Source organism: Citrobacter sp. wls714, assembly GCF_005281025.1.
Taxonomy (GTDB): Bacteria; Pseudomonadota; Gammaproteobacteria; order Enterobacterales; family Enterobacteriaceae; genus Citrobacter; species Citrobacter werkmanii.
In genome coordinates, this window is sequence record NZ_SZWZ01000075.1 from 57,672 (window position 1) to 266,774 (window position 209,103).

190 protein-coding genes, 1 tRNA gene, 1 other RNA gene, 4 pseudogenes and 1 other annotated feature (1 of these 197 cut by a window edge) are annotated in these 209,103 nt (G+C 52.3%); of the genes and pseudogenes, 116 read left to right on the plus strand and 80 right to left on the minus strand.

Annotated features, from left to right (window positions below; translation table 11 throughout):
- From FDX11_RS16080 to FDX11_RS16100, 5 genes are all read right to left on the minus strand, one after another.
- Positions 1–1,145 carry the 5' portion of an iron ABC transporter permease gene (locus FDX11_RS16080; protein ID WP_137398225.1) on the minus strand. It extends 934 nt beyond the left edge of the window, so only the first 1,145 of its 2,079 coding nucleotides appear in the window; it begins with the start codon at positions 1,143–1,145; its stop codon lies off the left edge, out of view.
- Positions 1,146–1,212: 67 nt separating this feature from the next.
- Positions 1,213–2,244: an ABC transporter substrate-binding protein gene (locus FDX11_RS16085; RefSeq protein WP_079225275.1), complete on the minus strand. Its 1,032-nt coding sequence runs from the start codon at positions 2,242–2,244 to the stop codon at positions 1,213–1,215.
- Entirely contained in the window at positions 2,241–3,536 is a 1,296-nt protein-coding gene (gene uhpC, locus FDX11_RS16090; RefSeq protein ID WP_042310226.1) for an MFS transporter family glucose-6-phosphate receptor UhpC, read from the minus strand. The genes FDX11_RS16085 and uhpC overlap by 4 nt, the downstream gene beginning before the upstream one ends.
- 85 nt (positions 3,537–3,621) lie before the next feature.
- The gene (locus FDX11_RS16095) at positions 3,622–5,163 is read right to left on the minus strand and encodes an MASE1 domain-containing protein (protein WP_137398226.1); all 1,542 of its coding nucleotides are present in this window, start codon (positions 5,161–5,163) and stop codon (positions 3,622–3,624) included.
- Positions 5,163–5,792 (minus strand): response regulator transcription factor, encoded by a 630-nt coding sequence (locus FDX11_RS16100; RefSeq protein ID WP_042310514.1) that lies wholly within the window; start codon positions 5,790–5,792, stop codon positions 5,163–5,165. Before FDX11_RS16100 ends, FDX11_RS16095 begins: the two co-directional genes overlap by 1 nt.
- 343 nt (positions 5,793–6,135) lie before the next feature.
- Here FDX11_RS16100 and tauA point away from each other — a divergent pair, with 343 nt between their 5' ends.
- The 4 genes from tauA to tauD are packed head-to-tail and all read left to right on the plus strand — an operon-like array spanning position 6,136 to position 9,552.
- A complete protein-coding gene (gene tauA, locus FDX11_RS16110) occupies positions 6,136–7,098 on the plus strand; it encodes a taurine ABC transporter substrate-binding protein (protein WP_137398228.1) in 963 nt (320 codons plus the stop codon).
- 11 nt (positions 7,099–7,109) lie between these two features.
- Positions 7,110–7,877, plus strand: a complete 768-nt coding sequence (gene tauB / locus FDX11_RS16115) for a taurine ABC transporter ATP-binding subunit (RefSeq protein WP_069323927.1) — start codon at positions 7,110–7,112, stop codon at positions 7,875–7,877.
- A complete protein-coding gene (gene tauC / locus FDX11_RS16120; RefSeq protein ID WP_137398229.1) occupies positions 7,874–8,704 on the plus strand; it encodes a taurine ABC transporter permease TauC in 831 nt (276 codons plus the stop codon). Before tauB ends, tauC begins: the two co-directional genes overlap by 4 nt.
- Positions 8,701–9,552, plus strand: coding sequence for a taurine dioxygenase (gene tauD, locus FDX11_RS16125; RefSeq protein ID WP_042310219.1), 852 nt, complete (start codon positions 8,701–8,703; stop codon positions 9,550–9,552). The genes tauC and tauD overlap by 4 nt, the downstream gene beginning before the upstream one ends.
- Positions 9,553–9,631: 79 nt before the next feature.
- On the opposite strand, the gene hemB is transcribed toward tauD, so the two are convergent.
- Positions 9,632–10,606, minus strand: coding sequence for a porphobilinogen synthase (gene hemB, locus FDX11_RS16130; RefSeq protein ID WP_042310217.1), 975 nt, complete (start codon positions 10,604–10,606; stop codon positions 9,632–9,634).
- 505 nt (positions 10,607–11,111) lie between these two features.
- On the opposite strand from hemB, the gene ehaB reads away from it, so the two are divergent.
- The gene (gene ehaB / locus FDX11_RS16135; protein ID WP_042310212.1) at positions 11,112–14,033 is read left to right on the plus strand and encodes an autotransporter adhesin EhaB; all 2,922 of its coding nucleotides are present in this window, start codon (positions 11,112–11,114) and stop codon (positions 14,031–14,033) included.
- 87 nt (positions 14,034–14,120) lie between these two features.
- Complete coding sequence (gene iprA / locus FDX11_RS16140) at positions 14,121–14,744, plus strand: hydrogen peroxide resistance inhibitor IprA (RefSeq protein ID WP_137398230.1); 624 nt, start codon at positions 14,121–14,123, stop codon at positions 14,742–14,744.
- Between the two features lies 1 nt (position 14,745).
- Here iprA and ampH read toward each other — a convergent pair whose 3' ends face one another.
- Positions 14,746–15,903: a D-alanyl-D-alanine-carboxypeptidase/endopeptidase AmpH gene (ampH, locus tag FDX11_RS16145; RefSeq protein WP_137398231.1), complete on the minus strand. Its 1,158-nt coding sequence runs from the start codon at positions 15,901–15,903 to the stop codon at positions 14,746–14,748.
- A 384-nt stretch (positions 15,904–16,287) separates the two neighbouring features.
- Between ampH and sbmA the strand changes: the two genes are divergently transcribed.
- Entirely contained in the window at positions 16,288–17,508 is a 1,221-nt protein-coding gene (sbmA, locus tag FDX11_RS16150) for a peptide antibiotic transporter SbmA (protein ID WP_042310208.1), read from the plus strand.
- A 14-nt stretch (positions 17,509–17,522) separates the two neighbouring features.
- The gene (locus tag FDX11_RS16155) at positions 17,523–18,626 is read left to right on the plus strand and encodes a DUF1615 domain-containing protein (RefSeq protein WP_061381535.1); all 1,104 of its coding nucleotides are present in this window, start codon (positions 17,523–17,525) and stop codon (positions 18,624–18,626) included.
- Here the strand turns inward: FDX11_RS16155 and FDX11_RS16160 are convergent.
- Positions 18,611–18,934 (minus strand): YaiY family protein, encoded by a 324-nt coding sequence (locus FDX11_RS16160; protein WP_061381536.1) that lies wholly within the window; start codon positions 18,932–18,934, stop codon positions 18,611–18,613. The genes FDX11_RS16155 and FDX11_RS16160 overlap by 16 nt on opposite strands.
- A gap of 262 nt (positions 18,935–19,196) precedes the next feature.
- Between FDX11_RS16160 and FDX11_RS16165 the strand changes: the two genes are divergently transcribed.
- Positions 19,197–19,421 (plus strand): DUF2754 domain-containing protein, encoded by a 225-nt coding sequence (locus tag FDX11_RS16165; protein ID WP_038638102.1) that lies wholly within the window; start codon positions 19,197–19,199, stop codon positions 19,419–19,421.
- A gap of 21 nt (positions 19,422–19,442) precedes the next feature.
- Here the strand turns inward: FDX11_RS16165 and ddlA are convergent, their stop codons facing one another.
- Positions 19,443–20,537: a D-alanine--D-alanine ligase gene (gene ddlA, locus FDX11_RS16170; protein ID WP_137398232.1), complete on the minus strand. Its 1,095-nt coding sequence runs from the start codon at positions 20,535–20,537 to the stop codon at positions 19,443–19,445.
- Between the two features lie 301 nt (positions 20,538–20,838).
- Between ddlA and FDX11_RS16175 the strand changes: the two genes are divergently transcribed.
- From FDX11_RS16175 to adrA, 5 genes are all read left to right on the plus strand, one after another.
- The gene (locus FDX11_RS16175; protein ID WP_137398233.1) at positions 20,839–22,035 is read left to right on the plus strand and encodes a multidrug efflux MFS transporter; all 1,197 of its coding nucleotides are present in this window, start codon (positions 20,839–20,841) and stop codon (positions 22,033–22,035) included.
- 249 nt (positions 22,036–22,284) lie between these two features.
- Complete coding sequence (locus tag FDX11_RS16180; protein WP_079225264.1) at positions 22,285–22,527, plus strand: sigma-S stabilization anti-adapter protein IraP; 243 nt, start codon at positions 22,285–22,287, stop codon at positions 22,525–22,527.
- Positions 22,528–22,629: 102 nt separating this feature from the next.
- Positions 22,630–24,045 carry an alkaline phosphatase gene (gene phoA, locus FDX11_RS16185; RefSeq protein ID WP_137398234.1) on the plus strand — a complete coding sequence of 472 codons (1,416 nt, stop codon included), beginning with the start codon at positions 22,630–22,632 and terminating at the stop codon, positions 24,043–24,045.
- Positions 24,046–24,142: 97 nt separating this feature from the next.
- Entirely contained in the window at positions 24,143–24,463 is a 321-nt protein-coding gene (gene psiF / locus FDX11_RS16190; RefSeq protein WP_038638114.1) for a phosphate starvation-inducible protein PsiF, read from the plus strand.
- A gap of 91 nt (positions 24,464–24,554) precedes the next feature.
- Positions 24,555–25,670 (plus strand): diguanylate cyclase AdrA, encoded by a 1,116-nt coding sequence (adrA, locus tag FDX11_RS16195; protein WP_061381538.1) that lies wholly within the window; start codon positions 24,555–24,557, stop codon positions 25,668–25,670.
- A gap of 17 nt (positions 25,671–25,687) precedes the next feature.
- Here the strand turns inward: adrA and proC are convergent, their stop codons facing one another.
- A complete protein-coding gene (gene proC, locus FDX11_RS16200) occupies positions 25,688–26,497 on the minus strand; it encodes a pyrroline-5-carboxylate reductase (RefSeq protein WP_038638118.1) in 810 nt (269 codons plus the stop codon).
- Positions 26,498–26,770: 273 nt separating this feature from the next.
- Between proC and FDX11_RS16205 the strand changes: the two genes are divergently transcribed.
- The 5 genes from FDX11_RS16205 to ppnP all read left to right on the plus strand — a co-directional run bounded on the left by FDX11_RS16205 (position 26,771) and on the right by ppnP (position 29,456).
- Positions 26,771–27,226 (plus strand): YaiI/YqxD family protein, encoded by a 456-nt coding sequence (locus tag FDX11_RS16205; protein ID WP_042310194.1) that lies wholly within the window; start codon positions 26,771–26,773, stop codon positions 27,224–27,226.
- A gap of 185 nt (positions 27,227–27,411) precedes the next feature.
- Positions 27,412–27,957: a shikimate kinase AroL gene (gene aroL / locus FDX11_RS16210; RefSeq protein ID WP_042310192.1), complete on the plus strand. Its 546-nt coding sequence runs from the start codon at positions 27,412–27,414 to the stop codon at positions 27,955–27,957.
- A 26-nt stretch (positions 27,958–27,983) separates the two neighbouring features.
- Positions 27,984–28,175, plus strand: a complete 192-nt coding sequence (gene yaiA / locus FDX11_RS16215; protein ID WP_042310190.1) for a protein YaiA — start codon at positions 27,984–27,986, stop codon at positions 28,173–28,175.
- A 247-nt stretch (positions 28,176–28,422) separates the two neighbouring features.
- Positions 28,423–29,100, plus strand: a complete 678-nt coding sequence (locus FDX11_RS16220; protein WP_061381539.1) for an AroM family protein — start codon at positions 28,423–28,425, stop codon at positions 29,098–29,100.
- A gap of 71 nt (positions 29,101–29,171) precedes the next feature.
- A complete protein-coding gene (ppnP, locus tag FDX11_RS16225) occupies positions 29,172–29,456 on the plus strand; it encodes a pyrimidine/purine nucleoside phosphorylase (protein WP_038638136.1) in 285 nt (94 codons plus the stop codon).
- Between the two features lie 50 nt (positions 29,457–29,506).
- Here the strand turns inward: ppnP and rdgC are convergent, their stop codons facing one another.
- Positions 29,507–30,418, minus strand: coding sequence for a recombination-associated protein RdgC (gene rdgC / locus FDX11_RS16230; RefSeq protein WP_003021479.1), 912 nt, complete (start codon positions 30,416–30,418; stop codon positions 29,507–29,509).
- Between the two features lie 91 nt (positions 30,419–30,509).
- On the opposite strand from rdgC, the gene mak reads away from it, so the two are divergent.
- Positions 30,510–31,418, plus strand: coding sequence for a fructokinase (gene mak, locus FDX11_RS16235; RefSeq protein ID WP_137398235.1), 909 nt, complete (start codon positions 30,510–30,512; stop codon positions 31,416–31,418).
- Positions 31,419–31,424: 6 nt separating this feature from the next.
- Here mak and araJ read toward each other — a convergent pair whose 3' ends face one another.
- The 3 genes from araJ to sbcD all read right to left on the minus strand — a co-directional run bounded on the left by araJ (position 31,425) and on the right by sbcD (position 37,113).
- Positions 31,425–32,594: an MFS transporter AraJ gene (gene araJ, locus FDX11_RS16240; RefSeq protein ID WP_137398279.1), complete on the minus strand. Its 1,170-nt coding sequence runs from the start codon at positions 32,592–32,594 to the stop codon at positions 31,425–31,427.
- Positions 32,595–32,767: 173 nt separating this feature from the next.
- The gene (gene sbcC / locus FDX11_RS16245) at positions 32,768–35,914 is read right to left on the minus strand and encodes an exonuclease subunit SbcC (RefSeq protein WP_137398236.1); all 3,147 of its coding nucleotides are present in this window, start codon (positions 35,912–35,914) and stop codon (positions 32,768–32,770) included.
- Positions 35,911–37,113 (minus strand): exonuclease subunit SbcD, encoded by a 1,203-nt coding sequence (gene sbcD, locus FDX11_RS16250; RefSeq protein ID WP_137398237.1) that lies wholly within the window; start codon positions 37,111–37,113, stop codon positions 35,911–35,913. The genes sbcC and sbcD overlap by 4 nt, the downstream gene beginning before the upstream one ends.
- A 190-nt stretch (positions 37,114–37,303) precedes the next feature.
- On the opposite strand from sbcD, the gene phoB reads away from it, so the two are divergent.
- From phoB to malZ, 5 genes are all read left to right on the plus strand, one after another.
- Entirely contained in the window at positions 37,304–37,993 is a 690-nt protein-coding gene (gene phoB / locus FDX11_RS16255) for a phosphate response regulator transcription factor PhoB (RefSeq protein WP_003021496.1), read from the plus strand.
- 50 nt (positions 37,994–38,043) lie between these two features.
- A complete protein-coding gene (gene phoR, locus FDX11_RS16260) occupies positions 38,044–39,339 on the plus strand; it encodes a phosphate regulon sensor histidine kinase PhoR (protein ID WP_042310177.1) in 1,296 nt (431 codons plus the stop codon).
- Positions 39,340–39,743: 404 nt separating this feature from the next.
- Complete coding sequence (brnQ, locus tag FDX11_RS16270) at positions 39,744–41,063, plus strand: branched-chain amino acid transporter carrier protein BrnQ (protein WP_038638153.1); 1,320 nt, start codon at positions 39,744–39,746, stop codon at positions 41,061–41,063.
- A 79-nt stretch (positions 41,064–41,142) separates the two neighbouring features.
- Positions 41,143–42,516, plus strand: a complete 1,374-nt coding sequence (gene proY / locus FDX11_RS16275) for a proline-specific permease ProY (protein WP_137360386.1) — start codon at positions 41,143–41,145, stop codon at positions 42,514–42,516.
- 139 nt (positions 42,517–42,655) lie between these two features.
- Positions 42,656–44,470, plus strand: coding sequence for a maltodextrin glucosidase (gene malZ / locus FDX11_RS16280; RefSeq protein WP_137398238.1), 1,815 nt, complete (start codon positions 42,656–42,658; stop codon positions 44,468–44,470).
- On the opposite strand, the gene FDX11_RS16285 is transcribed toward malZ, so the two are convergent.
- Positions 44,464–45,366, minus strand: coding sequence for a LysR family transcriptional regulator (locus FDX11_RS16285; RefSeq protein ID WP_137398239.1), 903 nt, complete (start codon positions 45,364–45,366; stop codon positions 44,464–44,466). The two genes, malZ and FDX11_RS16285, sit on opposite strands and share 7 nt — an antisense overlap.
- Before the next feature lie 273 nt (positions 45,367–45,639).
- Between FDX11_RS16285 and FDX11_RS16290 the strand changes: the two genes are divergently transcribed.
- The 5 genes from FDX11_RS16290 to FDX11_RS16310 all read left to right on the plus strand — a co-directional run bounded on the left by FDX11_RS16290 (position 45,640) and on the right by FDX11_RS16310 (position 53,008).
- Positions 45,640–46,281 carry a hydrolase gene (locus FDX11_RS16290; protein WP_003021513.1) on the plus strand — a complete coding sequence of 214 codons (642 nt, stop codon included), beginning with the start codon at positions 45,640–45,642 and terminating at the stop codon, positions 46,279–46,281.
- Positions 46,282–46,384: 103 nt separating this feature from the next.
- The gene (locus tag FDX11_RS16295) at positions 46,385–46,930 is read left to right on the plus strand and encodes an antibiotic biosynthesis monooxygenase (RefSeq protein WP_079225253.1); all 546 of its coding nucleotides are present in this window, start codon (positions 46,385–46,387) and stop codon (positions 46,928–46,930) included.
- 21 nt (positions 46,931–46,951) lie between these two features.
- Positions 46,952–48,820, plus strand: coding sequence for an amidohydrolase (locus tag FDX11_RS16300; RefSeq protein ID WP_137398240.1), 1,869 nt, complete (start codon positions 46,952–46,954; stop codon positions 48,818–48,820).
- 136 nt (positions 48,821–48,956) lie between these two features.
- Complete coding sequence (locus tag FDX11_RS16305; protein ID WP_137398241.1) at positions 48,957–51,614, plus strand: DUF2339 domain-containing protein; 2,658 nt, start codon at positions 48,957–48,959, stop codon at positions 51,612–51,614.
- Entirely contained in the window at positions 51,611–53,008 is a 1,398-nt protein-coding gene (locus tag FDX11_RS16310; RefSeq protein ID WP_137398242.1) for a DUF3999 domain-containing protein, read from the plus strand. Before FDX11_RS16305 ends, FDX11_RS16310 begins: the two co-directional genes overlap by 4 nt.
- A 52-nt stretch (positions 53,009–53,060) precedes the next feature.
- Here FDX11_RS16310 and FDX11_RS16315 read toward each other — a convergent pair whose 3' ends face one another.
- Together FDX11_RS16315 and acpH are read right to left on the minus strand one after the other, a co-directional pair.
- Positions 53,061–53,663, minus strand: a complete 603-nt coding sequence (locus tag FDX11_RS16315) for a peroxiredoxin (protein ID WP_003021524.1) — start codon at positions 53,661–53,663, stop codon at positions 53,061–53,063.
- Between the two features lie 168 nt (positions 53,664–53,831).
- Positions 53,832–54,413: an ACP phosphodiesterase gene (gene acpH / locus FDX11_RS16320; protein ID WP_137360393.1), complete on the minus strand. Its 582-nt coding sequence runs from the start codon at positions 54,411–54,413 to the stop codon at positions 53,832–53,834.
- A gap of 90 nt (positions 54,414–54,503) precedes the next feature.
- Here acpH and queA point away from each other — a divergent pair, with 90 nt between their 5' ends.
- The 7 genes from queA (at position 54,504) to FDX11_RS16355 (ending at position 61,218) form a co-directional block, all read left to right on the plus strand.
- Positions 54,504–55,574 (plus strand): tRNA preQ1(34) S-adenosylmethionine ribosyltransferase-isomerase QueA, encoded by a 1,071-nt coding sequence (gene queA, locus FDX11_RS16325; protein ID WP_137398243.1) that lies wholly within the window; start codon positions 54,504–54,506, stop codon positions 55,572–55,574.
- A 53-nt stretch (positions 55,575–55,627) separates the two neighbouring features.
- Positions 55,628–56,755, plus strand: a complete 1,128-nt coding sequence (tgt, locus tag FDX11_RS16330) for a tRNA guanosine(34) transglycosylase Tgt (protein WP_126955929.1) — start codon at positions 55,628–55,630, stop codon at positions 56,753–56,755.
- A 22-nt stretch (positions 56,756–56,777) separates the two neighbouring features.
- Positions 56,778–57,110 (plus strand): preprotein translocase subunit YajC, encoded by a 333-nt coding sequence (gene yajC / locus FDX11_RS16335; RefSeq protein WP_003021544.1) that lies wholly within the window; start codon positions 56,778–56,780, stop codon positions 57,108–57,110.
- A 27-nt stretch (positions 57,111–57,137) separates the two neighbouring features.
- A complete protein-coding gene (gene secD, locus FDX11_RS16340; protein ID WP_137360396.1) occupies positions 57,138–58,985 on the plus strand; it encodes a protein translocase subunit SecD in 1,848 nt (615 codons plus the stop codon).
- Positions 58,986–58,995: 10 nt separating this feature from the next.
- The gene (gene secF, locus FDX11_RS16345) at positions 58,996–59,967 is read left to right on the plus strand and encodes a protein translocase subunit SecF (RefSeq protein WP_038638190.1); all 972 of its coding nucleotides are present in this window, start codon (positions 58,996–58,998) and stop codon (positions 59,965–59,967) included.
- A gap of 169 nt (positions 59,968–60,136) precedes the next feature.
- Positions 60,137–60,502, plus strand: a complete 366-nt coding sequence (locus FDX11_RS16350; RefSeq protein ID WP_137398244.1) for a VOC family protein — start codon at positions 60,137–60,139, stop codon at positions 60,500–60,502.
- A 23-nt stretch (positions 60,503–60,525) separates the two neighbouring features.
- Positions 60,526–61,218, plus strand: coding sequence for a YafY family protein (locus FDX11_RS16355; RefSeq protein WP_137398245.1), 693 nt, complete (start codon positions 60,526–60,528; stop codon positions 61,216–61,218).
- 45 nt (positions 61,219–61,263) lie between these two features.
- Here FDX11_RS16355 and FDX11_RS16360 read toward each other — a convergent pair whose 3' ends face one another.
- Positions 61,264–62,127: a nucleoside-specific channel-forming protein Tsx gene (locus tag FDX11_RS16360; RefSeq protein WP_003021561.1), complete on the minus strand. Its 864-nt coding sequence runs from the start codon at positions 62,125–62,127 to the stop codon at positions 61,264–61,266.
- Positions 62,128–62,425: 298 nt separating this feature from the next.
- On the minus strand, positions 62,426–62,965 hold the full coding sequence (locus FDX11_RS16365) for a DUF3251 domain-containing protein (protein ID WP_042310122.1): 540 nt from the start codon (positions 62,963–62,965) through the stop codon (positions 62,426–62,428).
- 154 nt (positions 62,966–63,119) lie between these two features.
- On the opposite strand from FDX11_RS16365, the gene nrdR reads away from it, so the two are divergent.
- The 6 genes from nrdR to pgpA all read left to right on the plus strand — a co-directional run bounded on the left by nrdR (position 63,120) and on the right by pgpA (position 67,225).
- Positions 63,120–63,569, plus strand: a complete 450-nt coding sequence (gene nrdR / locus FDX11_RS16370; protein ID WP_016152032.1) for a transcriptional regulator NrdR — start codon at positions 63,120–63,122, stop codon at positions 63,567–63,569.
- A gap of 3 nt (positions 63,570–63,572) precedes the next feature.
- Positions 63,573–64,676, plus strand: coding sequence for a bifunctional diaminohydroxyphosphoribosylaminopyrimidine deaminase/5-amino-6-(5-phosphoribosylamino)uracil reductase RibD (ribD, locus tag FDX11_RS16375; protein ID WP_061381555.1), 1,104 nt, complete (start codon positions 63,573–63,575; stop codon positions 64,674–64,676).
- Between the two features lie 90 nt (positions 64,677–64,766).
- The gene (ribE, locus tag FDX11_RS16380; protein WP_003021575.1) at positions 64,767–65,237 is read left to right on the plus strand and encodes a 6,7-dimethyl-8-ribityllumazine synthase; all 471 of its coding nucleotides are present in this window, start codon (positions 64,767–64,769) and stop codon (positions 65,235–65,237) included.
- A gap of 19 nt (positions 65,238–65,256) precedes the next feature.
- Positions 65,257–65,676 (plus strand): transcription antitermination factor NusB, encoded by a 420-nt coding sequence (nusB, locus tag FDX11_RS16385; protein ID WP_000801129.1) that lies wholly within the window; start codon positions 65,257–65,259, stop codon positions 65,674–65,676.
- A gap of 75 nt (positions 65,677–65,751) precedes the next feature.
- On the plus strand, positions 65,752–66,729 hold the full coding sequence (gene thiL / locus FDX11_RS16390; protein WP_061381556.1) for a thiamine-phosphate kinase: 978 nt from the start codon (positions 65,752–65,754) through the stop codon (positions 66,727–66,729).
- Complete coding sequence (pgpA, locus tag FDX11_RS16395) at positions 66,707–67,225, plus strand: phosphatidylglycerophosphatase A (protein ID WP_042310116.1); 519 nt, start codon at positions 66,707–66,709, stop codon at positions 67,223–67,225. The genes thiL and pgpA overlap by 23 nt, the downstream gene beginning before the upstream one ends.
- Before the next feature lie 57 nt (positions 67,226–67,282).
- Here the strand turns inward: pgpA and yajO are convergent, their stop codons facing one another.
- From yajO to xseB, 4 genes are read right to left on the minus strand one after another with little or no spacing between them, the layout of a single operon-like run.
- Positions 67,283–68,257 carry a 1-deoxyxylulose-5-phosphate synthase YajO gene (yajO, locus tag FDX11_RS16400; protein WP_042310115.1) on the minus strand — a complete coding sequence of 325 codons (975 nt, stop codon included), beginning with the start codon at positions 68,255–68,257 and terminating at the stop codon, positions 67,283–67,285.
- A 56-nt stretch (positions 68,258–68,313) separates the two neighbouring features.
- Positions 68,314–70,176 carry a 1-deoxy-D-xylulose-5-phosphate synthase gene (gene dxs, locus FDX11_RS16405; protein WP_137349001.1) on the minus strand — a complete coding sequence of 621 codons (1,863 nt, stop codon included), beginning with the start codon at positions 70,174–70,176 and terminating at the stop codon, positions 68,314–68,316.
- Between the two features lie 24 nt (positions 70,177–70,200).
- Complete coding sequence (gene ispA, locus FDX11_RS16410) at positions 70,201–71,100, minus strand: (2E,6E)-farnesyl diphosphate synthase (RefSeq protein ID WP_079225235.1); 900 nt, start codon at positions 71,098–71,100, stop codon at positions 70,201–70,203.
- Complete coding sequence (gene xseB / locus FDX11_RS16415) at positions 71,101–71,343, minus strand: exodeoxyribonuclease VII small subunit (protein ID WP_038638224.1); 243 nt, start codon at positions 71,341–71,343, stop codon at positions 71,101–71,103. It abuts the gene before it with no gap.
- A gap of 208 nt (positions 71,344–71,551) precedes the next feature.
- Between xseB and thiI the strand changes: the two genes are divergently transcribed.
- Complete coding sequence (gene thiI, locus FDX11_RS16420) at positions 71,552–73,000, plus strand: tRNA uracil 4-sulfurtransferase ThiI (protein WP_137398246.1); 1,449 nt, start codon at positions 71,552–71,554, stop codon at positions 72,998–73,000.
- Positions 73,001–73,096: 96 nt separating this feature from the next.
- Here thiI and yajL read toward each other — a convergent pair whose 3' ends face one another.
- Together yajL and panE are read right to left on the minus strand one after the other, a co-directional pair.
- On the minus strand, positions 73,097–73,687 hold the full coding sequence (yajL, locus tag FDX11_RS16430; RefSeq protein WP_079225226.1) for a protein deglycase YajL: 591 nt from the start codon (positions 73,685–73,687) through the stop codon (positions 73,097–73,099).
- Complete coding sequence (gene panE / locus FDX11_RS16435; RefSeq protein ID WP_038638233.1) at positions 73,650–74,561, minus strand: 2-dehydropantoate 2-reductase; 912 nt, start codon at positions 74,559–74,561, stop codon at positions 73,650–73,652. The genes yajL and panE overlap by 38 nt, the downstream gene beginning before the upstream one ends.
- A gap of 174 nt (positions 74,562–74,735) precedes the next feature.
- Here panE and FDX11_RS16440 point away from each other — a divergent pair, with 174 nt between their 5' ends.
- Positions 74,736–75,227 carry a YajQ family cyclic di-GMP-binding protein gene (locus FDX11_RS16440; protein WP_003831002.1) on the plus strand — a complete coding sequence of 164 codons (492 nt, stop codon included), beginning with the start codon at positions 74,736–74,738 and terminating at the stop codon, positions 75,225–75,227.
- A gap of 79 nt (positions 75,228–75,306) precedes the next feature.
- Here the strand turns inward: FDX11_RS16440 and FDX11_RS16445 are convergent, their stop codons facing one another.
- From FDX11_RS16445 to FDX11_RS16480, 8 genes are all read right to left on the minus strand, one after another.
- Positions 75,307–76,671: an MFS transporter gene (locus tag FDX11_RS16445; RefSeq protein ID WP_137398247.1), complete on the minus strand. Its 1,365-nt coding sequence runs from the start codon at positions 76,669–76,671 to the stop codon at positions 75,307–75,309.
- Between the two features lie 157 nt (positions 76,672–76,828).
- Positions 76,829–77,719: a heme o synthase gene (gene cyoE, locus FDX11_RS16450; RefSeq protein WP_003831005.1), complete on the minus strand. Its 891-nt coding sequence runs from the start codon at positions 77,717–77,719 to the stop codon at positions 76,829–76,831.
- 11 nt (positions 77,720–77,730) lie between these two features.
- Positions 77,731–78,060 (minus strand): cytochrome o ubiquinol oxidase subunit IV, encoded by a 330-nt coding sequence (locus FDX11_RS16455; protein WP_003831006.1) that lies wholly within the window; start codon positions 78,058–78,060, stop codon positions 77,731–77,733.
- Positions 78,060–78,674, minus strand: coding sequence for a cytochrome o ubiquinol oxidase subunit III (locus FDX11_RS16460; RefSeq protein ID WP_003831007.1), 615 nt, complete (start codon positions 78,672–78,674; stop codon positions 78,060–78,062). The genes FDX11_RS16455 and FDX11_RS16460 overlap by 1 nt, the downstream gene beginning before the upstream one ends.
- The gene (gene cyoB / locus FDX11_RS16465) at positions 78,664–80,655 is read right to left on the minus strand and encodes a cytochrome o ubiquinol oxidase subunit I (protein WP_042310102.1); all 1,992 of its coding nucleotides are present in this window, start codon (positions 80,653–80,655) and stop codon (positions 78,664–78,666) included. Before cyoB ends, FDX11_RS16460 begins: the two co-directional genes overlap by 11 nt.
- 10 nt (positions 80,656–80,665) lie before the next feature.
- Positions 80,666–81,622 carry a cytochrome o ubiquinol oxidase subunit II gene (cyoA, locus tag FDX11_RS16470; RefSeq protein ID WP_042310101.1) on the minus strand — a complete coding sequence of 319 codons (957 nt, stop codon included), beginning with the start codon at positions 81,620–81,622 and terminating at the stop codon, positions 80,666–80,668.
- A 459-nt stretch (positions 81,623–82,081) separates the two neighbouring features.
- Positions 82,082–83,557 (minus strand): muropeptide MFS transporter AmpG, encoded by a 1,476-nt coding sequence (ampG, locus tag FDX11_RS16475; protein WP_137360410.1) that lies wholly within the window; start codon positions 83,555–83,557, stop codon positions 82,082–82,084.
- Between the two features lie 44 nt (positions 83,558–83,601).
- On the minus strand, positions 83,602–84,180 hold the full coding sequence (locus tag FDX11_RS16480; protein ID WP_003021617.1) for a lipoprotein: 579 nt from the start codon (positions 84,178–84,180) through the stop codon (positions 83,602–83,604).
- A gap of 306 nt (positions 84,181–84,486) precedes the next feature.
- Between FDX11_RS16480 and bolA the strand changes: the two genes are divergently transcribed.
- The 9 genes from bolA to fadM all read left to right on the plus strand — a co-directional run bounded on the left by bolA (position 84,487) and on the right by fadM (position 94,905).
- On the plus strand, positions 84,487–84,804 hold the full coding sequence (gene bolA / locus FDX11_RS16485; RefSeq protein ID WP_042310099.1) for a transcriptional regulator BolA: 318 nt from the start codon (positions 84,487–84,489) through the stop codon (positions 84,802–84,804).
- A 346-nt stretch (positions 84,805–85,150) separates the two neighbouring features.
- Positions 85,151–86,449, plus strand: coding sequence for a trigger factor (gene tig, locus FDX11_RS16495; RefSeq protein WP_003021622.1), 1,299 nt, complete (start codon positions 85,151–85,153; stop codon positions 86,447–86,449).
- Positions 86,450–86,695: 246 nt separating this feature from the next.
- Positions 86,696–87,319, plus strand: a complete 624-nt coding sequence (gene clpP / locus FDX11_RS16500; RefSeq protein ID WP_032939995.1) for an ATP-dependent Clp endopeptidase proteolytic subunit ClpP — start codon at positions 86,696–86,698, stop codon at positions 87,317–87,319.
- A gap of 126 nt (positions 87,320–87,445) precedes the next feature.
- Positions 87,446–88,720 carry an ATP-dependent protease ATP-binding subunit ClpX gene (gene clpX / locus FDX11_RS16505; RefSeq protein ID WP_003831013.1) on the plus strand — a complete coding sequence of 425 codons (1,275 nt, stop codon included), beginning with the start codon at positions 87,446–87,448 and terminating at the stop codon, positions 88,718–88,720.
- Positions 88,721–88,904: 184 nt separating this feature from the next.
- Complete coding sequence (gene lon / locus FDX11_RS16510) at positions 88,905–91,259, plus strand: endopeptidase La (RefSeq protein WP_038638272.1); 2,355 nt, start codon at positions 88,905–88,907, stop codon at positions 91,257–91,259.
- A 209-nt stretch (positions 91,260–91,468) separates the two neighbouring features.
- A complete protein-coding gene (gene hupB, locus FDX11_RS16515) occupies positions 91,469–91,741 on the plus strand; it encodes a nucleoid-associated protein HU-beta (RefSeq protein WP_003021629.1) in 273 nt (90 codons plus the stop codon).
- 267 nt (positions 91,742–92,008) lie between these two features.
- Entirely contained in the window at positions 92,009–93,883 is a 1,875-nt protein-coding gene (ppiD, locus tag FDX11_RS16520; RefSeq protein ID WP_137398248.1) for a peptidylprolyl isomerase, read from the plus strand.
- 146 nt (positions 93,884–94,029) lie between these two features.
- Complete coding sequence (locus FDX11_RS16525; protein WP_042310096.1) at positions 94,030–94,404, plus strand: helix-hairpin-helix domain-containing protein; 375 nt, start codon at positions 94,030–94,032, stop codon at positions 94,402–94,404.
- A gap of 102 nt (positions 94,405–94,506) precedes the next feature.
- Positions 94,507–94,905 (plus strand): long-chain acyl-CoA thioesterase FadM, encoded by a 399-nt coding sequence (fadM, locus tag FDX11_RS16530; protein WP_042310094.1) that lies wholly within the window; start codon positions 94,507–94,509, stop codon positions 94,903–94,905.
- A 103-nt stretch (positions 94,906–95,008) separates the two neighbouring features.
- Here the strand turns inward: fadM and queC are convergent, their stop codons facing one another.
- Positions 95,009–95,704 (minus strand): 7-cyano-7-deazaguanine synthase QueC, encoded by a 696-nt coding sequence (queC, locus tag FDX11_RS16535; protein WP_137398249.1) that lies wholly within the window; start codon positions 95,702–95,704, stop codon positions 95,009–95,011.
- A gap of 64 nt (positions 95,705–95,768) precedes the next feature.
- Complete coding sequence (locus FDX11_RS16540) at positions 95,769–97,469, minus strand: SgrR family transcriptional regulator (RefSeq protein WP_137398250.1); 1,701 nt, start codon at positions 97,467–97,469, stop codon at positions 95,769–95,771.
- A gap of 100 nt (positions 97,470–97,569) precedes the next feature.
- On the opposite strand from FDX11_RS16540, the gene cof reads away from it, so the two are divergent.
- Complete coding sequence (gene cof, locus FDX11_RS16545; RefSeq protein ID WP_137398251.1) at positions 97,570–98,388, plus strand: HMP-PP phosphatase; 819 nt, start codon at positions 97,570–97,572, stop codon at positions 98,386–98,388.
- Between the two features lie 50 nt (positions 98,389–98,438).
- Here the strand turns inward: cof and FDX11_RS16550 are convergent, their stop codons facing one another.
- The gene (locus FDX11_RS16550) at positions 98,439–99,494 is read right to left on the minus strand and encodes a PLP-dependent cysteine synthase family protein (protein ID WP_249360745.1); all 1,056 of its coding nucleotides are present in this window, start codon (positions 99,492–99,494) and stop codon (positions 98,439–98,441) included.
- A gap of 116 nt (positions 99,495–99,610) precedes the next feature.
- On the opposite strand from FDX11_RS16550, the gene decR reads away from it, so the two are divergent.
- The 5 genes from decR to amtB all read left to right on the plus strand — a co-directional run bounded on the left by decR (position 99,611) and on the right by amtB (position 105,532).
- Positions 99,611–100,069: a DNA-binding transcriptional regulator DecR gene (gene decR, locus FDX11_RS16555; protein WP_003831023.1), complete on the plus strand. Its 459-nt coding sequence runs from the start codon at positions 99,611–99,613 to the stop codon at positions 100,067–100,069.
- A gap of 44 nt (positions 100,070–100,113) precedes the next feature.
- Positions 100,114–101,886 (plus strand): SmdA family multidrug ABC transporter permease/ATP-binding protein, encoded by a 1,773-nt coding sequence (locus FDX11_RS16560; protein ID WP_061381564.1) that lies wholly within the window; start codon positions 100,114–100,116, stop codon positions 101,884–101,886.
- Positions 101,879–103,657, plus strand: a complete 1,779-nt coding sequence (locus FDX11_RS16565; protein WP_137398252.1) for a SmdB family multidrug efflux ABC transporter permease/ATP-binding protein — start codon at positions 101,879–101,881, stop codon at positions 103,655–103,657. Before FDX11_RS16560 ends, FDX11_RS16565 begins: the two co-directional genes overlap by 8 nt.
- 218 nt (positions 103,658–103,875) lie before the next feature.
- A complete protein-coding gene (gene glnK, locus FDX11_RS16575; RefSeq protein ID WP_006685697.1) occupies positions 103,876–104,214 on the plus strand; it encodes a P-II family nitrogen regulator in 339 nt (112 codons plus the stop codon).
- 31 nt (positions 104,215–104,245) lie between these two features.
- The gene (amtB, locus tag FDX11_RS16580) at positions 104,246–105,532 is read left to right on the plus strand and encodes an ammonium transporter AmtB (RefSeq protein WP_061381566.1); all 1,287 of its coding nucleotides are present in this window, start codon (positions 104,246–104,248) and stop codon (positions 105,530–105,532) included.
- 72 nt (positions 105,533–105,604) lie between these two features.
- Here amtB and tesB read toward each other — a convergent pair whose 3' ends face one another.
- Positions 105,605–106,465 carry an acyl-CoA thioesterase II gene (gene tesB / locus FDX11_RS16585; protein WP_042310080.1) on the minus strand — a complete coding sequence of 287 codons (861 nt, stop codon included), beginning with the start codon at positions 106,463–106,465 and terminating at the stop codon, positions 105,605–105,607.
- A 211-nt stretch (positions 106,466–106,676) separates the two neighbouring features.
- On the opposite strand from tesB, the gene FDX11_RS16590 reads away from it, so the two are divergent.
- The gene (locus FDX11_RS16590) at positions 106,677–107,246 is read left to right on the plus strand and encodes a YbaY family lipoprotein (RefSeq protein WP_042310078.1); all 570 of its coding nucleotides are present in this window, start codon (positions 106,677–106,679) and stop codon (positions 107,244–107,246) included.
- 31 nt (positions 107,247–107,277) lie between these two features.
- Here the strand turns inward: FDX11_RS16590 and FDX11_RS16595 are convergent.
- Positions 107,278–107,667 (minus strand): annotated as a pseudogene (locus FDX11_RS16595) (MGMT family protein).
- Between the two features lie 84 nt (positions 107,668–107,751).
- On the opposite strand from FDX11_RS16595, the gene ffs reads away from it, so the two are divergent.
- The 3 genes from ffs to FDX11_RS16610 all read left to right on the plus strand — a co-directional run bounded on the left by ffs (position 107,752) and on the right by FDX11_RS16610 (position 108,469).
- An RNA gene (gene ffs, locus FDX11_RS16600) (signal recognition particle sRNA small type) lies at positions 107,752–107,848 on the plus strand.
- A 154-nt stretch (positions 107,849–108,002) separates the two neighbouring features.
- Positions 108,003–108,254, plus strand: coding sequence for a hypothetical protein (locus FDX11_RS16605; RefSeq protein WP_038638313.1), 252 nt, complete (start codon positions 108,003–108,005; stop codon positions 108,252–108,254).
- Entirely contained in the window at positions 108,251–108,469 is a 219-nt protein-coding gene (locus tag FDX11_RS16610) for a hypothetical protein (protein WP_137398253.1), read from the plus strand. Before FDX11_RS16605 ends, FDX11_RS16610 begins: the two co-directional genes overlap by 4 nt.
- A 59-nt stretch (positions 108,470–108,528) precedes the next feature.
- Here the strand turns inward: FDX11_RS16610 and FDX11_RS16615 are convergent, their stop codons facing one another.
- Positions 108,529–109,956 (minus strand): PLP-dependent aminotransferase family protein, encoded by a 1,428-nt coding sequence (locus FDX11_RS16615; protein WP_137398254.1) that lies wholly within the window; start codon positions 109,954–109,956, stop codon positions 108,529–108,531.
- An 87-nt stretch (positions 109,957–110,043) separates the two neighbouring features.
- Between FDX11_RS16615 and FDX11_RS16620 the strand changes: the two genes are divergently transcribed.
- Entirely contained in the window at positions 110,044–110,673 is a 630-nt protein-coding gene (locus FDX11_RS16620; protein ID WP_042310061.1) for a YitT family protein, read from the plus strand.
- A gap of 64 nt (positions 110,674–110,737) precedes the next feature.
- Positions 110,738–111,091: a DUF1428 domain-containing protein gene (locus tag FDX11_RS16625; protein ID WP_042310059.1), complete on the plus strand. Its 354-nt coding sequence runs from the start codon at positions 110,738–110,740 to the stop codon at positions 111,089–111,091.
- A 51-nt stretch (positions 111,092–111,142) separates the two neighbouring features.
- On the opposite strand, the gene FDX11_RS16630 is transcribed toward FDX11_RS16625, so the two are convergent.
- Positions 111,143–112,696, minus strand: a complete 1,554-nt coding sequence (locus FDX11_RS16630; RefSeq protein WP_042310056.1) for an EAL domain-containing protein — start codon at positions 112,694–112,696, stop codon at positions 111,143–111,145.
- A 187-nt stretch (positions 112,697–112,883) separates the two neighbouring features.
- On the opposite strand from FDX11_RS16630, the gene FDX11_RS16635 reads away from it, so the two are divergent.
- Together FDX11_RS16635 and ykgO are read left to right on the plus strand one after the other, a co-directional pair.
- Positions 112,884–113,144 carry a type B 50S ribosomal protein L31 gene (locus tag FDX11_RS16635; RefSeq protein WP_038638331.1) on the plus strand — a complete coding sequence of 87 codons (261 nt, stop codon included), beginning with the start codon at positions 112,884–112,886 and terminating at the stop codon, positions 113,142–113,144.
- A gap of 1 nt (position 113,145) precedes the next feature.
- A complete protein-coding gene (gene ykgO, locus FDX11_RS16640; RefSeq protein WP_005125190.1) occupies positions 113,146–113,286 on the plus strand; it encodes a type B 50S ribosomal protein L36 in 141 nt (46 codons plus the stop codon).
- 73 nt (positions 113,287–113,359) lie between these two features.
- Here ykgO and FDX11_RS16645 read toward each other — a convergent pair whose 3' ends face one another.
- The 6 genes from FDX11_RS16645 to acrA form a co-directional block, all read right to left on the minus strand.
- On the minus strand, positions 113,360–113,830 hold the full coding sequence (locus FDX11_RS16645) for a YlaC family protein (RefSeq protein ID WP_042310054.1): 471 nt from the start codon (positions 113,828–113,830) through the stop codon (positions 113,360–113,362).
- Positions 113,831–113,946: 116 nt separating this feature from the next.
- Positions 113,947–114,498, minus strand: coding sequence for a maltose O-acetyltransferase (maa, locus tag FDX11_RS16650; RefSeq protein WP_137348990.1), 552 nt, complete (start codon positions 114,496–114,498; stop codon positions 113,947–113,949).
- Positions 114,499–114,679: 181 nt separating this feature from the next.
- Complete coding sequence (locus FDX11_RS16655) at positions 114,680–114,898, minus strand: HHA domain-containing protein (RefSeq protein ID WP_002892050.1); 219 nt, start codon at positions 114,896–114,898, stop codon at positions 114,680–114,682.
- Between the two features lie 27 nt (positions 114,899–114,925).
- On the minus strand, positions 114,926–115,300 hold the full coding sequence (gene tomB / locus FDX11_RS16660) for an Hha toxicity modulator TomB (RefSeq protein WP_003021733.1): 375 nt from the start codon (positions 115,298–115,300) through the stop codon (positions 114,926–114,928).
- 483 nt (positions 115,301–115,783) lie between these two features.
- A complete protein-coding gene (gene acrB / locus FDX11_RS16665) occupies positions 115,784–118,933 on the minus strand; it encodes an efflux RND transporter permease AcrB (RefSeq protein WP_038638345.1) in 3,150 nt (1,049 codons plus the stop codon).
- A 22-nt stretch (positions 118,934–118,955) separates the two neighbouring features.
- Positions 118,956–120,149, minus strand: a complete 1,194-nt coding sequence (gene acrA, locus FDX11_RS16670; protein ID WP_038638348.1) for a multidrug efflux RND transporter periplasmic adaptor subunit AcrA — start codon at positions 120,147–120,149, stop codon at positions 118,956–118,958.
- Between the two features lie 141 nt (positions 120,150–120,290).
- Here acrA and acrR point away from each other — a divergent pair, with 141 nt between their 5' ends.
- Positions 120,291–120,941 carry a multidrug efflux transporter transcriptional repressor AcrR gene (gene acrR / locus FDX11_RS16675; RefSeq protein WP_042310049.1) on the plus strand — a complete coding sequence of 217 codons (651 nt, stop codon included), beginning with the start codon at positions 120,291–120,293 and terminating at the stop codon, positions 120,939–120,941.
- 127 nt (positions 120,942–121,068) lie between these two features.
- Entirely contained in the window at positions 121,069–124,434 is a 3,366-nt protein-coding gene (gene mscK, locus FDX11_RS16680) for a mechanosensitive channel MscK (protein ID WP_042310047.1), read from the plus strand.
- A gap of 75 nt (positions 124,435–124,509) precedes the next feature.
- Here mscK and rsmS read toward each other — a convergent pair whose 3' ends face one another.
- Both rsmS and priC read right to left on the minus strand, forming a co-directional pair.
- On the minus strand, positions 124,510–124,671 hold the full coding sequence (gene rsmS, locus FDX11_RS16685; protein ID WP_064507026.1) for a pleiotropic regulatory protein RsmS: 162 nt from the start codon (positions 124,669–124,671) through the stop codon (positions 124,510–124,512).
- A gap of 14 nt (positions 124,672–124,685) precedes the next feature.
- Positions 124,686–125,213, minus strand: coding sequence for a primosomal replication protein N'' (priC, locus tag FDX11_RS16690; protein WP_170975615.1), 528 nt, complete (start codon positions 125,211–125,213; stop codon positions 124,686–124,688).
- Positions 125,214–125,282: 69 nt separating this feature from the next.
- Here priC and FDX11_RS16695 point away from each other — a divergent pair, with 69 nt between their 5' ends.
- The 8 genes from FDX11_RS16695 to hemH all read left to right on the plus strand — a co-directional run bounded on the left by FDX11_RS16695 (position 125,283) and on the right by hemH (position 133,543).
- Positions 125,283–125,660 (plus strand): DUF454 family protein, encoded by a 378-nt coding sequence (locus tag FDX11_RS16695; RefSeq protein ID WP_042310044.1) that lies wholly within the window; start codon positions 125,283–125,285, stop codon positions 125,658–125,660.
- Positions 125,661–125,854: 194 nt separating this feature from the next.
- Positions 125,855–126,406: an adenine phosphoribosyltransferase gene (apt, locus tag FDX11_RS16700; RefSeq protein ID WP_006685676.1), complete on the plus strand. Its 552-nt coding sequence runs from the start codon at positions 125,855–125,857 to the stop codon at positions 126,404–126,406.
- A gap of 210 nt (positions 126,407–126,616) precedes the next feature.
- The gene (gene dnaX, locus FDX11_RS16705; RefSeq protein WP_137398255.1) at positions 126,617–128,545 is read left to right on the plus strand and encodes a DNA polymerase III subunit gamma/tau; all 1,929 of its coding nucleotides are present in this window, start codon (positions 126,617–126,619) and stop codon (positions 128,543–128,545) included.
- Positions 127,878–127,942: a sequence feature (DnaX frameshifting element), on the plus strand. (Overlaps the previous gene by 65 nt.)
- Before the next feature lie 57 nt (positions 128,546–128,602).
- Positions 128,603–128,932 (plus strand): YbaB/EbfC family nucleoid-associated protein, encoded by a 330-nt coding sequence (locus FDX11_RS16710; RefSeq protein WP_003021764.1) that lies wholly within the window; start codon positions 128,603–128,605, stop codon positions 128,930–128,932.
- Positions 128,932–129,537: a recombination mediator RecR gene (gene recR, locus FDX11_RS16715; RefSeq protein ID WP_003021767.1), complete on the plus strand. Its 606-nt coding sequence runs from the start codon at positions 128,932–128,934 to the stop codon at positions 129,535–129,537. The genes FDX11_RS16710 and recR overlap by 1 nt, the downstream gene beginning before the upstream one ends.
- Before the next feature lie 110 nt (positions 129,538–129,647).
- A complete protein-coding gene (gene htpG / locus FDX11_RS16720; RefSeq protein ID WP_042310038.1) occupies positions 129,648–131,522 on the plus strand; it encodes a molecular chaperone HtpG in 1,875 nt (624 codons plus the stop codon).
- Between the two features lie 232 nt (positions 131,523–131,754).
- Positions 131,755–132,399, plus strand: coding sequence for an adenylate kinase (gene adk / locus FDX11_RS16725; protein WP_003021773.1), 645 nt, complete (start codon positions 131,755–131,757; stop codon positions 132,397–132,399).
- A gap of 181 nt (positions 132,400–132,580) precedes the next feature.
- Positions 132,581–133,543, plus strand: a complete 963-nt coding sequence (hemH, locus tag FDX11_RS16735) for a ferrochelatase (protein WP_042310037.1) — start codon at positions 132,581–132,583, stop codon at positions 133,541–133,543.
- On the opposite strand, the pseudogene aes reads toward hemH, so the two are convergent.
- Positions 133,540–134,477 (minus strand): annotated as a pseudogene (gene aes, locus FDX11_RS16740) (acetyl esterase). The gene hemH and the pseudogene aes overlap by 4 nt on opposite strands.
- Positions 134,478–134,628: 151 nt before the next feature.
- Here aes and gsk point away from each other — a divergent pair.
- A complete protein-coding gene (gene gsk / locus FDX11_RS16745; protein ID WP_079225179.1) occupies positions 134,629–135,933 on the plus strand; it encodes an inosine/guanosine kinase in 1,305 nt (434 codons plus the stop codon).
- Between the two features lie 89 nt (positions 135,934–136,022).
- Here the strand turns inward: gsk and ybaL are convergent, their stop codons facing one another.
- Positions 136,023–137,702, minus strand: coding sequence for a YbaL family putative K(+) efflux transporter (gene ybaL, locus FDX11_RS16750; protein ID WP_042310032.1), 1,680 nt, complete (start codon positions 137,700–137,702; stop codon positions 136,023–136,025).
- Between the two features lie 225 nt (positions 137,703–137,927).
- A complete protein-coding gene (gene fsr, locus FDX11_RS16755; RefSeq protein ID WP_042310030.1) occupies positions 137,928–139,148 on the minus strand; it encodes a fosmidomycin MFS transporter in 1,221 nt (406 codons plus the stop codon).
- 174 nt (positions 139,149–139,322) lie between these two features.
- Here fsr and ushA point away from each other — a divergent pair, with 174 nt between their 5' ends.
- Entirely contained in the window at positions 139,323–140,975 is a 1,653-nt protein-coding gene (gene ushA, locus FDX11_RS16760) for a bifunctional UDP-sugar hydrolase/5'-nucleotidase UshA (protein ID WP_042310029.1), read from the plus strand.
- A gap of 113 nt (positions 140,976–141,088) precedes the next feature.
- Here the strand turns inward: ushA and ybaK are convergent, their stop codons facing one another.
- The 3 genes from ybaK to copA all read right to left on the minus strand — a co-directional run bounded on the left by ybaK (position 141,089) and on the right by copA (position 145,166).
- Complete coding sequence (gene ybaK / locus FDX11_RS16765) at positions 141,089–141,568, minus strand: Cys-tRNA(Pro)/Cys-tRNA(Cys) deacylase YbaK (RefSeq protein WP_042310028.1); 480 nt, start codon at positions 141,566–141,568, stop codon at positions 141,089–141,091.
- Positions 141,569–141,769: 201 nt separating this feature from the next.
- A complete protein-coding gene (locus FDX11_RS16770) occupies positions 141,770–142,564 on the minus strand; it encodes a TraB/GumN family protein (protein WP_042310027.1) in 795 nt (264 codons plus the stop codon).
- 100 nt (positions 142,565–142,664) lie between these two features.
- On the minus strand, positions 142,665–145,166 hold the full coding sequence (copA, locus tag FDX11_RS16775; protein WP_137398256.1) for a copper-exporting P-type ATPase CopA: 2,502 nt from the start codon (positions 145,164–145,166) through the stop codon (positions 142,665–142,667).
- 429 nt (positions 145,167–145,595) lie between these two features.
- Here copA and argH point away from each other — a divergent pair, with 429 nt between their 5' ends.
- A complete protein-coding gene (gene argH / locus FDX11_RS16780) occupies positions 145,596–146,972 on the plus strand; it encodes an argininosuccinate lyase (protein WP_137398257.1) in 1,377 nt (458 codons plus the stop codon).
- A gap of 64 nt (positions 146,973–147,036) precedes the next feature.
- Entirely contained in the window at positions 147,037–148,353 is a 1,317-nt protein-coding gene (locus FDX11_RS16785) for an anaerobic C4-dicarboxylate transporter family protein (RefSeq protein ID WP_061381577.1), read from the plus strand.
- A 100-nt stretch (positions 148,354–148,453) separates the two neighbouring features.
- Here the strand turns inward: FDX11_RS16785 and FDX11_RS16790 are convergent, their stop codons facing one another.
- Positions 148,454–149,767, minus strand: a complete 1,314-nt coding sequence (locus FDX11_RS16790; RefSeq protein ID WP_042310021.1) for an anaerobic C4-dicarboxylate transporter family protein — start codon at positions 149,765–149,767, stop codon at positions 148,454–148,456.
- 144 nt (positions 149,768–149,911) lie between these two features.
- Between FDX11_RS16790 and FDX11_RS16795 the strand changes: the two genes are divergently transcribed.
- A complete protein-coding gene (locus FDX11_RS16795) occupies positions 149,912–150,568 on the plus strand; it encodes a FadR/GntR family transcriptional regulator (protein ID WP_061381578.1) in 657 nt (218 codons plus the stop codon).
- A gap of 171 nt (positions 150,569–150,739) precedes the next feature.
- The gene (cueR, locus tag FDX11_RS16800) at positions 150,740–151,150 is read left to right on the plus strand and encodes a Cu(I)-responsive transcriptional regulator (protein ID WP_137398258.1); all 411 of its coding nucleotides are present in this window, start codon (positions 150,740–150,742) and stop codon (positions 151,148–151,150) included.
- Here cueR and FDX11_RS16805 read toward each other — a convergent pair.
- Genes FDX11_RS16805 through FDX11_RS16820 form a run of 4 tightly spaced genes read right to left on the minus strand, consistent with a single transcriptional unit; the run spans position 151,147 to position 155,370 of the window.
- The gene (locus FDX11_RS16805; RefSeq protein WP_137398259.1) at positions 151,147–151,863 is read right to left on the minus strand and encodes a DUF3142 domain-containing protein; all 717 of its coding nucleotides are present in this window, start codon (positions 151,861–151,863) and stop codon (positions 151,147–151,149) included. The genes cueR and FDX11_RS16805 overlap by 4 nt on opposite strands.
- The gene (locus FDX11_RS16810) at positions 151,833–153,977 is read right to left on the minus strand and encodes a hypothetical protein (RefSeq protein WP_137398260.1); all 2,145 of its coding nucleotides are present in this window, start codon (positions 153,975–153,977) and stop codon (positions 151,833–151,835) included. The genes FDX11_RS16805 and FDX11_RS16810 overlap by 31 nt, the downstream gene beginning before the upstream one ends.
- Before the next feature lie 20 nt (positions 153,978–153,997).
- The gene (locus FDX11_RS16815; protein ID WP_042310014.1) at positions 153,998–154,456 is read right to left on the minus strand and encodes an NfeD family protein; all 459 of its coding nucleotides are present in this window, start codon (positions 154,454–154,456) and stop codon (positions 153,998–154,000) included.
- Positions 154,453–155,370 (minus strand): SPFH domain-containing protein, encoded by a 918-nt coding sequence (locus FDX11_RS16820; protein WP_003831073.1) that lies wholly within the window; start codon positions 155,368–155,370, stop codon positions 154,453–154,455. Before FDX11_RS16820 ends, FDX11_RS16815 begins: the two co-directional genes overlap by 4 nt.
- Positions 155,371–155,773: 403 nt before the next feature.
- On the opposite strand from FDX11_RS16820, the gene fetA reads away from it, so the two are divergent.
- Positions 155,774–156,451, plus strand: a complete 678-nt coding sequence (gene fetA, locus FDX11_RS16825; RefSeq protein WP_137398261.1) for an iron ABC transporter ATP-binding protein FetA — start codon at positions 155,774–155,776, stop codon at positions 156,449–156,451.
- The gene (gene fetB / locus FDX11_RS16830) at positions 156,438–157,217 is read left to right on the plus strand and encodes an iron export ABC transporter permease subunit FetB (RefSeq protein WP_137398262.1); all 780 of its coding nucleotides are present in this window, start codon (positions 156,438–156,440) and stop codon (positions 157,215–157,217) included. Before fetA ends, fetB begins: the two co-directional genes overlap by 14 nt.
- A 78-nt stretch (positions 157,218–157,295) precedes the next feature.
- On the opposite strand, the gene FDX11_RS16835 is transcribed toward fetB, so the two are convergent.
- From FDX11_RS16835 to tesA, 3 genes are read right to left on the minus strand one after another with little or no spacing between them, the layout of a single operon-like run.
- Positions 157,296–158,150, minus strand: coding sequence for a co-chaperone YbbN (locus FDX11_RS16835; RefSeq protein WP_042310010.1), 855 nt, complete (start codon positions 158,148–158,150; stop codon positions 157,296–157,298).
- A 58-nt stretch (positions 158,151–158,208) separates the two neighbouring features.
- On the minus strand, positions 158,209–158,979 hold the full coding sequence (locus tag FDX11_RS16840; protein ID WP_137398263.1) for an SDR family oxidoreductase: 771 nt from the start codon (positions 158,977–158,979) through the stop codon (positions 158,209–158,211).
- Positions 158,980–159,007: 28 nt separating this feature from the next.
- Positions 159,008–159,634 (minus strand): multifunctional acyl-CoA thioesterase I/protease I/lysophospholipase L1, encoded by a 627-nt coding sequence (tesA, locus tag FDX11_RS16845; RefSeq protein WP_003021850.1) that lies wholly within the window; start codon positions 159,632–159,634, stop codon positions 159,008–159,010.
- On the opposite strand from tesA, the gene ybbA reads away from it, so the two are divergent.
- The 6 genes from ybbA to FDX11_RS16875 all read left to right on the plus strand — a co-directional run bounded on the left by ybbA (position 159,602) and on the right by FDX11_RS16875 (position 166,827).
- Entirely contained in the window at positions 159,602–160,288 is a 687-nt protein-coding gene (gene ybbA, locus FDX11_RS16850) for a putative ABC transporter ATP-binding protein YbbA (protein WP_038638411.1), read from the plus strand. The genes tesA and ybbA overlap by 33 nt on opposite strands.
- The gene (gene ybbP / locus FDX11_RS16855) at positions 160,285–162,699 is read left to right on the plus strand and encodes a putative ABC transporter permease subunit YbbP (RefSeq protein ID WP_137398264.1); all 2,415 of its coding nucleotides are present in this window, start codon (positions 160,285–160,287) and stop codon (positions 162,697–162,699) included. Before ybbA ends, ybbP begins: the two co-directional genes overlap by 4 nt.
- A 185-nt stretch (positions 162,700–162,884) precedes the next feature.
- A complete protein-coding gene (locus FDX11_RS16860; RefSeq protein ID WP_042310002.1) occupies positions 162,885–164,018 on the plus strand; it encodes a porin in 1,134 nt (377 codons plus the stop codon).
- A 246-nt stretch (positions 164,019–164,264) separates the two neighbouring features.
- Entirely contained in the window at positions 164,265–165,095 is an 831-nt protein-coding gene (locus FDX11_RS16865; protein WP_038638419.1) for a MetQ/NlpA family ABC transporter substrate-binding protein, read from the plus strand.
- Positions 165,096–165,158: 63 nt separating this feature from the next.
- The gene (sfbB, locus tag FDX11_RS16870; RefSeq protein ID WP_042310001.1) at positions 165,159–166,175 is read left to right on the plus strand and encodes a virulence-associated ABC transporter ATP-binding protein SfbB; all 1,017 of its coding nucleotides are present in this window, start codon (positions 165,159–165,161) and stop codon (positions 166,173–166,175) included.
- Positions 166,168–166,827 carry a methionine ABC transporter permease gene (locus FDX11_RS16875; protein WP_003831085.1) on the plus strand — a complete coding sequence of 220 codons (660 nt, stop codon included), beginning with the start codon at positions 166,168–166,170 and terminating at the stop codon, positions 166,825–166,827. The genes sfbB and FDX11_RS16875 overlap by 8 nt, the downstream gene beginning before the upstream one ends.
- A gap of 3 nt (positions 166,828–166,830) precedes the next feature.
- On the opposite strand, the gene mnmH is transcribed toward FDX11_RS16875, so the two are convergent.
- Together mnmH and allS are read right to left on the minus strand one after the other, a co-directional pair.
- A complete protein-coding gene (gene mnmH / locus FDX11_RS16880; RefSeq protein WP_042309999.1) occupies positions 166,831–167,922 on the minus strand; it encodes a tRNA 2-selenouridine(34) synthase MnmH in 1,092 nt (363 codons plus the stop codon).
- A 69-nt stretch (positions 167,923–167,991) separates the two neighbouring features.
- Positions 167,992–168,918, minus strand: coding sequence for an HTH-type transcriptional activator AllS (allS, locus tag FDX11_RS16885; protein ID WP_042309997.1), 927 nt, complete (start codon positions 168,916–168,918; stop codon positions 167,992–167,994).
- Between the two features lie 227 nt (positions 168,919–169,145).
- On the opposite strand from allS, the gene allA reads away from it, so the two are divergent.
- The 10 genes from allA (at position 169,146) to glxK (ending at position 180,997) form a co-directional block, all read left to right on the plus strand.
- Positions 169,146–169,628, plus strand: coding sequence for an ureidoglycolate lyase (allA, locus tag FDX11_RS16890; protein WP_137398282.1), 483 nt, complete (start codon positions 169,146–169,148; stop codon positions 169,626–169,628).
- A gap of 45 nt (positions 169,629–169,673) precedes the next feature.
- Positions 169,674–170,525 carry an HTH-type transcriptional repressor AllR gene (gene allR, locus FDX11_RS16895; protein ID WP_042309993.1) on the plus strand — a complete coding sequence of 284 codons (852 nt, stop codon included), beginning with the start codon at positions 169,674–169,676 and terminating at the stop codon, positions 170,523–170,525.
- An 84-nt stretch (positions 170,526–170,609) separates the two neighbouring features.
- Positions 170,610–172,391 (plus strand): glyoxylate carboligase, encoded by a 1,782-nt coding sequence (gene gcl / locus FDX11_RS16900; protein WP_061381588.1) that lies wholly within the window; start codon positions 170,610–170,612, stop codon positions 172,389–172,391.
- Positions 172,392–172,403: 12 nt separating this feature from the next.
- The gene (gene hyi, locus FDX11_RS16905; RefSeq protein ID WP_137398265.1) at positions 172,404–173,180 is read left to right on the plus strand and encodes a hydroxypyruvate isomerase; all 777 of its coding nucleotides are present in this window, start codon (positions 172,404–172,406) and stop codon (positions 173,178–173,180) included.
- Positions 173,181–173,280: 100 nt separating this feature from the next.
- Positions 173,281–174,159: a 2-hydroxy-3-oxopropionate reductase gene (glxR, locus tag FDX11_RS16910; protein WP_079225148.1), complete on the plus strand. Its 879-nt coding sequence runs from the start codon at positions 173,281–173,283 to the stop codon at positions 174,157–174,159.
- 67 nt (positions 174,160–174,226) lie between these two features.
- Positions 174,227–175,477, plus strand: a complete 1,251-nt coding sequence (locus FDX11_RS16915) for an MFS transporter (protein ID WP_038638443.1) — start codon at positions 174,227–174,229, stop codon at positions 175,475–175,477.
- A gap of 98 nt (positions 175,478–175,575) precedes the next feature.
- On the plus strand, positions 175,576–177,036 hold the full coding sequence (locus FDX11_RS16920) for a putative allantoin permease (RefSeq protein WP_137398266.1): 1,461 nt from the start codon (positions 175,576–175,578) through the stop codon (positions 177,034–177,036).
- Positions 177,037–177,108: 72 nt separating this feature from the next.
- Positions 177,109–178,464, plus strand: coding sequence for an allantoinase AllB (allB, locus tag FDX11_RS16925; RefSeq protein WP_137398267.1), 1,356 nt, complete (start codon positions 177,109–177,111; stop codon positions 178,462–178,464).
- Positions 178,465–178,528: 64 nt separating this feature from the next.
- Complete coding sequence (locus tag FDX11_RS16930) at positions 178,529–179,827, plus strand: uracil/xanthine transporter (RefSeq protein WP_079225147.1); 1,299 nt, start codon at positions 178,529–178,531, stop codon at positions 179,825–179,827.
- 21 nt (positions 179,828–179,848) lie between these two features.
- Positions 179,849–180,997 carry a glycerate 3-kinase gene (gene glxK, locus FDX11_RS16935; protein ID WP_042309979.1) on the plus strand — a complete coding sequence of 383 codons (1,149 nt, stop codon included), beginning with the start codon at positions 179,849–179,851 and terminating at the stop codon, positions 180,995–180,997.
- A 79-nt stretch (positions 180,998–181,076) separates the two neighbouring features.
- On the opposite strand, the gene allE is transcribed toward glxK, so the two are convergent.
- Genes allE through allD form a run of 3 tightly spaced genes read right to left on the minus strand, consistent with a single transcriptional unit; the run spans position 181,077 to position 184,179 of the window.
- Positions 181,077–181,862, minus strand: coding sequence for a (S)-ureidoglycine aminohydrolase (allE, locus tag FDX11_RS16940; RefSeq protein WP_038638457.1), 786 nt, complete (start codon positions 181,860–181,862; stop codon positions 181,077–181,079).
- Between the two features lie 10 nt (positions 181,863–181,872).
- A complete protein-coding gene (gene allC / locus FDX11_RS16945; RefSeq protein WP_061381596.1) occupies positions 181,873–183,108 on the minus strand; it encodes an allantoate deiminase in 1,236 nt (411 codons plus the stop codon).
- Positions 183,109–183,129: 21 nt separating this feature from the next.
- Positions 183,130–184,179, minus strand: a complete 1,050-nt coding sequence (gene allD, locus FDX11_RS16950) for an ureidoglycolate dehydrogenase (protein ID WP_061381597.1) — start codon at positions 184,177–184,179, stop codon at positions 183,130–183,132.
- 316 nt (positions 184,180–184,495) lie between these two features.
- Here allD and FDX11_RS16955 point away from each other — a divergent pair, with 316 nt between their 5' ends.
- The 4 genes from FDX11_RS16955 to FDX11_RS16970 are packed head-to-tail and all read left to right on the plus strand — an operon-like array spanning position 184,496 to position 189,150.
- A complete protein-coding gene (locus FDX11_RS16955) occupies positions 184,496–186,163 on the plus strand; it encodes an acyl-CoA synthetase FdrA (RefSeq protein ID WP_137398268.1) in 1,668 nt (555 codons plus the stop codon).
- Positions 186,164–186,172: 9 nt separating this feature from the next.
- Positions 186,173–187,432 (plus strand): DUF1116 domain-containing protein, encoded by a 1,260-nt coding sequence (locus FDX11_RS16960; protein WP_042309967.1) that lies wholly within the window; start codon positions 186,173–186,175, stop codon positions 187,430–187,432.
- Positions 187,433–187,443: 11 nt separating this feature from the next.
- Positions 187,444–188,253, plus strand: a complete 810-nt coding sequence (locus tag FDX11_RS16965) for a DUF2877 domain-containing protein (RefSeq protein WP_061381599.1) — start codon at positions 187,444–187,446, stop codon at positions 188,251–188,253.
- Positions 188,254–188,256: 3 nt separating this feature from the next.
- Positions 188,257–189,150: a carbamate kinase gene (locus tag FDX11_RS16970; RefSeq protein WP_042309963.1), complete on the plus strand. Its 894-nt coding sequence runs from the start codon at positions 188,257–188,259 to the stop codon at positions 189,148–189,150.
- A gap of 41 nt (positions 189,151–189,191) precedes the next feature.
- Here FDX11_RS16970 and purK read toward each other — a convergent pair whose 3' ends face one another.
- The 4 genes from purK to ppiB form a co-directional block, all read right to left on the minus strand.
- Positions 189,192–190,259 (minus strand): 5-(carboxyamino)imidazole ribonucleotide synthase, encoded by a 1,068-nt coding sequence (gene purK / locus FDX11_RS16975; RefSeq protein ID WP_137398269.1) that lies wholly within the window; start codon positions 190,257–190,259, stop codon positions 189,192–189,194.
- Positions 190,256–190,765 carry a 5-(carboxyamino)imidazole ribonucleotide mutase gene (purE, locus tag FDX11_RS16980; RefSeq protein ID WP_042309959.1) on the minus strand — a complete coding sequence of 170 codons (510 nt, stop codon included), beginning with the start codon at positions 190,763–190,765 and terminating at the stop codon, positions 190,256–190,258. The genes purK and purE overlap by 4 nt, the downstream gene beginning before the upstream one ends.
- A 118-nt stretch (positions 190,766–190,883) precedes the next feature.
- A complete protein-coding gene (gene lpxH, locus FDX11_RS16985; protein WP_137398270.1) occupies positions 190,884–191,606 on the minus strand; it encodes a UDP-2,3-diacylglucosamine diphosphatase in 723 nt (240 codons plus the stop codon).
- A 2-nt stretch (positions 191,607–191,608) separates the two neighbouring features.
- Entirely contained in the window at positions 191,609–192,103 is a 495-nt protein-coding gene (gene ppiB / locus FDX11_RS16990; protein WP_003021875.1) for a peptidylprolyl isomerase B, read from the minus strand.
- A gap of 173 nt (positions 192,104–192,276) precedes the next feature.
- On the opposite strand from ppiB, the gene cysS reads away from it, so the two are divergent.
- Positions 192,277–193,662, plus strand: coding sequence for a cysteine--tRNA ligase (gene cysS, locus FDX11_RS16995; RefSeq protein WP_137398271.1), 1,386 nt, complete (start codon positions 192,277–192,279; stop codon positions 193,660–193,662).
- A gap of 89 nt (positions 193,663–193,751) precedes the next feature.
- Here the strand turns inward: cysS and FDX11_RS17000 are convergent, their stop codons facing one another.
- From FDX11_RS17000 to folD, 3 genes are all read right to left on the minus strand, one after another.
- On the minus strand, positions 193,752–194,276 hold the full coding sequence (locus FDX11_RS17000; protein ID WP_137398272.1) for a metal-dependent hydrolase: 525 nt from the start codon (positions 194,274–194,276) through the stop codon (positions 193,752–193,754).
- A gap of 125 nt (positions 194,277–194,401) precedes the next feature.
- Positions 194,402–194,614, minus strand: coding sequence for a ribosome-associated protein YbcJ (gene ybcJ, locus FDX11_RS17005; RefSeq protein WP_016152124.1), 213 nt, complete (start codon positions 194,612–194,614; stop codon positions 194,402–194,404).
- Between the two features lies 1 nt (position 194,615).
- Entirely contained in the window at positions 194,616–195,482 is an 867-nt protein-coding gene (gene folD / locus FDX11_RS17010) for a bifunctional methylenetetrahydrofolate dehydrogenase/methenyltetrahydrofolate cyclohydrolase FolD (protein WP_003021887.1), read from the minus strand.
- Between the two features lie 575 nt (positions 195,483–196,057).
- Here folD and fimA point away from each other — a divergent pair.
- The 6 genes from fimA (at position 196,058) to sfmF (ending at position 202,127) form a co-directional block, all read left to right on the plus strand.
- Positions 196,058–196,612, plus strand: a complete 555-nt coding sequence (gene fimA, locus FDX11_RS17015) for a type 1 fimbrial major subunit FimA (protein WP_061381603.1) — start codon at positions 196,058–196,060, stop codon at positions 196,610–196,612.
- Between the two features lie 77 nt (positions 196,613–196,689).
- Entirely contained in the window at positions 196,690–197,223 is a 534-nt protein-coding gene (fimI, locus tag FDX11_RS17020; RefSeq protein ID WP_042309947.1) for a type 1 fimbrial protein subunit FimI, read from the plus strand.
- A 41-nt stretch (positions 197,224–197,264) separates the two neighbouring features.
- Positions 197,265–197,957, plus strand: a complete 693-nt coding sequence (gene fimC / locus FDX11_RS17025; RefSeq protein ID WP_061381604.1) for a type 1 fimbria chaperone FimC — start codon at positions 197,265–197,267, stop codon at positions 197,955–197,957.
- 7 nt (positions 197,958–197,964) lie between these two features.
- Positions 197,965–200,586 carry a fimbrial biogenesis usher protein gene (locus FDX11_RS17030; RefSeq protein WP_137398273.1) on the plus strand — a complete coding sequence of 874 codons (2,622 nt, stop codon included), beginning with the start codon at positions 197,965–197,967 and terminating at the stop codon, positions 200,584–200,586.
- Positions 200,587–200,590: 4 nt separating this feature from the next.
- Complete coding sequence (gene fimH / locus FDX11_RS17035) at positions 200,591–201,598, plus strand: type 1 fimbria D-mannose specific adhesin FimH (protein ID WP_042309941.1); 1,008 nt, start codon at positions 200,591–200,593, stop codon at positions 201,596–201,598.
- A gap of 37 nt (positions 201,599–201,635) precedes the next feature.
- Positions 201,636–202,127, plus strand: a complete 492-nt coding sequence (gene sfmF / locus FDX11_RS17040) for a fimbria assembly protein (protein ID WP_137366314.1) — start codon at positions 201,636–201,638, stop codon at positions 202,125–202,127.
- Between the two features lie 49 nt (positions 202,128–202,176).
- Here sfmF and fimZ read toward each other — a convergent pair whose 3' ends face one another.
- The 3 genes from fimZ to fimW form a co-directional block, all read right to left on the minus strand.
- Positions 202,177–202,809 carry a fimbria biosynthesis transcriptional regulator FimZ gene (gene fimZ, locus FDX11_RS17045; protein WP_137398274.1) on the minus strand — a complete coding sequence of 211 codons (633 nt, stop codon included), beginning with the start codon at positions 202,807–202,809 and terminating at the stop codon, positions 202,177–202,179.
- A gap of 586 nt (positions 202,810–203,395) precedes the next feature.
- A complete protein-coding gene (locus FDX11_RS17050; protein WP_137349027.1) occupies positions 203,396–204,118 on the minus strand; it encodes a fimbriae Y protein in 723 nt (240 codons plus the stop codon).
- Between the two features lie 386 nt (positions 204,119–204,504).
- Entirely contained in the window at positions 204,505–205,098 is a 594-nt protein-coding gene (gene fimW / locus FDX11_RS17055) for a fimbria biosynthesis transcriptional regulator FimW (RefSeq protein ID WP_137398275.1), read from the minus strand.
- A gap of 37 nt (positions 205,099–205,135) precedes the next feature.
- Between fimW and FDX11_RS17060 the strand changes: the two genes are divergently transcribed.
- Together FDX11_RS17060 and FDX11_RS17065 are read left to right on the plus strand one after the other, a co-directional pair.
- Positions 205,136–205,315: a hypothetical protein gene (locus FDX11_RS17060; RefSeq protein WP_042309935.1), complete on the plus strand. Its 180-nt coding sequence runs from the start codon at positions 205,136–205,138 to the stop codon at positions 205,313–205,315.
- A 38-nt stretch (positions 205,316–205,353) separates the two neighbouring features.
- Positions 205,354–205,430 (plus strand) — tRNA-Arg (locus FDX11_RS17065).
- Between the two features lie 15 nt (positions 205,431–205,445).
- Here the strand turns inward: FDX11_RS17065 and FDX11_RS17070 are convergent.
- A pseudogene (locus FDX11_RS17070) lies at positions 205,446–206,054 on the minus strand (site-specific integrase); the annotation flags it as partial.
- Positions 206,055–206,169: 115 nt separating this feature from the next.
- Here FDX11_RS17070 and FDX11_RS17080 point away from each other — a divergent pair.
- A complete protein-coding gene (locus tag FDX11_RS17080; protein WP_212734567.1) occupies positions 206,170–206,889 on the plus strand; it encodes a hypothetical protein in 720 nt (239 codons plus the stop codon).
- 41 nt (positions 206,890–206,930) lie between these two features.
- Here the strand turns inward: FDX11_RS17080 and FDX11_RS17085 are convergent, their stop codons facing one another.
- Positions 206,931–208,568: a DUF6056 family protein gene (locus FDX11_RS17085; protein ID WP_137398277.1), complete on the minus strand. Its 1,638-nt coding sequence runs from the start codon at positions 208,566–208,568 to the stop codon at positions 206,931–206,933.
- Between the two features lies 1 nt (position 208,569).
- A pseudogene (locus FDX11_RS17090) lies at positions 208,570–209,103 on the minus strand (glycosyltransferase); the annotation flags it as partial.

The window sequence follows — 209,103 nt, forward strand, 5'->3', positions numbered from 1 at the left end:
GTACTGGCGGCCTGATAATCGAGCTGCGAGCCGGTGATGTAGAAGTAAATTTGCGTTGCCAGCACGTCGAAGTTACCGCCTAGCACCAGCGGGTTACTGAAGTCGGCCAGCGACTGTACCACCACAATCAAAAAGGCGTTCGCCAGCGCCGGTTTCAGTAGCGGGACAAACACGCCGTTAAAGGTCTGCCAGCGGTTGGCGCGCAGGGTGTATGACGCTTCTTCCAAAGATGGATGAATGGTCTTGATCGCCCCGTCGAGGATCATAAACGCCATCGGCGTAAAGGCCAGCACCTGCGCCAGCCAGATGCCGGTAAAACCGTACAGCCAGTTGGTGTTGGTTAAGCCGAACCAGTCGACCATAAATTCGGTGATGTAACCGGAGCGACCCATCATCAGCGTAACGCCTAAACCGACGACAAACGGCGGGGTGACGATCGGCAGAATCGAGAAGATACGTCCGATGATGGCGCTACGTCTGGCGATACGGGTCGTGTAGATAGCCAGTACCAGGCCGAAGAAGGTACAGCCGACGCCGACGGCAATCGACAGCATAATCGAGTTGAGGATCACCTGAATGATATGCGCCTGTGACAGCACATTCATAAACGCCAGCGGAGCAAACTCCCCGGCGTCGTTGGTGAACATCGGAATGAAAATGGCGATGCTCGGCCAGACGATAAAAATACCGATCAGCGCGACAATCGCGGTCAGCGAGCCGATGACGAAACGGTCGCCACCCAGCCATTCCAGACGGGTAAGCGCCAGGGTCATAATTGCGCCCAGCGCCACAAACAGCACGATGGTGGCATAGCCTAAGCCGCGACCTTCAAGCGTGGCGCTGGCGACGATAAAGGCCATGCAGAAGAATGCCCAGCCTGCGTCAAGATAATGGCGGCCGCGCTGTTCGCGTCTGGCTTCATGGAACGGGCGCACCAGCAGCAGGCTCGGTAGCAGATACCATAACCAACTGATATTGAATTGTGACCAGCCGTAGGCGGCGAGTATTTCCTCGCCCGTCGACTCCAGCAGACCGTAGTCCAGGCTCCAGCTTGGCAGCAGGGCAAACGCCAGCCAGCCGAGCAAAACCCAAAAAAATATCGCATCCCGTTTTTTCACGGGATGGAGTGCAAGTGTGTGTGACATAGCGGTTCCGGTATTTCAGGCCGGGCGGGCGCTTACGCCGTGCCCGGCAAATGAACGCAACGTGGGCTTATTTACCCATCTTAACTTCGCTAACCCACTTATTGATCAGGGCTTTACGTACGTCGGTCGAGCCGTACTTATCCATGTCGTAATTGATAAGCTTCAGGTCGTCGAGCTTCAGCGAGTTCGGCGAGGTCTCGGCGGTGGTGTTGGTCAGGATCTGATAGGATTTACCTTTCTTCCATGCCAGCTCCTGGGCGTCTTTCGACAGCACCCAGTCAACGAACAGTTTGGCGTTGTCGAGGTTACGCGCGCCTTTCAGGATGCTGACGCCGCCGATCTCATAGCCGGTGCCTTCGCACGGGGAGATCAGCTCCAGCGGTGCGCCCTGTTCTTTTTCCAGCGAATAGTCGTGCAGGAAGCCAATGCCGATCGCCGTTTCGCCACGGGCGGCATTACGCGCCGGAGCAATGCCGGATTTGGTGTACTGGGAGACGTTGGCGTTGAGCTGTTTCAGGTAATCAAAAGCCTGATCCTCACCCCACAGCTGGGCGAAGGTCGCCAGCGCAGTGTAGGCGGTGCCTGAACTCTGTGGGTCAGCAATCTGGATTTCCCCTTTGTATTCTGGTTTGGTCAGATCCTTCCAGCATTTCGGCACCGGCAGGTTTTTCTCTTTCAGACGCTGAGTATTAACGCCAAAGCCCAGAATACCGACATACACCGCCGAGGAGAGGTTACCTTTTACTTTCGCCGGATCGCGGAACTTCTCCATGATCTGCGCGAGGTTAGGCGATTTGTACGGCTGCAGCAGGCCCATTTCACCGGCCTGGGATTGTGGATCCAGCGTACCGCCGTACCACACATCCGCCTGCGGGTTTTTCTTCTCGGCATCGACCTTCGCCAGTGTGCTGCCGGAGCCGTTACGAATAAATGAGGTTTTCACATCATATTTGTCGCCGAAGGCTTTGGTTTCGGTTTCGCACATTTCGTTGGTGGCGCTGCAATACACCACCAGACGACCCTGGGCTTGTGCCGCATTGCTGAAGGCCGCCAGCGTCAGAGCAGAGGCAATCAGGGTAGAGGTAAGCGTCAGTTTCATTGTTTTATCCTTTGACTGAGAGAAGGGGTAATGCCCGCAATGAGCAATGGCATCAGCAATAAACCCATAAAAACAGCGGCAACCGAGAGCAAACTGAACATTCCCGACCAGCCGTAGTGTTCTATGACCAGCGACAGCGGCCAACCCGCCAGCGCGGCACCCAGATAGGCGAACAGCCCGAGAAAACCGGTGATTGAACCTGCCGCCGCTTTGTGTCCGCATTCGACAGCAGCCAGACCAATCAACATCTGCGGGCCAAACACAAAAAAGCCCACGGTAAAGAAACACACTGCCAGTAGCGCGTAGTGGTGCACCGGGGCCAGCCACAGCGCGGCGACGGAAACCATCAGCCCCAGCGTGAACAGCAGTATCATTGGCGCGCGCTGACCGCTGAACAGCAGATCCGAGCCCCATCCGGCAAACAGCGCGCCGAGCAAGCCGCCGACTTCAAACAACATCACTGTGGCATTGGCGCTGAGCAGATTCACGCCGTGGCTTTCCGTCAGCCAGATGTTGCCCCAGTCGTTGAGCGCAATGCGGATCAAATAGACCAGTACATACGACACGCCAAGCAGCCAGATCATCGGGTTCTTCAGCATGGTGGTGCGTAACATTTGCCACAGCCCCATCGGCGGGCTTTGCTGCTCCTGACGTAGCTCCAGCGGATCGTGCCGCCACTCTCCAACCGTCGGTAATCCCTCTTCCTGGGGCGTGCCTTTCAGTTGCAGGGTGAGCCAGATGCCTAACGCCATGCTGATTATCCCTGGTGCCAGCATCGCTGCCTGCCAGCCCCACCAGAGGGCGGCAAAGGCGCTAATCAGCGGGATGATGGCCCCGCCGATGTTGATCGACATATTCCAGCAGCCCCACCAGAAGCCGCGTTCGTTGCGCGAGTACCAGTGGGTCAGCAGGCGGGCGCAGGGCGGCCAGCCCCAGCCCTGAAAAAATCCGTTCAGCGTCCAGACCGCCAGCAGCAGCGTCAGCGATTCACCAAAGGCGAACACCACGTTCAAAACACCAGTGGCAAACAGGCCGATCCCCATGAATGCACGCTGCCCATGGCTGTCGTGCCACAATCCGGCGGCGAATTTCGACAGGCCGTAGGTCAGATAAAACAGCGATCCCAGCAGACCGATATCGCCTTTATCCAGCCCCAGATCTGTTTGCAGCGCCGGGAGTACATAGTTGACGCTTTTGCGCGTCAGATAAAACGCGGCGTAGCCAATCACCATACACATCAGCAGGCGGGGACGTAGCGTCCGGTATTGTTGGTCTGTTTCGCGTGCGTGCATGGCGGTCTCCGTTTGTGCTGACTATAGGAAAGTGAAAGCAAAAGGGGATGAGAGAAAGTCCGCAGTGACTAAGACTTTTTCCTGGTTAGCGGCTGGTTTGTTGCAAATTTGTGGGCAGGTTAACAATTACCCGCGTGCCGTGGTTCGATTCCAGCGTGAGTTCGCCACCGAGGGCGCTTACCCGCTCACGCATCCCCTGGATACCGAAACCGGGGATTTTTTCCGGGAGGATACCCACGCCGTTGTCATCGACCTCCAGAGACAGGCGGTGTTCCCGCTGGCGTAGCGTAATCGATACCTCGCTGGCATCGGCATGCTTACAGATGTTATTGAGCAGTTCCTGCATCAGGCGGTACAGCGTGAAGCGCACCGTTTCATTTTCTGGCGTATTTTCCAGATGGTAATTAAATCGGCAGCGGATTCCCCGTTCGGCAAAGGCAAATTCATTCACCAGATGATGCAGCGCATCTTTGAAAGACAGTTCATCGAGCGCGGGCGGGCGCAGCTGGCGCAGAAGCTGACGGGTGGAGTGGTGAATGCGCCGGGCAAGATCGTTGATCTGATTCGCCGCCTCAAGCGTTTGCTCGCGACCTGGCGCACGTTTGACCAGTTGCGTCTGAATCTGGATGGCGGTGATGTTCTGGCCTATTTCGTCATGTAGTTCGCGCGCTAAACTTTTTCGCGTGTCTTCCTCGGTACGAATCAGTTGTTCGGTCAGCGCACGGCGTGCCGTCAGTTCGGCTTCCAGACGCTGGCGATAATGGTGCAAGTTTTGCGCCAGATGCTGCTGGCGGCTGATGGCGATCCCCAGCCCTATACCCAGTAGCGCCTGGGTGGCGAGGAAAATCTCCAGTTCAAGCAGATTGCTGAACCCCACGCCTATCTGCCGGGCGATGGTGATCATCATACTGCCGAGCAATCCGGACAACACGCCGCCCTGCCAGCCAAATTTCCATGCCATCACCACGTTTGGTAAAAACACCACGATCAGCAGCAGGCGCTCGATATCCGGCGACAGCACCATCTGTGTGCCAATGCCAATAATAAAAAACAGGCTGCACCAGATGATAAGCGAGGTGCGCAGTGGGGGATTGGTAGTATCCAATCCGAGCAAATGATAACGGTGCTGCTGGCGCAGAAATTCATAGATCAGATAGACAAATGGCGTCAGCAGCATGCCGCCGGTAAACGACGCCAGGCCAATTAACGTTGCCGGGCTTGCGATAAACGGTGACAGCAGGGCGGTATTAAGCAATGACGTGACGGTGACGGCGGTCAGCAACAGCGTCAAGCGTTGCCAGTACAGGGGGAAGCGGTGCCAGTATGACTGACCGATGCTCGCTGGAAGAAGGCTTATGAATGGGGCTACCAGCAAAATATAGCCATTCAATAATTGCTCGCTGTGCAGCCAGAACAGCATCAGTACCGGCGGCAGCACCAACGCGGGCCAGTAGCGGCGAGAAAGCAGAATCAACAGTGCAAGATAGACCCCGTGTGGCAGGAATAATGCCGCCTGTTGACCGTTGTGGGTCAGGTAAAATCCCAGCGTCCACAGCATCAACCAGCCCGATCCCCAGGCCAGCAGAATAAACAGGGAGATTACCCAATGACGAAGGTTACGCGACATTAATGCCCCGTCAGTAGCTGGTGGTCGAGGGCAAAATGCACCAGCTCGATAGTGCTGTGGCATTGCAGTTTGCCCAGCACGTTCGCGCGGTGGACGTGTACTGTTTTGTGGCTAAGGTCGAGCTTAAAGGCAATTTCTTTCACGCTGTCGCCTTTGACCAATAGATCAAACACTTCGCGCTCGCGCGGGGTCAGTACCTCCAGGACCTGCGCGGGCTGTTCGCCGCCGCGTAAGGCTCGCAGCGCATCGGCGCACAGATAATGCCCGCCCATACCTACCGAACGTACCGCCTGCACCAGTTCTTCCGGTCCGCAGCGCTTGGTCAGATAGCCGCTGGCGCCAGCATCCAGTGCGCTTTGTACAAACGTTGGCGAGTCATAAATGCTAAGAATAATGGCGCGAAAACCGGGCTTCTGCGCCCGCAGTCGTTTTAGCAGGCTCAGGCCATTTTCATCCGGCATGGCGATGTCCATCACCGCAACGCTGACGTCGTCATGCAGTAATGCAGGCCAGGCCTGGGCCGCGCTGCTGAACTGGCCGATGACGTTGAGATCATCTTCGAGACTGAGTAATTGCGCAAAGCCGGAACGCACCACCACATGGTCATCCACCAGCACAACATGAATCATGATATTGCTCTCTTGCCTGACAATAGCGTCTATGATGCCTGCCAGCGCAGCGCTGGCAATCATCCAGGCGCAGTTATGTAACGAATGTAACAAAATCGCAATACACTTCATCCTTCAAGCTGCCTCTTTGTTGGCTGCACTGTGAAACCCCAGTCACATAGTTATCTATGCTCCTGGGGATTTCTTCCCTTGCCGCCTCGACGCATCTTGAATGATTTTGTGTATAAGCATTGCCGGTTTTTTTCTAAAAACGCTTTGTTCTTAGCCAGAATTTTTAATTCCTTTATCAAAGTGTGCCGCAACGAAATACTGCCCCCATAACAAGACTGGGGAGCAGACAATCATGGCTATTTCATCGCGTAACGCACTTCTTGCCGCACTGGCATTCATCGCATTTCAGGCGCAGGCGGTGAACGTCACCGTCGCGTATCAAACTTCCGCCGAACCCGCCAAAGTGGCGCAGGCGGATAACACCTTTGCTAAAGAGAGTGGAGCCACCGTTGACTGGCGCAAGTTCGACAGCGGCGCGAGTATCGTCCGCGCGTTGGCATCCGGCGACGTACAGATCGGTAACCTCGGCTCCAGTCCGCTGGCGGTAGCGGCCAGCCAGCAGGTGCCGATTGAGGTTTTCCTGCTGGCGTCAAAGCTTGGCAATTCTGAAGCGCTGGTGGTGAAGAAAAACATCAGTAAACCGGAAGATTTGATTGGTAAGCGCATTGCCGTGCCGTTTATTTCCACCACTCATTACAGCCTGCTGGCAGCGCTGAAACATTGGGGGATTAAACCCGGCCAGGTAGAGATTGTGAACCTTCAGCCGCCGGCGATTATTGCCGCCTGGCAGCGCGGAGATATTGACGGCGCGTACGTCTGGGCGCCTGCAGTCAATGCGCTGGAAAAAGACGGCAAGGTACTGACTGACTCGGAAAAAGTCGGTGAATGGGGGGCGCCAACGCTTGACGTCTGGGTAGTACGCAAAGATTTTGCCGAGAAATACCCTGAAGTAGTGAAAGCATTTGCGAAAAGCGCCATCGATGCGCAGCAGCCCTATATCGCCAACCCGGATGCCTGGCTCAAACAACCGGAGAATATTAGCAAGCTGGCGCGCTTAAGCGGTGTGCCAGAGGCGGATATCCCGGGGCTGGTGAAAGGTAACACCTATCTGACTCCGCAGCAGCAAACCGCCGAGCTTACCGGACCGGTAAACAAAGCGATTATCGACACCGCGCAGTTTCTCAAAGAGCAGGGCAAAGTTCCCGCCGTCGCGACGGATTATAGCCAGTACGTGACCGATCGTTTCGTGCAATAAAGGGGACGCTGATGCTGCAAATCTCTCATCTTAATGCCAGTTACGGCGGCAAACCGGTACTTGAAGATATCAACCTGACGCTCGATAGCGGTGAACTGCTGGTGGTGCTGGGACCTTCCGGTTGTGGGAAAACCACATTGTTAAATCTGATTGCCGGATTTGTACCGTATCAACACGGCAGCATTATGCTGGCGGGCAGTAAGGTCGAAGGACCTGGCGCAGAACGTGGAGTGGTGTTTCAGAATGAAGGTCTGTTGCCCTGGCGCAACGTGCAGGACAACGTCACCTTCGGTCTGCAACTGACGGGCATGGAGAAGCCGCAGCGTCAGCGTATTGCTCAGGAAATGTTGCAGAAAGTGGGGCTGGAGGGCGCGGAAAAACGCTTTATCTGGCAGCTTTCCGGTGGGCAGCGTCAGCGCGTCGGCATTGCCCGGGCGCTGGCGGCCAACCCGCAGCTGTTGCTGCTGGATGAGCCGTTTGGCGCACTCGACGCCTTTACCCGCGAGCAGATGCAAACCCTGCTGCTGAAACTTTGGCATGAAACGGGGAAACAGGTGTTGTTGATTACCCATGATATCGAAGAAGCGGTGTTTATGGCCACGGAACTGGTATTGCTGTCGCCAGGTCCTGGTCGGGTGCTGGAACGACTGCCGCTTAATTTTGCCCGGCGTTTTGTGGCTGGAGAGGCGAGTCGCAGCATTAAGTCCGATCCGCAGTTTATCGCCATGCGTGAGTATGTGTTAAGTCGTGTCTTTGAACAACGGGAGGCCTTCTCATGAGCGTGGTGATTAATGACAAACCTCGCCGCCCGCGGGCGCTGAACTGGCGTTGGCCATTCTCGCGCCAGATGACTTTAAGCCTCGGTACGTTGGCCGTGATTTTGGCGCTGTGGTGGACGGTGGCGGCGCTGCAGTTAATCAGCCCATTGTTTCTGCCGCCGCCGGGACAGGTTTTGCAAAAACTGCTCACCATTGCCGGGCCGCAGGGGTTTATGGATGCCACGCTGTGGCAGCATCTGGCGGCCAGTTTGACGCGTATTGTTATCGCGTTGCTGGCGGCGGTGCTACTGGGGATTCCGGTTGGCATCGCCATGGGACTGAGCCCGACGATTCGCGGCATACTCGATCCCATCATTGAACTGTACCGTCCGGTACCGCCATTGGCCTATTTGCCGCTGATGGTTATCTGGTTTGGTATTGGTGAAACCTCCAAGATCCTGCTGATTTACCTGGCGATTTTCGCCCCTGTGGCGATGTCGGCGCTGGCGGGCGTAAAAAGTGCGCAGCAGGTGAGAATCCGGGCCGCGCAGTCGCTGGGGGCCAGCCGTGCGCAGATGCTGTGGTTTGTGATTTTACCAGGTGCCTTGCCGGAGATTTTGACCGGACTGCGCATTGGACTGGGCGTGGGGTGGTCGACCCTGGTGGCGGCGGAGCTGATTGCCGCGACGCGAGGTTTAGGATTCATGGTGCAATCAGCCGGTGAGTTTCTGGCAACGGATGTTGTGCTGGCGGGGATCGCGGTAATTGCCGTTATCGCGTTTATTTTAGAGCTGGGTCTGCGCGCGCTTCAGCGCCGTCTGACGCCCTGGCATGGAGAAGTACAATGAGTGAACGTCTGAGCATTACCCCGCTGGGGCCGTACATTGGTGCACAAATTACCGGCGCGGATTTAACGCGTCCATTAAGCGATAACCAGTTTGAACAGCTTTATCATGCTGTATTGCGCCACCAGGTGGTGTTCCTGCGTGAGCAGATTATTACGCCACAGCAGCAGCGCGCGCTGGCGCTACGTTTTGGCGACCTGCATATTCATCCGGTCTACCCACACGCCGAAGGGGTGGACGAAATAATCGTGCTGGATACCCACAACGATAATCCGCCCGATAACGACAACTGGCACACTGATGTGACGTTTATCGACACGCCGCCAGCGGGCGCGATTCTGGCGGCAAAAGAGTTGCCATCGACCGGGGGAGATACGCTGTGGACCAGCGGGATTGCTGCTTATGATGCTCTCTCACAGCCGTTTCGCCAGCTGCTGAGCGGCCTGCGGGCAGAGCATGATTTTCGTAAATCGTTTCAGGAATATAAATATCGCCAGACGCCAGAGGAGCATCAGCGCTGGCTGGAGGCGGTCGCCAAACATCCGCCGTTGCTGCACCCGGTGGTGCGTACCCATCCGGTAACGGGTAAGCAGGCGCTGTTTGTGAATGAAGGATTTACCACACGAATTGTCGATGTAACGGAAAAAGAGAGCGAGGCGCTGCTGGGATTCCTGTTTGCACACATCACCAAACCGGAGTTCCAGGTGCGCTGGCGCTGGCAGCCTAACGATGTGGCGATTTGGGATAATCGCGTGACGCAGCACTACGCCAATGCGGATTATCTGCCGCAGAGGCGCATTATGCACCGGGCGACGATTCTGGGGGACAAACCTTTTTATCGGGCGGGATAAATGGCGCTGGCGCTTCGCTGACCGGACCTACAGTAGAGCAGGCCCGATAAGGCGAAGCCGCCATCCGGCACAAGGTAAATTAACGCAGAATTTTTTTCTCAGCCAGATCCAGCGCAAAGTAGCTGAAGATCAGATCCGCGCCCGCGCGTTTGATCGACCCTAAGCTTTCCAGCACCACTTTCTCTTCATCGATAGCACCCGCCATCGCCGCGAACTTGATCATCGCGTATTCACCGCTGACCTGATAAGCGCCAATTGGCAGTTCGGTGCGTTCGCGGATATCGCGCAGAATATCGAGGTACGCGCCGGCCGGTTTCACCATCAGGCAGTCTGCGCCCTGGGCTTCATCCAGCAGTGATTCGCGAATCGCCTCGCGGCGGTTCATCGGGTTCATCTGATAGGTTTTACGATCGCCCTTCAGCGCCGTACCTGCTGCTTCACGGAACGGGCCATAGAAAGAAGAGGCAAACTTAGTGGAGTAGGACATGATCGCGGTATCGGTGAAGCCCGCAGCATCCAGCGCCTGGCGAATCGCCTGCACCTGACCGTCCATTGCGGCGGAAGGCGCGATAAAATCTGCACCCGCAGCGGCAGCAACGACTGCCTGTTTGCCGAGGTTGGCAAGGGTTAAATCATTATCAACGCCATGATCGCACAACACACCGCAGTGACCATGCGAGGTGTATTCACAGAAGCAAGTGTCGGACATGACGATCATTTCCGGTACGGTCTGCTTACAGATACGCGACATGCGCGCCACCAGACCATCTTCTTTCCATGCGTCGCTGCCGGTGTCGTCGGTGTGGTGGGAAATACCGAAGGTCATGACCGAACGGATACCTGCATTGGCAATGCGTTCAATCTCGCGGGCCAGGTGTTTCTCTGGAATGCGCATCACGCCTGGCATGGCGTCGATAGCTTTGTAATCGTCGAGTTCTTCTTCAACAAAGATCGGCAACACCAGGTCATTTAAGCTGAGTGTTGTCTCTTCAAACATAGCGCGTAGCGCAGGAGATTTGCGCAGGCGGCGAGGGCGTTGGATTAGGTCTGTCATGGTATGCCTGATGTTTGTGGAATCGAAGGCCGTAGTATACCCGAACCTGATGGCGGGTGGTTTACGAAAGTTGGCGTTATGTGGGGATGGTGGGCTCTCTTTGCTACCTCTTAACCTATCTATTATTTGCATTTTTGTGATTGTAATTATTTTTTATATTGATAAATTTCAACGTGGATTTAGTTTTATTTAATTTTATTTTAACTAAAAGGTATTGGTTAGCTATTTATTTCTCTCGTATCTGTTTTGTTTTTATTTATAATTAGAACGTATTTATTATGCGGTTTTATTAATGTTAATTGATTAAAAAATAAAGTGATTTTATAAATTACTGGCGTTTTTGTTTCGAAACTTTTATTGCCCGTCCGGATTCGGACTTAAGACAAAGAATAATTGAACCTTTCGGCTATGACATCGCATAATCCTCCCTGCGAAACATAAAATGTTTTCTATGCATTGATAATTGATGGATCAACTATATTACGTCCCTGAGGAGGGATGACAAATGCACACTTGGAAAAAGAAACTCGTAGTCTCACAATTAGCATTAGCCTGCACTTTGGCAATCACTTCTCAGGCGAATGCTTCAACTGATATCTCTGGGACCACCTATACCACTTTTACCCATTATAATGACGCCTCCTATTCTGATGGCGTTTACTACGATGGATATGTGGGTTGGAACAACTACGACACTGATAGTATTTATAACGGTGATATTTATCCGGTAATTAATAACGCCACCGTCAACGGCGTGATTTCAACTTATTATCTGGATGATGGACTCTCTACTAACACCAATAACAACAGCCTGACGATCAAAAACAGTACCATTCACGGTATGGTGACATCCGAGTGCATGACAACGGATTGTACTAACCGTACGGGTACAGACTATTACTACGATCGCCTGGCGATGAACGTTATTAATTCAACTATCGATGACAACTACGAGCATTATACCTACAACGGTACCTATAATGACGCAGCCGATACGCACGTTGTAGACGTTTATAACCTGGGCACTGCTATCACTCTGGATCAAGAAGTTGATCTGTCTATCTCCGCCAACTCTCACGTCGCTGGCATTACCCTGACGCAGGGTTACGAGTGGGCAGATATTGACGATAATACCGTCAGCACCGGCGTAAACAGCAGTGAAGTATTTAACAACACCATCGCTGTTACTGACTCTACTCTGACCTCTGGTTCATGGACTGACGAAGGCACTACCGGCTGGTTTGGTAACACCAGCAATGCAAGCGACTACAGCGGCACTTACACTGCAGACGATATTGCATTAGCAGCTATTGCAAATCCAAATGCAGATAACGCGATGCAGACCACCGCAACGTTTAACAATTCCACGCTGATGGGTGACGTGCTGTTCTCCAGCAACTTCGATGAGAACTTCTTCCCGAACGGTGCTGACTCTTATCGTGATACCGATGCCGATCTGGATACCAACGGTTGGGACGGTACTGACCGTCTGGATCTGACCCTGAACAATGGTAGTAAGTGGGTTGGTGCGGCAATGTCTGTGCATCAGGTTGACACCGATGGTGACGGTGTTTACGACAGCTACGCTGCGGGCACTGAAGCCACCGCAACGCTGATCGATATCGCCGCTAACAGCCTGTGGCCTGATTCAACCTACGGCATCGATAGCGACACGACCTCTTATGACGAAAATGGCCACGTAGTGGGTAATGCGGTCTATCAGAGCGGTCTGTTCAACGTCACGCTGAACGGCGCGTCACAGTGGGATACCACTAAAACGTCTCTGATTGATACCCTGAGCATCAACAGCGGTTCCGTCGTCAACGTGGGTGATTCTGAGCTGGTTGCTGACTCTATCTCTCTGACCGGTGCTTCTGCACTGAACATCAACGAAGATGGTCATGTTGCAACTGATACTCTGTCTATCGACAACAGTACTGTAACGATTGCTGACGACGTATCTGCTGGTTGGAATGTGCTGGATGCTGCGCTGTATGCAAACACCATTAACGTTACTAACAACGGTGTTCTGGATGTTGGCAACAGTACCGGTAATGCGCTGCAGGTTGATACCCTGAATCTGACCAGCTACACCGATGCATACAACAATGTTAATGCAGGCGTTTTCGACATCAACAGCAGCAACTATGTGCTGAATGCTGACCTGACTAACGACCGCACTAACGACAAAACCCAGGCTAACTACGGTTATGGCGTAATCGCAATGAACTCTGATGGTCACCTGACTATCAACGGTAATGGCGATGCTGACACCTCCGGCGATCAGTCTGAAGTTGACAACTATGGCGACCATGTAGCCGCAGCAACCGGTAACTATAAAGTTCGTATTGATAACGCCACTGGCGCAGGTTCTGTTGCTGATTACAAAGGCAACGAGCTGATCTACGTTAACGATACCAACAGCAATGCGACCTTCTCTGCAGCTAACAAAGCTGACCTCGGCGCATACACCTATCAGGCGCAGCAGCAGGGTAACACTGTTGTTCTGCAGCAGATGGAGCTGACTGACTACGCGAACATGGCGCTGAGCATCCCGTCTGCTAACACCAATATCTGGAACCTGGAACAAGATACCGTTGGTACTCGTCTGACTAACGCACGTCATGGTCTGGTTGATAACGGTGGTGCATGGGTAAGCTACTTCGGTGGTAGCTTCGATGCGGATAACGGCACTATTAACTATGATCAGGATGTTAACGGCATTATGGTCGGTGTTGATTCCAAAATTGATGGTAACAACGCTAAGTGGATTGTCGGTGCCGCAGCAGGCTTCGCGAAAGGCGATATGAGCGACCGTACCGGTCAGGTGGATCAAGACAGCCAGACTGCCTACATCTACTCTTCTGCTCACTTTGCCAACAACATCTTTGTTGACGGCAACTTAAGCTACTCTCACTTCAACAACGATCTGTCTGCCAACATGAGCAACGGTCAGTATGTTGATGGCAGCACCTCTTCTGATGCCTGGGGCTTTGGCTTGAAACTGGGTTATGACCTGAAGCTGGGTGACGCAGGTTACGTAACGCCTTACGGCAGCGTATCCGGTCTGTTCCAGTCTGGTGATGACTATAAGCTGAGCAACGACATGAAAGTTGACGGTCAGTCTTATGACAGCATGCGTTATGAACTGGGTGTAGATGCAGGTTATACCTTCGCGTATAGCGATGACCAGGCTCTGACTCCTTACTTCAAACTGGCCTACGTTTACGATGACTCTAACAACGATTCTAACGTAAACGGCGATTCTATCGACAATGGCGTAGAAGGTTCTGCGGTACGTGTTGGACTGGGTACTCAGTTCAGCTTTACCAAAAACTTCAGCGCGTACACCGATGCTAATTATCTCGGTGGTGGTGATGTCGATCAAGACTGGTCTGCAAACGTGGGTGTTAAATATACCTGGTAAGAACTTTCTCGCAAAGAAAGTAAAGGTAATTTAATCTGGAAAATGCCCGTCACGGATTTGACGGGCATTTATTGCAAGGAACGCGCAATGTTATCTACTAATAAACCTCTTCTTGAATTTAGTAAGCTAGATAAATGTTTATCAAAATATGGTAAACACTTTGAATGTGATAAAGATAAAGAAATTATATATTCCAGTGATATAAATAGCGATGACACCTTTATTATTTTAAGCGGTATGGTTTCCCTGAGACGCGGGGAGAATGTACTGGTCGGCATCGCGCAGGCACCATTTATTATGGGGCTTTCAGATGGTGTGATGAAAACCGATGTACAATACAGATTAATAACCGAAAGTAATTGTACGGGATATCATCTTCCTGCCTCACAAACGATTAATTTAATTGAACAATGCCAACTTTGGCGCGAAGCTTTTTGCTGGTTGGCCTGGCAGAACTGCATGCTTGAAATGCGCGATCTCCAGTTGATCGGCAATAACTCCTATGATCAGATTCGCGCGACGTTGATATCCATGACGAAATGGGACGACGTCCTGCGCTCGCGTGTCGGTGTGATGAACTATATTCACCAGCGCACACGAATTTCACGCTCAGTTGTCGCAGAGGTCCTCGCGGCATTGCGTAAAGGTGGTTATATTGAAATGAATAAAGGCAAACTGGTGAGCATTAACCGTTTGCCTTATGAGTATTGAATCAGGATGCGGGAATAACCTGCGGTTTGTTCCCGCTCAACTCTGCGACCAGATCGTTGATACCGTCGCTCATATTGGTAAAGCGGGTCAGCGGAGAACGGGTCACCACGACAAACGCCCCGACATTTTGCTGCGGGATCATCGCCATATAGGTAATGAAACCGCCACCACCACCGGTTTTTTGAATAATTCCCGGACGACCATTCTTCGGCGCCATATACACCCAGCCCAAACCAAGCGCATCGGCTTTGCCCGGAACGTCCATCCCTATCACTTTGGTTAACTGTGTACGCTGATAAATCAGCGTCTGCATACGGTCGGCTTGCTGGCTACGATGATAAAAATCAGAAGAAAGATACTGTTGCATCCAGCGCATCATATCGCCAGGCGTTGAATAGACGCCGCCGCTGCCCATCGCCGCCAGGGTATTGTTACAAGGGCTGGCGCCTTTTTCCGCGACCATCAGGCGTCTGCACTGATCGGGTGACGGGGTAAAGGTGGTGTCTTTCATCCCCAGCGGTCGGGTAATTTTTTCTTCAAACAGTTGCGGATAAGGCTTACCGGCAGCAGAGCCCAGCGCGTCGGCCAGCAGGTCGAATGCCAGATTTGAATAAGAAGCCTGCGATCCTGGCGCTGCTTTAAGCGTAGCGGTTGAGAGATAGCTCCAGCGCTGCTCGCGGGTTGGCCAGACAAACACCGGGCGCTTTGCTGCGCCGCCAGGCTGTTCGCGCGGTAGCGCGCTGGTATGCGTCGCCAGATTCACCAGCGTGATCGGCGTGCCCTGATAAGTCGGCACGCGTGCGCCAGGTGGTGCATATTTACTCAATGGATCGTTGAGTTTAACTGTGCCTTGATCGAGTAATTTCACCAGCACTTCGCTGGTCATTAATTTGGTGATAGAGGCAATGCGAATCACGGAATCCAGTTGTGGATGAACATTATTGCCGGGGCGCGTTTCGCCGAAGCTGCGAAATACGCGTTGATTACCATCAATCACCACGAGCGCCATCCCCGTAGCACCACTGCCGTAAAATATATGGTCGGCATAACGATCGACGATATCAGAGGCGAAGACCGGATCGGTTATAGGCTGTGCCGCCTGGACAGATGTCAATGACGCCGCACACAGCGCGGCAGAAAAAAGCAGACTACGTTTCAACGGTGGTGTCCATGAGTTAGAAAAAGTGAAAAAGGATGTCGTGCGTATGCGTATTTATACTACTCAACGGCGTATTGCAAAGCGCTTATCAGCCAATGATAGTGTGAAAAACGTAACGATGAGTAAACGTGAGCGTTTCCCTGATTGTGGATGTTCGCTTTTGTGATCTCACGCTGTGATAATCTGCACATGCTGGAACGTTATCGAGTGTGAAAACCACAGAAACAATTCTTCATCACCGGGGGGCGAACTATGTGCCGCGGTTCTGGTCACAATTGTCGGTTTCAGCTTGTGTTTTTGGGCGTAAGCCGTCTCGCCACCGCACTTCACGGAGGCAAATGCACAGCAGTCGTCATAACGATAAGAAGTTAGCAGGAGAGCATTATGTTTAAGTCTTTTTTCCCAAAGCCGGGACCATTCTTTATTTCGGCATTTATTTGGGCACTGGTCGCTGTTGTATTCTGGCAAGCAGGTGGGGGAGCCTGGGTTGCACGCATTACCGGCGCGTCGGGGGATGTACCGATTAGCGCAGCGCGTTTCTGGTCGCTGGATTACCTGATTTTTTATGCTTACTACATTCTTTGTGTCGGGATGTTCGCGCTATTCTGGTTTCTCTACAGCCCGCACCGCTGGCAGTATTGGTCCATTCTGGGTACCTCACTGATAATTTTTGTAACCTGGTTTCTGGTTGAGGTTGGCGTTGCCGTCAACGCTTGGTATGCGCCATTCTACGATCTCATTCAAACCGCGCTCAGCGCACCGCATAAGGTGAAAATTGAGCAGTTTTATAATGAAGTGGGCATCTTTCTCGGTATTGCGCTGATTGCCGTGGTCATTGGCGTGATGAACAATTTCTTCGTCAGCCACTATGTGTTCCGCTGGCGCACAGCGATGAACGAACACTATATGGCGCACTGGCAGCATCTGCGGCATATCGAAGGCGCAGCACAGCGTGTGCAGGAAGACACCATGCGTTTTGCCTCCACGCTGGAAAATATGGGCGTTAGCTTTATCAACGCGATTATGACGCTGATTGCTTTCTTACCGGTACTGGTTACGCTGTCGGCGCATGTTCCTGATCTGCCGATTATCGGACATGTCCCTTATGGGCTGGTGATTGCCGCGATTGTCTGGTCGCTGATGGGAACCGGCTTGCTGGCGGTAGTCGGGATCAAACTTCCGGGACTGGAGTTTAAAAACCAGCGCGTGGAAGCGGCTTACCGTAAAGAACTGGTATACGGTGAAGATGATGCCAGTCGTGCGACGCCGCCGACGGTGCGTGAACTGTTCCATGCGGTACGGCAAAACTATTTCCGTCTCTATTTCCACTATATGTATTTTAACATCGCCCGTATTCTGTACCTGCAGGTTGATAACGTTTTCGGTTTGTTCCTGCTGTTTCCGTCGATTGTTGCCGGTACGATAACGCTCGGTTTGATGACGCAAATTACCAACGTATTTGGCCAGGTGCGCGGCTCGTTCCAATATCTGATTAACTCCTGGACAACGTTAGTTGAACTGATGTCTATTTATAAGCGTCTGCGCAGCTTTGAACGCGAGCTTGATGGCCAGGATATTCAGCAAGTGACCCATACTCTTAGTTAACAAAAGGAGATGTTATGTCGACGGTTTCCCGTCTTTACCCCTTGTCTGGGCTGGCCGCATTGGTGTTGGTGGGATGTAGTAGCCAACCCGCGCAGCCGTTAAAAAAAGGGGAGAAAGCCGTCGATGTGGCGAGCGTGGTGCGCCAGAAAATGCCCGCCAGCGTGAAAGACCGGGATGCGTGGGCGCAGGATCTGGCGAAGACGTTTGAAAGTCAGAAGCTGGCGCCGACGGTTGAAAACATCTGTTCGGTGCTGGCGGTCGCGCAACAGGAGTCAAACTACCAGGCCGATCCGGCGGTTCCAGGCTTAAGTAAAATCGCCTGGAAAGAGATCGACCGTCGCGCCGAGCGCATGCATATTCCGCTGTTTGTGGTGCACACTGCGCTGAAGATTAACTCCCCAACGGGGAAAAGCTACAGTGAGCGTCTGGATACGGTGAAGACGGAAAAACAGCTTAGTGCCATCTTTGATGATTTCATCAATATGGTACCGATGGGGCAGACGCTGTTTGGTTCACTGAATCCGGTGCATACCGGCGGACCGATGCAGGTCAGCATTGCGTTTGCCGAGCAGCACGCCAGCGGCTATCCATGGAAAATGGCAGGGACGGTCCGTCAGGAAGTGTTCAGCCGACGCGGCGGACTGTGGTTTGGCACTTATCATCTGCTCAATTATCCGGCGAATTACAGTGCGCCAATTTTCCGCTTTGCAGATTTTAATGCCGGCTGGTACGCCAGCCGCAATGCGGCTTTTCAGAATGCAGTCAGTAAAGCCAGCGGAGTGAAGCTGGCGCTGGACGGGGATTTAATTCTCTATGGCAGCAGCGAGCCGGGCAAAACGGAGCTGGCGGTACGCAAGCTGGCCGGGAAGCTGGAGATGAGCGAGAGTGAGATCCACCGGCAACTGCAAAAGGGCGATAGCCTGGCCTTTGAAGAGACTGCGCTGTACGAGAAGGTCTATAAGCTGGCGGAAGCGAAGAGCGGTAAATCACTACCGCGTGAAATGCTGCCTGGTATTCAGTTGGAAAGCCCGAAGATCACGCGTAATCTGACGACCGCGTGGTTTGCTAAACGCGTGGACGATCGTCGGGCGAAGTGTATGGCTCAGTCATCGTTATGATGACGGCGGCGCCAGCGGATAATTATCGCGACGGCGCCAAGAATCAGGCTCCCGACCAGGAAGGGGATCAGCCCAAACAGGGTACCGACGCCTAAACCAATTTCAACCCGTGGGCGCCCTGTCTCTTGCATTTGCAACTGCATCAACTGCTCATAGATGCCGGGTGCGTGGGCCAGCAGATTTAAAATCTGCGCGCCTGCCCAAAAGCAAAACAGCACAAATACGGCATACGCAATGTTGCCGGGCAGGGAGGAGGTATCCCGATGCTTGCCCTTAAACAGGGATTTTGAGAGCGTAAAATCAGCCATAAAGACCTCCGGAAATAACCTGCTTTTTGGCGTAATGCCTGTAACTGACTGTGAGTCTGACAGGTGATTAGGATTGTCAATATCAGAATGTTGGTAATTTCAGGTGGAGATTATTCCTGGATTTCGGTTATTTGTGGTGCGTCACAATTATTTAACCTTAAGTGAAATTAAGTTACATTTCAGAAATTCCGCATATGCCACAGACGGCCACGGGGAAATGTGCGAGGATGCTTTTTCATGTTGTATATCCACCGGAGCCGTTATGAACCTGCCTGTAAAAATCCGCCGAGACTGGCACTACTATGCCTTCGCTATTGGGCTTATCTTTATTCTGAATGGCGTGGTGGGGTTATTAGGTTTTGAAGCGCAGGGATGGCAAACCTATGCGGTGGGGCTGGTTACCTGGATAATTAGCTTTTGGCTGGCCGGATTAATTATCCGTCGCCGCGTGGAAAATGAAGATGATGAAGCGAAGGATGCCCAATAGTTATCAGGCATCCTTGCGGGTTTACATACTGGTTTTCAGCGCGCTATCCGCAGCGTGGCGTTCCAACGCCAGTTCGATCAGGCGAGTGATCAAATCGGTGTAGCCTAAGCCGCTCGCCTGCCACAGTTTTGGATACATACTGATGTTAGTGAAGCCCGGCAGCGTGTTGATCTCATTGATCACAACGTTGTTTTCTGCGGTTAGGAATACATCTACGCGCGCCATGCCAGCACATCCTAACGTCTGGTACGCTTGAATGGCGATCTCGCGGATCTTGTCGTTAATTTCTGGTGCGATCGCTGCCGGAACAACTACTTTGGCACCGTTATCGTCAATGTATTTGGTGTCATAAGCGTAAAAATCACTGTTCAACACGATCTCACCACAGGTACTGGCCTGCGGATGATCGTTGCCCAGTACTGCACATTCGATCTCGCGACCTTTGATCCCTTGCTCCACCACGACTTTATGATCGAATTCAAATGCCAGCGCGACGGCCTGGTTGTATTGCGCTTCACTGGTCACTTTGCTAACGCCAACGGACGACCCCTGGTTGGCGGGTTTTACAAACAGCGGCAGGCCCAGGCGGGATTCCACCTCAGCAAAGCTAATGTTGTTACGATTGGCGCGAGTAAGTGTAATAAATGGCGCGATATTTAATCCGGCATCGCGCAACAGACGTTTGGTCACGTCTTTATCCATACAGGCCGCAGATCCCAGGACATCAGAACCGACGAACGGCAGATTCGCCACGCGCAGCATACCCTGCAAAGAGCCATCTTCACCCAGCGTACCGTGTACGATCGGAAAAATAACATCGACCGTTGGCAGCGGCTGACCGTTTTGCGCATCGATCAACTGGTGCTCTTGTTTACCTGGAACCTGAGCCAGGCTGGTTGTGGAAGGACGCAGCGCAATGTGCGCCGGATCGTCTGAATTGAGCAGATAGTTACTGGCATCGCTAACGTGCCATTGCCCTTGTTTATCAATACCTAACAGCACAACGTCAAAGCGAGTCTTGTCGATGGCATCGACAATATTTTTTGCCGATTGCAATGACACTTCATGTTCCGCTGATTTACCACCAAATACGATTCCTACCCGCAACTTTGCCATCTTAAAAACCCATTCCTTGAATGCAAAGCACATACATTACCACGACAAAACGCAGGTTTCCTCGGCTTCTGGCAGATTGTTTTGCTGGGCAACAGGGGAATAGATAAGCGCAAACGCGCAGATCTCGCATCAAGCATAATTCCCTGCTTGTATTGTGGGTTTGGTGTGAGGCGTATCACAAATATGATGAGCGGGAAGATAAAACTCTAAACTGTGATACATCGCACCTGTTGACCCTTATTTGGCTAAGTAATTTGTTAAGCTGCTCGCAGTTTTCAGCTACTTATCGTTATGAGTCCCTATGGAATCCTGGAGAGTAAACCTTATTTCCGTCTGGTTTGGATGCTTTTTTACCGGGCTGGCGATTAGCCAAATCCTGCCTTTTTTACCGCTCTACATCTCCCAATTGGGCGTCACCTCGCATGAAGCTCTCTCAATGTGGTCCGGATTAACGTTCAGCGTCACCTTCCTTATTTCAGCTATTGTTTCTCCGATGTGGGGCAGTTTAGCCGATCGTAAAGGACGCAAACTGATGCTGTTACGAGCCTCGCTGGGGATGGCGATTGCGATTTTACTGCAGGCATTTGCCACTAACGTCTGGCAGCTTTTTCTGCTGCGCGGGGTGATGGGGTTAACCTCAGGCTATATTCCGAACGCAATGGCGTTGGTAGCGTCACAGGTTCCGCGTGAACGCAGCGGATGGGCATTGAGCACGCTTTCTACGGCGCAAATTAGTGGCGTTATTGGCGGACCGTTAATGGGAGGCTTTATTGCCGACCATATTGGGTTACGGGCGGTATTCTGTATTACCGCGGCTTTGTTGGTGGTTAGTTTCCTTGTCACGCTGTTTTTGATCAAAGAGGGCGTGCGCCCGACGACCAAAAAAAGCGAACGACTGAGCGGGAAGGCCGTCTTTGCCTCCTTGCCTTATCCGGCGCTGGTGATCAGCCTGTTTTTTACGACGATGGTAATTCAACTGTGTAACGGCTCTATCGGTCCTATTCTGGCGTTATTTATCAAATCAATGGTGCCAGACAGCAGCAATATTGCCTTTCTCAGCGGGTTGATTGCCTCAGTACCTGGCATCTCGGCCCTGATTTCCGCGCCGCGGCTTGGCAAATTAGGTGACCGTATTGGTACTGAGCGGATTTTAATGGCGACGTTAATCTTTGCCGTCGTGCTGTTTTTCGCTATGTCGTGGGTCACCACGCCATTGCAGTTGGGGATATTACGTTTCCTGCTCGGCTTTGCCGACGGCGCGATGTTGCCGGCGGTACAGACGCTGCTGGTGAAATACTCCAGCGATCAGATAACCGGGCGTATCTTTGGTTATAACCAATCATTTATGTACCTTGGCAACGTCGCCGGGCCATTAATGGGAGCAACGGTATCAGCCATGGCGGGGTTCCGCTGGGTCTTCATCGCTACGGCGAGTATTGTACTGATTAACATCTGGCAGTTGGCCATCGCATTGCGACGTCGGCGTCACGCGAGCTGACTATCTGATAAACAACGCTGCCCGTCGGCGTTGTTTATCTATAATTTTGCATTATATCTCTGTGTGATTATTCATCCTTTTACCTTTTTATATTGAAGGATTTTGTTTTAAGGCTCATCTCTTCCTTATTTTGTGATGTGATTGTTTTCGCAAATAGTTTAATTTCTTCTAAAAATAAAACTTTTATCACCTAGGCAGTAGTGAGCCTTAATGTTAACGTGGCTTATATTTTGTTAAGGGAATACGCAAATGAAAAATCTCGTCACTGAGTTGTTGCTTAAGCTCGCCCAAAAAGAAGAAGAGTCACAAAACCTGGCGGCGCAGGTCGAAACGTTAGAGCAGGTCATCACCGAAATGCTGCGCAATATGGCGTGGAGCGATCGGCAAATAGTGCTGCGTCAAATTGAAGGTGCTCTGGCAGGCGTAAACCGTGTGCCAACGTTTATGACGACCCTCCATAATGCTGGCGAGAGCGTGCCAAAAGCGTTTTGAGTAATCCGAGGGGGCACCCACAAATTATCATAAAAGTGTCACATCAAATACTTATAGTCGCTTTGTTTTAATTTTACCGTATTTATACATGGAGAAAATAAAGTGAAACAAAGCGCACTCGTGATTGCCCTGTTACCTTTGCTGTTTACCCCGGTTATTAATGCAGAAACATCTACCGTAGCGGTTATGGATAATCGTGCCGCTCAGGGTGATATCACCACGCCAGGCGGTGCCCGCCGATTGTCAGCCGATCAAACGGCAGCGCTGCGTGAATCTCTGAACGATAAGCCTGCTAAAAATATAATTTTATTGATTGGCGATGGCATGGGTGATTCAGAAATAACGGCCGCACGAAATTATGCCGAAGGCGCGGGCGGTTTTTTTAAAGGTATTGATGCTTTACCGTTGACCGGGCAATACACGCACTATGCGTTAGATAAGAAAACGGGCAAACCGGATTATGTGACGGACTCTGCGGCCTCAGCGACGGCATGGACCACCGGGGTTAAAACCTATAACGGCGCCCTGGGCGTTGATATCCATGAAAAAGATCATGCAACAATTTTGGAAATGGCAAAAGCGGCAGGTCTGGCGACGGGCAACGTTTCTACCGCTGAATTGCAGGATGCTACCCCAGCAGCGCTGGTTGCTCATGTCACTTCGCGTAAGTGCTATGGTCCAGGCGTGACCCGTGAAAAATGCCCAACCAATGCGCTGGAAAAAGGCGGCAAAGGGTCAATTACAGAACAGTTGCTGAATGCCCGGCCTGACGTCACGTTGGGCGGTGGGGCAAAAACGTTTGCTGAAACCGCTGCGGCAGGGGAGTGGCAGGGTAAAACGTTGCGTGAACAAGCCCAGGCGCGCGGTTATCAGATAGTAAGTGATGCCGAGACGCTGGCAGCGATTACCGAAGCTAACCAGGATAAGCCGTTGCTGGGCCTGTTCTCCGACGGCAATATGCCGGTGCGCTGGGAAGGTCCGAAAGCGTCCTATCATGGCAATCTGGATAAACCGGTGGTGACCTGTACGCCAAATCCAAAGCGTGATGACACCGTGCCGACGCTGGCGCAGATGACGGATAAAGCGATTGAGCTATTAAGCAAAAATGAGAAAGGTTTCTTCCTGCAAGTGGAAGGAGCATCCATCGATAAACAGGATCACGCCGCCAACCCGTGTGGACAGATTGGCGAAACGGTTGATCTGGACGAAGCGGTGCAGCGTGCGCTTGCCTTTGCGAAGCAAGATGGCAACACCCTGGTGGTGGTAACCGCTGACCACGCACATGCCAGCCAGATTGTCGCACCTGATACCAAAGCACCTGGTCTGACTCAGGCGTTGAACACCAAAGATGGCGCGGTGATGGTCATCAGCTACGGCAATTCTGAAGAGGAATCTCAGGAGCACACCGGTAGCCAGTTGCGCATCGCCGCTTATGGCCCGCATGCGGCGAATGTAGTCGGCCTGACCGATCAAACTGACCTGTTTTACACTATGAAAGCGGCGTTAGGTCTGAAGTAACCCTGCCCCCGGTGACAATAGTTTTGCCGCCGGGTGGTATTTTTATTGTTAGCAGCCAAACTTACCTGTGTGTCGTCGTTCAGAAAAGGATGGTGCTATGAAAATTACATTATTAATGACGCTGCTCTTTGGACTGGTTTTTTTAACTACCGTCGGTGCTGCCGAGAAGACGTTAACCCCGCAACAACAGCGTATGACCACCTGCAATCAGCAGGCAACGGCGCAGGCCTTAAAAGGGGATGCGCGAAAGACGTATATGAGTGATTGCCTGAAAAACAGCAAATCTGCGCCTGAGGAAAAGAGTTTAACCCCACAGCAGCAGAAGATGCGTGAATGCAACGTCAAGGCGACGGAGCAGTCACTGAAAGGCGATGATCGTAACAAGTTTATGAGCGCTTGCCTGAAAAAAGCTGCGTAGCACTTACGGGTGAGCAGGTAAAAACGCTCACCCGAAATTTCATACTCCCGCCAGCAGACCCCTACCTATAATTTGGGAAATTTGTTTCAGAATGTTCCCAAATACGATGAATGATGAAAACTTTTTCCAAAAGAAGGTCGTCGCGGATGAAGCGTTTATATCACTTCATCAAAACGACCACCAACGTTCCGGTCTGCGATTTGCCCGACGGATCAGGCTGCCGCGAGCGGTGGGATTGGGGGGAATGTTTTTCCCTATCGCGTCGGTATTAGTTTCCCAGCCCATTACCGGAGGCTGGTGGCTGTTGCTGGTGGGATGGGCATTCGTCTGGCCACATCTGGCCTGGCAGTTGGCAAGTAAAGCAGACGATCCTCTGCATAGTGAATTTACCAATTTAAAAGCCGATGCCATCCTCGCCGGGATGTGGCTGGGAATTATGGGGGCAAACCTGTTGCCGTCGACGGCGCTGCTCATGATTACTTGCATCAACCTGATGGGCGCTGGGGGAATGCGAGTATTCCTCGCGGGCGTCGTGTTGATGGCGGTGTCATGTCTGGTGACGTTACAGTTAACCGATATTCCCGTCGCTGTTAGCAGCGGTCAACTGAGCGTGGTGTTATCACTGCCGGTACTGGTGATGTATCCGCTGCTGTTTGCCTGGGTCAGCTATCAGACGGTCATCAAGCTGGCGGAACATAAACGCCGCTTACAGGTGATGAGTACGCGAGATGGGATGACCGGCGTTTATAACCGACGTCACTGGGAGCTGTTGCTACGTAATGAATTTGATAATTGCCGCCGCTACCAGCGTGACGCCACGTTGCTTATTATTGATATCGACCATTTTAAGAGCATCAATGATACCTGGGGTCATGACGTCGGGGATCAGGCCATTGTCGCGCTGACCCGTCAGTTGCAGATGACTTTACGCGGCAGCGACGTGATCGGGCGTTTTGGTGGTGATGAGTTTGCGGTGATTATGTGCGGCACGCCGGCAACCAGCGCAATTGCGGCCATGTCGCGCGTGCATGAACGACTTAGTCAGTTGCGTTTATCCTGCGCTCCGCAGGTTGCCTTGCGTATTAGCGTTGGCGTAGCGCCGCTGACTTCTGAAACTGAGCATTATCGGGAATGGTTAAAATCAGCAGATATGGCGCTTTACAAAGCAAAGAATTCCGGACGTAACCGCACTGAAGCGGCGGCCTGACGTCCGGTGATATTAACTCAGGATCGGCTGAGTTTTTCTGACTGTTCCATGCACTTAACCATCGCTTCAATCACTGATGAACGGAAACCACGTTCTTCCAGGACACGCACCGCTTCGATAGTGGTTCCGCCTGGCGAGCACACCATATCCTTCAGTTCCCCTGGATGTTTACCCGTTTCCAGCACCATTTTTGCCGAGCCCATTACCGCTTGCGCTGCGAATTTATAAGCCTGCGCACGGGGCATTCCCCCCTGAACGGCAGCATCCGCCATCGCTTCGATAAACATAAAGACATAGGCCGGTGCAGAACCGCTGACGCCGACCACCGGGTGAATCATCGATTCTGCAATCACTTCGGCTTCGCCAAAGCAGCGGAAGATATTCAGTACGTCGGCCGTATCTTCCGGCGTTACTAAGGCGTTCGGCGTGACGGAGGTCATTCCGGCATTAACCAGTGACGGGGTATTTGGCATTGCGCGAATGATTTTGCGGTCATGACCCAGTGCGCGGGCGAGCTGATCGAGGGTAACGCCAGCGGCAATCGAGACAACCAGAGAGTCTTTGTTCAGGCTGGAGGTGATTTCACTCAGCACCTTAATCATGATGCCTGGTTTTACGGCCCCAAAAACAATGTCGGCGATTTGGGCAACTTCTTGCGCAGACTGCGCTGCATTAATACCGTACTGGTCGTGCAACGCAGCGACCTTATCAGGGGAAGGGGTATAGACCCAGATTTGTCCCGGGAGAACCTGGCCGCTGGCGATCATGCCGCCAAGAATTGCTTTGCCCATATTACCGCAGCCGATAAAACCAATTTTTTTGTCCATCTTGTCACTCCCTATGGATGATATTCATTGTTTTATACCCGTCATACTTCAAGTTGCATGTGCGTTGGCTGCGTTCGCTCACCCGAATCACTTACCAGAGTAAGCTCATCGGGACTCACTCTCTTGCCGCCTGCCTGCAACCCGAATTATTTAGGGTAAATCTGGGAAAGCTAAGCTTAGCGCGGAATGAATATGTGCAGAAGGAGAAACAGCACTTTGCCTGCAAGTAAAAGCACGAGACAATGCGCGATTACACACGAGTGGGGAGAGATTATGACAATATGGGTGGATGCCGACGCGTGTCCGAACGTGATTAAAGAAATTTTATACCGCGCCTCTGAGCGCATGCAGATGCCGCTTATTCTGGTGGCGAACCAGAGTTTGCGCGTCCCGTCTTCGCGTTTTATTCGTACATTACGCGTTCCCGCCGGGTTTGACGTCGCTGATAACGAGATTGTGCGACAATGTAGCGCCGGTGATTTAGTGATAACGGCGGATATTCCACTGGCTGCTGAAGCCATTGAAAAAGGGGCAGCAGCGCTTAATCCACGCGGCGAACGTTATACCGAAGCGACGATCCGCGAACGTCTGATGATGCGTGATTTTATGGATACGCTACGTGCCAGCGGCATCCAGACCGGGGGACCAGATAGCCTTTCTCCCCGCGACCGGCAGCATTTTGCGGCTGAGCTGGATAAGTGGTGGCTGGAAGTTCAGCGCAGAAAATAACACCTGTAATTTATTTCTTACACTTTCATCCCTGTGAATTCTTGTTATAGTAGGGGTTAATTGACGACATCACTCTTTCTGTAATTTTTTCTTTACGTTTTGGTGGTGTACTAGTTTGATGATATGATTATATCTTTAATAGCATCAGATCCCGCTTGTCGGCGGCTCTCTGGGGAAATTCTGTGATGACGCAACCTCTTTTTCTTGTTGGCCCCCGGGGGTGTGGTAAAACGACAACCGGTATGGCGCTGGCGAAGGCTATCGATTACCAGTTTGTTGATACCGATCGCTGGTTGCAATCGCACGTACAGATGACCGTGGCGGAAATTGTCGAAAGAGAAGGATGGGAAGGGTTTCGTGCCCAGGAAACAGCCGCTCTGCAGGCCGTCACGGCTCCGACAACGGTTGTCGCGACCGGTGGCGGTATCATTCTAACCGAATTTAATCGTCACTACATGCGTAGCCACGGCGTGGTTATCTATTTAAGCGCGCCAGTATCGGTACTGGTAGATCGTCTGGAGGCGACGCCTGAAGAGGGGTTGCGCCCGACCTTAACCGGCAAGCCGTTGACCGAAGAAGTAGAGGAAGTGCTTGCCCAGCGCGATGTTCTGTACCGTGAGGCCGCGCATTATATTATTGATGCGACCAATCCGCCTTCGCAGGTGGTGGACGACATTCTTGGGATACTGTCGCAGGCAGCGCCACGGTTACAGGGTGGTGTCTATACTTAAAGCTCATTCAGACAAAAGGAAGAGCTATGCCGACAAAACCACCTTATCCGCGTCAGGCGACCATTGTAACGGTTGAAAAGGGGACGCCAGGCCAGACGGTAACCTGGTATCAACTTCGTGCCGATCACCCAGAACCGAATTCGTTGATCAGTGAGCATCCTTCCGCTCAGGAAGCCATGGATGCTAAAAAGCGCTATGAGGATCCCGACAAAACCTGATGTCGGACACCGCCCGGGCAGGTGTCTGAAAAGGCCCAGTACGGGCGTACATCACATTTTTTTAAATATCGCGATATACAGTAAAAATCGAAAATTAAACAATAACAATACAGTACTGGAATGATTTGGAATCTTTACAAAATAGACCGCCGATCTGCTGCTACGCTTTTGAGCGTTTGTAGCACAGGTCAGCGCCCGGCAATGATTCGGGAATTCACAGCAAAGTAAGAAGACGGTGGAGCAAAAAATGGGTACGTCGTTGGCTATCCTCACGATTGGCGTGGTGCCGATGAGTGAGGTGTTACCGCTCCTGACGGAATATATTGATGAGCAGCACATTACTCACCACAGTCTGCTGGGACAGATGCGGCGAGAGGATGTGATGGCTGAGTACGGGGTCTCTCCCGGTGACGAGCCGCTCTTAACGCTGCTCTGCGACCATCAACTTGCCCATGTTTCGCGCCAGAAAGTGGAACGCTCACTGCAGGGTATTGTAGAAGTGCTCGACAATCAGGGCTTTGACGTGATCCTGCTGATGAGTACGGCTTCAATTGCCCGCCTGACCGCCCGCAAGAGTATGCTGCTGGAACCTTTACGTATCATTCCTCCGCTGGTCGCCTCGATTGTGGAAGGGCATCAGGTTGGGGTTATTGTCCCCGTCACGGAATTGCTCAAAGCCCAGACGCAAAAATGGCAGGTGTTACAAACGCCGCCAGTGTATGCCGTGGCGAATCCGATTCACGGTTCCGAACAACAACTGATTGATGCCGGTAAAGAATTGCTTGAGCAAGGTGCAGATGTGATCATGCTGGATTGTCTGGGCTTTAATCAACGTCATCGCGATTTACTGCAAAAATCGCTGGATGTCCCGGTTCTGCTGTCCAATGTGCTGATCGCCCGACTGGCTTCGGAATTGCTCGCGTAATTTTGCGTGACAGGTGGAACGCCTGCCCCCTATATTGGTTGTTAACTTAATCACAAGATAGGGCCAGTTGTATGCTTCAAAGTAATGAATACTTTTCCGGCAAAGTAAAATCCATCGGTTTTACCAGCAGCAGTACTGGCCGTGCCAGTGTTGGCGTGATGGCCGAAGGTGAATACACCTTTGGTACTGCGGCACCTGAAGAGATGACGGTCGTCAGCGGCGCACTTAACGTGCTGTTGCCAGGGGAAACTGAGTGGAAAGTCTATGCCGCAGGGGACGTGTTTAATGTACCAGGCAGTAGCGAGTTTCATCTGCAGGTGGCAGAGCCAACATCCTATCTTTGCCGCTACCTGTAAGCGTAAAAATGACGAATGGCGACATTGAGCCGCCATTCGGTAAACACGGTTTAACGTTGCGCTTCGCCGCCTAATCCTTCCACCAGACTTTTAATCAGCGCCGCCAGTTCCCCCGTCATCAGGATGAAATCGGCATCAAAACGCTGAGCGTAGTCCTCGCGGTCGATATCTTCGTTTTGATCGCGCAACTCGTCGCTAAACTTCAGACGCTTAATCGAGCCGTCGTCACACATCACGAACTGAATGCGCTGCTGCCAGTCGAGCGCCAGCTTGGTGACCAGTTTGCCCGCTTCGATATGTACGGCGATTTCGTCGCAGACCAGATCCTGTTTTTTCGCGCGGATCACGCCGCCGTCTTCAAGGATCGCTTTCAGTTCGGCTTCATCCAGCAACTGGAAGCCCTGTGCCGTTGTACCGGAGCGAACCCATTCGGTCAGCGTCAGCTCAATCGGGTTTTCCATCGTCAGCGGAACAACCGGCAGCGAGCCAAGGCTCTTACGCAGCAGCGCCAGCGTATCTTCCGCTTTCTTCGCACTCGCACAATCAACCATGATCAGATCGTTAACGGTGTCGATCCACATCATCGTTTGGCTGAAGCGGCTAAAAGCGCGCGGCAGCAATGAGTGCAGAACTTCATCTTTCAGCGAGTCTTTTTCGGTCTTCTTAAGCTTACGACCTTGCTCAGCTTCCAGTTTGAATATTTTGGCTTCCAGCGCCTGTTTGATAACCGGCGACGGCAGAATTTTTTCTTCTTTGCGGGCACAGATAATAATTTGGCCATTGGCGGTATGCGTTAATGCATCGCTGTGCGATCCCATCGGCGGAACCCAGCCCATTTTTGCCATATCCTGGCTACCGCAGGGAGTGAACGTCATTGATGCCAGCTGTTTTTCCATCTCTTCGGCACGCAAAGAAACATCGCGGCTAAGACGGTAAACCATTAAATTTTTGAACCACAGCATGATAATTTCCACGGCCTTGTCGTTAAATCCAGCGGGCATGATAGCGAATTGTCGCTATGCTTGCATTGTTAATCGGGAAGAGGAGCAAACAGTGCGTATAGGTATCGATTTGGGCGGTACAAAAACGGAAGTTATTGCGCTTGGCGATGCAGGCGAGCAGCTTTTTCGCCATCGCCTGCCCACACCGCGTGAGGATTATCGGCAAACGATAGAAACCATTGCCGCGCTGGTGGAGATGGCGGAGCTGGCTACCGGGCAAACGGGAACCGTGGGGATGGGGATCCCCGGTTCAATTTCGCCTTACACTGGGGTAGTCAAGAATGCCAACTCAACCTGGCTTAACGGGCAACCCTTTGATAAAGACTTAAGTATGCGTTTGAAGCGTGAAGTGCGCCTGGCGAATGATGCCAATTGCCTGGCGGTTTCTGAAGCGGTGGATGGCGCGGCGGCAGGGGCGCAAACCGTGTTTGCGGTAATTATTGGCACCGGATGCGGCGCGGGTGTGGCGTTGAATGGTCGGGCGCACACGGGTGGCAACGGTACCGCGGGCGAGTGGGGGCATAATCCGCTGCCGTGGATGGACGAAGATGAGCTGCGTTATCGCCAGGAAGTACCCTGCTATTGCGGCAAGCAAGGCTGCATTGAAACCTTTATTTCCGGGACCGGTTTTGCCACCGACTACCAGCGTCTGAGCGGTAAGTCGCTCAAGGGCAACGACATTATCGATCTGGTTAACGTACGGGATGCTGTGGCGGAGCAGGCATTGAGCCGCTATGAGCTGCGTCTGGCGAAATCACTGGCACATGTGGTGAATATTCTCGATCCGGACGTCATTGTGCTGGGGGGCGGAATGAGCAATGTTGACCGACTGTATCAAAACGTTCCGACGTTGATGAAGCAGTTTGTCTTTGGCGGCGAATGCGAAACGCCCCTACGCAAGGCGCTACACGGTGACTCCAGCGGCGTACGCGGTGCGGCCTGGCTGTGGCCGCAGGCGTAATCTGTTTTACGTCGCGGGTGCAATTTGTTGCACGCCGCGCTTCAGGTAACCGTAAATCAGCAGCGATGACATGGCGGAGAAAGACAGCAGCGCAGCCGGCAGCGTCACATAGTTGTAGGCAAAGCCCAGCGTCAGCATCATACCGCCGCACCAGGCGCCAATTGCGCTACCGAGGTTAAAGGCAATTTGCCCGCCTGCCGCGCCCAGTAGCTCACCTCCTTTAGCATTTTGCAGCAGCAAAATTTGCAGCGGTGCCGACAGAGCAAACAGGCCCGCGCAGCAAATAAAGGCGAAGGTCAGCGATGCGGCTTTGATACCGCCAAAGACAAAAAGCAGCAGCAGAACCAGCACAATGATGAAGTCGGTTATTACCGCAATGCGCAGCGGCGTATAGCGGCCAGATAGCCGACCGCTCAACAGATTCCCTAATACCATCCCCAATCCCACCAGCATCATGATGAAGGTCATCAGCGTTTCGGAAAAACCGGAGATGTACATCATGTACGGCTTAACGTAGCTGAACCAGGCGAAAACCCCGGCGTTGCCAAACATGGTGGCGGAAAAGATCAGCCACGGGGCGGGGCTTTTCAAAAAGTGAAATTGTTCGCGCAGATTCCCTTTCGCTTCATCGCTGATGTTGGGCACCCAAAAAGCTATCGAGACAATAACGGCGATATTAAAGACGGCTATCAACAGGAACGTATAGCGCCAGCTAAATTCCTGGCTCAGCCAGGTACCGACGGGAATGCCAATCAGATTGGCAACGGTCATCCCTGAAACCATGCCCGCGACGGCGGCGGTGACTTTTCCTGGGCGTGCCAGTTTCGACAGAATAATTGCCCCAACGCCAAAAAATGCGCCGTGCGGGAAGCCGGAAACCAGCCTGCCCACCGCCAGCATAAAATACGAGGAGGAGAGGGTGAAGATGGCGTTGCCAATCACGCATAGCGTGACCAAAAACAGCAGAATATGTTTTAGCGAAAAGCGGCTGGAAAAGAGCGCAATAATCGGCGCGCCCAGCACCACGCCAAAGGCGTAAAACGAAATCATATGACCCGCGGCCGGGATAGAAATGCCCACGTCCCGCGCCAATTCGGTGAGAACGCCCATGATGCCGAACTCTGCCATGCCCAGCCCAAATGTCCCCAGGGCTAAAGAGAAAATGACTTTTTTCATACCACCTGCCAACAAGAAAGACGCCGGATGTGCGTCATAGCGGCGAACGTTCGCCGCCAACAGAGATAGCTTGCGGATAAGCGAAGTGGAATGCCATTTCATATCCGTCTTTGAGTATGCAATATTGTGCTACATATTCGTGCCGGATGGCGCCGATCCGGCCTGTGAAGCTATCAGGCATCAACTGCAAATATTTTGTCGAGTTTGCTGTACCCCAGACCGTTGATTTTTTTAACCTTGATCTGCACCGGAATACGTTCTTTCATCGCTTCAACGTGGCTGATCACTCCAATGGTTTTGCCGGTGGCGTTCAGCGCATCGAGCGCGTCCAGCGCGGTATCGAGCGTTTCGCTGTCCAGCGTGCCGAAACCTTCATCGAGGAACAGAGAGTCAATTCGCGTTTTGTGGCTGACCAGATCGGATAACGCCAGCGCCAGCGCCAGACTCACGAGGAAACTCTCGCCGCCGGAAAGCGTACGCGTGTCGCGCACGGCATCGGCCTGCCAGGTATCAACCACTTCCAGCTCCAGCGCTTCGCTGGCCTTACGCTGTAACAGATAGCGACCATGCAGACGAGTGAGTTGGTTGTTGGCAAGCCACACCAGGTTATCCAGCGTCAGCCCCTGGGCAAACTTGCGGAATTTATCTCCCTCTTTCGAGCCGATCAACGCATTCAGATAGCCCCAGTCATCAACCTGCTGCGTGACCTTTTCAATCTCCTGCATCAGCGCCTGTTGCTGCTGACGATGTTCAGCATCCTGTTTGAGCTGCTGGCGAATTTCACCCTGGCGAGTGGTATTTTCCCGTAGCTGCTGGGTGAGCTGCGCCAGCGCGTCGCGAAGATGTTGGGTTGTGAGCGTGAGATCCACCCCGGTTGGCAACTGCTGGTGATGGCTCGCCAGCGCCTGCTGAGCCTGATTAAGCAGCGTTTGTGCCTGCTGTTGCTGGTTTTCCAGCGATTGTTTTAACTGCTCCAGACGGCTAAAGGTCTCTTCATCCAGCAGGGCGGCAACAAAGGCGTCACGATCGGCAAAGATGCTGGCCTGCAATGCGGCATCAAACTGTGCCTGAATTTCTGCGGCGCGCTGTACGTCCTGCGTCTCCTGCTGTTGCAAGGTTTGCCACTGGCCCTGTAAAGACAGGCAATCGTCATGGACCTGTCGCCAGTTTTCCAGCGACAGACTCTCAGTACCTGTAGAAAGTGTATCGCTCTCAGGCAGCGTTTCCAGCAACGGCGTGAGCTGAGCTATCTGCGCCTGTAACTCGGTGAGTTCGTTCTGGCGCTGCTGCCACATTTGCGCTTCTCTCGCCCGCTCGCTCAGCCACGAAGCGACTTCATCCTCTGCCGGAAGGGATAGTTCATGGCGGGCCAGCTCGGCGGTTAACGCCGCCTGGCGCTGGTCAATTTGCTGCTGGAGCTGGGTAATCTGCTCGGTATGCGCCGTGATTTGCGCCTGCAGGGTATGACGCAAGCTTAACTGGTGAAGCTGTTGTTCGTGTTCTTCCTGGGCGGCAAGCCACGGGGCAATGTCATCCTGCGGTTGTAGCGATACGTTGAGGCTGGCGGTAACAGTCAGCCACTCTTGAGTAAGTGCTTGCTCCTCCTGAGAAAGCGTCTGTGCTTCGCGTTCATCCCGCTGAAGTTGCTGGGTTATTGCCTCAAGCTGACCGCGGAGGGTTGAACCCTCATCGGCCAGCGTTTTGACCTCTTTTTCCAGCGCTTCACGTCGTGCCTGATTTACGCTCAGCTCAAGCGTCTGGTATCGCTCGATAGCCGGATGTGTAGTAGAGCCACAAAGCGGACAAGGTTTGCCGGATTCCAGTAATGCCCGATGGCTTTCCAGATCTTTGATGCGGGCTTCCTGCTCGCAAATGATCCTCACATCGGCAAGTTGCTGATTTTTATCTTTATAGCGCTGACGTTTTTCGGCAAGTACCGCGTTGCGCTGAGCCAGCTCTTGCTGACGCTGCACAAGCGTGGCGCGTAACTGCGCCAGCTGCTTTTGCTTCGGGGCGATTTGCCCGTGCAGATTGCTCAGACGCTGGCGTAACGGACGGCGCTGCACATGTTGCGCCAGCGCTTCTGTCACTTCCTGCGGCGAAAGAGTCAGCGTGGGAAGCGCCAACGCATCCAGTTTACGCGTGTCGTTTTCCCGTAATTGCTGCCACTGGCGTAGCTGGACGTTAGCGTCGGACTGTTGCGCCAGCAGGGCCTTCCATCCAGCCAGTTCGCTGCCCCACGAGCGGAAGCGGTCATGTTCATTCAGCCAGTCGATTAACGTCTGTTGTTCGGCGAGTATCGCGGTCGATTGCGTGTGCGCCTGCTGACGGATGCGCCCGCGCAGCGCTAAGCTGCTTTGTAAGCGAGCATTCACTTCCTGAATCTTCTGCCGCGTACGCGCTATCGTAGCCGTTTGTTCCTGGATTCGCTCCCAGTGTGGGCGTAACGCTCTGGCCGGTTGCGCCAGACTCAGCGCCGCCAGCTGTGGCTGTGCGTCTTCCTGCGCTTGTTTAGCGGCCTGTAACGCCTGTTGGTGACGGTTGATTTCTGCCTGTAGCTCATTTTGCCGCATGAGCCAGTTGAGATGCTGTTGCTGAGTCTGCTGGCTGGCAAGGTATTGTTTTTCCTCGTCAGTAAGTACCTGCAAACTCTCTGTCAGGGACTGCACCTGCTCCGCAGCGAGCAGAGTCACGCCGCTGGCCTGCGCTTGCAGTTTTTCCAGCTCCGTACGCGCTGCTTTATGTTTTTCAAACACCATAGCGGAAATTTGGCCGTAGATCTCAGTCCCCGTCAGCTCTTCCAGCAGTTCGGCACGCTCTTTCGGTTTGGCATTGAGAAATGCGGCAAATTGCCCCTGAGACAGCAGCATCGAACGGGTGAAACGACCGTAATCCAGCCCGGTAAGTTCGGCGGTCATTTCCAGCTTGTCTTTGACTTTATCGGCAAGAATTTTACCGTCGGCGCAGCGGGCAAGTTCTACGCGCGGAGCCTGTAGATTGCCTTCAGGCTGATTGCGCGCGCGGTTCTGGCTCCAGAATGCGCGATAGGCTTCGCCCCGGACCTCGAACTCGACCTCGGCCAGACACTCGGCGGTGTCGCGGGTCATCAGATCGTTTTGCGACTGCGACACGGTATTGAGCCGCGGCGTTTCGTGATACAGCGCGAGACAAATGGCGTCCAGCAGGGTGGTTTTTCCCGCGCCCGTTGGACCAGTGATGGCGAACAGCCCATTGCTGGCAAAGGGCTCAGCCGTGAAATCGATTTTCCATTCTCCTTTCAGAGAATTGAGGTTTTTCAAACGCAGGCTGAGAATTTTCATGCTTCGGTCTCCCCGGCAAGCGTGTGTAAGGTGGTGCTAAACAGCTGATTCAGGCGCTCGCGTTGCGGTTCTTCGAGTTCTTCCAGCGCCAGGCGGCGGTCAAAAACGTCCGTCACGCTCAGCTCGCTTAGCGTTTCACGTCGTTCATTCGCCATAATACGTTCGCGCTGTTCCCGGCTACGGCGCACCAATAACACCTCTACCGGTAAATCTTCGGTCAATGCCTGAATCTTACGCTGCATGTTGTGCAGATAGTCATCGGTGGTGATTTCGATATCTAACCAGACTGGCGGTTCCTGCTGCATACCGCGCCACTGTTCAAGTTGGGCGGTTATCGCGGCTAAATCACCTTTCAGCACCGCCAGCGGCTGGGTGACCGGTACGGTGAGGTGCTCAACAGCGCTCAGCTTGCCGTTTTCGAAACTCACCAGATGGACGCATTTGCTTTTGCCGCACTCGTCAAAACTGAGCGCAATTGGTGAACCGCAGTAGCGAATATGCTCGGTCCCGCCGATAACCTGCGCCCGGTGAATATGTCCCAGCGCGATGTAATCGGCTGGTGGAAAGTTTTGCGCCGGAAAGGCGTCCAGCGTACCAATATAAATGTCACGTACGGCGTCACTTTTACTGGCGCCAACGGTGGTCAGATGCCCGGTCGCAATGATGGGTAGATTTTGGTTGCCACGCAGCGTACAGGCGTCCTGATATTGCTGCTGATAATAGTCGGTAATAGCTGATAGCAAATGCTGCTGTTTCTCTTGTCCGGTCAGCCCTGCCTGGCTGGTAATGATGTCGCGCGGGCGTAAAAAAGGAACCGGACACAGGATCGCACCCGGCGTGCCGTCGCGTTGCGACAGTACCTGCGGCGTATGGCCTGCGCTGGCGATCACTGTGGTGTTGAGAAACGCCAGAATATCGCGGGATTCGTTGAGCGTGGCGACGGAGTCATGGTTACCTGCCAGCACCACCAGATGACAGCCGGTTTGCTGCAGATTAACGACAAAACGGTTATACAGCTCACGGGCATAGCTTGGCGGTGAGCCGGTATCGAAAATATCGCCCGCCACAATAATGGCATCCACCTGCTGGGATTGTGCCGTTTCCAGCAGCCAGTCGAGAAAGGCCTGATGTTCAGCGGCGCGGCTCTTGCTGTAGAAATTTTGGCCCAGATGCCAGTCAGACGTGTGAAGGATGCGCATAAGAGTTCCATGACGATAAAACAGTGGCGGGGATTATAACCCTGCAAGGACGGTAATATCTTGTTTTAGGGCTGTCATAATTCGCGGGGCTGCGTTAAACCTGGACTATCTTTTCATAAATCTGTCATAAAACTGACGCATAATGGCACCGTATTGATGGCAAACGATTTAATTATAAACAGGGCAAATCATGGCGAGACGTATTCTGGTCGTAGAAGATGAAGCTCCAATTCGTGAAATGGTCTGCTTCGTGCTCGAGCAAAACGGTTTTCAACCCGTAGAAGCCGAAGACTATGACAGTGCTGTGAACCAACTCAATGAACCCTGGCCGGATCTCGTCCTGCTTGACTGGATGCTACCCGGCGGCTCGGGCCTACAGTTTATTAAACATCTCAAGCGCGAAGCGATGACGCGGGATATTCCCGTCATGATGCTGACGGCAAGGGGAGAAGAGGAAGATCGCGTCCGGGGTCTCGAAACGGGTGCGGATGATTATATTACTAAGCCGTTTTCTCCCAAGGAGCTGGTGGCGCGTATTAAAGCGGTTCTGCGTCGTATTTCCCCTATGGCGGTGGAAGAAGTTATTGAGATGCAGGGGCTGAGCCTTGACCCAACCTCGCATCGCGTGATGACCGGCGAGGATCCGTTGGATATGGGGCCGACAGAATTCAAACTGTTGCACTTCTTTATGACCCACCCTGAACGCGTCTATAGTCGTGAGCAATTACTCAATCATGTCTGGGGTACCAATGTGTACGTGGAAGACCGGACAGTGGATGTGCATATCCGCCGCTTGCGTAAAGCGCTGGAGCACAGTGGACACGATCGTATGGTGCAGACGGTTCGTGGGACGGGATATCGTTTTTCGACCCGCTTCTGACTGACATGAATATAGGCCTGATGGATTAGGCTGTTAATGGAGTAAGACGTTTGCTAGAACGATTGTCATGGAAAAGGCTGGTACTGGAGCTGATCCTCTGCTGCATTCCGGCGTTTATCCTTAGCGCTTTTTTTGGTTACCTGCCCTGGTTTTTGCTGGCGTCGGTAACCGGCCTGCTTGTCTGGCATTTCTGGAATTTATTACGCTTGTCCTGGTGGTTATGGGTCGACAGAAGCATGACCCCGCCGCCGGGGCGCGGAAGTTGGGAGCCGTTGCTGTACGGGCTGCATCAAATGCAGCTGCGCAACAAAAAGCGCCGCCGGGAACTGGGTAATCTGATTAAACGTTTTCGCAGTGGGGCGGAATCGCTACCCGATGCGGTGGTGTTGACGACTGAAGAGGGCGGCATTTTCTGGTGTAACGGCCTGGCCCAGCAGGTTCTGGGACTGCGCTGGCCGGACGATAGCGGGCAAAATATTCTTAACCTGCTGCGCTACCCGGAATTCACGCAATATCTGAAAACGCGTGATTTTAGTCGGCCAATCAATCTGGTGCTTAATACCGGGCGGCATCTGGAAATTCGCGTGATGCCCTATACCGATAAGCAATTGCTGATGGTCGCGCGCGATGTTACCCAGATGCACCAACTGGAAGGTTCGCGGCGTAACTTTTTTGCCAACGCCAGCCATGAGTTGCGTACGCCGCTGACGGTGCTACAAGGTTACCTGGAAATGATGCAGGAGCATCCACTGGAAGGAACGACGCGCGAAAAAGCGCTGCATACCATGCGTGAGCAAACGTACCGCATGGAAGGGCTGGTGAAGCAGTTGCTGACGCTGTCGAAAATAGAGGCCGCGCCAGCGCTGCTGCTCAATGAGAAGGTGGACGTGCCGATGATGCTGCGCGTGGTTGAACACGAGGCGCAAACGCTGAGTCAGAATAATCATACGTTTACTTTTGATATTGATAGCCGCCTGAGCGTGCGTGGAAATGAGGATCAACTGCGTAGCGCTATTTCGAATCTTGTGTATAACGCGGTGAATCATACCCCCGCGGGTACGCACATCACCGTGCGCTGGCAGCATATTGCCTCCGGGGCGGAATTTAGCGTCGAGGACAATGGGCCAGGTATTGCTGCGGAGCATATTCCTCGTTTGACCGAACGCTTCTATCGTGTGGACAAAGCGCGATCCCGACAAACGGGCGGGAGTGGACTGGGTCTGGCTATCGTGAAACATGCTCTGCAACATCACGATAGCCGCCTGAATATCGAAAGTATGCCGGGCAAAGGGACGCGATTTAGTTTCGTCATCCCGGAACGTTTAATGACCAAAAGTAACGATTAACCCGTATTCGTAAGATAATCTTTCCAAAAGCCAGCGCGAGCTGGTTTTTTTATGTGGTCAATAGTTACATCCTGAATTTTGCGACGTTTGATTGTTTTTTGTTCGAACTATTACCCATACCTTTTTCCATGAAATGGTGTTTTGTGCTAACTCGAATTTTCATATCGCTATATTGTTCTGGTTTTTGGATCCCACCTTGCTTTAAAACGTTATAAGCGTTTAAATTGCGCTCCAGATGCTGTCATACCGACTGCATTTACGCGGTAAATCGAAAAACTATTCTTCGCCGCGCCAGGTCGGGAGTGTTTCCCGCTGGAATTGAGTAAAAATGCCGCTGTATTGTCCCCCAGGGAAAGGCAAAAATTTATTGTTTTCAACACCACATCCACAGGCTGTAAGACTTTATGACCCATCAGTTAAAATCGCGCGATATTATCGCTTTGGGATTTATGACATTTGCACTGTTCGTTGGTGCAGGTAACATCATCTTCCCCCCAATGGTTGGTTTGCAGGCAGGCGAACACGTCTGGACTGCGGCTTTTGGCTTTTTGATTACCGCCGTTGGTTTGCCGGTACTTACCGTTGTCGCGCTGGCGAAAGTTGGTGGCGGAGTGGACAGCCTGAGTACGCCTATCGGTAAGGTTGCTGGGTTGCTGCTGGCTACCGTTTGCTATCTGGCGGTTGGTCCATTGTTTGCGACGCCGCGTACCGCAACGGTCTCTTTCGAAGTCGGAATTGCGCCGCTGACCGGTGACTCCGCGCTGCCGCTGTTCATCTACAGCGTGGTCTATTTTGCGATTGTTATTCTGGTGTCGCTGTATCCGGGCAAACTGCTGGATACCGTCGGCAACTTCCTTGCTCCGCTGAAAATCCTGGCGCTGGTGGTACTGTCTGTCGCCGCGATTGTCTGGCCGGCAGGCCCGATCAGCAATGCGATGGAAGCCTATCAAACCGCAGCATTTTCGAATGGTTTCGTAAATGGCTATCTGACCATGGATACGCTGGGCGCAATGGTGTTTGGTATTGTTATCGTTAACGCCGCCCGCTCGCGTGGCGTTACCGAGTCGCGTCTGCTGACCCGTTACACCGTTTGGGCAGGTTTGATGGCGGGTGTGGGCTTAACGCTGCTGTACCTTGCGTTGTTCCGTCTGGGTTCCGATAGTGCGATTCTGGTCGATCAGTCAGCTAACGGCGCGGCGATTCTGCATGCGTATGTTCAGCACACCTTTGGCGGCGCAGGAAGCTTCCTGCTGGCGGCGCTGATTTTCATCGCCTGTCTGGTGACTGCGGTTGGCCTGACCTGTGCGTGCGCAGAGTTCTTTGCCCAGTACGTTCCTCTGTCTTATCGTACGCTGGTATTTATCCTCGGCGGTTTCTCGATGGTGGTCTCTAACCTGGGGCTGAGCCATCTGATTCAGATCTCTATTCCGGTGCTGACGGCTATCTATCCGCCATGTATCGCACTGGTTGTATTAAGTTTTACCCGCTCATGGTGGCATAATTCTTCCCGCGTCATTGCACCTGCGATGTTTATCAGCCTGATTTTTGGTATCCTTGATGGCATTAAAGCTTCTGCAATTGGCGACGTGTTACCGGCCTGGACCCAGCGTTTACCGCTGGCGGAACAAGGGCTGGCGTGGTTGATGCCAACAGTCGTGATGGTGATCCTGGCAATTATCTGGGATCGCGCCGCGGGTCGACAAGTGACCTCCAGCGCGCACTAATCACTGACAATAAGTTTTAACCACGGGGCTATTAATATGGCCCCGTGGTTTTTTTATTGTGTTAACAGGTTAGGAATCGATGGAAAGTAATAACAAGCTAAAGCGTGGGCTGAGCACCCGGCACATTCGCTTTATGGCATTAGGTTCGGCAATTGGTACCGGGCTGTTTTACGGCTCGGCCGACGCGATCAAAATGGCGGGGCCGAGCGTATTGCTGGCCTATATTATCGGCGGCGTTGCGGCATATATCATCATGCGCGCGCTGGGCGAAATGTCCGTTCATAACCCGGCTGCCAGCTCTTTCTCGCGCTACGCGCAGGAAAACCTCGGGCCGTTGGCGGGTTACATTACCGGCTGGACCTACTGTTTTGAAATCCTGATTGTCGCCATTGCCGACGTCACTGCCTTCGGCATTTACATGGGGGTCTGGTTCCCTGCCGTTCCGCACTGGATTTGGGTTCTCAGCGTGGTGCTGATTATTTGCGCCATCAACCTGATGAGTGTGAAGGTGTTTGGCGAGCTGGAGTTCTGGTTCTCGTTCTTTAAAGTTGCCACCATTATCATCATGATTGTCGCCGGGTTCGGCATCATCATTTGGGGTATTGGCAACGGCGGACAACCTACCGGTATCCATAACCTGTGGAGCAACGGCGGTTTCTTCAGCAACGGCTGGCTCGGCATGGTGATGTCGCTACAAATGGTGATGTTCGCCTACGGTGGTATTGAGATTATCGGGATTACCGCAGGTGAAGCGAAAGACCCGGAAAAATCTATTCCGCGCGCTATCAATTCCGTACCGATGCGTATCCTCGTGTTTTACGTGGGGACGTTGTTTGTCATTATGTCTATCTACCCGTGGAACCAGGTTGGCACCGACGGGAGTCCGTTCGTCCTGACGTTCCAGCATATGGGCATTACCTTTGCCGCCGGGATCCTCAACTTTGTCGTATTGACCGCATCGCTGTCGGCTATCAACTCTGACGTCTTCGGCGTGGGGCGTATGCTGCACGGTATGGCAGAGCAGGGGAGCGCACCGAAAATGTTCGCTAAGACCTCGCGCCGTGGCGTGCCGTGGGTCACGGTGATGGTGATGACTATCGCGCTGCTGTTTGCGGTTTATCTTAACTACATTATGCCGGAAAACGTCTTCCTGGTGATCGCCTCACTGGCGACCTTCGCCACGGTATGGGTGTGGATTATGATCCTGCTGTCACAGATTGCCTTCCGCCGTCGTCTGCCGCCGGAAGAGGTCAAGGCGCTGAAATTTAAAGTACCTGGTGGGGTGACAACGACCGTTGTTGGCCTGATTTTCCTCGTCTTTATCATCGCGCTTATCGGCTACCATCCGGATACCCGCATTTCACTGTACGTTGGTTTCGCATGGATTGCCCTGCTGCTTGTGGGCTGGGTATTTAAACGCCGCCGCGAGCGTCAACTGGCTGAAGTACAGTAATTTTTTGCCGGGTAACGCGTCGCGTCGCCCGGCAATTTTCTCCTCCCCCGAACTCCTCCCCTAATAAACGTTAAGATGATGAGTGATCCTGCTCTTTGCTATGGCAAGGTGGCTTCATTTTCATCAAAGGGGATACGTGATGTTGAACGCCTGGCACCTTCCGGTTGCCCCATTTGTTAAGCAAAACAAAGATCAACTGTCGATTACATTATGGCTGGCGGGGGAAAATCCACCTCAGCGGGTGACGCTACGTGCAGAAAACGATAACGAAGAAATTTCGCTGGGTATGCACAAGCTGCGCAGCCAGCCGCAGCCGGGCGTAACCGCGTGGCGGGCGGCGATCGATCTTGCCAGCGGCCAACCTCGTCGGCGCTATAGTTTTAAATTATTGTGGCCCGATCGTCAGCTGTGGTTTACACCGCAGGGATTCAGCCGTTTTCCGCCTGCGCGTCTGGAGCAGTTTGCTGTTGATGTGCCGGATAACGGTCCGCAGTGGGTAGCTGACCAGATTTTCTATCAGATTTTCCCGGACCGCTTTGCCCGCAGCCAGTCGCGTGAGCCGGCTCCAAACGTCTATTACCACCACGCAGCCGGGCATGACATCGTGCGTCGCGAGTGGGATGAACCACTGACCGCTCAGGCCGGAGGATCGACATTTTATGGCGGCGATTTGGACGGCATCAGCGAAAAGCTGCCGTATCTGAAAACGTTAGGGGTTACGGCGCTGTATCTGAACCCGGTGTTTACCGCGCCGAGCGTGCATAAATACGATACCGAAGATTACCGTCATGTTGATCCACAGTTTGGCGGCGACAACGCGCTGCTGCGCTTGCGCCACAACACGCAACAGCAGGGCATGCGTCTGATTCTGGACGGTGTTTTTAACCACAGCGGCGATTCGCACCCCTGGTTTGATCGGCATAACCGTGGGACGGACGGGGCGTGTTACAACCCGGATTCCCCCTGGCGTGACTGGTATCATTTCTCTGCCGACGGTGTGGCGCTGGACTGGCTGGGCTATGCCAGTCTACCCAAGCTGGATTTTTGTTCGCAAAGCCTGGTCAATGAAATTTATCGTGGGGAAGACAGTATCGTTCGTCACTGGCTGAAAGCGCCGTGGAGTATGGACGGCTGGCGTCTTGATGTCGTGCATATGCTGGGAGAGGGCGGCGGGGCGCGCAACAACCTGCACCATGTGGCGGGGATTACGCAGGCGGCAAAAGAAACCCAGCCTGAAGCGTATGTGGTGGGTGAACATTTTGGTGATGCGCGTCAGTGGTTGCAGGCGGATGCGGAAGATGCCGCCATGAACTATCGCGGTTTTACTTTCCCCATCTGGGGATTTCTGGCCAATACTGATATCTCGTACGACCCGCAATCTATTGATGCCCAAACCTGTATGGCGTGGATGGATAACTACCGCGCGGGTCTGTCGCATCAGCAGCAACTGCGGATGTTCAATCAACTCGACAGCCACGATACCGCCCGTTTTAAATCGTTGCTTGGCAAAGACGTGGCGCGTTTACCGCTGGCGGTGGTGTGGCTGTTTACCTGGCCTGGCGTGCCGTGTATTTATTATGGTGATGAGGTGGGGCTGGACGGCAATAACGATCCGTTCTGTCGTAAGCCGTTCCCGTGGCAAGCTGAAAAACAGGACACTACCTTGCTGGCGCTGTATCAGCGGCTGGCTAAATTACGCCATCAAAGCCAGGCGTTACGCCATGGCGGTTGTCAGGTGATTTACGCCGAGGATAACGTGGTCGTGTTTGTGCGGGTACTCAACCGCCAGCGCGTGCTGGTGGCGATTAACCGTGGCCACGCCTGCGAAGTGGTCCTGCCAGTCTCGCCACTACTGCGTGTCGCTCAATGGCAGCACCAAGAGGGTAACGGCCTGCTCGCTGACGATATCCTGACGCTGCCGGCGATCTCCGCCTCGGTGTGGATGGGTCATTGATACAAGCGTGCAATCTCCGGGCTTGCCAGCAGCGTTTCTCGCCACCAGCGCTGCGCCAGCCCATCGCGGCTGTTGCGCCATGCCATGTAGGCCACATCTTTTTGGCGAAATGAGATGACCGTTTTTTCCACCAGTTCGCCTGTGGCAAGCCACGGGCTGGCAATGTGGCGGGGAAGAAATCCGCAGCCCATGCCGGCTCGCAGTAACATCACTTTACTGTGGAAGTCATCGACGCGAATCTGCGCCTGCTCGTCCATCAGATTGGTTTGTAGCGGATGGCAAAAGCGGGCGCTGTCGCTGATAACAATGGCCCGATGCAGGCACAGCTGTTCGTTTGTCAGGCCGTCCGGCGCGGCGGCCAGCGGATGTTCGGGTGCCACGACAAATACATTATCCAGCGTGCCGAGCATTTTGTAGGACCAGGCCGCTGACGTTGGCGGTTCATTAATCGCCCCCAGAATGATGTCTGCGCCATTATGGGTCAGCTCCTCCCAGGAGCCCGCCAGCGTATGGTGGGTAAAACTCAGACGGGTTTGCTTATTCAGCGCGTGAAATTCATCAATAATGGGCAGCAGCGTGGAGAAAGGAAAAGAGTCGTCCAGCGCAATCGCCAGCTCTTTTTCCCAGCCAGAACTCAGCTGTACCGCCTGCTTTTCGAGATCTTTGGCCGCACTCAGCAGCAAACGTCCCTTTTCCAGCATCATCAGCCCGGTGTCGGTAAATTTCGCCCGATGCCCGGAGCGGTCAAGCAACTCGATATTCAAATCGCTTTCCAGCTTCTGAATCATATAGCTGAGTGCCGCAGGGGTTTTAAACAGCGATTCGGCTGCTGCGGCAAATGAACCCTGTTTGTCGAGTGCGTCGAGGATGAGCAAAACATCCAGATTGATGCGCATAAGCAGAAAATATCCTGAAAAATAAACCCTTCTGTTGTACCGAATGAAGAAAAACAATGCCAGTGAATAAATTAGATGAGTCATGCGCATTTTTTTGATGTTGTTTAGGATATATCGCAACACAGAATTAATAGTTTCACAGGATGGTAAGTTTTCTTTAATAACTCGTTAGAAATTTCCCGCTATACTCAACAAGCGTTCTGATTCAGGATCCTGCTGCTGACGGCAGATACAGACCGTTGCCTTTTAACTCATTGATTAAGAAGGTGTGTTATGTCTATTCGGGAACTGATAGATCCTCAAAACTCTACGCTGATTTTTATTGATCATCAGCCGCAAATGTCATTTGGTGTGGCAAATATTGATCGCCAGACTTTAAAAAATAATACCGTGGCATTAGCGAAAGCCGGCAAGATATTTAATGTTCCGGTGATATATACCTCTGTGGAAACAAAAAGTTTTAGCGGCTATATCTGGCCGGAATTGTTAGCGGTTCACCCTGATGTGAAACCTATTGAACGCACGTCTATGAACTCCTGGGAAGATGCGGCGTTTGTGAAAGCCGTGGAAGCGACCGGACGCAAGAAATTGATTATCTCCGCGCTGTGGACCGAAGTCTGCCTGACTTTCCCGGCGTTGATGGCACTGGAAGCGGGTTATGAAGTGTATGTGGTGACCGATACTTCCGGCGGCACGTCTGTGGATGCCCACGAGCGTTCCATCGACCGGATGGTGCAGGCGGGCGCAGTCCCCGTAACCTGGCAACAGGTTCTTCTTGAGTACCAGCGCGACTGGTCCCGCAAAGAAACCTACGACGCCGTAATGGATTTGGTACGCGAGCATAGCGGCGCCTACGGTATGGGCGTGGATTACGCCTATACCATGGTGCACGGCGCGCCGGAACGTAAAGCCTGAATACACGGCATCCTTCATGCTGCCTGAATGCATCGTTATAGATCTCGTGTATTGATATTGATGGCGGGCTATCCCGCCATTCTCCTTCAACAAGGAATCCTTCATGGCGCAGAACAAACATGTGACGTTGGTGATTACCCATACCCTGCAGCCTGAGCAGGCGCAGCGGTATGAGCAATGGCTGGGGAAAATCATGCCGGTGGCGGCCGAGTTTCCCGGTCATCTCGGAGCGAATGTGATTCGCCCTGCGGATGGCGAGAATCTGTGGAACATTATTATCCGCTTCGACACGCTGGAGCATCTGTACAACTGGACCCAGTCCGATACGCGCCGTGTGCTGGTGGAAGAGATAGCTCCGCTACTGGCAGAAGGTGATAAAACCGAAATTCGTACCGAAGCGGCGTTCTGGTTTACGCCGCCCGCGCCCCATGTACGCCAGCCCAGGCGCTGGAAACAGTTCCTGATCACTCTGCTGGTGATTTTTCCCAGCACTAACCTGGTGCCGTGGTTGACCGGCATTGTGCTGCCTGCAATGAAGGGCTCGTTACTCCTGCATCTTATCAATGATGCGTGTGTGGTTGCGCTGGTGGTCTGGTTCTGGATGCCCATCGTAACCCGTCTGTTTGCCGGATGGCTGAAAAAAGCCTGACCGGTTTTTCAGGAGATTGTTATGTCGCAAACTGCCACACTGATTCTGACTCACGGAAAAATTCATACTCTCGACAAACAAAGCCCACAGGTCGAGGCGGTAGCGATCGCCAACGGGAAGATCCTGGCGACCGGTAACCACGATCGGATCATGAGCTTGGCCGCCGAAGGGACGCAGATTGTCGATCTGCAAGGACATACGGTGATCCCCGGCTTAAATGATTCACACCTGCATCTGATTCGCGGTGGTCTGAATTACAACCTGGAACTGCGTTGGGAAGGTGTACCGTCGCTGGCGGATGCCCTACGCATGCTCAAAGAGCAGGCTGACAGAACACCGTCGCCGCAATGGGTGCGCGTGGTGGGGGGCTGGAGCGAATTCCAGTTTGCCGAACGGCGCATGCCAACTCTGGAAGAACTGAATGAAGCCGCGCCAGATACGCCGGTATTTGTTCTACATCTCTACGACAGAGCGTTGCTGAATCGCGCCGCATTGAAAGCCGTCGGCTACACCAAAGCGACGCCGGATCCGGCAGGTGGTGAGATTGTGCGTGATAGCAACGGCAACCCGACTGGAATGCTGATCGCCAAACCCAACGCTATGATCCTTTATTCGACGCTGGCGAAAGGGCCAAAGCTGCCGCTGGAAATGCAGGTCAATTCGACCCGCCAGTTTATGCGCGAGCTGAACCGCCTGGGACTGACCAGCGCCATCGATGCGGGTGGCGGATTCCAGAACTACCCGGAAGATTATGAGATCATTGAGCAGTTGCACGCCAACAAGCAGATGACGGTGCGCATCGCCTATAACTTGTTTACTCAGCGTCCGAAGCAGGAGCTGGAGGACTTTGAACGCTGGACTGATATGCTCAAACCTGGGCAGGGCACCGACTTCTACCGTGCTAATGGGGCTGGGGAAATGCTGGTCTTCTCGGCCGCTGATTTTGAAGACTTCCTGCAACCACGCCCGGATCTGCCGGAAGGTATGGAAGATGAGCTGGAGCGCGTGGTTCGCCACCTGGTGGAGCACCGCTGGCCGTTCCGTCTGCATGCCACCTATGATGAATCCATTAGCCGCATGCTGGATGTGTTCGAGAAGGTGAATCGCGATATCCCGTTCAATGGTCTGCACTGGTTCTTCGATCACGCCGAAACGATTACCGAACGCAATATCGAGCGCGTAAAAGCGCTGGGCGGCGGGATAGCGGTTCAGCACCGTATGGCGTTCCAGGGCGAATATTTTGTCGATCGCTATGGCAAAGACGCGGTCAAACATACGCCGCCGGTGGCGAAAATGCTGGCGGCTGATGTTCCGGTAGGGCTGGGGACTGACGCCACCCGCGTGGCCAGCTACAACCCGTGGACCGCGCTGTACTGGCTGGTTTCTGGCCGTACCGTTGGTGGTCTGGCGATGTATGATGATAACAATCGTCTGCCGCGCGACGTGGCGCTGGAACTGTGGACGGCCGGTAGCGCCTGGTTCTCCAGCGAACAGGGTAAGAAAGGGCGTATCGAGAAAGATCAACTGGCCGACCTGGTGGTGCTGTCTAAAGATTACTTCAGCGTGCCGGAAGAAGAGATCAAAGGCATCGAGTCGGTGATGACTATTGTCGATGGTAAAGTCGTGTACGCTGCCGGTCATTTCACCCCGCTGGCACCGCCTGCCATTCCGGTTGTGCCCGACTGGTCGCCGGTGGTGAAGGTGCCGGGGCACTATCGCTCAGCGCCGCCTGCTGCGGCGAAAATTGGCGCAATGGTACAGATGCACCAGTGCTGTGGTAGCTGCGGCGTACACGGTCATCAGCATGACATCGCGCGTAAGTCGGGGATTCCGGTGTCAGATGACAGGGCTTTCTGGGGCGCGCTGGGTTGTTCCTGCTTCGCGTTTTAATCTCTCATCACAGCCCCTGGCCAAACGCAGGGGCTGATTGGCTTTTCTGAAAAGCGGGTCATAGTGTTAACAGATATGGCACAGCTGCAACAATTTGTGTCATTCTGGTCTGTCTTTACACAGTGAAGGTGGAAACATGGATGAGCTGCTAACCCTTGGCTGCATTGTTTTATTCTTTGCGTTGGTAGTGGTTCCTGGTCTCGCTATCGTGGCATACAGACGCAGTGCGGCGGTACGTTCTGAGCTGGCGGCCTTGCGCCGTCGGGTAGAGGAACTTGAGCTGCGCGGTGTGGCGCCGGAGTCTGTGGTACAGGCCATCGCCGATGCGCCAACGGCTGCAACAAAGAGTCTTCCTGTCGATGCGAAAACGGCTGCGATTAGCAACGTGGCGCCGGAACCAGACACTGAGCCGACCCTTGAACCCGTTAGCCCGTGGTCTTCACAGCAGAAGCCGGATAAAGCGGTAATTTCCACGCCCAGCGTCGAGCGACCTTCTGCTTTTGGCGGGGTGATGTCATCGCTGGTGCGCTGGTTTATGCAGGGCAATCCGTTGGCAAAGCTCGGTATATTGCTCCTGTTCCTGGGACTTTCTTTCCTGCTGCGTTACACCGTCGAACATTCTCTGTTTCCGCTTGAGCTGCGCCTGGTGGCGACCGCGCTGTTTGCTATTGTCCTGTTGGCGCTGGGCTGGCGGTTGCGGCATAAGCAACAGGTCTATGCGCTGATCTTACAGGGCGGGGCCACGGGAGCACTCTATCTCACCGTCTTTGGCGCGTTCCGGCTGTGGCAAATGCTGCCAATGACGCTAGCATTTGCGCTGCTGGTGGCGATTTGCGCGGCGAGCGTGGGTCTGGCTATTTTGCAAAAGGCACTCAGCCTGGCGATGCTGGCCAGCCTTGGCGGCTATCTCGCGCCGCTGCTGCTTTCCTCCGGCGGCGGCAGTCATGTCGCGCTCTTCTCTTTCTATCTTCTGCTCTCGGTCGGTATTCTCGCTATTAGCATCTGGCAGCACTGGCGGGAGCTGAATCTGCTCGGCCTGTTGTTTACCTTTGGCGTTGGCGGTTTGTGGGGGCTGGAGGACTATCGACCTGAGTATTACCTGAGCTGCCAACTGTTCCTGATCGCCAACACCATTATTTTTGGCGTGCTGAGCGTGGTGCTGTCCCTTCGGGCGCAGGAAAAAGGCAAACAGATTATTGATGGCGTGCTGCTGTTTGCCCCTCCGCTGGTAGGTTTTGGCATGCAGTATGCCATTACCCGGCATATGGCATATGGTCCGGCGCTCAGCGCGCTGGGCTACGGTGGTTTCTATCTGGTGTTGGCGACGCTTGCGTTGCGGCGCTCATCTTCTCTGGGAAGACCGCTGGTATTGTCCGCCCTGGCGCTTGGCGGCGCATTTACCACCCTGGCTATCCCGCTGGCGCTTTCAGCCCGTTGGACGGCGATGGCCTGGTCGCTGGAGGGACTTGGGATCCTCTGGCTGGGTATCCAACAGCAGCAACGACGCATGAGTTATAGCGGTACGGCGCTGCTCGTGTTGGCCGTGGGCAGCGCGCTATGGGCGCTGGCGAACGGCATAACTGCGCTCTCAGTGATGCTGATATTTGCCGTGCTTAGCCTCAGTTGGCTGGCTGCCGCATGGCTATGGCGCAACATTCGGATACAGAGTAGTTGGGGGCTACTCGCTGGCGGTTTGCTTTTCTGGATTATTGCACTCGTTGCAGTTTCGCAGCTCATCCTGAAGCAGGAGCGGTGGGTGCTCTCTGGCGTGTTGGCATTAATGGCGGTATCGGTCTGGGGCTGGCGAACGATTGCTGGTCGCCTGGCATGGTGGGAGCTGGATGCCAGTAAATGGCTGTTGTGGCCGACGATGCTGGTGATGCTGATGTATCAGATCTCTTTGCAGCAGATTTTTGCCGCGGGCTGGCCGAATCTGGCCTGGTGTGCGGCGCTAATTGTTGCAGTGGCGCTGCTCTGGCGTGACGCACCGATATTACCGCCAACGCTTTCCCGGCTGGCACATTTGTCGTTCTTCTGGATGATTGTACTGGCGCTGGCGGTTGAGCTGTTCTGGTTCGCCCAGGCGCTACCGTGGGGGCGAACCGCGTGGGGAAGCGGCCTGATGATGGCGGCTGGCGGATTGCTGATTTTCCTGGTTTATCAAGCTGTTCAGCGCAGGCTCTGGCCATTTCGTATCTGGCCGGCCTTATATTCTGTTCAGGCGATGGTTCCTGTTGCGTTGGTACTGGTCGGTCTGCTCGTGCTGACGAATTTACAGGATGGCGTGGTTTATCGTCAGACATATCTGCCGTTGCTCAACCCGCTGGAAGAGGGCGCAGCTTTTGCCCTGCTAGGGTTGGTCGTGTTTTATCGCGTGTCTGAACGCTATTTCCCGGTGCTGCTTTCGGTGTGCCGCCCATGGCCGGTTGTGGCGCTGATGGCGCTCGGTTTTTGGTGGCTTAATGGCCTGCTACTGCGCGCATTGTCCTGGTATGGCGAAGTTGCGTGGAATGTACACGCCCTGTGGGATTCGCGGCTGATTCAAACCTGTTTTGCTCTGTTCTGGATGCTGGCGGCATTGGTGGTGATGCTGCAGGCAACCCGGCGTCGCTCGCGGCAGGAATGGTTGTGTGGCGCCGTTTTGCTGGGGATAGTCATAATTAAACTGATGTTGGTGGATAGCGCGGGAGGCGGTGGCCTGGCGCGCGCGGTCGCGTTTATCGGCGTCGCCATTCTGGTGCTGATTATCGGGTATTTTTCACCTTTACCGCCCAAAGCTGGAGAAGAAAAATGAAATGGATTAAAGCGGTTCTCTGGAGTGCTCTGTTAGGAGCAACCAGCGCGGCGTGGGGCAGTAATACGGCTACGGATGCGCCAGCAGACTACGCGAAGGGCGTGAAGCTCTTAACGCCGGGTTCAGAGCAATGGTATAGCCTCCCTCTGCCATTAGAAGTATATCATGAGGCGGTCTGGCCGGACTTACGTGATATCAGAGTGTTCAACCGCCAGGGCGATGTGGTGCCTTTCACTCTACTGGCAGAAAAAGCGCAGGCAACGACCCCGAGAACGATTCCTCTGCGCCTTTTTCCGTTTGATTCTACGGTGCAACAGGTGACGCCAAAGCAAGATGATGAAAGACCAGCGGTCCTGCTTCGTGCTAAAAATGGCATTGAAATTCGCTTCGAAAGTGAAAACCTGCAATCCATCGGGCAGAGTTATTTAATTGCCTTGCCAGACGATGTCAAAGAGACGCCATTGCTGTCCCAGTTGCGTTTGAACTGGGATGCGCCTGCGAAAAACTGGCAGGGAACGGCATCGCTCTATTACAGCCGTGATTTGCGTGACTGGAGGTTGATGACAGGAAATGCGCCGCTGATGGATCTGACGCATAGCGACGACCGGTTGAAAATGGACACCTTAGGCGTCGATGATTTGCGCATGTCTGCTGATGGCGTCCCCTGGCTGTTGCTGATTCTTGATTCGCAAAGTCCTGCGTTAAATCTGACCGGCGTGAGTGCGATAACCCGTGAGGAGCCTCTGCTTACCCGGCCTGTTTCGATGGATGCTGAAGCGGAGAAAATTGCCGAAAACCAGGCGATTTGGCGCTGGTCCAGGCCGCAACCGTTGACCTCATTAAAGATTTCACTGGATAACGAAGGCGTATTGCCGGTTGAACTTGAATGGCGCAAAGCAGAAAAAGACGCCTGGCAGCCTTTAACCCGAACGGTTCTCTACAATCTGGAAAATCAGTATTCGGATAATATTCCGCTCTCCGGTGAGTTAGTTGAGGAGGTCCGGATGACGACGCTTCAGGCGCGTTTGCCTGACACCTTACCCGTACTGAGAGGGGAGCGCGACAGCTATAAAGTGATTTTTAACGCACAAGGCCAAAGCCCGTTTATTCTGGCATGGGGGAACAAAGCGGCGGAACCCGCGAGCATCAGTCTGGCGATGCTGATCCCGGAGGCGTTACGTAAGCACAACGATCCTGACAAAATGCCGCAGGCTTTGGAGGATGAACCAGTTACTCTGGGCGGCGAGGGGCGGCTGACGGCAACTTCAGTCGCTGAGCAACAAAGCCAGTGGAAAACGCTGTTGGTGTGGGGGGTGTTAATCCTTGGCGTCGCCGTCCTGGCGCTGATGGCGTGGCGAATCTGGCGTGAAGTGAAAAAGGGTAATCCGATATAAACCAATAAAAAAGGCCCGCATTGCGGGCCTTTTATCGATCGATTCATGCCAATTACAGGCTGGAAACGTTCTCGGTCAGGTATTTTGCCACGCCGTCCGGAGACGCGTTCATACCTTCTTTCCCTTTTTCCCACTGCGCCGGGCAAACGTCGCCGTGCTCTTCGTGGAACTGCAGCGCGTCAACCATGCGCAGCATTTCGTCGATGTTACGACCCAGCGGCAGATCGTTAACCACCTGGTGACGAACAACGCCGTTAGCGTCGATCAGGAAAGAACCACGCAGAGCAACGCCCGCTTCCGGGTGCTCGATGCCGTAGGCTTTCTGGATTTCGCGTTTGATGTCAGCAACCATTGCGTATTTCACCGCACCGATGCCGCCTTTGTCGACAGGGGTGTTACGCCATGCGTTGTGGACAAATTCTGAGTCGAAAGAAACGCCAACAACTTCAACGCCGCGCTTCTGGAATTCTTCGTAACGTTTGTCGAATGCGATCAGTTCAGACGGGCAAACGAAGGTGAAGTCCATCGGCCAGAAGAACAGAACGGTGGTTTTACCGTTGGTATGCTGTTTGAAGTTGAAGTTTTCAACGATCTCACCGCTACCCAGTACCGCAGCTGCTGTGAAATCCGGAGCCTGACGAGTTACCAGTACCATATAATTCTCCTGCAATGTTAAGGGTTTTTTGGAACGCAACGCGGGCCAGTATAGAGAGTGTTTGAGAATAAGACAAAGAGGCGCTGGCAATCAATGAGACAGGTTTTGTCTATCAATCTGTTGCTGGATGAGCGCTACTGCTTATCCGGCGCGTTATGCGGGTTACCATCAAAGGGTTTTATGTCGCGCCTGTTCCATCATTTGCGGATAAAACTGCCAGAAACGCTCTTCTAAGGCATCATAATGCGTATCCAGGTCATACCATGAGTCGCGCAGGGCATCGAGACGCGGACGGCGGCTGGCCATGCCGTTCAGGACGTTCTGGATAAAATCCATGTCACGATAGCGCTCAAGCCATTTTTCTGACCACATATAGTTGTTTAAGTTAATAAAGCGCGGCGGCGATTCTGGCAAAATCGTGGTCACCTGGGTGCGGGCATAGCGCACAAATTCCGCTAATGGGAAATCTGGGGAGATTTCCGACCAGTTGCGCGACAGAAAGTGATCCCACATCACGTCCAGCGTAATTGGCGCGACGCGGCGCGTTTCGCTACGAAACCACTCTTTGGCTTCACGCACTTGCGGCAGGTTATCGGTCATCACGTCGATACGACGGTGCATGAAGATGCCTTCCACCACCTCAGGCGAAAAAAGCGTTTCCGGATTACCCCGGACAAAATCGGCCAGCAGATTGCCGGAAAGCGAGCTGTCGGCAAGATGAGCGAGATGCAAATGTGCAAGAAAATTCATAGTTAAACGTTTATCCAGAGGGGTAAAGGTTGCAGGGAGAACGCCCCGGCACTAGACTACCCGCCTCTTATTTTAGTCTGAGTCAGTGTCATGCGCGTTACCGATTTCACCTTTGAACTACCCGAATCCCTGATTGCCCACTATCCGCAAGCTGAGCGCAGTAGCTGCCGCTTGCTGTCTTTGGACGGGCCGACGGGCGCGCTGACGCACGGTACTTTCACCGATTTGCTCGATAAGCTCAACCCTGGCGATTTGCTGGTCTTTAACAATACCCGCGTTATTCCTGCGCGTCTGTTTGGCCGTAAAGCCAGTGGCGGCAAGATTGAAGTGCTGGTCGAACGCATGCTGGATGATAAACGTATTCTGGCGCATATTCGCGCCTCGAAAGCGCCGAAGCCGGGTGCCGAGCTGCTATTGGGCGACGATGAAAGTATCAAAGCGACGATGGTCGCCCGTCACGACGCGCTGTTTGAAGTGGCGTTTGACGACGAACGCAGCGTGCTTGATATCCTCAACACCATCGGCCATATGCCGTTGCCGCCGTATATTGACCGCCCGGACGAAGACGCCGACCGCGAGCTGTACCAGACCGTGTATAGTGAAAAACCGGGTGCCGTCGCTGCGCCGACCGCGGGGCTGCACTTTGACGAGCCGCTGCTGGCGAAACTGCGCGATAAAGGCATTGAAATGGCGTTCGTTACGTTGCACGTCGGCGCGGGTACCTTCCAGCCGGTGCGCGTAGACACCATCGAAGACCACATTATGCACTCTGAATATGCGGAAGTGCCGCAGGATGTGGTTGACGCGGTGCTGGCGGCGAAGGCGCGTGGCAACCGCGTGATAGCCGTGGGCACAACGTCCGTTCGCTCACTGGAAAGCGCAGCGCAGGCTGCCAAAAACGATCTCATTGCGCCGTTCTTCGGCGATACGCAGATATTTATTTATCCAGGCTATAAATACCAGGTGATTGATGCCCTGGTCACCAACTTCCACCTGCCGGAATCGACGCTGATCATGCTGGTTTCTGCGTTTGCTGGTTATAAAAACACCATGCACGCCTATCATGAAGCGGTAAAAGCGGAATATCGCTTTTTTAGTTACGGTGATGCGATGTTTATCACGTACAATCCGCAGGCTATTTCTGAGCGTGTCGGGGAATAAATTTCCGGCATGAGTATTTAACGTCGGACTGTTTTTCTGACGCAGGAGTTAAGATGAAATTTGAACTGGACACCACAGACGGTCGCGCGCGTCGCGGCCGCCTGGTTTTTGAACGTGGCGTAGTGGAAACGCCTGCATTTATGCCGGTCGGTACTTACGGCACCGTAAAAGGCATGACGCCGGAAGAAGTTGAAGCCACCGGCGCGCAGATCATCCTCGGCAACACTTTCCACCTGTGGCTACGCCCGGGTCAGGAAATCATGAAGCTGCACGGCGATCTGCACGATTTCATGCAGTGGAAAGGGCCAATCCTTACCGATTCCGGCGGCTTCCAGGTTTTCAGTCTGGGCGATATCCGCAAGATTACCGAGCAGGGCGTGCATTTCCGCAACCCGATCAACGGCGATCCGATTTTCCTCGATCCTGAGAAGTCAATGGAGATTCAATACGATCTCGGTTCCGATATCGTGATGATTTTCGACGAATGTACACCGTACCCGGCCGACTGGGACTATGCTAAACGCTCAATGGAGATGTCTCTGCGTTGGGCTAAGCGCAGTCGCGACCGTTTTGACAGTCTCGGCAACAAAAATGCGCTTTTTGGCATCATTCAGGGCAGCGTTTACGAAGATTTACGTGATATCTCCGTCAAAGGTCTGGTAGATATCGGCTTTGATGGCTACGCTGTCGGCGGTTTGGCTGTCGGTGAGCCGAAGGAAGATATGCACCGCATTCTGGAGCATGTTTGCCCACAGATTCCGGCAGATAAACCGCGTTACCTGATGGGCGTCGGCAAACCAGAAGATCTGGTTGAAGGTGTGCGTCGTGGTATCGATATGTTTGACTGCGTGATGCCAACGCGAAATGCCCGTAATGGTCATTTGTTTGTGACTGACGGCGTGGTAAAAATTCGTAACGCGAAACATAAAAGCGACACCAGTCCGCTCGATGCTGAGTGTGATTGCTACACCTGTCGCAATTATTCGCGCGCTTACTTGCATCATCTCGACCGTTGCAACGAAATATTGGGCGCGCGTCTCAACACGATTCATAACCTTCGCTACTACCAGCGTTTGATGGCGGGTTTACGCAAGGCTATTGAAGAGGGTAAATTAGAGAGCTTCGTGACCGATTTTTACCAACGTCAGGGTCGACCAGTTCCACCTGTGAACGTTGATTAATTTTAATAATGAGGGAATTTGAATGAGCTTTTTTATTTCTGATGCGGTAGCGGCAACAGGTGCTCCGGCGCAGGGCAGCCCGATGTCTCTGATTCTGATGCTGGTGGTGTTTGGTCTGATTTTCTACTTCATGATCCTGCGCCCACAGCAAAAGCGTACCAAAGAACACAAGAACCTGATGAACTCCATTGCGAAAGGCGATGAAGTCCTGACCAACGGTGGTCTGGTGGGTCGCGTGACCAAAGTAGCAGAATCTGGCTACATCGCTATCGCGCTGAACGACACCACTGAAGTGGTTATTAAACGTGATTTCGTAGCTGCCGTTCTGCCGAAAGGCACCATGAAGGCGCTGTAATTTATTGTTTTCCCAAAGGGAACTGCCGTGTTAAACCGTTATCCTTTGTGGAAGTACATTATGCTGGTCGTCGTCATTGTCGTCGGCCTGCTTTACGCACTTCCCAACCTGTATGGTGAGGATCCGGCTGTTCAAATCACTGGCGTGCGCGGTGCCGCCGCCAGTGAGCAAACGCTGATCCAGGTCCAGAAAACGTTACAAGAAGATAAAATCACACCTAAGTCTGTGGCTCTGGAAGAGGGTGCTATTCTTGCGCGCTTCGACTCCACTGATACCCAACTGCGCGCACGTGAAGTACTGATGGGCGTGCTGGGCGATCAATACGTCGTGGCGCTTAACCTTGCTCCGGCAACACCGCGCTGGCTGGCAGCCATTCACGCAGAACCGATGAAACTCGGTCTTGACCTGCGTGGCGGCGTTCACTTCCTGATGGAAGTGGATATGGACACCGCGCTGAGTAAGTTGCAGGAACAAAATATCGATAGCCTGCGCAGCGATCTGCGTGAAAAAGGCATTCCTTATACTACCGTTCGTAAAGAAGATAACTACGGCCTGAGCATCACCTTCCGTGACAGCAGCGCCCGTGATGAAGCTATCTCTTATCTGAGCAAGCGTCACCAGGATCTGGTTATTTCCAGCCAGGGCAGTAATGCTCTGCGTGCGGTGATGACCGATGCGCGCCTGAGCGAAGCCCGTGAATATGCGGTACAGCAGAACATCAATATTCTGCGTAATCGTGTGAACCAGTTGGGTGTTGCTGAGCCGGTGGTACAACGTCAGGGCGCTGACCGTATTGTCGTCGAACTGCCGGGTATCCAGGATACCGCGCGTGCGAAAGAAATTTTGGGCGCAACCGCGACGCTGGAATTCCGTCTGGTAAATACCAACGTTGACCAGTCTGCTGCGGCATCCGGGCGTGTACCGGGTGATTCGGAAGTGAAACAGACTCGCGAAGGTCAGCCGGTTGTGCTGTACAAACGCGTGATCCTGACCGGTGACCATATCACCGATTCTACTTCCAGCCAGGACGAATACAATCAGCCGCAGGTTAACATCTCGCTGGATAGCGCGGGTGGTAACATCATGTCCAACTTCACTAAGGACAACATCGGTAAGCCGATGGCGACCCTGTTCGTGGAGTACAAAGACAGCGGTAAAAAAGATGCTAACGGTCGTGCCGTGTTGGTGAAACAGGAAGAGGTGATTAACATCGCCAACATCCAGTCTCGCCTGGGTAACAGCTTCCGTATCACCGGTATCAACAACCCGAACGAAGCGCGTCAGCTTTCTCTGCTGTTACGTGCCGGTGCGCTAATCGCGCCGATTCAGATTGTTGAAGAACGTACCATCGGCCCAACCCTGGGTATGCAGAACATCAAACAGGGTCTGGAAGCCTGTCTGGCCGGTCTGGTGGTGTCTATCCTGTTCATGATCTTCTTCTATAAGAAGTTCGGTCTGATTGCGACCAGTGCGCTGATCGCTAACCTGGTGCTGATTGTCGGCATTATGTCGCTGTTGCCGGGAGCCACGCTGAGTATGCCGGGGATTGCGGGGATCGTCTTAACCCTTGCCGTCGCGGTCGATGCTAACGTACTGATCAACGAGCGTATCAAAGAAGAGTTGAGTAACGGTCGTTCGGTGCAGCAGGCCATCAATGAAGGTTATGCCGGCGCATTTAGCTCCATCTTCGATGCGAACATTACGACGCTGATTAAGGTCATTATCCTGTACGCAGTCGGCACTGGGGCAATTAAAGGGTTCGCGATTACTACCGGTATTGGGGTAGCGACGTCGATGTTTACCGCCATTGTCGGTACACGTGCCATCGTAAACCTGTTGTATGGCGGCAAGCGCGTCAAAAAGCTGTCAATCTGAGGAGTGCGAAGTGGCACAGGAATATACTGTTGAACAATTGAACCACGGCCGTAAAGTCTGGGACTTTATGCGCTGGGACTACTGGGCTTTCGGCATTTCAGGTTTTCTGCTGATCGCGGCCATCGTGATTATGGGCGTGCGCGGCTTTAACTGGGGTCTCGATTTCACCGGTGGTACGGTCATTGAAATCACGCTGGAAAAACCAGCTGAAATGGACGTGATGCGCGATGCGCTGGAGAAAGCGGGCTTTGTTGACCCGCTGCTGCAGAACTTCGGCAGCAGCCACGACATTATGGTGCGTATGCCGCCAACTGAAGGCGCAGACGGCGGTCAGGTGCTGGGTAGCAAAGTGTTGAGTGTGATTAACGAATCCACCAACCAAAACGCTGCGGTGAAGCGAATTGAATTCGTGGGGCCGAGTGTTGGCGCAGACCTGGCGCAAACCGGTGCGATGGCGCTGATGGCGGCGCTGATCTCCATCCTGGTGTATGTCGGTTTCCGCTTTGAGTGGCGACTGGCGGCAGGGGTAGTTATCGCGCTGGCGCACGACGTAATCATCACACTTGGGATCCTGTCGTTGTTCCATATCGAGATTGACCTGACTATCGTCGCATCGCTGATGTCGGTAATCGGTTACTCGCTGAACGATAGTATCGTAGTCTCTGACCGTATTCGTGAAAACTTCCGCAAAATTCGTCGCGGTACGCCTTACGAAATCTTTAACGTGTCATTGACTCAGACGCTGCACCGTACGTTGATTACCTCCGGTACGACGTTGATGGTTATTCTGATGCTGTTCCTGTTCGGTGGTCCGGTACTGGAAGGCTTCTCGCTGACCATGCTTATCGGTGTTTCCATCGGTACTGCGTCTTCTATCTACGTAGCATCGGCGCTGGCGCTGAAGCTGGGTATGAAGCGTGAGCACATGCTGCAGCAGAAGGTCGAGAAAGAAGGGGCGGATCAGCCGTCAATTCTGCCTTAACCCATTAAGAGTGAAGATAGTGGAATCCCGATCGCAAGGTCGGGATTTTTTTTGCCTGTGATTTAACGGTAGGCCATTATCTTTTTCTGTCGTCACACTACTGACAGTATGCTGTCAGTAGCCCTGTCTTATAGTCCTTCTGAGATTACCCACACAGGCTGGAGGAAGTATGAACAACGTAATTAACTGGTTTGAAATCCCCGTGGTACAAATGGATCGCGCCATCGCTTTTTATGAGCCAGTGATGCAGGTTTCTTTGCGTCGGGAGAATATGGACTGCGCTGAGTTGGCCGTATTCCCGCATAAGGATCCTGCTCCCGGCGGGGCGCTGGCTAAATTTGACGGTATTTCGCCTTCAGCGCAGGGCGCTATTATTTATCTGCATACGGACAATTTGGCTGCCACGCTTGAACGTGTTGCCACAGCTGGTGGTCAATGCGTGTTTGGCCCGCTCGAACTGGGGCAGGACATTGGTACGATTGCGCTATTTACTGACAGTGAAGGCAATCGTGTTGGTTTACATCAACCCGCGTAATATTTTCAGGACTGAGGATTAAAATGACCCGACGCGCCGACCGCTTGTTTCAGATCGTACAAATCCTGCGGGGCAGACGAGTGACAACGGCGGCGCTGCTGGCAGAACGTCTTGAAGTTTCTGAACGGACGATTTATCGCGATATCCGCGATCTCTCTTTATCCGGCGTGCCCATTGAAGGCGAAGTGGGCAGCGGATACCGCTTAATGGCCGGGTTTGATCTGCCACCGTTGATGTTAACGCATCACGAATCAGAAGCATTGATGGTCGCGATTCGGTTGCTGAAAACATGGGGCGGGGATTCACTTTCACAGGCACTGGAGTCGGCGCAGGAAAAAGTGCTGGCGATATTGCCGCCAGAGAGCCGCCGCAGGGCCGAGCAAACGCGGATTTTTGCGCCAGATTTTGGTAATCAGCCACATTCACGCAGTGCCTTCGATCTCATACATCGCGCGGTTTCGGCGCAACAAGTACTGGCGCTGCATTATGGCGATGAGTCCGGGAATCTCTCCTGGCGTGACGTTCAGCCGTTGGGATTATTTTTCTGGGGCGAGCACTGGTTACTGGTTGCCTGGTGCGAGAAGCGTGACGATTATCGCTGCTTTCGCGTTGATCGCTGTCTGAAGATCACGCCTCTCGACAGGCACTTTCGCGAATCGGCGGATCGCTCGCTAAGTGACTTTTTACGTAAAGTACGCTGTGAAGACCAGCCGTAAAAAAGCCAGCGGTTAAGCTGGCTTGTCTGCGATAAATTGTCTGGATTAGAAGTTGTAACCTACGACCAGGTAACCACCCCAACCGGTTGATTTCGCGCTGAAGTCGCCTTCGCCCCAGTTCAGGGTATCCCCACCTTTCCACTGGCCGCCGTTATGGAAATAACGCGCGACTACGGAGTAGTGCCAGTGATCGTAGTTCAGCGCCAGCACGTGGCTGGAAGCGATAGAGTTGCTGGTGCGGTTCGGATCATCACCCAAATCTGAGCCCCAGTCGAAGTTGGTGAAGCCGATGTAGGTCAACTGACCGCCCCAAACCTGGGTGATCGGCACAAAGTATTTCACTTTGAAACGGTAACCATCCCACTCGTTTTCGTTGGATGCGCCATAGTTCTGCCACTGGTATTTAGCATACACGTTCAGGGACAGACCCATCGGCAGACCGGTGTCGATATCGGTACCCAGACCCATATACCAGGTGCTCTGGCGGCTGGCTTTGTTGTCACCCATATCGTAGATGTAGTTGTTGGCGAAGTACCATTCTTTGAACGGTCCAAAGCTCAGGTCAGCACCGGTCAGCTTGTCGATGGAGAAACGTGGTTCGATTTCCATAAACAGCGGGGAACCGTCAGACCAGATACCTTTATCGTTGCCGTTACCCCAGTCAAAGGTTTTCGGAATATCGATGTAGCCATAGAAGTCGAACCAGTCTTTTTTGGCAAACGCTTCGTATTCCAGATACACGTCGTTGTTCAGTTTCGGGGAGAAACGGGTGTGGTAGCTGCCCACCACGTTGACGCTTTGGTGCCACCAGTCGGACAGATATTGCGGTTTGTCATTTTCTGCTGCGTTGGCAGTAAAAGACGAGGAGAGCGCCAGCACCGCACCGGCTGCAAGTAATGTTTTTTTCATATGTATGCCACTGTTTGAAATCCCTTTCGGGAGTGAAAAATGCGCAAATTGCGTTTCTAAATATTTCGTAATTCTTCGGAGCCTATTATAAAAATCATTGTTCACAAAAATATGTCTTGTTTCACAGTTCTATCATTTACGTAATCGATTGCGTTCACGTTTGCGTACTTTAGGCGGCGAATTGTACTGGCTCCCATGAATGTTGCCAAGTTTTAACAGAAATATTGGTTATGTCAGGGGAGTAACAAAATGGAGCGGAGTGATGTTGCGGAACGCACAAAACGTTCCGCAAAAAAGTTTATTGGCTAACAGGCTGGACGTCGTGGATGCGAACAAATCCCAACTGGTCGGGGGAGAGACCAGTTATCTGCAACGGAATGTCTACGTCGCTGGGGGCAAGAATACTTGCCGGGGCGTTGACCAGTTGGTTTTGAACGTTCACTTCCTGATAATTCTCCGTGGTGCCCTGAATTTGACCGTACTCTACGGTGGCGCTAAAGGCGGGCAAGGGCGTATTGGACTCGCCCTGAATACGTAGCGTTAACCTTGTGCCATCGGCGTTCGGCGCAATATTCACCAAAGACATACGTAACGTGCCAATCTGGCTCTCCAGCCGGGCAGGGGTTTTGGAGCCCGGCAACAGATAGGCGCCACTGGTCGACTTGGCATTCAACATATTTTGTTGCGTAATTTTTACCGTTTCCTGATTAAGCTGCGTCATCTCTTTATTTAGCGTGCTTACGCTTTGATGCATCTGGCGTACTTCGCTTTGCTGCGCGCAGGCGCTAAGACTAAAGAGGCTTCCCACCAGGAGAATTCTTAGGTAACGTCTTGTCATTGTGATTACTTCCTTCATTGTCGCGATAGCATAATGGTAGTGTGCACAGAGCACGAAGGCATCGATCCTTTGTCTCAAAAGCGCTGCGCCTTTGTTGTCACGCCAGTTCAGGGTAAAATAGATTGCTGTTAACCACTGAGGTACAGGACGCCGTATGCATTGCCCATTCTGTTTCGCCGTAGACACTAAGGTAATTGACTCTCGTCTTGTAGGCGAGGGCTCCTCAGTACGCCGCCGTCGGCAGTGTCTGGTCTGTAACGAACGTTTCACCACTTTTGAAGTGGCTGAACTTGTCATGCCGCGTGTTGTGAAGAGCAACGATGTGCGTGAACCCTTTAATGAAGATAAGCTGCGCAGCGGCATGCTCAGAGCGTTGGAGAAACGTCCGGTCAGCTCAGATGACGTCGAAATGGCGTTAAACCATATCAAATCACAACTGCGAGCGACTGGCGAGCGTGAGGTGCCGAGTAAGATGATCGGCAACCTGGTAATGGAGCAGCTGAAAAAGCTCGATAAAGTCGCTTACATCCGCTTTGCGTCGGTTTACCGCAGTTTTGAAGATATCAAAGAATTTGGCGAAGAGATTGCTCGCCTACAGGACTAAGCCATGCAGGATGAATTGTACATGGCGCGCGCGTTGAAGCTTGCTGCGCGCGGACGTTTCACTACTCACCCAAATCCCAACGTCGGCTGCGTGATTGTTAAGGATGGGGAGATCGTCGGTGAAGGATATCATCACCGCGCGGGCGAGCCGCATGCCGAAGTCCATGCCCTGCGGATGGCTGGAGAAAAAGCGCAAGGGGCAACCGCCTACGTGACGCTTGAGCCCTGCAGTCATCATGGGCGTACGCCGCCGTGCTGCGATGCGTTGATTGCGGCGGGCGTAGCACGCGTTGTTGCCGCGATGCAGGATCCCAATCCGCAGGTAGCAGGTCGTGGCCTCTATCGCTTGCAGCAGGCGGGCATTGACGTCAGCCACGGCTTGATGATGAGCGAGGTTGAGCAGCTTAATAAAGGCTTTCTCAAGCGCATGCGTACAGGTTTCCCATATCTGCAGCTTAAGCTTGGCGCATCGCTCGATGGTCGTACGGCGATGGCCAGCGGGGAAAGCCAGTGGATCACCTCGCCGCAGGCGCGCCGCGATGTGCAACGGCTGCGCGCGCAAAGCCATGCCATTTTAACCAGCAGCGCGACGGTACTGGCCGACGATCCTCAGCTTACCGTGCGCTGGTCGGAGCTTGGGGAGTCAACTCAGGCGAGTTACCCGCAGGAAAATCTGCGCCAGCCGATCCGCATTGTCCTTGATAGCCAGAATCAGGTCACGCCGGAGCACCGTATTGTGCAACAGCCGGGAGAAACCTGGATTATCCGAACGAAAGACGATACCCGCAGTTGGCCGGAGTCAGTTCGCAGTATTAAGGTACCGGAACATAACGGGCATCTGGATTTGGTCGTGTTGATGATGCAACTGGGCAAACAGCAAATTAACAGTATTTGGGTGGAAGCTGGCCCAACGCTTGCGGGCGCGTTATTACAGGCCGGTTTGGTGGATGAGCTAATCGTGTATGTTGCGCCTAAACTGTTAGGCAGTGATGCGCGAGGATTATGTGTGCTGCCAGGGCTTGAGAAACTGGCCGACGCCCCCCATTTCAAATTCAACGAGATACGCCAGGTGGGCCCGGACGTTTGCCTGCATTTAACCACTGCGTGAGGCTTTCTGAATTAGAGGAAGCAGCGCCCAGAATATTATGATAAAATCCGCCCCCCTTACGGGGCCATAAATCGAACCCGAAGGAAGAATATGAACATTATTGAAGCTAACGTTGCTACTCCGGACGCTCGCGTCGCCATCACCATTGCGCGTTTCAACAACTTTATCAATGATAGCCTGCTGGAAGGTGCGATCGACGCCCTGAAACGTATTGGCCAGGTTAAAGATGAAAACATTACCGTCGTTTGGGTTCCAGGCGCATATGAGCTGCCGCTGGCGGCTGACGCACTGGCGAAAACCGGTAAATACGATGCTGTGATTGCGCTAGGTACGGTGATCCGTGGTGGTACCGCGCACTTCGAATATGTGGCTGGCGGTGCAAGCAATGGCCTGGCGCATGTCGCTCAGGACAGTGGCATTCCGGTAGCCTTCGGTGTTCTGACCACCGAAAGTATTGAACAAGCCATCGAACGTGCTGGCACGAAAGCCGGCAACAAAGGCGCAGAAGCTGCACTGACTGCGCTTGAAATGATTAATGTATTGAAAGCCATTAAGGCCTGATTTTTGTAAGGGGAAATCCGTGAAACCTGCTGCTCGTCGCCGCGCCCGTGAGTGTGCCGTCCAGGCGCTCTACTCCTGGCAGTTGTCCCAGAACGACATCGCTGATGTTGAATACCAGTTCCTGGCGGAACAGGACGTTAAAGATGTCGACGTTCTGTATTTCCGTGAACTGCTGTCCGGGGTAGCGACTAACAGCGCGTACCTGGATGGATTAATGAAGCCTTACCTGTCTCGTCTGCTGGAAGAGTTGGGTCAGGTTGAAAAAGCCGTACTGCGTATTGCGCTGTTTGAACTGTCTAAGCGTAGCGATGTGCCGTACAAAGTGGCCATCAACGAAGCGATTGAACTGGCGAAAACCTTCGGTGCCGAAGACAGCCATAAATTCGTTAACGGCGTACTGGATAAAGCAGCACCTGTGATTCGCCCCAACAAAAAGTAATCCCGAGGCCGGCGGAGAGTGGAACGTGTTTCCGCTGTCCCCGGCTTTTTCTTTTTTTCTGCTGAGGCATAACGTATGGCATGCGGCGAATTTTCCCTGATTGCCCGTTATTTTGATCGCGTAAGAACGTCTCGTCTTGATGTCGAAACCGGTATTGGCGACGATTGCGCACTCCTGAACATCCCTGAAAAACAGACATTGGCGATCAGTACCGATACGCTGGTGGCAGGCAATCACTTCCTCCCCGACATTGATCCTACCGATCTGGCCTGGAAAGCCCTGGCGGTGAATTTGAGCGATCTGGCGGCGATGGGTGCCGATCCTGCGTGGTTGACGCTGGCACTGACGTTACCTGACGTTGATGAAGCCTGGCTTGAAGCTTTCAGCGATGGCCTGTTTGAACTCCTTAATTACTACGATATGCAGCTGATTGGCGGTGATACCACGCGTGGACCGCTGTCGATGACGTTGGGTATTCATGGCTACGTTCCCGTTGGGCGTGCCTTAAAACGTTCCGGGGCAAAACCGGGAGACTGGATTTATGTGACCGGCACGCCGGGCGATAGTGCGGCGGGGCTGGCGATTTTGCAGGACCGCTTGCAGGTGACTGATCCAAAAGACGCGGAGTATCTGCTGCAACGCCACCTGCGCCCAACCCCGCGTATTTTACAGGGGCAAGCCCTGCGCGATCTGGCCAGTGCGGCTATCGATCTCTCCGACGGCCTGATTTCCGATCTGGGGCATATCGTCAATGCCAGCGGCTGCGGCGCACGGGTTAACGTCGACGCGCTGCCTTATTCCACGGCATTCGCCCAACACGTTGAGCCGGAACAGGCGTTGCGCTGGGCGCTCTCGGGGGGGGAAGATTATGAGTTATGCTTTACCGTACCGGAAATCAACCGTGGCGCGCTGGACGTCGCGCTGGCACATCTCGGGACCTCGTTTACCTGCATCGGTCAGATGAGTGCGGATGTAGAAGGCGTTCACTTTACGCGCGATGGAAAACCCGTCACGTTCGACTGGAAAGGATATGACCATTTTGCCGCGCCTTAAAAAAGATGTCGCCAAAAGCCGCCTGAGTATGCGTAATCCGTGGCACCTGTTGGCCACCGGTTTTGGTAGCGGGCTGAGTCCAATTATTCCTGGCACCATGGGATCGCTGGCGGCGATCCCTTTTTGGTATTTAATGACATTTCTGCCATGGCAGCTGTATTCGCTGGTGGTCATGCTGTCTATCTGTATCGGCGTTTATCTGTGTCATCAAACGGCGAAAGACATGGGCGTGCACGATCACGGCAGCATTGTCTGGGACGAATTTGTCGGCATGTGGATAACTCTGATGGCGCTACCGACCCTCGACTGGCAATGGGTTGCCGCCGGATTTGTGATTTTCCGTATTCTGGATATGTGGAAACCGTGGCCAATTCGTTGGTTCGATCGCAATGTGCATGGCGGGACGGGGATCATGATCGACGATATTGTCGCCGGGATACTCTCTGCCGGAATTTTGTATTTTATCGGCCATCACTGGCCGATAGGTATCATTTAACGGGTTTGCCGGATGGCGGCGTAAACGCCTTATCCGGCTTACAATCTACAATCGCGCTTATTTAAATCCCACCACCGGATGCTGTTTGTACGGTGTTTCCAGCTCGGCAATTTGCTCCGGCTTCAGCGTTAAATCCACCGCATTGAGCAATTCATCCAATTGCTCCTCGCGCGATGTGCCAATAATGGGCGCAGCCACACCTGGTTTGCTCAGCAGCCATGCCAGCGCGACCTGCGCCCGCGTAACGCCCAGTTCCTCACTGATGCCAGCCAGCCGCGCGGCAATTTGCGCGTCGTTTTCATCGCTCTCGTTATATAAATTTTTACCGACTTCATCGGAAACCAGACGTGCGGTCGTTTCTCCCCACGGGCGGGTCAGGCGACCACGCGCCAGCGGACTCCACGGGATCACCGCGACACCTTCCTGATAGCAGAGCGGCAGCATTTCGCGTTCTTCTTCGCGGTAGATCAGGTTGTAGTGATCCTGCATGCTGACGAACTGCGCCCAGCCGTGTTGCTTCTGTAAGGCCAGCGCCTGAGCAAACTGCGAAGCGTGCATCGACGAGGCACCGATATAGCGAGCTTTACCGGCTTTTACTACGTCGTTGAGGGCTTCCAGCGTTTCCTCGATTGGCGTGTTGTAATCCCAGCGGTGAATTTGCAGGATGTCCACATAGTCCATGCCCAGGCGTCTGAGGCTGTCGTCGATTGAGCGCAGGATTTGTGCGCGGGATAATCCTTCCGCTAAATCATCCACCTGGTGAAAAACCTTGGTCGCGACCACGACATCTTCGCGGCGGGCAAAATCACGCAGCGCACGGCCGACAATCTCTTCGCTGCTGCCAGCGGAGTAGCTGTTGGCGGTATCGAAAAAGTTAATGCCGCCTTCAAGGGCGTGTTTGATTATCGGGCGGCTGCTCTCTTCAGGCAGCGTCCAGGCGTGATTACCGCGATTGGGTTCGCCAAACGTCATGCAGCCCAGGCAAAGGCGGGAGACCCGGAGGTCGGTTTTTCCTAAAGTGTTGTATTGCATTCATTCGCTCCTGCTTAGCGTGTTATTCATTAAGCATAGCAGGAGCGGGGAGGGGATTATGCCAGCCAGGCCTTGATTTTAGCCTCAATGCCAGCGGCATCAAGACCCAGATCGGCGCGAGCCTCATCCTGAGTGCCTTGCGGGATGAAGAAGTCAGGCAGGCCAATGTTCAGCACCGGAACGGGCTTGCGATGGGCCATCAGCACTTCGTTTACGCCACTGCCTGCGCCGCCCATAATGGCGTTCTCTTCAATGGTAACCAGCACGTCGTGTTGGGCTGCCATCTCGAGGATCAACGTTTCATCCAGCGGTTTCACAAAGCGCATGTCGACCAGCGTGGCGTTCAACGACTCTGCGACCTGAGCGGCTTCCGGCATCAGGGTACCAAAGTTAAGAATTGCCACTTTTTCCCCGTGACGCTTCACGATGCCTTTACCGATTGGTAGCTGTTCCAGCGGCGTCAGCTCAACGCCCACCGCATTACCGCGTGGATAGCGCACGACCGATGGCCCGTTGTTATAGTGATAGCCGGTAAACAACATCTGGCGGCATTCGTTCTCATCGCTCGGGGTCATGATGACCATTTCCGGGATGCAGCGCAGGAAGGAGAGATCGAACGCCCCCTGGTGGGTTTGCCCATCAGCGCCAACAATACCAGCCCGGTCAACGGCGAACAGTACCGGCAGTTTCTGGATGGCCACATCATGCAGCACCTGATCGTAGGCGCGTTGCAGGAAGGTAGAGTAAATAGCCACGACCGGCTTGTAGCCGCCAATCGCCAGACCTGCTGCAAAGGTCACTGCGTGCTGCTCGGCAATCGCCACATCGAAGTAGCGGTCCGGGAACTTACGTGAGAATTCCACCATACCGGAGCCTTCGCGCATCGCCGGGGTGATCGCCATCAGCTTATTGTCTTTCGCTGCGGTCTCACACAACCAGTCCCCGAAGATTTTTGAATAGCTTGGCAGGCCGCCGCTGCTTTTCGGCAGACAGCCGCTGGATGGATCGAATTTGGGTACGGCATGGAATGTGATCGGGTCTTTTTCCGCTGGCTCATAGCCACGACCTTTTTTGGTCATGATGTGCAGGAACTGTGGACCTTTAAGATCGCGCATGTTCTTCAGCGTGGTGATGAGTCCCAGCACGTCGTGCCCGTCCACCGGGCCGATATAGTTAAAGCCCAGCTCTTCAAACAGCGTGCCCGGCACCACCATGCCTTTAATGTGTTCTTCGGTACGTTTGAGCAGTTCTTTAATCGGTGGTACGCCGGAGAAGACTTTCTTCCCGCCTTCGCGCAGCGAGGAGTAGAGTTTGCCAGAGAGCAGTTGCGCCAGGTGATTGTTCAGCGCGCCGACGTTCTCTGAAATCGACATTTCGTTGTCGTTGAGGATAACCAGCATATCGGGCTTAATATCACCCGCATGGTTCATCGCTTCAAACGCCATCCCGGCGGTGATAGCGCCGTCGCCAATCACACAAACGGTACGACGATCTTTGCCTTCTTTCTCGGCGGCAACCGCAATACCAATGCCAGCGCTAATAGACGTTGAAGAGTGCCCAACGCTCAGTACGTCATACTCGCTCTCACCGCGCCACGGGAACGGATGTAAACCGCCTTTCTGACGAATGGTGCCGATTTTATCGCGGCGTCCGGTCAGAATTTTGTGCGGATAAGCCTGATGTCCCACATCCCAGATTAACTGGTCAAACGGGGTGTTATAGACGTAATGCAGCGCGACGGTAAGTTCCACCGTGCCCAGACCAGAGGCGAAGTGCCCGCTGGAACGGCTCACGCTGTCGAGCAAATAGCGGCGCAGTTCGTCGCAAAGCTTTGGCAGGCTCTCTTTTGGCAGTAGGCGTAACTCCTGGGTGGAGTCGACCAGCGCCAGGGTCGGGTATTTGGCTATATCAAAACTCATCGCAAGCTCATGGGATATGTTGGTTTATTTATTACGCTGGATTATGTAGTCCGCTAGCGCTTCCAGTGCCGAGGTATCGAGTGACTGCGCGGCCAGCAAATTTAGCGACTGGCGGGCATCCTCGATTAAATCCCGGGCTTTATTCCGGGCTTGCTCAAGACCCAGAAGTGCAGGATAGGTACTTTTGCCAAGCTGCTGGTCGGCACCCTGACGTTTACCCAATGTTGCAGTATCGCCTACCACATCCAGTATGTCATCCTGAACCTGGAAGGCCAGACCGATGCTTTCTGCGTATTTGTCGAGAATTGGCAGGCATTCTCGCCCTTTATCGCCTGCGCTTAATGCCCCCAGACGCACGGCGGCGCGAATCAACGCCCCGGTTTTATGGCGGTGAATACGCTCCAGCGCATCCAGCGCAACCTGCTGACCTTCCGCTTCCAGATCCAGCGCCTGGCCACCGCACATACCGGCGATACCGCTGGCCTGGGCCAGTTCAGAGATCATCGCGATGCGGTCCCGGTCGGTGACTTCTGGCATGGGCGCGTCGCTGATAATGGAAAACGCCAGCGTTTGCAGCGCATCTCCGGCCAGGATCGCGTTTGCCTCGCCAAATTTTACGTGGCAGGTTGGCAGACCGCGGCGCAGGTCATCGTCGTCCATCGCGGGTAAATCATCATGCATCAGCGAATAGGCATGGATGCACTCGACGGCGGCAGCGGGAGCATCAAGCGTACTCAGGCTGACGCCAAACATCTGACCGGTCGCATACACCAGGAATGGGCGCAGACGTTTACCGCCTAATAATGCGCCATATTGCATGGTTTCGACCACGGGAGTGTTCTGAAAGGGCAGTGGCGCGATAAAACGGCTCAGTGCCTGGTTGGCCTGCTCAACGCAAGCCTGTAGCTGCTGCGTAAAATCCATTTACTCATTATCCGGTGTAAAAGGCGTAAGGGCGGCGTCTTCGGTATCTGACAGCAGGATTTGTACGCGCTGTTCAGCCTGTTGCAATTTGACTTGTCCCTGACGCGCCAGCTGTACGCCACGTTCGAATTCGTTCAGCGCTTCTTCCAGCGGCAGGTCGCCGCTTTCCAGGCGGGTAACAATCTGTTCCAGCTCGCTCAGCGCTGTTTCAAAACTGGCTGGCGCTTCATTTTTCTTCGGCATAATGAATGTCTGACTCTCTGTATTGGCAGCACAAGACTATGGTAACGGACTCGCACTGATAAGCAAATAACGCGCAATGGTAAGGCGATGTGCACAGGATGACCATGATAGTGGTATACTTGCGCGCCTGGATGCAGCCGCAGGGTATGGGCTGCTGTATTTTTTTCCATTACAAGTCATTCAGACTTGCCAAAGAACCATTGCCGCCATGAAGTTTATCATTAAATTGTTCCCAGAAATCACCATCAAAAGCCAATCTGTGCGTTTGCGCTTTATAAAAATTCTGACAGGGAACATTCGTAACGTTTTAAAGCACTACGATGAAGACCTTGCCGTTGTCCGTCACTGGGATCACGTTGAGGTTCGCGCTAAAGATGAAAGCCAGCGCCTGGATATTCGCGACGCGCTGACCCGTATTCCGGGTATTCACCATATTCTCGAAGTAGAAGACGTGCCGTTTACCGACATGCACGATATTTTCGAGAAAGCGCTGGTGCAGTATCGCGATCAACTGGAAGGAAAAACCTTCTGTGTACGTGTTAAGCGTCGCGGTAAGCATGAGTTTAGCTCCATTGAGGTGGAACGTTATGTTGGCGGCGGGTTGAACCAGCATATTGAATCCGCGCGCGTGAAGCTGACGAAACCGGATGTTACGGTAAATCTTGAAATCGAAAATGATCGTCTGCTGCTGGTTAAAGGCCGCTATGAAGGTATTGGCGGTTTCCCGATTGGTACGCAGGAAGACGTCCTGTCGCTGATCTCCGGTGGTTTCGACTCCGGGGTGTCCAGCTACATGCTGATGCGTCGCGGCTGCCGCGTACACTATTGCTTCTTTAACCTCGGCGGCGCCGCGCATGAAATCGGCGTTCGTCAGGTGGCGCATTATCTGTGGAACCGCTACGGTAGCTCGCATCGCGTGCGTTTTGTCGCGATCAACTTTGAGCCGGTGGTGGGTGAGATCCTGGAGAAAGTCGACGACGGCCAGATGGGCGTGGTCCTCAAACGTATGATGGTACGCGCGGCGTCGAAAGTCGCTGAGCGCTACGGCGTACAGGCACTGGTAACCGGTGAAGCGTTGGGCCAGGTATCCAGCCAGACGCTGACCAACCTGCGCCTGATTGATAACGTTTCGGATACCCTGATCCTGCGCCCGCTTATCTCTCATGATAAAGAGCACATCATCAACCTGGCGCGTGAAATTGGTACCGAGGACTTTGCGCGTACCATGCCGGAATACTGCGGCGTAATTTCAAAAAGCCCAACGGTGAAGGCGATTAAAGCGAAGATTGAGGCCGAAGAAGAAAACTTCGATTTCTCTATCCTCGATAAAGTGGTTGAAGAAGCGAACAATATCGATATTCGCGATATCGCCCAGCAGACTCAGCAGACCGTGGTGGAAGTGGAAACCGTGAGCGGTTTCGGCCCGAACGACGTGATTCTGGATATCCGTTCTGTGGATGAACAGGATGACAAACCGCTGAAGGTGGAAGGCGTGGACGTGGTTTCTCTGCCGTTCTACAAGCTGAGCACCAAATTCGGCGATTTAGACCAGAGTAAAACCTGGCTGCTGTGGTGTGAACGCGGGGTGATGAGCCGCCTGCAGGCGCTGTATCTGCGCGAGCAGGGCTTTGAAAACGTGAAGGTGTATCGCCCGTAGTTCCTTTGCCGGATGGCGCTGCCGCTTATCCGGCCTACAGACTGTATCATTTTGTAGGCCGGATAAGATGTTTTCGCCGCCATCCGGCAATCATTCTTACTCGTAGTAGTTATAAATTCCCGCCGCAATTACCAGCTGTGACGCCACTTCATGAGCCTTTTCGCGGCTTACCAGTAGATCAATGATTTTTAAACCAAAATCAATCGATGTTCCCGGACCCTGGCTGGTTAACAGGTTGACGCGCGGATCCCACACGACACGCTTGTCTTGCCATTGTTCTGCGGGGATTTTGTCTTTCAACGCCGGGAAACCCGTCATATTTCCGATGGGGAAGATATCGTGTGGGACAAGTACGGTGGCAGCAGCGGCGCAAATGGCTGCGACAATACGTCCGGAACGATGAAACTGCTTCACGGTTTCGATAAGCAGAGGGCTGTCGCGAAAACACTCCGCGCCTTTAATTCCGCCGGGCAATACGATGATGTCGAAATCGCCGTCAGCAACTTCAACCAACGGTGCGTCAGCCAGCAGTTTCACTCCGCGTGAGCACACAATCGTCAGGCCGCCATCGCTGGCGACGCTTGCAGTAGTGACCTTAATTCCGCCGCGAACCAGCAGATCGATAGTGGTGACTGCTTCGGTCTCTTCACTACCAGGGGCGAGACAAACCAGTGCTTGAGCGCTCATACTCACTTTCCTTTCTCTTTACCATTTCAAACAGGTGGGCATTTTCCGGGACGGCGATGCCGTGTGCACGGGCGCGTTTTAACAGGTAACCGGTAATATAGTCGATCTCTGTATGGCGCATGGCACGAATATCCTGCAGCATTGATGAGATATTTTCTGCCGTACTGTCAATGACTTGCTCGACATAATAGCGTAAATCATCCGCTGATGTGTGGTGGCCTTCGCGTTCAATAACCGCTGCTACTTCCTCACAGATTAGCGCTATTTTTTCCGGATGCTGACGCAGTTCGCCGTTTGGGCAGTCCCAGAGCGCCGTCAGGGGATTAATGACGCAGTTTACGGCCAGTTTGCGCCACAGTTCGGCGCGAATATTATTATGCCAGGCGACATCCGGTAGTACTTCTTGCAGTGTTTCAGCCAGATAGCTGAAATCACCGTCCTGCTCACGCGCCGGACCGATGCGCGTTGTGCCCTGAGCGACATGAATGATGACATTTCCGTCGCGACGTGCCGCGTGGGTGGTGGTGCCCATCAGCAGAGGCTGTTTAATGTTTTGCAGCTCTTCAATCGTCCCCATACCGTTGTGAATCAGCAAAATGGGGGTAGTTTCAGGCAGAATTGCGGCCAGACCTTTTACCGCATCAGAAACCTGCCAGGCTTTAAGTGTAACCAGTAACAGGTCGCTTTTTGCCAAAAAGTCGGGGTCGTTTGCCGTCAGGGATTCATTAAAAACTGATCCATCCGTGTCGATCAGGTTCACGCTGCAGTAGGGCTGTGGTACGCGTAGCCACCCTTGCACCTCATGTCCATGTTTGCACAGCGTGGTAAGCCACAGCTGTCCTAACGCTCCACATCCCAGTACGGTAATTTTCATTCTTCCTCCTCACCTGCAACAGCACCAGGTGTTAATCCATATCGGCCGTACCCCTTTATTGTTCGCAGGTAACAGTTCCGCGTACAATTAAAGGATACAGCCTAGTATAGCGCTGTCTGTTGGGTAACTTTGCAGGTATTATGCTTCGCATCAAAAATGAAGGGAGAGGAAAAGATGCCATCTTTCGATATTGTCTCTGAAGTTGATCTTCAGGAAGCCCGTAACGCGGTGGATAACGCCAGCCGCGAAGTAGAGTCACGCTTTGATTTTCGTGGCGTTGAAGCGACTTTTGAGCTGAATGAGTCAAATAAGACGATTAAGGTGCTGAGCGAGTCTGATTTCCAGGTCAATCAACTGCTGGATATTTTGCGTGCCAAGCTACTGAAACGCGGTATTGAAGGCACGTCGCTGGACGTACCGGAAACCTTCGTGCACAGCGGTAAAACCTGGTTTGTGGAAGCGAAGCTGAAGCAGGGCATCGAAAGCGCGGTGCAAAAGAAAATCGTTAAGCTGATTAAAGACAGCAAACTGAAGGTGCAGGCGCAGATTCAGGGTGAAGAAATCCGTGTAACCGGTAAAGCACGTGACGATCTGCAATCCGTCATGGCGTTGGTTCGTGGGGGCGACCTCGGCCAGCCGTTCCAGTTTAAGAACTTCCGCGATTAAGTCGTAATGCCCGCTTATCTGGCCTACAGGTAGCACACGCTATTTGTAGGCCGGATCAGACGTCGCCATCCTGCAATCTTCACGCCTGACTGATCGCCTGCTCAACTTCGAATCGATTGGTCACTTTGCTGTCGATTTTTACGTAAGCCGAATGCTCTTGCGCCACAATTAATACTTCGCTTATCCCTTCTTTAGCCAGAAGACGCTGCTTCAGGGTGTCATCCGCGGCAATCTCCGGTGGGATTTCCACGCGCAGGCTGCTAACGTACGGCGGTTCTTTCATTGTGCTGGCCACCAACAACCACACTGCCGCCAGAAGCGCGCCGGCCAGGAATACCGCCTGACCATCAAACATGTCGACTACCCAACCGCCCAGCGAGCCGCCAATTGCCACGCCAAGAAACTGGCTGGTGGAGTAAACGCCCATCGCCGTACCTTTATAGCCCGCCGGAGATTCTTTACTGATAAGCGAGGGGAGTAGGGCTTCCATCAGGTTGAAGGCGAGGAAGAATATCTGCACACTCGCAATCAGCCCCCAAAAACGAATGTTTGCGCTCCACAATACAATTTCGGCGACAAGAATCAGTAACACGCAGGCGAGGAACACGCGTTTCATCCGGCGTTTCACTTCGGCGTAAATGATGAACGGCACCACGGAAACAAAGGACAGCAGCATCGTCACCAGATAAATTTTCCAGTGTTCGGCGGCGGGGAAGCCCGCTTTCGCCAACTGACCTGGCAAGGCGACGAAAGTAGACATCAGTAAAATGTGCAGACACATGATGCCGAAGTTGAGCTTCAGCAGTTTTGGTTCCGCCAGCACTTTGCTGAAGCTGCCTTTTACCATGCCTGATTCGCGGTTCAGTACGTGGGTCGTGCTATTGGGAACGACCCAAATAGTCAGCACGATACCTGTGGTCGCAAGGCCCGCGATCATCCAGAACAGCGCGTGTAGCCCCAGCGCGTGGGTAACGATCGGCCCCAGTACCATCGCAATGGCGAAGGTGATACCAAAGCTGACGCCAATAAACGCCATTGCTTTGGTTCGGTTTTGCTCGCGGGTTAAGTCGGACAGCAGCGCCATTACGGCGGCGGCAATCGCGCCAGAGCCCTGGAGGGCCCGACCGAGAATAATTCCCCAGATTGAATCTGAGAGGGCGGCAATCACGCTACCGACAACAAATACCGCCAGTCCGCCGACAATAAGCGGCTTACGGCCGATGCGGTCTGAAAGCAGACCAAAGGGGATCTGGAAGATGGCTTGCGCCAGGCCATAAATACCGATAGCAAGTCCGATCAATGCTTCGCTGGCACCCTGTAGTGCCATACCATACGTGGTCAGAACCGGCAGGACCATAAACATGCCAAGCATGCGCAACGAAAATACGGTCCCTAAACCCCAGGTGGCGCGCAACTCACCGGGCGTCATTTTGTAATCGTTCATTCCCACCTCTGTATTAATTTCGCGCCTAGTGTAAAGCGGGAAGAGGGCCGGGTAAATATGCGCTTCATTAACAAATGTTGTGAGTGTGAGGAGAGGGGGGAAGCAAAACAACAAATAAAAAAGGGTGCCAGAGCACCCTTTTCATATAAGCAGATTCTTACCAAACGTAAGTCAGCAGGTTCTGCGAGTTTGGCACCATAAAGTCGACGGACATCATCACGGAAAGTGCGGTAATGGCGATGATGGAGAAGCCGAACAGCTTGCGCGCCCAGACTCTGTCATCTTCCACTTTATAACCGCGCAGCGCCATGCCCAACCACCAGACGCTCACCGCCGCAGCAACAATCAGGTATTTATAACCTGCATAGCCGCCCAAGGTTAGCATCAGCGTGGCGATAGCAAATGCCACAATATACAGCGTGATATGGTTCTTCGCGACCGAAATGCCTTTTACCACCGGCAGTACCGGGATATTGGCAGCCTGATAATCCTTAAAGCGGAAAATCGCAATCGCGTAAGAGTGCGGCATTTGCCACAGGCTGAAAATAGCCAGCAGAATCAGCGCACCGCTATCGAACTCACCGGTTACGGCGCAGTAGCCAATCACCGGCGGCGCAGCGCCGGAGAGTGAGCCAATCAGCGTCCCGTAAACGGAATGGCGCTTCATATACAGGCTATAGACGCCCACATATACCACGAAGCCCATCACCCCCAGCCAGCAGGCCAGAGGGTTGGCGCCAAACCACAGCAGCATAAAGCCAGCAATACCCAGCAAGGTGGCGTATACCAGCGAGACGGCAGGAGAAATCAGACCTTTAACCAGCACGCGGTTTTTGGTCCTCTCCATCTTCCTGTCGATATCCCTGTCGATATAGTTGTTAAATACACAACCCGACGCCACAACCAGTGACACCCCAACCAGCGTGTAGATAAACAGGGGATAGTCGATGCTGCCTTTCGAGGCCAGCAGGAACCCCCCAATCACCGAGATCAGGTTGCCAAAGATGATGCCTGGTTTCGTAACTTGCAGGTATTGCTTAAACATCATAATCGCCGCTCTTAGTGCATCATCATGTTGTAGTTAAGGTTCCACATAATCCAGATGGAGCCCACAACCAGAATGGCGATGATTAGCACAGTAAAGACAAAGGCCGTCATGTTCCAACCTTCATCAGATTTGCTATTCATGTGCAAGAAGCACACCAGGTGCACCAGAATCTGTACCACTGCCATTGCCAGAATAGTTCCCAGAATGACGGCCGGAGAGGCAGAACCTGTCATTACCATCCAGAACGGAATGACCGTCAGGATGATCGACAGGATAAAACCTGTCATGTAGGTTTTTACGCTGCCATGGGATGCGCCGCCGCTCTCGTTAGAATGACTCATTACATCGCCCCCATCAGATAAACAACAGTGAACACACAGATCCACACCACATCCAGGAAGTGCCAGAACAGGCTCAGGCACATGATGCGGGTACGGTTAGTACTGGTCAGGCCGCGACGGGCAACTTGCACCATCAGCACCGCCATCCAGATAAGACCGGAGGTGACGTGCAGACCGTGCGTGCCGACCAGCGCGAAGAACGCAGACAGGAAGCCGCTGCGATCCGGGCCCATACCGTTAACAATCAGGTGATGGAATTCATAGAGTTCCATCCCGATGAATCCGGCACCGAACAAGAAGGTCAACGCCAGCCAGGAGATGACCTGGCTCTTGTTGTTCTTATACATGGCGATCGCCGCCATGCCATAGGTAATGGAGCTAAATAACAGCAGGAATGTTTCAACCAGAACGAACGGCAGTTCAAAAATGTCCTTACCTGTCGGGCCACCTGCGGTGCCGTTCACCAGAACGGCATAGGTTGCAAACAGAATTGAGAACAGAATGCAGTCGCTCATCAGGTAGACCCAGAATCCGAAGATCTTGGTCTGGCCTGCATCGTGGTGCCCGTGTTCGTGCGCGTGGGCAGTCGCGTGCGTTAAAGTATCAGTTGCCATTTTTCAGCCCTGCCTTAGTAATCTCATCGAAATGCTGGTTTTCCAGTTTTTCGACTTCCGGGACCGGCACGTAGTAATCCACGTCTTCATCAAAGCTTTTCACAATCCAGCTAATGATCATGCCTGCGAAGCTTGCAATCGCCAGCCACCAGATATGCCAGATCATGGCGAAACCAAACAGTGTTGCGAAGGCGGTAATGACGATACCGGCACCGCTGTTCTTCGGCATATGAATCTCTTCATAGTGCGCAGGCTGCTTGTACGCTTCACCTTTTTCTTTCATTTCCCAGAAGGCATCACGCTCGTGAACGTGCGGCACAACGGCAAAGTTATAGAACGGAGGCGGGGAAGAGGTTGCCCACTCCAGCGTACGACCACCCCATGGGTCACCGGTCAGGTCACGGTTCTGCTCGCGGTCGCGAATAGACACGTACATCTGGATGAACTGGCACAGGATACCCAGTGCAATCAGCGCGGCGCCACAGGCGGCAACAACCAGCATCGGATGGAACTGCGGGTCAATCTGCTGGCTGAGGCGACGGGTCATACCCATAAAGCCCAGCACGTACAGCGGCATAAATGCCACGAAGAAGCCGATGATCCAGAACCAGAAGGCGCGTTTACCCCAGGTCTCGTTCAGCGTGAAGCCAAACGCTTTTGGCCACCAGTAGGTCATACCCGCGAAGCAACCAAATACCACGCCGCCGATGATAACGTTATGGAAGTGCGCAATCAGGAACAGACTGTTGTGCAATACGAAGTCGGCACCCGGAACCGCCAGCAGTACGCCGGTCATGCCGCCGACTGAGAAGGTGACGATAAAGCCAATCGTCCACAGCATTGCTGAGTGGAATACGATACGGCCCTGATACATGGTGAACAGCCAGTTGAAGATCTTCACCCCGGTCGGGATGGCGATAATCATGGTGGTAATACCGAAGAAGGCGTTTACGTTTGCGCCTGCACCCATGGTGAAGAAGTGGTGCAGCCAAACAATGAACGACAGAACGGTAATACACACGGTTGCCCACACCAGCGAGGTGTAACCAAACAGACGCTTACGCGAGAAGGTTGCTGCGACTTCGGAGAATACCCCGAATACTGGCAGGATCAGAATGTACACTTCCGGATGGCCCCAGGCCCAAATCAGGTTGATGTACATCATCATGTTGCCGCCCATATCGTTGGTAAAGAAATGGGTGCCCAGATAGCGATCCAGGGTCAGCAACGCGACGGTAACCGTCAGAATTGGGAACGAAGCGATAATCAGGATGTTAGCGCACAGAGATGCCCAGCTAAATACCGGCATCTTGAACATGGTCATTCCTGGCGCACGCATCTTAATGATGGTCACAAAGAAGTTGATACCGGTCAGGGTTGTACCAATACCGGACAACTGGACGGCCCATATCCAATAATCGACCCCGACGCTTGGACTGTACTCTATCCCCGAAAGAGGCGGATACGCCAGCCAACCGGTCTGCGCGAATTCACCGACGCCCAGAGACAGGTTAACCAGGATTACGCCAACAACGGTGAACCAGAAGCTCAGGTTGTTCAGGAACGGGAATGCAACGTCACGTGCGCCAATCTGCAGTGGAACCACGAGGTTCATCAGACCGATAACAAATGGCATTGCCACGAAGAAGATCATAATCACGCCGTGAGCCGTGAAGATCTGGTCGTAGTGGTGAGGTGGTAGGAAACCCGCTTCACCTGCAGAAGCCAGTGCTTGCTGACTACGCATCATGACGGCATCGGCAAAGCCACGAATCAACATCACGATTGCGACGATGACATACATGATGCCAAGGCGTTTGTGGTCAACCGAAGTCAGCCACTCTTTCCACAGGTAGGTCCACTTACCGAAGTAAGTGATAAGGCCGAGTAAGGCCGCACCACCGATGATAATGGCAGCGATCGTAACCATGACGATTGGTTCATGGAACGGAACTGCATCAAGTGTCAATTTTCCGAACATCGTATTCTTCTCAACCCCTTGAGTTGGCGGATTCCGCGTGGCTCATGTCCATGCCTTCCATACCTTCGTGTGCGCTGTGCTCACCTTCTGGTTGGGTCATGTCCATGCTCTTACCGTGAGCCATAAATTTGTTAATAACATCTTTAAACAAATCAGGTTTCACGTTGGAGAAGTATTCCACCTGGTTGTATTCGCTTGGCACAGCCACTTTTTCGAACGCTGCCATGTCGTTCATGGTGTTCGGAGACTGTTTAGCTTTAGCAACCCATTGGTCGAATTCGGCGCGGTCCTTTGTTGCAATAGCCTTGAATTTCATACCGGAGAAGCCTGGTCCGCTATAGCTTGCGGAGATACCATCATAAGTACCGACTTCGTTGGCGATCAGATGCAGTCGAGTCTGCATACCGGCCATGGCATAAATCTGGCTACCCAGGCGCGGGATAAAGAAGGAGTTCATCACGGAGTTGGACGTCACTTTGAATTCGACCGGAGTATTCGCCGGGAAGGCGATTTCATTCACGGTAGCGATACCCTGTTCCGGATAGATGAAGAACCATTTCCAGTCCATGGAAACCACTTCGATGGTAATGGGCTTCTCGTCATGCGCCAGCGGTTTGCTTGGCTCAAGAGCGTGAGTGGTTTTCCAGGTCAGCACAGCAAGGAAAATGATGATTAAGATCGGCACCGTCCAGACCACAGCTTCCACTTTATTGGAGTGTGACCAGTTCGGGCTGTACTTCGCATCTTTATTGCTTGCACGATACTTCCAGGCAAAACCAACAGCCATCAAGATGGCAGGAATAACGACGATCAACATCAGGCCAAATGCCGTCAGTATCAATGAACGTTGTTCCAGTCCAATCTGTCCTTTAGGGTCAAGCAGCGCAGAATTACAGCCACTGAGTAACGCAGTGCCTGCAATTAATGACAACCATCCCAAACTTTTATTGTATTTCCTGAGTCTCATTTAACGACCTCAATTCCACGGGACCGGGTGGCGTTTAAAGTGTGAGGTCATTTTACGGGAAGGTTACATTACTGTAAACATCATTGGATCTGTGTTACTGGGTTCTGCCGAGCGTGTCACATATGTTGCAATATATGTCGGGTTGGCTTTAAGAACCTGTTGCAACATCACGTTATAACGAAAGCAGGCGGGCGAGGGACATGCAGAGGGCAATTGGTATAACCAATACGAAAATAAAACAATTAATTAACAATTGATTATCAATAAAAAGACAATTTAAGAACAAGTAATAAATTTTTTATGGCTGAATCGAGTAAGGAAAATAGCATGTATAAAAAGCGTCAATAATTTCCAAATTCTATGGCGCACAAAATAACAAATAATATTTTTATCAGTTGTTGTTTATTTAGCCGTTATAATTACGCAGGGTGATTACAACGGCAAAATTAATGTGAAAAATCACGCCAGACGGGTTTTGCGCAATGCCAGATAATCCAGCAATCCGCCGAATACCACTCCGCAGACCGCGACTACCACCGAGACTTCAAGCAGTTCCGGCAGGAAGGAGAAATTGGTGTAGTCCAGTGCATTCAGGGTCAGCAACAATAGCCAAACTGCCAGCAAACAGCAGCCCGCGACCAGCGTCATTAATGCCAGACCGTACGCGCCACGAAATTCCGTGCGCGGAATAAAGCTTTCATTTTGCCAGCTATGTTCCAGCGTCTGGCGGCAAACCAGCAGCAGCAGGAGTCCAGGCAGTGCGGCAAACACGGAGAACAGGTAAAACGTTGGCCACCCGTGCGCTTCGACAAACCAACCCGCTACCGGACCTACGTACACGCGGCCAACCGCCGAAAGCGCGGAGAGCAGGGCGAACTGAGTCGCTGAGAAGGACTTATTGCATAGCGTCATTAATAAGGCGACAAACGCCGCGGTGCCCATCCCGCCACACAGGTTTTCAAAGAAAACGGCGGCGGCCATACTGAACATGTGTTTGTCAGTGACGGACAGCAGCCAGTAACCTGCGTTTGATGCCCCTTGCAGAATACCGAAAATCAACAATGCGCGGAACAGCGAGAGACGCTGCATCAGGATCCCGCCGTACAGCGCGCCAACAATGGTTGCCAGCAGCCCCAGCGTTTTATTCACCACGCCGACTTCACCCGCATCAAATCCGACACCGCGGATTAAAAAAGTGGTGGTCAGACTCATCGCGAAGGCATCACCGAGTTTATACAGCACGATCAGGAGCAGAATCAGCCAGGCATTGTTCCGGCCAAAAAAGTCTCGCAGCGGAGCCGCAACTGCCTGTTCCAGCGATTTAGGCACCGGAATAGCATCTGTCGGTTCTGGCGCTAACAGGGTCGCGATGATGCAAGGGATCAGCAGCGCCGCCATCAGCCAATACATTCCCTGCCAGCCGAGCCAGCGGTCGGCCATCCACAGGGCCAGCCCACCGGAAACCAGCATCCCTAAACGGTAACCCAGCACGCTGATTGCTGCACCTGCACCACGCTCTTCGGTGGGCAATACGTCGGTTTTCCAGGCGTCAAAGACGATATCCTGCGATGCCGAACAAAACGCGATCACCACCGCCAGCGCGGCCATCCAGCGTAGCTGCGTACCCGGCTCCAGAAAGCCCATCGCGGCTATAGAAATCAATAGCAGTACCTGGGTCGCCAGTAGCCAACCGCGACGTCGGCCCAAAAACGGCGGTGTATAGCGGTCCATCAATGGAGACCAGAGGAACTTAAATACGTAGGCCTGGCCAACCAGAGAAAAGAAACCGATGGTTTTAAGATCGATATTCTCGACCGTCATCCACGCCTGGAGCGTACCGGATGTCAGTGCGAGCGGTAATCCGGAGGCGAACCCCAAAATGAGCAGGATAGCTGAACGTGGTTGCTGAAAAATACGTAAGTAATGACTGGACATGGGCTTCTATAGGCCCGACGAACGCCGGGCCATAAGGGCAGAAATTAACGAGCGTTCTGCTTGATGAAATCGTGAACGCTGGTGTCCTGAGACATATCAGCGATGGTGTCGGTCAGGACGCTGTTAACGGCATCAGCAATATTTTTGTTGGAGGCCTGCAGCGCGCCTTCAACAGAGTAGCTTGCGCGGTAGTTTTTGGTCATCTTATTACCGTTAGCGGCGGTCGCGATAATGGCGATGTCTGCTTTGGTGGCGATGTTGTAACGCACGCTACCCTGAGACACGTCCGCATACAGCTGGCTAACGATGATTTGCAGGTTTACTGCACCGTTCGGACCAATCATATAACCACGCGCGGTCATCTGTTTTTCCAGCACTTCTTGCAGCAGGAAACGCAGATCGCGAGAAGCGGTCAGGGTAACCAGCTGGTTGTCGCGGGTGACTTTTGCCAGCGCCTGATCCTGACGCTGGTCGGCGCCGTTGATACTCACGGTCACGCCCATCAGGCTCGGATCCTGCTGCGGCAGGGTGATTTTGGGGGAGACTTCAATGGTGGTGGGCGGCGTTGCGCATCCTGCCAACATAAACATTGCAACTAACGGGAAGAGGATTTTTTTAAACATGCCAGGGCTCTCAGCGAATCTAAATTGTGTGGTTAGAGAAAATTCCCGCCATCATAACATCGCCAACGATGAGGGGAAGTGGGTAACGCATGTAAATTCATTGTGTTGTCCGTTTTATGACTTTATGAAGACCATAAACGGACTTTTTGCCATAAATCGAAGTGAGGATTTAGTGAACTTCATCCATTTGGCTTAGAAAATCAGATAAGCGCTAATTTTTTGTTGCTAAGGTGTAATGAAAACGGTAAAAGCGGCTAGTATTTAAAGGGATGGGTGACATCTCAGCGTTGTCGGAGGAAAAATTTCATGATGATTCGTGAGCAAATAGAAGAAAAATTAAGGGCAGCGTTCGAACCCGTATTCCTCGAAGTTGTGGATGAAAGCTATCGTCACAATGTCCCGGCTGGTTCTGAAAGCCACTTTAAGGTTGTGCTGGTTAGCGATCGCTTTACAGGTGAACGTTTTCTTAATCGTCATCGGATGATTTACGGCACGTTAACGGCGGAACTCTCCACTACCGTACATGCGTTAGCCCTGCATACCTATACCATTAAGGAGTGGGAAGCGTTGCAGGACACGATCTTTGCGTCGCCTCCTTGTCGTGGAGCCGGGAGCATCGCGTAGAAAAACGGATTTGCAACAACCGACGCTTTTCCAGTATGTTGCTACAGAATATGTGAAAACGGCCTGCGGGCCGTTTTGTTTTGTCTGAATTCTGGGGCTGTCGTACAGTATTCAGACAAAAATTAGCCGGGAATTGTGAAAAAAGCCGCAGCAACGCGCGATAACCGTTCTCGACTCATAAAAGTGATGCCGCTATAATGCGCGTCTTATTTTTCGGAATGTCTTCGGGATGATTCTGACGACAGGGAATGTGATTGCTTATGAGAACATCCCAGTTCCGCGAAGCCAACAACCTGTGCTTGCGGAGAAGAGTTGACCGAGCACTGTGATTTTTTGAGGTAACAAGATGCAAGTTTCAGTTGAAACCACTCAAGGCCTTGGCCGCCGTGTAACGATTACTATCGCTGCTGACAGCATCGAGACCGCTGTGAAAAGCGAGCTGGTCAACGTAGCGAAGAAAGTGCGTATTGACGGTTTCCGCAAAGGAAAAGTACCGATGAATGTTGTTGCTCAGCGTTATGGCGCTTCCGTGCGTCAGGACGTGCTGGGCGACCTGATGAGCCGCAACTTCGTTGACGCGATCATCAAAGAAAAAATCAATCCGGCTGGCGCACCGAACTACGTTCCGGGTGAATACAAGCTGGGTGAAGATTTTACTTACGCGGTAGAGTTCGAAGTTTACCCGGAAGTTGAGCTGACTGGCCTGGAAGCAATCGAAGTTGAAAAACCGGTTGTTGAAGTCACCGACGCTGACGTTGATGTAATGCTGGACACCCTGCGTAAGCAGCAGGCTACCTGGAAAGACAAAGACGGCGCTGCTGATGCAGAAGATCGTGTAACCATCGACTTCACCGGTTCTGTAGACGGCGAAGAGTTTGAAGGCGGCAAAGCGTCTGACTTCGTACTGGCGATGGGCCAGGGTCGTATGATCCCGGGCTTTGAAGAAGGCGTTAAAGGCCACAAAGCTGGCGAAGAGTTCACTATCGACGTGACCTTCCCGGAAGAGTACCACGCTGAAAACCTGAAGGGTAAAGCAGCTAAGTTCGTTATCAACCTGAAGAAAGTTGAAGAACGCGAACTGCCGGAACTGACTGAAGAATTCATCAAGCGTTTCGGCGTTGAAGATGGTTCCGTAGCTGGTCTGCGCGCTGAAGTACGTAAAAACATGGAACGCGAGCTGAAAGGCGCAGTGCGTAACCGCGTTAAGTCTCAGGCGATCGAAGGTCTGGTAAAAGCTAACGACATCGACGTACCGGCTGCTCTGATCGACAGCGAAATCGACGTTCTGCGTCGTCAGGCTGCTCAGCGTTTTGGCGGTAACGAAAAACAAGCTCTGGAACTGCCGCGTGAACTGTTCGAAGAACAGGCTAAGCGTCGCGTAGTTGTGGGCCTGCTGCTGGGCGAAGTCATTCGTACCAACGAGCTGAAAGCTGACGAAGATCGCGTTAAAGGCCTGATCGAAGAGATGGCTTCTGCTTACGAAGATCCGAAAGAAGTTGTTGAGTTCTACAGCAAAAACAAAGAGCTGATGGACAACATGCGTAACGTCGCTCTGGAAGAACAAGCTGTTGAAGCCGTTCTGGCGAAAGCGAAAGTGACTGAAAAAGCCACTTCCTTCAACGAGCTGATGAACCAGCAGGCGTAATTCGTCGCTTTTTAGCGCGAATTTCGTACGCAAGCCCGTCACCTTTTGGTGGCGGGTTTTTTTTTGTCACGCATTTTGCATGGGAAGAGTGCGAAAACAGCGTTTCAGTGTTAGCGTTACAACAAAAGATTGTTATGCTTGAATTATGGCGATGTCGTACCCATTACTGAGGGACTAGCTGATAATCCGTCCATAAGGTTACAATCAGCACAGCAGGTTTTTTCAAATTTTATCCAGGAGACGGAAATGTCATACAGCGGCGAACGAGATAACTTTGCACCCCATATGGCGCTGGTGCCGATGGTCATTGAACAGACCTCACGTGGTGAGCGCTCTTTTGATATCTATTCTCGTCTACTTAAGGAACGCGTCATTTTTATGACTGGCCAGGTTGAAGACCATATGGCTAACCTGATTGTGGCGCAGATGCTGTTCCTGGAAGCAGAAAACCCGGAAAAAGATATCTACCTGTACATCAACTCCCCTGGTGGGGTGATCACTGCCGGGATGTCTATCTATGACACCATGCAGTTTATTAAGCCGGACGTTAGCACCATTTGTATGGGCCAGGCGGCCTCAATGGGCGCGTTCCTGCTGACTGCCGGGGCGAAAGGCAAACGTTTTTGCCTGCCTAACTCTCGCGTCATGATCCATCAGCCTCTGGGCGGTTACCAGGGCCAGGCAACGGATATTGAAATTCATGCCCGCGAAATCCTGAAGGTAAAAGGGCGCATGAACGAACTTATGGCGCATCATACGGGTCAATCTCTTGAGCAGATTGAACGTGATACCGAGCGCGATCGCTTCCTCTCCGCTTCTGAAGCGGTAGAGTACGGTCTGGTCGACTCGATTTTGACCCATCGTAATTAATGCCCAGTGCGCAGGTGTGCCGCTATAATTACCTGGAGCGGCACAACGCTGACTAGCGTCTTGCGCCTGAGAATGGCATTTGCGTCGTCGTGTGCGGCACAAAGAACAAAGAAGAGGTTTTGACCCATGACAGATAAACGCAAAGATGGCTCGGGCAAATTGTTGTACTGCTCTTTTTGCGGCAAAAGCCAGCATGAAGTGCGGAAGCTGATTGCCGGTCCATCCGTGTATATCTGCGACGAATGTGTCGATTTGTGTAACGACATCATTCGCGAAGAGATTAAGGAAGTAGCACCGCACCGTGAACGCAGTGCGCTGCCGACGCCACATGAAATTCGCAATCACCTGGACGATTACGTTATCGGTCAGGAACAGGCGAAGAAAGTGTTGGCGGTCGCGGTATACAACCATTACAAACGTCTGCGCAACGGCGACACCAGCAATGGCGTCGAGTTGGGCAAAAGTAACATCCTGCTGATTGGCCCGACGGGTTCCGGTAAAACGCTGCTGGCTGAAACGCTGGCGCGCCTGCTGGACGTTCCGTTCACCATGGCCGATGCCACCACGCTGACCGAAGCCGGTTATGTGGGTGAAGATGTTGAAAATATTATTCAGAAGCTGCTGCAGAAGTGCGATTACGACGTGCAGAAAGCGCAGCGCGGGATCGTCTATATCGATGAAATCGACAAGATTTCTCGTAAGTCTGACAACCCGTCCATTACCCGCGACGTTTCCGGCGAAGGCGTACAGCAGGCCCTGCTGAAGCTGATTGAAGGCACCGTGGCGGCCGTTCCGCCACAGGGCGGGCGTAAACATCCGCAGCAGGAGTTCTTGCAGGTTGATACCTCTAAGATCCTGTTTATCTGCGGCGGCGCGTTCGCTGGTCTGGACAAAGTGATTGCTAACCGTGTTGAAACCGGCTCAGGCATTGGTTTTGGCGCGACGGTAAAAGCGCAGTCTGATAAAGCCAGCGAAGGTGAGTTGCTGTCGCAGGTGGAGCCGGAAGATCTGATCAAATTTGGTCTGATCCCTGAGTTCATCGGTCGTCTGCCGGTGGTGGCAACGCTGAGCGAATTGAGTGAAGAAGCGCTGATCCAGATCCTGAAAGAGCCGAAAAACGCCCTGACCAAGCAGTACCAGGCGCTGTTCAACCTTGAAGGTGTCGATCTGGAGTTCCGTGAGGAAGCGCTGGATGCTATCGCCAAGAAAGCGATGGCGCGTAAAACCGGTGCCCGTGGTCTGCGTTCTATCGTTGAAGCCGCGCTGCTCGACACCATGTACGATCTGCCTTCTATGGAAGACGTCGAAAAAGTGGTGATCGATGAGTCGGTGATTGGCGGTCAGAGCAAGCCATTGCTGATTTACGGTAAGCCGGAAGCACAGCAGGCATCTGGCGAATAATTCATCAATTCATACAGACATTTAATTAAAAAGGGGGGATTTTATCTCCCCTTTTATTTTTCCGTAAACATGGCGTTGAATGTGTGGGAAACATCCCCATATACTGACATACATGTTAAAGGTGGTGTGAAGCACAGTCGTACCACCTGATTACCTGGCGGACACTAAACTAAGAGAGAGCTCTATGAATCCTGAGCGTTCTGAACGCATTGAAATCCCCGTATTGCCGTTGCGCGATGTGGTGGTTTATCCGCACATGGTCATACCCTTATTTGTAGGGCGGGAAAAATCTATCCGTTGTCTGGAAGCGGCTATGGACCATGATAAAAAAATCATGCTGGTCGCACAGAAAGAAGCGTCAACGGATGAGCCGGGTGTAAACGATCTTTTCACCGTCGGGACCGTGGCCTCTATTTTGCAGATGCTGAAACTGCCTGACGGCACCGTAAAAGTGCTGGTCGAGGGGTTACAGCGCGCGCGTATTTCTGCGCTGTCTGACAACGGCGAGCATTTCTCTGCGAAAGCGGAGTACCTTGACTCGCCAGCCATTGATGAGCGCGAACAGGAAGTGCTGGTGCGTACCGCTATCAGCCAGTTCGAAGGCTATATCAAGCTGAACAAGAAAATCCCACCAGAAGTGCTGACGTCGCTGAACAGCATTGACGATCCTGCGCGTCTGGCGGACACCATCGCTGCACACATGCCGCTGAAGCTTGCTGACAAGCAGTCCGTGCTGGAGATGTCCGACGTTAACGAACGTCTGGAATATCTGATGGCGATGATGGAATCCGAAATCGATCTGCTGCAGGTTGAGAAACGCATTCGCAACCGCGTGAAGAAGCAGATGGAAAAATCCCAGCGAGAGTACTATCTGAACGAGCAGATGAAAGCCATTCAGAAAGAACTCGGCGAGATGGACGACGCGCCGGACGAAAACGAAGCGCTGAAACGTAAAATCGACGCGGCGAAAATGCCGAAAGAGGCAAAAGAGAAAGCGGAAGCAGAACTGCAGAAGCTGAAAATGATGTCTCCGATGTCGGCGGAAGCGACCGTAGTGCGTGGCTACATCGACTGGATGGTACAGGTACCGTGGAATGCGCGTAGCAAGGTCAAAAAAGACCTGCGTCAGGCGCAGGAAATCCTCGATACTGACCATTACGGTCTGGAACGCGTCAAAGACCGTATCCTTGAGTATCTCGCGGTTCAAAGCCGTGTGAACAAAATCAAGGGGCCAATCCTGTGTCTGGTTGGGCCGCCGGGGGTAGGTAAAACTTCTCTGGGGCAGTCCATCGCCAAAGCGACCGGACGTAAATACATCCGTATGGCGCTGGGCGGCGTGCGTGATGAGGCTGAAATTCGCGGTCACCGCCGGACCTATATTGGTTCAATGCCGGGTAAACTGATCCAGAAAATGGCCAAAGTGGGCGTGAAAAACCCGCTGTTCCTGCTCGATGAGATCGACAAAATGTCTTCCGACATGCGAGGCGATCCGGCTTCCGCACTGCTTGAGGTGCTGGATCCAGAGCAGAACGTGGCGTTCAGCGATCACTACCTGGAAGTGGATTACGATCTCAGCGACGTAATGTTTGTTGCGACCTCGAACTCCATGAATATTCCGGCGCCGTTGCTGGATCGTATGGAAGTGATCCGTCTGTCTGGTTATACCGAAGACGAGAAGCTGAACATTGCTAAACGTCACCTGTTGCCGAAACAGATTGAGCGTAACGCGCTGAAAAAAGGCGAGCTGACGGTCGACGATAGCGCCATTGTGGGCATTATTCGTTACTACACCCGTGAAGCTGGCGTGCGTAGTCTGGAGCGCGAAATCTCCAAGCTGTGCCGTAAAGCGGTGAAGCAGCTGCTGCTCGACAAATCACTGAAACATATTGTGATCAATGGCGACAACCTGCACGACTACCTGGGCGTACAGCGCTTTGACTATGGTCGCGCGGACAACGAAAACCGCGTTGGTCAGGTGACCGGTCTGGCGTGGACGGAAGTGGGCGGCGATTTGCTGACCATCGAAACCGCCTGCGTACCGGGTAAAGGCAAGCTGACCTACACCGGTTCTTTGGGTGAGGTAATGCAGGAGTCTATTCAGGCTGCACTGACCGTGGTGCGCGCGCGAGCGGAAAAACTGGGTATTAATCCGGACTTTTACGAAAAACGCGACATCCACGTTCACGTACCTGAAGGGGCGACGCCGAAAGATGGTCCAAGTGCCGGTATTGCCATGTGTACCGCGCTGGTTTCTTGTCTGACCGGTAACCCGGTACGCGCAGATGTGGCGATGACCGGCGAGATCACCCTGCGTGGTCAGGTTCTGCCAATCGGTGGTTTGAAAGAAAAACTGCTGGCGGCGCACCGTGGCGGCATTAAGACGGTCTTAATTCCAGATGAAAACAAACGTGACCTGGAAGAGATTCCGGACAACGTGATTGCCGATCTGGACATCCATCCGGTGAAACGCATCGAGGAGGTTTTGACTCTTGCGTTGCAAAATGAACCGTCTGGAATGCAGGTTGTGACCGCAAAATAGTGACCTCGCGCAAAGAGCACTAATAAAAACAGGGCTGGCAGACCATTTCGGACTTGCCAGCCTTTTTTTGTATAGCTAATTTAGATGACGGATTAGGCTTGCCATCATTAACGGGTGTTGTAAGGGCATGGCAGGCCTGATATAACTGCTGCGCGGTCGCACTTTGAAGGATTCAGGTGCGATATAAATTATAAAAGAGGAAGAGAAGAGTGAATAAATCTCAACTGATCGACAAAATTGCTGCAGGGGCTGATATCTCTAAAGCTGCGGCTGGACGTGCGTTAGATGCAATTATTGCTTCTGTTACCGAATCCCTGAAGGAAGGTGATGACGTAGCGCTGGTAGGTTTTGGTACTTTTGCCGTTAAAGAGCGTGCTGCCCGTACTGGTCGCAACCCGCAAACAGGTAAAGAGATCACCATTGCCGCGGCTAAAGTACCGGGCTTCCGTGCAGGTAAAGCACTGAAAGACGCGGTAAACTAAGTGATTTCCCCTTTGGGGATGTGACGAAGTACAAGGGCGCATCAACTGATGTGCCTTTTTTATTTGTGATTCCGGTACTTTCTACGCGTTGTGGGCTGACAATTGCCCCATTTTCTTGTCACAATAGACCTTTGTGCGCAGCGTTCAGGAAACGCTATGCTGCGTGAAGCATATATACTCAACATCCTTGCCGCCGTGGTTGTAACAACGCGCAGGCGGCTTGAAGGATAACGCGTATAGTCATCTACAGCGGAGTGTGGTTACACCATGATGGACAGCTTACGCACGGCTGCTAACAGTCTCGTGCTCAAGATTATTTTCGGTATCATTATCGTGTCGTTCATTTTGACCGGCGTGAGTGGTTACCTGATTGGCGGGGGCAACAATTACGCTGCCAAAGTGAATGGCCAGGAGATCAGCCGCGGGCAATTCGAGAATGCGTTCAATAGCGAACGTAACCGCATGCAGCAGCAGTTGGGCGATCAATACTCTGAGCTGGCGGCGAATGAAGGCTATATGAAAACGCTGCGTCAGCAGGTGCTGAATCGTCTTGTAGACGAAGCGCTGCTGGATCAGTACTCCCGCGAGCTGAAGCTCAATATCAGCGACGATCAGATTAAACAGGCTATTTTCGCCACGCCTGCTTTCCAGGTGGACGGCAAATTTGATAACAACCGCTACAACGCGATTGTGAATCAAATGGGAATGACCGCCGACCAGTACGCTCAGGCATTACGTAATCAGCTCACTACTCAGCAGTTGATCAACGGCGTTGCCGGTACGGACTTCATGCTGAAAGGCGAAACCGACGAGCTGGCGGCGCTGGTCGCACAGCAGCGTATCGTTCGCGAGGCGACCATTGACGTTAACGCGCTTGCCGCGAAGCAATCCGTTACCGAGCCGGAAGTTGCCAGCTACTACGAGCAGAATAAAAACAACTTTATGACGCCGGAACAGTTCCGCGTGAGCTACATCAAGCTGGACGCTGCTGCACTGCAGGAGACGGCCAGCGATGCTGATATTCAGTCTTACTATGACCAGCATCAGGACCAGTTCACTCAGCCGCAGCGTAACCGCTACAGCATCATTCAGACTAAAACGGAAGATGAAGCCAAAGCGGTACTGGATGAACTGAGCAAAGGCGCTGATTTCGCTGCGCTGGCGAAAGAAAAATCAGCCGACATCATCTCTGCCCGTAAAGGTGGCGATATGGGCTGGCTGGAAGATTCCACCACTCCGGATGAGCTGAAAAATGCCGGCCTGAAAGACAAAGGCCAGCTGTCCGGTGTGATTAAATCTTCCGTTGGTTTCCTCGTTGCGCGTCTTGACGACGTACAGCCTGCGCAGGTTAAACCGCTGAGCGAAGCCCGTGACGACATTGCGGCGAAAGTGAAGCAGGAAAAAGCGCTGGATGCGTACTATGCGCTGCAGCAGAAAGTGAGCGATGCAGCCAGCAACGATAACGAATCTCTGGCGGGTGCGGAGCAAGCTGCTGGTATGAAAGCGGTTGAAACGGGCTGGTTTAGCCGTGACAGCCTGCCGGAAGAGCTGAACTTCAAACCGGTCGCTGACATCATTTTCAATGGTGGTCTGGTTGGCGAGAACGGTACCCCTGGCAGTAACTCGGACATCATTACCGTGGATGGCGATCGCGCATTTGTGCTGCGTATTGCAGAGCACAAAGCCGAAGCCGTTAAGCCACTGGCTGAAGTGAAAGAGCAGGTTACTGCGCTTGTTAAGCACAATAAAGCAGAGCAACAGGCGAAGCTGGATGCCGATAAACTGCTGGCAGACCTGAAAGCTGGTAAAGGCGATGAAGCGATGAAAGCAGCAGGTCTGAGCTTTGGTGAGGCGAAAACACTGAGCCGCACGGGTCAGGATCCTCTGAGCCAGGCAGCCTTTGGTCTGAGCCTGCCAGCAAAAGACAAACCGAGTTACGGCGTGGCGAACGATATGCAGGGCAACATTGTTCTGCTTGCGCTGGACGAAGTGAAAGCGGGTTCTATGCCTGAAGCGCAGAAGAAGGCGATGGTTCAGGGGATTACTCAGAACAACGCGCAAATTACCTTTGAAGCGCTGATGAGCAATCTGCGTAAAGCCGCAAAAATTAAAATCGGTGACGCGCTGGAACAGCAGCAATAACCGAGGCAGCTCGCAAAAAATTGCAAAAAGTTGTATTAACCAAAGGCCGCTTTCGCGGCCTTTTCCATTTCTGATATTTGCCGTTTGTCTGCTGTTCTGCACCTCGCTATCGTGATTCCACTGTTAACAAACACGGAGAAAACAGTATGAAACATGGAATCAAAGCCCTGCTTATCACCCTTTCATTGACCTGCGCCGGTATGGCCCAAAGCGCATTGGCTGCAGAGCCTGTTGCCAAAAGCCACGCGACTCAAACCAAAGCGGATGCCTCAGGGGCGGCGCAAAGCAAGGCTACGCAACCCGCTAAAGCAAGCGATGATGAAGGCACCAGGGTAAGCATCAATAGCGCTTCTGCGGAGGATTTAGCGCGAGTGATGAATGGGGTCGGACTGAAAAAAGCCCAGGCGATTGTCAGCTATCGTGAGGAGTATGGGCCATTTAAAACGGTCGATGATTTAAAGCAGGTGCCGGGGATGGGCAGTTCTTTGGTAGAGCGTAATTTGGCAGTTTTAACACTTTAATAACTTGCGCAGTGGCCAATATTTGCCACACTAGAGAGGTCATACCAGTTATGGCCTCACTACCCTGAATATATTCCTATAAAAATGTAAGGTTCCTGCGCTATGCAAACACAAATCAAAGTTCGTGGTTTTCATCTTGATGTCTATCAGCACGTCAACAATGCTCGTTATCTTGAGTTTCTGGAAGAAGCACGCTGGGATGGACTGGAAAACAGCGACAGTTTTCAGTGGATGACCGCTCACAACATCGCTTTTGTGGTTGTGAATATTAATATCAACTATCGTCGCCCGGCGGTGCTGAGCGACCTGCTGACTATTACCAGTCAGGTGCAGCAATTAAATGGCAAAAGCGGCGTGTTGAACCAGACTATCACCCTGGAGCCGGAAGGACAGGTGGTGGCAGATGCGTTGATAACCTTCGTCTGTATTGATTTGAAAACGCAAAAAGCACTACCGCTGGAAGGGGAGTTGCGCGAAAAACTGGAGCTGATGGTGAAGTAGCGGAAAATGCCCGGTGGTACTTGCGCTTACCGGGCCTACAATGGTGGTCAGTCCCGTAGGCCGGATAAGCCCCCCGCGTCGCCATCCGGCAAAACCTAACGTATTACTTAAGACCGGTTTTTTGCTTCATCGCCGCCATTACCGCCGGTTTATCCGCCAGATAATGGTTCAGACCGTTGGCGCGCAGATTACAGGCCGCGCAGTGACCACAACCGTCACCTTTGATGCCGTTATAGCAGGTCAGCGTTTCTTCGCGTACCAGGTCCAGCTTGCCCCAGTAATCGGCCAGCGCCCAGGTTTCGGCTTTATCGATCCACATCAACGGAGTTTCAAAGCGGATATCTTTTGCCATCCCCAGGCTCACGGCATGGTTCAGGGCCTTGACGAACTCATCGCGACAGTCCGGATATCCAGAGAAGTCGGTTTCGCAAACGCCGGTAATGATCGCCTCCGCTTGCACCTGATACGCGTAAATCGCCGCCAGCGTTAAAAACAGAATATTGCGCCCGGGCACAAAGGTATTGGGAATGCCGTTCGCATCCGGTTCGTAATCCGGCACCGGAATGTTATCGCGGGTCAGGCTGCTGACGGCCAGTTCGCTAAGCAGCGTGACATCAAGCACTTTGTGCGCACGCGCGCCGAGTTTTAAGGCCAGATCACGTGCGACATCAATCTCAGCGCGATGACGCTGACCATAATTAAAGGTCACGCAGTGCACTTCATCATATTGATGTAGCGCTTGCGCCAGACAGGTCGTGGAGTCCTGACCTCCACTGAATACAACAACGGCACGTTTCATGGCTTTTCCTGACAGATAACGAAACCCATATGGTAGCGCCTGGACGTGGTGTCCACCAGCTTCTTCATGCTGAAGGGGGCGGTAACCAGGCTTCGGTGAACTCAAACCAGCCGCGAGGATTCAGACGCACGCCGTTCACGCCCGGTGGCGCGCTAATACGATAGTGATAATTGAACAGCGGAGTCAGCGTGGCGTCGTGCATCAGCGTGGCGAACACTTGCTGTAACGCTGCGTGACGATCTTCTTCATTGGCCTGGACTTGCAGGGCATCCAGAGTGGTCTGCAAATGTGTGTATTCAGGGGCATTCAAGACATGTGACCAGAGTTGATCGCAGCGTAACCACTGTTCGAGGGTATATTCAGGCGCTTCGCCAATCAGCCTGTCACCCATCATCAGGTCGGCCTGCGCTAAAGGATGATTACCGTCCCAGTTTTTTGCATTATGAAATATAAGCGTTAATTCACAGCCGAGTAGCGCCAGCGCCTGGCGAAGCTGTTCAGCCATGGCATGTAGTTCAACCGGCAGGTGATATGCCAGCGTCAGTTTTTCCGGTAGCGCTACCTCGTTCAACTCATCCCATTGCGGGATCGTCCATCCAGGCAGCAGCGCATTGCTCGGGGTTATCAGGTTTTCATCTACCTCCAGCGTTTGGAGCAGGGAAGAGCGATGGATAATGTTGACCAGTCGGCGGGCCTGCAGGGTATTCAGACGTGCGCTTTTTCTGAGCGTGAGATAGCAAAAACCGAGGCTTATACCGCTGCTCACCGGGCTTAACATGGGCAGCTCTTCGGGTTTACCAATTGCAATTTGCACCGGGTGGCGACAGCTGGTGCCCAAATCCTGGGAGAAAAGCTGCGGGGTTATCCAGTATTCAATGGCTTTCAGGAGTGGATGACTCAGGTGGTAGTGATCGTGACTCTCGATACGCACCAGCTCAGGGGTAAACAGCGTCAACCGGAACGGGCCGGTACCCACAAACGGGTGCTCAGGATGCGCCAAATGGCTGCTGTAGCTTGCCAGACGATGCGCTAGCCAGAAGTCGGGACGATGCAGAATAAAGGTCAGACACTGGGGATGCGTCACCTCAATGCGCTTTACGCTGATAAACAGCTTATTCAGCGCGGGTAGTTCTAACAGCTTCAGCAACTGCTGATGTAGCTGTGTGCTGCTGACCGCATCGCCGTTATGCCAGTACAGGGTGGAGCGAATATAGAAATCCCAACGCAGGCCGTCGGCGGAGATATTCCAGTGGTGAGCTAAATCACCGCAGGGGCGTTGCGTATGCGTGTCAAACCGGGTCAGGCCAGAAAATACCTGCCCGGCGAGATGTTGCTCTGCGCGGCCAGGGAGAAATCCGGGGTGCAAAGGGTCAAGTTGACGGTAATAGGGGATACGCAGGGTTGGCGTGTCGTTTTGCCACTGACCGCCCATAAATGGCTGTAGCAGGGCTCTTAATTCACCCGGCGCCAGTTGGGCCAGCTCCAGCACGTTAAGCTGTTCCCCCTTTTGCAGCGCCTGCTCCATCATGGTATTACGTAGCGATTCTGGCGTAACCAAAAAACATAGCTGCCCGCGTTTACCCCGCCCTGACTGGGCGTGCCACTCCAGCCAGCCTGCATCCTGCGCTTGTTTTAACAGGGTTCGCACGTGGCGCTCGCTGCAAAAACAGCGCTCAGCCAGTTCGCCCACGGTCACAGACTGTGGTTCGCCGTTCGACGGTTGCCACAGGCGTTGGTATTGATTCAGTCGGTTCAATAGTCGCATATAAACCCGGAACAATTCATTTTATCTATTCACTATTACTTCCGTATATCTCAGGTGATACTGAATCACAAGTTAACCGCCTCACAGTGTGGAGAAAGAGATGGCTCGTCTGGCTGCATTTGATATGGATGGCACCCTTTTGATGCCGAATCACCATTTAGGTGATGAAACGCTTTCAACGCTGGCGCGCCTGCGTGAACGTGATATCACTCTGACATTTGCCACCGGTCGTCATGTGCTGGAGATGCGCCATATTCTGGGTTCCATTTCGCTGGACGCCTTTTTGATCACCGGTAACGGTACGCGTATTCACACGATCGAGGGTGATGTGCTGCACCGCCAGGATCTGGATCCGAATGTTGCGGATACTGTGTTGCACCAGAAGTGGGACACCACGGCCAGCATGCATGTCTTTAATGACAACGGTTGGTTCACCGGACAAGAAATTCCAGCGCTGCTTCAGGCGCATGTGTATAGCGGATTTCGTTATCAGATCGTGGATGTGAAACGTATTCCTGCCCACCAGGTCACGAAGATCTGTTTCTGCGGCGATCATGACACACTGATCCGTCTGCGCATTCAACTCAATGAGGCGCTGGGTGAGCAGGCGAATCTCTGTTTCTCCGCAGTTGATTGCCTCGAGGTACTGCCGCTGGGTTGTAATAAAGGTTCTGCGCTGGCGGTATTAAGCAACCACTTAGGTTATTCAATGGCTGAGTGTATGGCGTTTGGCGATGCCATGAACGATCGCGAAATGTTAGGCAGCGTAGGGCGCGGCCTGATTATGGGTAACGCGATGCCGCAACTGATTGCTGAACTGCCTCATCTATCGGTGATTGGGCATTGCCGCAATCAGGCAGTATCACACTTTTTGACGCATTGGCTGGACAATCCGCATCTACCTTATTCCCCCGAATGAGAGATCCCTTCCAGCAAGCCAGACTTCGCGTCTGGCTTTTTTTTGTCTGATTAGTGGGTATTCAGGAGTTGTACCAGCTCCGCTTTCCACGGCGTTAAATCACCGATGTGCGTGTCGACCCACTGCGGGTTGTAATAGGTTTCCAGATAACGTTCGCCGCTGTCGCACAGCAGCGTCACCAGCGATCCCGCTTCTCCTGCGTCGCGCATACGGGCGGCAAGTTGTAATGCTCCCCACATGTTGGTACCGGTTGAGGCACCAACTTTACGGCCCAGCTGTGTTTCCAGCCAGTGCGCGGTAGCCACGCTTGCGGCATCCGGCACGCGCAGCATTTCATCGACCACATCAGGAATAAAAGACGGTTCTACGCGTGGGCGACCGATACCTTCGATTTTGCTACCTACCGGGCTGCGTAATGTTGCATCGCGATTTTGCCAGAAGGGCAGAAAGACCGAGTTTTCCGGATCCACCACCATCAAACGAGTATCGTAGCCCTGACAACGAATATAGCGGCCAATGGTTGCCGAGGTGCCGCCGGTTCCGGCGCTCATTACGATATGCCGGGGAACAGGATTGGGCTCGCATTGCATCTGACGAAAGATACTGTCGGCAATATTGTTGTTACCACGCCAGTCGGTGGCACGCTCTGCGTAAGTGAACTGATCCATGTAATGGCCGTTCAGCTCACGAGCCAATTGTTCAGAAGCCGCATAAATTTCGCAGGCGCTTTCCACAAAATGACAACGCCCACCGTAAAACTCAATCTGTTCAATTTTACGTTTCGCAGTACACGAAGGCATAACGGCGATAAACGGTAAGCCTAACAGACGGGCGAAATAAGCTTCGGAGACCGCCGTTGAGCCGGATGATGACTCGATGATTGTGGTGCCTTCTTTGATCCAGCCATTGCACAGTCCATACAGAAACAGTGAGCGCGCCAGACGATGTTTCAGGCTCCCGGTCGGATGTGTGCTCTCATCTTTTAAATAGAGCTGAATGCCCGGAAACGCCGGGAGCGACAGACGAATGAGATGCGTATCCGCAGAACGCTGATAATCCGCGTTGATTTCATTGATGGCGTTTTTAACCCAGGAGCTATTCATCATTAAAAGATATCCATTTGTCATTTTGTGCCCAGAATAGCGAAAAGCACGGAAAAAATTGTTGCCATTTAGCCTTTAAAATAGAATGTAAGGAGAAAATTCTTCTCTGTGGAGTGGATATGTTAGACAAAATTGACCGTAAGCTGCTCGGCTTACTGCAACAGGACTGCACCCTTTCTTTGCAGGCGTTAGCAGATGCCGTTAATCTGACGACCACCCCTTGCTGGAAACGCCTCAAACGGCTTGAAGATGATGGTATCCTGCTGGGGCGAGTCGCCCTGCTGGATCCCGAAAAACTGGGGTTGGGCTTAACCGCGTTTGTGTTGATCAAAACTCAGCACCACAGCAGCGAATGGTATTGCCGCTTTGTCACCGAAGTCACCGGAATGCCGGAAGTTCTGGGATTCTGGCGTATGGCAGGGGAGTATGACTACCTGATGCGGGTCCAGGTCGCCGATATGAAAAGCTACGATGAATTTTATAAGCGCCTGGTGAACAGCGTGCCGGGCCTGTCTGATGTTACCTCCAGCTTTGCGATGGAACAGATTAAATACACAACTGCTCTACCGATTGAATAATTCTTCCGGCGCTCATTGCCGGAAATCTTGTCAGGACATAACGCGTGCGATTATTTGCTCAATTAAGCTGGTACTTCCGCCGGGAGTGGCGTCGCTACCTCGGGGCAGTGGCCTTGCTTATCATCATCGCTATCCTTCAGCTTATTCCGCCGAAAGTGGTCGGGATCATTGTGGATGGCGTGACGACTCAACGCTTCACCACCGAGCGGCTGCTGATGTGGGTGGGGACAATTGCCCTGATTGCCGTGGTGGTTTATTTGCTGCGCTATGTCTGGCGCGTGCTGCTGTTTGGCGCATCTTACCAACTGGCGGTTGAGTTGCGGGAAGATTATTACCGTCAGTTGAGTCGCCAGCATCCTGAATTTTATCTGCGTCACCGTACGGGCGATCTTATGGCGCGTGCCACCAACGATGTCGATCGGGTGGTGTTTGCCGCTGGCGAAGGCGTGCTGACGCTGGTGGATTCGCTGGTGATGGGATGTGCGGTGCTGATCGTGATGTCTACGCAGATAAGCTGGCAACTGACGCTTATTGCGCTACTGCCGATGCCGGTGATGGCGTTAATGATCAAACGTTACGGTGATCGACTCCATCACCGTTTTAAGCTGGCGCAGGCGGCGTTCTCCAGCCTCAACGATCGTACTCAGGAAAGTCTGACCAGTATTCGTATGATCAAGGCTTTTGGCCTGGAGGATCGGCAGTCAGCGTTATTTGCCGCAGATGCTGAAGACACCGGTAAGAAAAACCTGCGCGTGGCGCGCATTGACGCCCGCTTTGATCCCACGATTTATATCGCCATTGGGATGGCTAACTTGCTGGCGATTGCCGGGGGAAGCTGGATGGTGGTGCACGGTTCGCTGACGCTCGGCCAACTGACCAGCTTTATGATGTATCTCGGACTAATGATTTGGCCGATGCTGGCGCTGGCCTGGATGTTTAACATCGTCGAACGTGGCAGCGCCGCGTATAGCCGAATTCGCGCCATGCTGGCTGAAGCGCCGGTGGTGGATGACGGTACTGAACCGGTGCCGGAAGGACGCGGCGAGCTGGCGGTGGCGATTCGCGAGTTTTGCTACCCACAAACCACCCACCCGGCGCTGGAAAATGTGAATTTCCAGCTTAAACCTGGACAGATGCTGGGCATCTGTGGTCCGACTGGCGCGGGAAAAAGTACGGTGCTGTCGCTGATCCAGCGTCATTTTGATATCACCCAGGGCGATGTGCGCTTTCATGATATCCCGTTAACGCGCTTACAGCTGGATAGCTGGCGCAGCCGACTGGCGGTGGTTAGCCAGACGCCATTCCTGTTTTCAGATACCGTCGCCAATAACATCGCCTTAGGACGCCCGCAGGCCACGCAGGAAGAGATCGAACATGTGGCGCGCCTTGCCAGCGTTCATGAGGATATTTTACGTCTTCCTCAGGGCTATGACACCGAGGTGGGTGAACGCGGGGTGATGCTGTCCGGTGGGCAAAAACAGCGAATCTCTATTGCCCGTGCGCTGCTGTTGAACGCTGAAATTCTGATTCTGGATGATGCGCTGTCGGCAGTAGATGGTCGTACCGAGCATCAGATCCTGCATAACCTGCGCCAGTGGGGCGAAGGCAGAACCGTGATTATCAGCGCTCACCGTTTATCGGCTTTGACGGAAGCCAGCGAGATTATCGTGATGCAGCATGGGCATATTGCTCAGCGCGGTGAACATGAATCGTTAGTGCAGCAGCCTGGCTGGTATCGCGATATGTACCGTTATCAGCAGCTGGAAGCGGCGCTGTCCGATGCGCCAGAGATAAACGGGGAGGCGGCTAATGCGTAGTTTTGGGCAACTATGGCCGACCCTGAAAAGGCTGCTGAAGTACGGTTCGCCATGGCGAAAACCGCTGGCGATTGCGGTAGTCATGCTGTGGGTGGCGGCTGCGGCGGAAGTCAGCGGCCCGCTGCTGATTAGCTATTTTATCGATAACATGGTGGCGAAAAACAACCTGCCGCTGGCGATGGTCGCCGGGCTGGTTGCGGCGTATGTGGGATTGCAACTGCTGGCGGCGGGTCTGCATTATGCGCAGTCACTGTTATTTAATCAGGCGGCGGTTGGCGTGGTGCAACAGTTGCGCACTGATGTCATGGACGCTGCGCTGCGCCAGCCGCTCAGCGCCTTTGATACTCAGCCCGTCGGGCAGCTTATCTCACGTGTGACCAATGACACGGAAGTGATTCGTGACCTGTATGTGACGGTTGTGGCAACGGTTCTGCGCAGTGCGGCCTTGATCGGCGCGATGCTGGTGGCGATGTTCAGCCTGGAGTGGCGCATGGCGCTGGTCGCGATGATCATTTTCCCGGCGGTGCTGGTGGTGATGGTGATTTATCAACGTTACAGCACCCCGATTGTGCGCCGGGTGCGCGCTTATCTGGCGGATATTAACGATGGGTTTAACGAAGTCATCAACGGCATGAGTGTTATCCAACAGTTCCGCCAGCAGGCGCGATTTGGCGAAAGAATGGGCGAGGCCAGCCGTTCGCACTATATGGCGCGGATGCAGACCCTACGCCTGGATGGCTTTTTGCTGCGTCCGCTGCTTAGCCTTTTCTCGGAGCTGATCCTCTGCGGTTTATTGATGCTGTTCAGCTTTACCTCTGGCAGCTCCATCGAGGTTGGTGTGCTGTATGCGTTTATTAGCTATCTCGGGCGGTTGAACGAGCCGCTTATCGAGCTGACAACCCAGCAGTCAATGCTGCAGCAGGCGGTTGTCGCTGGTGAGCGAGTGTTCGAACTGATGGACGGGCCTCGTCAGCGCTATGGTGAAGACGATCGCCCGCTCAAAAGCGGAGACATTGAGGTGGATAACGTTTCATTTGCCTATCGTGACGACAATCTGGTGCTGCAAAACATCAGTCTGTCCGTGCCTTCGCGTAGCTTTGTGGCCCTGGTCGGGCACACCGGCAGCGGCAAAAGTACGCTGGCAAGTCTGCTGATGGGGTACTACCCGCTGACGCAGGGGGAAATCCGCCTTGATGGGAGACCGCTGTCTTCGCTGAGCCACGGTGTATTACGTCAGGGCATCGCGATGGTGCAGCAGGATCCGGTGGTGATGGCGGATACCTTCCTGGCAAATGTCACGCTGGGCCGCGATATTTCAGAAGCACGGGTATGGCAGGCGCTGGAGACCGTGCAACTGGCAGAACTGGCGCGCGGCCTGAGCGAGGGGATTCATACCCGGCTGGGCGAGCAGGGCAATAATCTCTCCGTTGGGCAAAAACAGCTGCTGGCGCTGGCGCGAGTGTTGGTTGAAACGCCGCAGGTACTGATCCTCGACGAAGCCACGGCCAGTATTGACTCCGGCACGGAACAGGCGATTCAGCAAGCGCTGGCGGCGGTACGGGAACACACCACGCTGGTGGTGATTGCGCATCGCTTATCGACGATTGTCGATGCGGACACCATTCTGGTGCTGCACCGTGGACAGGCGGTTGAGCGAGGTACGCACCAGCAATTACTGGCGGCACAAGGCCGTTACTGGCAGATGTATCAACTGCAGCTGGCGGGCGAAGAGCTGGCAGCCAGTACGCAAGAGGATTCCATTATTGCCTGATAGCTGAGACCAACCCGGTATCGTAGGCCGGACGGCAATCAACAATCTGGTGCAAAAATGTAACGCACTATGCACCGTTATAGTGCGTTTTTTCTTTTTCTTCCCCAACACCCCTCGGTTAGCCCGAACCATCCTGCCATTTTCATTCCTGGCACACCCCTTGCAGTATTCATCTGGTGTATCTGCAGCCACTACTGAATTCTGACTGGAGGGGATCTATGAAGCTGGTTACCGTGGTAATCAAACCGTTCAAACTGGAAGACGTCCGCGAAGCCTTGTCGTCTATTGGTATTCAGGGGCTGACCGTCACCGAAGTGAAGGGGTTTGGCCGACAGAAAGGTCATGCCGAGCTGTACCGTGGGGCTGAATATAGCGTCAATTTTTTGCCCAAGGTGAAGATTGATGTGGCGATTGCCGATGACCAACTGGATGAAGTGATCGATGTCATCAGCAAGGCGGCCTACACCGGAAAAATTGGCGACGGCAAAATCTTTGTCGCCGAGCTGCAACGCGTGATTCGTATTCGTACCGGCGAAACTGACGAAGCCGCACTGTAACGTCTGGCACACAGTGATAGGAAACCAAAAAATGAAGATAGCAACGATGAAAACAGGTATTGCTTCACTGGCGCTGTTGCCGGGACTGGCGATGGCGGCACCGGCGGTCGCGGACAAAGCGGATAACGCTTTTATGATGATCTGTACCGCGCTGGTGCTGTTTATGACCATTCCTGGCATTGCGCTGTTTTACGGCGGTTTGATTCGCGGTAAGAACGTGTTGTCGATGCTGACTCAGGTGACGGTGACATTTGCCCTGGTCTGTATTTTATGGGTGGTTTATGGCTACTCACTGGCCTTTGGCGAAGGGAATAATTTCTTCGGCAACTTCAACTGGGTATTGCTGAAGAACATCGCGTTGACGGCGGTCACGGGGAGCTTCTACCAGTACATTCACGTTGCTTTTCAGGGCTCTTTCGCCTGTATCACCGTTGGGCTTATCGTTGGGGCGCTGGCTGAGCGTATTCGCTTCTCGGCGGTACTGATTTTTGTGGTGGTGTGGTTAACGCTGTCTTACATCCCAATAGCCCATATGGTCTGGGGCGGCGGTTTGCTGGCTTCTCACGGCGCACTGGATTTTGCCGGCGGGACGGTTGTACATATCAACGCGGCGATTGCCGGTCTGGTGGGCGCTTATCTGATTGGCAAACGCGTCGGTTTTGGTAAAGAAGCCTTTAAACCGCATAACCTGCCGATGGTCTTCACCGGCACCGCCATTCTCTACATTGGCTGGTTTGGCTTTAACGCCGGTTCTGCGGGCACGGCGAATGAAATTGCTGCGCTGGCTTTCGTCAATACCGTGGTCGCCACCGCTGCCGCCATCCTCGGGTGGATCTTCGGGGAATGGGCGCTGCGCGGGAAGCCGTCTTTACTGGGGGCCTGTTCTGGGGCCGTTGCGGGTCTGGTTGGCGTCACGCCTGCCTGTGGCTATATCGGTGTCGGCGGGGCGTTGATTATTGGCGTGGTAGCCGGTCTGGCGGGGCTGTGGGGAGTGACGATGCTCAAGCGTTTTCTGCGCGTGGACGATCCGTGTGACGTGTTTGGTGTTCATGGCGTATGCGGCATTGTCGGCTGTATCCTGACCGGGGTTTTTGCCGCCAGCTCGCTGGGGGGCGTGGGGTTTGCTGAGGGCGTGACCATGGGGCATCAGTTACTGGTGCAACTGGAAAGTGTGGCGATTACCATCGTCTGGTCCGGAGTGGTGGCCTTCATTGGTTATAAGCTGGCGGATATGACGGTGGGTCTGCGCGTACCAGAAGAGCAGGAACGCGAAGGTCTGGATGTGAACAGTCACGGCGAGAACGCCTACAACGCCTGATTTCTCAATATGCCGGATGGCACTAACGTTTATCCGGCCTACAACGATGTAGTCTGTAGGCCGGATAAGGCATCAATTGCGATTACGCATTACCCCTTCCTGTACGGTAGAAGCGACCAGCACGCCATCCTGGGTATAGAATTCCCCGCGCACAAAGCCCCTGGCACCGGAGGCGGAAGTACTTTCGACGTTATACAGCAGCCATTCATTGATATTGAACGGACGATGGAACCACATTGAGTGGTCAATGGTGGCGATCTGAATCCCTTTTTCCAGGAAACCAATCCCGTACGGTTGCAACGCGACGGGCAGGAAGTTCAGGTCAGAGGCATAACCCAGAAGATACTGATGGACGCGCAGATCGTCTTGCAACTGACCGTTGGCGCGGATCCATACCTGACGGGTCGGAGGTGCGACGTGACCTTTTAAGGGGTTATGAAACTCTACCGGGCGGACTTCTAACGGACGGTCGTTGATAAACTTTTCTTTCAATAGTGGCGGCAGAAGATGCGCCACTGAGCGTGCAATTTCTGTTTCTGATTTCAGCTCATCGGGACCCGGCGCATCTGGCATCGTTTTCTGATGTTCAAATCCGTCTTCCGGTGCCTGAAAGGAGGCGGTCATGTAAAAAATGGGTTTGCCGTTTTGGATTGCGGCAACGCGGCGCGCGCTGAAGCTGTTACCATCACGCAGGACTTCTACATCATAAATGATGGGTTTTTGGCTATCGCCGGGGCGTAAAAAGTAGCTGTGAAAGGAGTGCACCAGACGTTCTTCCGGGACAGTTTCTTTCGCGGCATATAGCGCCTGACCGACAACCTGTCCGCCAAAAACCTGACGTAATCCTAAGTCTTCACTTTGGCCGCGAAAGAGTCCTTCTTCTATTTTTTCCAGATTTAACAATGTCAGCAAATTTTTCAGTGCCAGACTCATACGTGCTCTCCAGGTGATATCGATGTCGCGCGAGGTAGGCAGAGTATAACGCAATTTTGAAAGTGGTCCGATGGGTGCAATTGTCTGAATTACGGGCCTATTACAGGCAAAAACAGCTGTCTTGTGCCACACTTAATCACGTTATGTTTTTGTTAACCACTCTTCTGGCGAGGAAAGTTCTCGCTGGTGCATAGATGATAAGGAGAATTTAATGAAACTCGTGCACATGGTAAGTGGTTTAGCGGTTGCAGTCTCTCTGGCAGCCTGCGCCGATAAAAGTGCAGATATTCAGACACCTGCGCCAAGCCCTAATACGTCAATTTCTGACACACAGTCTAAAATTCAGCAGCCCAATGTCTCTGGTACGGTATGGATCCGCCAGAAAGTGGCCCTGCCACCGGATGCGGTGCTGACCGTCACGCTGTCGGATGCGTCGCTGGCCGATGCGCCGTCAAAAGTGCTGTCGCAAAAAGCGGTGCGTACTGAAGGTAAGCAAGCGCCATTCAGCTTCGTATTACCGTTTAACCCGGCAGATATTCAGCCCAACGCGCGTATTCTGCTGAGTGCGGCAATTACGGTGAATGGCAAACTGGTCTTTATTACCGATACCGTTCAGACGGTTATCAATCAGGGCGGGACGAAAGCCGACCTGACTTTGGTTCCCGTGCAGCAGACCGCAGTCCCGCTTAATGCTGGCGGCGGCGCAACCACCACGGTGCCTTCGACCTCACCAACCCAGGTGACCCCGTCTTCTGCCGTTCCTGCACCCACGCAGTATTAAGGCAGTCGTAACCCTCTCCATGAGGAGAGGGTTAGTACACCCAGCGATAGCGCTGTAAATCGATTTGCCCACTGCCGGAAACGACAATGCCTTCTGCCAGCAACGCCTGACGTTGTCGTTGCAGATCGGGGCCGGTCAGTGAAATAGCACCGTGGCGATTGACGACCCGATGCCAGGGCAGGGAACTACCTTCGGGGAGACGCTTAAGCACGCCGCCCACCTGGCGCGCAGCGCGCGGCGATCCGGCAAGTCTGGCGACATCGCCATAGGTGGTGACGAATCCTTCGGGGATTGACGCGACAATTTGCCAGACGCGTTGGGGGAAAGTGTCTTGTATATCCATCATTTATTCCTGCGCTAATCCTTCAGCATAATCCTGAATGGCGAGTGAGTGAAGCCGCATTGCGCAAGAAAACAGCATCCGATGCTGGATGGGTTGCATTTACAGGGTACAGCAGTGATAATGCGCCTGCGCGTTGGTTAACAACGCTCTCAATGGGGGCTCTGTTGGTTCTCCCGCAACACTACTCTGTTTACCAGGTCAGGTCCGGAAGGAAGCAGCCAAGGCAGATGACGTGTGTGCCGGGATGTAGCTGGCAGGGCCCCCACCCAATTCTGCCGTCCGGCAATTTCCTTTCTGTTTATCTTCTTTTCTTTGTCACCGTATCGTCATTTTATTGTCATCAAATGCTGTCAATGTGTTTCGGGGATGTTGTTTGACGCTTTTACCGTCGCCGATCACAAGGATTTTTTACAATGTCGACTGCTGTACTGAATGTCAAAATTGATGAAGCGCTGAAAGAAAAACTTCGTCATTACGCCGAAGTGCATAATGAAAATTTAAGTGTCGCGACGGAAAAGCTGCTGCTGATAGCATTTTCCGCCGTTGAAGAGGCGGGAGTCTCCGCTGAGGATATCGACAGCCAGCATACTGAAGAATCCGTCGTTGACGCACTGACTCCTAAAGAAATCAAAGCATTGCGCAGATTACTGAAGAAGAAAAAATGAAACAACAATCGCTCTCAACCGCCTGTAATTACGGTGAAGCCTGTGAATTGCTGCGTTCCGGCTATGTGAAACATGTTCGCCTGAGCTGGAATGTCGGCAGCGATGAGTTCTTCCGTATTGCTTCCGACTGGTGTGATGCCGGGGCAAAAATTAAGAAGGACGGTGAGAATTTTGTGATTTCCCTGAAAGGTTGTCCGGTTCCTCCGCAGCTGTAATATTGCCCGGACTTCCTTGTCCGTTACGGCATACAAGGGCGAGTCCTTTGGCTCGTCGCTTAAATTATTTTGCGCATTTTCCCGCTGCTGGCCTGCAAACGCAGGTTTTCCCAAATGGGTTGCAACACCCTGAAGGCGGCGCGTGCTGTATCATCCGGCAATGTGAAGGGCATGCGCAAAAAACGATCGAATGCGCCATCGAGGCCGAAGCGCGTACCGGTTCCTAACTGAATCCCCACGCTTTCGGCGCGCGTGGCAAAGAGCGTCGCCAGCGTATCGGGCAGTTCGACCCAGAAAGAGAGTCCTCCTTGTGGTTGGGTAAACTGCCATTCCGGGAAATGTGTATGCATCAGACTGGAACACAGGTCGCGCTGCGATGTCAGCAACCGTCTTCTGTCAGGCAGAAAGCGCTCAGCGTTATCCAACAACCAACGGGTGGCGAGTTGTTCAAGTACCGGAGAGCCTAAATCGAAAGTGTCGCGGGTTTGTACCAGGGCGGCAATTGTTCGTGACGAAGCCCGAATCCAACCCAAACGTAATCCTCCCCAAAAGCTTTTCCCTGCCGAACCCAGTAAAATGATTGGGGCATCGCGATTGAACGCGGCAAGCGGTGGTGGGGGTGGGGCGTCGTACCACAGGTTCACCATCGTCTCATCGACTACCAACGTGGTACGCGTTCTTTCGGCAATATCTGCGACAACCTGGCGTGTTGCGGCGTCCATGCAGCGCCCGGTCGGGTTATGAAAGTCTGGCATCAGATAGGCCATTCTGGGCGCCGTTTGCGCGATAGTGGCGACCAGACCCGCCGTATCCCAACCCTGCCCGGGTAGCGACACGCCAACGGGTCGACAGGATGCGCCCTGAATAGCGGCAATCGCCAGCGGATAAGTGGGGTGATCAACGACGACGCGATCGCCAGGACCTGTCAGCAAACGCAGGATCAGCGCCAGACCGCTGACCGCGCCATTCACTACCATTATTTCATCGGGCTGCGTGGGGAGTCCGCGCTCACAATAATGCCGGGCGATGGATTCGCGCAAAGCTGCCAGCCCCTGCGGCAGATACCCGGAACTCAGCAGATGCTGCGGCATCGCGAACAACGCTTGCTGATAAGCCTGATGAATTTCGGGACCGGCACTGAGCGCTGCCGTGGACAAATCAAGCGCAGTGCCAGCGCTGGTTCGCGTTGGCACATGGCGAATGTGTTCCGGCAGAATAACCCGTGAACCGCTCCCATGACGGCTCTCCAGATAGCCTTCCTCACGCAGTTGCGCCATAGCACTGGCAACGGTGGTTCGGCTCACTTCCAGAACGGCAGCGAGTTCACGCTCGCCAGGCAAGCGGCTATCCAGCGCCAGACGACCATCGAGAATCAATAGACGTAGCGCTTCTGCCAACTGTCGCCAGATGGGCGTTCGCGAAGCGCTTTCCTGCCAGTGGCCGAGCAGGCGCTGCAAAGACTGACTTCCATAACGGCGAGATGACATAGCAGTCCACTTTTTGAAAACTGGACATTAATCATAGTGCCAATTACGGGGAAGATGAAAGCTATCTGAGAGTGAGAGGGAAAAAGCATGCTGCGTCGTTTACTTCAGCTGTATATCGGGCTGGCGCTGTACGGTGTGTCGACGGCCATGTTTGTTCGTGCCGATTTAGGGGCCGATCCGTGGAACGTATTTCACCTGGGCGTGGCCAATTTACTGTCGATGAATATCGGCGTGGTGATTATTGTCGTAGGCGTGTTGGTGCTGCTGGCGTGGATACCGCTACGCCAGCGTCCCGGATTTGGCACCCTGAGCAATGTCATTATGATTGGGCTGGCTGCAGATGCCGCGCTGGTGGTGATCCCGGGATTTGAATCCCTGCTGGCGCGCAGCGGCCTGCTGGTGATGGCGGTGATACTGAATGCATTAGCCACCAGTTTATACATTGGCGCTGGTTTTGGCGCGGGCCCACGGGACGGTCTGATGACCGGTATTCACGCACGTACCGGATGGCCAGTACGACGCATTCGCACCGCAATCGAAGTGTCAGTGTTGCTTATCGGCTGGCTGCTGGGGGGGACCGTGGGGGTTGGCACGGTGTTGTATGCGCTGGCTATTGGGCCGTTAATTCAGATTTGCCTGCCGTGGTTTCGCCATCAGCCACAGTCGCGCATTCGTGTCAGGAGTGAGTCTGGGGCACGATCGTCCGCTGGCGACTAAACTTAACCTCGACTGACGCGGCCAGAATCGGCTTGCCGCGCAGTAAACTTCGGAGGTTTTTCTCATGAAGTATGTTGATGGTTTTGTGGTTGCCGTACCCGCTGAAAATAAGGAGGCGTACATTGCGATGGCGGCAAAAGCAGCTCCGCTTTTCAAGGAGTTCGGCGCATTACGCGTGGTGGAGTGCTGGGCTGATGATGTCCCCGACGGCAAATTGACCGATTTTCGCATGGCAGTGAAAGCGCAGGATCATGAAGAGGTGGTATTCAGCTGGATTGAATACCCATCCAAAGAGGTCCGCGATGCGGCGAATCAGAAGATGATGTCCGATCCCCGTATGAAGGAATTCGGTGAATCTATGCCATTTGATGGCAAGCGAATGATCTACGGTGGATTTGCGCCCATTATGGACGAGTGATGTGACTGGCTGTGCGGCGTGCCGCCAGCCATCTCAACATCAACAGCCCTGTTAAAGCCGTTTTTCAGCCCACAGAATAAATTCCGCTTTTGGCAGTGCCTTACTGTAAAGCCAGCCCTGACCATACTGCACGCCATGTTGTCGTAGCCAGGCTTCCTGATTTTCAGTTTCGATACCTTCTGCCACCATTTCCAGCTTCAGCGTTTTGGCAATCTCAATGATATGCGGCGTCACGTTGTTGTACTCCAGGGCATCAACAAAGGATTTATCTATCTTCAGGATGTCCACATCCAGATCCTGTAAATAGCTCAGGCTGGAATAGCCGGTACCAAAGTCATCGATGTATATTGAGTGTCCCGCCTGACGATATTTAGCAATAAACGGCGCGCTGTTTTTCGGATCGGCAAACTCGCGTTCGGTCAGTTCCAGCGCGATTTGCGCTGGCTTAAGCTGCCAGTGTTTTACCTTCTGGCCTAACAGAGCGGGAAGCGTTTCAGAAGCCAGATCGGCTGACTCAAGGTTAATGGAGATATGCTGATCCGGATGTTGACGCAGCCATTTTCCTAAATCGTCAAATACGCTTTCAATTATCAAACGCGTGAGGGGTTTTGTCAGTCCGGTCTCCTGCGCCATCGCGACAAAAATTTCGGGCGACAAATAGCTCCCATCGGCCTGCTGCCAACGGGCCAGCGCTTCTGCCCCGACCACTTTTCCCGTTGTGAGTGAGATAATCGGCTGGTAATGGACCTTGATATCCCGATTCTGGATGGCATCCTGCAACTGGTGATGGGGGGACTGTAAGCGGCGCAAAATGCGCAGAATAAAGGCGGCGGTAAGCAGGCCGATGATAATCCCTGCCGGGACCCAGATCAGGGCCTGTCGGTGCCAGGTTTTTTGTAAGGGTAGGGTAGATGCCCAGGTGACGATCGTGATGCCCAGTTCGGGGAAGGGGCGAGCATTAAAAATACTGCTACCTTTCTGAAAATGAGTGATCGAATGTTCTTGTTTCACGTGTTGCAAAACGTCTGATGGCAGCGCGGCGCTACTGGCAACCACCACGTTGCGTGCGGTGCCAATGATTGTGACTTCTATCGGCCATGAGCCAAACGGGATGACGTCAATAAAGGAGCCCGGATCGACCATCACAACATAATGCTCGCTACCTAAAGCTGCCATAAAACGCTTGATGCCCAAATCATTTTGCGTAGTAAGCCATGCGCGATATCCATCCGGCGTGACTTTCATTGCTGGTGGAAATGCGGCAGCCTGGCTGTTTTTTTCCAGAGATGAACATTGCGGAACATTGTCTTTGAGATACAGCACTTCCTGAATATAGCGATAGCTATATGACAAGCGACGCATTTCCAGCAGATGCTCGTCACTACAAGGCACACCCTGAAAGGATTCTATGTGGCGTAATGCTTTCCTGGCCTGCTCGCCGACGCGTTCCGTGCGCAATGCGACTCGTGTTGAGAACATATCGAGTTCATCGATAAATTTTGTTTCGACCTGACGATGTGCCAGCCACAAGCTTAAACCTACGGGCGCGAGAATAGAAAGAAACAGCACCCCGGTTACCAGGCTTATCAGATGTCGTGTTGTCACAATGATATCCTTATTAACACAGCGTAAGGAAAGTATATCTGAAAGCCGAAAAAGCTATTCGATTGGCATCATATATTTAGGGCCACTTATCATCCCGTTTGTTTGTCCGTAGCGTAAATCAGGTTGTGATTTAAACAAGAGTGATGTATTTTTATGGTTATGTTATAACGTAACAATTGAGGTTGCCATGAAACCGGATATCCATCCTTTTTATCGTACCGTGGTGTTTCACGATACCAGTGCCAATGAATATTTTAAGGTCGGTTCGACCATCAAAACCGAACGTGAGATTGAGTTCGAGGGGAAAACGTACCCGTATGTGACTCTCGATATCTCATCTAAGTCACATCCGTACTACACCGGAAAACAAAAGACCTTTGATAACGAAGGTAGCGCAGCGCGCTTCCAGAAACGTTTTGGTCATTTTATTGGCGCTAAGCGAGGTTAAAATGCAGGTACTCAATTCGCTTCGCAGCGCAAAACAGCGGCACCCTGACTGCCAGATAGTGAAACGCAAAGGGCGCTTGTATGTTATCTGTAAAACGAATCCGCGATTTAAAGCGGTACAGGGCCGTAAAAAAAGACGTTAGTTTCATTGCCAGCATTCAGGGATTAAAGTGCGTTTCCTTCACAGGGACGCACTTTTTTATGGTAACGGCGAAATTACTGGCTGGCCTGCGGGCGGGTGAGCGTAAACACATCGTAGAACGAGAGTTCGCCTTTACGTGAAATCATCTTTTGCAGCTGTGCTTTATGTTCGCTATCAACTGAAGGGGAGTGCAAAATAGAGTCGATGAGTGAGGAGGGAACAAAACGCGTGTTGTACCATTCACCGTTATAGCAAACTCTGAAATCGAGGACGTCGATGTCTTCATAGCGATAGCGCGGCGCCACGTCGAAAAAGAAAAAGCCGTTAAGTATGACAAACAGTACTACCAGCAGCCATACCGAATCGACCAGTGTTTCTGACTGTAGCATTACCGCCAGCGTAGCAAACCACGCCACATACATACCGATAAACAGCCCCGGATGTTTGCGAATAAAGCTGATGCTAAAGCGCGGTTTGTTGTCGCGCTTCTCGCGAATATTTAAGTCGTCGATTGTTTCGGTAAGCAGGCGCTGTATTTCTGTCATCTCTTGCCTTCGTGATATCTGCAAAATTCAGGAGGGATCGCCCTATTTTAAAAGGGGACACCTTCTGAAGAAAGTAACAGATTAACCACAATTTAGCATAACAGTTACATTTAAGATCACAGTGTTTTGATGATCCTCGCGGGATTACCGCCGACTACGCTGTTTGCCGGAACACTTTTCGTCACCACCGCGCCAGATGCTACAACGACATTATCTCCGAGCGTTACGCCTGGATTTATTACTGCACGTCCGCCTATCCAGACGTTGTTGCCAATAGTGACGGGTTTTCCCAGCTCCAGCCCGCTGTTGCGTTCGGTCGCATCCAGCGGATGCGTGGCTGTGTAGATATGGACGCCGGGTGCCAGCATGCAGTTATCGCCAATATGGATTGGACAGACATCAAGCATGACGCAGTCGAAGTTGGCGTAAAATTCTTTACCGAGGTAGATGTTATAACCGTAATCACAGCGGAAAGAGGGTTCAATATACGCGGCCTCGCTTTGGCCCAACAGATCATGCAGGATGGCCTGACGCTCACTTTTTGCGTCTGGCGCAGTAAGATTATAGCGATGGGTCAACTGACGAGCGCGTAGTCGGTCGTCGCGCAACGTTTCATCCGCCGGGCGATAGAGTTCACCGGCGATCATTTTCTGCTTTTCTTTACTCATTACGAATTCCCTGTGTACTGATGAACATTTCAGCACAGTAAAACGCAATGCAAATAAGGGGAACGTTCCCGTTGCTTCACTGTGATCGTAGTCACGTGATTTGAATTAAATAACCATTGTAAATGCGAAAATGGTCAGTCAGACAAATGTACCGCTATACCTGACTTAACCTTGAGAACAATTAGCGAATGAATTTCCAAACGGAAGTTGGAATCTTGTCGTAGAGCTTATTCATGGTCAATTCAGCAAGGCGGTGATCCGCTGCTGAGTAAAATACAGCCAGTTCGTTGTCGGACAATTCATATTTATTTTTTTCAATAACGCGCTCAAGCGTGTCAATTGTCTGGCAGCGTCGCAGGCGCATCAAATAATCTGTTTTAGTTAATGGTTTATCAGACATAACTCTTACCTATGATTGTAATAATTTTTAACAAGACAAACTAACAGGATTAGCCCTGGTGGCATTGACAAAACAGCGAAACAGTCGATTACCTGATTTCCGCCATTTCTGCAGATCCTGCGTATTAATACCATAACTGCTGAACAACATAAAAGTGTCATCCAGGTATTCATCTATCTGCGCAATCAGCTTATTGTCCTCATTGTACTTAATTTTATAATTAAGTGCGAAGGTTGCAATATGCTCTATCAGTTCATTGAGCTGTAAGCTGGTTGCAGAGGTAGGGTCGTTAACCCAGCCATGGTTACTTTGTTCAAGGTTTGCAAGACAGTCATGATACAGAGTTTCGCAGAGAAATTTAAGCTGCGCGATATCATGTCTTTTGGGTGAGTATTCATCCATAACGCATCCCCTTCTTCGTGGCTTAAACTAACCGAACACCTTCGGGATGGATACAACAAACTACCTGGAACTTGCCCGCGACTCCTGATGATTTAACTATAATCTACTCTAAAAAAGATTTCATCGCCATATCACGAAAAATTACAATTATGCAAAATTATGATGTAGCGTCATTTTTACATTTTAACAGATAAATGCAGTTATTCGAAATCGGACAAATTCTTTATTCTTCGGGCAATCATCAGGTTATCTTGATTAGCTATAGCAACAACAGGCAACAACCGACAAGATCGATAGCCAGGAATAATCTTAATATTTATTAACGTAAATAAGAAATCTCAACACTTTTTAAGAATAGCCTTTAAGGCTACAGGGATTATATCGCTTATTTAAGCTGGAGCAAATAAACAGAATCGCAATAAGTGGATTTTATGATTTTTCCAGAAAAAAGGCCGCTTGCGCGGCCTTATCTTTAGAGAGGTATCAATGATGATCGACTGAGTGGCTATGCTCAATATCTTCATTTTTGCGGCTAAAGCGGCGGCGTACCACCACAAAGAACACCGGAACAAAGAAGATAGCCAACACGGTTGCCGTCACCATCCCGCCCATTACGCCAGTACCAACGGCGTTCTGCGCGCCGGAACCTGCGCCGGAGCTGATTACCAGCGGCATTACGCCCAGAATAAATGCCAGTGACGTCATCAGGATCGGACGTAAACGCATGCGGACCGCGTCCAGCGTTGCCTCAATCAGTCCTTTGCCCTCTTTATCCATCAAGTCCTTGGCGAATTCGACGATAAGTATCGCGTTCTTCGCCGACAACCCAATGGTTGTGAGCAGGCCTACCTGGAAGTAAACGTCGTTAGTCAGGCCACGGAACGTTGCCGCCAGCAATGCGCCGATAACCCCCAACGGTACCACTAGCATTACTGAGAACGGAATAGACCAGCTCTCGTACAATGCCGCCAGGCACAGGAAGACGACGATCAGTGAAATGGCATACAGCGCAGGGGCCTGGTTGCCGGACAGTCGTTCCTGATAGGACATACCTGTCCAGTCATAACCGATACCGGATGGCAGTTTGCTGGCCAGTTGCTCCATCATTGCCATCGCTTCACCGGTACTTTTACCCGGTGCGGCCTGGCCTAAGATCTCCATGGAAGGCAGACCGTTATAGCGTTCCAGACGCGGTGAACCATATTCCCAACGTGAGGTAGAGAAGGCGGAGAATGGGACCATCTGTCCATCGCTGCCGCGGACGTACCAGTTGCCAATATCTTCCGGCAACATACGGTATTTCGCTTCAGACATGACGTAAACTTTCTTCACACGACCACGGTCGATGAAGTCATTCACGTAGCTTCCGCCCCATGCTGCACCCAGCGTTGTATTAATATCACTAATGGAAACACCCAGAGCCTGCGCTTTTTCCTGATCGATATCGATCTTGAACTGCGGCGTATCTTCCAGACCGTTAGGACGTACGCCGACTAACAGATCAGGATGTTTCGCAACTTCACCAAACAGCTGGTTACGTGCCTGGGTCAGTTTTTCATGGCCCAAACCTGCCTGGTCAATCAACTGGAAGTCAAAACCGGTGGCAGTACCTAACTCCACAATGGCTGGCAGGTTAAAGGCAAAGACCATTGCATCTTTAATCTGCGAGAATGCGCCCATCGCACGCTCGGTAATCGCCTCAACTTTATTCTCTTTACCTGGGCGTTCGCTCCAGTCTTTCAGCGAGACGAACGCGATACCGGTGTTCTGACCACGACCCGCAAAACCGAAGCCGTTAACGGCGAATACCGATTCAACGTTCGCTTTTTCTTTCGTCAGATAGTAATCCGTCATTTCGTCCAGCACCTTCTGGGTACGCTCTTGCGTTGCACCCGCTGGCAGCTGAGCCATGGACAGGAATACCCCCTGGTCTTCATCTGGCAGGAACGAACTTGGCAGACGAACGAACAGATAGGCCATGCCCACGACGATGATCAGATACAGCGCCAGATAACGACCGGTGCTGCGCAGAATACCGCCCACGCTGTCGGTGTAATGGTGCGTGCTCTTATCGAACATGCGGTTAAACCAGCCGAAGAAGCCTTTTTTACCTTCTCCGTGATCGCCTTTAGCAATCGGTTTGAGCATGGTCGCACACAGAGCAGGGGTCAGAATCAATGCCACCAGTACTGACAACGCCATCGCGGAAACAATGGTGATGGAGAACTGACGGTAAATTGCACCGGTAGACCCCCCGAAGAATGCCATCGGGATAAATACTGCTGACAGCACCATCGCGATACCCACCAGCGCGCCCTGAATCTGGCCCATTGATTTACGTGTCGCTTCCTTCGGCGGTAGTCCTTCTTCCGCCATAACACGCTCAACGTTCTCGACCACCACGATGGCGTCATCCACCAACAGGCCGATGGCGAGCACCATCCCGAACATCGTCAGGGTGTTTATCGAGAAGCCGAAAATCGCAAGGACGGCAAAAGTACCCAACAGCACTACCGGTACGGCGATAGTCGGAATCAACGTCGCGCGGAAGTTCTGCAGGAACAGATACATGACCAGGAACACGAGGATGATCGCTTCCGCCAGCGTTTTCACCACTTCGTGAATAGAGATTTTCACGAACGGTGTGGTGTCATATGGGTAAACGATCTTCAGACCTGACGGGAAGAACGGTTCCATCTTCTTCAGTTCGTCGCGGATAGCATTTGCCGTGTCCAGGGCGTTAGCGCCTGTCGCCAGCTTGATACCCAGACCGGATGCTGGTTTACCGTTGAACTTCGCAATGATGTCGTAGTTCTCGCCGCCCAGCTCTACTTTCGCCACGTCACGCAAACGAACCTGGGAACCATCCTGATTTACTTTCAGCAGAATTTTGCTGAACTCATCGGCGGAGGTCAGACGGGTCTGCGCGATGATCGACGCGTTAAGCTGCTGGCCTTTCACCGGCGGCGTACCACCTAACTGACCGGCTGCAACCTGGGCGTTTTGCGCTTTGATTGCGTTGATGACATCAACCGGTGTCAGCTGGAAATTGTTCAGTTTGTTTGGATCCATCCAGATACGCATTGCGTACTGCGAACCGAACAGCTGAACGTCGCCCACGCCTGAAGTACGGCTAATGGCATCCTTCATGTTGGCGCCAACGTAGTCGGAAATATCCTCCTGAGTCATGGTGCCATTGGTGTTGATAACACCGACGACCATCAGGAAGCTGCTGGATGACTTCTCAACGCTAACCCCTTGCTGCTGTACTTCCTGCGGCAGTAACGGCATAGCCAGCTGCAGTTTGTTCTGCACCTGTACCTGCGCAATGTCCGCATCAGTACCAGACTGGAAGGTTAGGGTGATCTGCACGGTACCCGTGGAGTCACTGTTTGAGGACATGTACATCAGGTTATCGATACCGTTCATATTCTGTTCGATAACCTGCGTAACAGTATCCTGTACTGTTTTGGCATCAGCGCCAGGGTAGGTCGCGGAGATCGTCACTGCTGGCGGTGCAATAGTCGGATATTGCGCTACCGGCAATTTGAGGATCGCGAGCCCCCCTGCCAACATGATGATAATGGCGATCACCCACGCAAATATTGGGCGATCGATAAAGAAATTAGGCATGTCTTAACGGCTCCTGTTTAAGTTAAGACTTGGACTGTTCAGGTTGGCTACCGCTTGCGGCTTGCTGGTTATTATCCGCGGTAATCTCCTGGGCTTTTACCTGCGCGCCAGGACGTACTTTTTGCAACCCAGTGACAATCACGCGGTCGCCCGGCTTAAGTCCATCAGTGACTAACCATTTATCGCCAATCGCTTGTGCGGCGACAATTTGACGCATTTCAACTTTGTTATCTGCACCGATAACCAAGGCACTGGCATCACCACGCGGTGTGCGGGTAACGCCTTGCTGCGGAACCAGTAATGCAGTTGGGTTAGTCCCTTCTTCCAGACGAGCACGGACGAACATTCCCGGCAGTAAGGTGTGATCCGGGTTAGGGAAGATTGCGCGTAACGTAATCGAACCGGTGGTTTGATCTACCGTAACATCGGAAAATTCCAGCGTACCGGCCTGCGGGAACTTAATGCCATCATTGGTCACCAGCTCGACTTTCGCTTTACCGTTCTCTTGCTTCAGCGTGCCGTTGGCCAACTCTTGTTTCAGGCGCAGGAAGTCGTTACTTGACTGCGTCACGTCCACATAGATAGGGTCCAACTGCTGAACGGTAGCCAGTGCGGTCGCCTGACCGTTTTGCACCAGAGCACCTTCCGTAACGGATGACTTACCAATGCGGCCGCTGATCGGCGACGTCACTTTGGTATAGGCCAGATTGATGCGTGCAGTTTCTACTGCGGCTTTCGCGGCGACGACGGCGGCGTTCGCCTGCTGTGCGTCTGCCAGCGCGCTATCGTAATCCTGTTGACTGATGTACTTAGTACCCAACAGTTTCTGATAACGTTTAACCGTCAGTTGAGCGATATTTGCTGCGGCTTGTGCTTTGGCCAGATCGCCTTTTGCGCTCTCATAAGCGGCCTGATAAGTCGCAGGATCAATCTGATAGAGAGATACACCCGCTTCGATGTCACCACCTTCCGTGAAATTACGTTTCAGGATGATGCCGCTAACCTGAGGACGAACTTCAGCAATGCGATACGCACTGGTGCGACCCGGGAGTTCGGTTGTTATCTGTAGAGGTTCAGTTTTGAGCGTAACAACTCCAACCTCTGGCATCTGCTGGCCCCCTTGTTGGGCCTGTTTGTCGTCACATCCTGTTAGCGCTAAGCTGCCTGAGAGCATCAGAACGACTGCCAGAGGCGTTAACCCTCTGTTTTTGTTCATATGTAAACCTCGAGTGTCCGATTTCAAATTGATCAATGGCTTAAAGCCCATAAACCCATTGCTGCGTTTATATTATCGTCGTGCTATGGTACATACATTCACAAATGTATGTAAATCTAACACCTGTAAATTCACTGACCTATGGCACGAAAAACCAAACAACAAGCACAGGAAACACGACAGCACATTCTCGATGTTGCTCTGCGTTTGTTTTCGCAACAAGGGGTATCATCCACCTCGCTTGCGGAGATCGCAAAAGCCGCTGGTGTCACGCGCGGCGCAATCTATTGGCATTTCAAAAACAAATCGGATTTATTCAGTGAAATTTGGGAGCTAGCAAAACCTAACATTGATGAGTTAGAGACTGAGTATCAAGCAAAATTCCCCGACGATCCACTATCAGTATTAAGAGAAATTTTAATTTACGTTCTTGAAGCTACCGTGACAGAAGAACGCAGACGTTTGTTGTTGGAAATTATATTCCACAAATGCGAATTTGTCGGGGAAATGGCCACTGTTCAGCTAGCTCAACGCAGTCTGTGTATTGAGAATTACGACCGTATCGAACAAACATTGCGGCACTGCATGAATGCCAACATGCTGCCGGAAAATCTGAACACGCGTCGCGTGGCGGTGCTGCTGCGTAGCTATGTTACCGGAATTATAGAGAACTGGTTATTTGCCCCTGAATCTTTTGATCTGAAAAAAGAAGCGCGTGAATACGTCGCAGTGCTGTTGGAGATGTGTCTTCTCTGCCCAAGCCTGCGGGTTAATGTGGCGAAATCCTGCTAACTTTTGAGGTCTTAACCAGGAATTATCCTGGTCGTTTTGCCTGCTGCTATTCTGCCGCTCACAGCCGTGATATTCTTGCCGCTTGACTATTTCCGGTCACTTTTCCGGTTCAGAAACGTTCATTCTCATGACTATGTTGCAGCTCTATAAACGTTCACAGCATCTTATTGCTATTACCTTTCTTTTCTTCATTCTATTGCTTTCTTGCCAGTCGTCAGCATTTGCACGGGCGCAACAGAGTGGGGATCTGCCGACGAAAGCGGATATTCAGAGCCAACTGGACGCGCTGAATAAACAAAAAGATCTCTCCGCGCAGGATAAGCTGGTTCAGCAGGATCTGACCGATACCATCGCCACGCTGGATAAAATCGATCGCGTGAAAGATGAGACCGTACAGCTTCGGCAGAAAGTTGCCGAGGCGCCGGAAAAAATGCGTCAGGCAATGGATGCGTTAAATTCGCTCAGCGATGTTGATAATGACGATGAAACGCGAAAAACGCTGAGTACGCTCTCCTTACGCCAGCTGGAGTCGCGCGTGGCGCAGGTATTGGATGACCTGCAAAGCGCGCAAAACGATTTGGCCGCTTATAATAGCCAACTGGTATCACTGCAGACTCAGCCAGAGCGCGTGCAAAATGCGATGTACACCGCGTCGCAGCAAATGCAGCAAATCCGCAATCGGCTTGATGGTAATAACGTGGGTGAGGCGGCGTTGCGCCCCAGCCAGCAGGTCCTGCTGCAGGCACAGCAGGCGCTCCTGAACGCGCAGATCGACCAACAACGTAAAAGCCTTGAAGGTAATACGATTTTGCAGGACACCTTGCAAAAACAACGCGATTACGTGACGGCAAACAGCAATCGTCTTGAACACCAGCTCCAGCTCCTGCAAGAAGCGGTAAACAGCAAACGACTGACGTTAACCGAAAAGACGGCGCAGGAAGCGGTATCGCCTGACGAAGCTGAGCGTATTCAGTCTAATCCGTTAGTGAAGCAGGAACTGGACGTCAACCATCAGCTTAGCCAGCGTCTGATCGCCGCGACCGAAAACGGCAATAACCTGATGCAGCAAAACATTAAGGTCAAAAACTGGCTCGATCGCGCGCTGCAATCCGAACGCAATATTAAAGAGCAGATCGCTGTCCTGAAAGGCAGTCTGCTGCTGTCACGTATTCTGTACCAGCAGCAACAAACGCTGCCGTCGGCAGATGAGCTTGCCGATATGACCAACCGGATCGCCGATTTGCGTCTGGAGCAGTTCGAGGTCAATCAGCAACGTGACGCCCTGTTCCAGAATGATGCGTTTGTCGCCAAACTGGAAGAAGGGCACAGCAGCGAAGTCAACGGTGAAGTTCATGATGCCCTGCTGCAGGTCGTGGATATGCGCCGGGAGCTATTGGATCAACTGAATAAGCAACTGGGTAACCAGTTGATGATGGCGATTAACCTGCAAATCAACCAGCAGCAGTTGATGAGCGTGTCGAAAAACCTGAAAGGGATCCTCACCCAGCAAATTTTTTGGGTTAACAGTAACCGCCCAATGGACTGGGACTGGATCAAAGCCTTCCCGCAAACGCTGAAAGACCAGTTTAAGTCGATGAAAATCACCGTGAACTGGGAAAAAGCCTGGCCAGCGGTATTTATTGCATTCCTCGCAGGGTTGCCGCTGCTGCTCATCGCTGGGTTAATCCGCTGGCGTTTGAAATGGCTGAAAGAATATCAGGCGAAATTAGCCGCTGCGGTAGGCAACCTGCGTAATGACAGTCAGCTCAATACGCCAAAAGCAATACTGATCGATCTCATCAGAGCGCTGCCGGCCTGTCTGATTATCCTCGCCGTGGGTCTGATTCTGCTTACCATGCAGCTGAATATCAGCGACCTGCTGTGGGCGTTCAGTAAAAAGATGACCGTCTTCTGGCTGGTGTTTGGTCTGTGCTGGAAGGTGCTGGAAAAAGATGGCGTGGCGATACGCCATTTTGGCATGCCTGCAAAGCAAACCAGCCACTGGCGTCGCCAGATTGTGCGTATTAGCCTGGCGTTGTTACCGCTTAACTTCTGGTCGGTTGTTGCTGAACTGTCACCGCTCAATCTGATGGACGATGTGCTTGGTCAGTCCGTCATTTTCCTCAACCTGTTGCTGATCGCCTTCCTGGTATGGCCAATGTGCCGTGAAAGCTGGCGTGACAAAGAGTCGCATGGTCTGCGTCTGGTCACCATTACCGTGCTGTCTATTATCCCTATCGCATTGATGGTGCTGACGGCGACAGGGTATTTCTATACCACGCTGCGCTTGTCGGGGCGCTGGATTGAAACGGTTTATCTGGTTATTGTCTGGAACTTGTTGTATCAGACGGTACTTCGCGGGTTGAGCGTAGCGGCGCGGCGCATCGCCTGGCGTCGTGCGTTAGCGCGTCGTCAGAACCTGGTGAAAGAAGGGGCGGAAGGCGCGGAACCGCAAGAAGAGCCGACCATTGCGCTGGAGCAGGTTAACCAGCAAACCTTGCGTATCACCATGCTGGTGATGGTTGCCTTGTTTGGTGTTCTGTTCTGGGCAATTTGGTCCGATTTGATCACCGTGTTCAGTTACCTCGACAGCATTACGCTCTGGCATTATAACGCTACAGAAGCGGGGGCCGCAGTGGTGAAAAGCGTCACCATGGGCAGCCTGCTGTTTGCGATTATTGCGTCAATGGTCGCATGGGCGCTGATCCGCAACTTACCCGGCCTGTTGGAAGTGCTGGTACTCTCGCGACTGAAAATGCGCCAGGGGGCGTCGTATGCGATTACCACCATTCTTAACTATGCGATCATCGCTATCGGTGCGATGACGGTCTTCGGTTCGCTCGGCGTCTCGTGGGATAAACTACAGTGGCTGGCCGCAGCTTTGTCGGTTGGTCTTGGTTTTGGTTTGCAGGAGATTTTCGGTAACTTTGTTTCCGGTCTGATTATTCTGTTTGAGCGCCCGGTACGTATCGGCGATACCGTGACCATCGGAACATTCTCGGGAACGGTCAGCAAGATCCGTATCCGTGCTACCACCATTACCGACTTTGATCGCAAAGAGGTGATCATCCCGAACAAAGCCTTTGTGACGGAGCGTTTGATCAACTGGTCGCTTTCCGATACCACTACGCGTCTGGTGATCCGCATTGGTGTGGCCTACGGTTCGGATCTGGAGAAAGTGAAGAAAGTGCTGCTGCAGGCGGCGATGGAACATCCGAAAGTGATGCACGATCCGGAGCCAGCGGTGTTCTTTACCGCCTTCGGTGCCAGCACGTTGGATCATGAGCTGCGTTTATACGTGCGTGAACTGCGCGATCGTAGCCATACGGTTGACGAACTTAACCGGGCGGTCGATCGTTTGTGCCGTGAAAATGACATTGATATCGCCTTTAACCAGCTCGAAGTGCACCTGCATAATGCGAAAGGGGACACTGTGACCGAGGTTAAGCGTGACATCATCAAGGGTGACGATCCGACGCCTTCGGTAGGTTAATAGAAAAAATCATCAGGCCTGCGAGCTTTGATTCATTCGTAGGCCTGATAAGTGCAACGCCATCAGGCATTTCAGCTATAGCGCTTTTTTAGAAGAAGAGAGCTGCTTCCTTTCGTAATCCCGTTTAATAATCTCTAGCGCCTTCAGCACGGTCTCAGGCGCAACCTGATTTTCCTCAAGTAAAACAATCAGGTCGACGGCCAGTTTGACCTCGTCCGGGGCGTTCTCTAATGACATAAATTCTCCGGGGATTAGCGGGTTAAACGCGCCAGCACATTTTCTATTCTTGCCAGTGCATGACGACAGCGCGCGAGTCGCGCTTCGAATGCTTCTACTTCACGATGCAGTTTTTGCTGTTCTTCAAAGCCAGTAGCCTGAGCCAGGCGCTCTTTGCGTTCACGCGTCATTTCAACCAGCCGGCGTTCAAACTCCTGGTGTTGAACCCGCTTGCGCTGCCAACGCGCCAGACCGGGAGAGGCGCAGTCCCACTCTCTGAGCGACCAGCTGGTGGTTTCGCGTGAAATCGCCTCTAACTGTGAGGCAAGATGTTCCGCAAGCCAGCTAATTTGTGGTAGTTGTTGCTGATCAACCGCGCGGCGTAGGGCATTAAGATTTTCTTCTGCTTCATCCAGACAAGCCTGCAGTAACGTACTGCGAGTGTGAAACAGATGCCTGTCAAAGCGGGCGCTCAGCGTTGTATGATGCGCCAACGGGGCACAACGCTGTCGCAGGCGGTTAAGCTGGTTTTCGAGCGTCTGTAGCAGCATGACGGTTTTCACGACAACACTCCGATGAAAATGAGAACTGTTATGCTAAAGTAGCGATTCTCTGTGTTAAGTACTTATATTATGCAACGCATTATTCTAATCATCATTGGCTGGCTAGCGGTAGTATTAGGAACGTTGGGCGTTGTATTGCCGCTATTGCCCACGACGCCGTTTATCCTGCTGGCTGCCTGGTGTTTTGCTCGCTCATCACCGCGTTTTCACGACTGGCTGTTGTATCGTTCGTGGTTCGGCGGGTATCTGCGCCATTGGCAAAAACACCGTGCGATGCCGCCGGGAGCAAAGCCGCGCGCTATTTTGTTGATCCTGGTGACGTTTGGTATTTCACTGTGGCTGGTCAATATGATGTGGGTACGCGGCCTGCTGCTGGTTATTCTCGCCTGTTTACTGATTTTTATGTGGCGGATCCCGGTGATTGATGAAAAACAACAAAAGCAGTAAAGCGCAATAATCGCTGTTGCAATTGTCTCTCACAGCCAGTAAATTCGACCGTTTTCGAGCACAGGCGCAGGTGGTCAAAGGTTAAGCAAATGTAACCCTGGCCCTTAATATAGACACAAAATCATTCAAGACACGTCGAGGATGAAGTGTATAGTGCGCCGTGAAGTAATACCGAATTAATCAGGCACAAACTTATGACCGCGACTGCACAGCAGCTTGAGTTTCTCAAAAATAGCATCAAAAGCATCCACGACTACCCGAAACCGGGCATTCTTTTTCGCGATGTCACCAGCTTACTGGAAGACCCGAAAGCCTACGCCCTCAGCATTGAATTGCTGGTTGAACGCTACAAAAATGCGGGTATCACTAAAGTGGTTGGCACCGAAGCGCGTGGCTTCCTGTTTGGCGCGCCGGTAGCATTGGGTCTGGGCGTCGGCTTTGTTCCGGTACGTAAACCCCGCAAGCTTCCGCGTGAAGTGATCGCCGAGAGCTATGAGCTGGAATACGGCACCGATCAGCTGGAAATCCACGTTGATGCCATCAAACCGGGCGATAAGGTACTGGTTGTGGACGACCTGCTGGCAACCGGCGGCACGATTGAAGCCACCGTGAAACTGATCCGCCGTCTGGGTGGCGAAGTGACCGATGCTGCTTTTATCATTAACCTGTTTGACCTGGGCGGCGAACAGCGCCTGGAAAAACAGGGGCTGACCTGTTATAGCCTGGTTCCGTTCCCGGGCCACTAATTTAGGGCTATCTTTTTTGCCATTTTGGCCCCGGTCAGTGCTCGAAATCCTCACGTACTGCGTGTACGCTCCGGTTTCTGTGCGCTGCCCGAAACCAAACTGACTGCAACGATAACGCCCGAATATAACGTGTCAACCTCGCCGTCGCTGCGAGGTTGTGTTAGCATTATCCTCCTGTGAATCCACCCTCCAGCCTTTCAGAGCCTGCCAATGAGTTATCAGGTCTTAGCCCGAAAATGGCGCCCCCAAACCTTTGCTGACGTCGTCGGCCAGGAACATGTGCTGACGGCACTGGCGAACGGCTTGTCGTTAGGGCGTATTCATCATGCTTATCTGTTTTCCGGCACCCGTGGCGTCGGGAAAACCTCTATCGCCCGTTTGCTGGCGAAGGGACTAAACTGTGAAACCGGCATCACCGCCACGCCGTGCGGCGTGTGCGATAACTGCCGTGAAATCGAGCAGGGGCGTTTTGTCGATCTGATTGAAATCGATGCCGCCTCACGCACCAAAGTCGAAGACACCCGCGATCTGCTGGATAACGTTCAGTACGCGCCCGCCCGCGGTCGCTTCAAGGTCTATTTGATCGACGAAGTGCACATGCTGTCGCGCCACAGCTTTAACGCCTTACTGAAAACACTCGAAGAGCCGCCTGCGCACGTTAAATTCCTGCTGGCGACTACCGATCCGCAGAAGCTGCCGGTGACTATCCTGTCGCGCTGTCTGCAATTCCATCTTAAAGCGTTGGATGTTGAACAAATTCGCCATCAGCTTGAGCATATCCTCAAAGAAGAGCATATCGCCCATGAGCCACGCGCGTTGCAACTGCTGGCCCGCGCCGCGGACGGCAGCCTGCGCGATGCGCTAAGTCTGACCGATCAGGCGATTGCCAGCGGCGATGGTCAGGTGTCGACCGACGCAGTGAGCACCATGCTCGGAACATTGGACGATGACCAGGCACTCTCGCTTGTTGAAGCGGTTGTCGCGGCTGACGGCGAACGCGTTATGACGTTGGTGAACGATGCCGCCGCACGGGGTATTGAATGGGAAGCGCTGCTGGTTGAGATGTCGGCTTTGCTGCATCGCATTGCTATGGTACAACTTTCGCCCGCTGCGCTCGGCAGCGATATGGCCGCCATTGAACAGCGTATGCGCGAACTGGCGCGAATCGTCCCGCCAACCGATATACAGCTTTACTATCAAACCCTATTAATTGGGCGCAAAGAACTGCCGTATGCACCAGACAGACGAATGGGTGTCGAAATGACGCTACTGCGTGCGCTGGCTTTTCATCCGCGCATGCCGCTGCCGGAGCCTGAAGTCCCACGCCAGTCGTTTGCCCCCGTCGCGCCCACTGCGGTGATGACCCCGACGCAGATATCACAGCAGCCTGCGCCAGCTCAGCAGCAACAGAATGTGCCGCTCTCTGATGCCACCAGCCAGGTGCTGGCGGCGCGCAGCCAACTGCAACGCGCTCAGGGAGCAACCAAACCAAAAAAGAGTGAACCGGCAGCCGCTTCCCGCGCGCGGCCGGTGAATAATGCTGCGCTGGAAAGACTGGCTTCGGTGTCGGAACGCGTTCAGGCGCGCCCTGCAGTTTCTGCGCTGGAAAAAGCGCCAGCGAAGAAGGAAGCGTATCGCTGGAAAACGACCAATCCCGTAGCCGAAGTCAAAGAAGTCGTTGCCACGCCGAAAGCGCTGAAAAAAGCGCTTGAGCATGAAAAAACGCCGGAACTGGCGGCAAAACTGGCGGCAGAAGCCATTGAGCGCGATCCCTGGGCTGCTCAGGTGAGCCAGCTTTCGCTGCCTAAACTGGTGGAGCAGGTGGCGCTTAATGCCTGGAAAGAAGAGAATGGCAACGTGGTTTGCCTGCACCTGCGTTCCACACAACGGCACCTTAATTTCAGCGGCGCGCAGCAAAAACTGGCCGAAGCATTGAGTACCTTAACGGGGTCAACGGTTGAATTGACCATCGTTGAAGATGATAATCCAGCGGTGCGCACGCCGCTGGAGTGGCGTCAGGCCATTTATGAAGAGAAACTCGCGCAGGCGCGTGAGTCGATTATTGCGGATAATAACATTCAGACGTTGCGTCGTTTTTTCGATGCAGACCTGGACGAAGAGAGTATTCGCCCCATTTGATCGTCAGCCTGATGGTTGGACGGTCGTCATCCCTTAACGTGATTGAGAGAGAAGCCTATGTTTGGTAAAGGCGGTCTGGGTAACCTGATGAAACAGGCCCAGCAGATGCAGGAAAAAATGCAGCAGATGCAGGAAGAAGTCGCCAAGCTGGAAGTGACCGGCGAATCTGGCGCGGGTCTGGTAAAAGTGACTATCAACGGCGCGCACAACTGCCGTCGCGTGGAGATCGATCCAAGCCTGCTGGAAGACGACAAAGAGATGCTGGAAGACCTGGTTGCTGCGGCATTCAACGACGCGGCGCGTCGCATTGAAGAGACGCAGAAAGAGAAGATGGCTTCTGTTTCTTCCGGAATGCAGCTGCCGCCTGGCTTTAAGATGCCGTTCTGATGCAAACCAGCCCGCTGTTAACTCAGCTTATGGAAGCACTGCGCTGTCTGCCGGGCGTTGGCCCGAAGTCTGCGCAGCGCATGGCGTTCACGCTACTTCAGCGCGATCGCAGCGGCGGGATGCGTCTGGCGCAGGCGTTAACGAAGGCGATGTCGGAAATCGGCCACTGTGCCGATTGCCGCACCTTCACAGAGCAGGACGTCTGTAACATCTGTTCGAACCCGCGTCGTCAGGAAAATGGTCAAATTTGCGTGGTGGAGAGTCCGGCTGACATCTATGCCATTGAGCAAACCGGCCAATTTTCTGGACGTTACTTCGTGCTGATGGGGCACCTGTCACCGCTGGACGGTATTGGCCCTGATGATATCGGGCTGGATCGCCTTGAACAGCGACTGGCGTCTGAGCAAATCAACGAACTGATCCTCGCGACCAATCCCACGGTCGAAGGAGAGGCGACCGCCAACTATATTGCTGAGCTTTGCATGCAGTATGGCGTTGAAGCCAGCCGTATCGCCCATGGCGTACCGGTCGGCGGCGAGCTGGAAATGGTCGACGGCACCACGCTGTCGCACTCTCTGGCTGGGCGTCACAAGATTAAATTCTGAACAAACGGAGGCCGCGACGGCGGCTTCCGCTTGAAATCTTTCCCACCTGTCCCCATTTCACCCTCAACGTGTTTTTACCATTGAAAATGGCATTGTTGAGGTAGATCTACATGAAAGGACAAGAAACTCGTGGTTTTCAGTCAGAAGTAAAACAGCTTCTGCACCTGATGATCCATTCTCTGTATTCCAATAAAGAAATCTTCCTGCGTGAGCTTATCTCTAACGCCTCAGATGCAGCAGACAAGCTGCGTTTCCGTGCACTGTCTAACCCGGATCTGTACGAGGGTGACGGTGAACTGCGCGTGCGTGTTTCCTTCGATAAAGATAAGCGTACGTTGACCATTGCTGATAACGGCGTGGGGATGAACCGTGATGACGTCATCGATCATCTGGGGACCATTGCGAAATCCGGTACCAAATCTTTCCTCGAATCCATGGGTTCCGATCAGGCGAAAGACAGCCAGTTGATCGGTCAGTTCGGGGTTGGCTTCTACTCGGCGTTTATCGTGGCTGATAAAGTGACCGTACGTACCCGCGCGGCGGGCGACAAGCCTGAGAACGGCGTGTTCTGGGAATCTGCGGGTGAAGGCGAGTACACCGTTGCCGATATCACCAAAGACGATCGCGGCACCGAAATCACTTTGCATCTGCGCGAAGGTGAAGACGAGTTCCTGGATGACTGGCGCGTACGTTCCATCATCAGCAAATATTCCGACCATATCGCGCTGCCGGTAGAGATCGAAAAATCCGAAGAGAAAGACGGCGAGACCGTGGTTTCCTGGGAAAAGATCAACAAGGCGCAGGCGCTGTGGACGCGTAACAAGTCGGAAATCAAAGACGACGAGTACAACGAATTCTACAAGCATATCGCCCACGACTTTACTGACCCGCTGACCTGGAGCCACAACCGTGTGGAAGGTAAGCAGGAGTACACCAGCCTGCTGTACATCCCGTCGCAGGCGCCGTGGGATATGTGGAACCGCGATCACAAGCATGGTCTGAAACTGTACGTTCAGCGTGTGTTCATCATGGACGACGCCGAGCAGTTTATGCCGAACTATCTGCGCTTTGTGCGCGGTCTGATAGATTCCAACGATCTGCCGCTGAACGTTTCCCGCGAGATCCTGCAGGACAGCACCGTCACCCGTAACCTGCGCAGCGCGCTGACCAAACGCGTGTTGCAGATGCTGGAAAAACTGGCGAAAGATGACGCCGAAAAATACCAGACCTTCTGGAAACAGTTCGGCCTGGTGCTGAAAGAAGGTCCGGCGGAAGACCACGCCAATCAGGAAACTATCGCTAAGCTGATGCGCTTCGCGTCTACGCACACAGACTCCTCCGCACAGACCGTGTCGCTGGAAGACTATATCTCCCGCATGAAAGAAGGGCAGGAGAAAATCTACTACATCACTGCGGACAGCTATGCGGCGGCGAAGAGCAGCCCGCACCTGGAACTGCTGCGTAAGAAAGGCATTGAAGTCCTGCTGCTTTCTGACCGCATCGATGAGTGGATGATGAACTACCTGACCGAGTTCGACGGCAAGCCGTTCCAGTCCGTTGCGAAAGCCGACGAGTCCATCGATAAACTGGCGGATGAAGTGGACGAGAGCGCGAAAGAAGCGGAAAAAGCGCTGACGCCGTTCGTTGAACGCGTGAAAACCTTGCTGGGCGATCGCGTCAAAGAAGTGCGTCTGACCCACCGTCTGACTGACACGCCGGCCATCGTCACCACCGATGCGGACGAAATGAGCACCCAGATGGCGAAACTGTTCGCTGCTGCAGGTCAGACCGTACCGGACGTGAAATATATCTTTGAACTTAACCCGGACCACGTGCTGGTAAAACGCACGGCGGATACCCAGGACGAAACGCAGTTTAAAGAGTGGGTTGAACTGCTGCTGGATCAGGCTCTCTTCGCCGAACGCGGCACGCTGGAAGATCCTAACCAGTTCATCCGTCGTATGAACCAGCTGCTGGTGTCCTGATCGCCATCATCTAATGCCGGATGGCGCTAACGCTTATCCGGCCTACGATTAAAAAGATATTGTAGGCCGGATGAGGTGTTTACACCGCCATCCGGCAATTTCACTCCTTATTTTCAATTTTCCCTCCATTAACCGTTTCAGCGTCGGGCGTCTTCCTTGAGCCAATTGCGTGATGGTGGTATCGTTTAGCGCTTTTTAAAAAATATCGACAACCTTTAAGGGGATTTTCGTAATGCGTATCATTCTGCTTGGCGCTCCGGGCGCGGGTAAAGGAACTCAGGCTCAGTTCATCATGGAGAAGTATGGTATTCCGCAAATCTCCACCGGTGATATGCTGCGTGCCGCCGTGAAATCTGGCTCCGAGCTGGGCAAACAAGCGAAAGACATCATGGACGCCGGTAAGCTGGTGACTGATGAGCTGGTGATCGCGCTGGTAAAAGAGCGTATTGCTCAGGAAGACTGCCGTAATGGTTTCCTGCTGGATGGCTTCCCGCGCACTATTCCGCAGGCTGACGCCATGAAAGAAGCAGGTATCAACGTGGACTACGTTCTGGAGTTTGACGTACCTGACGAGCTGATCGTTGACCGTATCGTGGGCCGTCGCGTACACGCTGCTTCTGGCCGCGTTTACCACATCAAATTCAACCCGCCTAAGGTTGAAGGTAAAGACGACGTGACTGGCGAAGAACTGACTACCCGTAAAGACGATCAGGAAGAGACCGTGCGTAAGCGCCTGGTGGAATACCATCAGATGACCGCGCCGCTGATCGGCTACTACTCTAAAGAAGCGCAGGCGGGTAACACCAAATACGCGAAAGTTGACGGCACTCAGGCCGTGGCTGACGTGCGCGCAGCGCTGGAAAAAATCCTCGGTTAAGTTTTAGCGCAGTCAATGCCGGATGGCGGTGTAAACACCTTATTCGGCCTATGATTTTTTTGTAGGCCAGATAAGCGCAGCGCCATCAGGCAAATTCATGTCTTACCTCTCGCAGCAATTAGTTCTTCTTCATCACTTTTCCGCTACAATTATCAACAATTTGAATCGATAAGAGGCGGTAATGCGTCAGACGAAAACCGGTATCCTGCTGGCAAACCTCGGCACCCCCGATGCCCCCACTCCTGAAGCTGTTAAACGCTACCTGCGCCAGTTTTTAAGCGATCAACGTGTAGTCGATACTTCCCGCCTGCTGTGGTGGCCGTTGCTGCGTGGGGTGATCCTGCCGCTGCGTGCGCCACGCGTGGCAAAGCTGTACCAGTCAATCTGGATGGAAGACGGTTCGCCGCTGATGGTCTACAGCAAGGCACAACAGCAGGCGCTGGCACAACGCCTGCCCAATACGCCTGTTGCGTTGGGCATGAGCTACGGCTCGCCTTCGCTTGAGTGCGCAGTCGACGAACTGTTGGCAAGTGGCGTTGAACACATTGTCGTGTTACCGCTGTACCCGCAATATTCCTGTTCGACGGTGGCTGCGGTGTGGGATGAGCTCGCGCGTATCCTGGCGCGTAAACGCAGTATTCCCGGCGTCTCTTTTATTCGTGATTACGCCGATGACAGTGCCTATATTGACGCGCTGGCAAAAAGTGCCCGTGACTCCTTCGCCAAACACGGCGAACCCGATTTACTGCTGCTCTCCTACCATGGGATTCCACAACGTTACGCCGACGAAGGCGATGACTACCCTCAGCGCTGTCGCGATACGACACGTGAGCTGGTCTCTGCGCTTGGCCTGCCGCCGGAAAAAGTGATGATGACCTTCCAGTCGCGTTTTGGTCGCGAACCGTGGCTGACGCCGTATACCGACGAAACGTTAAAAATGCTGGCGGAGAAAGGGACCCGACATATCCAGGTTATGTGTCCGGGCTTTGCGGCAGATTGCCTTGAAACGCTGGAAGAGATCGCGGTGCAAAACCGGGAGATTTTCCTCGAGGCTGGCGGCCAGCAATATGAGTATATTCCGGCGCTGAATGCCGCACCGGAACATATTGAAATGATGGTCAAACTGACCGCTGCCTATCGTTAAAGTTGTGCTTTGAAGTAACGCGCGCCCTCCCGCAACGCATCGTCGGCGGTTTTCATCATCCGCGAGTAGTGCAGGAAGGCGTGCAGCGCGCCGGGGTACATTTTGTACTGGCAGGGCTGCTGATGCGTCTGTAACGTCTGAAATAATAAGCGGCTGTCGTCAATCAACGGATCGAACTCCGCGCCGGCGATAAAACATGGCGGCACGTCGCGCGTCAGGTCGTTATTGAATAAGCAATAATACGGCGACTCGCGATCGTCGGCGCTACGCAGGTACGCGTTTTCGTACATCTGCAGATCCTCCCGCGATAAACCATCCCATGCTCCGCCCATCAGCCGTCGGCTGGGCGAATCCTGCAGGCCGTAAAGTCCATACCACAGCAGTACGCCTGCGACTTTGCCGCAGGCAATCTGTTTGTCCCGCAGCCACAACGCGCTGGCAAGCGCCAGCATCGCGCCAGCGGAATCACCGGCAAAACCAATATGATCCACATTCAGAGAATAGTCGCCCGCGTGCTGGTGATAATACTGACAGACGGCGACAATCTCCTCGATGGCTTGCGGGAAACGAGCCTCCGGCGAGAGCGAATAGTCGATGCCAATTACCGTGCACTGCGTGTAAAGCGCCAGTAAGCGCATAATGCGATCGTGAGTATCCAGATTACCAAGAATGAAACCGCCGCCGTGCAGATAATACATCGTGGCCTGGCTATGGGGTTGCGGAGAATAAATTCGCGTGGCAACGGGGCCGCGCGCGGTAGAAATGACGCATTCCCGGGTGTTCATCTGCGGGGCATCGGCATTCCACAATTGTCGTTCGTGGATATAGTGTTGGCGTTGGGCCACGATGTCATCGGCGGCGGGCGAAAATTCACCACGGTTTTCATTTCGTCTGAAATTCTGTCGAGTACGGGGATCTTATTTTCCGGCTTCATAAACGCTCCTTGTGAAGGTGATTTATTGTAGAAATTACCCCCGTATAAACTGCGATCCCACCGTCCGATATTGAAACTCAGCGCCGCATCGCATGCAAAGCAGGGAATGTGCTACCATGCACCGCTCAGCTAATCACCCGTAAAATCGACCATGAAATTTCCCGGTAAACGTAAATCCAAACACTATTTTCCTGTCAGCGCGCGCGATCCATTGCTGCAACAGATTCAGCCTGAAAATGAAACCAGCGCAGCCTGGGTGGTGGGTATCGACCAGACGCTGGTAGATATTGAAGCCAAAGTTGATGATGACTTTGTAAAACGTTATGGATTAAGCGCCGGGCACTCTCTGGTGATTGCAGACGATGTTGCCGAAGCGCTCTACCAGGAGCTGGTACGTGACAATTTGATCACCCATCAGTTTGCCGGTGGGACTATCGGTAACACGATGCACAACTACTCCGTGCTGGCGGATGACCGCTCGGTACTGTTGGGTGTGATGTGCAGCAATATCGAGATTGGTAGCTACGCGTACCGTTATTTATGTAATACCTCCAGCCGTACCGATCTGAACTACCTGCAGGGCGTTAATGGACCGATTGGTCGCTGCTTTACGCTGATTGGCGAATCCGGTGAGCGCACGTTCGCTATCAGCCCCGGACATATGAATAAGCTGCGGGCGGATAGCATCCCTGAGGCGGTTATTGCCGGGGCCTCCGCGCTGGTGCTGACCTCCTATCTGGTGCGTTGCGAACCGGGCGAGCCGATGCCGGAAGCGACCATGAAGGCGATTGAATATGCCAAAAAACACAATGTGCCGGTGGTTCTGACGCTGGGTACCAAATTTGTTATTGCCGATAACCCGCAGTGGTGGCAGGCATTCCTGAAAGAGCATGTCTCCATTCTGGCGATGAATGAAGAAGAGGCCGAAGCGCTGACCGGCGAGAGCGATCCGCTGCTGGCGTCCGACAAAGCGCTGGATTGGGTGGATCTGGTGCTGTGCACTGCGGGTCCGGCGGGTCTGTATATGGCGGGCTTTACGGAAGAAGAAGCCAAACGTAAAACTCAACATCCGCTGCTGCCGGGGGCTATTGCCGAATTCAACCAGTACGAATTCAGCCGCGCCATGCGCCATAAAGACTGTACTAATCCGCTACGCGTGTATTCGCACATCGCACCGTATATGGGCGGGCCTGAAAAGATCATGAACACCAACGGCGCTGGCGACGGTGCGCTGGCGGCATTGCTGCATGATATTACCGCCAACAGCTACCACCGCAGCAACGTGCCTAACTCCAGCAAGCACAAGTTCACCTGGCTGACCTATTCATCGTTAGCCCAGGTGTGTAAATATGCTAATCGCGTGAGTTATCAGGTGCTGAATCAACATTCACCACGCCTGACGCGCGGTTTGCCAGAACGTGAAGATAGTCTCGAAGAGTCGTACTGGGACCGCTGAGTTCTTGCCCGATGGTGCTGCGCTTATCGGGCCTACTCTGGTGTGGGAATACGTAGGTCGGATGGCGTAGCGCCATCCGGCACGTAATATTAACTGGCAGTAGCAACGTCACCGGCAGGTGGCGTTTCAATCAGCTCCAGCATAGTGCGGGCGATTTCACGCTCGCCCATGACGACCTGATTGGCACCGCGGTCGGTAATATATTCCACTTCATCGTCATAATGCGCGCGGGCGATAATCTCAATCGACGGGCACTTTTCGCGAGCGGAAGCGACGATTTCACCGGCTTCATAGCCATTTGGAATCGTCAGTAGCAGCCAGCGTGCGCAATCCAGATGCGCCAGATTCATAATCTCTTCGTTGGCGGCATTTCCCAGCACCGCGCGGATCCCGCGCTCACGCAGTTCATCCACCCGCGTACGTGAGGTTTCGATAACCACCAGCGGAATCCCGGCAGCCATCAATTTTTCACCCAGCAGACTGCCGACGCGGCCAAAGCCTACCAGCAGGGCGTGATTGCAGATATCCACCGGAATTTGTTTCTCTTCTTCGATGGCTTCTTCCAGCGTCTGTTCTTCCAGCGTTTCGGTTTTCGCGAGATATTTTTCTAACACCGCGAACAGTACCGGATTGAGCATAATGGACAGAATAGCCCCCGCCAGCACCAGATTTTGCCCGGCCTGCGGTAGCAGGTTTAGCGCCATTCCCAGACCCGCCAGGATGAAGGCAAACTCACCAATCTGCGCCAGGCTGGTGGCAATGGTGAGCGCTGTACGTTGGGAGTGACCAAACAGGCGCACGAGGAAATAGGCGGCAACGGATTTACCAAAGACGATAATCGCCAGCGTACCCAGTACCGCCAGCGGCTGCTGGATCAAAATTAACGGATCAAACAGCATACCAACAGATACAAAGAACAATACGGCGAACGCATCGCGCAGCGGCAGGGTGTCATGCGCCGCACGGTGGCTCAGTTCGGATTCATTCAGCACCATGCCAGCAAAGAACGCGCCCAGAGCAAAGGAGACATCGAATAATTCCACTGCGCCAAACGCGATACCTAATGCCAGGGCAAGGACTGACAGAGTAAACAGCTCTCGTGAACCGGTGGCGGCGCTACGCGCCATGATCCACGGCACCAGGCGACGGCCAACCAGCATCATAATGGCGATAAACGCCACCACTTTACCGATGGTAATGCCCATATCGACGGCCAGCGAGGCAAAGCCGACATCTTCTTTTTCCAGCATTCCGGCGACGGCGGGCAGGAGAACCAGCGTCAGCACCATCATCAGATCTTCAACAATCAGCCAGCCTATAGCGATTTGCCCGCGCTGGCTGTCAATAAGCTGCCGTTCTTCAAGCGCACGCAGTAGCACTACGGTACTGGCGGTTGAAAGACACAGTCCAAAGACGATACCCACCATTAGCGACCAGCCCATCACCGCTGAAAGCGCCATACCCAGTAGCGTCGCCACAGCTATCTGGGCAATCGCGCCGGGAATGGCGATGGACTTTACCGCCATCAAATCCTTCAAGGAAAAGTGCAGCCCCACGCCGAACATCAGCAGGATTACGCCAAGCTCCGCCAGTTCAGGCGCGAGTTTGGTATCAGCAACAAAACCAGGTGTAAATGGACCGGCCAGAACGCCCGCTAACAGATATCCCACCAGAGGAGAAATACGTAGTTTATTGGCAATCATGCCTAATATAAAAGCGAGCACAAGGCCGCCGACAATGGTGGTGATAAGCGGGGTGGCGTGATGCATTCCGTCTCCTTTGGTTGCTGTGATGATCCTGAAAACCTAAATTCCGAGTAATAGTTTATGACAATTTTAATGTTTATGTTTATGAATAATTATTGAATTTTGATGAAAACGGGATTTTAGGCGTAAAAAAGCACGGATCGGAAAACTACAGGGGTATGCGGGGAGTAAAGGCTGATGGTCTCTGTAACTGAAGACGGCCAAAGTTTACTTTTGGCCGTCAGAAAATCAGGCTTTATGTCGGTTATCAGGTAAGAATATAGTGAGTATCCCCAGAAGTGGCAGGAAAGCACATATTTTATAGACCAAATCAATACTGGTATGGTCAGCAATCAGCCCTAATACCGCGGCTCCCAAGCCGCCCATGCCAAAGGCAAACCCGAAAAATAGCCCAGAAACCATGCCGATACGACCCGGAAGCAGCTCCTGTGCATAGACCAGAATGGCAGAAAAGGCAGATGCGAGGATAAAACCAATGATCACGGTTAAAATCCCGGTCCATTCCAGCGTTGCATAGGGTAAAACAAGGGTAAATGGCGCTACACCGAGGATAGAGCCCCAAATAACATATTTTCTGCCAATCTTATCACCTAACGGTCCACCAATTACGGTCCCGGCCGCAACGGCAAACAGGAAGGCAAACAGGTGAAACTGGGCGTTTTGTACCGATAATCCGAATTTTTGCATCAGATAAAAGGTGTAATAGCTGCTGATACTCGCCATATAGAAGTATTTGGAGAAAATCAGCACCAGCAGAATGCTAACCGCCAGTACCACTTTATTACGCGGTAATGGATTAACGATCGTGACTTTCGGTTTTCCTTTGCTCATCCGATGCTGCGCGGCATACCAACGACTGATTTGTGCCAGAACCACAATCGCTAATAACGCGGCCAGAACAAACCAGGCCACATTACCTTTACCATATGGCGCGATGATGACAGCCGCCAGCAAGGGCCCGAGAGAGCTGCCGAAGTTGCCGCCAACCTGGAAAATTGACTGGGCGAGGCCATGACGACCGCCGGAAGCCATACGCGCCACGCGGGATGACTCTGGGTGAAACACCGATGAGCCCGTACCGACCAGCGCCGCCGCGAGTAATACCATATGGAAACTGCCTGCCATGGCCAGCAGCACTAGCCCGCTTAGCGTGAAGCACATACCAATGGGCAGCGACCACGGCATCGGATATTTGTCCGTCCAGTAGCCGACAACCGGCTGAAGCAGCGAGGAGGCGAGCTGGAAGGTTAGCGTAATCATCCCGATCTGCATAAACGTCAGCGAGAACTCTGACTGCAATAGCGGATAAATCGCCAGGATCAGCGACTGGATCATATCGTTTAGCAGATGAGAGAGACTGATCGCCCCTAAAATGCCAAATGAGGTGCGCGCTTTAGCAACCGACGCTGACGCGCCAGCCACTGGCGGGGTTGGTTCACTTATTGCCATAGAAAGTCACTTCTGTTTGGGTTGCGATTATGAGGGTAGTCTATTTTGTTATTATTACCTGACTAACATACCTGCGGAAGGTGTTTGAAGGAAGTCTCATTTCTGAAAACATTTTCGACTATTATTTCATATCATTGTAATTTCAGTCGTTGATTTTGGCTCAGGGAGAGAAATATGAAGTTTTTAAAACGGGGCGTGGCGCTGGCGTTATTCGCCGCATTTGCGCTGGCAGCTCAGCCTGCGCAGGCGTACGAAAAAGATAAAACCTACAAAATTACCATTCTGCATACCAACGATCATCACGGTCACTTCTGGCGCAGCGAATATGGGGAATATGGGCTGGCGGCGCAAAAAACGCTGGTGGATGGTATTCGTAAAGAGGTGGCGGAAGAAGGGGGAAGCGTACTGCTGCTTTCCGGCGGCGATATTAACACCGGCGTCCCAGAATCCGATCTTCAGGATGCGGAACCTGATTTTCGCGGCATGAACCTGATTGGCTATGACGCGATGGCGGTTGGCAATCACGAATTTGATAACCCGCTAACCGTGCTGCGCCAGCAGGAAAAATGGTCCAAATTCCCGTTTCTCTCAGCCAATATCTACCAGAAAAGCACGGGCGAACGTTTATTCAAGCCGTGGGCCATCTTTAAGCGTCAGGATTTAAAAATTGCCGTACTTGGTTTAACCACTGACGATACGGCGAAAATTGGTAATCCGGAGTTCTTTACCGATATCGAATTCCGTAAACCTGCCGATGAAGCCAAACTGGTCATCCAGGAACTGAATATGGGTGAAAAGCCAGACATCATTATTGCGACCACCCATATGGGTCATTATGACAACGGCAATCACGGCTCGAACGCGCCTGGCGACGTAGAAATGGCGCGTAGCCTGCCGGCGGGTTCGCTGGCGATGATTGTGGGTGGTCACTCACAGGATCCGGTGTGTATGGCCTCGGAAAACAAGAAGCAGGTTGATTACGTACCGGGTACGCCGTGCGCGCCAGATAAGCAAAATGGCATCTGGATTGTGCAAGCGCATGAGTGGGGGAAATACGTGGGCCGGGCGGACTTTGAGTTCCGTAACGGCGAAATGAAAATGGTTAACTACCAGCTTATCCCCGTCAACCTGAAGAAAAAAGTGACCTGGGACAACGGGAAAAGTGAGCGCGTACTCTACACCCCGGAAATTGCTGAGAATCAGCAAATGCTCTCGCTGCTGACGCCATTCCAGAATAAAGGTAAAGCGCAACTGGACGTGAAGATTGGCAGCGTCAATGCGCGCCTCGAAGGTGACCGTAGCAAAGTTCGTTTTGTACAGACCAATATGGGGCACCTGCTGTTGGCTGCGCAAATGGCGCGGACCAGCGCTGACTTTGGCGTGATGAGCGGTGGCGGTATTCGTGATTCCATTGAAGGCGGCGATATTACCTATAAGAGCGTGCTGAAGGTGCAGCCGTTCGGCAATATTGTGGTGTATGCCGACATGAGCGGGAAAGAGGTGATTGACTATCTGACCGCCGTGGCGCAAATGAAGCCGGACTCCGGGGCCTATCCGCAGTTTGCCAACGTCAGCTTTGTGGCGAAAGACGGTAAACTTAACGATCTGAAAATCAAAGGCGAACCGGTTGACCCGTCTAAAACCTATCGTATGGCAACGCTGAGTTTCAATGCCACCGGCGGCGATGGCTATCCGCGAATTGATAACAAGCCAGGTTATGTGAATACCGGGTTTATCGATGCGGAAGTGCTGAAAGAGTACGTGCAGAAAAACTCACCGTTGGATGCCAGTGCGTATGAGCCGAAGGGCGAGGTGAGCTGGCAGTAACAGGGCGAAGTGCCGGATGGCGGTGCTGGCACCCTATCCGGCCTGCTGACTGTAAGAGTCTTCGGTTGTAGGCCTTAAAGCTGCGCGCCATCAGGCATTCATTCTACAACCGCTTAATCACGGCGTGCGATGTCGGCGAATTTCGCATCCAGAATTTTCGCCAGATCGCCCGCTGCCAGTTCGATATCCAGCCCGCGTTTGCCACCGGATACATAAATGGTGTCAAACGTCTGGGCGGGGGCGTCAATTAGCGTCGGCAATCTTTTTTTCTGTCCCAGCGGGCTGATACCGCCCACCAGATACCCCGTAGTTCGCTGTGCAACCAGCGGATCGGCCATATCGACCTTTTTGGCCCCTAACGCTTTGGCGACTTTTTTAAGATCCAATTGACCCGCCACCGGCGTGACGGCAACGGCCAGCTGCTTCATATCGCCATTCACGGCAACCAGCAGCGTTTTATAAACCTGGTCCGCATTCAGACCTAACTTGCGCACCACTTCATCACCAAAGTTTGTTTCGGACGGATCGTGATCGTAGGTGTGGATCTGGAAAGAAATTTTGTTTTTTTCGAGTAATTTAACGGCGGGTGTCATAGCAATTTTTCCTGGCCCAGACAAAATACGACACAAGCATACGCCTGATGGCGGTCTAAAAAATAGTACCATCTTGCGCAATAGTATTGGCAGGATGATGACTTTGAGCGACAATCGACCTACACCGATGCTTTAAGCATCGGGATTATAATAATGATGAAATTCCTCTTTGACGGGCCAATAGAAATATTGGCCATTTTTTTACCGTAACATCTCCGGCAAATTACCTTCTCCGTACAGATGCAGTGCGCCTACGGCCACCACATAATGGCCAGCTGGCATCGCCCTGAGTCGATCGCGCCAGGCTACATTGCGCTGATGCATCAAGACGTCATATAACGACTGGCTGAAAGTATTAGGAAGCGTCAATTCGCTATCGCGCGGCGGCGTTTTAAGCCACCAGCCCATCATTTGCTGTAGCAACCTGGCGTTGGTATGCCAGTGCGTCAGGGTATCATCCAGAAGAGCCTGACCATTATCGGGTAACTGACATAGCAGCTCGATTTGACTGGATGAACCTTCCAGCTCGATCACCGGTTTGTGTGCTTGTTTTGCCGCTTTCAGCAGTTGGTAATCAATCCCGTATTCCGCCCGCAACCCCAGCTGTTGTGCCTGTGTCGCCTGTAATACCATGGCTATTTGCCACAAAGGTTGTGTTGATAACAGGGAAGGGGAAATGCCCAATTCGTTGGTGACTTTACGCAGATTATCTAATTGCTCTTCACTGATGCGTTCTTCCAGGGCGGCAAAGGTCGGAAGATTAGCAAATGGCGCGTCATCGCCGGAAACATCGGCTTCGACAATCAGCGCATCAGCACGGTTGAGCTTTTTGAGTAATTTGGCAGGCAGAGGCGCCATATCGCGGCTACCCATGTGAATACTGCCAATCAGATGAAAATGGCGGTTGCCGGGTAAAGAGATATCAATGGCGGGCCAGGTATAGTGGTTGCCGCGCAGTGCAGACCATAATGTTTTTACCCGGTACAACAAATCCATACGACCTCCCTAAGTGGACTTCCATGCTAGCGCGTGGTCCGGGAAGGTGCAATGCGTGAATTGCCGGATAGCGCGGTTGATAGCGCCATCCGGCAAAGGCTTACTCTTTCGGTTTGAAGCGTAGCAGACGGTTAGCGTTGCTTACCACGGTAATGGAGGAGAGCGCCATCGCCGCGCCGGCAACCACCGGGTTGAGCAGCGTTCCGGTGAACGGCCACAGGATCCCGGCAGCAACGGGGATACCGATGCTGTTATAGATAAACGCGCCGAGCAGGTTCTGCTTCATATTGCGCAGCGTTGCCCGTGAGATAGACAGCGCATCCGCAACGCCCATCAGGCTATGACGCATCAGCGTAATCGCGGCGGTTTCAATCGCCACATCGCTGCCGCCACCCATGGCAATCCCTACATCGGCCTGCGCCAGCGCAGGCGCATCGTTGATACCGTCACCAACCATGGCAACCTGACGTCCCTGGCTTTGCAGACGCTTAATCGCCTCGGCTTTACCGTCCGGGAGAACGCCCGCAATCACCTCATCAATACCTGCTTCTTTAGCAATGGCGTTAGCCGTGGTCGGGTTATCACCGGTGAGCATTACCAGACGATACCCGGCGCGGTGCAGGCGCTGCAGGGCCGCCACGCTGTCACTACGCAATGGATCGCGCACTGCTAACAGGGCCGCGGCTTTACCGTCAATCGCCAGCAGGACTGGAGTTGTCCCTTGAGAGGCTTGAGCGGTAATCTCAGCTTCCATTTGAGCGGTATCTACCTGCTGTTCATTGAGCAGCGCCTGGTTTCCCAGCAACAGCGTATGGCCTTCCGTTTCACCACTGACGCCCAAACCGCGCAGCGTACGGAACCCGTTGACCTGCGGCAGCGTGACATCACCGGCTTTGTCCAGAATCGCCCTGGCCAGCGGGTGGCTGGAACCCTGTTCAAGGGCCGCAGCCAGACGAATCGCCAGCGCTTCATCGGTATTGCCAAACGTTTTGATGGCGACAACCTGTGGCTTACCTTCAGTCAGCGTCCCGGTTTTATCAAACACAATGGTATCGAGCGTACTGGCGCGCTGCAGCGCATCGGCATCGCGTACCAGTACCCCGAACTCAGCGGCGCGACCAACACCGGAAATAATCGACATCGGCGTCGCCAGGCCCAGTGCACAAGGGCAAGCAATAATCAGAACAGTGGTGGCAATCACCAGCGTATAGACAATTTGTGGCGCCGGTCCGAAGAAATACCAGATAGCTGCGCTAACCAGCGCAATAACGACCACCACCGGAACGAATACCGAGGAGATGCGGTCAGCCAGTTTGCCAATCTCCGGTTTACTGCTTTGCGCCTGGCGCACCATGCGAATAATGCGCGACAGCGTGGTATGGCTGCCTACGGCGCTGGCGCGGAACAGCACGCTGCCGTCCTGTACGACCGTACCGGCGTGGACACTATCGCCTTCGCCTTTTTGTTGCGGAATCGGCTCCCCGGTTAGCATGGCTTCATCCAGCCAGGCTTCGCCCTGAGTGATTTCGCCATCGACCGGAACGCGGTCGCCGGTGGTCAGGCGCAGCAACATTCCTGCCTGAACATCTGCCAGCGGCACATTTTTTTCACCTTCATCGGTGACGACGCGTGCGGTTGGTGGCGTCAGATCGAGCAGTTTTTCCAGCGCTTTGGACGAGCGTTGGCGAGCCCGCGCTTCCAGCATATGTCCGAGGTTAATCAAACCGATAATCATCGCGCTGGCTTCATAATAAAGGTGTCGTGCTTCCATTGGGAACCATTGCGGCCAGAGGTTGACGCTCATGGAATAGAGCCATGCCACCCCCGTACCCAGCGCCACCAGCGTATCCATGGTCGCGGTGCCATTCATCAGGCTTTTCCACGCATTGCGGTAAAAGTGACCGCCCGCGAAAACCATCACGGCAAGCGTTGCCAGACCAATCGCCAGCCACAGGCTACGGTTGTCGTCACTCACCATCATGTTATCGCCAATCATTCCCCACACCATGACCGGTATACCCAGCAGCAGCGCGACGGCTGCCTGCCAGCGAAAACGTTTCATGGTCGCGACGGCGGTTTCCTGCTGGCGCTCGCGGCGCTTCGCATCATCTTCTATGGCTTCAGCACCGTAGCCCGCTTTTTCTACCGCCTGCACTAAATCTGCGGCGGACGCACTGCCCATTACCAGCGCAGTGCGTTCCGCCAGGTTTACCCGTGCCTGAGTGACGCCCGGTACGCTTTGCAGGGCATTTTGTACGCGGGTTACACAGCTGGCGCAGCTCATGCCGTTTAACAGCAACTGTTGGCTGTCATCATCAGCCGTAGCTGCCGGAAGCTCGGAAGGGACCGCTGCCAGTGCTTCCGACGGGATTGATGACTCCGTCAGCGGTTTAGCCTTTGGGTGGCTTAACTCCGCGCCGTAACCGGCTTGTTTGATGGTTTCAATCAGTGCTTCAGCACTGGCGCTCCCGGTGATGTGCGCTTCAGTCACTGTGACATCCGCTTGTTCAACGTCCGGGCGTTGTTCCAGACTCTCTTTAACGCGTTTTACGCAGTGACCACAGGACAGGCCGTCCAGGGTTAGATCGATTGTTTGAGACATAACCAACTCCTTTATTGCAGGATTTACTGACTGTGATAAAGGGTAAACCTTCCATCTGGGGGAAGGTCAAGCCCGGAATCCGCATTTGTATATGGGATCTCAAGCCATTCACCGTGCTGATGAATGTTTCTTGATTTTTATCAAATAATTGTCGCTGTTTTCTTCTGGTTAGCTGACTGTATTTTGACACCTCTAAATATGCTGAATGTATTTCTCTTCAGATGGCCTTTTAAATGTGATGAAGGTCTCTTTATTTAGCTTAAAGTATTAGTAAGCATAATGATTTAATAAATGTAATTAATTTTTGTATAAGTCGATTTAATGGCTTCATTTGTTGACAATTAAAGGCGCGATTTTGTACTCTGAAACTGAACTCAAACCGATTATCTGGCAATTTGACTATTCTGTAACAATTAAGCTGGAGGCTTTATGTCTACAAAGTTATGGGGCGGGCGTTTTGATATGCCAACAAATAAATTAGTTGAATCCTATAATGCAACTATTATGTTGGAGCAACGGTTATGCCCTTTTGATATTAAGGGAAGTATTGCACATGCCACCATGTTGGGGCTTCAGGGGATTATTACGCAAGATGAAGCAAATGCCATTATTGGCGGATTAACACAGGTAAATAAAGAAATTGAAGCAGGTCAATTCATTTTCGATACTGTCGATGAAGATATTCATATGGCTATTGAAAGAAGAATGACTGAAATCATTGGCCCTGTCGGGGGGAAACTACATACCGGTCGCAGCCGTAATGATCAGACCACCGTAGATTCTAAAATGCATATGCGAGCCACTATTCGCGAAATTCAACAGGACATTGTTAATCTACAAGAAATTATAGTAAATCAAGCAGAAAATAATATTGATGCGATAATGCCGGGCTACACGCATTTACAAACCGGTCAGCCCATTCTTTTATCGCACTGGATTATGGCTTATTATTGGATGTTACGTCGTGACTGGACCCGATTTGAAGACCTGTATCACCGTATGGGAGAGTGTCCTTTAGGCGCGGCAGCTCTCGCAGGAACAACTTTTCCTATTGACCGTGACTTCACTGCCCGTGAGCTTGGTTTTGATAAGCCGACTGAAAACAGTATTGATTCTGTCAGCGATCGTGATCATATGGTTGAATTCACCGCAGCTGCAGCGATGTGCTTTATGCACCTAACTCGTCTTTCAGAGGAACTGGTTTTATTCTCCAGCCAGGATTTTAAATTTATTGAGCTTTCTGATGATTTTTGTACGGGCTCCAGCATTATGCCGCAAAAGAAAAACCCCGATGTAGCTGAAAAAATGCGCGGAAAGGGGGGGCGTATGTACGGAAATCTAATGGCCATGCTGACTATCATGAAAGGAATACCGCTCGCTTATAATACGGATATGAGCGAGGATAAAGAGCAGGTCTATGATTCAATGGATACGTTACAGGCCAGTCTGAAAATTATGGCCCCGATGCTCGATAAAATGGTCATTCTTGCAGAGAATACCCGTGGCGCGGCGGCCAGAGGGTTCTCGAATGCGACTGATATGGCAGATTACCTTGTGCGTAAAGGTATTCCTTTCAGAGAGGCGCACCATGTAGTAGGTAGTGCGGTTAATTACTGTATTAAGCATAAAAAAATGTTAGAAGAACTTTCTATGGATGAGTTCCGCTCATTTGATAATAAAATTGAAAATGACATCTATGAGAATATTTCTTTGGAGGCATGTATTAAAGCCAGAATGTCCTATGGTGGAACCGGACCGGATGCTGTTAGAAAACAGATTGATATAGCCAGAAAATATTTAAAATAATTCTGAATATAATAATCAATATCTCCCGGATGCAATGTCCGGGAGCTTCTTTAAGGTGAAAAAAATGGACGTTTTATTCTTTATACAATTATTTATTGTACTCGCCTGTATTGGAATTGGCGGAAGGTATGGCGGAATGGGACTTGGTGCTGGTGGGGGATTAGGGGTCGCAATACTCGTTTTGGGTTTTGGGCTCAAACCCTCCTCACCATCCATTACGGCAATGTTAATTATTATTTGTGTTATTGGCGCTGTTAGTATATTGCAGGCTGCCGGTGGGTTAGATTATCTGGTCAGAGTAGCTGAAAAGTTACTTCGTAAAAAACCGCAGGCGATTACGTTTTTTGCGCCAATATTAACGTCGGTATTTACGTTATTCTGCGGAACCACTTATGTTGCGTTTTCCCTGTATCCTGTTATCGCAGAGGTTGCCGCTGAAGCCAAAGTGCGTCCCGAACGAGCATTATCCGCAACGGTCATCGCGGCCAGCGTCGCGGTTGCTGCCAGCCCAATGAGCGCGGCAACCGCCGGGATGCTGGCTATCCTGCATGAATATGCTGGGATCACACTGGGACAAATATTATCCATCGCCCTCCCTTCATTTTTTATGGCGGCAATCGTCACCAGCTTTTCAGTCTACAAGCGTGGGAAAGAGCTGGAAGACGATCCTGAATTTCAGCGGCGTGTTGCAGCTGGTGAGTATGAGTTCATGCATTCCGAGCAGAAAAAGGAATATGTTGCGTCACCTGGCGCCAAAAAAGGTGTGGCCATCTTTGCAATCGGGGTTGTGCTGGTACTCATTTTGGGATCTTTTACAGAACTACTTCCTTCCTGGGATGGAAAGCGACTTTCAACCCCAATGGTTATTCAGATGATCATGCTAACCGCTGCATTATTCATCATGATTGTCGGCAGGGTTCCCAGCAGTACTCTGAATAGTGGGTCGGTATTTCGTGCCGGTTTGATGGGGGTCGTGGCAATACTCGGTGTGTCCTGGATGACAGCAACTTTTTTTGATGCTTACCAGTCAGAACTGATCAACGTTTTTGGCGGTCTCGTGAATGGGGCACCAATGCTGTTTGGTATTGTGGTATTCCTGTTCTCCCTGGTCATCATGAGTCCGGCTGCGACGGTAGCGGCAATCATGCCCTTAGGCGTCACGCTGGGTATTCCCGCTCCGTATCTCATCGCTATATTTGCCTGTACCTGCGGTGATTTTATTATCCCTGGGGCGAATCAGATTGGTTGCGTGGCGTTTGACAGAACGGGTACAACCAAAATTGGACGTTTTGTGGTTAACCATAGCTATATTCGTCCTGGTTTCGTCATGGTTATCTCACAGGTAATTTTTGCCTACTTGATTGCGCAGGTTGTTCTTTAGTTGCAGGTGAAGAGAGATACAGTGATTGTGCTTTGACCTAAATGAGCGGCATCCCCTCTGTTTTATGCAGCAGGGGATGTCACAGGATAATATTTCGGCACTATATGATTTTGGCAAAGAGGAAGCAGAAAAGGGTCGACGCCACAACGGTGACCAGACCTGGTAACATATAACTGTGATTTACCACATACTTACCAATACGGGTTGTTCCGGTCCTGTCAAACGCCACGCATCCAATCTGTGCCCCACCTGGAATAATAAACGATCCACACGTGACCGGAAGTAATGCTATCAGCGTTTCAGCCGGGTATCCCATTAATACGCCAGCAGGTAATAACGCCACCGCAGTTGCTGCAGGGCTATAAATCACGGCGGAAAGACCAAACACAATTATGCCGAATAGCACGGGGTTGTGAAAACCATGAAAAGCCGTATTAAATAGTTCGTGCCAGGCTTCAAAGAAAGAGTTCATCATCCATGACAGACCAAATATGGCAACGACACCGACCAGGCCCGCTTTAAAAACGGAACCTGAATCAAGTTTCGAAGGAGAAATTCGACATACCATCATAATAATACACGCCGTTGTTAGCATGATTATTTGCAGCGCGGTTGGGATGCTCATGCGCTCTATGCCGGAACCAGTGTTCCATACTGGTCGTAATTGAGGAATAGATCCCATAACAACAACCAAAATGATGCCGGTAAGAAAAATCAGCAATCCTCTCTTCGCTTCTTTGGTCACGATGTTTGCTGTACGATCTTCAGCTTTTACTGACTCAAATTCACCTTCAGCAACCCGGCGTTGAAATTCTGGATCATTTTCAAGCTCATGGCCTCTTTTAAAGACAAAAAGACAGCCAACCAGGCAGCCAAGAAACGTTCCGGGAACGGTCACTAATAAAATATCTAAAGCAGAAATATGTAACCCGGCAAGGACGGCAATTGTTCCTGTTACGACGGCACTCACCGGGCTGGCAATGAGCCCAAAATTGGCGGCAATAACTGACATCGACATTGCTCGTTCCGGCCGTACTCTGGCATCTGCTGCTATTTCTGCAATCACCGGGTAAACGGAAAAGGCAACATATCCTGTTCCGCATATAGCTGTAAAAAGATAAGCGACTGCTGGCCCCAGAAAAGTGATTGCCCCAGGCCACTTTCTCAGAATTCTTTCAGCCATCGTAACGAAGAGATCCAGACCACCTGCCGCCTGAAGGATAGTGATACAAGTGATAACTGCAAGAATAATAGAAATGACCGTAATAGGGGGAGAGTCAGGAGGGAGGCCAAATCCAAAGGTCAGAATAGCGAGCCCTAATCCGCCAGCGGCGCCTAAGCCAATTCCCCCAAAGCGCCCCCCTATACCAATACATGTAAGAACTATCGCAAACTGAATTACGAATAACACCATAATTAATTCCTTTTTGTTAACAAATATTTTAATATTATTCTAATAATGATGGGTTATAATTTTATCACGATGGTATATAAAGTAACCTAATTTATTATATTATTTATACTTATGAATGCAGTCATACTGTAATCAGAGAACGTTATGGATAAAAAAAACGAACTGTTTGAAAGTATTAAAGATTATCTACTTGATGATGCTAACCGTAAAGCCGACGGACGTATTGAAACAGAAACTGAACTCGCGGCTCGTTTTAATACATCTCGCTATAAAGTCCGTCAGGCGCTCAGCACTCTGGTACAGATGGGGATGCTTGAACGCGCCCCTCGCCGAGGCAGCGTGTTGAAAAATGTGGGACAAAGCAGCATTAACAACCAACTGCTGATGCAGTTCGATCTGTCTGGTTTTGACATTACGGAATTTACAGAGGCCAGGATCCTGATTGAATGTGCGATCATTCCCCTGGCAACCCGGCGAATCTTTCCGGCCATGCTCTCGAAACTCGAAAATGAACTGAGGCTTATAGAAGAAAACGCAGACAATCCGCAAGAAGCCGATCAACACGATCGGGATTTTCATCTGCTCCTGCTGCAGGCAAGCGGCAACCGTGTTCTGCAGGTTTTCTCTGATGTGTTAATTACTTATTTTGAGAAAACAAGAGAGTCGTTACCGGCAAATGATCGCCAATATTTCCTGGATACCGCGACAAAACAAAGGGAAATCCTGTCATACATTAGAAAAGGTGATGCTCAAATGGCTTCAGAACTGATGCGCACCCATCTGCTCGAGAAGAAAATATAAGATATTGATGTTGCTAAAACCGGGGAGCGGGTTTGAGCATTTCTTTATTTATCGCCCCGTTCTCCAGTGGCTTTACTGCTGCGTGGTGGGTCTGGATCGTTTCGGATCTATAAGAGAGAAGGATGTGCGTTATAATGAGATTCGGCTCTTCAATGATCTGATGGGGGAAATGTGAATATTAGCGATGTAGCGAAAAAAACCGGTTTAACCAGCAAAGCGATACGCTTTTATGAAGAAAAAGGGCTAGTGACGCCGCCGCTGCGTAGCGAAAATGGCTATCGTACATACAACCAACAGCATCTGAATGAACTGACGCTGCTGCGCCAGGCGCGGCAGGTTGGTTTTAATCTGGAAGAGTGCGGTGAGCTGGTAAATCTGTTTAACGATCCGGCGCGTCACAGCGCGGACGTAAAAAAACGCACATTAGAGAAAGTCGCGGACATTGAGCGGCATATCAGCGAGCTGCAGGCCATGCGGTTGCATTTGCTGGCGCTGGCGGAGAGTTGCCCCGGCGATGACAGCGCCGAATGCCCGATCATGGATAATTTTTCTGGCTGCTGTCATCACAAAGCGAAGGCTTAACGGCGAGGGGGATTAAGCATAAACACCACCGTGCCGCGGTACCACGGGGATTTCTCCAGCTGCGCTTCTGCCTGCAGATCCCGGCTGCCGTTTTGCACCAGTCCCAGCTTAAATGGAATACGCAGGCGGCTGAGTGCGGGCAGATACGCCTGGTAATTCGTCACCGTGCGCCGCCCCTGATAGCTCTGCACTACCAGTTCATCAACCGCCAGCGCGTTCAGTGTGGCGACATCGCCTGTTTTTGCCCAATCCAGTAGTCCGGTCACGCCAAGCGCAAACTCGGCCGGTAGCTGTTGGCGTAGCTGCTGTAGAAAACGGGCGTAATCGGTTAGCTGGTGGGTCGCCGCGTCAAAATCAACCTGCAGGCCGACGACGTGGTTGCCAGCGTTCTGCCAGCGTTGCATCAGCCGTATGATACGGGCAGGAATCACCTCCGGTACGTCGAGCGTGGTAAAGCGTACGGTCAGCCAGATTGAGGGAAAAGTCAGTCGACTGACCGGCAGTCCCAAGCGCTGGAAAACCACGTTACCCGACCGAACCAGTACCTCGCCCTGATGCAGATAGACCGTTTGCGCGTTTTTCAGCTCGTCACTGGCCTTCACTCCGGACCACAGCCAGAAGGCCGGATGGTCACGCGCGGCGACGATATCCGCCGCCTGTGCCTGGCCCACCAGTAGCGCGGTTACCAGTAATATTTGAGTTTTTGCGCCCACGGACTTCCCGGATACTGCGTTTTCAGTTGGGTGAACCAGCCCTTACGCTGCAGTTTATCCACGTCATCACCGCCGCATTCGTTAGAGCCTGAAGGCGCATAGCACATGATGGCGCGGTACAGCGCGAAGCTCTTATCTTCGACTTCGGCGGTGGGCGAGGTGATTACCTGCTGATAGTAGCTTTGTCTGTCGAACTGGCCAAACGGCTCCTTACGAGAAATGGCTGCTTCAAGCACGTCGTTGCCAGCGCTGTTTTTCCACAGATCAACATGCGTTTGCGTGGTACGGAAAAATTCGCCTAAACAGTTCAGCGCGTGGGCATCATCCGCTTTTTTACTCAATACCGTTACCGTTTCATTGAGGCTGCGGCAGGTATACCCGGCCTGAGCCGTATCGCCGTTCCAGTCAAAAGTGCTCAGGTTCACGTCATTAAACGCCTCGCCAATGACCGGCGGTGCGATTTCGCTGACAAGCTTTTTATCTTTCAACCAGTCGCCAAAACGATTCTCGGTAAGATCCCGTACCAGCAGCGTATGCAGGGCGATGGTACGTTCTTCGTTATTCGGTCCATGGATGGCCTGCTGACGCAGTTGTTCAAGTGTGGCCTGTGTTTTCAGCACCTGCGAACGAAAACGCAGGTTAGTCACCGCGCTATCCGGAGCGAAAACCGCAGCCACGTCACCGCTATAAACCAGTGTGGCGGCGAGCTTAGCCTGCACATACTGCCGCTGTTCGTTGTCCTGGCTGAGTTTCAGCAACTGCTGCCAGAAATCGCGTGCCGCGGTCCAATTCTTCTGGCCCATCAGGGCTTCGCCGTACAGCACCTGTTCGCTGAAGGCCAGCGTATCGCGCGGTGCCAGTTTTTGCGCTGGCGCGACCGCCTGGATAATCGCCGCATAGTTGCCCGTCGCCAGCCACAGATTCAGTTGCAGATCGCGCCACAGTGGCAGTTTTTGGCTCTGATCAAACACCGGCTTGCTGGCGTCGAGTTGCGTCTGGGTCAGCGTGGGTTTGTTATTGCTATCCAGACGTAACGCGCGTAGCAGTTCGATGTAGCTGACTCGCGGCGCATCGGGGAAGGCTTCCAGCACGGATTGATCGTAGAACGCCATGCCGTAGACATTATCGTATTCGATGACGGTTTCACGCAGCTGCTGTGCGTCAGCCGACTGCTGGAGCGTCTGCTCATACAATCCGGCCAACTGCGGCCATGCCTGTAAATACCAGTTAATTCGGCGCAACATGCCGCGCGTGGAGTCGGCGTATTGCCCCTGCGGAAAGCGTTGCAGATAGGCTTGCGCCAGAATCTGAGCCTGAGAGGCGTCCCCGCGGTTAATTTTAGCGATATCAAAATCGCCATATTCGCCCACGCTGTTCTGACTGCTCTTGTTCAGCGCCGTACGCATCAGCATGTATTGCGCGGTCTCCGCCAGCCACGGGCGATCGCTTTTAGCGAGCTGAGTGAAATCCCGTTCGGCGCTGGCATAATCACCCGCATAGAAGCTGGCGGCTGCTACGAGGTAACTTTTGTAGTGTTGAGCTGGCGAATCCGTCGGGAGAGTGGCGAGAGATGACTCAATCTGTTCACGGGTCGCGTCAGAGAACAGCCCCATACGCGCTTGCGCTAAGGCCTGGCGTTGCTCTGCTGTTAACGCGGTATCGGCCAGCAGTGCGGCAAAAAACTGGCTGACGCTGGCGGTATTATTCGAAACATGACGGTTCTCATGCTCGGCGTCGTTGACGTTGGCTTCATCCGCATTAATGTTCAGCTCGGCCATCTGTCGGGAGAGGGGGCTATCTTCAGCGGATGCCGGGGCAGAGGCTGGCTGCGGGGCTGTTTCATCCCACTGCGGGTGATACGCAAAATAGAAATCGCGGGAGCGGGTGATATCTTCAGGCATCGACTGCACGGGCAGATCAAATGCTTTTTCCTGGCTCAGCAGTCGCAGCAGGTTGTCGCGGCTGTCGTTTGCCGGGTTAAAGGTCGGCGTACCTTTCAGCAGGCAGCTGTCGTCGCTCCATTTGCAGTCTTCCATATCGAAGGAGGCGAAAGCCTGAGGCGCGCCAGCCAGCAAAGAATAAAGGGCAACGGCGAGAGACGTCTTCCTGATCATAGTCTGAATTCCTGTCTATTTTAGTGTGGTACCGCTTTGATAATCAGGGTAATTCCCTCAACGGCAATGACTTCAACCTGCGTTCCCGCGCTCAAATCGTCGCGGGCGCTGACGGGCCACGAACTGTCGCCGACGCGCATATGTCCGCGACCATTGACCAGGGCGCTTTCCAGAATAAATCGACGGCCAACCAACTGCTGACCGCGCTGGTTAAGATGGCTGTCGGCTGGTTTCTGCTCTTTCACGCGTTTTGCCAGCCACTTCCACCACAGCCAGGCCGCCAGTAGCGTGAGTACAGCGAACATCGCTCCCTGCCACGCCCAGTCGAGCGGGAGGAGCCAAACCACCAGTCCGGTTATCACCGCTGCCACGCCGCTCCATAGCAAATAACCGTTACCGCCCAGCATCTCGGCGGCGAGCAACAGACCGCCGAGGCTGAGCCAGAAGATGTGCGGATGGACCAGAATCATCGCTATCATGATTTTTTCCGCTCGCTGGCGCTGTCCTTAACCAGTTCGGCGATCCCGGCAATGGAACCCATCAGGCTGCTGGCATCCAGCGGCATCATCACTACTTTGCTGTTATTCGACGAACCGATATGCTGCAAGGCTTCGGTGTATTTCTGCGCCACGAAGTAGTTCACGGCCTGGATATCTCCGGCGGCAATGGCTTCAGAAACCATCTGCGTTGCGCGGGCTTCTGCTTCTGCGGAACGTTCACGCGCTTCAGCCTGTAAAAACGCGGACTGACGTTCACCTTCCGCTATCAGGATTTTCGACTGCTTCTCACCCTCGGCCTTGACGATTTCCGCCTGGCGGATGCCTTCGGCTTCCAGAATGTAGGCGCGCTTGGTACGTTCGGCTTTCATTTGCGCGTTCATGGCGTCAATCAGTTCCGCCGGTGGACGCACGTCACGAATCTCAATACGGGTGATTTTGATGCCCCAGGGATTGGTGGCCTCATCAACAATATGCAGCAGGCGCGTGTTGATGTTGTCACGCTGGGAGAGCATTTCATCAAGCTCCATTGAGCCGAGAACGGTACGAATGTTGGTCATGGTCAGGTTGATGATTGCCAGTTCGAGGTTACTGACTTCATATGCCGCTTTCGGCGCGTCGATCACCTGAATAAAGCACACAGCATCAATCGAGACGTTGGCGTTATCTTTGGAGATGACTTCCTGAGAAGGGATATCAAGCACTTGTTCCATCATGTTGATCTTACGACCAATACGGTCCATGAACGGTACAACAAGGCTTAAACCCGGCTGCAGGGTTTTGGTGTAACGGCCAAAACGCTCTACCGTCCACTGGTATCCCTGTGGGACGATTTTGACGCCTGCGCCGACGATGACCAGCGCGACAAAAATAAGAATAGGAATAAAAATGAGCATTGATGAAACCTCCTGTTGTGCTGTCCTTTACTGCCTCATTAGTCAAATTATACCCGATTAATCAAGGTGGCTCCCCTATAATAAATTACAGGAATATACCCTTCATACTTCAAGCTGCATGTGCGTTATCTACGTTACTCGGCCCATCCTTGGGCCTCGCCCCTGCGGGGCCGCTGTAAGCAGCGTTCAAATCTGCTCCCGGCAGATTTGTCGTTCACTCCAGTCACATAGCTAGCTATGCTCCTGGAGATTAATGAGGGACATCCATGTCCCTCACCGAAGGCCAGCCTTTGGCTGTTCAAATTCGTTCCTGACGAATTTGTCACTCACTTGCCGCCTTCATGCAACTCGAATTATTTTGGGTATAGACTGTCTGCACGAAAGAGGTAAAAAAGGATCGATAATGGAAGAAAGCAGCATTTTGCTTCAGTTGAAAAATGTCGCCTGGCAGGCGGGGGCGACGCAGGTTCTCAATAACATCTGTTTTAATCTCGATGCCGGAGAATTTAAGCTGATTACCGGCCAGTCCGGCTGCGGTAAAAGTACGTTACTGAAAATTGTGGCGTCGTTAATTAGTCCGAGTTCAGGTGAAATCCTTTTTGAGGGTAAGGAGATATTAACGCTTAAGCCTGAAGCTTATCGCCAGCAGGTCTCTTATTGCGCGCAAACGCCCGCTTTGTTCGGTGACACCGTCTACGACAACCTCATTTTTCCCTGGCAAATCCGCGATAAACGCCCGGAACCGGATGTGTTTCTGGAAGACCTGGCCCGTTTTGAGTTGCCCGAAAGTATTCTCAAAAAAGGGATCAATGAACTGTCCGGCGGCGAAAAGCAGCGCGTCTCGTTAATTCGTAATTTACAGTTTCTGCCAAAAATCCTGCTGCTTGATGAAATCACCAGCGCACTGGATGAGTCCAACAAACGTAACGTGAATGAATTAATTCACCACTATGTTCGCGACAAGAATATTGCCGTGCTGTGGGTGACGCACGATAAAGATGAGATTAATCACGCGGATAATGTCATCACTCTTCAACCGCACGCCGGAGAAATGCAGGAAGTCAGCAATGAACGAGCATAATATTACCAATGAATCACTGGCGTTAGCGATGATGCTGGTGGTGGTCGCCATACTGATCAGTAACAAAGAAAAACTGGCGCTGGAAAAAGATATTCTCTTGAGCGTTTGCCGGGCGGTGGTTCAGCTTATTATCGTCGGCTATGTACTGAAATATATTTTCGGCGTCAATCACAGCATTCTGACCTTATTGATGGTGCTGTTTATCTGTTTTAACGCCGCCTATAACGCGCAGAAACGCAGTAAATATATTGATAACGCTTTTCTCTCGTCGTTTATTGCCATTACGCTTGGGGCGGGGTTGACGCTGTCGGTCCTGGTGTTGTCCGGCTCTATTGAGTTCACGCCGATGCAGGTGATCCCGATTTCCGGGATGATTGCAGGTAATGCGATGGTGGCGGTGGGGTTGTGTTACAACAATCTGGGGCAGCGGTTTAACAGTGAACAGCAGCAAATCCAGGAAAAGCTCAGCCTCGGCGCGACGCCGAAGGTTGCCTCCGCGCCGCTGATTCGCGACAGCATTCGCGCCTCGCTGATCCCGACGATCGATTCAGCGAAGACTGTGGGGTTGGTGAGTTTACCGGGGATGATGTCCGGATTGATCTTTGCAGGTATTGATCCGGTAAAAGCGATTAAGTATCAGATTATGGTGACGTTTATGCTGCTTTCGACCGCCAGCCTGTCAACCATTATTGCCTGCTACCTGACCTATCGGAAGTTCTATAATTCACGCCACCAATTAGTCGTAACGCATTTGAAGAAGACGTGATGTGATGCCGGAGGGAGCGGTATTTGTTGAATTTCCAGGCCCGATAAGCGCAAGCACCATCGGGCCAAATCAAACGGATTAGTACAGCAGCGCGTACAGCTGGCGGCGGTATTTCGAAGCCAGCGCATCGCCGGTTCCCAGTGCGGCAAGGATCTCCTGGAAGGTCTTACGCGCCTGACCGTCGGCAGCCGTAAGATCTTTCTTCAGGTGGCTGAACAGCAATTCCAGCGATTCTTCGTTACGTCCGACCTGATGGAGTTGGATGGCTAATTGCGTGGCCAGCGCGGCATCCTGCGGGTTGCTGGCAACCTGTTGCTGCAACTGTTGGATTTCCGGCGTATCCGCCGCCTGCTTCAGCAGTTCAATCTGTGCGACCAGCCCCTGATAACGGGTATCCTGATCCTGCAATGGAATTGTTTTCAGCACAGCTTCGGCATCGTCAGAACGATTGAGGGCGATTTGCGTTTCCGCCAGCAGCAGGCCGATTTCGCTGCTCTGGTTGGAGAGTTGCCAGGCTTCTTTCAGCAGCGGCAGCGCATCCGCGTGATTACCGGCTTCGATAAACTCGATAGCCTGGCGTGCTTTCAGCTCTTCTTCGCTCGGCAGCACTTTCTCCAGCAGCGCACGAATAACCTCTTCCGGCTGCGGACCCTGGAAACCATCTACCGGCTGACCGTTCTGGAACAGATAAACCGTAGGGATCGCGCGCAGACCAAACTGGGAGGCGATCATCTGTTCGGCGTCGCAGTCGAGCTTGGCGAGAATAAACTGACCATTATACTGGGCGGCAAGGCTCTCCAGCACCGGCGTTAATTGCAGACAATGCTGGCTGCGCTCAGACCAAAAATAGAACAGGACCGGCGTGGTCATCGACTGTTCAAGGGTCTGCTGCAGGTTTGATTCATTAATATTAACAATATTCTGTGTGGACATGGAGTTACTCTCTTTTGTCGATTTCTTGTTACATGGGGGCTGACGCGCGAGCTTCAACTCAACCCTGTAAAATTTTGTCCATTATGCGGCCTGGCAGCAGGCGTTTAAGCAGCATAACTGCCCAGGTCACCAGCGTAACCGGATAACGTAGCTTCGGTTTGTCGCTCTCAAATGCGTGACGCACTTTGGCGACAACCGCTTGTGGTTCCAGCGTAAATCGCGCGGCAATGCCGGGGTTTTCGACGGGGGCATCGCTCTGCGTCTGGTTAACGTTTTCGGTAAAGCGGGTGCGGATGGGGCCAGGTTCAATCAGGCTGACCTTAATCCCACTGTGACGCAGCTCCATACGCAGCGCGTCGGACCAGGCTTCCAGCGCATATTTACTGGCGGCATAGGCACCACGTCCCGGCGTTGAGATCAATCCCATTACCGAGGAGGTCATCACGATGCGCCCTTCGCCGTGAGGTTGCATGGCGGGCAACAGGCGCATGGTAAGCTGATGCGCGCCAAAGAAGTTGGCGGAAAACTGCTGCTCCATCTGCTCACGGCTAATCGTGGGCAGTGGGCCGTAGACGCCGTATCCGGCGTTGTTAAAGATCCCATATAAACGATTATCGGTCAGGGCGATCACCTCATCGGCGGCGCGATCCACGCTTTCGGGTGAATCCAGATCCAGCAATACGCCAGTGAATCCCATGCTGCTCATACGCGCGACATCGTCAGGTTTGCGGCAGCCAGCCAGAATTTGAAAACCCTGGCGCTTTAGCTCAAGCGCGCTTTCCAGGCCGATTCCGCTGGAACATCCTGTTATTAAGACCGATTTTTGCATAACTTTACCTGTCGGGATCTCCGTTGAATTACGAGTCGTGATTAACTAGAGGAGTGAGATGTTGCGCCATCCAGTCGGCAATAAACGGCTGGGCGTCACGATTAGGATGAATACCATCATCCTGCATCCACTGGGGTTTCAGATACACCTCTTCCATAAAAAAGGGCAGCAGAGGGATATCAAACTCTTTGGCGAGCTTTGGATAAATCGCGCTAAAGGTTTCATTATAACGGCGACCGTAGTTTGCCGGCAGACGAATTTGCATTAATAGCGGTTCGGCATTTGCCGCTTTCACGTCCTGCAAAATCGTGCGCAGGGTTTGTTCGGTTTGAGCAGGCGCAAAGCCGCGCAGGCCATCGTTGCCGCCAAGTTCGACCAGTACCCAACGCGGCTGGTGCTGCTTGAGTAATGCAGGCAGACGGGCCAGGCCCTGCTGCGAGGTGTCGCCGCTGATGCTGGCATTCACCACTGGCGTTTTGGTTTGCCATTTATCATTAAGTAGCGCAGGCCACGCGGCGCTGGCGGACATACGGTATCCGGCGCTCAGGCTGTCACCCAGAATTAATAACGTGTCCGCAGCGGCGGCGCGGAAAGTTAACAGGACCAGGAACAGGAAAGGCCAATGCCAGCGGAAAACATTGTTGAAGTTCATCATCTTAAGAAATCCGTCGGTCAGGGTGATCATGAGCTATCCATCCTTACCGGAGTTGAACTGGTTGTCAAACGCGCCGAGACCATTGCGCTGATTGGCGAGTCGGGATCGGGGAAATCCACGCTGCTGGCGATCCTCGCCGGGCTGGACGATGGTTCCAGCGGTGAAGTGAGTCTGGTGGGGCAAGCGCTACATACCATGGATGAAGAAGCCCGGGCACAGCTGCGGGCAAAACATGTGGGATTCGTTTTCCAGTCATTCATGTTAATCCCGACCCTGAACGCACTGGAAAACGTCGAACTGCCCGCGCTGTTGCGTGGTGAAAACAGCGGAAAAAGCCGCGACGGGGCAAAAACGCTGCTCGAGCAACTTGGGCTGGGAAAACGTCTGGATCATCTTCCGGCCCAGCTTTCCGGCGGGGAACAGCAGCGCGTGGCGCTGGCGCGGGCATTTAACGGGCGTCCGGATGTGCTGTTTGCCGATGAGCCGACAGGCAACCTCGATCGCCAGACCGGAGACAAAATAGCCGACCTGTTGTTTTCTCTGAACCGGGAACACGGCACCACCCTGATTCTGGTGACGCATGACCCGCAGTTGGCGGCGCGTTGCGACAGGCGCTTACGTCTGGTGAATGGACAGTTGCAGGAGGAGGCATGATTGCACGCTGGTTCTGGCGCGAATGGCGCTCGCCTTCACTACTGATTGTCTGGCTGGCGCTGAGCCTGGCGGTGGCCTGCGTTCTGGCGCTGGGGAATATCAGCGACCGTATGGAAAAAGGGTTGAGCCAGCAAAGCCGCGAGTTTATGGCGGGCGATCGGTCGTTGCAAAGTTCGCGTACCGTGCCGAAAGCGTGGATTGACGAGGCGCGGCAGCGGGGTTTGAAAGTCGGCGAGCAACTGACTTTTGCGACCATGACTTTTGCCCGTGATACACCGCAGCTGGCGAATGTCAAAGCGGTGGATGACGTGTATCCGATGTACGGCACGTTACAAACTAATCCACCGGGGTTGAAACCACAGCCGGGCATGGTGTTGCTGGCCCCGCGCCTGATGGCGCTGCTCAATCTAAAAATCGGTGATTCTATTGACGTCGGTGATGCCACGCTGCACATCGCCGGAGAGGTGGTGCAGGAGCCGGACTCCGGTTTTAATCCATTCCAGATAGCACCGCGCCTGATGATGAGCATGGCGGATGTCGAAAAAACGGCGGCGGTCCAGCCGGGAAGCCGCGTGACCTGGCGCTATAAATTTGGCGGAACGCCGCAGCAAGTGGACGCGTACGAAAAATGGCTGTTGCCGCAGCTAAAGCCTGAACAGCGCTGGTACGGGCTGGAGCAGGATGAAGGCGCGCTGGGGAAATCTCTGGAGCGTTCGCAACAGTTCCTGCTGCTGTCGGCGCTGTTAACGCTGCTGCTGGCGGTCGCTGCGGTTGCTGTGGCGATGAGCCATTATTGCCGCAGCCGTTACGATCTGGTGGCTATACTGAAAACCCTCGGCGCGGGCAGAGCGCAACTGCGTAGGTTGATTGTTGGTCAATGGCTGATGGTGCTGGCGCTGTCTGGTATTACCGGTGGGCTTTTTGGGCTGTTGTTTGAGCACGCACTGGTGGTGTTACTCAAGCCGGTCCTGCCCGGCGAGCTGCCGCCCGCCAGCCCCTGGCCGTGGCTGTGGGCCTTAGGCACTATGACGGTAATTTCGCTGTTGGTCGGGTTGCGTCCTTATCGGCTACTGCTGGCGACGCAGCCGCTACGTGTGTTACGCCGTGACGTGGTGGCAAACGTCTGGCCGCTGAAGTTTTATTTGCCGGTAGTATTGGTCGTTGTGGTCGTCCTCCTCGCTGGACTGATGGGGGGAAGCCTGCTGTTATGGGCCGTGCTGGCCGGGGCGGTGGTACTGGCGCTGGTGTGCGGCGTGCTCGGCTGGATGCTGCTCAACGTCCTGCGTGGTCTGACGCTCACCTCGCTGCCGTTGCGTTTGGCGGTCAGTCGACTGTTGCGCCAGCCGTGGTCAACGCTCAGCCAGCTGTCGGCATTTTCACTTTCCTTTATGCTGCTGGCGTTGCTGCTGGTGCTGCGTGGCGATCTGCTCGACCGTTGGCAGCAGCAAATGCCGCCAGAAAGTCCCAATTATTTCTTGATCAACATTGCCAGTGAGCAGGTTGTACCGCTGAAGTCATTTTTGTCGGAACATCAGGTGATCCCGGAATCGTTCTATCCGATTGTACGGGCGCGTCTGACAGCCATTAACGATAAGCCGACCGAAGGCAATCAGGATGAGGCGCTTAACCGTGAGCTTAATCTGACCTGGCAGGATACCCGCCCGGATCATAACCCGATAACCGCCGGAAGCTGGCCGCCAAAAGCGGGTGAAGTGTCGATGGAAGAAGGGCTGGCGAAGCGGCTAAACGTGAAGCTCGGCGATCGGGTGACCTTTATGGGCGATACCCAGGATTTCAGCGCCACGGTCAGCAGCCTGCGTAAAGTGGACTGGGAAAGCCTGCGGCCTAACTTCTTCTTTATTTTCCCTTCAGGGGCGCTGGACGATCAGCCCCAGAGCTGGTTAACCAGCTTTCGTTGGGAGAACGGCAACGGCATGTTGACGCAGCTTAACCGCGAATTCCCGACCATCAGCCTGCTGGATATTGGCGCCATCCTCAAACAGGTGGGCCAGGTGCTGGAGCAGGTAAGTAGAGCGCTGGAAGTGATGGTGGTGCTGGTTACCGCCTGCGGCATGTTGTTGCTGTTGGCGCAGGTTCAGGTGGGGATGCGTCAACGTCATCAGGAACTGGTGGTCTGGCGCACGCTGGGAGCAGGCAAGAAATTGCTGCGTACCACGCTGTGGTGCGAGTTCGCTATGCTCGGGATGGTCGCCGGGCTGGTGGCGGCCATCGGTGCGGAAACCGCGCTGGCGGTATTGCAAACCCGCGTATTTGACTTCCCGTGGGAGCCGGACTGGCGGCTGTGGGTTGTGTTGCCGCTTTGTGGGGCATTGCTCCTCTCTCTATGCGGCGGATGGCTCGGTTCACGTCTGCTAAAAGGTAAAGCGCTGTTCCGTCAGTTCAGTAGTTAATTCCTGTCAGTGATGATTACGCACCGGTTTTTAAATCGGTGCGTTTTTTTTCTATGTAGCACAAATTGATAACTCCTTGATATTTAACAGCACAGAACAATAAAAACCCGACAACACGAGTGTATTAATAAACGTTAATATTTGTATGCTGAATAATTGGCAGGCTATCTATCAAGGTACAAATAATGACTATAAAAAAAACGGCGCTGGCGGTATCGATCGGCGCAGCAGTGGCATTAACGACTTTCGCTTCCCAGGCGGAAATCACGGTCCTGAAACAAGATCCGCAGGCGGGCGATCCGCTCAGCCGTCTTAACTTCACCGTCGGCGGTAGTATTCGTCCGCAGTTCCAGAATATGGCCGGTGACGATGGTAAGAATGGCTACAAACGTAATGGTTTCGACGGCGGGACCCGTTTCCGCTTCGCCGCAGACTACTATCTGTTTGATGACATCAGTTGGGTGAGCTACTACGAGCTGGGCGTTAACTTCCCGGCCATGTTCAACTGGGATAATCACTACGCTGACGGCGCCAACGACACCACGCGTCGTATGCTGTACACCGGTCTGAAGAGCGCGACCTGGGGTACGCTGACCTTCGGTCAACAGAACAGCATTTACTATGACGTGGTCGGGGCGAAAACGGATATCTGGGACTACGATATGATCGGTCAGGCGCCAGGTAACGGTATCAATGGCGACTATGACGGTTCCTATCGTACACGTAAATCGCTGAAGTATAAGAAAACGGTGGGTGATGTTGATCTCTATGCATCTTATTTGTTCAGCGATGATTACAACCCGAACAACGGCCTGCGCTACAAGCGTAAAGGCGGCGGCTCGTTGGGTGTGGATTATCACATCACTGATGACCTGACCTGGGGCACCGCGTGGAACTATACCCGTGCGGAAATGCGCGGCGACGGCAACAAAACCTACGATCAAAACATCGTCGGTACCGCACTGAGCTGGAAACCGGATAACTGGACCTTCTCAATGGGCGGCGGCTGGTATCAAAACTTCATGACCACCAAAAAAGTTTCGGTTAATGACTACTTTGCCGGTGATGCGTGGGGTCTGGAATACTTCGCAGGTTACACCTTCCCGGTTGGTCAGTATGCGCTGAAATCTGTTCAGCCTTACTTTATGGGAGATCGCATCGAGTACGTGAATGGTCGTAACTATCTGCGTACCGACAACGGTGTGGGTATCAGCTTCCAGCTGGATTACGGTTTCCGTGTGGATTACGAACACGTCTTTACCTCCAGCACCGACAACCTGGGCGATATGAACCTGGTGCGTCTGCGTTACGACTTCTAAGTCAATTTCCCTTCCAAAGCCGGGTAACCAGGGCGTTATCCGGTTTTTTTACTCTCCCTTGCCGAAAAACGCATAAGCACCTTCCTTGCACATTCAACGACATACTTCGCAACATCATGAAATAATTTCAAGGACAGCGGGTTGTGATCTGTGTCATGTTAGAAATCTGCCTGTTATCAGGCCAACGAGAACAACGCCGCATGAACGGCGTGAGACATGACACCACAACGTTAAAATGGAGAAAATATGGGATTGCGTCAGAGTTTACGCGTTGCGACCGGGGCGCTGTTACTGGCCTGCGGTTTACAATTTGCTCATGCGAACAGTGACCCGCATACCATCGTGTTTGGCGTCGCGCCTGGGCCGTACGGCGATATGGTGAAACAGGCCATTGCCCCTACGCTGAAAGAGAAAGGTTACAAGGTGGTGGTGCGCGAATTCAGCGACTACGTGCAGCCGAATATGGCGCTTTCCAACGGCAGCATTGATGCCAACCTGTTCCAGCACTCGCTCTATTTTGACAAATTCACCGCCGATAAAGGGCTAAAGCTGAGCAAGCTGATTGTGGTCCCGACGGCCGGGATGGGGTTTTACTCGCACAAAATCAAAAGCCTGGATGAGTTGAAAAAAGGGGATGTGATCACGCTGTCCAACGATCCGACCAACCTGGCCCGCGGTCTGCGTTTCCTGCAATCCATTGGCCTTATCACCATCAAAGACAATATCGATCCTACGAAAGCCTCCGAGCGCGATATCGCCAGCAACCCGAAAGGGCTGGTGTTTAAACCCCTGGAAGCAGCACAACTACCGCGCACTTTGGACGGTGTGACCGGCGCGCTGGTCAACGGTAACTTTGCCGTGGCGGCAAAACTGGATCTTTCCAGCGCCATCAAGCAAGAGCATCTGGACGAAAATCTGAAAAATATCATTGCGGTACGCAGTGAAGATGCGGATAAACCGTTCGCGAAAGATATTGTTGAAGCGGTGAAGTCCCCGGCGTATCGCGCGGTGATCGACGATCCGCAAAACATCTACAGCGCCTTCCAGAAACCGGAATGGATGTCGGCAGCCCAATAATCGCTGCATGCAAGGGTTAACAGGGGCAGCGGCGACTGCCCTTTTCGCATTTCTGAGGTGGATATGATTGAGATAGAAAAGGTTTGCGTGGATTTTACCGCAGGCCGTGGACCCTCAACCCGGGCGGTTGATGATGTCAGCTTGCACATTGGCGCGGGCGAGATATTTGGTATTGTCGGAACCAGCGGCGCGGGGAAAAGTACGCTACTGCGCACCTTGAACGCCTTAACCCGTCCGAGCCAGGGAAGCGTGAAGGTGAACGGCGTAGAAATTTCTGCGCTGGAAGGCACTCAGTTACGTAAAGCGCGCCAGCGTATTGGCATGATTTTCCAGCACTTTAATCTGATGCATACCCGCACCGTGGCGCAAAACGTCGCCTTTAGTCTGAAAGCTGCCGGATGGGAACGCAGCAAGATTGCTCCACGCGTCAAGGAGATTCTGGCGCTGGTCGGACTGTCTGATAAGGCGAACCGTTTTCCGGTTCAGCTCAGCGGTGGTCAGAAGCAGCGCGTGGGCATTGCCCGTGCGATTGCCAATCATCCGGATGTGTTGCTGTGTGATGAACCCACTTCCGCGTTAGATCTCGAAACCTCGGCCACGATTCTGGCGTTGCTTAAGCAGATCAATCAACAGTTGGGGATCACGATCGTGCTGATCACTCACGAGATGAACGTGATCAAATCGATTTGCGATCGCGTGGCGGTGATGTCAGGCGGCAAGGTGGTGGAGTCCGGTGAGGTGTTTGACGTTTTTGCTCACCCGCAGCACGCCTTTACTCAACAACTGGTGTCGCATACCCTCAATCTGACGCTACCTGAACGTCTGCGCCAGCATCTGCCCGGCCAGTTGCTGAAAATTCTTTTTATCGGCGATTCGGCGGAACAGCCTGTGCTGTCAGAAGTTGCGGTTAAGTTTGGCGTGGCGGTGAACATTCTGCACGGCAAAATTGAATATATCGGCGAACGCGCGCTGGGGATTCTGGTGGTGCAACTGACCGCGCCGCATAACCCTTCTGCGGTGGATATCGCCGTGGAACATATTCGTCAACGTACTGCTCAAGTGGAGGTGATTCGTGGATGATTTATTGCCTGATTTGACGCTGGCGTTTAATGAAACCTTCCAGATGTTGAGCATCTCAACGGTGCTGGCGATTATTGGCGGTTTGCCGCTCGGTTTTCTTATTTTCGTCACCGACCGGCATTTATTCTGGCAGAACCGTTTTGTGTATCTGCTCAGCTCCGTGCTGGTGAATATTATCCGCTCGGTACCGTTTGTGATCCTGCTGGTGCTGCTGCTACCGCTCACCCAGTTTTTGCTCGGGAACACCATCGGGCCGATTGCGGCATCGGTCCCGCTCTCGGTGGCGGCGATCGCTTTTTATGCCCGGCTGGTGGATAGCGCGCTACGTGAAGTGGATAAAGGCATTATTGAGGCGGCGGAAGCTTTTGGCGCCAGCCCGATGCGCATCATTTGCACCGTTCTGTTACCTGAGGCGAGCGCGGGACTGCTGCGTGGGCTGACGATCACGCTGGTGAGCCTGATCGGTTACTCCGCGATGGCCGGGATTGTCGGCGGCGGTGGGGTAGGTGACCTGGCGATTCGCTTTGGTTATTACCGCTATGAAACCCAGGTCATGATCGTCACCGTTGTCGCGCTGATTATTCTGGTGCAGGTCGTCCAGGTGCTGGGCGACTGGCTGGCAAAACGCGCGGATAAGCGCGACAGACATTGATCACTACGCGTTAAGCCATCCGGCAACGTCGTGCCATGTGCCGCGAAAGACGATTTTCGCGGCTTTCTTTTCCAGTTGATAGCGATACATCGGATCATAATACTCGTTGAGTAACGGCACCAGCCAGCCCATGTGAGCGTCGGTACTGCCCGTCGACTGCTGTTCGCGCAGAGCCACGTCAAGCAGGGCGGTCAGCTCGGCAAAACGCTGTAATCCCAGACGACGGCGAATAGCGAACAGGCCGTGGTGCAGATACTCACTGTATTCCTCCCAGCCCTGGCTCTCACCATAAGCCTGGGTAAAATCGTGGTGCATGCGCACGAAATACTCCTCGCGCAGGCGCTCCAGACGAAGCTCAAAAGGATCGTCCACCACCGCAATGGATGCCTCGGTCATGCGCTCGCGCAGGCATTCGGGCAGATGGTTAGCGCCGATCATGCGGCCTTCATCTTCCAGTACCCACTGGCGCAAATCCTGTCGGCTGTCCGTTTTGAGCATTTCGACCGCCAGCAGGTTTTCAAAACTCGCCTGGCTTAGCTGCGGTTCCACGGTACGTCCAAACGAGGAACCACGATGGTGCGCCAGTCCTTCGAGATCCACACCGTTCGGCTGCTGTTGTACCAATTGCGTTTTACCGTTCCCGGTACAGCCGCCAATTAAGACGATCGGTTTTTGCACCAATTCTTCCGTTATCCGTATGACCGCCTGGCGCAGAGCCTTATAACCGCCCTGTATCAGCGGATAGTCAACGCCGGACTCGTGCAGCCATTGCTGCACAATATGTGAACGCTGACCGCCTCGCGCGCAGCATAAATATCCTTTTGGGTGTTGACGACAGGCATCCTGCCAGGCGTTCATGCGCTGTTGGCGGGTTTCACCCGAGACCAGTTGATGGCCCAATTCGAGCGCAGCCTCAGGCCCCTGACGTTTATAACAGGTACCGACTGCGGCGCGTTCGTCATCGTTCATTAAGGGGAGATTGACCGCGCCCGGCATCGCGCCTTGTTGAAATTCGACGGGGGCGCGTACATCGATAATAGGCGTACCGGCGAGCAGAATCGCGCGATAGTCCTGTGCTGTTTGTGTGTCTTGCATAGTAAAAAACGAAACCTCAAATCATCTTGCGTATCATTTTACGCGCCAAAGAGCAGGATGACTTGATTTTCAATCGCGTGCATTGTTGAAAATTGCTAAAAATCCGGCGATTTCTGGTTTTCGTTGCGTAAATAACGTCACAATATCTTCCACAGCCTTACCTGCGCCAAACTTATGCCAGGCGAGACTTAAGGGCGAAGGGGGGCGCATGGTAGGAATAATGCTACTGACCAGTTGCCCGTTATCAAGCAATGGCTGGCACAGCGGTTGCGGAACAAAGCCGATACCCACCCCAGCAAGATGCGCCGCAATCTTGGTTTCCATGTCCGGGACAATAATCTCTTTTTGACCGGGAAGCCGCCACGCGACCCGTTTGGTCAGGGTGCGCGCACTGTCTTCAATGTTGATCGCCGGAAAACGGCGCAACTGCGCTTCCGTTAATGGACCACTGACGCCTGCCAATGGATGATTCGCCGACATAACAAACCGCCACTGAACAGACCCCAAAGGATCGAGGGTAAAGGTGTTGGCCATTGGTTCAGTACCCGTGACGCCGATGGCCAAAGAGAATCCTTCATATAGCAGTGAATCCCAGACGCCCATATAGATTTGCCGGGAAAAGTGAAACTGAGTAAAGGGATAGCGGGCGTTAAGCCAGGATAACAGGCGAGCGACGGCTTGCGGGCTATACAGCAGGTTGTTGACCACGATATTCACCTGCCGCTCTACGCCGTCGTTCACTTGCTGTAATTCGCTGGGCATGCTGTCCAGCCAGGCGAGCCAGTCTTTTGCCTGAGAAAGAAGATGCGAGCCCGCGGCGGTTAACGTAACGCTGCGGGTGGTGCGAAAGAACAGAGCAACCCCGGTATTTTCTTCCAGAAGCTTAATGCGATAGCTGATGGTGGCCGTGGTTTTACACAAGCGATCCGCCGCCCTGGAGAAGCTCCCTGTTTCGGCTACGCCAATAAAAGTACGCAGTGTTTCTGGATCAAACATCGTCAGCTACTCCCTGAATGCTCTTCCGCAAGCCTGATTTCTTGTTCTCTGATTTATAAGTATTTTTACATAATGGCCTTGTTTAAATTGTGGTCTAAATCGAATTTTGGAAAAATATTCCAACTTTTGTGTTGATGTTAAATCCCGAAGGTTTTAGATTGCATGATATTGAAGCCGCTAAGAGTTCTGGCTGCGGTTCAGAGGAATTCAGTTACAAGGAAAAGATGATGAAACTTGAGGTATTACCGTTAAATCAGCACACGTTCAGCGCCTATGGCGATGTCATAGAAACCCATAAACGTGATTTTTTTCATATCAATGATGGGGTGGTTGAACGTTATCACGATCTGGCTAATGTGGAGATCCTTGAGCAGGACCGTACGCTCATCAGCATTAACCGCGCGCAACCGGCAACGATGCCTATTATTGTGCATGAACTGGAGCGCCACCCGCTGGGCACCCAGGCATTTATGCCCATGAAGGGCGAAGCGTTTGTGGTGATTGTCGCGCTTGGTGAGGACAAACCCGATCTTTCCACCTTAAAAGCCTTTATCACCAATGGTCAACAGGGTGTGAATTACCACCGAAACGTCTGGCATCATCCGCTGTTTGCCTGGCAAACCGTGACCGATTTTCTGACGGTCGATCGTGGTGGTAGCGATAATTGCGATGTTGAACGTATCCCGGCACATGAACTCTGTTTTGCGTGACGCTATTGGCCTTCTTGCTTAATATGAGCATATTGTTCATTGTTTATGCTCATATTTTGGGCCGGAGTAAATGTAGTGGAGACGGAAGTAAGACGGCGCGGCAGGCCTGGACAGACGGAGCCGGTTGCGCAGAAAGGCGCTCAGGCGCTCGAAAGAGGCATTGCGATTTTGCAGTATCTCGAAAGAAGTGGGGGGAGTTCGTCAGTCAGCGATATTTCCGGCAGTCTGGATTTACCGCTCTCCACGACTTTTCGCCTGCTAAAGGTTTTACAGGGTGCTGATTTTGTCTATCAGGACAGTCAGTTAGGTTGGTGGCACATCGGTTTAGGCGTCTTCAATGTGGGCTCCGCGTATATTCATAATCGCGACGTCCTGTCGGTAGCCGGACCGTTTATGCACCGATTAATGCTGCTGTCAGGCGAAACGGTGAATGTCGCGATTCGTAATGGCACTGAAGCGGTGCTGATTGGCCAGAAGGAGTGCAAATCGATGGTCAGGATGTGTGCACCTTTGGGCAGCCGTATGCCGTTGCATGCTTCCGGCGCGGGGAAAGCACTGCTTTATCCGCTGATGGAAGAAGAGTTAATGGACATTGTCGTGAAAACGGGTTTGCAGCAGTTTACGCCGAATACGTTGGTGGATTTTCCTACTCTGCTGCGTAATCTGGAACAGGCGCGCGAGAATGGCTATATCGTTGATCACGAAGAACATGTTGTTGGATTGAATTGCATCGCTTCGGCTATCTATGACGATGCAGGCAGTGTAGTGGCTGCCATCTCTATTTCGGGGCCCGCATCCAGACTGACGGAAGATCGTTTTATTAGTCAGGGGGAGCTGGTACGGGATACAGCACGAGATATCAGTACGGCGCTTGGGTTAAAAGCACCCGTAGCTTAAGTCGCAACCCGCTCAGAGGAGCGGGACTTTTTTGGATTTTTTTAAAGTTGGAAAAATTTTCCAATAAATAGAGGTAGAAAGAAAATGGCAAAAATGAGAGCCGTTGACGCGGCAATGTATGTGCTGGAAAAAGAAGGTATCACCACCGCATTTGGCGTGCCTGGAGCGGCAATCAACCCGTTCTATTCCGCAATGCGTAATCACGGCGGCATCCGTCACATTCTGGCTCGCCACGTTGAAGGCGCCTCCCATATGGCGGAAGGTTATACGCGTGCCGCAGCAGGCAACATTGGCGTCTGCCTTGGCACTTCTGGCCCGGCAGGAACTGACATGATCACTGCACTGTATTCCGCCTCTGCCGACTCTATTCCTATTTTATGTATCACTGGTCAGGCGCCTCGTGCCCGCCTGCATAAGGAAGATTTTCAGGCTGTCGATATTGAATCTATCGCTAAACCAGTCAGCAAAATGGCGGTAACGGTACGTGAAGCGGCACTGCTGCCTCGGGTTTTACAGCAGGCATTCCATGTCATGCGCTCAGGTCGCCCTGGCCCGGTGCTGATCGATTTGCCTTTTGATGTCCAGGTTGAAGAAATCGAATTCGATCCCGACATGTATGAGCCTTTGCCAGTATACAAACCTGCCGCCAGCCGCAAGCAAATTGAGAGAGCGCTGGAAATGCTGATCCAGGCGGAACGTCCGGTCATCGTCGCAGGGGGCGGGGTGATTAATGCTGATGCTTCCGCACTGCTGCAACGTTTTGCGGAGCTGACCCATGTACCGGTTATCCCCACGTTGATGGGCTGGGGATGTATCCCTGACGATCATGAGTTAATGGCCGGCATGGTAGGGCTACAAACCGCACACCGCTACGGAAATGCCACGCTGCTTGCTTCTGATATGGTGTTCGGTATTGGTAACCGTTTTGCTAACCGTCACACTGGCTCCGTCTCGAAGTACACTGAAGGGCGAAAAATCATTCATATCGACATTGAACCGACGCAAATTGGCCGTGTTCTGTGCCCGGATTTAGGTATTGTTTCTGATGCCAAAGCCGCGCTGACCTTGTTGATTGACGTCGCTCAGGAAATGCAGAAAGCCGGACGTTTACCTTGCCGGAATACCTGGGTTGCTGAATGCCAACAGCGTAAGCGGACGTTACTGCGTAAAACCCACTTCGACAATGTCCCGGTGAAACCGCAGCGTGTCTACGAAGAGATGAATAAAGCCTTTGGTCGCGACGTTTGCTACGTCACCACCATCGGATTATCACAAATTGCCGCTGCGCAAATGCTGCATGTGTTCAAAGAGCGTCACTGGATCAACTGCGGTCAGGCTGGCCCTCTCGGCTGGACGCTGCCTGCTGCATTAGGGGTTTGTGTTGCCGATCCAACACGCAACGTCGTCGGGATTTCGGGGGATTTTGACTTCCAGTTCCTGATTGAAGAACTGGCGGTGGGCGCGCAATTCAACATTCCTTACATCCATGTGCTGGTCAACAACGCCTATCTGGGCCTGATTCGTCAATCGCAGCGTGCTTTTGATATGGATTACTGCGTCCAACTGGCGTTTGAAAATATCAACTCCAGCGAAGTAAACGGCTATGGCGTCGATCACGTCAAAGTGGCAGAAGGATTAGGTTGTAAGGCCATTCGCGTCTTCAAACCTGAAGATCTCGCTCCGGCGTTTGAACAAGCCAAAGTCCTGATGGCGCAGTATCGTGTTCCGGTTGTTGTCGAAGTGATCCTTGAGCGAGTGACCAATATCTCGATGGGTAGCGAACTGGATAACGTGACCGAGTTTGAAGAGGTTGCAGACGGTGCAGTTGATGCGCCAACCGAAACCTGTTTTATGAAATATGAATAGAGGAGGTGACAGATGTTACGGTTCTCAGCCAATCTTTCCATGCTGTTTCTGGAATACAGTTTTCTTGAGCGTTTCGACAAAGCGGCGCAAGCGGGGTTTCGTGGCGTAGAGTTTATGTTTCCCTACGATTACGACATTGACGTATTAAAGGAAAAACTGCTGACCAACAAGCTGGAGCATACGTTGCATAATCTCCCCGCCGGAGATTGGGCGTCGGGTGAACGCGGTATCGCCTGTATTCCGGGTCGCGAAGAAGAATTTCGTGATGGTGTAGCGGCGGCTATTCGCTATGCAAAGGGGCTAGGTAATAGAAAAATCAATTGCCTGGTAGGTAAAACACCGGCGGGTTTTTCGGCTGAACAGATCCAGCAAACGCTGGTGGAAAATCTCCGCTATGCGGCCAACATGTTAGCGAAAGATGATATTTTATTGCTGATTGAGCCGATCAACCATTTTGATATTCCTGGTTTCTATCTCACCGGTACGCATCAGGCGTTAGCGTTAATTGATAGCGTCGGATGCAATAATATCAAAATTCAGTATGACATTTATCATATGCAGCGCATGGAAGGGGAGTTAACCCAAACCATGACTACGTGGGCAAATAAAATAGGTCATTTGCAAATTGCAGATAACCCTCGTCGCGGAGAGCCAGGGACCGGGGAAATCAATTATGACTTTATTTTTAAGTTTATTGATAAATCAGGTTATGACGGGTGGGTAGGTTGCGAATATAAGCCACTGACGACCACCGAAGCGGGATTATCGTGGATTGATCAGTATCGATAATTTGTAAGTAATTTCAGGCAACACTATTTTTTCCACTCTGTTGGAAGGAGATCGTTTTGCCTGAATTCAGGAATACCGACAGATATAAAAGAGGTTGCAAATGAAACTGGGATTTATTGGCCTGGGTATTATGGGATCGCCAATGGCGATTAATTTGGCTCGCGCTGGACATCAATTACATGTCACGACCATTGGACCTGTGGCTGAAGAGTTGCTGTCACTGGGGGCGGTTAATGTTGAAACTGCGCGTCAGGTAACTGATTTCGCAGATATTATCTTCATCATGGTGCCGGATACGCCGCAGGTTGAAGAAGTGCTTTTTGGTGAACACGGATGCGCTAAAACCGCATTGCAGGGAAAAACCATTGTCGATATGAGTTCTATTTCTCCAATAGAAACTAAGCGTTTTGCTCAGCAGGTTAATGAACTCGGCGGGGATTACCTGGATGCGCCCGTGTCCGGTGGGGAAATTGGCGCTCGCGAAGGGACGCTGTCCATTATGGTTGGCGGTGAACCTGATGTATTTGAAAGGGTTAAACCGCTCTTTGATATTCTGGGAAAAAATATCACCCTGGTGGGCGGAAATGGTGATGGCCAAACCTGTAAAGTAGCTAACCAAATTATCGTTGCCTTAAATATTGAAGCCGTTTCTGAAGCGCTGGTATTTGCCTCTAAAGCGGGCGCGGATCCGGTTCGCGTGCGTCAGGCATTAATGGGCGGATTTGCCTCATCTCGTATTCTGGAAGTACATGGTGAGCGCATGATTAAACGCACTTTTGATCCCGGTTTCAAAATTGCATTGCATCAAAAAGATCTCAACCTTGCATTACAAAGTGCCAAGGCGCTCTCTTTGAATTTGCCTAATACGGCAACCTGTCAGGAGTTATTTAATACCTGTGCCGCAAATGGTGGAAGCCAGTTGGATCACTCGGCAATGGTTCAGGCTCTGGAATTAATGGCTAATCATAAATTGTCATGATCGTTGGTATCGCTGCAATCCTGCAGCGATACATTCTAATCAGACACACTTTGGAAAGGTGCATGTCATGAGTGAAAAAAATACATCCGGTATTGAATACTGGAAGAAGATCGTCGTCGTAATGAGTCTGGGTTGGGTAGCGATATGGATTTATCGCACCGTATTAACCCCTATTTATCCTGAGATTCAGGCTTCCCTGGGCAATGTCAGCAATGCTGAAATTGGCGCCATCGCCAGTTTCTATTTTTTCGCCTATTGCAGCATGCAAATTCCCTGCGGAATTTTGGTCGATAAGCTTGGCCAGAAAATTATGCTGATGTGTGGGTTTACGCTCTTTATTATTGGTACGCTCAGTATCGCAAAAGCCACTGGACTGGTGATGATCTATGCCGGTTCGCTGATGGCAGGAGCGGGCTGCGCCTCTTTCTTTAGTTCAGCGTATTCCCTCTCTTCGGCAAATGTCCCACAGGCTCGCCGGGCACTGGCAAACGCCATCATTAATAGCGGCTCTGCGATTGGGATGGGGATCGGTTTGATCGGCTCCAGCGTGTTGGTTAAAAGTATGAGCATGGCCTGGCAAAACGTGTTGTTCCTGGTTGCGGCTGTGTTGGTGGTGATGTTGTGCGTATTTACTTTGGTTATCCGCGGTAAGGCAAAAAGCGAAACGGCGGTGTCAGAGCAAAAAACGCAGACGGCAACGATGACAGAAGAGAAAAGTCCGCCGTTGTTTTCGGGTCTGTTATGCAGCGTCTACTTCCTCTATTTTTGTACCTGTTATGGCTATTACCTGATTGTGACCTGGCTTCCGTCTTATCTGCAGACTGAAAGGGGATTTGATGGTGGCGCGATTGGGGTTGCCTCGGCTTTGGTCGCCGTGGTGGGGGTTCCCGGTGCGTTGTTCTTCAGCCATCTGTCCGATAAATTCCGTAACAGTAAAGTCAAAGTCATTCTTGGGCTGGAAATTATGGCCGCCGCAATGCTGGTGTTTACGGTGTTATCGCCGAATACCACGATGTTGATGGTCAGCCTGACCCTGTATGGTTTACTGGGAAAAATGGCGGTGGACCCCATCCTGATCTCCTTCGTGTCAGAGCAGGCGTCGGCGAAAACGCTGGGCAGAGCATTTAGCCTGTTTAACTTCTTTGGTATGAGTTCAGCCGTTATTGCGCCAACGTTAACCGGATTTATTTCCGATTTGACTGGCTCAAAAGAGATAAGCTTTGTCATCTCTGCTTGTCTGGTTGTTACCGGAACGCTTATTTTTGCCGGCGTGACGTTATATAAAAAGAAAGCAACGCCAGTTACTGCTTCAGCATAAAAATATAATTAAAACTATTTGCATTACTTTATATATTGTTTTTGTTCCGCATAGCTAAACCCATTACAACGTTATCCGATACGTGACAAGAGGGATTTATGGAACATCAAAGAGATCTATACCAACAACGTGGTTATAGTGACGACTTATTACCAAAAACGGCAGCACAACGAAACTGGAAAACATTTAACTATTTTACTTTATGGATGGGGTCAGTACATAACGTACCTAATTACGTTATGGTTGGCGGTTTTTTCATTCTCGGGCTGTCCACATTCAGTATTATGTTGGCTATTATTATTAGTGCATTGTTTATTGCATTAGTCATGGTTATGAACGGCGCCGCCGGAAGTAAATACGGTGTACCTTTTGCAATGATTCTGCGTGGCTCGTATGGCGTACGTGGCGCGCTTTTCCCGGGATTATTAAGAGGCGGGATTGCTGCAATTATGTGGTTCGGTCTGCAATGTTATGCCGGATCGCTGGCTTTTCTTATTCTGATTGGCAAGATATGGCCTGGTTTTTTAACGCTGGGCGGTGACTTTACATTACTGGGGTTGTCCCTGCCGGGGTTAATCACATTTATTATCTTTTGGCTGATTAACGTCGGTATCGGTTTTGGCGGCGGTAAAGTATTAAATAAATTTACTGCGATCCTGAATCCTTGCATTTATATCGTTTTTGGCGGAATGGCTATCTGGGCTATATCCCTGGTAGGGATTGGCTCCATTATGGACTACATTCCGGGCGGTGTGCAAAAAGCGGGAAACAGCGGATTCCTGTTCCTGGTAGTGATTAACGCCGTGGTTGCCGTATGGGCTGCTCCGGCGGTGAGCGCATCGGACTTTACGCAAAATGCCCACTCATTTCGTGAACAGGCGTTAGGCCAGACGCTGGGTCTTATTGTCGCGTACGTGTTATTTGCGATTGCCAGCGTGTGTATTATTGCCGGTGCCAGTATTCATTATGGAACGGATACCTGGAATGTGCTGGATATCGTACAGCGTTGGGACAGTCTGTTTGCCTCCTTCTTCGCGGTTTTAGTTATTCTGATGACCACAATCTCAACAAACGCTACGGGTAATATAATCCCGGCTGGTTATCAGATTGCCGCAATTGCGCCAACAAAACTAACATATAAAAATGGTGTATTGATTGCCAGTATTATTAGTTTACTGATTTGTCCATGGAAACTCATGGAAAATCAGAGCAGTATTTATCTGTTTCTGGATATCATTGGCGGTATGCTCGGCCCTGTTATCGGTGTTATGTTAGCGCATTATTTTGTCGTTATGCGTGGCAAGATTAATCTTGATGAATTATATACCGCCAGCGGTGATTACCAATATTATGATAATGGATTTAACCTGACTGCATTCTCCGTAACGTTAGTGGCGGTAATTCTTTCACTGGGTGGAAAGTTTATTCCATTCCTCGAGCCATTATCGCGAGTGTCGTGGTTTGTTGGGGTTATTGTCGCATTTGTGGCATATGCCTTACTGAAAAAAAGAACGGTTGGACAACCTGGCGCGGTACAAAAAGCGACAAGCCAGTTGTAACGAAATCAGTAAAAGTAAGTTTAAGCGTGCGTTATTTATAAAAACTATCTGTATCCATACAAGGAGTTCGTTATGTCTTTTGATTTAATTATTAAGAACGGTACTGTTATTTTAGAAAATGAAGCTCGTATTGTTGATATTGCCGTCCAGGCAGGAAAAATCGCCGCCATTGGCGAGAATCTGGGTGAGGCAAAGCAGGTAATAGATGCGACAGGTCTGGTGGTTTCACCGGGCATGGTTGATGCGCATACACATATCTCTGAGCCGGGACGTACACATTGGGAAGGCTATGAGACCGGAACGCGTGCCGCGGCAAAAGGTGGTATTACCACAATGATCGAAATGCCTCTCAACCAGCTGCCCGCGACGGTAGATCGTGAAACCATCGAACTTAAATTTGATGCGGCAAAAGGCAAATTGACCATTGATGCCGCGCAGCTTGGCGGTCTGGTTTCTTACAACCTTGATCGTCTGCACGAGCTGGATGAGGTCGGTGTCGTCGGTTTCAAATGCTTCGTTGCTACCTGTGGCGATCGCGAAATCGACAATGACTTCCGTGACGTTAACGACTGGCAGTTCTACAAAGGCGCGCAGAAGTTAGCAGAAATGGACCAGACGGTGCTGGTGCATTGCGAAAATGCGCTCATTTGCGACGAGCTTGGCGAGGAAGCTAAACGCGAAGGCCGAGTGACGGCACATGATTATGTGGCTTCACGTCCGGTTTTCACTGAGGTGGAAGCTATTCGCCGCGTGCTGTATCTGGCGAAAGTCGCTGGTTGCCGCCTGCACGTTTGCCATATCAGCAGCCCGGAAGGCGTGGAAGAAGTGACTCGTGCCCGTCAGGAAGGCCAGGATGTGACCTGCGAATCCTGCCCACATTATTTTGTGCTGGATACCGATCAGTTTGAAGAGATTGGCACGCTGGCAAAATGTTCTCCGCCGATCCGCGATCGACAGAATCAACAAGGCATGTGGGAAAAACTGTTCAATGGTGAGATTGACTGCCTGGTTTCCGACCACTCGCCATGCCCACCAGAAATGAAGGCTGGCAATATCATGCAGGCGTGGGGCGGCATTGCCGGGCTGCAGAGCTGTATGGACGTCATGTTTGATGAGGCCGTGCAAAAACGCGGTATGTCGCTGCCGCTATTCGCTAAATTGATGGCAACCAACGCCGCAGATATTTTCGGCCTGAAGCAGAAAGGACGTATTGCCCCGGGTAAAGATGCTGACTTCGTCTTTATTCAACCGGACAGCAAATATGTTCTGAAAAACGAAGACCTGGAATATCGCCACAAGGTCAGTCCGTATGTTGGCCGGATGATTGGCGCGCGCATTACGAAAACTATTCTTCGCGGGGATGTTATCTATGACATCGAGCAGGGGTTCCCGGTAGCGCCAAAAGGTCAATTTATCCTTAAACATTAACAATAATGTGATGTGAATTAATGCCCGTCATGCTGGCGGGCATTCTCTATTTTAAGGTATGAATATGCTTCCTGTTATTAACCGCGAAAGTTTGCTATCTGGCTTTCAGTGGTTTTTCTTTATTTTTTGCAATACGGTCGTGGTCCCCCCAACGCTGGTTTCTGCTTTTCATCTCCCCGCGAGCAATCTGTTAATGCTCACGCAATACGCTTTTTTCACGACATCGCTGGCCTGCCTTGCGCAGGTTATTTGTGGCCATCGTCGCGCCATTATGGAAGGTCCGACCGGTTTATGGTGGGGCACCATTTTGACAATTACCCTGGCTGAGGCGTCACGCGGGACACCGCTCAATGATATCGCCACCAGTCTGAGCGTCGGGATTGTCATTTCCGCTGTGCTGACGATGATTATCGGCTTTAGCGGCTTAGGACACCGGTTGGCCCGGCTATTTACCCCAACGGTGATGGTCTTTTTTATGCTGCTGTTGGGCGCTCAGCTCACCACTATCTTTTTTAAGGGCATGTTGGGATTGCCTTTTGGCATTGCTGACACCAGCGTCAAAATTCAACTGGCGCCTTTTAGCCTGGCGGTTGGCGTGATGTGCTTCATCCTTGCGATGATCATTTTTTTACCGCAGCGGATCTCCCGTTATGCCCTGCTGGTGGGGGCGGTAGTGGGATGGGGACTCTGGCGATTGTGCTTTCCATCAACGTCTTTGCCGTCTGGTGAATTAAGCTGGCAGTGGTTCCCGTTAGGCAGTCATGGCAGGCTGTTACCCGGTATTATCCTGACGGCGGTTATTACCGGTCTGGTGAATATCAGTAATACCTATGGCGCGGTGCGCGGCACGGACGTCTTTTATGCGCATCAAGGCTCCAGCAGCTCGCGTTATCGTCGTAGCTTTATCATTTCCGGTTTTATGACGCTGGTGACAGTGCCTTTTGCCGTGATTCCATTTTCACCTTTTGTCTCCTCTATCGGGCTGTTAACACAAACTGGCGACAGTTCGCGAAAATCATTTATTTATGGCAGCGTATTATGTTTATTGGTGGCGATAGTGACGCCGCTAACCCGCTTATTCTGCGCCATTCCACTGGCAATCAGCAGTGCCGTTATGCTGGTCTCTTATCTGCCGTTGCTCTATTCCGGTCTGGTTTTCAGCCAGCAAATCACATTTACCGCACGAAATATTTATCGGCTGGCACTCCCGCTGTTTGTGGGGATTTTTTTGATGGGGCTGCCTCCGGTTTATTTACAAGATCTTCCACTGGCTATTCGGCCATTACTGAGTAATGGCTTATTGGTGGGGATCTTACTGGCAGTGCTTATGGAAAACCTCATTCCATGGGAACGCATTAAATAACAGGATGAAAAAGGATTAATGATGAAAATTGTAATTGCGCCAGATTCGTTTAAAGAGAGCTTAAGCGCCGACCAATGCTGCCAGGCAATTAAAGCTGGATTTTCAGCCATATTCCCGGATGCAGAATACATTTGTTTACCAATTGCGGATGGTGGGGAGGGGACCGTGGATGCCATGGTGGCGGCGACAGGTGGAAAAGTGGTCTCGCTGGAGGTCTGTGGGCCGATGGGGGAAAAGGTCATGGGATTTTATGGCCTGACCGGTGATGGAAAGACAGCCATTATTGAAATGGCCGCGGCGAGTGGACTGATGTTGGTCGAACCGCAGGCGCGTAATCCACTGCTGGCATCAAGTTACGGGACTGGCGAACTGATTCGGCATGCGCTGGATGCCGGTATTCGTCATATTATCCTCGGTATCGGCGGGAGTGCGACAGTTGATGGCGGCATGGGCATGGCTCAGGCGCTAGGCGTGCGGTTCCTTGATGTGCAAGGGACATCATTGAGGGCGGGAGGTGGTAGCTTATCTCGCCTCGCGAGCATTGACCTGCAACAGTGCGATCCGCGGCTGACAGCATGTCGGATCGAAGTTGCCTGTGATGTGGATAACCCATTGGTTGGCCCGCGTGGCGCGGCAAGAGTATTCGGTCCGCAGAAAGGGGCGACGCCGGAAATGGTTGAGAAACTGGAAGAAGGATTACTCAACTACGCGCATGTGCTGCGAACGTTGACCGGTGAGGATGTATCTCAGGTTGCGGGCGGTGGGGCGGCGGGTGGAATGGGCATCGCTGCGGCTATCTTTCTGCAGGCCATCATGAAACCAGGGATTGAGATTGTGCTGCAGGCCGTTCAACTGGAGCAGTCCATCAAAGATGCATCGCTGGTCATCACCGGCGAGGGACGTATTGATTCGCAAACGGTCGGGGGAAAAGCGCCAATCGGTGTTGCTTCTGTTGCTATGCAGCATCATGTTCCGGTTATTGGTATCGCCGGGGTGCTGGGGGAAGGTGTGGAGGTGGTTCACGATCATGGTATTGATGCGGTATTCAGTATTTTGCCGCGACTCGCGCCATTGGCGGAAGTGCTGGCGAGTGGTGAAACCAACCTTTATCACTGTGCGCGTAATATTGCTTGCGCGATGAAGCTCGGTCAGGCGATTAATCTGCGTTAAGCATAAAAAAAGCCACGGTGTTAACCGTGGCAAAACCCAACATAGCTAAATAAAAAATTATCAGGCGGGCTGTTCGCCGTTAAATCTCAACATCCCGGTTGCAATCTTTGGAATAGATATAGCTGAACGCTTCACCACGCCCCACGCCGTAACCCGCCTGCAGGGAGTACGCGCCCATAAAGATGTAGTCGCCTTTTTTCACCGGGATCCATTGGTTATCGAGGTTATAAACGCCCTGACCTGAGAGAATATAAGCCCCATGTTCCTGTACATGCGTTTCGATATAACCATGACTGGCGCCGGGTTCGAATGACAGAATATGCATATTCATATCGAAGCCTAATTCTTTAGGCAGGAAATCCAGCAGGATTACGTCATCCATGCCTTCATAATGAATACGTTCTAACTGGTTGGCATTACCGGAGACCAGCCATGGTGAATGGCCTGCCACCGGCGTATAACGGCGTTTGTATAAAAACAGTTGGCTGTCTTCTGTCTGGGCATTATTAAAGGTGAGCAGTTCACCTGGCGGGCAATACAGATATCCGCCCTGGGTTAAAGCAAAGGTTTTACCTTCCGCTTTCGCCTCAATTTTGCCGGAAATAACATACACGAACGTTTCAATACCTTCGCCGCCAAAACCGCTGTGGTGGCCGCCGTTCTGGTGTAGGGTCACCAGATAGTCAACAAATGACGCGCCCAGTTTTGGCGTTGAGAGGATGGTGACGTCACAGTTTTCAAAACCCGGAATGATATTTTTAACCAGTCCGTCCGGGGTTAGCAGGGCAAAGTTACCGTGTTTTACAATTGCGCGATTAGCCAGTAAATCATCGCGATAACCCGTGACGTTATTCAGATATCCCATGGGTGACTCCTTATTTCTGCCAGGCAAGTTGATGAAGCATTAATGCCAGAGTTTTGACCCCTTCGGCAAGGTCGTTAATGTTTGTGCGTTCAGCGGGGTTGTGGCTGATACCGTTAATGCTGGGAATGAAAATCATGCAGGTCGGTACGCGGGGAGCGAAAATTTGCGCATCATGGCCCGCGCCACTGTGCATGACACGGTAGTTCAGCTGTTCTTTTTCACACAGTTCGGTAAGGGTAGAGACCAGTTTACTGTCCATCGGGACCGGCGTTTCATCCATCCACAAATCGATATCAATGCCGATATCCATTTCATCGCAGATGGCGCGCATGTCGTTTTCCAGTTGTTGAGTAAAATCACGCAATACGTCGGCATCGGTATGACGGCAATCGATTGTGAAGGTCGTTTTGCCTGGCACCACGTTGACGGTGTTCGGTTGTGGCTCTACCTTACCAAATGTGAGAACCAGAGGATCGCCATGCTTTTTGGCTTTCTCGATTGACTGGCTGCAGATGCGACTGAAAGCGTATACGGTATCGCGACGGTAGCTCAGCGGCGTTGTACCCGCATGGTTGGATTCGCCGTTCAGCGTTACCGTATAGCGACGTTGGCCGACAATCGCGCTGACGACGCCTATCGACTGGCCATTACTTTCAAGCACGCAACCTTGTTCGATGTGTAATTCAACGAAGGCTTTGATGTCATTGCGGGCATGAAGCGGCTCTGCGGGGAGAGTAAAACCGCAGGCGTTCATTGCGTCAACAAAACGGGTGCCTTTCGCGTCCTGGATATTACGGACGTCATCGGGATTTGCCAGTCCAAAAATGTTTTTGCTGCCCCAGAAGACATACGGGAAACGGCTGCCTTCCTCTTCCGCCATGGAAACGACTTCGACCGTTTTCAGCGGTGCGCCATAGGTGCTCTTGAGCCAGTCAACCGCGAGCCATGCCGCCAGCGCGCCAAACTGGCCGTCAAGATTGCCGCCGTTGACGACGGTATCAATATGCGAGCCGCTTAAAATGACCTGTTCCGGCGATTCGCTCCCAAGCAGACGACCGTATAAGTTGCCCACTTCATCAAAGCGAGTTTCCAGGCCGCTGGCATCCATGCGCTTTTTGAATTGCTGTTGTGTTTCAAGCCATTCTGGCGAATACAGCAAGCGCGTCATCCCACCGGTAGGATCCGCGCCAAAGGAAGAGAGCCAGGGAAGGGTTTCTTCAATTGCGTGACGAAAATGGTTGATCATATGAAATTCCTGTTTCAATAATTATTGTGCAAAGGGATTCTTTGTTTCGTATGACTTGAGATAGAGGGCATCGGAAATCAGGTATTGATAAATATCGTCAACAATGTCGATACCATGGACCGCGGCATTGCGTTGATTAATATCTTGATCCTGTCCGGGGTAATAAACTTGTTTAAAGCCGGGTGCAGGAGTAACGTTATTTAACTCTTGCATGGTCTGGCTGAGGTGCTGGCGGAATAATTGGTTGGAGGAGAAAAAGTCGGGATTAATAACCAAATGCAGTTGGCCTAAATTCCGACCGGCATGTAAATCCTCATACATTGAACTGACCTGACGACCAAACGGTAATCCCAATAAAATGCCGGATAACACATCGATCATCATCATCAGGCCATAGCCTTTAGGCCCAGCCGCAGGTAGCAACGCATTGACAGCAAATGGATCGGAAGTTGGCGCGCCGTTTTTATCGACTGCCCAGGTATTAGGAATCGGCTCGTTGCGGGAGCGGGCATCCAGAACTTTTCCCCATGCCTGCACCGTTGTCGCCATATCAAACGTCATGATGTCGTCGCCTTCTCCTGGCGCAGCGAAGGCTAACGGATTGGTACCGTAGTAAATATCTGCGCCGCCGAACGGTACCACCATCGGGTCGGACTGGCACACGGAGAGGCCGATCAGACCAGCGCGAGCGGCTTGCTGCACAAAGTAAGAAATGGCACCGCTGTGCCCCATTCGGCTAATGCCAACGACGGCGACACCATTTTTTTTAGCAATTTTAATGGCATGCTCCATACCCATCTTTGCTGCGACTTGCCCGGCGGCATTATCGGCATGCAAAATCGCTGTACAGGGACCGGTATCTTCAAAACGAAATGTGGGTTCGCGGTTGGTGCCGCCTTTTGAAATGCGCTCAGCATAGTATTCAACGCGTACGGCGCCATGAGAGTGAATGCCTCTGGCATCGGCGTAAACCAATACCTCAGCAACCGTTGTGGCGTGCTCACGTTTTAGTCCGGCCTTGCAAAGCTTATTCTCGATAAGCTGGTGGAGTGTTTCCCGACTGATTTTCATCTGTCTTCCTTTTTAACGACGGTGTGAAGCATGACTGCCGTTAACATACCGGGAATAAAAATTGATTATGTGATCCAGACACACAAAAAAATATAGTTAGAATTTATTTGATAATCAGTGTTGATTTGCCCTTTCTTTTTAAATAAACAATGCCGTTAAAAAATAATGTTTAATACTCTGGTGGTTGTTAAATTTATTTTGTTAATAATTCCAGTGTGATGCCAGTCACTCTATTTGGGATTCCAGATATATACCTTGAGCTACACATTAACACTACTCGTGCAATTGCCATGGGTGCAATTATTAAGGGGTTGTTATGATCCACGCCTTTATTAAAAAAGGGTGTTTTCAGGACTCTGTCAGTTTAATGATTATTTCACGCAAGCTGAGTGAGTCCGAAAATGTAGACGATGTATCGATCATGATGGGAACGCCAGCAAATAAATCATTGCTGGAAACGACCGGGTTTTGGCATGACGATTTTAATAATGCGACGCCAAACGATATTTGTGTGGCGATTCGCACTGAAACGGCTGATGAAAGTATTACGCAGGCCATTCTGCAACAACTGGATGAGTCGTTGCAGCAGCTGGCGCAGGCCACTGGCGGTAGCCAAACGCTCCTGCAGGTCAGACGCTGGGAAAGCGCGTGCCAGAAACTGCCTGAGGCGAATATGACGCTCATTTCCGTCGCCGGTGAATACGCGGCGGAGCTGGCGAACCAGGCGTTGGATCGCAACCTGAATGTCATGATGTTCTCCGATAACGTGACCCTGGAAGATGAAATCACCCTCAAGCGCCGTGCGCAGGATAAAGGTCTGCTGGTGATGGGACCGGACTGCGGAACCGCCATGATTGCGGGCACGCCGCTGGCTTTTGCCAACGTGATGCCGGAAGGCAATATCGGTGTGCTGGGCGCCTCCGGCACAGGGATTCAGGAGCTCTGTTCACAGATAGCGCTGGCCGGGGAAGGCATCACTCACGCCATCGGTCTGGGCGGACGGGACCTGAGCGCCGAGGTAGGGGGGATTAGCGCGCTTACCGCGATGGAGATGCTTGGCGCAGACGACAAAAGCCAGGTGTTGGCTTTTGTGTCGAAACCACCGGCGGAGGCTGTTCGCCAGCATATCGTGACGGCGATGAAGGCCACCGGCAAACCCGTGGTAGCCCTGTTTTTAGGTTACACCTCCGCGGTCGCCCGCGACGAAAACGTCTGGTTTGCCGCGACGTTGGACGATGCGGCCCGTCTGGCCTGTTTACTGGCGAGAGTCGCGGCGCGACGCAGCTCGCTTTCAACCACAGGAGACGGTGTGATCCGAGGGTTATACACCGGAGGTACGCTGGCCGCCGAAGCCGCTGGGCTGCTGGCCGCCCACCTGAATGTCACCGCGGATGCACAACATCATCATGGCATGATGCTGGATGCCGCCGGGCACCAGATTATCGATCTGGGGGATGATTTTTACACCGTCGGGCGGCCGCATCCGATGATTGACCCTGCCTTACGTAATCAACTGATTACGGATCTGGGGACGCAGCCGCAGGTACGCGTACTGTTAGTTGATGTCGTGATTGGTTACGGCGCGACTGCAGATCCGGCCGCATCGTTGGTTCAGGCCTGGCAGAAGGCGTGCGCTGCGCGAGGCCATGAGCAACCGCTGTATGCGATTGCGACGGTGACAGGTACAGAACGCGATCCGCAGTGTCGCTCACTGCAGATTGCCACACTGGAAGATGCCGGCATTGCCGTAGTGAGTTCACTGCCTGAGGCAACGCTGCTTGCCGCCGAACTGATTCGTCCATCTCAACCGTTATCTGACAAATCCACACCTCCGCTACTGGAAAAAGTGGCGGTCATCAATGCCGGGTTACGCAGTTTTGCACTGGATTTACAGGCGGCAGAAATGCCTGTGGTGCATTACCAGTGGGCGCCTGTCGCTGGCGGTAATAAGAAACTGGCTCGTTTATTAGAACGTTTGCAATAAGGGGTTCCAATGTTTACATCAGTGGCGCAAGCCAATGCTGCAGTAATCGAACAAATTCGTCGTGCGCGTCCGCACTGGCTGGATGTGCAACCAGCCTCCTCATTAATTCGCGAGCTCAATGAAGGGAAAACGTTGCTGCATGCGGGACCGCCAATGCGTTGGCAAGAGATGACCGGTCCGATGAAAGGGGCCTGTATTGGTGCATGTCTGTTTGAAGGGTGGGCCAATGATGAGATGAGTGCGCTGGCTTTACTGGAGCAGGGCAAAGTCCGGTTCGTACCTTGCCACCATGTTAATGCTGTGGGGCCAATGGGGGGAATCACCTCTGCCAGCATGCCGATGCTGGTGGTGGAAAATATCACCGACGGTAACCGGGCTTACTGCAATCTCAACGAAGGGATTGGCAAAGTGATGCGCTTCGGCGCGTATGGCGAAGATGTCCAGCAGCGTCTACGTTGGATGCGCGATGTCCTGATGCCTGTTTTAAGCGCGGCGCTGGCCAATCTGGAACAGGGTATTGATCTGACCGCCATGATGGCGCAGGGCATTACGATGGGCGATGAGTTCCATCAGCGCAACATTGCCTCTTCAGCTCTGCTGATGCGAACTCTGGCACCGCAAATTGCCCGTCTGGAACATGATAAGCAGCAGATTGCTGAGGTGATGGATTTTCTCAGTGTGACCGACCAGTTCTTCTTGAACCTGGCGATGGCTTACTGCAAAGCGGCAATGGATGCCGGAGCAATGGTGCGTTCCGGCAGTATTGTGACCGCAATGACCCGTAATGGCGATATGTTCGGTATCCGGGTGAGCGGACTTGGCGATCGCTGGTTTACTGCGCCGGTTAACACACCGCAGGGGCTGTTCTTTACCGGCTTCTCGCAGGAACAAGCTAACCCGGATATGGGCGATAGCGCCATCACCGAAACCTTTGGGATTGGCGGCGCCGCGATGATCGCTGCCCCTGGCGTAACGCGTTTTGTCGGTGCCGGAGGGATGGAGGCCGCGAAGTCCGTTTCCGAGGAGATGGCTGAAATCTATCTGGAACGCAATATGCAGTTGCAGATCCCTGGCTGGGATTTCCAGGGGGCTTGCCTTGGTCTTGATATCCGTCGCGTCGTGGAAACAGGTATTACGCCGCTGATCAACACGGGTATTGCCCATAAAGAAGCCGGTATTGGTCAGATCGGCGCGGGCACAGTTCGTGCGCCGTTGGCCTGCTTTGAGCTGGCTCTGGAAGCGCTGGCTGAAAGTATGGGCATTAGCTAAGAGAGCCGCGCATGATGATCATCCGTCCTCTGATGGGCAGTCAGCAGTCTCCGGATTTTCGCCAGTCATGGCAGCTATCCGGGATCTGGCGGCGCTCGATTAACCTTGTGGCCGAAGGAGGCGCACTGTTAACGCTGCACCGCCAGGGCAGTGGTTTTAGCCCGGGAGGATGGGTGATCCGTGCGCCTGATTTTGATGCGCTGCGTATGGCGTTAAGCGGTAGTGAAACCCCTCAGGCTGTCCCCGAGGGGATCGTGTTGGGACCGTTTCTGTTGCGCCAACCGCAGCGTTATTGTTCGTTGAAAATAACGTCCCGCCCACATGCTCCACGCCTTGCATCCGCCTGGATGGAGCGCGGCGAGGAAACGGGGTTATTCGGGCCGTTAATGCTGGCGGCAAATTTGCCTTTGTGCCCCGAGTTACGTCAGTTCCGCCATTGCTTTTTCTCGGCGCTGGCTGGCTTATCGACAGACTGGCGGCAGTGGTTAGGTAAGGGGCCAGGTTTAACGCCCAGCCATGATGATACGTTGACCGGAATGCTTCTGGCCGCCTGGTATTTTGGCGCGCTGAATAAGGATTCCGGCCATCGTTTCTTTGAATATTCCGGCAATCTTGAACTGGCGACGACCGTGGTTAGCGTGAGCTACTTACGCTACGCGGCATTAGGATACTTCGCTTCACCTTTGCTCCACTTCACTCATGCTTTGGGCCGACACCAAAGGATGGACGCGGCGATAAATTCGCTGCTAGCGCTCGGGCATACCTCCGGCGCAGACACCCTGTTGGGGTTCTGGCTTGGGCAACAAATCATAGAAGGATAGGGAATGAAAACGCTGGTTGTTGCTCTTGGTGGCAACGCATTATTGCAGCGCGGCGAGGCGCTGACGGCAGAAAATCAATATCGTAATATTGCCAGCGCCGTACCTGCCCTGGCGCGTCTGGCGCGTTCGTACCGCCTGGCCATCGTACATGGCAATGGGCCGCAGGTTGGTCTGTTATCGTTACAGAATCTTGCCTGGAAGGAGGTTGAACCTTACCCGCTGGATGTGCTGGTGGCAGAGACTCAGGGCATGATTGGTTATATGTTAGCGCAAAGTCTGACCGCTGAACCGGAGATGCCGCCGGTGACCACAGTGTTAACGCGAATTGTGGTGTCTGAAGACGATCCCGCGTTTATGGCGCCGGAAAAATTTATCGGCCCGGTGTATTCGCCTGCAGATCAAACGCAGCTGGAAGCCACCTACGGCTGGCATATGAAACGTGACGGCAAATACCTGCGTCGTGTTGTCGCCTCGCCTGAGCCTCGCCAGATCGTCGAAAGCGATGCTATTAAGCTCTTGCTCAAAGAAGGCCATGTGGTGATTTGTAGCGGCGGTGGCGGCGTGCCGGTGACCGGGGAAGGGGTTGGGTCTGAAGCGGTCATTGATAAGGATCTGGCGGCGGCATTGCTGGCTGAACAGATCGATGCCGACGGTCTGGTTATCCTCACCGATGCTGATGCGGTCTATGAGAACTGGGGCACACCAGAGCAACGTGCGATTCGACAAGCCTCTCCTGATGAACTGGCACCGTTTGCTAAAGCTGATGGTTCGATGGGGCCAAAGGTGACAGCCGTAAGCGGATACGTGAAGCGACGTGGAAAACCCGCGTGGATTGGCGCGCTGTCTCGCATTGAAGACACGTTGGCGGGGAAAGCCGGAACCTGCATTCGTCTGTAAAAGTAACGGGAGGCGTGCGCAGGCACACCTCCCGTATCGGTTTATTTCAGCTTTGACTGCGCCCAGATGATACCGCTGGCATATTCCGGCGGCAGCAGGGGAATGAGCGCTTCCAGCGTGGCGCTAAGGCGCGCGGTATCGCTGTCGATCAGGTTCAAGTGTCCCACCTTACGCCCTTCGCGTACCTCTTTGTCATACCAGTGCAGATGCACCAGCGGCAGCTTCAGCCAGTCGTAGTTCAGGTCGCTGCCGATCAGGTTTACCATCACCGAAGGATTGTTCACCACCGGCGTCGGCAGCGGCAGGCCGGTAATGGCGCGCAGATGCAGTTCAAACTGGCTGATGCTGGCGCCGTTTTGCGTCCAGTGCCCGCTGTTGTGCACGCGCGGAGCCAGTTCATTAATCAGCAGACCTTCCGGGGTGATGAAACACTCCATCGCCATCACACCGACATAGCCCAGCTCCTGCATGATGGCAGAGAGCATCGCTTCGGCCTGCGCCTGTTGTTTAGCGTTAGCCTGCGGAAATACCACGCTGGTGCGCAGAATGCCGTCCTGATGAAGGTTATGGGTCAGCGGATAGAAGACGGTGCTGCCGTCGTGCGCACGCGCGCCAATCAGTGAGACTTCACCGGAGAAGTTGATTCCTCGCTCGACGATGCACTCGCCGTAGCAGTCGTCTGGCAGTTGTTCGGTTTCATTCGCGCGTAAACGCCACTGTCCACGACCGTCGTAGCCGCCGACGCGACGCTTCACAATCGCCAACTCGCCGAGTTTGTCAAACACCGCAGACCATTCGCTTTTATCCGCCAGCAGTTGCCATGGCGCGGTCGCCAGGTTGAGTTTGTCAAAAAGCTGTTTTTGCGTCAGACGGTCAGCAATAATCGGGAAGACGTCGCGGTTAACAAACGCCGGGTGACGTGCCAGTTCGCGGGTGAGCGCCGTTTCCGGCCAGCGCTCAATCTCAGCGGTGATCACGCTTTGCTGAAAAGGAACGGCAGCGGGTTCGGCGTCCAGCCCGACGGGCCAGACCGCAATCCCCAGCGGCTCACCGGCCTGACGCAGCATGCGTCCTAGCTGACCATTGCCGAGTACACAGACCTGCTTCATGCGACACCTCGCGGGTCCGGGTTCTCCAGCACCTCGTCGGTTTGCGCTTTACGCCACTCAGCCAGACGCTGATGCAATTCTTTGTCGTGTGTTGCCAGAATTTGCGCGGCCAGCAGGGCCGCATTGGCCGCGCCCGCTTTGCCGATCGCCAGCGTGCCCACCGGAATACCGCGAGGCATTTGAACGATGGAATAAAGGCTATCTACGCCGCTCAACGCTGCGCTTTGTACCGGAACGCCTAAAACAGGCACCAGCGTTTTCGCCGCAATCATACCAGGCAAATGTGCAGCACCACCGGCACCGGCAATAATCACCTGATAACCGTTCTCTTCAGCGCCTTCGGCGAAACTGAACAGTTTGTCTGGGGTACGGTGAGCAGAGACGACCTCAACATGGTGTGGAACGTCCAACATTTCGAAGATTTCGGCGGCGAACTGCATGGTAGCCCAGTCGCTTTTGGACCCCATCACGATGGCGACACGCGCCGGATTATTGCGGGAAGACATGCGTCTGAAAACTCCTGTGGTGCACTACACTCGACTTTTGAGGCCACAGAGAATAGCATAATTCATCGTCAAGGAAAACGATTGCGTAGCCTGTGTAGCAAGCGTTTTGACGGGGGAGTTAAAACGGGAATGTGATCAGTTCAACGTCGTCTGGTGTGACTTTGATCATCGAACCTTCGCTGTGCCAGGCGCCTAATACTACGCGGAAGGCGGGTTGCCCATTGGCCGTAAGTTCGTGGACTGCCGGACGGTGGGTATGACCGTGAATTAACCACTGAACCTGATGTTTTTCCATCTCAGCGATAACGGCCTGCTGATTCACATCCATGATCTCCAGCGACTTACTGCTGTTGGCTGCTTTGCTGTTGGCGCGCATTTTCGCGGCAATACGTTGGCGAATGAACAATGGCAGGGCGAGGAATAGTTTTTGTAACCAGGATTGATGCACTTTGGCGCGAAACGCCTGATAGCCAGCATCGTCAGTGCATAACGTGTCGCCATGCATGATCAGTACCTTGCGACCATACAGATCGAGCATTTTCTCTTCGGGCAGTAAAGTCATGCCGCTCTCACGGGCAAAACGTTTGCCGAGCAGAAAATCACGGTTACCGTGAATAAAAAAGCAGGGAATGCCGGAATCAACCAGTGATTTTATCGCCGCGGCTATTTGATGATGCAGCGGATTAGGGTCGTCGTCGCCAATCCAGGCTTCGAACAGGTCGCCGAGAATGTACAGCGCATCGACTTGTCGCGCATCACCGGCTAAAAAACGCAGAAAACCGGCGGTGATCGCCGGTTCTTCTGTGCAGAGGTGAAGATCTGCAATAAACAGTGTCGCCACGATTACTCGCTGACGGTCACGTTTTCAATGATGACGTCTTCTTTAGGCACATCCTGATGCATACCGCTGCGACCAGTGGAAACGCCTTTGATTTTATCAACCACGTCCATGCCTTCAACAACTTCAGCAAACACGCAGTAACCCCAACCCTGCATGCTTTCGCCAGAGAAGTTCAGGAAGTCATTGTCAGCAACGTTGATGAAGAACTGTGCGGTTGCGGAGTGCGGAGCCTGAGTACGCGCCATTGCCAGCGTACCGCGGGTGTTTTTCAGACCGTTGTTCGCTTCGTTTTTGATCGCTTCTTTCGTGGCTTTTTGCTTCATGCCTGGCTCGAAACCACCGCCCTGGATCATGAAACCGTTAATAACACGGTGGAAAATGGTGTTGTTATAAAAACCTTCGCGGCAGTAGTCCAGGAAGTTTTTAACTGTTTCAGGCGCTTTATCATCAAACGTTTTGATTACGATATCGCCGTGATTAGTGTGGAAAGTAACCATTTTTGCATCCTGTTCCGATAGATTGGTGCTTCGACCCTGTCAAGGGTCAGAGTTAGGGGTGTGTTATAGCATAACCGCAAGCTGCGATCACCTCGCAAAGTGTGCTGCTTCCGGTCTAAATTATGGGTATTATACAGACTTTACTATCCACACACGTCTACACGGAATCTTCGATGTTAAAAATCTTTAATACACTGACGCGCCAAAAAGAGGAATTCAAACCTATTCATGCCGGGGAAGTCGGCATGTACGTGTGTGGTATTACCGTTTACGATCTCTGTCATATTGGCCACGGACGTACTTTCGTTTCTTTCGATGTCGTTGCGCGTTATCTGCGCTTCCTCGGCTATAAACTGAAATATGTGCGTAACATTACCGATATCGACGACAAAATCATCAAGCGCGCGAATGAAAACGGCGAGAGCTTTGTCGCGCTGGTTGATCGTATGATTGCGGAAATGCATAGCGATTTCGATGCGCTGAATATTCTGCGCCCGGATCTGGAACCTCGCGCTACGCACCATATCGCCGAGATTATTGAGATCACCGAACAGCTGATCGCCAAAGGTCACGCTTATGTCGCCGATAACGGCGACGTGATGTTCGATGTTCCGACTGACCCGAACTACGGTCAGCTGTCACGCCAGGATCTGGATCAGTTGCAGGCGGGCGCTCGCGTTGACGTGGTTGACGTGAAGCGCAACCCGATGGACTTCGTGCTGTGGAAAATGTCCAAAGAGGGCGAACCGAGCTGGCCGTCTCCATGGGGCGCAGGTCGTCCGGGCTGGCATATCGAGTGTTCGGCGATGAACTGCAAACAGTTGGGCAACCATTTCGATATTCATGGCGGTGGCTCGGACCTGATGTTCCCGCACCATGAAAACGAAATCGCGCAGTCCACCTGTGCGCACGATGGCGAATACGTGAACTACTGGATGCACTCCGGGATGGTGATGGTTGACCGAGAGAAAATGTCCAAATCGCTGGGCAACTTCTTTACCGTACGCGACGTGCTGAAATACTACGACGCCGAAACCATTCGCTACTTCCTGATGTCGGGTCATTACCGTAGCCAGTTGAACTACAGCGAAGAGAACCTGAAACAGGCGCGTTCTGCGCTGGAACGTCTGTACACCGCGCTGCGTGGTACCGACAAATCCGTTGCCCCTGCGGGTGGCGAGGACTTTGAAGCGCGTTTCATTGAAGCGATGGACGATGACTTCAACACGCCGGAAGCTTACTCCGTGCTGTTTGATATGGCGCGTGAAGTTAACCGCCTGAAGGGTGAAGATATGGCGGCGGCTAACGGTATGGCTGCGCATCTGCGCAAGCTCTCCAGCGTGCTGGGCCTGCTGGAACAGGATCCGGAAGCGTTCCTGCAAAGCGGTGCGCAGGCGGATGACGGTGAAGTTGCTGAAATTGAAGCGTTAATTCAGCAGCGTCTGGATGCGCGTAAAGCCAAAGACTGGGCGGCAGCTGACGCCGCGCGTGACCGTCTCAACGAGATGGGCATCGTGCTGGAAGATGGCCCGCAGGGCACCACCTGGCGCCGTAAGTAACTCTCTATTGCCGGATGGCGTCTAACGCCTTATCCGGCCTACGATGTAATGATCGGTAGGCCTGATAAGCATAGCGCCATCAGGCACTATTAATGACGTCTGTACCACCACAGCACACCCATCATCATCACTCCCGGTAGCCACACCCATAATAATTCCGAAATAATCACCTGATGCCCGTAAGGGGTCGCGTAGCGTGACAGCGCGAACGGCGCGACTTTAATCACCTGCCACGGCGCGAAAAAGCGTTCATCCGACCACGGCCACAGCCAGCCGACGCCTTTGCCGCCGGTGGTGACAGAATCCAGCAGACTGTGCGACAGCAGTGAAAGCGTCAGGAATAGCCAGCAGCGAATCAATCCGGCTTTAAACCATCGTCGGCCAATCAATACGCAAAGTAGCGGCACGACAAAGGCGAACAGCAGTGAGTGGGTAAAGCCACGGTGACCAAACACGTTGCCGTAGGCGACGCCAAGCTTAAACGACAGCACGTCGGCATCCGGCAGCATAACCAGAATGACGCCGGTAAACAGTAATCGCGGGGGAATGACTTTAAGTCCGAGACCTAATCCTAAACAGAGTGGAACGGCCGCGTGAGTAATGATGGTTGGCATGATGTTCGCTTCGTATGAAAAAACAACATGCTAGCCGTTCACTGTGAAGTAGGGATGAAGTCATTATCTGAAAATGAGAAGGGGAAGTGGCCGGACACGGTGTTAACCTCATCCGGCATTCGGGGTCACGCCACGACGTTAATGCTGTGGCCTTCAAAGCTGACGGTCTGTCCGGCAACGATTTTACAGCGTTTGCGCGTTTCAACAGCGCCATCGACCTTCACTAAACCTTCGCCAATAGCAATCTTTGCCTGGGCGCCGCTTTCGCTCCAGCCTTCCAGCTTCAGCAAATCGCAGAGTTCAACGTGAGGGTGTTTACCCAGTGAAAATGTGGCCATCTTAAACGTCCTTTACATCATGATATTCAACACACGCCTGTAGCGTGTTTTCGATAAGTGTGGCGACAGTCATTGGGCCTACGCCGCCCGGTACCGGCGTGATATATGACGCACGCGCGGCAGCATCTTCAAAGACCACATCGCCAACAACCTTACCATTCTCCAGACGGTTGATGCCGACATCAATCACAATCGCCCCTTCTTTGATCCACTCGCCGGGAATAAAGCCCGGTTTGCCGACAGCAACAATCAGCAGGTCCGCATGTTCTACGTGGCGACGCAGATCTTTGGTGAATCGGTGGGTGACCGTGGTGGTGCAGCCAGCCAGCAGCAGCTCCATGCTCATCGGGCGTCCGACAATATTTGAGGCGCCAATCACTACGGCATTCAGACCATAGGTATCGATGTTATAACGCTCAAGCAGAGTGACAATCCCGCGCGGAGTACATGGACGCAGACGCGGCGCGCGTTGACACAGACGACCAACGTTATACGGGTGGAAACCGTCTACGTCTTTATCCGGTGCAATACGCTCCAGCACTTTAACGTTGTCGATACCTGCCGGTAATGGCAGTTGTACCAGGATACCGTCGATGGTGGTATCTGCATTGAGCGTATCGATCAGCTCAAGAAGCTCCGCCTCGCTGGTGGTTTCAGGCAGGTCATAAGAGCGGGAGACAAACCCCACTTCATCACAGGCTTTGCGTTTACTCGCGACATAAATCTGCGAAGCCGGGTTGCTACCTACCAGCACAACAGCCAGGCCTGGGGCGCGTAATCCAGCCGCTAAACGCGCCTGAACTTTTTGAGCAACCTCAGAGCGCACCTGCTGCGCAATCGTTTTACCGTCAATAATCTTTGCTGCCATCAGAGAGAGGATTCCGTCTGTTACGTTAAATCGAAGGGGATGTCACTATTTTGTCAGAAGCAGAACGTGCTGTCAGTTTTCGTTTGCGTTTTTACGTGCGATTGCGGGGAACGCGGTCAGCGGGCAGGGTCGGTTCAGACGCTGAGACCGTTCACATAACTCATGATCATGCTAATTAAATTTAACGTCAATGAAACAACTCATCACCCTGGTGTTTTCAAGGTTAATGCACCATAAACCAGTCTGTTACGTCTGATTATGGTGTCTTTTACCTCATTTTTACCCAGACTTTTCCTGGATCCCAATAAGAATTAGCCAGGAGCATTAAAAGGATTTGCAGGTATTTTTCATTAATTGAAATGTTTAATTTAACGCTGTGACGAATAGTCATATTCGCGAAGATTAATTAGTGAATCAAATACTCAGGAGAGTAGGGGTAAAAAGTTAACTAATTCTCTTGCGATATATATCTTTACAGGATGCAGAGATAATTAGCCTGACATTTAATGTCGATAATGATTCAAACGGATCCCGCAGGACGCCGGAGCCGGATGTATGTAATTCAAGGGAAATCCATGAAACGTAAATTAATGACCTCTTCTGTTATTGCCAGCCTGATGTTAGTTGCGGGCGCAGCGGTTGCGGCCGATCCGGTAAGCGTTAGCGGTGGTACCGTGCATTTTGAAGGTGAACTGGTCAATGCAGCCTGTGCAGTCAGCACTCAGTCATCCGATCAGGTTGTTACGCTAGGCCAATATCGTACCGCCAGTTTTGCTGCAGCAGGCGATACGACGGCACAAATTCCGTTCACTATCGTACTGAACGACTGTGACCCGAAAGTGGCTGCGACCGCCGCGGTTGCTTTCTCTGGTCAGACCGACCTCACTAACAATAACCTGCTGGCCGTTTCCTCCTCGGATAACAGCACTACCGCGGGCGGTGTAGGGATTGAAATTCTGGACAATACGTCCACCGCGCTGAAGCCTGATGGGGCAACCTTCTCTACCGCTCAGGCGCTGGTAGAAGGGACCAACACCCTGCGTTTCTCTGCCCGTTATAAAGCGACGGCGGACAGCACTACGCCGGGTCAGGCGAATGCCGACGCGACGTTTATCATGAAGTACGAATAAGCCGTTTAGATTCGCGCAAGGATGATGTTCGCCTCATTGGATGAGGCAATATCCGGGGATGAAAAAGGATGCGGCAGATGATAGGGAAAGGCGTGGCGCTGGCGGGAATGCTGTGCGTAATGCCTGCGCTTGCTCATACGGTAATACTGGAAAGCGGGCGCCTCCACTTACGAGGGCAGCTCGTTAACGGCGCCTGCACGGTCGCCACCGACAGCCAGAATTTGCGGGTGCAAATGGGGCAATATCGTACCAATGCCTTCTCCGGAACGGGAAGCTTTGCCTCTACCAGCGTACCGTTTTCACTGCGATTAACGTCGTGTAGTTCTGATGTTTATGACCACGTCGGGATTGCGTTTGCCGGTGTGACGCCAGCGGAAGATCCGCAGGTATTTCTGGCCAGCGGCGATGCGTCTGCATCTTCGGGGGTTGGTCTGGCGCTATTTGACGAGCGACAACAGCAAATAATTCCGAATGCTCTACCGCTTCATTACGCGCCGATTATCACCCAAGAGATGACGTTTCATTTCACTGCTCGCTATCGGGCCGTCTCGGAAAATATCACACCGGGAATACTTCGTTCAGACGTGTGGTTTACGTTGGTTTATCCCTGATTTATTTCCCAACGATAATCGCATCAAAGGTATTTGTAGCTATGTTTAATAATCTAAAATCAGGTTTTATCCTTTTACTGGCCTTATTTTCTGCTGCCAGTGTGCAGGCAGCCGGCGGCATTGCATTAGGCGCTACCCGTGTTATTTATCCAGCTGATGCCAAACAAACTTCGCTGTCTATTAGCAATAGCGATACCAAAGAACGTTACCTGGTAAATTCATGGATCGAGAATAGCGCAGGGGTTAAAGAAAAAGCGTTTGTCGTGACGCCTCCGTTGTTTGTCAGTGAGGCTAAAAGCGAAAACACGCTGCGTATCATTTACGCAGGCGCGCCACTGCCCAAAGACCGTGAGTCGCTGTTCTGGATGAACGTGAAAGCCATTCCGTCAGTCAATAAGAACAGCCTTGAGGGTAAAAACGTTTTGCAACTGGCGATTTTGTCGCGCATTAAACTTTTTGTCCGCCCAAATAATCTGCCGCACATCCCGGAAGATGCTCCCGGCATGCTGCAGTTTTCCCGTTCCGGCAACCACCTGAAAATCAACAATCCGTCTGCGTATTACGTCACGTTGGTCAACCTTAATGTGGGGAAAACGAAGATCGATAACGTCATGGTTGCACCGAAAAGCGATACGCAGGTACTGCTGCCAACGGGCGTACAGGGCAACGTTACCTTCCAGACGGTCAATGATTATGGCGCGGTGACCACCGCCAAAACGGTAAGCGTACGTTGAGATAACGATGAATAAGACAACGTATTTTCCTGACCTGTTACCGGGGGTTACGCCACCGCTGGCGGGGGTGGCGTTGTCCACGCTGGCGGCGCTCTTTCCCTCTTTAAGCCATGGGGAAAGCTATTTTAATCCGGCATTTTTATCTGCGGATACCGCAACCGTGGCGGATTTATCACGTTTTGAAAAAGGTAATCATCAGCCTGAAGGCGTTTATCGTGTGGATATCTGGCGCAATGATGAATTCGTTGCTACCCAGGACATTCGTTTTGTCAGCAGTGCGGGAAAAGCCGGGGAGAAGTCTGGCGGACTGATGCCGTGCTTTGGACTCGACTGGGTGAAGCGCCTGGGCGTTAATATTGCCGCGTTTCCGGCACTCAGTAAGGATCCGAACGCGACCTGTATCAATTTGCCTGAGGCGATTCCCGGCAGTGAAATTGCTTTTGATTTTTCTACTTTGCGCTTAAACATCAGTCTGCCGCAGGCGTCGATGTTAAACAGCGCGCGCGGCTACATTCCACCAGACGAGTGGGATGAAGGGATCCCGGCCGCGCTGGTTAACTATAACTTTACCGGTAGCCGTGGGAGCGATACTGACAGCTATTTCCTGAGCATGTTGAGTGGCCTGAACTATGGTCCCTGGAGACTGAGGAACAACGGCGCGTGGAGCTATTCCAAAGGCGACGGATACCATTCACAAAGCTGGAAAAACATCGGTACATGGCTTCAGCGCGCGGTTATCCCGCTGAAGGGTGAACTGGTGATGGGCGACAGCAATACCGGAAATGACGTTTTTGACAGCGTCGGTTTTCGTGGCGCGCGACTTTATTCCTCAGACAGCATGTATCCCGACAGCTTGCAAGGCTATGCGCCTACCGTGCGGGGCATTGCGCGTACCGCAGCGAAACTGACTATTCGTCAGAATGGCTACGTGATTTATCAAAGCTATGTTTCACCTGGCGCTTTTGCAATAACCGATCTTAACCCGACCTCCTCCAGCGGTGACCTTGAGGTGACGGTGGATGAGAAAGACGGTAGCCAGCAGCGCTATACGGTGCCGTACTCCACGGTTCCGTTGTTACAGCGAGAAGGGCGTTTCAAGTATGACGTGGTTGCCGGGGATTTTCGCAGCGGCAATAGCCAGCAATCCTCACCGTTCTTTTTCCAGGGAACATTAATCGCCGGGTTACCAGCGGGTTATACCGCTTATGGTGGTACACAGTTAGCCTCACGTTACACCGCGCTGGTTTTAGGTACCGGGCGAAATCTGGGGGATTGGGGGGCCGTTTCCGTCGATTTAACCCATGCGCGCAGCCAACTGGCGGATGACAGTACGCACCAGGGGCAGTCTTTGCGTTTCCTGTATGCGAAGTCATTGAACAATTTTGGCACTAACTTTCAGCTTCTGGGCTATCGCTACTCTACCCGTGGCTTCTATACCCTCGACGATGTCGCGTATCGCAGTATGGAAGGCTATGAGTACGAATACGACAGTGAAGGCAATCGCCACGACGTGCCAGATGTGAAGAGTTACCACAATCTGAGCTACAGCAAGAAAGGCCGTTTCCAGATCAACATTTCGCAGAATCTGGGGGATTACGGATCGCTGTATATTTCGGGTAGCCAGCAAACGTACTGGAATACTTCTGACACCAATACCTGGTATCAACTGGGCTATGCCAGCGGTTGGCAGGGGATTAGCTATTCACTCTCCTGGTCGTGGAATGAATCGGTCGGCATCTCCGATACTGACCGCATCCTGGCATTCAATATGTCAATCCCGTTCAGCTTGCTGAGCGGGCGGCGGTACTCGCGTGATAATGCCTTCGATCGCACCTACGCCACCTTTAATGCCAACCGCAATAGCAACGGACAAAATAGCTGGCAGAGCGGGATCGGCGGTACGTTGCTGGATGGCCGTAACCTGAGCTATAGCGTGAATCAGGGTCACAGCAGTACTAATGGTTACAGCGGAAACGCCAGCGCTAACTGGCAGGCGGCCTATGGCACGCTTGGCGTGGGATACAACTACGACCGCGACCAGCATGACTACAACTGGCAGCTTTCCGGCGGCGTGGTAGGACATGCGGATGGCATTACGCTTAGTCAGCCGCTCGGCGATACCAATGTGTTGATCAAAGCGCCAGGCGCTCAGGGCGTGCGGATAGAAAACCAGACCGGCGTGCAGACCGACTGGCGTGGATACGCGGTGATGCCGTATGCCACCGTCTATCGCTATAACCGCGTCGCGTTAGACACCAATTCAATGAATAACAATACCGATGTGGAAAACAACGTCAGCAGCGTCGTGCCAACGCAAGGGGCATTGGTGCGAGCGGCGTTTGATACACGTATCGGGGTGCGGGCGTTGATGACGGCGAAATATGCCGGTAAAGCTGTGCCATTTGGCTCCGTGGTGCGTGAAAACACCAGCGGCGTGACCAGTATGGTGGGTGAAGACGGGCAAATTTACCTGAGCGGCCTACCGCTTAAAGGCGAGTTGCTGATCCAATGGGGGGAAGGCGCAAAAGCTCGTTGCGTGGCGCATTATGCCTTGCCTGAAGAGAGCCTGAAACAGGCGGTGACGCTCACGAATGTGACGTGCGAATCGCCAGCGGCACGACAGGAATAATACGATGAAACGACAAACAGGTTTGTTACTGGCAAGCGCGTTACTGCTGATGGCGCAACCGTCCTGGGCAACGGTCTGCCAAAATTCGAATGGCACACCAACGGATGTTTTTTACGATCTGTCGAATGTCTTTAACAGCAGCAACAACCAACCGGGACAGGTGGTGACGTTGCCGGAAAAATCAGGCTGGATTGGCGTCAATGCCACCTGTCCGGCTGGGACGACGGTGGATTACACCTATCGAAGCTATGTCACTGAACTTCCGGTTCAAAGCACCGAGGGCGGTTTTCAGTACCTGAAACTTAATGACTACCTGCTGGGGGCTATGAGCATCACCGACAGTTACGCCGGGTTGTTTTATCCCCCGCGTAACTATATCCGCATGGGGACTCACCCTAACGTGCCTAAGCAGCAACCTTTTGGCGTAATGGATTCAAAGCTGGTGTTTAAACTCAAAGTGATCCGCTCATTTATTAACATGGTGCCCATTCCCCGGCAGACAATGTTCAGAGTCTATGTCACCACCAGTACCGGAGATGCGCTGAGTACGCCGGTTTACACCATTAGTTACAGCGGTAAGGTGGAGGTTCCACAAAACTGCGAAGTGAACGCCGGGCAGATTGTCGAGTTTGATTTTGGCGATATTGGCGCATCGCTGTTTAGCAAGGCGGGCGCGGGCAACAAGCCCGAAGGTATTAATCCGCAGACTAAAACGGTGGCCATAAAATGCACCAACGTTGCCGCTCAGGCCTACTTAACCATGCGGGTAGAAGCGGAGAAAGCCTCCGGGCAAATGATGGTTTCAAACAACCCGGATTTAGGTTTCATTGTCGCTGACAGCCGCGGTAATCCACTCACGCCCAACAATCTGTCCAGTACTATTCCATTTCAACTGGATGACAACGCCGCGGCGAGTGTTGGGATCCGGACATGGCCGGTCAGCGTGACGGGCAATAAACCTACGGAAGGGCCTTTTACTGCCCGTGGCTATCTGCGAGTGGACTATGACTAATAAGCAAACGCCCGCCGCATGGGCATTTCTGACGATTATGCCGATGCTGGCATTCAGCGTTTTATGCCAGGCCGCCTCGTCGCTGGGAGAAATCAATATTGAACTGCGCGGTAACGTTGTGGATTTTACCTGCGCGGTGATTGCCAGCGACAGCAATAAGTCGGTTGATTTAGGCACCTGGCCGACAAAGCAGTTACAGACCAGCGGCGACACCACCCAACCGGTCTCGTTTACGCTGAAGCTTGAAGGCTGCCCGCCGGGATCCGCGTCGATAACGTTTTCCGGGACCCCGGCCCCAGGCACTACGCTACTGGCGCTCGATAACGCGCTTATGGCGCAAAAGGTGGCTATTGAGCTGCGCGATAGCGACCGGACGCGATTGCCGCTTGAGCAGGCCAGCCAGACCGTCGGTATTGATGAGAATGGCAATGCCACGCTGACTTTTTTTGCCAACTATATCGCGCTGGCTGATGGGGTGCAGCCCGGTGTCGCCAGAGCTGATGCCACGTTTATGATTAACTATAACTAATCATTGCGCTGACAAAACACTCCCGAACGACATCTCGCCGGGAGTGTTGTTACATTAATTCATGCATTTTAGCGTAGTCGATCAGTTCAACGATGGTATGTAAACCGAGCTTGGAGTAGATATTAGCCTTGTGAGCGCTAATCGTTTTATTACTGAGTAGCAACTGTTCAGCAATTTCCTTGTTGGATAGCCCGTTTGCCAGATAACGCAAAACCGTCACCTCGCGGTTAGAGAGCGGCATATCATTTAATACACCTTTTTGCACATTTACATTGTTAATAAAGTTCAGTGTATCAGAAGGGAAAAAAGAATATCCTGATAAAATCATTTTTACCGCATTGTAGATATCATTTAGATCCTTTCGTTTACTGACAAAACCATTTGCCCCGGCGCGAATAGCGCGCTCGGCATAAAAAGACTCAGATTTTGAAGACAGAAATAGCACCCGAGTATTCTCCTGCAATGATTTTATTCTCTTGAGTAATGTAAAGCCATCAGAGCCAGGCAGTTCAATATCCAGGATGACAAGATCGACAGGGTACGTGCGTAGATGTTCTATTGCCGCGCGGCTGTCATCGGTTTTCAGCACAACCTGAATATTACTGTTTTTTTCGAGGAGTACTTCTATCGACATTCTGACAATAGGGTGTTCGTCCATAATGATAACGGATGCTGGTTTCATTGTTGTATGCCTCAAACTGTTTGCGTATCTTGCGAATTTGATAAAACATCAGGCGTTATAATATTGTCAAATAGCCAAGAGTTGTTCTGAGGAGAACCGAATAAATACTATTTCGTCCTTGTTTATTCGGTTGTTCTTCTACAGAACAATGAATTTGTGGAACATCCATTTCACACTGGAAAAACTAACAATTAATCAGGAAACAGTGAGGATTATACCTGCTCCGCTCTTTCGGAAAAGACTTACAGCATCCCGATTGTTAATGGCAGTTAGGATGTTCTGAAAGATCCAGATGTGTTAATGACTATTGGCATTATTTATCTGTGGTTCGAATTATGGCAGATTGAAAATTTATTTTAAATAGTAAAAACGATACAATAAGCTAATTGTTTAGGTTTTGTTAAGTCAGCGGGAACACTATTTTCGAGCGATGTACGCAGAAACAGTAAGGTTAAGTGTGGAAGAGGTGGTATCTATAATACCAGGAATAGTTGTAAATATTAAATATTTGTGAAAATTGGATCAATTTTCTCATGTAAAAATAAGTAATTTCTTAAAAAATCTTACTGTACATGGAGTTATGGTGTTAAATTAAATGATGAGAGGTAACGTTGAGACGATGTATCAGATGCAAAAAGCGCTGCCGGTTTGGTAATCCCAGGCGGGTAATCAACTGGTTCAGGCGATAGATGATGCGGTGGTAGGGTTGTGTCTGTAACTGCGCAATCTTTTTTAAGGAGTTACCTTGTAAAAGTAAGGTCACCATATCCCAATCGACCTGCTTTATGCGCCTCGAATGAATATAATTTAGCAACGGGGATAATAACGCCTGACGCATCTCTGGGAGGTGTAGACTGCGTGATAAGATATAAAAGGGGCCAGACAGTGATATAAAGGTTTTAAGATCTTCATCATGACTGGAAAGCAATATGAAGATTTGGATATCATTCCGCTGTTTAAGTAGTTGGCGCAGGCACTGAAGAATATCGAAGTAAGAGCTTGTTAAGCCTTCTATATCAACCACTAACTGACTAATGACCGACTTTTGCAGGCAGACCAGCGCCGATTCAATGGACCGGAAGATCGCGGTGCGCGTGCCTGAGAATAAATGGCGGCTCAGTGTATAGGCAAGATAATAGTCCACTGTAATAATCGCCTGAGATATAGTATCGCCCGGTATGGTGTATTCGATTTTTTGCGCCAGATACTCGATTTGGTCGAATACTTGTGAGGTACAGTGGGGATATTGATGGGTACAGTTAGCGTTTCGTATACGGCGATGTCGTTCCCGGCGTTTTGCGCTGTGCATCCGTTTCCATTCCATTTCTGTTGCGGCAGGTCTGGATAAATTGCTGACAACAAACATCCCTGACCCAAATTTTTCCAGCGCGACGGTGAGTTCCCTTGTGCCGTTGGGTTTCAATGTCTTCAACAATCACCAGACTGGCAATTGAGTATCCCATCAGAATAATCTGCCGGAAGTTTTCTGATGTCTTACTCAATGCCCAAAAGATCGTTTTATCCAGTGCAACCTTTCTCTGGGATTAGTTAAAATATTACTGGGTGTGCCTTTCGGTTACCTCATGAATAGTATGACTGGATTATTCTGGCAGTCAGTTGCCAGGTACAGTAGGAGCCGATACTTAATTGATGGTGAGATATTTCTCATTAAAAAATTAGGCGGAGAGGTTCCACCTAATTTTGTAGAAAGTTCAGATGCGCCCGGATGTATCTTAAGAATTGCTGATCGTTTTTCACGTGCAGCTTTTTCATAATGCTGCGACGGGTTGCTTTGGCATGGATATCGCTGATTGAGAGCAGGTGAGCGGTTTCGGCTAACGTATACCCACTGGCGAGAAACATTAAGAACTGGCGCTCTGCGATAGAAAAGTTGCGGGTGGTGCAGTAATGGCAGATAGTCGCCGGTACGCTGTTGCGTAACGCGCGTTTTTGCAAGATGAGGACTAATTTTTTGGTGATCTCGTCAACGTCATCTTCCCGATAGATCAGCGGCAACATGTACAGGCAGGGCCGGAACATCAGCTTATCTTTATCGTTTCTGTTGCAGATCACCACCCGGTGTTGGCGCCTGGTGTGAACCGGAACCTGATAGCATTCGGCGTTGAGCCAATCTTCATCCAGTGAGATAAACGCGATGTCGGCGCGATCGATATCCTCGACAGGCAAAAAACTAATCTCCTGATGCCACTGATTTGCCAGATGGGAAATAATGATTTTCAGCCCGTGTTCGAAGTGACTATTTTCTTCCTTGATGGCGATACTTAACATTGAAGAGTTCCTGAACCGCTGGAAAGAGGGTAGGGGAATGTTAAGCAAAATCATAAATATTCTAAATACATGTATCCTTAAATCTGGCGCTATGTGGGCTGAGTTGTTACCAGGTGATTTCCTGGATACCCTTGAACGACCAGAAAAAATCAACATTCGTACACTTCGCCAGCAACTGAAACAAAAGGCATTGACTCAGCAAGCACTGACCGTATAATTCACGCGTTTCTCTGCATGAAGTTATCACTTCACAATGCGCCCTTAGCTCAGTTGGATAGAGCAACGGCCTTCTAAGCCGTAGGTCGTAGGTTCGAATCCTACAGGGCGTACCATTATATTTCAGTAACTTACCCATTTTCAGCAAGTTCCTTATTTTCCAGATGGGACATATTTGGGACATCATCACTGAAAATTGAGTCAATTTGCTTCGCGTGTTCCGTTAAGTGGTTCGGCGCAAGGTGAGCGTATCGACGCACCATTTCGATGCTTTCCCATCCTCCCATTTCCTGCAAAACAGAAAGCGGTACTCCAGACTGAATTAGCCAACTGGCCCACGTGTGTCTCAGATCGTGGAAGCGGAAATCTTCAATTCCGGCCCGGCGGCAAGCTGCATTCCATGCCCGCTGATCATCGACGCGCATCTTTCTCACGGTTGGAGTCTTTGACCCATCAGGCCGGATGCCTTCTTTCGTATGCACGAACACCCATTTATGATGCTTACCAATCTGGTCACGCAAAACCTTACAAGCGGTGTCATTCAGCGCTACGCCAATAGCGCGGTTTGACTTACTGTCTTAAGGATTCACCCAGGCAACACGACGCTGCATGTCGATCTGCTGCCACTCCATATTGATGATGTTCGAACGACGTAGGCTGGTTGCCAGCGCAAACTTAACAACCGACTTCAGTGGCTCAGGACATTCATCAATAAGCCTTTTCGCCTCATCAGCCTCAAGCATCACTGAACAATATGACACCGGAGGAATACCGACAGCACCATTATTTGGCCGGGATCTCAAAAAATGCATGGAACTAAAACGGGTCTATTTACATAATGGCTGGGTTTCAACTATGAGCCATATGACAAGTGCTCTTGGATTAGATCCAACCGCAGGCCAGCAAGGCGGTGAGACTATAAGTCTATCCAGCAATAACCTTTGCCCTTCAGGTGATTGGTCTGCGCTTAATGGAAAAGGAGTTCCAGAGGATTATTCACTACTAACAGTACCAGGAGAGGCGATATCATTTGATGACTCGGCAGAACCTGGAGGGGCGGGACGATACTTTGGAGTAAGTAATGCATCAGTAAGATGCAGAATTATTGCCAACCTTACTAAAACACAGTCAGGATTCATAAGAGGGGCATTTTTCTACAGAGGTGACGATCCGGTGGAAATTGTTATTGAGGACCAGTCAGGATCTAATACTATCTATATGCCAATTGATAAATATACCTCAATGGGAACTAGTAATAGCTGGAAATTATACCGCGTTTCAGCTCCAACTAATGATAAAACAAAGGTGTATAGGCTGAGGATTACGGTTGATGCTGGTAAAACAGGCCTTATTGGCTTCTCTTATTTTAGCAGTTATAACGCTTGCATATTACCAACATTTTGCGGATGGAGTAAGTCAATAATGAGGAACTCTGGAACTCCAGGTATACCTGTAACAACAACTCCTATTGAGTTTATTTGTTACAGAACATCACCAGCTTCATTTCCTTCGGATCCAGTAATAGCATGGCAATGGAATGGTTCGAGTTGGCTTAAAATAAACGCATCAGCATAATATATTGCGGCCTTAATAGTTAATAAGGCCGCAATATCATATCAGTTAATTTGTATTTTTATATCTGTCTTTCTAGTTTTTCCGCTAAACACACCAACTTGGATGTAATCTAGGTTGGTCGTGTCAATTCTTATTCCTGTCACAAAGTCTTTGTCAATCATCATTGATTTTGGATAACAATCATAATTCTTGAATCCTGCATTATCTTTATAGTAAGCATGTATAAATAGTTTATCATTTCCATTATCAGGAAGTGACATGTTACGATTTGTTATGAAAATCAAATAACCTTTTTTAGAAACATAAATCCTCTTAAGGATTGCTTGTTTTGGCAATAGCTCCTTGTTAACGTCTATTGATTTGCTATTTAGAATAGATGAATAATCGAAATTAGAATACCCACCTTCAATTGAGTTAACGCCAAAGAATGCACCATAAGACCATTTGTTGTGATACAAATCGAATTTATAACTGTCACTACTTAACGTGCCAAAGAAAAAGTTTGGAATCTTAAAGTCGCTTCGACCCTCACGTTTCAAACGATCAATCAATTCCATTCTAACCTTGTCCTGTTCGAAGGTGTTAGAGTATTCTTTATGCATAAGATAATATGCAGGGGCAAAGAATGGCATCGTTGATAGAATGACTAATGAAATACCACAAAGGATTATATTCTTGTTATCATCAACAGCGGTTTTTCCTAGAATCAAAGAAAGTGAAAGCATCAATAAAACAAGTGTTCCATTTCCCGATCTCGGCGGGTAAGAAGGAGCTGCAAACATGACTAACATGGATGCTATTGATGCTACTACAAACACTAGGGATAGAGCTGAATTTATGTTTAAACGGTTATTAGTGTGATTATGTTTCAATGAGAATAAGATGGAAATAACTGCCATAACTAAAAGCAAAGACCAAAAATGCTCCGCCATTGCCGGTATTCTGTAGGTTACATGCTCAAAAAGCCTACTGGCTAATGGTTTGCTATACCACGAATCAAAGAACTTTGCTCGTTCAACATTCCCAGGAGAAAGTAATAGTAACAAACAACCAGAAATGTTCATCGCTAAGTACCAGATTGTTTTTCTGTAATCTTCTTTTTTTATGATGAACTGATATGCTAAATATGTTGCTGTTAAGATGACAACTACGATAGATGTGTTTTCATTTGAACAGCCAGCCAAGAATGCAAAAAAAGAGGTTGCGAAAATATTTACATTACGTTTTACACATAAAAAGAAGCAAACTATGAACATGTTTGTCCATAAATAATTTGCAGATCCAACAATCCAGAATGTTGTTTGTCCTAAGTTACTATTTGAAATATAGTATAAAATAAAAATTAATAGAACAGAAAGAGAATCCTTTGTGTCTATATTTCTTCCTTGCTTTCCGAATATAACTACTGCACAAATTAGAACAACGAGCGCTAGTGAGTTAAATGTAGCCCGTAACCAGTGCGGCATGAGCAGAAGTGCTGGGCTTATATAATCTGAAACAACCCGCCCACTCCATTTTGTGTAATGTTTAATATGGCTTTCAAAAGACAATCCCTTTAGAGCATAAAGATAGTCGTCTGAATGCATGGGGGTATTTAGCGCAACTAAAAGTGTAAGCGTAAAGCATATTGCAAGCGCAAAAATAAATGCAATTGATGATTTGTTTTTGAAAAAGTTCACTTTATTGACCCTTCTTCTTTAGTATGTATTTTGGTCTTCTCTTTGTTTCAATGTAAATGCGGCCCATGTATTCACCTAAAACACCTATCCCAATTAATTGCACACCGCCGAGAAAGAGTATTGCAGTCATCAAGGATGGGTAACCTGGCACTGGGTTTCCCCATATTAATTTATCAATAATCATCCATGCTGCGTAAAGGAATGCGATGAATGACACGCCCAACCCAATATATGTCCAAATACGAAGAGGGAATGTTGAGAAACTTGTAATTCCCTCAAGTGCGAGGTTCCATAACTTCCAGCCATTGAATTTTGAAGCCCCAGCGACACGCTCCGCACGAGAATATTCAACAACATCTGTACGGCCACCAACCCAACTAAGAATACCTTTCATGAAGAGATTACGCTCTGGCATGAGCTTGATGTTTTCGACCATCTCACGGGACATAAGGCGAAAGTCGCCTACATTCTCTTCGATTTTAGGTGAGCTAATCTTGTTGTGAAGTTTATAGAACCATTCAGCAGATTTTCTCTT

Coding starts and splice junctions, on each gene's coding strand:
- FDX11_RS16085 (WP_079225275.1), bottom strand. CDS start 2,244: ATGAAACTGACGCTTACCTCTACCCTGATTGCCTCTGCTCTGACGCTG.
- uhpC (WP_042310226.1), bottom strand. CDS start 3,536: ATGCACGCACGCGAAACAGACCAACAATACCGGACGCTACGTCCCCGC.
- FDX11_RS16095 (WP_137398226.1), bottom strand. CDS start 5,163: ATGTCGCGTAACCTTCGTCATTGGGTAATCTCCCTGTTTATTCTGCTG.
- FDX11_RS16100 (WP_042310514.1), bottom strand. CDS start 5,792: ATGATTCATGTTGTGCTGGTGGATGACCATGTGGTGGTGCGTTCCGGC.
- tauA (WP_137398228.1), top strand. CDS start 6,136: ATGGCTATTTCATCGCGTAACGCACTTCTTGCCGCACTGGCATTCATC.
- tauB (WP_069323927.1), top strand. CDS start 7,110: ATGCTGCAAATCTCTCATCTTAATGCCAGTTACGGCGGCAAACCGGTA.
- tauC (WP_137398229.1), top strand. CDS start 7,874: ATGAGCGTGGTGATTAATGACAAACCTCGCCGCCCGCGGGCGCTGAAC.
- tauD (WP_042310219.1), top strand. CDS start 8,701: ATGAGTGAACGTCTGAGCATTACCCCGCTGGGGCCGTACATTGGTGCA.
- hemB (WP_042310217.1), bottom strand. CDS start 10,606: ATGACAGACCTAATCCAACGCCCTCGCCGCCTGCGCAAATCTCCTGCG.
- ehaB (WP_042310212.1), top strand. CDS start 11,112: ATGCACACTTGGAAAAAGAAACTCGTAGTCTCACAATTAGCATTAGCC.
- iprA (WP_137398230.1), top strand. CDS start 14,121: ATGTTATCTACTAATAAACCTCTTCTTGAATTTAGTAAGCTAGATAAA.
- sbmA (WP_042310208.1), top strand. CDS start 16,288: ATGTTTAAGTCTTTTTTCCCAAAGCCGGGACCATTCTTTATTTCGGCA.
- FDX11_RS16155 (WP_061381535.1), top strand. CDS start 17,523: ATGTCGACGGTTTCCCGTCTTTACCCCTTGTCTGGGCTGGCCGCATTG.
- FDX11_RS16160 (WP_061381536.1), bottom strand. CDS start 18,934: ATGGCTGATTTTACGCTCTCAAAATCCCTGTTTAAGGGCAAGCATCGG.
- FDX11_RS16165 (WP_038638102.1), top strand. CDS start 19,197: ATGAACCTGCCTGTAAAAATCCGCCGAGACTGGCACTACTATGCCTTC.
- ddlA (WP_137398232.1), bottom strand. CDS start 20,537: ATGGCAAAGTTGCGGGTAGGAATCGTATTTGGTGGTAAATCAGCGGAA.
- FDX11_RS16175 (WP_137398233.1), top strand. CDS start 20,839: ATGGAATCCTGGAGAGTAAACCTTATTTCCGTCTGGTTTGGATGCTTT.
- FDX11_RS16180 (WP_079225264.1), top strand. CDS start 22,285: ATGAAAAATCTCGTCACTGAGTTGTTGCTTAAGCTCGCCCAAAAAGAA.
- psiF (WP_038638114.1), top strand. CDS start 24,143: ATGAAAATTACATTATTAATGACGCTGCTCTTTGGACTGGTTTTTTTA.
- adrA (WP_061381538.1), top strand. CDS start 24,555: ATGTTCCCAAATACGATGAATGATGAAAACTTTTTCCAAAAGAAGGTC.
- proC (WP_038638118.1), bottom strand. CDS start 26,497: ATGGACAAAAAAATTGGTTTTATCGGCTGCGGTAATATGGGCAAAGCA.
- FDX11_RS16205 (WP_042310194.1), top strand. CDS start 26,771: ATGACAATATGGGTGGATGCCGACGCGTGTCCGAACGTGATTAAAGAA.
- aroL (WP_042310192.1), top strand. CDS start 27,412: ATGACGCAACCTCTTTTTCTTGTTGGCCCCCGGGGGTGTGGTAAAACG.
- yaiA (WP_042310190.1), top strand. CDS start 27,984: ATGCCGACAAAACCACCTTATCCGCGTCAGGCGACCATTGTAACGGTT.
- FDX11_RS16220 (WP_061381539.1), top strand. CDS start 28,423: ATGGGTACGTCGTTGGCTATCCTCACGATTGGCGTGGTGCCGATGAGT.
- ppnP (WP_038638136.1), top strand. CDS start 29,172: ATGCTTCAAAGTAATGAATACTTTTCCGGCAAAGTAAAATCCATCGGT.
- rdgC (WP_003021479.1), bottom strand. CDS start 30,418: ATGCTGTGGTTCAAAAATTTAATGGTTTACCGTCTTAGCCGCGATGTT.
- araJ (WP_137398279.1), bottom strand. CDS start 32,594: ATGAAAAAAGTCATTTTCTCTTTAGCCCTGGGGACATTTGGGCTGGGC.
- sbcC (WP_137398236.1), bottom strand. CDS start 35,914: ATGAAAATTCTCAGCCTGCGTTTGAAAAACCTCAATTCTCTGAAAGGA.
- sbcD (WP_137398237.1), bottom strand. CDS start 37,113: ATGCGCATCCTTCACACGTCTGACTGGCATCTGGGCCAAAATTTCTAC.
- phoB (WP_003021496.1), top strand. CDS start 37,304: ATGGCGAGACGTATTCTGGTCGTAGAAGATGAAGCTCCAATTCGTGAA.
- brnQ (WP_038638153.1), top strand. CDS start 39,744: ATGACCCATCAGTTAAAATCGCGCGATATTATCGCTTTGGGATTTATG.
- proY (WP_137360386.1), top strand. CDS start 41,143: ATGGAAAGTAATAACAAGCTAAAGCGTGGGCTGAGCACCCGGCACATT.
- malZ (WP_137398238.1), top strand. CDS start 42,656: ATGTTGAACGCCTGGCACCTTCCGGTTGCCCCATTTGTTAAGCAAAAC.
- FDX11_RS16285 (WP_137398239.1), bottom strand. CDS start 45,366: ATGCGCATCAATCTGGATGTTTTGCTCATCCTCGACGCACTCGACAAA.
- FDX11_RS16290 (WP_003021513.1), top strand. CDS start 45,640: ATGTCTATTCGGGAACTGATAGATCCTCAAAACTCTACGCTGATTTTT.
- FDX11_RS16295 (WP_079225253.1), top strand. CDS start 46,385: ATGGCGCAGAACAAACATGTGACGTTGGTGATTACCCATACCCTGCAG.
- FDX11_RS16300 (WP_137398240.1), top strand. CDS start 46,952: ATGTCGCAAACTGCCACACTGATTCTGACTCACGGAAAAATTCATACT.
- FDX11_RS16305 (WP_137398241.1), top strand. CDS start 48,957: ATGGATGAGCTGCTAACCCTTGGCTGCATTGTTTTATTCTTTGCGTTG.
- FDX11_RS16310 (WP_137398242.1), top strand. CDS start 51,611: ATGAAATGGATTAAAGCGGTTCTCTGGAGTGCTCTGTTAGGAGCAACC.
- FDX11_RS16315 (WP_003021524.1), bottom strand. CDS start 53,663: ATGGTACTGGTAACTCGTCAGGCTCCGGATTTCACAGCAGCTGCGGTA.
- acpH (WP_137360393.1), bottom strand. CDS start 54,413: ATGAATTTTCTTGCACATTTGCATCTCGCTCATCTTGCCGACAGCTCG.
- queA (WP_137398243.1), top strand. CDS start 54,504: ATGCGCGTTACCGATTTCACCTTTGAACTACCCGAATCCCTGATTGCC.
- tgt (WP_126955929.1), top strand. CDS start 55,628: ATGAAATTTGAACTGGACACCACAGACGGTCGCGCGCGTCGCGGCCGC.
- yajC (WP_003021544.1), top strand. CDS start 56,778: ATGAGCTTTTTTATTTCTGATGCGGTAGCGGCAACAGGTGCTCCGGCG.
- FDX11_RS16350 (WP_137398244.1), top strand. CDS start 60,137: ATGAACAACGTAATTAACTGGTTTGAAATCCCCGTGGTACAAATGGAT.
- FDX11_RS16355 (WP_137398245.1), top strand. CDS start 60,526: ATGACCCGACGCGCCGACCGCTTGTTTCAGATCGTACAAATCCTGCGG.
- FDX11_RS16360 (WP_003021561.1), bottom strand. CDS start 62,127: ATGAAAAAAACATTACTTGCAGCCGGTGCGGTGCTGGCGCTCTCCTCG.
- FDX11_RS16365 (WP_042310122.1), bottom strand. CDS start 62,965: ATGACAAGACGTTACCTAAGAATTCTCCTGGTGGGAAGCCTCTTTAGT.
- nrdR (WP_016152032.1), top strand. CDS start 63,120: ATGCATTGCCCATTCTGTTTCGCCGTAGACACTAAGGTAATTGACTCT.
- ribD (WP_061381555.1), top strand. CDS start 63,573: ATGCAGGATGAATTGTACATGGCGCGCGCGTTGAAGCTTGCTGCGCGC.
- ribE (WP_003021575.1), top strand. CDS start 64,767: ATGAACATTATTGAAGCTAACGTTGCTACTCCGGACGCTCGCGTCGCC.
- thiL (WP_061381556.1), top strand. CDS start 65,752: ATGGCATGCGGCGAATTTTCCCTGATTGCCCGTTATTTTGATCGCGTA.
- pgpA (WP_042310116.1), top strand. CDS start 66,707: ATGACCATTTTGCCGCGCCTTAAAAAAGATGTCGCCAAAAGCCGCCTG.
- yajO (WP_042310115.1), bottom strand. CDS start 68,257: ATGCAATACAACACTTTAGGAAAAACCGACCTCCGGGTCTCCCGCCTT.
- dxs (WP_137349001.1), bottom strand. CDS start 70,176: ATGAGTTTTGATATAGCCAAATACCCGACCCTGGCGCTGGTCGACTCC.
- ispA (WP_079225235.1), bottom strand. CDS start 71,100: ATGGATTTTACGCAGCAGCTACAGGCTTGCGTTGAGCAGGCCAACCAG.
- xseB (WP_038638224.1), bottom strand. CDS start 71,343: ATGCCGAAGAAAAATGAAGCGCCAGCCAGTTTTGAAACAGCGCTGAGC.
- thiI (WP_137398246.1), top strand. CDS start 71,552: ATGAAGTTTATCATTAAATTGTTCCCAGAAATCACCATCAAAAGCCAA.
- yajL (WP_079225226.1), bottom strand. CDS start 73,687: ATGAGCGCTCAAGCACTGGTTTGTCTCGCCCCTGGTAGTGAAGAGACC.
- panE (WP_038638233.1), bottom strand. CDS start 74,561: ATGAAAATTACCGTACTGGGATGTGGAGCGTTAGGACAGCTGTGGCTT.
- FDX11_RS16440 (WP_003831002.1), top strand. CDS start 74,736: ATGCCATCTTTCGATATTGTCTCTGAAGTTGATCTTCAGGAAGCCCGT.
- FDX11_RS16445 (WP_137398247.1), bottom strand. CDS start 76,671: ATGAACGATTACAAAATGACGCCCGGTGAGTTGCGCGCCACCTGGGGT.
- cyoE (WP_003831005.1), bottom strand. CDS start 77,719: ATGATGTTTAAGCAATACCTGCAAGTTACGAAACCAGGCATCATCTTT.
- FDX11_RS16455 (WP_003831006.1), bottom strand. CDS start 78,060: ATGAGTCATTCTAACGAGAGCGGCGGCGCATCCCATGGCAGCGTAAAA.
- FDX11_RS16460 (WP_003831007.1), bottom strand. CDS start 78,674: ATGGCAACTGATACTTTAACGCACGCGACTGCCCACGCGCACGAACAC.
- cyoB (WP_042310102.1), bottom strand. CDS start 80,655: ATGTTCGGAAAATTGACACTTGATGCAGTTCCGTTCCATGAACCAATC.
- cyoA (WP_042310101.1), bottom strand. CDS start 81,622: ATGAGACTCAGGAAATACAATAAAAGTTTGGGATGGTTGTCATTAATT.
- ampG (WP_137360410.1), bottom strand. CDS start 83,557: ATGTCCAGTCATTACTTACGTATTTTTCAGCAACCACGTTCAGCTATC.
- FDX11_RS16480 (WP_003021617.1), bottom strand. CDS start 84,180: ATGTTTAAAAAAATCCTCTTCCCGTTAGTTGCAATGTTTATGTTGGCA.
- bolA (WP_042310099.1), top strand. CDS start 84,487: ATGATGATTCGTGAGCAAATAGAAGAAAAATTAAGGGCAGCGTTCGAA.
- tig (WP_003021622.1), top strand. CDS start 85,151: ATGCAAGTTTCAGTTGAAACCACTCAAGGCCTTGGCCGCCGTGTAACG.
- clpP (WP_032939995.1), top strand. CDS start 86,696: ATGTCATACAGCGGCGAACGAGATAACTTTGCACCCCATATGGCGCTG.
- clpX (WP_003831013.1), top strand. CDS start 87,446: ATGACAGATAAACGCAAAGATGGCTCGGGCAAATTGTTGTACTGCTCT.
- lon (WP_038638272.1), top strand. CDS start 88,905: ATGAATCCTGAGCGTTCTGAACGCATTGAAATCCCCGTATTGCCGTTG.
- ppiD (WP_137398248.1), top strand. CDS start 92,009: ATGATGGACAGCTTACGCACGGCTGCTAACAGTCTCGTGCTCAAGATT.
- FDX11_RS16525 (WP_042310096.1), top strand. CDS start 94,030: ATGAAACATGGAATCAAAGCCCTGCTTATCACCCTTTCATTGACCTGC.
- fadM (WP_042310094.1), top strand. CDS start 94,507: ATGCAAACACAAATCAAAGTTCGTGGTTTTCATCTTGATGTCTATCAG.
- queC (WP_137398249.1), bottom strand. CDS start 95,704: ATGAAACGTGCCGTTGTTGTATTCAGTGGAGGTCAGGACTCCACGACC.
- FDX11_RS16540 (WP_137398250.1), bottom strand. CDS start 97,469: ATGCGACTATTGAACCGACTGAATCAATACCAACGCCTGTGGCAACCG.
- cof (WP_137398251.1), top strand. CDS start 97,570: ATGGCTCGTCTGGCTGCATTTGATATGGATGGCACCCTTTTGATGCCG.
- FDX11_RS16550 (WP_249360745.1), bottom strand. CDS start 99,494: ATGATGAATAGCTCCTGGGTTAAAAACGCCATCAATGAAATCAACGCG.
- decR (WP_003831023.1), top strand. CDS start 99,611: ATGTTAGACAAAATTGACCGTAAGCTGCTCGGCTTACTGCAACAGGAC.
- FDX11_RS16565 (WP_137398252.1), top strand. CDS start 101,879: ATGCGTAGTTTTGGGCAACTATGGCCGACCCTGAAAAGGCTGCTGAAG.
- glnK (WP_006685697.1), top strand. CDS start 103,876: ATGAAGCTGGTTACCGTGGTAATCAAACCGTTCAAACTGGAAGACGTC.
- amtB (WP_061381566.1), top strand. CDS start 104,246: ATGAAGATAGCAACGATGAAAACAGGTATTGCTTCACTGGCGCTGTTG.
- tesB (WP_042310080.1), bottom strand. CDS start 106,465: ATGAGTCTGGCACTGAAAAATTTGCTGACATTGTTAAATCTGGAAAAA.
- FDX11_RS16590 (WP_042310078.1), top strand. CDS start 106,677: ATGAAACTCGTGCACATGGTAAGTGGTTTAGCGGTTGCAGTCTCTCTG.
- FDX11_RS16605 (WP_038638313.1), top strand. CDS start 108,003: ATGTCGACTGCTGTACTGAATGTCAAAATTGATGAAGCGCTGAAAGAA.
- FDX11_RS16610 (WP_137398253.1), top strand. CDS start 108,251: ATGAAACAACAATCGCTCTCAACCGCCTGTAATTACGGTGAAGCCTGT.
- FDX11_RS16615 (WP_137398254.1), bottom strand. CDS start 109,956: ATGTCATCTCGCCGTTATGGAAGTCAGTCTTTGCAGCGCCTGCTCGGC.
- FDX11_RS16620 (WP_042310061.1), top strand. CDS start 110,044: ATGCTGCGTCGTTTACTTCAGCTGTATATCGGGCTGGCGCTGTACGGT.
- FDX11_RS16625 (WP_042310059.1), top strand. CDS start 110,738: ATGAAGTATGTTGATGGTTTTGTGGTTGCCGTACCCGCTGAAAATAAG.
- FDX11_RS16635 (WP_038638331.1), top strand. CDS start 112,884: ATGAAACCGGATATCCATCCTTTTTATCGTACCGTGGTGTTTCACGAT.
- ykgO (WP_005125190.1), top strand. CDS start 113,146: ATGCAGGTACTCAATTCGCTTCGCAGCGCAAAACAGCGGCACCCTGAC.
- FDX11_RS16645 (WP_042310054.1), bottom strand. CDS start 113,830: ATGACAGAAATACAGCGCCTGCTTACCGAAACAATCGACGACTTAAAT.
- maa (WP_137348990.1), bottom strand. CDS start 114,498: ATGAGTAAAGAAAAGCAGAAAATGATCGCCGGTGAACTCTATCGCCCG.
- FDX11_RS16655 (WP_002892050.1), bottom strand. CDS start 114,898: ATGTCTGATAAACCATTAACTAAAACAGATTATTTGATGCGCCTGCGA.
- tomB (WP_003021733.1), bottom strand. CDS start 115,300: ATGGATGAATACTCACCCAAAAGACATGATATCGCGCAGCTTAAATTT.
- acrB (WP_038638345.1), bottom strand. CDS start 118,933: ATGCCTAATTTCTTTATCGATCGCCCAATATTTGCGTGGGTGATCGCC.
- acrA (WP_038638348.1), bottom strand. CDS start 120,149: ATGAACAAAAACAGAGGGTTAACGCCTCTGGCAGTCGTTCTGATGCTC.
- acrR (WP_042310049.1), top strand. CDS start 120,291: ATGGCACGAAAAACCAAACAACAAGCACAGGAAACACGACAGCACATT.
- mscK (WP_042310047.1), top strand. CDS start 121,069: ATGACTATGTTGCAGCTCTATAAACGTTCACAGCATCTTATTGCTATT.
- rsmS (WP_064507026.1), bottom strand. CDS start 124,671: ATGTCATTAGAGAACGCCCCGGACGAGGTCAAACTGGCCGTCGACCTG.
- FDX11_RS16695 (WP_042310044.1), top strand. CDS start 125,283: ATGCAACGCATTATTCTAATCATCATTGGCTGGCTAGCGGTAGTATTA.
- apt (WP_006685676.1), top strand. CDS start 125,855: ATGACCGCGACTGCACAGCAGCTTGAGTTTCTCAAAAATAGCATCAAA.
- dnaX (WP_137398255.1), top strand. CDS start 126,617: ATGAGTTATCAGGTCTTAGCCCGAAAATGGCGCCCCCAAACCTTTGCT.
- FDX11_RS16710 (WP_003021764.1), top strand. CDS start 128,603: ATGTTTGGTAAAGGCGGTCTGGGTAACCTGATGAAACAGGCCCAGCAG.
- recR (WP_003021767.1), top strand. CDS start 128,932: ATGCAAACCAGCCCGCTGTTAACTCAGCTTATGGAAGCACTGCGCTGT.
- htpG (WP_042310038.1), top strand. CDS start 129,648: ATGAAAGGACAAGAAACTCGTGGTTTTCAGTCAGAAGTAAAACAGCTT.
- adk (WP_003021773.1), top strand. CDS start 131,755: ATGCGTATCATTCTGCTTGGCGCTCCGGGCGCGGGTAAAGGAACTCAG.
- hemH (WP_042310037.1), top strand. CDS start 132,581: ATGCGTCAGACGAAAACCGGTATCCTGCTGGCAAACCTCGGCACCCCC.
- gsk (WP_079225179.1), top strand. CDS start 134,629: ATGAAATTTCCCGGTAAACGTAAATCCAAACACTATTTTCCTGTCAGC.
- ybaL (WP_042310032.1), bottom strand. CDS start 137,702: ATGCATCACGCCACCCCGCTTATCACCACCATTGTCGGCGGCCTTGTG.
- fsr (WP_042310030.1), bottom strand. CDS start 139,148: ATGGCAATAAGTGAACCAACCCCGCCAGTGGCTGGCGCGTCAGCGTCG.
- ushA (WP_042310029.1), top strand. CDS start 139,323: ATGAAGTTTTTAAAACGGGGCGTGGCGCTGGCGTTATTCGCCGCATTT.
- ybaK (WP_042310028.1), bottom strand. CDS start 141,568: ATGACACCCGCCGTTAAATTACTCGAAAAAAACAAAATTTCTTTCCAG.
- FDX11_RS16770 (WP_042310027.1), bottom strand. CDS start 142,564: ATGGATTTGTTGTACCGGGTAAAAACATTATGGTCTGCACTGCGCGGC.
- copA (WP_137398256.1), bottom strand. CDS start 145,166: ATGTCTCAAACAATCGATCTAACCCTGGACGGCCTGTCCTGTGGTCAC.
- argH (WP_137398257.1), top strand. CDS start 145,596: ATGTCTACAAAGTTATGGGGCGGGCGTTTTGATATGCCAACAAATAAA.
- FDX11_RS16785 (WP_061381577.1), top strand. CDS start 147,037: ATGGACGTTTTATTCTTTATACAATTATTTATTGTACTCGCCTGTATT.
- FDX11_RS16790 (WP_042310021.1), bottom strand. CDS start 149,767: ATGGTGTTATTCGTAATTCAGTTTGCGATAGTTCTTACATGTATTGGT.
- FDX11_RS16795 (WP_061381578.1), top strand. CDS start 149,912: ATGGATAAAAAAAACGAACTGTTTGAAAGTATTAAAGATTATCTACTT.
- FDX11_RS16810 (WP_137398260.1), bottom strand. CDS start 153,977: ATGATCAGGAAGACGTCTCTCGCCGTTGCCCTTTATTCTTTGCTGGCT.
- FDX11_RS16815 (WP_042310014.1), bottom strand. CDS start 154,456: ATGATAGCGATGATTCTGGTCCATCCGCACATCTTCTGGCTCAGCCTC.
- FDX11_RS16820 (WP_003831073.1), bottom strand. CDS start 155,370: ATGCTCATTTTTATTCCTATTCTTATTTTTGTCGCGCTGGTCATCGTC.
- fetA (WP_137398261.1), top strand. CDS start 155,774: ATGGAAGAAAGCAGCATTTTGCTTCAGTTGAAAAATGTCGCCTGGCAG.
- fetB (WP_137398262.1), top strand. CDS start 156,438: ATGAACGAGCATAATATTACCAATGAATCACTGGCGTTAGCGATGATG.
- FDX11_RS16835 (WP_042310010.1), bottom strand. CDS start 158,150: ATGTCCACACAGAATATTGTTAATATTAATGAATCAAACCTGCAGCAG.
- FDX11_RS16840 (WP_137398263.1), bottom strand. CDS start 158,979: ATGCAAAAATCGGTCTTAATAACAGGATGTTCCAGCGGAATCGGCCTG.
- ybbA (WP_038638411.1), top strand. CDS start 159,602: ATGCCAGCGGAAAACATTGTTGAAGTTCATCATCTTAAGAAATCCGTC.
- tesA (WP_003021850.1), bottom strand. CDS start 159,634: ATGATGAACTTCAACAATGTTTTCCGCTGGCATTGGCCTTTCCTGTTC.
- ybbP (WP_137398264.1), top strand. CDS start 160,285: ATGATTGCACGCTGGTTCTGGCGCGAATGGCGCTCGCCTTCACTACTG.
- FDX11_RS16860 (WP_042310002.1), top strand. CDS start 162,885: ATGACTATAAAAAAAACGGCGCTGGCGGTATCGATCGGCGCAGCAGTG.
- FDX11_RS16865 (WP_038638419.1), top strand. CDS start 164,265: ATGGGATTGCGTCAGAGTTTACGCGTTGCGACCGGGGCGCTGTTACTG.
- sfbB (WP_042310001.1), top strand. CDS start 165,159: ATGATTGAGATAGAAAAGGTTTGCGTGGATTTTACCGCAGGCCGTGGA.
- mnmH (WP_042309999.1), bottom strand. CDS start 167,922: ATGCAAGACACACAAACAGCACAGGACTATCGCGCGATTCTGCTCGCC.
- allS (WP_042309997.1), bottom strand. CDS start 168,918: ATGTTTGATCCAGAAACACTGCGTACTTTTATTGGCGTAGCCGAAACA.
- allA (WP_137398282.1), top strand. CDS start 169,146: ATGAAACTTGAGGTATTACCGTTAAATCAGCACACGTTCAGCGCCTAT.
- allR (WP_042309993.1), top strand. CDS start 169,674: ATGCTCATATTTTGGGCCGGAGTAAATGTAGTGGAGACGGAAGTAAGA.
- gcl (WP_061381588.1), top strand. CDS start 170,610: ATGGCAAAAATGAGAGCCGTTGACGCGGCAATGTATGTGCTGGAAAAA.
- hyi (WP_137398265.1), top strand. CDS start 172,404: ATGTTACGGTTCTCAGCCAATCTTTCCATGCTGTTTCTGGAATACAGT.
- glxR (WP_079225148.1), top strand. CDS start 173,281: ATGAAACTGGGATTTATTGGCCTGGGTATTATGGGATCGCCAATGGCG.
- FDX11_RS16915 (WP_038638443.1), top strand. CDS start 174,227: ATGAGTGAAAAAAATACATCCGGTATTGAATACTGGAAGAAGATCGTC.
- FDX11_RS16920 (WP_137398266.1), top strand. CDS start 175,576: ATGGAACATCAAAGAGATCTATACCAACAACGTGGTTATAGTGACGAC.
- allB (WP_137398267.1), top strand. CDS start 177,109: ATGTCTTTTGATTTAATTATTAAGAACGGTACTGTTATTTTAGAAAAT.
- FDX11_RS16930 (WP_079225147.1), top strand. CDS start 178,529: ATGCTTCCTGTTATTAACCGCGAAAGTTTGCTATCTGGCTTTCAGTGG.
- glxK (WP_042309979.1), top strand. CDS start 179,849: ATGAAAATTGTAATTGCGCCAGATTCGTTTAAAGAGAGCTTAAGCGCC.
- allE (WP_038638457.1), bottom strand. CDS start 181,862: ATGGGATATCTGAATAACGTCACGGGTTATCGCGATGATTTACTGGCT.
- allC (WP_061381596.1), bottom strand. CDS start 183,108: ATGATCAACCATTTTCGTCACGCAATTGAAGAAACCCTTCCCTGGCTC.
- allD (WP_061381597.1), bottom strand. CDS start 184,179: ATGAAAATCAGTCGGGAAACACTCCACCAGCTTATCGAGAATAAGCTT.
- FDX11_RS16955 (WP_137398268.1), top strand. CDS start 184,496: ATGATCCACGCCTTTATTAAAAAAGGGTGTTTTCAGGACTCTGTCAGT.
- FDX11_RS16960 (WP_042309967.1), top strand. CDS start 186,173: ATGTTTACATCAGTGGCGCAAGCCAATGCTGCAGTAATCGAACAAATT.
- FDX11_RS16965 (WP_061381599.1), top strand. CDS start 187,444: ATGATGATCATCCGTCCTCTGATGGGCAGTCAGCAGTCTCCGGATTTT.
- FDX11_RS16970 (WP_042309963.1), top strand. CDS start 188,257: ATGAAAACGCTGGTTGTTGCTCTTGGTGGCAACGCATTATTGCAGCGC.
- purK (WP_137398269.1), bottom strand. CDS start 190,259: ATGAAGCAGGTCTGTGTACTCGGCAATGGTCAGCTAGGACGCATGCTG.
- purE (WP_042309959.1), bottom strand. CDS start 190,765: ATGTCTTCCCGCAATAATCCGGCGCGTGTCGCCATCGTGATGGGGTCC.
- ppiB (WP_003021875.1), bottom strand. CDS start 192,103: ATGGTTACTTTCCACACTAATCACGGCGATATCGTAATCAAAACGTTT.
- cysS (WP_137398271.1), top strand. CDS start 192,277: ATGTTAAAAATCTTTAATACACTGACGCGCCAAAAAGAGGAATTCAAA.
- FDX11_RS17000 (WP_137398272.1), bottom strand. CDS start 194,276: ATGCCAACCATCATTACTCACGCGGCCGTTCCACTCTGTTTAGGATTA.
- ybcJ (WP_016152124.1), bottom strand. CDS start 194,614: ATGGCCACATTTTCACTGGGTAAACACCCTCACGTTGAACTCTGCGAT.
- folD (WP_003021887.1), bottom strand. CDS start 195,482: ATGGCAGCAAAGATTATTGACGGTAAAACGATTGCGCAGCAGGTGCGC.
- fimA (WP_061381603.1), top strand. CDS start 196,058: ATGAAACGTAAATTAATGACCTCTTCTGTTATTGCCAGCCTGATGTTA.
- fimI (WP_042309947.1), top strand. CDS start 196,690: ATGATAGGGAAAGGCGTGGCGCTGGCGGGAATGCTGTGCGTAATGCCT.
- fimC (WP_061381604.1), top strand. CDS start 197,265: ATGTTTAATAATCTAAAATCAGGTTTTATCCTTTTACTGGCCTTATTT.
- FDX11_RS17030 (WP_137398273.1), top strand. CDS start 197,965: ATGAATAAGACAACGTATTTTCCTGACCTGTTACCGGGGGTTACGCCA.
- fimH (WP_042309941.1), top strand. CDS start 200,591: ATGAAACGACAAACAGGTTTGTTACTGGCAAGCGCGTTACTGCTGATG.
- sfmF (WP_137366314.1), top strand. CDS start 201,636: ATGCCGATGCTGGCATTCAGCGTTTTATGCCAGGCCGCCTCGTCGCTG.
- fimZ (WP_137398274.1), bottom strand. CDS start 202,809: ATGAAACCAGCATCCGTTATCATTATGGACGAACACCCTATTGTCAGA.
- FDX11_RS17050 (WP_137349027.1), bottom strand. CDS start 204,118: ATGCACAGCGCAAAACGCCGGGAACGACATCGCCGTATACGAAACGCT.
- fimW (WP_137398275.1), bottom strand. CDS start 205,098: ATGTTAAGTATCGCCATCAAGGAAGAAAATAGTCACTTCGAACACGGG.
- FDX11_RS17060 (WP_042309935.1), top strand. CDS start 205,136: ATGTTAAGCAAAATCATAAATATTCTAAATACATGTATCCTTAAATCT.
- FDX11_RS17080 (WP_212734567.1), top strand. CDS start 206,170: ATGAGCCATATGACAAGTGCTCTTGGATTAGATCCAACCGCAGGCCAG.